The organism is Flammeovirga sp. MY04, from assembly GCF_001682195.2.
In the GTDB taxonomy this organism is placed as follows: Bacteria; Bacteroidota; Bacteroidia; order Cytophagales; family Flammeovirgaceae; genus Flammeovirga; species Flammeovirga yaeyamensis.
In genome coordinates, this window is record NZ_CP003560.2 from 3,882,501 (window position 1) to 4,102,500 (window position 220,000).

The 220,000-nt window shown below is 34.2% G+C and carries 163 protein-coding genes, 6 tRNA genes and 1 rRNA gene (1 of these 170 running past the window's edge); 88 read left to right on the top strand and 82 right to left on the bottom strand.

All coding sequences use genetic code 11. The features are described from left to right. Window positions 1-258: 258 nt before the first annotated feature. Complete coding sequence (locus MY04_RS15520; RefSeq protein WP_066211042.1) at window positions 259-2,688, bottom strand: M14 family zinc carboxypeptidase; 2,430 nt, start codon at window positions 2,686-2,688, stop codon at window positions 259-261. 328 nt (window positions 2,689-3,016) lie between these two features. On the opposite strand from MY04_RS15520, the gene MY04_RS15525 reads away from it, so the two are divergent. After that, window positions 3,017-3,373 (top strand): hypothetical protein, encoded by a 357-nt coding sequence (locus tag MY04_RS15525; RefSeq protein ID WP_066211044.1) that lies wholly within the window; start codon window positions 3,017-3,019, stop codon window positions 3,371-3,373. A 79-nt stretch (window positions 3,374-3,452) separates the two neighbouring features. On the opposite strand, the gene clpB is transcribed toward MY04_RS15525, so the two are convergent. After that, window positions 3,453-6,068, bottom strand: coding sequence for an ATP-dependent chaperone ClpB (gene clpB / locus MY04_RS15530; protein ID WP_066211046.1), 2,616 nt, complete (start codon window positions 6,066-6,068; stop codon window positions 3,453-3,455). An 807-nt stretch (window positions 6,069-6,875) separates the two neighbouring features. Beyond that, the gene (locus tag MY04_RS15535) at window positions 6,876-8,663 is read right to left on the bottom strand and encodes a glycoside hydrolase family 15 protein (RefSeq protein WP_066211048.1); all 1,788 of its coding nucleotides are present in this window, start codon (window positions 8,661-8,663) and stop codon (window positions 6,876-6,878) included. Window positions 8,664-8,998: 335 nt separating this feature from the next. Here MY04_RS15535 and MY04_RS15540 point away from each other — a divergent pair, with 335 nt between their 5' ends. Together MY04_RS15540 and MY04_RS15545 are read left to right on the top strand one after the other, a co-directional pair. Next, window positions 8,999-9,385, top strand: a complete 387-nt coding sequence (locus MY04_RS15540; RefSeq protein ID WP_066211050.1) for a DUF1573 domain-containing protein — start codon at window positions 8,999-9,001, stop codon at window positions 9,383-9,385. A 210-nt stretch (window positions 9,386-9,595) separates the two neighbouring features. Beyond that, complete coding sequence (locus MY04_RS15545) at window positions 9,596-10,876, top strand: YggT family protein (protein WP_158297727.1); 1,281 nt, start codon at window positions 9,596-9,598, stop codon at window positions 10,874-10,876. A gap of 86 nt (window positions 10,877-10,962) precedes the next feature. On the opposite strand, the gene MY04_RS15550 is transcribed toward MY04_RS15545, so the two are convergent. From MY04_RS15550 to MY04_RS15575, 6 genes are all read right to left on the bottom strand, one after another. Continuing rightward, window positions 10,963-11,694, bottom strand: a complete 732-nt coding sequence (locus MY04_RS15550; RefSeq protein ID WP_066211054.1) for an FkbM family methyltransferase — start codon at window positions 11,692-11,694, stop codon at window positions 10,963-10,965. A 113-nt stretch (window positions 11,695-11,807) separates the two neighbouring features. Beyond that, window positions 11,808-16,676 carry a DNA repair ATPase gene (locus tag MY04_RS15555; RefSeq protein ID WP_066211056.1) on the bottom strand — a complete coding sequence of 1,623 codons (4,869 nt, stop codon included), beginning with the start codon at window positions 16,674-16,676 and terminating at the stop codon, window positions 11,808-11,810. A gap of 18 nt (window positions 16,677-16,694) precedes the next feature. Then, entirely contained in the window at window positions 16,695-18,827 is a 2,133-nt protein-coding gene (locus tag MY04_RS15560; RefSeq protein ID WP_066211058.1) for a flotillin family protein, read from the bottom strand. A 162-nt stretch (window positions 18,828-18,989) separates the two neighbouring features. Beyond that, entirely contained in the window at window positions 18,990-19,631 is a 642-nt protein-coding gene (locus MY04_RS15565; RefSeq protein ID WP_066211060.1) for an OB-fold-containig protein, read from the bottom strand. Window positions 19,632-19,744: 113 nt separating this feature from the next. Further along, window positions 19,745-20,227 (bottom strand): tetratricopeptide repeat protein, encoded by a 483-nt coding sequence (locus tag MY04_RS15570; RefSeq protein WP_066211062.1) that lies wholly within the window; start codon window positions 20,225-20,227, stop codon window positions 19,745-19,747. Next, on the bottom strand, window positions 20,227-20,682 hold the full coding sequence (locus MY04_RS15575; RefSeq protein ID WP_066211064.1) for a nucleoside deaminase: 456 nt from the start codon (window positions 20,680-20,682) through the stop codon (window positions 20,227-20,229). Before MY04_RS15575 ends, MY04_RS15570 begins: the two co-directional genes overlap by 1 nt. Before the next feature lie 346 nt (window positions 20,683-21,028). On the opposite strand from MY04_RS15575, the gene MY04_RS15580 reads away from it, so the two are divergent. Next, complete coding sequence (locus MY04_RS15580) at window positions 21,029-21,649, top strand: RNA polymerase sigma factor (RefSeq protein ID WP_066213363.1); 621 nt, start codon at window positions 21,029-21,031, stop codon at window positions 21,647-21,649. Continuing rightward, on the top strand, window positions 21,609-21,869 hold the full coding sequence (locus MY04_RS15585) for a hypothetical protein (RefSeq protein WP_066211067.1): 261 nt from the start codon (window positions 21,609-21,611) through the stop codon (window positions 21,867-21,869). The genes MY04_RS15580 and MY04_RS15585 overlap by 41 nt, the downstream gene beginning before the upstream one ends. Window positions 21,870-21,969: 100 nt before the next feature. Here MY04_RS15585 and MY04_RS15590 read toward each other — a convergent pair whose 3' ends face one another. The 6 genes from MY04_RS15590 to MY04_RS15615 all read right to left on the bottom strand — a co-directional run bounded on the left by MY04_RS15590 (window position 21,970) and on the right by MY04_RS15615 (window position 34,148). Then, complete coding sequence (locus tag MY04_RS15590) at window positions 21,970-23,100, bottom strand: outer membrane beta-barrel protein (protein WP_066211069.1); 1,131 nt, start codon at window positions 23,098-23,100, stop codon at window positions 21,970-21,972. After that, a complete protein-coding gene (locus MY04_RS15595) occupies window positions 23,081-23,641 on the bottom strand; it encodes an RNA polymerase sigma factor (protein ID WP_066211071.1) in 561 nt (186 codons plus the stop codon). Before MY04_RS15595 ends, MY04_RS15590 begins: the two co-directional genes overlap by 20 nt. A 373-nt stretch (window positions 23,642-24,014) precedes the next feature. Beyond that, window positions 24,015-25,796 carry a BamA/TamA family outer membrane protein gene (locus MY04_RS15600; protein WP_158297728.1) on the bottom strand — a complete coding sequence of 594 codons (1,782 nt, stop codon included), beginning with the start codon at window positions 25,794-25,796 and terminating at the stop codon, window positions 24,015-24,017. Continuing rightward, window positions 25,768-31,149, bottom strand: coding sequence for an alpha-2-macroglobulin family protein (locus MY04_RS15605; RefSeq protein WP_066211075.1), 5,382 nt, complete (start codon window positions 31,147-31,149; stop codon window positions 25,768-25,770). Before MY04_RS15605 ends, MY04_RS15600 begins: the two co-directional genes overlap by 29 nt. Before the next feature lie 161 nt (window positions 31,150-31,310). Then, entirely contained in the window at window positions 31,311-32,177 is an 867-nt protein-coding gene (gene gldN / locus MY04_RS15610; RefSeq protein ID WP_066211077.1) for a type IX secretion system ring protein PorN/GldN, read from the bottom strand. Window positions 32,178-32,366: 189 nt separating this feature from the next. Further along, entirely contained in the window at window positions 32,367-34,148 is a 1,782-nt protein-coding gene (locus MY04_RS15615; RefSeq protein WP_066211079.1) for a DUF349 domain-containing protein, read from the bottom strand. A 490-nt stretch (window positions 34,149-34,638) separates the two neighbouring features. Here MY04_RS15615 and ettA point away from each other — a divergent pair, with 490 nt between their 5' ends. Beyond that, window positions 34,639-36,327 carry an energy-dependent translational throttle protein EttA gene (gene ettA / locus MY04_RS15620; RefSeq protein ID WP_066211080.1) on the top strand — a complete coding sequence of 563 codons (1,689 nt, stop codon included), beginning with the start codon at window positions 34,639-34,641 and terminating at the stop codon, window positions 36,325-36,327. Between the two features lie 164 nt (window positions 36,328-36,491). Beyond that, window positions 36,492-38,507: a DNA mismatch repair endonuclease MutL gene (gene mutL / locus MY04_RS15625; protein ID WP_066211082.1), complete on the top strand. Its 2,016-nt coding sequence runs from the start codon at window positions 36,492-36,494 to the stop codon at window positions 38,505-38,507. Here the strand turns inward: mutL and MY04_RS15630 are convergent. The 11 genes from MY04_RS15630 to MY04_RS15680 form a co-directional block, all read right to left on the bottom strand. Beyond that, a complete protein-coding gene (locus tag MY04_RS15630; RefSeq protein WP_066211084.1) occupies window positions 38,499-38,732 on the bottom strand; it encodes a 4a-hydroxytetrahydrobiopterin dehydratase in 234 nt (77 codons plus the stop codon). The two genes, mutL and MY04_RS15630, sit on opposite strands and share 9 nt — an antisense overlap. A 31-nt stretch (window positions 38,733-38,763) precedes the next feature. Beyond that, the gene (locus tag MY04_RS15635; RefSeq protein WP_066211086.1) at window positions 38,764-39,234 is read right to left on the bottom strand and encodes a GNAT family N-acetyltransferase; all 471 of its coding nucleotides are present in this window, start codon (window positions 39,232-39,234) and stop codon (window positions 38,764-38,766) included. Window positions 39,235-39,318: 84 nt separating this feature from the next. Next, the gene (purH, locus tag MY04_RS15640; RefSeq protein WP_066211088.1) at window positions 39,319-40,860 is read right to left on the bottom strand and encodes a bifunctional phosphoribosylaminoimidazolecarboxamide formyltransferase/IMP cyclohydrolase; all 1,542 of its coding nucleotides are present in this window, start codon (window positions 40,858-40,860) and stop codon (window positions 39,319-39,321) included. Between the two features lie 141 nt (window positions 40,861-41,001). Next, entirely contained in the window at window positions 41,002-41,610 is a 609-nt protein-coding gene (gene coaE, locus MY04_RS15645; protein WP_066211092.1) for a dephospho-CoA kinase, read from the bottom strand. An 8-nt stretch (window positions 41,611-41,618) separates the two neighbouring features. Beyond that, entirely contained in the window at window positions 41,619-42,662 is a 1,044-nt protein-coding gene (locus tag MY04_RS15650; RefSeq protein WP_066211094.1) for a hypothetical protein, read from the bottom strand. 92 nt (window positions 42,663-42,754) lie between these two features. Beyond that, on the bottom strand, window positions 42,755-43,087 hold the full coding sequence (gene yajC / locus MY04_RS15655) for a preprotein translocase subunit YajC (RefSeq protein ID WP_066211096.1): 333 nt from the start codon (window positions 43,085-43,087) through the stop codon (window positions 42,755-42,757). Between the two features lie 106 nt (window positions 43,088-43,193). After that, complete coding sequence (locus tag MY04_RS15660) at window positions 43,194-43,664, bottom strand: DUF1573 domain-containing protein (protein ID WP_066211098.1); 471 nt, start codon at window positions 43,662-43,664, stop codon at window positions 43,194-43,196. 197 nt (window positions 43,665-43,861) lie between these two features. Further along, window positions 43,862-44,188 carry a YtxH domain-containing protein gene (locus MY04_RS15665; RefSeq protein WP_066211103.1) on the bottom strand — a complete coding sequence of 109 codons (327 nt, stop codon included), beginning with the start codon at window positions 44,186-44,188 and terminating at the stop codon, window positions 43,862-43,864. A gap of 16 nt (window positions 44,189-44,204) precedes the next feature. Then, complete coding sequence (nusB, locus tag MY04_RS15670; RefSeq protein WP_066211105.1) at window positions 44,205-45,359, bottom strand: transcription antitermination factor NusB; 1,155 nt, start codon at window positions 45,357-45,359, stop codon at window positions 44,205-44,207. Between the two features lie 225 nt (window positions 45,360-45,584). Beyond that, window positions 45,585-45,660, bottom strand: a tRNA-Met gene (locus MY04_RS15675). Window positions 45,661-45,746: 86 nt separating this feature from the next. Further along, window positions 45,747-46,451 (bottom strand): ComF family protein, encoded by a 705-nt coding sequence (locus MY04_RS15680; protein WP_066211107.1) that lies wholly within the window; start codon window positions 46,449-46,451, stop codon window positions 45,747-45,749. 72 nt (window positions 46,452-46,523) lie between these two features. Here MY04_RS15680 and MY04_RS15685 point away from each other — a divergent pair, with 72 nt between their 5' ends. The 11 genes from MY04_RS15685 to yiaA all read left to right on the top strand — a co-directional run bounded on the left by MY04_RS15685 (window position 46,524) and on the right by yiaA (window position 62,954). Continuing rightward, window positions 46,524-46,883 carry a hypothetical protein gene (locus tag MY04_RS15685; protein ID WP_066213366.1) on the top strand — a complete coding sequence of 120 codons (360 nt, stop codon included), beginning with the start codon at window positions 46,524-46,526 and terminating at the stop codon, window positions 46,881-46,883. Window position 46,884: 1 nt separating this feature from the next. Further along, window positions 46,885-47,652 carry an exodeoxyribonuclease III gene (locus MY04_RS15690; protein ID WP_066211109.1) on the top strand — a complete coding sequence of 256 codons (768 nt, stop codon included), beginning with the start codon at window positions 46,885-46,887 and terminating at the stop codon, window positions 47,650-47,652. A 136-nt stretch (window positions 47,653-47,788) separates the two neighbouring features. Then, window positions 47,789-49,552 (top strand): ABC transporter substrate-binding protein, encoded by a 1,764-nt coding sequence (locus MY04_RS15695; protein WP_066211111.1) that lies wholly within the window; start codon window positions 47,789-47,791, stop codon window positions 49,550-49,552. 172 nt (window positions 49,553-49,724) lie between these two features. Further along, window positions 49,725-53,099, top strand: a complete 3,375-nt coding sequence (locus MY04_RS15700) for a DUF4175 family protein (RefSeq protein ID WP_066211113.1) — start codon at window positions 49,725-49,727, stop codon at window positions 53,097-53,099. A 1-nt stretch (window position 53,100) separates the two neighbouring features. Then, window positions 53,101-53,517, top strand: coding sequence for an ATP-binding protein (locus tag MY04_RS15705; protein ID WP_236941079.1), 417 nt, complete (start codon window positions 53,101-53,103; stop codon window positions 53,515-53,517). Further along, the gene (gene ybeY / locus MY04_RS15710) at window positions 53,517-53,957 is read left to right on the top strand and encodes an rRNA maturation RNase YbeY (protein WP_066211118.1); all 441 of its coding nucleotides are present in this window, start codon (window positions 53,517-53,519) and stop codon (window positions 53,955-53,957) included. Before MY04_RS15705 ends, ybeY begins: the two co-directional genes overlap by 1 nt. Window positions 53,958-54,249: 292 nt before the next feature. Beyond that, window positions 54,250-56,124, top strand: coding sequence for a tRNA uridine-5-carboxymethylaminomethyl(34) synthesis enzyme MnmG (gene mnmG, locus MY04_RS15715; protein ID WP_066211121.1), 1,875 nt, complete (start codon window positions 54,250-54,252; stop codon window positions 56,122-56,124). A gap of 145 nt (window positions 56,125-56,269) precedes the next feature. Next, the gene (locus tag MY04_RS15720; RefSeq protein WP_066211124.1) at window positions 56,270-58,030 is read left to right on the top strand and encodes an Ig-like domain-containing protein; all 1,761 of its coding nucleotides are present in this window, start codon (window positions 56,270-56,272) and stop codon (window positions 58,028-58,030) included. Window positions 58,031-58,359: 329 nt separating this feature from the next. Next, window positions 58,360-58,665, top strand: a complete 306-nt coding sequence (locus MY04_RS15725; protein WP_066211126.1) for a hypothetical protein — start codon at window positions 58,360-58,362, stop codon at window positions 58,663-58,665. Window positions 58,666-60,127: 1,462 nt separating this feature from the next. Further along, on the top strand, window positions 60,128-61,975 hold the full coding sequence (locus tag MY04_RS15730) for a tetratricopeptide repeat protein (protein WP_066211128.1): 1,848 nt from the start codon (window positions 60,128-60,130) through the stop codon (window positions 61,973-61,975). Window positions 61,976-62,555: 580 nt separating this feature from the next. Next, entirely contained in the window at window positions 62,556-62,954 is a 399-nt protein-coding gene (yiaA, locus tag MY04_RS15735) for an inner membrane protein YiaA (protein ID WP_066211130.1), read from the top strand. 112 nt (window positions 62,955-63,066) lie between these two features. On the opposite strand, the gene MY04_RS15740 is transcribed toward yiaA, so the two are convergent. Then, window positions 63,067-63,816 carry an SAM-dependent methyltransferase gene (locus MY04_RS15740; protein ID WP_066211132.1) on the bottom strand — a complete coding sequence of 250 codons (750 nt, stop codon included), beginning with the start codon at window positions 63,814-63,816 and terminating at the stop codon, window positions 63,067-63,069. 329 nt (window positions 63,817-64,145) lie between these two features. On the opposite strand from MY04_RS15740, the gene metG reads away from it, so the two are divergent. From metG to MY04_RS15755, 3 genes are all read left to right on the top strand, one after another. Continuing rightward, a complete protein-coding gene (metG, locus tag MY04_RS15745; RefSeq protein ID WP_066211134.1) occupies window positions 64,146-66,209 on the top strand; it encodes a methionine--tRNA ligase in 2,064 nt (687 codons plus the stop codon). A 151-nt stretch (window positions 66,210-66,360) separates the two neighbouring features. Next, window positions 66,361-66,585: a hypothetical protein gene (locus MY04_RS15750; protein ID WP_066211137.1), complete on the top strand. Its 225-nt coding sequence runs from the start codon at window positions 66,361-66,363 to the stop codon at window positions 66,583-66,585. Window position 66,586: 1 nt separating this feature from the next. Then, complete coding sequence (locus MY04_RS15755) at window positions 66,587-67,243, top strand: hypothetical protein (protein ID WP_066211142.1); 657 nt, start codon at window positions 66,587-66,589, stop codon at window positions 67,241-67,243. Window positions 67,244-67,478: 235 nt separating this feature from the next. Here the strand turns inward: MY04_RS15755 and MY04_RS15760 are convergent, their stop codons facing one another. Together MY04_RS15760 and MY04_RS15765 are read right to left on the bottom strand one after the other, a co-directional pair. Next, window positions 67,479-68,918 carry an aldehyde dehydrogenase family protein gene (locus MY04_RS15760; protein ID WP_066211144.1) on the bottom strand — a complete coding sequence of 480 codons (1,440 nt, stop codon included), beginning with the start codon at window positions 68,916-68,918 and terminating at the stop codon, window positions 67,479-67,481. A gap of 141 nt (window positions 68,919-69,059) precedes the next feature. Then, window positions 69,060-69,227, bottom strand: coding sequence for a hypothetical protein (locus tag MY04_RS15765; RefSeq protein WP_158297729.1), 168 nt, complete (start codon window positions 69,225-69,227; stop codon window positions 69,060-69,062). Window positions 69,228-69,495: 268 nt separating this feature from the next. Between MY04_RS15765 and fahA the strand changes: the two genes are divergently transcribed. From fahA to MY04_RS15795, 6 genes are all read left to right on the top strand, one after another. Next, entirely contained in the window at window positions 69,496-70,746 is a 1,251-nt protein-coding gene (gene fahA / locus MY04_RS15770; RefSeq protein ID WP_066211146.1) for a fumarylacetoacetase, read from the top strand. Window positions 70,747-70,896: 150 nt separating this feature from the next. After that, entirely contained in the window at window positions 70,897-71,073 is a 177-nt protein-coding gene (locus MY04_RS15775; RefSeq protein WP_158297730.1) for a hypothetical protein, read from the top strand. 101 nt (window positions 71,074-71,174) lie between these two features. Beyond that, complete coding sequence (locus tag MY04_RS28105) at window positions 71,175-71,606, top strand: hypothetical protein (protein WP_066211148.1); 432 nt, start codon at window positions 71,175-71,177, stop codon at window positions 71,604-71,606. Between the two features lie 247 nt (window positions 71,607-71,853). Beyond that, window positions 71,854-73,086 carry a hypothetical protein gene (locus MY04_RS15785; protein ID WP_066211150.1) on the top strand — a complete coding sequence of 411 codons (1,233 nt, stop codon included), beginning with the start codon at window positions 71,854-71,856 and terminating at the stop codon, window positions 73,084-73,086. Next, window positions 73,086-74,132 carry a hypothetical protein gene (locus MY04_RS15790; protein WP_066211152.1) on the top strand — a complete coding sequence of 349 codons (1,047 nt, stop codon included), beginning with the start codon at window positions 73,086-73,088 and terminating at the stop codon, window positions 74,130-74,132. The genes MY04_RS15785 and MY04_RS15790 overlap by 1 nt, the downstream gene beginning before the upstream one ends. 434 nt (window positions 74,133-74,566) lie before the next feature. Further along, window positions 74,567-75,385: an energy transducer TonB gene (locus MY04_RS15795; protein ID WP_066211154.1), complete on the top strand. Its 819-nt coding sequence runs from the start codon at window positions 74,567-74,569 to the stop codon at window positions 75,383-75,385. Window positions 75,386-75,515: 130 nt separating this feature from the next. On the opposite strand, the gene MY04_RS15800 is transcribed toward MY04_RS15795, so the two are convergent. Next, complete coding sequence (locus tag MY04_RS15800; RefSeq protein WP_066211155.1) at window positions 75,516-77,153, bottom strand: C45 family autoproteolytic acyltransferase/hydolase; 1,638 nt, start codon at window positions 77,151-77,153, stop codon at window positions 75,516-75,518. A gap of 322 nt (window positions 77,154-77,475) precedes the next feature. Between MY04_RS15800 and MY04_RS15805 the strand changes: the two genes are divergently transcribed. The 4 genes from MY04_RS15805 to MY04_RS15820 all read left to right on the top strand — a co-directional run bounded on the left by MY04_RS15805 (window position 77,476) and on the right by MY04_RS15820 (window position 85,313). Next, window positions 77,476-79,455 (top strand): LruC domain-containing protein, encoded by a 1,980-nt coding sequence (locus tag MY04_RS15805; RefSeq protein WP_158297731.1) that lies wholly within the window; start codon window positions 77,476-77,478, stop codon window positions 79,453-79,455. 390 nt (window positions 79,456-79,845) lie between these two features. Next, the gene (locus tag MY04_RS15810; protein WP_066211159.1) at window positions 79,846-81,828 is read left to right on the top strand and encodes an LruC domain-containing protein; all 1,983 of its coding nucleotides are present in this window, start codon (window positions 79,846-79,848) and stop codon (window positions 81,826-81,828) included. Between the two features lie 302 nt (window positions 81,829-82,130). Then, on the top strand, window positions 82,131-84,125 hold the full coding sequence (locus MY04_RS15815) for an LruC domain-containing protein (RefSeq protein ID WP_066211163.1): 1,995 nt from the start codon (window positions 82,131-82,133) through the stop codon (window positions 84,123-84,125). A 138-nt stretch (window positions 84,126-84,263) separates the two neighbouring features. After that, window positions 84,264-85,313 (top strand): aminopeptidase, encoded by a 1,050-nt coding sequence (locus tag MY04_RS15820; RefSeq protein WP_066211165.1) that lies wholly within the window; start codon window positions 84,264-84,266, stop codon window positions 85,311-85,313. A gap of 49 nt (window positions 85,314-85,362) precedes the next feature. On the opposite strand, the gene MY04_RS15825 is transcribed toward MY04_RS15820, so the two are convergent. The 6 genes from MY04_RS15825 to MY04_RS15850 all read right to left on the bottom strand — a co-directional run bounded on the left by MY04_RS15825 (window position 85,363) and on the right by MY04_RS15850 (window position 94,342). After that, on the bottom strand, window positions 85,363-87,747 hold the full coding sequence (locus MY04_RS15825) for a TonB-dependent receptor (RefSeq protein ID WP_066211167.1): 2,385 nt from the start codon (window positions 87,745-87,747) through the stop codon (window positions 85,363-85,365). A 144-nt stretch (window positions 87,748-87,891) separates the two neighbouring features. Then, complete coding sequence (locus MY04_RS15830) at window positions 87,892-88,542, bottom strand: T9SS type A sorting domain-containing protein (RefSeq protein WP_066211169.1); 651 nt, start codon at window positions 88,540-88,542, stop codon at window positions 87,892-87,894. Between the two features lie 42 nt (window positions 88,543-88,584). Next, window positions 88,585-90,078: a formylglycine-generating enzyme family protein gene (locus MY04_RS15835; RefSeq protein ID WP_066211171.1), complete on the bottom strand. Its 1,494-nt coding sequence runs from the start codon at window positions 90,076-90,078 to the stop codon at window positions 88,585-88,587. Between the two features lie 321 nt (window positions 90,079-90,399). Continuing rightward, window positions 90,400-91,044: a T9SS type A sorting domain-containing protein gene (locus MY04_RS15840; protein ID WP_084005918.1), complete on the bottom strand. Its 645-nt coding sequence runs from the start codon at window positions 91,042-91,044 to the stop codon at window positions 90,400-90,402. Between the two features lie 25 nt (window positions 91,045-91,069). After that, complete coding sequence (locus tag MY04_RS15845; RefSeq protein WP_066211175.1) at window positions 91,070-92,593, bottom strand: SUMF1/EgtB/PvdO family nonheme iron enzyme; 1,524 nt, start codon at window positions 92,591-92,593, stop codon at window positions 91,070-91,072. 366 nt (window positions 92,594-92,959) lie between these two features. Continuing rightward, the gene (locus MY04_RS15850) at window positions 92,960-94,342 is read right to left on the bottom strand and encodes a pyridoxal-phosphate dependent enzyme (RefSeq protein ID WP_066213373.1); all 1,383 of its coding nucleotides are present in this window, start codon (window positions 94,340-94,342) and stop codon (window positions 92,960-92,962) included. Window positions 94,343-94,836: 494 nt separating this feature from the next. On the opposite strand from MY04_RS15850, the gene recA reads away from it, so the two are divergent. After that, entirely contained in the window at window positions 94,837-95,880 is a 1,044-nt protein-coding gene (gene recA / locus MY04_RS15855) for a recombinase RecA (RefSeq protein ID WP_066213374.1), read from the top strand. 144 nt (window positions 95,881-96,024) lie between these two features. Here the strand turns inward: recA and MY04_RS15860 are convergent, their stop codons facing one another. Together MY04_RS15860 and MY04_RS15865 are read right to left on the bottom strand one after the other, a co-directional pair. Further along, the gene (locus MY04_RS15860; protein WP_066211176.1) at window positions 96,025-96,729 is read right to left on the bottom strand and encodes a chalcone isomerase family protein; all 705 of its coding nucleotides are present in this window, start codon (window positions 96,727-96,729) and stop codon (window positions 96,025-96,027) included. A 228-nt stretch (window positions 96,730-96,957) separates the two neighbouring features. Further along, the gene (locus MY04_RS15865; RefSeq protein WP_066211178.1) at window positions 96,958-99,507 is read right to left on the bottom strand and encodes a hypothetical protein; all 2,550 of its coding nucleotides are present in this window, start codon (window positions 99,505-99,507) and stop codon (window positions 96,958-96,960) included. A 315-nt stretch (window positions 99,508-99,822) separates the two neighbouring features. Between MY04_RS15865 and MY04_RS15870 the strand changes: the two genes are divergently transcribed. The 4 genes from MY04_RS15870 to MY04_RS15885 all read left to right on the top strand — a co-directional run bounded on the left by MY04_RS15870 (window position 99,823) and on the right by MY04_RS15885 (window position 105,233). Continuing rightward, complete coding sequence (locus tag MY04_RS15870; RefSeq protein ID WP_066211180.1) at window positions 99,823-101,706, top strand: SusC/RagA family TonB-linked outer membrane protein; 1,884 nt, start codon at window positions 99,823-99,825, stop codon at window positions 101,704-101,706. A 1-nt stretch (window position 101,707) separates the two neighbouring features. Further along, on the top strand, window positions 101,708-102,838 hold the full coding sequence (locus MY04_RS15875) for a TonB-dependent receptor domain-containing protein (protein ID WP_158297732.1): 1,131 nt from the start codon (window positions 101,708-101,710) through the stop codon (window positions 102,836-102,838). Between the two features lie 12 nt (window positions 102,839-102,850). Continuing rightward, window positions 102,851-104,485, top strand: a complete 1,635-nt coding sequence (locus MY04_RS15880) for a SusD/RagB family nutrient-binding outer membrane lipoprotein (protein ID WP_084005919.1) — start codon at window positions 102,851-102,853, stop codon at window positions 104,483-104,485. Window positions 104,486-104,744: 259 nt separating this feature from the next. Beyond that, complete coding sequence (locus tag MY04_RS15885) at window positions 104,745-105,233, top strand: GNAT family N-acetyltransferase (protein WP_066211187.1); 489 nt, start codon at window positions 104,745-104,747, stop codon at window positions 105,231-105,233. An 11-nt stretch (window positions 105,234-105,244) separates the two neighbouring features. Here MY04_RS15885 and MY04_RS15890 read toward each other — a convergent pair whose 3' ends face one another. Further along, entirely contained in the window at window positions 105,245-105,976 is a 732-nt protein-coding gene (locus MY04_RS15890) for a chalcone isomerase family protein (protein ID WP_066211189.1), read from the bottom strand. Between the two features lie 159 nt (window positions 105,977-106,135). Beyond that, complete coding sequence (locus MY04_RS15895; RefSeq protein WP_066211191.1) at window positions 106,136-107,560, bottom strand: BCCT family transporter; 1,425 nt, start codon at window positions 107,558-107,560, stop codon at window positions 106,136-106,138. Between the two features lie 155 nt (window positions 107,561-107,715). Between MY04_RS15895 and MY04_RS15900 the strand changes: the two genes are divergently transcribed. The 4 genes from MY04_RS15900 to MY04_RS15915 all read left to right on the top strand — a co-directional run bounded on the left by MY04_RS15900 (window position 107,716) and on the right by MY04_RS15915 (window position 112,047). Then, window positions 107,716-110,157, top strand: coding sequence for a DUF7619 domain-containing protein (locus tag MY04_RS15900; RefSeq protein WP_066211192.1), 2,442 nt, complete (start codon window positions 107,716-107,718; stop codon window positions 110,155-110,157). 125 nt (window positions 110,158-110,282) lie between these two features. Beyond that, a complete protein-coding gene (locus tag MY04_RS15905; protein ID WP_066211193.1) occupies window positions 110,283-111,065 on the top strand; it encodes a HipA family kinase in 783 nt (260 codons plus the stop codon). Further along, window positions 111,052-111,438 carry a DUF3037 domain-containing protein gene (locus MY04_RS15910; RefSeq protein WP_066211196.1) on the top strand — a complete coding sequence of 129 codons (387 nt, stop codon included), beginning with the start codon at window positions 111,052-111,054 and terminating at the stop codon, window positions 111,436-111,438. Before MY04_RS15905 ends, MY04_RS15910 begins: the two co-directional genes overlap by 14 nt. A 177-nt stretch (window positions 111,439-111,615) precedes the next feature. After that, window positions 111,616-112,047 (top strand): hypothetical protein, encoded by a 432-nt coding sequence (locus tag MY04_RS15915; RefSeq protein ID WP_066211198.1) that lies wholly within the window; start codon window positions 111,616-111,618, stop codon window positions 112,045-112,047. A gap of 67 nt (window positions 112,048-112,114) precedes the next feature. Here MY04_RS15915 and MY04_RS15920 read toward each other — a convergent pair whose 3' ends face one another. Genes MY04_RS15920 through MY04_RS15935 form a run of 4 tightly spaced genes read right to left on the bottom strand, consistent with a single transcriptional unit; the run spans window position 112,115 to window position 117,799 of the window. Further along, entirely contained in the window at window positions 112,115-114,472 is a 2,358-nt protein-coding gene (locus MY04_RS15920; RefSeq protein ID WP_066211200.1) for an ABC transporter permease, read from the bottom strand. Between the two features lie 14 nt (window positions 114,473-114,486). Then, on the bottom strand, window positions 114,487-115,176 hold the full coding sequence (locus tag MY04_RS15925; RefSeq protein ID WP_066211201.1) for an ABC transporter ATP-binding protein: 690 nt from the start codon (window positions 115,174-115,176) through the stop codon (window positions 114,487-114,489). Window positions 115,177-115,206: 30 nt separating this feature from the next. Then, on the bottom strand, window positions 115,207-116,460 hold the full coding sequence (locus tag MY04_RS15930; RefSeq protein WP_066211203.1) for an efflux RND transporter periplasmic adaptor subunit: 1,254 nt from the start codon (window positions 116,458-116,460) through the stop codon (window positions 115,207-115,209). A gap of 10 nt (window positions 116,461-116,470) precedes the next feature. Next, entirely contained in the window at window positions 116,471-117,799 is a 1,329-nt protein-coding gene (locus MY04_RS15935) for a TolC family protein (protein ID WP_066211204.1), read from the bottom strand. Between the two features lie 313 nt (window positions 117,800-118,112). On the opposite strand from MY04_RS15935, the gene MY04_RS15940 reads away from it, so the two are divergent. From MY04_RS15940 to MY04_RS15955, 4 genes are read left to right on the top strand one after another with little or no spacing between them, the layout of a single operon-like run. Beyond that, window positions 118,113-118,931, top strand: a complete 819-nt coding sequence (locus tag MY04_RS15940; protein WP_066211206.1) for an ABC transporter ATP-binding protein — start codon at window positions 118,113-118,115, stop codon at window positions 118,929-118,931. Window position 118,932: 1 nt separating this feature from the next. After that, a complete protein-coding gene (locus tag MY04_RS15945; protein WP_066211208.1) occupies window positions 118,933-119,733 on the top strand; it encodes a hypothetical protein in 801 nt (266 codons plus the stop codon). A gap of 1 nt (window position 119,734) precedes the next feature. After that, entirely contained in the window at window positions 119,735-120,103 is a 369-nt protein-coding gene (locus MY04_RS15950) for a GntR family transcriptional regulator (RefSeq protein ID WP_066211210.1), read from the top strand. Next, on the top strand, window positions 120,090-120,770 hold the full coding sequence (locus tag MY04_RS15955; RefSeq protein WP_066211212.1) for a hypothetical protein: 681 nt from the start codon (window positions 120,090-120,092) through the stop codon (window positions 120,768-120,770). Before MY04_RS15950 ends, MY04_RS15955 begins: the two co-directional genes overlap by 14 nt. A 64-nt stretch (window positions 120,771-120,834) precedes the next feature. On the opposite strand, the gene MY04_RS15960 is transcribed toward MY04_RS15955, so the two are convergent. Beyond that, window positions 120,835-122,013 carry a hypothetical protein gene (locus tag MY04_RS15960; protein ID WP_066211214.1) on the bottom strand — a complete coding sequence of 393 codons (1,179 nt, stop codon included), beginning with the start codon at window positions 122,011-122,013 and terminating at the stop codon, window positions 120,835-120,837. A 210-nt stretch (window positions 122,014-122,223) separates the two neighbouring features. On the opposite strand from MY04_RS15960, the gene MY04_RS15965 reads away from it, so the two are divergent. The 7 genes from MY04_RS15965 to MY04_RS15995 all read left to right on the top strand — a co-directional run bounded on the left by MY04_RS15965 (window position 122,224) and on the right by MY04_RS15995 (window position 130,836). Then, the gene (locus MY04_RS15965; RefSeq protein ID WP_066211217.1) at window positions 122,224-122,961 is read left to right on the top strand and encodes a class I SAM-dependent methyltransferase; all 738 of its coding nucleotides are present in this window, start codon (window positions 122,224-122,226) and stop codon (window positions 122,959-122,961) included. Beyond that, complete coding sequence (locus MY04_RS15970) at window positions 122,962-124,311, top strand: sigma-54-dependent transcriptional regulator (RefSeq protein WP_066211218.1); 1,350 nt, start codon at window positions 122,962-122,964, stop codon at window positions 124,309-124,311. Window positions 124,312-124,428: 117 nt separating this feature from the next. Further along, complete coding sequence (locus tag MY04_RS15975) at window positions 124,429-125,640, top strand: DNA cytosine methyltransferase (protein WP_066211220.1); 1,212 nt, start codon at window positions 124,429-124,431, stop codon at window positions 125,638-125,640. Continuing rightward, the gene (locus tag MY04_RS15980; RefSeq protein WP_066211221.1) at window positions 125,633-128,179 is read left to right on the top strand and encodes an ATP-binding protein; all 2,547 of its coding nucleotides are present in this window, start codon (window positions 125,633-125,635) and stop codon (window positions 128,177-128,179) included. The genes MY04_RS15975 and MY04_RS15980 overlap by 8 nt, the downstream gene beginning before the upstream one ends. After that, on the top strand, window positions 128,179-128,856 hold the full coding sequence (locus tag MY04_RS15985) for a hypothetical protein (RefSeq protein ID WP_066211222.1): 678 nt from the start codon (window positions 128,179-128,181) through the stop codon (window positions 128,854-128,856). Before MY04_RS15980 ends, MY04_RS15985 begins: the two co-directional genes overlap by 1 nt. Beyond that, the gene (locus MY04_RS15990) at window positions 128,843-129,514 is read left to right on the top strand and encodes a hypothetical protein (RefSeq protein ID WP_066211224.1); all 672 of its coding nucleotides are present in this window, start codon (window positions 128,843-128,845) and stop codon (window positions 129,512-129,514) included. The genes MY04_RS15985 and MY04_RS15990 overlap by 14 nt, the downstream gene beginning before the upstream one ends. Before the next feature lie 5 nt (window positions 129,515-129,519). Further along, complete coding sequence (locus MY04_RS15995; protein WP_066211226.1) at window positions 129,520-130,836, top strand: sensor histidine kinase; 1,317 nt, start codon at window positions 129,520-129,522, stop codon at window positions 130,834-130,836. Between the two features lies 1 nt (window position 130,837). Here the strand turns inward: MY04_RS15995 and MY04_RS16000 are convergent, their stop codons facing one another. Then, entirely contained in the window at window positions 130,838-131,776 is a 939-nt protein-coding gene (locus tag MY04_RS16000) for a glycosyltransferase family 9 protein (RefSeq protein WP_066211229.1), read from the bottom strand. A 262-nt stretch (window positions 131,777-132,038) separates the two neighbouring features. On the opposite strand from MY04_RS16000, the gene MY04_RS16005 reads away from it, so the two are divergent. Both MY04_RS16005 and gmk read left to right on the top strand, forming a co-directional pair. After that, window positions 132,039-132,632 carry a sigma-70 family RNA polymerase sigma factor gene (locus MY04_RS16005; protein WP_066211233.1) on the top strand — a complete coding sequence of 198 codons (594 nt, stop codon included), beginning with the start codon at window positions 132,039-132,041 and terminating at the stop codon, window positions 132,630-132,632. A gap of 66 nt (window positions 132,633-132,698) precedes the next feature. Beyond that, window positions 132,699-133,268, top strand: coding sequence for a guanylate kinase (gmk, locus tag MY04_RS16010; protein ID WP_066211235.1), 570 nt, complete (start codon window positions 132,699-132,701; stop codon window positions 133,266-133,268). Window positions 133,269-133,344: 76 nt separating this feature from the next. On the opposite strand, the gene MY04_RS16015 is transcribed toward gmk, so the two are convergent. From MY04_RS16015 to MY04_RS16035, 5 genes are all read right to left on the bottom strand, one after another. Continuing rightward, window positions 133,345-134,418 (bottom strand): MFS transporter, encoded by a 1,074-nt coding sequence (locus MY04_RS16015; protein ID WP_066211237.1) that lies wholly within the window; start codon window positions 134,416-134,418, stop codon window positions 133,345-133,347. Between the two features lie 62 nt (window positions 134,419-134,480). Further along, window positions 134,481-134,924: a heme-binding protein gene (locus MY04_RS16020; RefSeq protein ID WP_066211239.1), complete on the bottom strand. Its 444-nt coding sequence runs from the start codon at window positions 134,922-134,924 to the stop codon at window positions 134,481-134,483. Between the two features lie 6 nt (window positions 134,925-134,930). Beyond that, window positions 134,931-138,299, bottom strand: coding sequence for a cyclic nucleotide-binding domain-containing protein (locus tag MY04_RS16025; RefSeq protein WP_084005921.1), 3,369 nt, complete (start codon window positions 138,297-138,299; stop codon window positions 134,931-134,933). 199 nt (window positions 138,300-138,498) lie between these two features. Next, window positions 138,499-140,229: a transcription termination factor Rho gene (gene rho / locus MY04_RS16030; RefSeq protein ID WP_066211241.1), complete on the bottom strand. Its 1,731-nt coding sequence runs from the start codon at window positions 140,227-140,229 to the stop codon at window positions 138,499-138,501. A gap of 188 nt (window positions 140,230-140,417) precedes the next feature. After that, entirely contained in the window at window positions 140,418-141,764 is a 1,347-nt protein-coding gene (locus MY04_RS16035; protein ID WP_158297734.1) for a neutral/alkaline non-lysosomal ceramidase N-terminal domain-containing protein, read from the bottom strand. Between the two features lie 147 nt (window positions 141,765-141,911). Here MY04_RS16035 and MY04_RS16040 point away from each other — a divergent pair, with 147 nt between their 5' ends. The 6 genes from MY04_RS16040 to MY04_RS16065 all read left to right on the top strand — a co-directional run bounded on the left by MY04_RS16040 (window position 141,912) and on the right by MY04_RS16065 (window position 149,363). After that, the gene (locus MY04_RS16040) at window positions 141,912-142,586 is read left to right on the top strand and encodes a DUF4136 domain-containing protein (protein ID WP_066211245.1); all 675 of its coding nucleotides are present in this window, start codon (window positions 141,912-141,914) and stop codon (window positions 142,584-142,586) included. Window positions 142,587-142,613: 27 nt separating this feature from the next. After that, window positions 142,614-143,192: an outer membrane beta-barrel protein gene (locus tag MY04_RS16045; RefSeq protein ID WP_066211247.1), complete on the top strand. Its 579-nt coding sequence runs from the start codon at window positions 142,614-142,616 to the stop codon at window positions 143,190-143,192. Between the two features lie 67 nt (window positions 143,193-143,259). Further along, complete coding sequence (locus tag MY04_RS16050; RefSeq protein ID WP_066211249.1) at window positions 143,260-143,727, top strand: hypothetical protein; 468 nt, start codon at window positions 143,260-143,262, stop codon at window positions 143,725-143,727. A 164-nt stretch (window positions 143,728-143,891) separates the two neighbouring features. Further along, the gene (locus MY04_RS16055; protein WP_066211250.1) at window positions 143,892-144,479 is read left to right on the top strand and encodes a TlpA family protein disulfide reductase; all 588 of its coding nucleotides are present in this window, start codon (window positions 143,892-143,894) and stop codon (window positions 144,477-144,479) included. 234 nt (window positions 144,480-144,713) lie between these two features. Then, window positions 144,714-148,586, top strand: coding sequence for a DNA-directed RNA polymerase subunit beta (rpoB, locus tag MY04_RS16060; protein WP_066211252.1), 3,873 nt, complete (start codon window positions 144,714-144,716; stop codon window positions 148,584-148,586). Window positions 148,587-148,922: 336 nt separating this feature from the next. Next, complete coding sequence (locus MY04_RS16065; protein WP_066211254.1) at window positions 148,923-149,363, top strand: DUF5606 family protein; 441 nt, start codon at window positions 148,923-148,925, stop codon at window positions 149,361-149,363. Window positions 149,364-149,449: 86 nt separating this feature from the next. On the opposite strand, the gene MY04_RS16070 is transcribed toward MY04_RS16065, so the two are convergent. The 3 genes from MY04_RS16070 to MY04_RS16080 form a co-directional block, all read right to left on the bottom strand. After that, window positions 149,450-151,027 carry a sensor histidine kinase gene (locus MY04_RS16070; RefSeq protein WP_066211256.1) on the bottom strand — a complete coding sequence of 526 codons (1,578 nt, stop codon included), beginning with the start codon at window positions 151,025-151,027 and terminating at the stop codon, window positions 149,450-149,452. A gap of 111 nt (window positions 151,028-151,138) precedes the next feature. Beyond that, on the bottom strand, window positions 151,139-152,827 hold the full coding sequence (locus tag MY04_RS16075; RefSeq protein WP_066211257.1) for a PHP domain-containing protein: 1,689 nt from the start codon (window positions 152,825-152,827) through the stop codon (window positions 151,139-151,141). A gap of 71 nt (window positions 152,828-152,898) precedes the next feature. After that, entirely contained in the window at window positions 152,899-153,696 is a 798-nt protein-coding gene (locus MY04_RS16080; protein WP_066211258.1) for an SDR family oxidoreductase, read from the bottom strand. 148 nt (window positions 153,697-153,844) lie between these two features. Here MY04_RS16080 and panB point away from each other — a divergent pair, with 148 nt between their 5' ends. Beyond that, the gene (gene panB, locus MY04_RS16085; RefSeq protein WP_066211259.1) at window positions 153,845-154,663 is read left to right on the top strand and encodes a 3-methyl-2-oxobutanoate hydroxymethyltransferase; all 819 of its coding nucleotides are present in this window, start codon (window positions 153,845-153,847) and stop codon (window positions 154,661-154,663) included. A 138-nt stretch (window positions 154,664-154,801) separates the two neighbouring features. Next, window positions 154,802-155,494 (top strand): RluA family pseudouridine synthase, encoded by a 693-nt coding sequence (locus MY04_RS16090; RefSeq protein WP_066211261.1) that lies wholly within the window; start codon window positions 154,802-154,804, stop codon window positions 155,492-155,494. A gap of 308 nt (window positions 155,495-155,802) precedes the next feature. Here MY04_RS16090 and MY04_RS16095 read toward each other — a convergent pair whose 3' ends face one another. From MY04_RS16095 to MY04_RS16140, 10 genes are all read right to left on the bottom strand, one after another. Next, entirely contained in the window at window positions 155,803-157,527 is a 1,725-nt protein-coding gene (locus MY04_RS16095) for a lysophospholipid acyltransferase family protein (RefSeq protein ID WP_066211263.1), read from the bottom strand. 123 nt (window positions 157,528-157,650) lie between these two features. Next, window positions 157,651-158,145, bottom strand: coding sequence for a hypothetical protein (locus tag MY04_RS16100; protein WP_066211264.1), 495 nt, complete (start codon window positions 158,143-158,145; stop codon window positions 157,651-157,653). A gap of 180 nt (window positions 158,146-158,325) precedes the next feature. Continuing rightward, window positions 158,326-158,781 carry a hypothetical protein gene (locus tag MY04_RS16105; protein WP_066211266.1) on the bottom strand — a complete coding sequence of 152 codons (456 nt, stop codon included), beginning with the start codon at window positions 158,779-158,781 and terminating at the stop codon, window positions 158,326-158,328. Beyond that, window positions 158,778-159,818, bottom strand: a complete 1,041-nt coding sequence (locus tag MY04_RS16110) for a hypothetical protein (RefSeq protein ID WP_066211268.1) — start codon at window positions 159,816-159,818, stop codon at window positions 158,778-158,780. The genes MY04_RS16105 and MY04_RS16110 overlap by 4 nt, the downstream gene beginning before the upstream one ends. 50 nt (window positions 159,819-159,868) lie before the next feature. Then, the gene (locus tag MY04_RS16115) at window positions 159,869-160,456 is read right to left on the bottom strand and encodes a hypothetical protein (RefSeq protein WP_158297735.1); all 588 of its coding nucleotides are present in this window, start codon (window positions 160,454-160,456) and stop codon (window positions 159,869-159,871) included. Then, entirely contained in the window at window positions 160,446-161,186 is a 741-nt protein-coding gene (locus MY04_RS16120; RefSeq protein ID WP_084005922.1) for an RHS repeat-associated core domain-containing protein, read from the bottom strand. The genes MY04_RS16115 and MY04_RS16120 overlap by 11 nt, the downstream gene beginning before the upstream one ends. A 303-nt stretch (window positions 161,187-161,489) precedes the next feature. After that, the gene (locus tag MY04_RS16125; RefSeq protein WP_158297736.1) at window positions 161,490-161,864 is read right to left on the bottom strand and encodes an energy transducer TonB; all 375 of its coding nucleotides are present in this window, start codon (window positions 161,862-161,864) and stop codon (window positions 161,490-161,492) included. A 1-nt stretch (window position 161,865) separates the two neighbouring features. After that, the gene (locus MY04_RS16130; protein ID WP_066211275.1) at window positions 161,866-162,534 is read right to left on the bottom strand and encodes a hypothetical protein; all 669 of its coding nucleotides are present in this window, start codon (window positions 162,532-162,534) and stop codon (window positions 161,866-161,868) included. 18 nt (window positions 162,535-162,552) lie between these two features. Continuing rightward, a complete protein-coding gene (locus MY04_RS16135) occupies window positions 162,553-162,855 on the bottom strand; it encodes a hypothetical protein (RefSeq protein WP_066211277.1) in 303 nt (100 codons plus the stop codon). Further along, on the bottom strand, window positions 162,852-163,301 hold the full coding sequence (locus MY04_RS16140) for a hypothetical protein (protein WP_158297737.1): 450 nt from the start codon (window positions 163,299-163,301) through the stop codon (window positions 162,852-162,854). Before MY04_RS16140 ends, MY04_RS16135 begins: the two co-directional genes overlap by 4 nt. 298 nt (window positions 163,302-163,599) lie before the next feature. Here MY04_RS16140 and MY04_RS16145 point away from each other — a divergent pair, with 298 nt between their 5' ends. Continuing rightward, window positions 163,600-164,448, top strand: coding sequence for a flavin reductase family protein (locus MY04_RS16145; RefSeq protein ID WP_066211283.1), 849 nt, complete (start codon window positions 163,600-163,602; stop codon window positions 164,446-164,448). A 111-nt stretch (window positions 164,449-164,559) separates the two neighbouring features. Here the strand turns inward: MY04_RS16145 and MY04_RS16150 are convergent, their stop codons facing one another. The 8 genes from MY04_RS16150 to MY04_RS16185 form a co-directional block, all read right to left on the bottom strand. Then, window positions 164,560-165,330, bottom strand: a complete 771-nt coding sequence (locus MY04_RS16150; RefSeq protein WP_066211285.1) for a phosphosulfolactate synthase — start codon at window positions 165,328-165,330, stop codon at window positions 164,560-164,562. 183 nt (window positions 165,331-165,513) lie between these two features. Continuing rightward, entirely contained in the window at window positions 165,514-166,914 is a 1,401-nt protein-coding gene (locus tag MY04_RS16155; protein ID WP_066211287.1) for a tetratricopeptide repeat protein, read from the bottom strand. Window positions 166,915-167,062: 148 nt separating this feature from the next. Further along, window positions 167,063-168,043, bottom strand: a complete 981-nt coding sequence (locus tag MY04_RS16160) for an NAD-dependent epimerase/dehydratase family protein (RefSeq protein WP_066211289.1) — start codon at window positions 168,041-168,043, stop codon at window positions 167,063-167,065. Window positions 168,044-168,051: 8 nt separating this feature from the next. Continuing rightward, a complete protein-coding gene (locus tag MY04_RS16165) occupies window positions 168,052-168,837 on the bottom strand; it encodes a tyrosine-protein phosphatase (protein ID WP_066211291.1) in 786 nt (261 codons plus the stop codon). Window positions 168,838-169,007: 170 nt separating this feature from the next. Further along, a complete protein-coding gene (locus MY04_RS16170) occupies window positions 169,008-171,497 on the bottom strand; it encodes a tyrosine-protein kinase (protein WP_066211295.1) in 2,490 nt (829 codons plus the stop codon). A 16-nt stretch (window positions 171,498-171,513) separates the two neighbouring features. Further along, the gene (locus MY04_RS16175) at window positions 171,514-172,449 is read right to left on the bottom strand and encodes a polysaccharide biosynthesis/export family protein (protein WP_066211297.1); all 936 of its coding nucleotides are present in this window, start codon (window positions 172,447-172,449) and stop codon (window positions 171,514-171,516) included. 239 nt (window positions 172,450-172,688) lie between these two features. Then, window positions 172,689-174,659: a protein-disulfide reductase DsbD family protein gene (locus tag MY04_RS16180; RefSeq protein WP_066211299.1), complete on the bottom strand. Its 1,971-nt coding sequence runs from the start codon at window positions 174,657-174,659 to the stop codon at window positions 172,689-172,691. 16 nt (window positions 174,660-174,675) lie between these two features. Further along, window positions 174,676-174,987 carry a DUF4286 family protein gene (locus MY04_RS16185; protein WP_066211301.1) on the bottom strand — a complete coding sequence of 104 codons (312 nt, stop codon included), beginning with the start codon at window positions 174,985-174,987 and terminating at the stop codon, window positions 174,676-174,678. Window positions 174,988-175,599: 612 nt separating this feature from the next. Between MY04_RS16185 and MY04_RS16190 the strand changes: the two genes are divergently transcribed. From MY04_RS16190 to MY04_RS16205, 4 genes are all read left to right on the top strand, one after another. Further along, window positions 175,600-175,956 carry an Hpt domain-containing protein gene (locus MY04_RS16190; protein ID WP_066211302.1) on the top strand — a complete coding sequence of 119 codons (357 nt, stop codon included), beginning with the start codon at window positions 175,600-175,602 and terminating at the stop codon, window positions 175,954-175,956. Window positions 175,957-175,970: 14 nt separating this feature from the next. Continuing rightward, the gene (gene queG / locus MY04_RS16195; protein WP_066211304.1) at window positions 175,971-176,909 is read left to right on the top strand and encodes a tRNA epoxyqueuosine(34) reductase QueG; all 939 of its coding nucleotides are present in this window, start codon (window positions 175,971-175,973) and stop codon (window positions 176,907-176,909) included. A gap of 428 nt (window positions 176,910-177,337) precedes the next feature. Further along, window positions 177,338-178,813 carry a BatD family protein gene (locus MY04_RS16200; RefSeq protein ID WP_066213382.1) on the top strand — a complete coding sequence of 492 codons (1,476 nt, stop codon included), beginning with the start codon at window positions 177,338-177,340 and terminating at the stop codon, window positions 178,811-178,813. Between the two features lie 3 nt (window positions 178,814-178,816). After that, window positions 178,817-179,617: a hypothetical protein gene (locus MY04_RS16205; RefSeq protein ID WP_158297738.1), complete on the top strand. Its 801-nt coding sequence runs from the start codon at window positions 178,817-178,819 to the stop codon at window positions 179,615-179,617. Window positions 179,618-179,686: 69 nt separating this feature from the next. On the opposite strand, the gene era is transcribed toward MY04_RS16205, so the two are convergent. After that, entirely contained in the window at window positions 179,687-180,580 is an 894-nt protein-coding gene (gene era / locus MY04_RS16210; RefSeq protein ID WP_066211309.1) for a GTPase Era, read from the bottom strand. Window positions 180,581-180,690: 110 nt separating this feature from the next. After that, window positions 180,691-182,838, bottom strand: a complete 2,148-nt coding sequence (recQ, locus tag MY04_RS16215; RefSeq protein ID WP_066211311.1) for a DNA helicase RecQ — start codon at window positions 182,836-182,838, stop codon at window positions 180,691-180,693. A 674-nt stretch (window positions 182,839-183,512) separates the two neighbouring features. On the opposite strand from recQ, the gene MY04_RS16220 reads away from it, so the two are divergent. Next, entirely contained in the window at window positions 183,513-183,875 is a 363-nt protein-coding gene (locus tag MY04_RS16220; protein WP_066211313.1) for a response regulator, read from the top strand. A 152-nt stretch (window positions 183,876-184,027) separates the two neighbouring features. Next, a complete protein-coding gene (locus MY04_RS16225; protein ID WP_205960479.1) occupies window positions 184,028-185,806 on the top strand; it encodes a tetratricopeptide repeat protein in 1,779 nt (592 codons plus the stop codon). 14 nt (window positions 185,807-185,820) lie between these two features. On the opposite strand, the gene MY04_RS16230 is transcribed toward MY04_RS16225, so the two are convergent. Then, on the bottom strand, window positions 185,821-186,186 hold the full coding sequence (locus MY04_RS16230) for a hypothetical protein (protein ID WP_066211316.1): 366 nt from the start codon (window positions 186,184-186,186) through the stop codon (window positions 185,821-185,823). Window positions 186,187-187,055: 869 nt separating this feature from the next. On the opposite strand from MY04_RS16230, the gene MY04_RS16235 reads away from it, so the two are divergent. The 16 genes from MY04_RS16235 (at window position 187,056) to MY04_RS16310 (ending at window position 205,203) form a co-directional block, all read left to right on the top strand. Then, window positions 187,056-187,128, top strand: a tRNA-Gly gene (locus MY04_RS16235). A 40-nt stretch (window positions 187,129-187,168) separates the two neighbouring features. Further along, window positions 187,169-187,252: transfer RNA gene (locus tag MY04_RS16240), tRNA-Leu, on the top strand. A gap of 8 nt (window positions 187,253-187,260) precedes the next feature. Next, window positions 187,261-187,333 (top strand) — tRNA-Gly (locus MY04_RS16245). A 262-nt stretch (window positions 187,334-187,595) separates the two neighbouring features. Beyond that, a complete protein-coding gene (locus tag MY04_RS16250) occupies window positions 187,596-189,692 on the top strand; it encodes a peptidylprolyl isomerase (RefSeq protein ID WP_066211318.1) in 2,097 nt (698 codons plus the stop codon). A gap of 118 nt (window positions 189,693-189,810) precedes the next feature. Next, on the top strand, window positions 189,811-190,305 hold the full coding sequence (locus MY04_RS16255; protein WP_066211320.1) for a hypothetical protein: 495 nt from the start codon (window positions 189,811-189,813) through the stop codon (window positions 190,303-190,305). Between the two features lie 122 nt (window positions 190,306-190,427). Further along, window positions 190,428-191,099, top strand: a complete 672-nt coding sequence (mnmD, locus tag MY04_RS16260) for a tRNA (5-methylaminomethyl-2-thiouridine)(34)-methyltransferase MnmD (RefSeq protein ID WP_066213385.1) — start codon at window positions 190,428-190,430, stop codon at window positions 191,097-191,099. A 5-nt stretch (window positions 191,100-191,104) separates the two neighbouring features. Continuing rightward, window positions 191,105-191,683 carry a nicotinate (nicotinamide) nucleotide adenylyltransferase gene (nadD, locus tag MY04_RS16265; protein WP_066211322.1) on the top strand — a complete coding sequence of 193 codons (579 nt, stop codon included), beginning with the start codon at window positions 191,105-191,107 and terminating at the stop codon, window positions 191,681-191,683. A 180-nt stretch (window positions 191,684-191,863) separates the two neighbouring features. Continuing rightward, window positions 191,864-192,412: an RNA polymerase sigma factor gene (locus tag MY04_RS16270; protein ID WP_066211324.1), complete on the top strand. Its 549-nt coding sequence runs from the start codon at window positions 191,864-191,866 to the stop codon at window positions 192,410-192,412. A 107-nt stretch (window positions 192,413-192,519) separates the two neighbouring features. Then, a complete protein-coding gene (locus tag MY04_RS16275) occupies window positions 192,520-193,464 on the top strand; it encodes a FecR family protein (protein WP_066211326.1) in 945 nt (314 codons plus the stop codon). 19 nt (window positions 193,465-193,483) lie between these two features. Further along, window positions 193,484-196,855: a SusC/RagA family TonB-linked outer membrane protein gene (locus MY04_RS16280; RefSeq protein ID WP_084005926.1), complete on the top strand. Its 3,372-nt coding sequence runs from the start codon at window positions 193,484-193,486 to the stop codon at window positions 196,853-196,855. A gap of 7 nt (window positions 196,856-196,862) precedes the next feature. Continuing rightward, window positions 196,863-198,305 carry a SusD/RagB family nutrient-binding outer membrane lipoprotein gene (locus MY04_RS16285; protein ID WP_066211327.1) on the top strand — a complete coding sequence of 481 codons (1,443 nt, stop codon included), beginning with the start codon at window positions 196,863-196,865 and terminating at the stop codon, window positions 198,303-198,305. 62 nt (window positions 198,306-198,367) lie between these two features. After that, window positions 198,368-199,627, top strand: a complete 1,260-nt coding sequence (locus tag MY04_RS16290; RefSeq protein ID WP_066211329.1) for an alkaline phosphatase family protein — start codon at window positions 198,368-198,370, stop codon at window positions 199,625-199,627. A gap of 151 nt (window positions 199,628-199,778) precedes the next feature. Next, window positions 199,779-201,611, top strand: a complete 1,833-nt coding sequence (locus MY04_RS16295) for a helix-turn-helix domain-containing protein (protein WP_066211332.1) — start codon at window positions 199,779-199,781, stop codon at window positions 201,609-201,611. A gap of 329 nt (window positions 201,612-201,940) precedes the next feature. Beyond that, on the top strand, window positions 201,941-203,374 hold the full coding sequence (locus MY04_RS16300; RefSeq protein ID WP_205960480.1) for an alpha-amylase: 1,434 nt from the start codon (window positions 201,941-201,943) through the stop codon (window positions 203,372-203,374). Between the two features lie 72 nt (window positions 203,375-203,446). Beyond that, window positions 203,447-204,394, top strand: a complete 948-nt coding sequence (locus MY04_RS16305) for a hypothetical protein (RefSeq protein ID WP_066211337.1) — start codon at window positions 203,447-203,449, stop codon at window positions 204,392-204,394. Between the two features lie 68 nt (window positions 204,395-204,462). Then, window positions 204,463-205,203, top strand: coding sequence for a hypothetical protein (locus MY04_RS16310; RefSeq protein WP_066211339.1), 741 nt, complete (start codon window positions 204,463-204,465; stop codon window positions 205,201-205,203). Window positions 205,204-205,243: 40 nt separating this feature from the next. Here the strand turns inward: MY04_RS16310 and MY04_RS16315 are convergent. From MY04_RS16315 to MY04_RS16325, 3 genes are all read right to left on the bottom strand, one after another. Then, window positions 205,244-205,317: transfer RNA gene (locus MY04_RS16315), tRNA-Arg, on the bottom strand. A gap of 24 nt (window positions 205,318-205,341) precedes the next feature. Continuing rightward, window positions 205,342-205,415: transfer RNA gene (locus MY04_RS16320), tRNA-Arg, on the bottom strand. A gap of 208 nt (window positions 205,416-205,623) precedes the next feature. Then, complete coding sequence (locus tag MY04_RS16325; RefSeq protein WP_066211341.1) at window positions 205,624-208,449, bottom strand: serine hydrolase; 2,826 nt, start codon at window positions 208,447-208,449, stop codon at window positions 205,624-205,626. 264 nt (window positions 208,450-208,713) lie between these two features. Between MY04_RS16325 and ahcY the strand changes: the two genes are divergently transcribed. Beyond that, the gene (gene ahcY, locus MY04_RS16330; RefSeq protein ID WP_066211343.1) at window positions 208,714-210,024 is read left to right on the top strand and encodes an adenosylhomocysteinase; all 1,311 of its coding nucleotides are present in this window, start codon (window positions 208,714-208,716) and stop codon (window positions 210,022-210,024) included. Between the two features lie 524 nt (window positions 210,025-210,548). On the opposite strand, the gene MY04_RS16335 is transcribed toward ahcY, so the two are convergent. Beyond that, the gene (locus MY04_RS16335; protein WP_066211345.1) at window positions 210,549-210,761 is read right to left on the bottom strand and encodes a hypothetical protein; all 213 of its coding nucleotides are present in this window, start codon (window positions 210,759-210,761) and stop codon (window positions 210,549-210,551) included. A gap of 307 nt (window positions 210,762-211,068) precedes the next feature. Here MY04_RS16335 and MY04_RS16340 point away from each other — a divergent pair, with 307 nt between their 5' ends. Beyond that, window positions 211,069-212,178 (top strand): glycoside hydrolase family 73 protein, encoded by a 1,110-nt coding sequence (locus MY04_RS16340; protein WP_066211347.1) that lies wholly within the window; start codon window positions 211,069-211,071, stop codon window positions 212,176-212,178. 233 nt (window positions 212,179-212,411) lie between these two features. On the opposite strand, the gene MY04_RS16345 is transcribed toward MY04_RS16340, so the two are convergent. The 3 genes from MY04_RS16345 to MY04_RS16355 are packed head-to-tail and all read right to left on the bottom strand — an operon-like array spanning window position 212,412 to window position 216,636. Continuing rightward, window positions 212,412-212,969: a cob(I)yrinic acid a,c-diamide adenosyltransferase gene (locus MY04_RS16345; protein WP_066211348.1), complete on the bottom strand. Its 558-nt coding sequence runs from the start codon at window positions 212,967-212,969 to the stop codon at window positions 212,412-212,414. A 2-nt stretch (window positions 212,970-212,971) separates the two neighbouring features. Then, window positions 212,972-213,682 (bottom strand): ABC transporter ATP-binding protein, encoded by a 711-nt coding sequence (locus tag MY04_RS16350; protein ID WP_066211350.1) that lies wholly within the window; start codon window positions 213,680-213,682, stop codon window positions 212,972-212,974. Window positions 213,683-213,693: 11 nt separating this feature from the next. After that, window positions 213,694-216,636, bottom strand: coding sequence for a hypothetical protein (locus tag MY04_RS16355; RefSeq protein ID WP_066211352.1), 2,943 nt, complete (start codon window positions 216,634-216,636; stop codon window positions 213,694-213,696). 239 nt (window positions 216,637-216,875) lie between these two features. Between MY04_RS16355 and MY04_RS16360 the strand changes: the two genes are divergently transcribed. Both MY04_RS16360 and MY04_RS16365 read left to right on the top strand, forming a co-directional pair. Further along, the gene (locus MY04_RS16360; RefSeq protein ID WP_066211354.1) at window positions 216,876-218,435 is read left to right on the top strand and encodes a DUF4301 family protein; all 1,560 of its coding nucleotides are present in this window, start codon (window positions 216,876-216,878) and stop codon (window positions 218,433-218,435) included. Window positions 218,436-219,196: 761 nt separating this feature from the next. Continuing rightward, a 16S ribosomal RNA gene (locus MY04_RS16365) occupies window positions 219,197-220,000 on the top strand; it runs 725 nt beyond the window's last position.

Below are 220,000 nucleotides of genomic sequence, written 5' to 3' on the forward strand. Positions count from 1 at the left end.
GTTAAAACCGCTGTTTTTTGAGTCTTAAAGGATAAACACTTGGGTTTATCCATACATTAAATTTCTTTAATGCTGCTTCGTTTTTCACTCTTCCCTATTCACTTTTTAAAAGCCCTTCCGTTGAAAGGCGAGTGCAAAGGTAAGAAGAGAATTTTAATCTGCAATAGTCATTAATTTTTATTTAGAACCTATTTTTACACATACTTTATAAAGTAATCATTTATAGGGATTTACATTTTTGAAAAACAATGAATTATTCTATTCATTATAGGGAAAGAATATAGCATTGCTTAGAATATGCATTCCGTTCCACCAAAATCCACGGAATACAGGAGACTCTACAAAGTAGATCACTGTACCATTTTTTAGTTTCTCAGAAGTAATTATTGATGTATTTGGCATTCTTTCTTGTAATTCATGTCCCATAAATCCAGAAACCAATGCATCTTCATTTAAAACACCCAAATTATAATTTTCATTTAGTAACGGTAAAAAGGTTTTATTCTGTTTTAAATTGAAGTACGCTTCTAAACCATTTGAGATATTACTTTCTGAGTTTAAAGAGACTTTTAAAACACAACCCGCAGCATTCATATTCGTTGCTTTGCGTCCTTTCACTCTGGAAGATCTTGTTTCTTGAACTTCAGTCCTATTCAATGACTCATATAAGGCGGTAAGCGAATTCTCCGACATAATTTTAATTGCATCTTCAAAAAGTATCACCTTACCTCCCGATTTTACGAAGTTATCAACTACTTTTTTGGTATTCGGACTGTACCTACCATCACTTATAATTAATATATCAGATTTCAATACTTTAGAAGTAGTTAGATTTTCAGTATCAATAATACTCATTGGGTAGTTAAGGATTTCATCAAAGTAATACCACAAAGCACCAAAATCAAGAGCATTTGTTTCAGCACCTCCCAAAATACTTACCTTAGGTTTCTTAAATGCAATAAGGGAATTATTAAAATCATCCTCAGATAAACTCAACCATTTATAACTTGACTCTTTGATGAGGTCTTTCATCAAGTTCTTATTGGGCTGAAAAATAAAAGAGTCTCCTTTTTTAAATTCCATATCCTGAATTACTGTATCCCTATCTAAGTAGAACACTGATTCTACTCCCATCATAGAAGTCAACACTTTAATATTATCCACGCTTGACCAAGGAATAAATAAAGTATTCCCATTTTCCTCTATAGAGTTATTTTTAAAAGTTTGATTCGAATAAAACGAATGATTGATCTTATGTTTTACAGCCAAAGCCTCTACGCCATAAGCAAAAGGTAATGCCCATGCAGTTAAATCATAAGTTAAAGAATCGGTCCTTTCCGTAAAGGGCTCCATCAAAACTTGCAACGCTCTTCCTTTAGGTTGATGTACATTTAAAATGATATCTCCTTTATTTACCTTCGATTTTAATTCAGAATTTGAAAAGTAATCAAACGCAGTTACATTAAAATCATCAGTTGCATATGAATAAGCTATCTGATGACGATCCATTAATTCTAATAACCTATCGATATTTTTCCTTTTTCTAAAAGAGTCTTTGATAATAAAATGCTGGTAACCATTATTAGGGGAATGATCAAAAAAATGCTCGAACTGATCTAATAATTCTTTTTTATTCTCACTTGCCGTATAAATCGAAATCATTGAAGTTTCAAAATGCTTTTCGATCCTTCCTTTTAATGTGATAGGCTGAATAATATTCGTACTCTTAAATTCCAATCCGGCGACACCATGCCCTCCTTGTTCAAAAGTAAAACCTACCGCTCCATTAAATGAAGTCCAACTATCTCCATAAGATGGGTAAAGAAGATCAAAAATCTCTTCTGTGAAATAGTCCCATTGATTCTCTTTAAACAATGTCTCATAATTCTCAGAGGCAATTCGTTGATATTTTCTTTGCCAAGAAGTAATCGACTGATGAATAGGTTCAGCTGGAGGTCCGAAAAAATAAGAATACTGAGGCATCATTTCATGAAAATCAACATACACATGAGGCATGTATTCTTTATATACTTCATACCTTAACCTAGACTCTCGTTGTGTTTGCCAAGCCCAATCTCTATTTAAATCAAATAAATAATGATTATACCTACCCGTTGGCCAACGCTCTTTATGTGTCCAATGACCTACAGAAGAGTTATTGAATTTTCCTTTCTTCATTCGAAAATCATTCACATATCTTTCTCTTCCATCAGGATTCAAACAAGGATCTATAATAACAACAAGGTTGTCCAATGCATCATTTAACTTCACCTCATCTCCTTCTAAAAGGTGATGAATTACTTTTAAAGCCACTTCTGTACCTGACGCCTCATTTCCATGTACATTATATCCTAACCACACAAAAGGTACATCTGTAGATGTTTTTCCATCTGATAACCCTGCCCTAATAATATTGTCAGATTTCAGTTTATCCAGTCGTGTGATATTTTTCTCTGATGATATGACTAATAAGGTAAGCGGTCGACCTTCTGATGTGGTACCATAGTTATGAATCAAAGTCTTTTTGGGATAAGCAGTATGTGCTTCATTCAAATAATTAATTACTTGATGATGATAAGTGAAATTGCTACCCAACTCATATCCTAAATATCTACTTGGAGAGGATAATTGAGCAACAGTTAGGTGAGTGATAAAAAATAAAGAAAAAAGAAGACCGAGAATCCTCATATAAAAAGCTTAATCCTTGAATTATAATTAATTATAGTTCAAGTTATGAATTTTGTTTAGAATGAAGATAAATTTATTGTAAAAAAAGAAGATACCTTATGTACATAACACTGCAACTTACGCAACTAACTGATAAATAATAAGTTATTTCCTGCGAAAAAATAGTAAAATTTACACTTAGAAATTTTACATAATAAATTTAAATAGCTATAATTGTAGATAAGGTATCCCCCTTAGAACCAAATATTTCATTTACTACTATTATATTTTTTTCATGCGACTATTCAAATCTTTTTTTACCCTGTGTTTCGCATTACTATTGTTAAGCATGGGAGAAACAATCGCAAACGACAACAATGGACCAACTTCCAAGTCTGAAGTAAGTACTTCCGCTAAAGCAACCACTCGCTACATCTTTTTTAAAGCCGTAAGAAAAGATTGCTTGAAAGGAGATACTGAAATTTTATCTTCTATTGTGGAGATAGACATCACTAAATTCTCTAAGGAGAAGTTTAAGTTACTAGCTGAATTTCAAAAGGAAGTACAGCAAAAGTATCCTAAAAATGTGATTCATGTAAATTTGGGTTGTATTGAAGGTGTTTATACTAACCTTCGTGAAGCAACAAGTGCAAAGAAAAACATTATCGACAACGTTAGAGAAGTTCGATCGGTAGTGTTAAGATGAACTGATGATTTATCATTAAAAAAGAAAGCGATGTACTCTATAAATGAATACATCGCTTTTTTATTTGATAATTATCCGATTATCTATTCTTAAAGATTAGTTTACCCGAGTCAGGCTCAACATCAATCAAAACAACACTGTCTTTCTCAACATCTCCACCCAAAATAGATTTTGATAAATCATTAAGAATATATCTTTGAATGACTCTCTTTAAAGGTCTTGCCCCAAATTCTGGTTCATAACCTAAATTGGCTACTTGTTGTAACGCTTCTGGAGTAATTTCTATTTCTACGCCATTGCTTCTAATTCTTTGTTGTATATCCTTAAACTGAATTGCAGCAATTTTCTTCATGTTCTCTCTTGTCAAAGGTTGGAACATTAAGATCTCGTCGATCCTATTCAAGAACTCTGGTCGAACCGTTTGTTTTAGCAATTGAAGTGCTTTCTCCTTGCTATCATCAAGAATTTCTTCTTTTTCGATAGTTGTGGATGCTTTTTCCAAGTCGCTAATTCTATCCATCATGAAATGTGCTCCCATATTTGAAGTCATAATCACAATTGTGTTTTTAAAATCGGCTACTCGACCTTTGTTGTCAGTAAGTCGACCATCATCCAATACCTGAAGTAAAATATTGAAAACATCAGGATGTGCTTTCTCAATCTCATCTAACAAGATCACAGAATAAGGTCTTCTTCTTACTTCCTCGGTTAACTGACCACCTTCGTCATATCCAACGTAACCCGGAGGCGCTCCAATCAGACGGCTTACCGCATGTCTTTCTTGGTATTCCGACATATCGATTCTCACCATTGCCTTTTCATCATCAAATAGATATTCGGCTAATGCTTTGGCCAATTCGGTCTTACCAACACCGGTCGTACCTAAGAATAAGAAAGAACCAATAGGTCTTCTTGGATCTTGCAATCCTGCTCTACTTCTACGCACAGCATCAGAAATAGCTGTAATTGCCTCGTCTTGTCCAGCCACTCTTCGTCCTAATTCTGCTTCAAGGTGAAGTAATTTTTCTCTTTCCCCTCTCAACATTTTAGCAACAGGAATACCTGTCCAACGAGCCACTACCTCAGCGATATCATCAGAAGTTACTTCCTGACGGAGCATTACGTTACCTGTCGCTGAATCTTTCTCTGCTTCCAATTGAAGTTCTTCCAACTGTTTTTCCGCTTCTACTATTTTCCCGTATCTGATTTCAGCTACACGTCCATAATCACCGCTTCTTTCTGCTTGATCCGCTTCAATTTTATATTTATCGATATCCCTTTTAAGTTGTTTTACAGCATCAAGAGTTTGTTTTTCTCTTTTCCACTCATCTTCCAACTCATTCAGTTTACCTGTAAGCAATCTGATTTGATCCGTAAGGATATTTTCTTTTTCGACATCATTTTCTCTACGGATAGCCTCTCTCTCGATTTCCAACTGCATCACCTTACGTTTGATCTCGTCTACCTCCTCAGGCATAGAGTTCATTTGAATACGCATACGCGATGCCGCCTCATCCATTAAGTCAATGGCTTTATCTGGAAGAAAACGATCAGAAATATATCTATTGGATAATTCAACCGAAGCGATAATTGCATCGTCTTTGATCCTCACTCCGTGGTGAACTTCGTATTTTTCTTTGATACCTCTCAAAATAGAAATAGCATCGTCTACATTCGGCTCACCAACAGTGACCGGCTGGAATCGTCTTTCTAAAGCCTTATCTTTCTCAATATATTTTTGATATTCCTTTAGTGTTGTCGCACCAATCGATCTTAACTCTCCTCTCGCTAATGCAGGTTTCAACAAGTTCGCAGCATCCATTGCACTATCACCTCCAGCACCTGCACCAATTAAAGTATGGATCTCATCAATAAATAAGATGATTTTACCTTCAGCACTTTGTACTTCTTTGATGACCGCTTTTAGTCTTTCCTCGAACTCACCTTTGTATTTAGCTCCAGCGACCAATGCACCCATATCTAATGATGCAATAGAAATATCTTCCAAGTTTTCTGGAATATCCCCCGCCACAATACGCTGTGCTAATCCTTCGGCAATAGCCGTCTTACCTACACCCGGCTCACCAATAAGCATTGGGTTGTTTTTGGTTCTACGAGAAAGGATCTGTAAAACTCTACGGATTTCCTCATCTCTACCAATAACAGGATCTAACTTACCTTCTCTAGCCAATTGTGTTAAGTCAATAGCATATCGTTCTAAAGATTGATATTGACCTTCGGCATTCTGATCTGTTACTTTACTTCCTTTACGTAACTCCGTAATTGCCTTTTTCAAGTAATCAGTAGTAAAACCTGCTTGCTTTAATAATTGAGCAGTTTTATCATTTCCTTGTAAAAGACCTAATACTATATGTTCTACTGCTACAAACTCATCGCCCATTTCAGACATAAACCTTTCTGCATCTTGAAGAGCTTTTGCTGCTTCGTTTGACAAGTATGGATTATCTCCAGAAGATTTTGGATAAGCAGTAACAATACTGTCTAATTGTTGATTTAAGGTCGCTTTATCTGCTTTTATCTTATTCGTCAAGAAAGTAATCATATTATCTTCTTGCTCGATAACCGCTTTTAAAATGTGACCTTTTTCAATGATTTGTTGTTGATATCCCTTCGCAATAGTTTGTGCTTTTTGCAGTACCTCTTGAGAACGGATGGTATATTTTTCGAAATTCATATGCTTTGATTATTAATTTAAGTTATAGAGACTCAATTAAATTTTACAACTACCCATTGATCAATAACCGTTCAAAAGTACGTTATAAGACAATTTTTCCTCTTTGCACTAATTATTTGATACACGATCAGACAAAACGACATTAATTGACTAAAAAACAGATAGTTACAATGACAATACGGCAGAGTTTTAGGTGATAAGTAAGAGGGAATAACTAATAGGAAGCTAGTTTTTTTATGAAAAAGCTCTTGTGAATAACGAGGTGATAGTGTTCTTAGGTAGCAGGTAGCAGGTAGCAGGTAGCAGGTAGCAGGTAGCAGGTAGCAGGTAGCAGGTAGCAGGTAGCAGGTAGCAAAGTTAACGCTCGTTTTAACTAAGGAAGTAAGGAAGGGGTTACTTTTTTGGGAAAACTTAAGTCAACTCACCTCCCTAAACGAGGTGGTGAAACCCCTCGATACACAAACTGGGTGAAAAAGATGAAAAACTATCCTTACCTCTAATTTAATTATTAAGATAAACTCTAAACCAACTCACCTTCCAAAACGAGGCGGTGTACCCCCTTGATATAAGAACCGGATGAATAAGATGAAAAAAAGTCAATGATTTTCTGTCGAACACATCTGTCTGTTTGTCTATTATGTACAAACACTACTTATAACAAATAATTACCCTATCTCATGAAAGTATTAGAATATATCGGTTTAGCTGTTTTGGCTGTTGTCGTAATTTTTAAATCAATTATTATAGGAAAATAAAAAGGCAATTGTATTGCTACAACTGCCCTTAACTTTAAGTCCCCCTAGTTTATTACAAGAAATTAGGAAGGTCTAATTTCTTCGAAATTCTGTAAGCGGCGTTCATCAAACCTACGTGACTGTATGTTTGAGGGAAATTACCCCACTGACTGCCATCATTCGAATCTACATCTTCTGATAACAACCCAACGTGGTTGGCATAACTACTTACTTTTTCAAAGTATTCAATTGCTTCTTTCACTCTTCCCACACAAGCTAATGCTTCGATGTACCAATAAGCACAAATAAGGAAAGTAGTTTCCGGAGCTCCAAAATCATCTACGTGACGGTAACGATAGAATAATCCATCTTTTGCCATCAATTCTTTCTCCATTCCGGCCAAGTGTCTTCTTGCTCTTTCCGAATTTGGATCAAGATAGTTCATGGTGATCAATTGCAAACAAGAAGCATCCATATCTTTCGCTCCTGCAGCTTGCATATATACACCTGTTTCTTCATCATAACAACGTTCGATCATTTCAGCAGCACGCTCTTTGATTTTAAGTGCTTTGTCTGCCATCTTCACATCGTCGAAGTATTGTGCCATCTTATAGGCGGCAGACGCCCCTGCCCAGTGGAACAAGAAAGTATAACAGTAATGTCCAGGGCGATCTCTAAATTCCCAAAGGCCTGCATCTTTCTCCTCCATTGTATCAGCGATCTTCTGTAAAGTATGCTCTACCAATTTCTTCGTATGCATACGGTACTTATTAGTAAATCGCTTATCGGCATAAAGTGGCAATAAAGAGGTTAATACCTGTCCATATACATCATTTTGAATATGAGTATAAGCATCATTACCAATTCTTACAGGTTTATTTTCACCCAAATACCCTTTTAATGGCATTTCGATTTCTGTAATCTGCTTTTGTGCCGTAATCGTATATAATGGCTGATATCGGTCTTCTTCTTGTCGAGTAACATTCTCGATATATTTAAAGTAGGCTTCTACTTCTTCGAAGTGACCAATGTTGTTAAAGGCATTCAATGTATAGAACGAATCCCTCATCCAACAATATCTATAATCCCAGTTTCTTGTACTCTTATGGTATTCTGGTAATGAAGTAGTACCAGAGGCGATAATCGCTCCAGTATCTTCATACTGATGTATCTTAAGAATTAACGATGAACGGATTAATTTTTCTTGATGGAAGAAACTAATTGATGTCGATTTCACCCAGTTTCTCCAGTATCTTTTCGTTTTAGTAAAGAAAGCCTCCGAAGTAGCTTCGATTGCTGCTTCTAATGGAGCACCGTAAGTTAATACAGTATACACCGCACCACTCAATACAAATGGATTTTCTTCCATTACATAAGAAAGTGGAATATTGGTTGTTAATCGCATATGTTGGTCATAGCCCAGGTAGCGAATGTGATTCGACCCTTGAGATTTCTCTGGTGTAAATTCACCATATTCCCCAGTAGGATTACAAACAACCTTAATCGATGGAGTGCCTTGTAATGGTTCGATCTTACGAATCATCATTAAAGGCTTATAATAACGGTCATCTTGTTCAAAACGAGGTGCAAAGTCTGTCACTTTAAAATCACCTTCCTCAGTATATACCTCGGTAACAAGAATGTTGGTGTTGGTAACGTAATATTGTTTGGTTTCCTTGATTTTCGCAGTAGGTTTAACAGAGAACTCCCCACCCTTTTCATCATCAAGTAAATCACCGAAAATAAAGCTGCTATCAAATCTTGGCCAACACAACCAACGCACACTAGCTTTTGTATCAATATAGGCCATAAACGCACAGTTGCCTATGACACCCATATCGTACTTATGAGTTTTTTTCATGTTTAGTAATTATAGTTAATTGTCACTTTGGATGTTTGTCTGTCATCAATTTAAGAATAAAAACATCAAAAAATAAATTTCAACCGATAGCAATTTTGATTTAATACGTTTTAAAATCAGATATTTTGAATAATAATTTCAATTTGATAAACATTTCAGAAGATTTAATCATTTAAAAAATAAAAGATGACAAGGTTTTTGCTTATTAAATATTAAATCAATTATTGGCTTATCAGAAATAGATTCTCTTTTTTTGATTTATTCCTAAATTGTCAATCACAAAGCGGATTGCTTAATAGAGAGAAAAGATTTTTTGATTCAAAATTATACACATAATGAAAAAGGTTTTATTTACTTTTTTGATCGGATTATTTGCTTTAGCGGTACAAGCACAAGACGCTAAAGGTCCGATAATCACATTTGCTGAAAGCACTTACGAATTCGGTGATATCCACCAAGGTGATGTTGTAGAACACACTTTTAAGTTTACAAACACAGGAGATGCTCCTTTAGTAATCATCAATGTTTCTACTACTTGTGGATGTACTGCTCCAAAATGGCCAAAAGAGCCTATCGCTGCTGGTGAAGAAGGTGAAATCATTGTAAAGTTCAACTCTAGAGGAAAAAGAGGGGTACAGAACAAACCGATCACTATTCAATCAAATGCTAAATCGCCAACAAGAATTTCGATTACAACAAACGTTTTAGTCGACAATAACTAGTCGAAAAAAAGGTTTTTTATATATAAGGAAAGACTTCGAGAAATCGAGGTCTTTTTTTTATGTCATACACCAAGGTTTCAAACTATCAATACTTTAACACTTATTGTTAAACATCTCTAAATAAGTAAACAAAACACGATCTGAGGGACGATTAGACTCGTTATGATAATTATGAGTTTTAACATTTTCAAATATTAACCATCATATTTTATGTCTCTCTTACTGTACATTATCGTCTTTTTGTGTATTGTTTATAGTGTGTTGAGTATTATACCTCAACTTTCCAAAAACTATCCAGTACTTAAACCCAAAATGGGCGGTCTATCATTTGTCGCGGCATTAGTTATTATGATTTCATCTAATGCTATTATGTGGGCAGAACCAGGATATCAGTACTTCGTGACTTATCCCAATGGTCAGAAATCAGCATTTATGTCAGAAGGTTATCACTTTACTTGGTTTGGTAAAGTTCAGCCATGGAGTAAATACATCGATATCACTACAGAAGATGTAGAAGATGATGATAATTCATCGATGAAAGCTGTTCCAATTCGTTTTATCGACCAAGTAACGGCTTTAGGTTATCCTTCGGTTAGGGTACAGATGCCAACTACTCCAGAAGATTTTATTGATGTTGCTGTGAAATTCAGATCTCAAGAAAACTTAGTGTCTATGACATTGATTCCAACGATCCGTGAACAGCTTGTCAATACAGCTTATATGTACGCAGCACAAGATTATATTTCTGGTGATGCACAATCTTTCCGTCAGACTTTTGAGGAACAATTGAAATTTGGTTCTTATGAAGTAAGAAAAATCGAAATGGCGGATACTCTTTTTGATAGTTCAATTCAGAAAAGTAATCGTGAGATCAAAGAGATTAGAAAGAAATACATGGTAGAGAAAATCATGGATTCGAAAGGTCAATTCAAACGTATTCCAAACGAAATTTCTGATAACCATATCTTGATTTCTCAAGTAGTCTTACCATCCATCGACATGGAATCTTCATTTAAAAAGCGATTGGAAACGCAAAGAGATGAATCGGCGAAACGTCAATTGGAGATTCAAAGAATTGAAACGGCCAAAGCTGCACAGTCTCGTATCCTTGCAGAAGGTGAAAGAGATAAAGCGGAGGAAAGAGTGAAAAGAGAAAAAGAGCAAGTTTCAAGTTTGATTGCTATCGAAACACAATTGAAGCAAGAAGAGACCAACAAGAAGTTGGCAAAAATCAAATATGAAACAGCTCAATTAGAGGCAAAAACTGAAAAGGTAGTAGCAGAAACAAAAGCTTACGCCAACAAACAGTTAGTGAACTCTGGTCTTACTCCTGAACAAAAATCGTATTGGGAGTATAGAAAAGACTCCGTGAAATGGGCCAACATTAGTAAGATCAAATTGCCTGAGCAATATTTCTCAGGTCAAGGTAACAGTAAAGGAGGCGATCTTTTACAATCGATCTTAGCAGCTCAGATTGCTACTAAAAAATAGACCTTTTCCACCAACATTACTTACAGCGGTTAAATTATTGGTATTCTTTATCCAACTACCACTTCTCAACTTTTGGGAAGTGGTTTTTATTTTTCCCAAATCTGGAAGTAATCTTCATCTAACTTTTTAGAAAACCCTAAGTCTATCAGAATTTGTTCACATTCGTCTGCTTGTTCTTGAGTTAAGATATTATTGAAAGGGTGTATTTCGAAATAAACACGCTTTAAGCCTCCAATAAACTCCTTGAAATTAGAAAGCAATGGTAACTCTCCACCTTCAATATCCATTATCAAAGTATCAAAAGTGATGTTAAACTGTTCTTGTAATTGTTCGGGAGTCACTCCTTCAATCTCTACTTTCTGACTCGTCTGAACATTGGCACTACTTTCAACAATTGACTTATTGATGTTGAACGTTACTTTATCTTCTGAAGAAAGTATCTTATTGACAATTTGAAACTGACAGTTATTCTGATCTCTATTTTTTGTAAGGTGCTCAATTAAAAAAGGATTGGCTTCTACCGTAATATGATTTGCCGGATTGCCTAAAGTCTTATTGATAACACATGAAACCACACCAATACAACCACCTAGTTCAAGCACTTTTGCATCTTGTGGTAAATATTGAGGTATAAATAATCTTTCTTGTTTTTCGTACCAGCCTAAAGTAAAAGCACCTCTAAAAAATCGGGTCGTAAGATCTTTCGGAACACTGTACGTATTTCCGTTTGCTTTGTATTCCTTTTGAATAAAATCAAAAATAAAACCTGCGATAAACTGCTTTATCGGTAAATATATATTGAGAAGTAAAAAATTCATTTGTTCATGTTTTGGGTAAAGATATCATTATTGTAAAAAAAAGCGACACATTTCTGCATCGCTTTTTCTTTGATATTGATTTCTACGAATGATTTATCCGTTTACATCACCTATTATTTTACTATATAAATGATCTCTTTCTTTAAATCCTGAATTGCTTCAGTAATCTCTGATAAGTTCTCATTCAGTTTTTCTCCTTTCTGATCACCCAAGACATTCAAGGTATTTTTCTTTCTGAAAGTCTGCTTGATTTCGTTCCAACGTTCCAATTCCTCATCGGTTAGAATTTCAATCAGTTCTTTAAACTTCAGTAAGTTTTCCTCAGCTGCACTTGTGAGTGTCTGAGATTCGTTCTCGTAATGCGATACTACTAATTCCAATAACTCTTCTTCGTTCATGATTGGCGATAGCTTTTCAGCCAACTTATTCATGTTACGATAAGAGCCTTGTAATTTAAATGGTGGTTCTACACGGTAGGCATCATCTTGAGCAGCAGACGAAACGTACGTTTGATTCACCTTTAGAATCACACTCTGAACAAATAACAATTGTCGGAATACCTTAATACTTTCTTCTTTCTCATCGGTAGAAAGGTTCACCTCTAATTCAAGATCTTGAAGATTATCGTTCTTCACTGCACTCACTAATGCATATAAATCTTTCTTAGGGTAATTCGACCATTGAGAAATGAATTGATTGGACGTCATACAGTTTTCGATATAACTTAGTTCGAAAGCGGTTTGTGTACTACCAATCACCTCACCAAGATTGTACGTATCAGCACGGTTGGCCAACATGTCTGGAATCTGGAATTTATCACCTGATTCTGTATATGGGTTACCCGCCATAATTACGCAGAAGCGTTTACCTCTGAAATCATACGTCTTTGTATTTCCTTTATACACCCCTTCAATCTTTCTCTGTCCATCACAAAGTGAGATAAACTTCTGAAGGAATTCTGGATGACAGTGCTGAATGTCGTCCAAGTACAACATCACGTTGTTCCCCATTTCTAAAGCGATACCTAACTTTTCTAACTCTTCACGAGCCGTCGCATTAGGTGCCTCTTCTGGGTCTAATGAGAGCACTTGATGTCCAATCGATGGTCCGTTAATCTTCATAAAGATCAAACCTAGACGATTGGATATGTATTCCATTAATGTGGTTTTACCATAACCCGGAGGAGAAATTAGTAAAAGAAGTCCCATCAAGTCGGTTCTTTTTTTATCCCCTGCCGCACCAATTTGTTTGGCGAGGTTCTCTCCTATTAACGGTAAATACACATCGTTAATCAAACGGTTTCTTACGAAAGAAGACAATACCCTTGGCTTGAACGACCCTAACTTAATATCATCGACAAACTCTTTAAGTAGTTCTTTTTTCTGATCAACATACAACTGATATTTTGGTAAATCTACCGTAATATGTTCTTTCAGTCGTTGATTAAAACCATAGAAATCTAGGGAATACTGACCATTATTAATGTTGCGGTGATCTCCTAATAAACCTTCCAAAGAAGTGGTCGGTTTCACAGAATGTAATGTTCTATCTGATTTAAACTGTGGAGCGATCAATAAAATGGCTTCAAAAATATACTCTTGATAATTGCCTCCAGCATTATCAAATGCTTTGGATTGAATAAGGGTTTGGACACCTATCTCTAGGAAGGCAACCACTTTTTCCCACTCTTCTTTCCATTGATTCAATTGATTTTCAAATTGCTCTTTTTGATTCTTGGCAATCAACAATCGATCAAATTCTTTAGCAATATGATTGGCCTCTTCGCTTATTTCAAAATGAGGGAAATTGATAATATCAAATAGACAATCGGCAATATCTGTGGCATCAAAACTATCATTCAACTGTAGCTTAGAAAGTGTTTTCTCAGCATAAGGAACAATGTATTGAAGGATATTATCAGCAGATGCTTTTTCCGAGAAGATGGAAGTAAACATCGATAAACCTTCCGACCATTGTTTTACTTTAAGCTGTTCTGCTCTTGGCAACTCTTTCATCCATAACAATTGAGCAATTGCTCTCTTTTTCGAAGGATGACTTAACGTCCCAAGTTCATTTTTTAATGCTACGAAGGATTGAATGATCTTTACGGCATCCAAATCGTGAATACCCTTTAAGTAACCTTCACTTAAAGATGCACCCATTCTTTTTTGAACTTCAGCTAAAAGATCTTTCTCATTGATATGGGCAAGTGCTGTGGTATCGCCCTTATAATCCTCATGGATAATCTGATAAGCTAAATACTCTGCTCTATATACCGCATCTGACTCAGAAGAAACACTCATTTGCCAAACCTCTTGCGTATTTTGAAGTTCATCGCTATCAATCAACTCAAAAAAGTCAGTACCTATCAAATGATAATAAAGAGATCCATTTCTTTCGACAATAGATGCTTTTAGATCTTGGGTACTTACCGCAAAAGAATGTTTACCAAAACGAATAAAGCCAGGACCATCAACATTCAGTTCATTCTTATCTCTTAACTGACGGACGGCTTCTTTCTGTGCATTCTTTAAAGCACCAAGAATCTCTTCCGCTTTTGATGTTTCTCCTAACTCATCTAATTCTTTAGAGGTATCTCTTAGTTTTTCTATCAGTAAATCTGTGGAGAAGTAAGCCACCAACTGATCTTCTTTCTCCATCTGTTTCGACTTCGATAAGATCGATTGAAGGATACGCTCGGCGGAATTCCTCAAACGCATCACTTTTCTATTCCTTACCTCTTCTAATTGAATTTTCTTATTCTCGAAAGCTTCAGAAACTTCAATTCTTTTTGATTCTAACTGATCGGCAAACTCATCGAAATCAGAAAACTTACCTTCTAGTTCTTCTATCTGGGCAGAAAGCTTACTAAGGTAGTCTTCACAATCTTGTGGTGTAACACAAATATCTAGGAAAGAAGAAACCGACTGTTCCAATAGACGATACTGAGCAGTAAACTCTGCCTCTGCCTCCACTTTTCCTAATTGATTCTTCTTCTCTCGAACCTGTGCTTGCACATTATTTAAAGAAGAGAACAGATTAGAAATATTGTTGATGATATCTGCCGTCTGCGTCGCATCTTTGATTTTTAAATTAGAAACTGTCTCAATGAGAAGCTCTAATTCTTTTCCCAAATCAGTGAGTTCTTCAGATAAAGCATCGATATCTACCGTCTTTTCTACTTCAGGTAAAGCCGTCTTCGTTTCCTCTATTTTATTGATAAAAGCCGTTAACGAATCGTCCTGAAGTAAGAATCTTGTACAGCGTTCTCCTAACTTTTCAGTTTGTTCTTTGAGCTTCGTTTCCCATTCCTCTATTGGAGGTAATTCGATATATTTTACCTCTTTTAAAGAAACTGCTTGTCCACGAAGTGCTCGGAGGTTAGAAAGTGCCTTAACGTATTCACGTACGTTTTTGTAAGTTCCCCTTTCGGTTTCCCTTAGCATTTTCAGACATGCTGCATCAAACTCTGATTGTTGTTCGAGTGCATGGTTTTTCTGACGGCTTACTTTCTCGTATTCCTCAATAGCAGCAGAAGAAGTATCCGCAATTTGTTTTACGACTTCGCTTATTTGATCCGTTTCCTCTCTTTCAAGCCATGGAAAGAGGTCTAAAGTAGTATTACACTCTTGGAGAATATCAGTATATAAGCCCATATAATTATCAGGCTTATTAATTAATACATAGATATTTTTTAGAAGAGCAACCGCTTTAACAATCTCTTTATTTCCAATTTTGGCTAAGTAATTATCACTTTCAATATCCTCTTGGACAACATCTGTATCTATAAAAGGTGTTTGAAGGATTTGAAGGTTATGCACTTTTCTCGGTTCTTCATCCGATTTAAAGTACACTAACTCACCATTACTGAAAAGTGAATATCCATTACATTTTAATGGAGGTTGGATACTTTGCTCAATCACATTATAAGAGAGCAAAATATATTCGCCCGTCTCTTTCTGATAAAAAACAAAAAGATAATCTTCCCCATTCGGAGCGATAATCCTTTTCTTGAATAACCAGTCTTTTTCTTGAGACTCAAATATCTTGTGCTCTCCATTCTGAAGGTAATAACCATTAGAGAATACGATACCTTGTTCTTCTGGCAAAAGCACACAAGAATTAGAAATAGCATTGACTCTAATTGCCGTTTTCAGCTTATCATTATAGACAAAATACCTCCACTCCTTTTCTCTGTAAGGAAGTATTTTTAATAAGATAAGGTTACCTAAATCGGCATAATGGATTTCTCCATCCTCAAGACGCTGATCTTTTTCTTCTACTTCTTCAGCAAAAATACCTTCACCGTCTTCTGTATTATCTTCAATTTTAATGGTGAGGTCACCACCTACTGTTTCTACAAAAACTTTATCTAAAATAGAAACATGAGGGTGATTCCCTTCCCTGAAATCATTACGTCTTGTTTTTACCCATTTAAACTCGTGTTGAGGAGGAAAAACAACTTCATGATCACTTCGTGCATCAGCATACTGAAGTTTTCCATTCGTCAAAACCCACTTAAATGCTTTAAAGCTTTTAGAAGACTGACTAGTGAGGAATAACATATATATGTTGTTCCCAATTCTGAAAAACTGAGAGAATTTCGTTTCTCTATTGTACTGATACAGTTCTTTAAAGTCTTTTAAAAACGTTTTATCACCAATAAAATCAAGTGATTCGTTTTTAAAAGTATGTGCGTCCGGATCATAGGTATAAATACTGAACACATCGGAGAGGTTCATTTCATTCCTTAATCCTAACTGCACATTATATCCAAAAATAAACGTATGCCCAATTGGAATCATGTCCCTTGCTGCACAGTTATTTTCGGTCATCAATCTTTCTGTTGCGATGATTTCTATCTCAATCGAACCAAAAAGATCTTTTCTTAAACCGTTTAACTGATCGAACTTCTCTTTCAGCTCGGCTCCATTTTTATGGAGCCGTTGCTGTAAAAGTTCATAAGTTCCTGACTCTAACATATAAATAGGGTTTGGACATTATTTTAAAAACTTACCGGCTGCAAGTGCTGCAATACCTGTTTGTTCTGCTGTGACCAATGCACTGTCCAACCATGTTTTAGATGTTTCGTCTTTCGACATCATTTTCATATGAGAAAGCAAACCTGCTACGCTCAAGTTTTTGATATCTTCTGTTTTGATACCAAATTGATCGATCATTCCTTTCACTTTGGCAATCACATTTTTTCCGTCTGAAGAATCCAACAAGTTATCTTTCACCTCAGTGGCTACTTCACTTGATTCAAAGAAGTTATCTACAGCATCACCCATAGAGATCGATTTGATAATTCTATCGTACACTTGAGTTTCACCACCAACAATCTTAATATCACTATTCTTCATCGCTTCAGCCATTACAGCAGATTGTGTTTGAGCGTATTCTTTTTGTACCTCGAATTGAGCTAATTTCAAGTCTTTTTCTTGGTTCAATCTTAATTTGAATTGCTCCATTTCACGGCTCGCATTATCCATATGCGTCAATGCTTTTGCTTCTGCTTCAATTCTTTGAGCTTCAACTAATGCTTTTTGTTCTAAAACTTTCGCTTCAGCTAGACCTTCTAATTCGATAGCATGAGATTTTTTCTCCATACCTTCTGCTTCAGCAACCATTCTTGCTCTTAAAACTTCAGCCTCTGCTTCACCTAATTGTAGGTTCGCTTTAGCCTGTGCTTCCGAAGTACTTTCAATATAAGCTGCTTCAGCTACTGCTTCTTTCTCTCTAGCTAATGCTGCAGCCTCTTTCACCTGTACTTCTGCGAATCCAGCAGTTGCTTGCTCTTTCACTTTAGCTTCAGCCAATGTCTTAATTGCTGCTGCTTTTTGATTTGATGTTTCGAAATCTGCTGCCGCTTCAATTTTCTTTTGCTCAGCCAATAGTTTAGCCGCTTCTTTTTGTGCTTCTGCTGCCTTCAATTCAGCCATCAAGTTCTCCTCTGCTTTTTGTTCTGCTAAAGTGATCGCCACTTTCTTTTGTCTTTGTGCTTCAGAGAATGCCTGAGTGTCTTTGATTCTTTCTTCTTCTTCTACTACCGACTTCTGAACAGCCACTCTTTCCTTGATGACATCTTGGATATCACGTTTCTGCTCTTCTACTGTCTTCTCTTTATCGATTTGTGCTAACTCAACAATTTTATTTTTCTCTGTTTCAGCTAACAATCTTTCTCTATCGATTTTTTCGTTTTCTAGTGCTTCAGTCTTTTCAATGATTTTCTTTGCTACTAGAACTTCTCTTTCTTTATTCTTTTCTTGAATTTCGATTTCTTCCTCTGTCGTCAAACGTGCCTTTTCAGATTTCAATCTTTCTTCCTGAATGATTGTTTCTGTTGTTGCTTTCTCTTTTGCTTTAAGCGTTTCGATTTCTCTTATCTGACGTTCCTCAGCTTCCACTCTTTGCTTTTCTAAAACAAGAACAGCTTCTTCTTTCTCTACATCTTGCTTCTTGATCTTCTTCTCTTCTTCGTTTTTGATCAAGTTCGCTTGTATCTTTTGAGTTGCCGTTAAATCAATGATTTTTTTGATACCTTCTGCATCTAGAATATTATCTGGATCTAGGTGATCAATTTTCGTTTGCTCTAAATAGTCAATAGCACAGTCATCTAATACATAACCGTTCAAGTCAGTTCCGATAATATCGATAACTTCTTGTTTCATTTTCTCTCTTGAAGTGTACAATTCGATAAAATCGAAACGTTTACCGATCGTTTTTAATGCTTCAGAGAATTTTGCTTCAAATAATGATTCAAGTAATTCTCTATCAGATGCTCTTTCACAGCCAATAGTCTGTGCTACAGTAGCAATATCCTCAGTATTGTTATTTACTCGAATAAAGAAAACTACTTTGATGTCTGCTCTAAGGTTATCCTGACAAATCAAACCTTGTTTACCTTCTCTACTAATCTCGATACTTTTTAGAGAAACATCCATTCTTTCTGCTTTGTGGATGACTGGGATAACCAATCCACCTTGAGTAATTACTCTTAATCCGTTCATACCCGTTCTAACCAAAGCCTCACCTTGAGGTACTTTTTTGTAGAATGACACAATGAACCCGAAGATTCCAAAAATAACTAGGGCTATAATACCTAGAACCGTTAAAATGATTTGAGTATCCATTTTTAATATTACATTAAGTTGTTGTTGTTCTTATCGGTTTAGAATAGATCATTTGAGTTTGCTTGATTTCAAAAAAATATCCTAAAATTTTCAGTCTAAAAATTTCCAAAGAACAGTTTAATTATGATTAAGTGTTTAAAAATTTTCTTTTAAGTTTGCTTACTAAAGCGTTTGTACCAAATAACATTTTTGTTCAGTATCGTATTCTACGACTACTGCTTCTTCTCCCTTTTTAATCGGTAATCCATCAGACGATTTGATGTAGACTTTCTGTTCTCCACTTCCCACCCAGATAGAAATTTGTCCTTTATGACTTTCTGATGATCCTAAAAGTACTTTACCTGTTTTACCAATTATTTCTCTGTCTTCTTCCTCATTTAGTTTTCTAAAAAAGGAAGCAAAAGGAAAAGCAATGTACCTGGTTAAAAATATAGAAAGCACAATATTAGGAACAGCTGCACCTAATGCCATAAGGGGTGACAATTCAAAAATATAGTGGTTAAATAAGATTGAAAACAACCACATTAGAGTGAAAAGCACTGTAAAAATCAACATCACAGGGACTACACCTACATGAAGAAATTGTAATACACCCTGAAATATACCCACAGAAGAAACAGCCGCATCAGTATCTAGATCTGCATCAATATCAATATCAACATCATGATCTAAGTCTAATTGCACATCTAGAAAATCTGGTGTGATTGCACCAATGATCACATTAAGCCAATAGATAATACATAATATCAATAAAAAAGTATAAGGTAAATTTATCAGTTTGATAGATTCGTTCAGTAATTCCATGCTGTGGTGTTATAGTTGTTTGCTTACTACTATTTAATGGTCCTAATTTTTTCAGATCATTAAATTAAATAAGAAATAGTTAGCTATTCGTTAATATACGTAAAGCATTGAATTTAGTTGAACTTTTGACCAATAAAATTGAATGCATCCTGAGCTTCTTTCTCATTGAATTTACTTAGAGATTCCGCTAATTCTTTACACTTAGGCTCTCCTCCAAACATAGCAGGAGCATTTCCATAATAACGAAGTAATCCCCAATGTGCAGGAACGTGTTGTGGGTCAAGTTCTAAAGCTTTCTCAAATGCTTCTTTAGATTTTGGAGCAATACTCATCAGTTTTAAGATATTTGCTCCTTTGGCTTGTTGCCCTAAACTAGCACCATAATAATAATGGTAATCCGCTTCCGTCGGATAGTCTTTCCTTAAAGCTTCAAAAACAGCTTCCGCTTCTTCATTTTTCCATTGACCTAAATAACATAGCCCAAGAAGTTCCCTACCTTTTTGTTCACCTTGGTAAGCGTTCAATTGATCTTCTAGACCATCAAACTTTTCTTCTTTTAATTTATTCTCTATTTCCAGAATCAGATCCTTTTCCATTATTTTTTTCTTTTTAATCTCAGCTGTTTAAAAAAGTCCATTATTAATTGATGACACTCTTCTTCTAATACACCTGTGGTATATTTTGCTTTTGGATGAGCTAATTTAGAAGAATATGCATTAAATCCACGCTTTTCGTCGGATGCACCATAAACTATTCTTCCTATTTGAGCCCAAAAGATGGCTCCTGCACACATAGCACAAGGTTCAAGCGTTACATACAAAGTACAATTTTGTAAATGCCTACTTCCTAAAAAATTTGTTGCTGCTGTAATGGCTAACATTTCTGCATGAGCAGTAGGATCATTTAGTTTTTCTGTCTGATTATACCCTTTTCCAATCACTTTTCCATCTACAACTACCACTGCTCCAACAGGAATTTCACCTTCTTTAAAGGCTTCTTTTGCCAGCTCAAGTGCTAGTCTCATGTATTGATTATCATCTGATAAAATCATATAAAAATTGTACTATTCTAATTTTACAAAAATTCTACTACTCGATTTCATTGTGATTGATCAATGTAATTATTTAAATAAATAATTGCACTAATCTTTGTTTATGATTGATTTTCAGACACCTCAATCAGTTCACTTAGATGAATGTACACAATTTTTCGATGAACAGTGCTTTTCCTTAGATAAAGAAATTTGAATATTATTAATATTTTCAAACATTTACATTAAGCAATTTATAAAGCTTACTACTAATAATTGAAGACGTAAACTATTTGTATTTTTTCAAAAGTTATCTTAATGCGTTTACAATAAGCAATATATTATCAACGTTATAACAATGCGAGGCATGAACAATTATACTCTTTCAGATCAAGAATTAATATCGCAATATCTAAATGGAAGCGAAGCAGCATTTGAGCAACTATTAAATAAGTACAAGAACAAGCTATTTACTAGTATACTCCTTATTGTAAAAGATGAGTTTGTTGCAGAAGACCTATTGCAGGATACATTTATCAAAGCCATCAAAATGATCCGTGCAGGTAAGTATAATGAAGAGGGAAAATTTATGCCTTGGATTTCTCGTATTGCTCACAATATGGCGATTGATCATTTCCGTAAGCAGAAAAGATATCCTACAATTGTTATGGAAGACGGCAGCAGTGTTTTTGATACTTTAGATTTCTCTGAAAATTCTATCGAGGACCAAAAGATCTTAAAAGAAACACAAGCTAATGTAAAAGCATTGGTTGACCGCTTGCCAGATTCACAACGTGAGGTATTAGTCATGCGTCATTATATGCAAATGAGTTTCCAAGAAATCGCAGACTCTACAGGAGTAAGTATTAATACTGCTTTAGGTAGAATGCGTTATGCCCTCATTAATCTTCGCAAGATGATGGAGCAACAAAGTGAAAACGCTAATTATGCAATTAGACAAAAAACAACTCACCAAAGAGCGTCTTAACAAATCAGTATTATTAATTTATAATAGTGATCAAGACATTCATTTCTCAGCCGATGAACTTGAAAAAGTGATGTCTGATCCAAATTGCGAAAAATTTGTGAACGATAGTTTGCAAGTAAAACAAACGTTGAATAAACTCGAATTAAAGCCTCGTTCTAAAACGATAAAAAATATAATGGAGTTTGCCATGAAGGCAAACGATGAAGATAATTCTAATTGATAAACTAAATTGCTCGATAAAAAAGGCCACCGTAATGGTAGCCTTTTTGCGTTTGTCTGTTTCAATTCAATTTATTAATTCAAGTCTTATAACCTGAGTTCTATATGATATTGTATTTTACTCCCATATTAAACGTCAATACGCTATTATTAGAAGTAATTTCATTCGACTGACTGTTCTCCAATAACTGACTGCCATAAGTAGTTCCTAAAGAGATAGAAGCTTTTGGAGCAATCTTATAGTTTAAAGAAGCACCAACATTGGCCGAAATATTTGCTGTATTTCCAACCGCACTTCTCATCAAATCATTTTCGATAGCAGCACCTCCTTCTACTTTTTGATCAATAATAATGTCAGCGGCAACACCAGCAAAAACATCTAAATCCAATTTCTTATTCATATTGATGGTATACCCCACATTTACTGGAATAGAAAGTTGCTTCTGCTCAATGGATATGTTTTGATCGTTCATTCCTGCCTTGATAGAATATTGAGCGTATCTTGCTCCTAATTCTACAAAAACATTATTATCCATTTTGATACCCGTTATTACTGCAACTGTAGGGGCTGTAGATTTTCCAGCAATGTCCTTATGATTGTATCTCATATTAGGATCGATTTGCGTTCTACCTGCTTCAATTTTTAGATACTTCTTATTCTTCTTTTTCTTTTCGATGACAGAAGGGGACTGACGAGCCATTAATATTTCATCAGAATAATCTTTAGGATTACTATTTATCTGACCTAATTCTGAATAATAAACTTCTTTTTCGGCTGATTTAATAACACCTTTTGTTTCCTCTTTTTTTGCTGTATAAAAAGGATTCACTTTAGTGTTGATAATTTCTTTTGAAGGAGCAATGTATTTTTCTCTTAGTAATTCTAATGCTTCAGCACTTTCATCTATAGATGAGATAAAAAAGTCTGTCGGAAGCATAGATGCTTGATAGACATTTCTATCTGTAGTGCTGTAAGAAATAGATCCTATATCATAATTCGATTGGATCGGCATTTCATTTTTTACCAAGAAACTTGATAGTAAACCGAAAGTGATAATCGCAGCGGCTGCTCTAAAGATGTTAAACTGATTTTTCTTATCATTTATTTTATCCACTTCCTCCTCCAAATCATCCCATAGATCTGTAGGTGGAGTTATTGATAACTCTTCATCCTTGAAAGCATCTGCCCATACCTTATCAAATTCATCTCTTTTATCCTCTTTCTTTTGCATAGCTATATCTTTCAATTTGAGATTCTTCAATCATGGCTTTCATTAATTTTCGAGCCCTAGCAAATTGAGACTTTGAAGTACCTTCTGTGATACCCGTCATTTCTGCAATTTCCTTGTGCTTATACCCTTCAATTGCATAAAGGTTGAAAATCACTCTGCAGCCATCAGGTAGTTTTTGCAATAATTTCAGCAATTCCTGTAAACTATAATCGTGTAATGCCATCGCCTCCTCTTTCAGATCATACATATCGTTTACATCCATCATTGGATATAGATATAATTTTGATCTTTGGAAGTTGATCGCCGTATTGACAACAATTCTTCTCATCCAGTGTTTAAGGGATGATTCGTTCCTGAACGTACCAATGTTCTTAAATATCTTGACAAAGGCCTCTTGTAGAATGTCCCTCGCATCTTCCTCGGTTTTAGCATATCGATAAGCTACAGCCATCAATACACCACTGTATTGTTCATATAGCTTTCTTTGAATACGCTTGTCACCGTTTCGACATCCTTTGATTAATAATTCATCTTCTAACATGTGGAGTAGGTGTTTAAATTCCTGTAATGGACTAAAAAGTTTTATCAGTACACCTTAATTAAATTGACACTTTTATATCATATTCGAATACCGTTAGTAAATACATAGATAGAGAATATGTTATTTGATTATTGTACTGAATGAATTAAATGTTTTGCCTATACTTCTTGACACACGATTTGAACAATCCGTCTAAAAAATATATTCCACAATGTAAGTAAGTAATTTTAAACACTGATAATAAGATAGTTACATTTTCAATATTTTCACATCAATTAATATTTGAAAGCGTACACAGTGTTAATTCTGATTAAAATACGAGATAAATGTTAAATTGATTTTTTCCTTTTAATCTTTATTAAAAATTCATCTGTTAAAATACCCCTATGAAACCAAAGTGTATTTTCGCTAATTGGGTACTAAAAGGAATCTCATTATTTCTCCCAAAAGCATAGGCAATAGAAAATATACCTGTTTTCGTTTCTAGACTTGCTCCAGCTCCTATTCCTACAGGTACATCAATGACATCGTTTTGCCCTGTAATGCTAATATCAGAGAATAAAAAGAAGTAAGAATTTCCACCCATGTTGACTCTAGGTTCAAAAGTGAGTAAAGCATAACGATCAACAAATAATTCACCCTCAAGAAACCCTCTTACCGATTTAAATCCTCCAAGACGGTGCAACTCATTTAAATAAAGTTTATCGGCAATCATTTGTGCTGCATCTAATTTTACATAGCCATCTATCCACTTTATTAATCCGAAATAAGACTCGGCTGTAAATTGCCAATCAAACATCAAAGATTTTTCAGAAATCCCTTCATAAACGCTTTCATCAAATGATGGATTAAAAATAATAGTTCTTTGTCCTGCACTTCCTTTGAATCCAATCTTCCATCCTCTTCTTGGAAAAAGTAAATCATCTACATTCACCCAATCATATCCTAAAGAATACAAGGTACTTTTCGTATCATTTAGTGTGTCCACAGCTTGTTCATCTAACTCTCTTAATAAGCGACTACTCTCCCATCTTGCCCCTAATTTTACGGCTCCGTTTACGCCAACTCTTCTTTTCAACAATACCTCGTTGGAGACTCTAATAAATGTAGAATCCTGAATTTGTAAATTGATATTGTAGCCTACATCCATTTGGGTTTTAAAAAAACGAGGGTGTTCATAGCTTCCTTTAAACCATTGAGAATGTTGGTCAGGCTTTTTCCAATCAATAAAAAATCGTTTTCCTGTACCAAAAGGGTTATGTAGGTCTAATAATACTTGACCAGTCACCAATACTCCTCCATCATCCGATTCATTAGGTGCAAAGCCTATTAAACCATCTGCTCTACTTGCTCTTCGTTTCTCTAAAGGAATTTCTACCATTGCCCTGCCGTACTCAAAGACAACATCAATCGTATCTTTTAGTTTTAGATAAGAGGTCTGTTTGATGATAGATTCAGCCCTTTCTACATTTTTCTGACTAAAAGGTTCTCCCTTTTTTAAACCTAAATATCGTTCGAAAAACTTCTTCTGCACCCCGAGTGGTTTGTCTCTCTTTACAATCAAAGTATCAAATACTACTTGATCTCCGAGGTCCAGATTTAAATTTGCATAGAGATCATTTCCTTTAAAGTGAAGAGAATCGGTCCACACTTTAGTAAATGGATAGCCTTGATTTTCATAATATTCTACTACTTGAAACTTGGCGCTTTCCAACTCATTAGGCAATACTTTCTTAAACTTGGAATTTCCTTTCCAGTACCTACTTTTTAAAATCTGATCATTCACTTTTTGGGTATTGATATAAATATGATCGTATTGTGGACCTAAATAAATCGTATAAGTAAATGTATCTTCTGTTTGCTTGAGGGTATCAATAGTACAGAATAAATATCCTTTATTTTTGGTGGCTGTTAAAGTTGAATCAACAAATTGATATAACTGAGTGGTATCTCTAAAGAAAAGATTTGGTTTGTTGTTAATTGGAGATTTTTCGGAAGCATCACTCACCTCCCATTGTAATTTGATATTGTTTTGGGCTTTTACTGCAATACTGCTGAATAGCAATAAAAGTAGAGCAAATTGCTTTGCTCTACTTTTAAAGATCATTTGATATATACTTTGCGTACTATTCAACTTTAATTGTTTTTGCTCCATGATAAGAATGGTAAGCTCCATTGTACATGGCATCTGCACTTACAGGTCCCTGTTTAAATGTTCCTTTACTTACCGCTCTCACAACATAATAGAATTTCTTCTCTTTTACATCTGCTGTTACGAAGAAGTTGACTCTATCGTCTCTAAAATCGACATGTTCTGGATAAGCAGCTTTCTTTTGTGTCCAATTCAAACCTGGAATATCACCTAAACGCGGATTTTCGATTTCAAAACCTGCTGGTAACATATCTGTCACTACCACGTTCTCTACTTTAATTTTTGACGATTGTAAGGTTATCTCAATCACGATTAAATCGTTTTGCTTGAAATTAGGAGAAGTAATTTGTGTACCGTTTCTATTAAAATACTTTCTTCTCACTTTTAAACCTTTATCCTCTTCTACATATCTACCTGTAGTATTTAAACCTTCTATTTCCCAGAAATAATACAGTTCTCCACTACCTGTTGTTTTAATGCTTACTTCTTGACCTACAACATCAGAAGACGTTAAGATAAGATCTTCTCCATCTGTATTCCCTACCGTCTTACCATTATTCACCACTTGAGCTGAAATAGATTGTTGAGAAGCCTTTTTCAAGACTTTGCCTAATGCCATTAACCCAAATGCTCTTTCTTGAGTTGACATATAGGTCTCCGATTTCATGGCCTCAGATAATTCTTTCGTAAGAACACCTACTTGACCATTTTTCGGGTCTGTCTCTATCAATGAATTTAAGGCTAAACCTAAATCTCGAATTCTAGATGAGAAACTTCCACCAAACTCTTTTTCTTGATCTCTATTTTCAAATGCTTTTGGTAATAATAATCTATACGATTGCTGATCGCCTACTCTTAAGAAAGTAGTGGCTAAAAGATATAATGATGAGTTATCTAAACTAGCCTTATGCTTTTTAAAATAATTCATTGTAGAAACATCTGCATGTCCAGATTCTGCAATAACATAAAGAGCATATAAACTTGTCTTATTAAACACCTCAGTTCTTGTTCTAGAACCATTAGTATAGTAGTAATACCCATGCTTCTTTTTATTGGAAGCTAGTTTTCGAACATAGGCCAATAGCTTTCCTAAAACAGTACCATCAACATCGTACCCTTGTTTCTGAGCTTCTAATAAGAAATGAGCGGCATAAACAGAACCATACTCACTTACATAAGATCCGCCTTGCCAGTACGAAAGTCCACCAGAGTACATCTGCATACTTTGTAGCTTCTTAATGGCCTCATTGATATTATAATCTACTGTTCCTTTATTGTTTGTCTTATTGAAACGGTCTGCCAATTCTCCTAAATACAACTGAGGGAAAACTGCTGATGTCGTTTGTTCAACACAACCATAAGGGTAACGTATCAGATAGCTTAGGTCTTTTGAGAAACCAACAAGAGGTGATTTAGAAATTAATAATTTCCCTTTAAGTGATTTAGCGATATAGTCTTCCTTCAAATCAATAGTAGTAGATTGACCTCCTTTTATCACACCATCACCGTCCGATTTCAATAAACCAACAGATGCTCTAACATTAATGTTTGTCGATGATATAAAATCTTCATTATTCACTTTAGCAATTACGACTACTTTGCCTTCACCTATCGTCTGATCAGCCATTAATTTGAACTGAACCATCTTTTCAGAATTGGCCGGAATAGTTACACTACCAAGGTTATCTTTTTCAACTTTTACTGCTCCTTCTACCTTCAACTTCGTAGAAACCGTCATAGGCTTATCTGTTGTATTGGCCAACATAATAGTCGCATCGTTAACATCAGATGGACTTAAGAACCTTGGTAAAGCAGTACTTAATACTAATGGGTCTCTCACTTTCATCGGTTTATCTGCACTACCAAAAGCATTACCTTTTGATGCAACCGCCATCACTCTCAATTCTCCTGAGAATTCTGGGATATCTACTGTATAGTTTACTTTACCATTTCTATCCGTTTTTAGCGTACCCGACCAGAAAGAGACTAAATTCACTCTATTATTGACCATAGGGTTGGCTCTTGCACCCAAGTTGGCCATATCGGAACCAAAACTGCTTGCTTGTTTTCTGAACTGCATCACTTTAGGATACAAGTCGTACGTCTGAACATTTAAGGCTCTATTTTGATAGAAGTACCCAAAAGGATCTGGAGTCTTATAATTCTTAATCTGAAGAATACCTTCATCAACCACAGCTACTGTTACTTCTACATCTTCTTCTTTGTTTGAAGTTTGTATTTCTATGGTTTGAGAAGTTCTAGAGCGGCTCACCTCAGGTGCAGTGATCTTTAATTGAAGATCTCTATCTGCATCTTTTACTTTAATTGAAGTAAAACCATGTGCTACTGTTAACGGAAGTTCATTGTCCTTAGCTCCCTTAATTAAAGTAGCTGTGATAAAGATATTTGGTAGATGCTCATCTTTGATTGGAATCTCTAAAGAAGCCATCTTATTGTTCGTATCAATTACTTGATGCGATATCACATTATCTTTTTCGATAGTGACAAGTAATTTTCCTTGGAATGGCGTTTTAAATAATACTTTCGCTTTATCTCCAATTATATAAGTATCATATTCAGGTTCGATCAACACTCTTCCTTCTTTATCCACTTCGAACGCAGTACTTGATACATCACCCCATCCATAAGCATAATAATTCATACTTGTATACGTACTCGCTCCAGGAATTGATACTCTCACCTGATATTTTCCAGAGTGTTTAGGGAAGAAAGAATAAACTGAATTACTTCCCAATTTCATTTTCTTAGAATCTACCAAAATCTCTTTATATCTAGAGACATAACGGTAACGGTTATTATATGATCTCTCCATTGCAGAGTGCCACTCGTAACGGTACAACTCTACCTTAACTTCTGCATTATTAACCTTTTTCTGATTCTTATCAATAGCGATTAAAGATATCTCATTATTCGCTCTAGATTTGATATAATGATCACCATACTTAATACCTAAATAATAAGGTTGAGTGGAAATTTTTGCAGTATTCAATCGTCTTACCGGTCTTCCCGTTTCATCAAAAACAGTGGTATATACTTTAGCTGTAAGTAATCCGCTATTTTTTAAATACTTCGGAAGAAGGAAAGATTCTTCTAAATTACCCTGCTCATCTGTTGATCCATTTCTCAGGTGATTATCAAGATTTAAGGATACCTTACCATCAATATTGAATTTATATTCTGTATAGTCCTTTGCTACCATATTCAATCTTGATAATGAAAGGTCGACCTCATAGTTTCTATTTGCAGCAGGAGGACCAAACATATTCAATACTTGTGAGGAAGCTTTAATATTTTCAGAAACTTCATAAGTGTCTTTATCCAATTCTGCATTTACCTTGATTCTATCCGGCATAAACTCCTCAACACTTATTCTCTTAGAAGCTAAGATGATGTTGTTTCCTGTAGTCACCTCAATGCTATAATTACCCGTAACGGAAGCATCCATCAATTTTACATTTCCTTCAAAAGAACCGTCGTTATTCAGCTGTGCTCTTTCTGTCTTTAATAGATTTCCATCAGGTAGATATATATTGACTAAAATTGGTTGTTGTACTACTTCCCATTCTTCGGTTCTTACAATAGTTTTATAATAAATCGTTTCTCCAGGGCGGTACAGATTTCTATCACCATATATAAATGCCATTAAATTTGATGAATTAGAATGTCTACCACCCACTTCATAACGAGAAGTTGAAATTCTCGATTGTTGGAAGTTCATGTAGTTAAAATCATTGCCTTGCTTGGCAAAAATCATATTGATATCAAATCCCTTAGCATGTTGATCTAAATCTGTAAACTTCGCAACACCATCCTTATCGGTAGTAAGCGTATAAACTTCTTGGTTATTTTGTGATACTAGTGTGATCTCTGTATTTGGCATTGGAGAAGCATCTGCAATTGAATTTGCCAATACCAACATTGAATTTTTTCCTTCTTTCGCTATCAAACCAATATCTGATATTGAAATCATCTTACGTGCTAGAAGATATCTTTCTTTAGAACTTCTAACTTCTACAACATACACTCCGCTGAACTTGCTTTCATCTAAGAAATCTAGAGATAGTGTTTTTACATAACCATTCGATTTCATGCTACTTACCTCCACATCATGGTTTGAGAAAATTTTATCACCTAACCTTCTAAAATTAGGTCCATAATAAGAGTAAGAACTTTCAGTGTATAGACTGTTATCGTCGAAATAAGTAAAGAGGTTGTTTTTGTATACTTTATAGACGTCTACGTCTACTTTCGGTACGTTTACAATTTTAAGATCTACCGACTTATCACTTTTTGGAGAAAGATACACCGACTTTTTATCTACAAATGAGATTAAAGGATCGATGTTTCCGAAAATAACCGTTTCTCTTACTTTATCTTTTAACGGAGTATTAAAAATACCTTTGATACCAGTATATAATTCAACAGTATAATCATAACCCAATTTGAAATTACCTTTTAGTTTAATTCCATCATTTAGTTTTTCTACCTCATAGCTAACTTTTGGTGTAATCCTAATCTGAGATTTAATGTTTTTTATCTCAAGTTCTTGATTCGATTTGATGATAATACTTAAGTCATCGTCTTCTACATGAGCAGAAACAGAATTAATTTTCAATTCGTTTACCTGAGGAATAAATCCATTAGCTTGAATTGAATAATCGGTTTTATTATTCTTAGTGATATTCACCCCTTTCCCAATTTCAATGGAAAGAGCCTGGTTTTTAGAAGCAGGAGAAACATTCGTTAGTTTAAAAGTAAACTCATTCGTTTCACCTGAAGTGATTAATTCTGTGTTTATTCTCTTTTTGTCTTTATCCTTCACTGTTATTTTTTCAGCAAGGCTCTTCCCATCAAGAAAATAATTGAATTTTAATATTAATGTAGGAGTTGGTTTGCCATCTGAGATCTTTGACCATGCCCCTAAAGACTCAACCACTTTTAGGTCCTCTGTTGCAAAAGAATAAGATAATTCTGTATTCTTTAAATTAATTCCTTCTTTTGCTAATGCCTCTTCTGATAGCTTTAAACTGTATTTTGTACTTGGTTCAAACCCTAATTCAGGTGAAAAAACTAATGTGTTTTTGGCCGTCCACTTGTATTGTCCTTTTACTTCTGGAGTAATAGTAAAATAATTGAGGTCTTGAGTTAGCCATTCACCTGTTTTATCCTCAAGGATACTTTTGGTAAATGTAAAAGTGATATTTTGCTTTGTTGAAATGCTCTCGGTAAAGTTTTTATATGCTATGCCGTCACCATTGCTTGAGCTTGAATTTGTATTACAAGAAAAAATACCTATCAAAAGAGATAAGTAAATCAAAAAGTTAAGTTTTTTCATGTTAGTTGGTTTATGTACTTACCTATATCCTAATAAAAATATTAGAATTAGTTCAGGTAATTAAATTCAGAATACAAATTACAAAAAAAGGTCATACCTTTTGGCATGACCTATTCTTAAATTTCATTCAAAATATCATAACATTATAAAATGATATATTATTAATACTCCCACAATAAAGCTTCGTACTCCATTAACTTATATACTGCTTCTTGTGATTGATATAAAGACTTCATGTCGTTACCATACATCATGATAATCGAATTATCTTGAGGGTTTTCGAATTTGATTAAACGACCGTCCCATAACTCTAAAGCGAAAGCTTCACCTAAATTTCTATGTTGTGCTGGGTTTACTCCATTATACCATATAGCATCAGGGTCTTTTACTAAGCTCCCATCTTCTGCTTTTGTATGAAAAACATTATCATTTAATTCTCTAAACGAGAACGAACCCAATACAATATCAATTCCCTTTGGATTCTCTTGTGCAGGAATGATTAAGTTGACCGCAACCAAATCATTGTACATTTTTGATCGACGCTTATCAAAGATTCTGTCCACTTTTAATTCAACCACCCATAATCTTGTCGGATCATACTCATCACCCGGTTTTTGACCATTATCTTTATTGATAGTAATGCCATTTACATCTCCCCAAGCGGCATCATCATCCTCGTACTCATCATCACTGTTAACCGTTTGAGGAATAATTAAACGCTGAAGAAACTCTTCTTTCGATATTCTATTTTCTAAAGAATCGCTAGAATAAGGAACAATTCTATCGTTCTTAACCGCATCAATAATAACACGAGTTACTTCGTGATTTCTTGCGAAAAAGCCATTATTAATTTTTGTTCCCAAGTTCACTCTATACCAAAGTGATTTCTTCCACATCATCTCATAATTCTGAATGTCCATCATTGAGTGTGGATTACTAAGGGTGTCCGCCAACTGAGCTTGTGCTGATAATGCAGAAGATAAAATAAGGCTTATAAAAAGAATTCTGAATCTATTTATGTTTTTCATTTCGATAGTGGTATCGTGAAGTATAAAAAATAATAGTAAAATATCATGCCATAAATTCCACGATGTAATTTGATAAAGAAATTAGGTCTATTTATTTAAATAACTGATTGTAAAGATAATATAGTTCAATAAAATAAAAAAAAGGTACTTTGAATATTTCAAAGTACCTTTTTATATGCTTTATAAAGACTACATAGCTAACAATTTATCCTCTAATTTTTTAAGGATACGTTGTTTTGTCTTTAACTTGTTCACATAGTTGTTTCTCTCTTGGTACAGGGCATAATTCTCAGAATTTTGCTCAGCTGCAGCTGAAGAAAGAATTGAAGAATACTTCGCATTGAACTCAAATAGATCTTGCTCATCCTTACGGATTGATTCTCTTAGAATATCCAATTTGATTTTCAATTGTTCGAAGTCAGATAAGCTATACAAATCTGGCTCTTCATTTTTAGCTGTACGCTCTAAGAAGTGAGATTCGAAGATTTCGTTACAAACGATACGGAATCTTAAGTTCATCTCTTTATCTTCTTGAGAAGGCTCTTTACCTAAAGATTTCCATCCATTTTGTAATTGCTTAATGTTAGCAATATTGAATGGTGCTCCGTCTGATAAATACTTCTCAGCGGTATCTAGTAAGTCTTTTTTAGACTGACCTGGAGTCTTTTGTGGAGCCATGTCTCTTGTGCTATAAGCTGGACGGTCTTGTCCGTAGCTTTCGCGTTGTTGGTAATTACCACGTTGTTGGTATCCACCACGATCGCCGCGATCTTGATGTCCACCTCCGTAGCCACCGCGATCTTGCTGACCGTAACCACCACGTTGTTGACCACCTCCGTAGCCACCGCGATCTTGTTGACCGTAACCACCACGTTGTTGACCACCTCCGTAGCCACCGCGATCTTGTTGACCGTAACCACCACGTTGTTGACCACCTCCGTAGCCACCACGTTGTTGGTAACCGCCGCCACCGCCACGTTGTTGGTAACCGCCGCCACCGCCGCGTTGTTGGTAACCACCGCCACCACCACGTTGCTGACCGTATCCGCCACCACCGCGTTGTTGACCGTATCCACCACGTTGTTGGCCGTATCCGCCACCACCGCGTTGTTGACCGTATCCACCACGTTGCTGACCGTATCCGCCGCCACCGCGATGTTGTCCGTAACCTCCTTGGTCACCGTTTAATGTACCAAAGAACTTAGCAGTTTCACGTTTGAAGTCACTACCTAAGAAGCCCATTTTCTTTTTAGGCACCATTGGTACGTTTCTCCAATCTTCCTGTATTTTCTTAACGTCATCTACGAATTCTTGACCACCACCATTACGGTTGATTCGTCTTACTTTAATTAATAAAGCTTCGTATTGATCGATACTTTGTTCATGTAATTCATTTTGGTGAGCATAGAATTGTGTTCTATTTTGGTAGAACTCATCCATAGCAGCATTAAATCTCTCAGACAATTGCTCTTCCATTTCTTTGTGAGCTGAACCAGTTTTAATCCAGTTCATTTTAATGTCTTTGAAACGTAGAGAAGCATTTTTCCAATCTGTACTACCTTTCCATTCTTCAGCTTCTTTTAAAAGAGCATTCTTAATTTCTAGGTTTTTGTCTCTGTTGACTGCAATGTACTCATTGATTTCATCTTCTAGTACATTAATAATTTCATAAAGTTCTGTGAAATCGCCAAGACCATTGAATGAGGCTAGGTAGGTTCTCATGTGAATAAGTTTCATCAAGAAAGAACCTTTGTTCTCTGCTGTTTTCACAGCTTCTTGAACCGCTAAAACTTTTTCTGTCACCATCTTAAATCGGTCAACGAAGTATTGTAAACTTTCTTCGTCGCTTTCTCTTACTACACCGATTTCTCTGTCTTGGAAGTGGTAATATCCTCTTAAAAATACTTTACCATCTTGTACATAGCCGTACTCTGTAATGTCCTTGTGCTCGATAATTTGGGAATCTGACATCGCTATTTCGCTTGTTTGATTAAATGATAATAAAAGCTGTTGATTAAATTATTAAACTAAATTGGTGAAGGATTATCTTAAATAATAGGGCCATCAACGACTTGCCGTATTAAATAGTAAATGATCAACGTTTACACAAATGAATGATCAATAGTTCTGATAGTCTCTTACAAACCTAATATTATGTTAATGATTATTAATACTTATATAATTTGGTACAACAATAAAATCTATAGATTCTAATATTTTAATGATTAATACTTTGTCTTAGTAAACAACTAAATGAACGTTAACAATTTTCACTAATGATATAGTCTATTAGTCTTTATTCAATAAAGTTATGAATTCGAATGCAAAATGCTATGATACTTTCTGTTTTGCAAATTTTTATTGATTAAATACATGTAATTTATTAGTATTTAAACATTTCATTCATTTAGTTTTACGTAATTAGCATAATTAAAGTTCAAAATATCATTTTAAAATATATATGAGCAACAACAACGAAACCATTATCTTCTCGATGGCGGGTGTCTCAAAAGTGTACCCTCCAAATAAACAAGTACTTAAAAACATCTACTTATCCTTCTTTTATGGAGCTAAAATTGGTGTTTTAGGTTTAAACGGTTCTGGTAAATCTTCCCTTCTAAAGATTATTGCAGGGGTAGATAAAGAATATCGTGGTGAGGTTGTTTTTTCTGACGGTTATAGCATTGGTTATCTGGAACAAGAACCACAATTAGACCCTGAAAAAACAGTCAAAGAAATTGTTCAGGAAGGAGCACAAGAGACTGTTGATCTATTACAAGAATTTGAAGAAATCAATTTAAAATTTGCTGAACCTGAGATCTTAGAAGATCCGGATGCAATGAATAAATTAATCGAGCGTCAGGGAGAAGTTCAAGAAAGATTGGACCATCTTGATGCTTGGGAATTAGATAGTAAATTAGACAGAGCAATGGACGCACTTCGTTGTCCTCCTGAAGACCAAAAAGTAGGTGTTTTATCAGGTGGTGAGAAACGTAGAGTAGCATTGTGTAGATTATTATTACAAGCACCGGACGTTCTTCTTCTTGACGAACCGACCAACCACTTGGATGCTGAATCAGTATTCTGGTTAGAACAACATTTACAACAATATGCAGGTACTGTAATTGCCGTTACCCACGACCGTTATTTCTTGGACAATGTTGCAGGTTGGATTCTTGAGTTGGACCGTGGAGAAGGTATTCCTTGGAAAGGTAATTACTCATCTTGGTTAGACCAAAAACAAAAACGTTTAGCACAAGAGGATAAGAAAGAAACAAAACGTCAGAAAACATTAGAACGAGAATTGGATTGGATTAGAATGTCGCCAAAAGGTAGACATGCTAAACAAAAAGCTCGTTTGAATTCATACGAAAACTTATTAAACGAGGAAGCGAAGGAGAAAGAACAAGAGTTGGAAATCTATATTCCAGCAGGACCTCGTTTAGGTAATAAAGTAATTGAAGCAAAAGATGTTACAATGTCTTTTGGTGATAAAGTTTTATACGAAAACTTAAACTTCACTTTACCTCCTGCAGGTATAGTTGGTATTGTTGGACCTAACGGTGCTGGTAAAACGACACTTTTCAAGTTGATTACCGGACAGTTACAACCTCAAAACGGTACTTTCGATGTAGGTGATACTGTAGAAATTGGTTACATCGATCAGGAACACGCTCTGATGGATCCTAATAAAACTGTTTGGGAAACAATCTCTGAAGGAAATGAATTGATGGAAATTGGAGGAAAACAAGTCAATTCTAGATCATATGTTTCTAAATTCAATTTTGCAGGTAATGATCAGTCGAAAAAAGTAAGCGATCTTTCTGGAGGTATGAGAAACCGTGTTCAATTAGCCATGACATTAAAGGCGGGGTCTAACCTTCTACTTCTTGATGAGCCTACCAACGACTTGGACGTAAATACGATGAGAGCTTTAGAGGAAGCGTTAGAAAACTTCGCTGGTTGTGCCGTAATTATTTCTCACGACCGTTGGTTCCTTGACCGTTTAGCTACTCACTTGTTAGTATTCGAAGGGGATTCATCTGTAAGATACTTTGAAGGCAACTTCTCAGAATATGAAGCAAAAAGAAGAGAAGAAGTGGGTGATATCACACCAAAAAGATTGAAGTACAAGAAACTTATGAAATAGTTTTTTGGGGCACAATTCGATAGGATAAAAGATTTTTTACCTTTCTGAGGTGTTAAACTTATAAAAGATGCTTCGATTACACTTCATTAGTAATCGAAGCATTTTTTTTCCTCCGAAAAGACTTTATTTTTGTATCTAGAAATCGTTTTTCTTAAATAGATTATATGCAAGACGTCATCCGTTTATTACCTGAATCATTAGCCAATCAAATCGCTGCCGGCGAAGTGGTGCAACGACCTGCCTCTGTTGTAAAAGAGTTGGTCGAAAATGCCATTGACGCTGGAAGTAAATCCATTGTGCTTAAGGTGAAAGATGCTGGTAAAACATTGGTTCAAGTGATCGACAACGGATGCGGAATGTCTGAAACTGATGTTCGCATGAGTTTTGAACGTCATGCTACTTCTAAAATCAAACAATCTGATGATTTATTCAATATCAGTACCTTTGGATTTAGAGGAGAAGCACTTGCTTCTATAGCTGCCGTGGCTCAAGTAAGCGTAAAAACAAAAAGAGAAGAAGACGAATTAGGTACACTTGTAGAGATTGAAGGTTCAGAGATCAAAAATCAAGAACCTATCCAAACAAAAAATGGAACAACCTTCTCTGTTAAAAACCTTTTCTTTAACGTTCCTGCTAGAAGAAAATTCCTAAAATCAAATCCTGTAGAATTAAAGCACATCATCGATGAATTTCAAAGAGTGGCACTAGCCAATCCTGAAATATCGATGACCATGATTTCTGACGATAAGGAATTATACAATCTAAGAGCTGGAAACTTGGCGAAAAGAATTGTTCAAATGTTTGGACGTTCTTACCAAGAACAACTATATCCTTGTCAGGAAGACCTTGATGTGATTAAGGTGAAGGGATATATTGGAAAACCTGAAAGTGCTAAAAAGACAAGAGGTGAACAATTCTTTTTTGTCAATGGTCGATACATCAAGCATTCTGCATTAAATCATGCAATCATGACTGCTTATGATGGTATTCTTCCAGACAACACCTACCCTTTTTATCTTTTATATATCGAATGCGACCCTGCCGATGTAGATGTGAATGTTCACCCTACTAAAACAGAGGTTAAATTCACCGACGAAAGAACAACCTATGCAATTGTTAGTGCTGCTGTAAAACAAGCATTAGCAAGCTATGGTATTACTCCTTCGATTGATTTTGGAATAGATGTCAACTTTGCCAAAGACAGAGCGACGAACTCTATCCCATCATCAATGACACCTCCTTCTGAAGATCAGTTAACTTCAAATATTCCTGATATTCCGAATGTTTCCTCAAATGGTACATTTACGAATGCTTCATCTAACGAAAGTAGTTTAGATGATTTTTCAATTAATGTTCCTTTTGAAAACAATGAGAACAATTCAGATGATGTCGTTAAAGTATCTTCAAGAATAAACTCTTGGAATAATCCTGCTCAAGATGATGCCCCATCTGATTTCTCTTCTTGGGCACCTATGGACAATTCTCCATCATCAAACGATTTTTCTTCTATTGAAAATGATGAAAGTGAGTCGACCATTACTTTTAGTTCAAGAGCAAATGATCTAACAGAAACGGCTGCCAATACTCCAAAAGACGATTCCTTTCCTTCTGATAATATCATTCCTATTCAGATTCATCATAAATACATTATGTATCAAGTGAAATCTGGATTGATGTTGATGGATCAAGAAGCGGCTCATGAGAGAATTCTTTATGAGAAATTCTTGAATCAGATGGAAAACAGTACTGGAGTTTCTCAACAATTACTCTTCCCTAAAAAGGTAGTTTTAAACCTATCTGACTTTGCCATTTTTACTGAATATATTGCAGAAATCTCTGCTTTAGGTTTTGGTTTTGAGTTAGGCGATAATCAAACAGTGCTTATCAAGGGTGTACCTACTTTAATTCAGGATAACGACGAACAGGAAATCATCGAGGAACTTATTGAACAACTTAAATTCAATAAAGAAGAATTGAGAATTTCTGCCAATGAAAATATTGCACGTTCATTAGCAAAAAGAGCATCCATTAAAAGTGGACAGATTCTTGAAATTCCAGAAATGAAATCGATGATCGAACAATTGTTCTCTTGTTCATCACCAAATTATACTCCTGACGGCAAGAAGACTGTCGTATTAATGGATTATGCTCAAATTGAGGGCTTATTTAATTTACGATAGTAAAGCATCTATCGCTTCCGCCAATTTCTTATCTTTTTCTGTGACCACATTTCCAGCATCGTGAGTTGTTAGTTCTATTTCAACTGTATTCCATACATTGGACCAATTTGGGTGATGCTGATGCTGTTCTGCTAAAAATGCTACTCTAGTCATAAAAGCAAAAGCCTCCGAAAAGTCTTTGAAAGTGAAAGTTCTCTTTAAAGTATTGTTTTCTTCTTTCCACATAGTATTTCGTGTTTATTTTTGGTTGATTTAATTAAAGTGATGTTGTTTCTGTTATCATCAATTTCTCAAAACATTTACTTTCTTCTACTCCTTCATATTGGCCATAGTTAGGAATCAATTTGTATTCGTTTTTTTGATACAAACGAATTGCCTCATGCTGTCTGATACCTGTTTCAAGAATACATCTTTGATAACCCAATTCAGTCGTCCATTGTTCTAGTTCTTTTAATACTTTAGTAGCAATGCCTTTTCCTCTAGCCTCTGATAGTGTAAACATCCTCTTCACTTCCATGGTATTATCATTATAAGCTTTAATGGCACCACAACTAACAGCTTTTTGATCTTCATAACCTACTACGACATATTTGATCTTATCAATTTTATTGAATTGATCATAAAAAGCATGGTCTTCACCATCCGTAATTGCTAGAAACTTATCGAGGAGTTTTACCAAAGATATAAAATCTGGATTTTCAGAATTGGTTCTTTCTAAAGTAATCATTAGTTATGGAAAGTTTGAGTTAGTGATAATAAAAAAGCCGATACCCAAAGGTACCGGCTTCAAATATATAAAAATATCTATATTCTAGTGTTTGAAATGACGTACACCTGTCATTACCATAGCCACACCATTTGAGTTACAGAAATCTACTGACTCCTGATCTTTGATCGATCCACCTGGCTGGATAACAGCTTCGATTCCTTCTTTTTGAGCCAATTCCACACAGTCAGGGAATGGGAAGAAAGCATCTGATGCCATTACAGCTTCTGATAAATCAAAACCAAAACTCTTCGCTTTTGCAATTGCTTGGTTTAAAGCATCCACTCTTGAAGTTTGACCCACACCACTTGCAAACAATTGTCCGTCTTTCGCTAAAACGATAGCGTTAGATTTCGTGTGTTTACAAATTTTGTTCGCAAACAATAAAGCATTGATTTGAGAATCTGATGGAGCTTTTTCTGTAGCTACTTTCAAATCTTCTGCAGTTTCTGTTTTCAAGTCTTTATCTTGAACAAGAACACCATTTAATAAAGATTTGTATTGAACAGTTCCTGTTGATAACTCTTTTCTGTTCAACAAGATTCTGTTTTTCTTACCTTTTAATACTTCTAAAGCATCAGCATCAAACCCTGGAGCGATAACTACCTCACAGAATAACTTGTGGATTTCCTCAGCTGCACCTAAAGTAATAGGTTGGTTAGCGATCAAAACGCCACCAAAAGCAGAAACAGGATCACAAGCTAATGCTTTAACATAAGCATCTTTGATGTCTGAACCTAAAGCTACACCACAAGCATTTGTATGCTTAAGAATAGCGAAAGCTGCACCTTCTGCCGCAGGGAACTCGTCAATTAGATTCACAGCTGCATCTACATCTACAAGGTTGTTGTAAGAAACATCCTTACCGTGAAGTTGATCAAACATCTCTGAAAGATCACCGTAGAATTTACCATTTTGATGAGGGTTTTCTCCATAACGCATTGGTTTAGAAGAACGCTCAGATACTTTGAAAGCAGGAATTTCTTCTTCTTCCTCTGCAACTACACTATTGAAGTAGTCGAAGATTTTAGAATCATAATGAGAAGAAATATCAAATGCTTTTGCTGCAAAACGCATACGATCTTTAAGATCTGTAGATCCATTCTTTTCTTTTAAGATAGAAGCTACTTCGTCGTATTGCTCTCTTGAAGACACAATCAATGTATCTTTGTAATTTTTAGCGGCAGCACGGATTAAAGAGATACCTCCAATATCCACTTTCTCAACGATTGCTTGGTGTTCAGCACCAGATGCAACAGTTTCTTCGAAAGGATACAAGTCTACAATTACCAAGTCGATATTTGGTATACCGTACTCTGCAATTTGTGCCTGATCTTGCTCGTTGTCTCCTCTATTAAGGATGCCACCAAAAATTTTGGGATGAAGCGTCTTTACTCTGCCTCCAAGGATTGAAGGGTAAGACGTCAAGTCTTCAACAGCCGTTACTTCGGCTCCTAGTTCTTCTATAAAACTCTGCGTTCCACCTGTAGAATAGATAGTTACGCCATTCTCTTGAAGGAGTTTTACAATTGGCGCTAGATTGTCTTTGTAAAAAACCGAAATTAAAGCTGATTCAACCTTTTTCATATGAGTGATAATCTTTGTTTGTTTGATTATCCCGCAAAACTAATCAATTCGGTTAAAAAAAAGTCTAATTATTAAAAAAAAGGTAGAAGTTAACTGTGAATAGGTTTTATTTTTTACCTATTCACAGAAATTGATGTTTAATTAACTTTTAGATACTAGAGAATTCATTTCACAAAACTGTCTGTGAAGCTCAATGACCTGAGGAATAATTAATTTCGAATCGTCATTAGTAATCTCATAATCCCCCAATACGGAAAGTTCTTCTTCTTGTTTTTGCTTCTTAATAATTTCTTCAATCTGTTGCTTTGGCCTTTTATCTCTTTCCAAAACTCGCTTTATCCTATCCTCATAAGGTGCTTTAACTACAATAACTTTATCCAATTCTTTGTAATGATCGTTGGTAAACATTAAAGCAGCTTCTTTAATAATATAATTGTTTTTCTTCAATTGTATCTCCACCCAATCATTATAATGACTTTTAACTCTTGGATGTACAATTTCATTCATGAGGTTTAATTTACCTTGGTCTGAAAAAATTTCTGATGCCAGATATTTTCTATTTAACATACCGTTGGGGAAGTATGATTTTTCACCAAAATTAGATTTAATAAGATCAATAATTTCAGAATCTTCCACCATTAGCATTTTAGCGGAATTATCGGCATTATAAATAGGGACGCCTAAGACTTTAAAAAGTCTACAGATGTAACTTTTTCCAGCACCAATTCCTCCTGTGATGCCTACTTGCATAATTAATTTTAATTTTTGTTTTTGAGTACTTTCAACTTATTTGGTGATAGTATGATGTTTTCGTAATAATCGTTGTCGATGAACACCTTTGGTGTAACAGTAGAGTCAGTCCAATCTATATCCTTGTAATCAATAATTACAGGTATAGTATCCACACTGTTAATCAGATCCTCTCTGATAACGTAACTAATATACACATCTTCGGGTTCTAATAAAAATGTGTCATCGGAATTTTTTCCACCTGGAAAGTTAACTCTAAATAATTTTGTTTTCTCCGTAGACGAAATAAAATAATACACATCAAAGGATACTTTTACTTCATCATTAGGCGAAAATACTAAGGTGTTTTCATTTTCAACAGGAACACGAACAGGTATATATTCATTTAAGTTTTCTGCAATAGGTTCAGTATCCTCAGATCTTAATATCAAATGATCCGGAAAACGTTTTAGTTCTGTACTTGGTCCTCTAAAAATAACACTATCAGGATATACCTTAATTGGACCAACTCTTCTGTAGCCATTTTGGAATACAAAAGAACTAGTATCAATCTCAACAGCTACTTTTCTGTTGGTTAGTGTATCATAATTAAAAGCCAGAGTATCTTCTACTATGTAGTTAACTTTTAAACCCTTTAAAACTTGAGAAAGTTCTTTTAATAGAATTTTTCCTGCTAAATACTTCACTTCAACAGGTTCTTCCAGGTTAATATTCAACTTGGAGTTACCTACACCTAACGATTTACTTAATAAAGTCCAGCCATTCCCTGTGGCATTCACACTTACATGGTCTGGTGGTTCTTGTAAAGCCACCACATTATCATCCTGAATTTTTACGTTTACAGGAATTTCTATTGTAGAAGTATGGTCCTCGTTAAGCGAGTGAAATACCCAAAAAATAAACGCCGTTAAGAAACAAACGATCATAGCACTCCAATCCCATTTTTTCATATCCTTGGCAAAAGAACTGTCCTTCGCTTTTTTATCGAACTGTTCTCTCAACCATTTAATGAGTAATTTGAAATTTGGTATATGATAATTTCTATTCGGCATTTTCGTTTTTTAGAATTCTTTTTCAAAAATAAAAAAACCGTTGAGAATTATATCATAACTCAACGGTCTTCTATTGGTATTTAAGAGAAAGACTAGTCTTTTTTCTCTTTTTGACCATATACAATGTTTGTATTTTCTGCAGAAATTGAAGATTTCTCAAAAGTAACTTTCACTCCTCTATCAATTTCCAAGACAACTGCGTTAGCTTTCACTTCAACAATTTTTCCGTGCATTCCACTTACAGTCACTACATTTTTATTCTTTTTAAGGGCATCAGAAAATTTCTGTTGTTCCTTTTGCTTCTTTTGTTGTGGTCTTAACATAAAGAAGTAAAATACGGCAATCATACCTACTAGAAATACGATATTCATTACTCCTGCTCCATCACCACCTACTTGAAGTAAGATGTTATTTAAAATACTCATTTCTTTTTTAATTAATTGAGGTACAAAAATATAAAACCTCTGCTAGGTTATGGCCTAACAGAGGTTTTTTTTTGTGAATTAACACCTAAATATTTTAATCCTAAGATTACATTGCTTGAGGTTGATCTTTAGGAGCTACTTTCGTTTTAATCACTACAGCATCCATTCCATCCTCAACATTGGCAAGGATAGTAATCTTTTTGATTTGTTTTCCTCTTTTACCTCTTGAGTTAAACGTTACTTGTAGTTCAGACGACTCGCCTGGAGCTAATGGTGTTTTATCCCAGTTAGGAGCTGTACATCCACAAGATACTTGAACGTTTGTAATCTGTAATGGCACCTCACCTACGTTTTTGTATTTGAAAACGTGAGTAACTACATCTCCTTCATTAATATCACCAAAATCAAATTCTGTTTCTTCAAAATCGAACTTTGCTTTAGGTGCTGCATTTTCGTTAGAAGCTTGAGCAGTAGATCCTTTTTCTGCTGATTGAGAATTAGATTCTTTTTTCTCACCACAAGAGATAAACAATACTGCTGAGATGATAAATACCGATAAGGTTTTTAATATTTTCATAATAAAAAATATGTTGTAAAATGACGAAAAAAGTCACTTAAGTTTTAATAATGGATAAAGTTAGGTGACTTAAATGTTTATATTTTGATATGTAAATACATATATATGGTAAATCTATAAATATTATTCGATATCAAAAAAAGAAAAAGGCAAAGAAGTAATCTTCTTTGCCCTTGACGTATTATTAAAGAAAAGAATTAATCTTTATCCTCTTCTTCTAATTCTTCTGGAGTAGCGATTCTCTCTTTAAGAGCATCCACTTCACCCATCAATTCTTCTGCATGCTTGATAGCGTCGTCAATTACCTTTTGACCTTCAGATTTTGCTGCAGTAACGGCTACTTTTCTTTCTTCCATTAGATCTTCTACAAGGTCTTCTAATTCCTCGCGGTATTTATCTAATTTAAACGTTAAACGCTCTCTTGTATTTTTTCCTTTATCAGGAGCAAATAAAACGCCTAGTAAAGCACCAGCAGCAGCTCCAGCTACGAAGCCAAGCAATGTATTTCCACTATTTTTTGCCATGTATGTATGTGTTTTATTATTTGTTATCTAGTAAGCCTTTGCCGGATTTTTTGATTTTTCCTTCTGCTTCAAGCTCTTCAGATATTGAATCTAACATACCATTAATAAACTGCCAACTTTTTGGCGTACTATATTGCTTAGAAATTTCAATAAATTCATTAATAGTTACTTTTACAGGTATGTTTCTAAAATTTAGCATTTCTGCCAACGCCATGTTGATCAAAATACTATCTACTTTAGCGATTCTGTCGATAGCCCATTTTTTGGATTTCTTAGCAATGATCTCCTTAAATGATTCCTCTTGTTCTAAAGTATACTTGTAAAGGTCTTCGAAAAATTCTTTATCCTCGTCCCAGTTTTTAGAAATTGATAAAATTTCAGTACCTGAGTCAGTAGAGATGTTCTTCACAGTTTTCAAAACCATACTACGAAGAATTCGTTTATTCTCCGACCAGTTTAAGTCCTCTCCTTCAAACTGAGATTCGATGATCTCATTTTTAAATAAGAAGTCTCTTACTATTACACGTAAAATCTCCTTTTGCGTTTCAAAATCGTCCCCTTGTTTAGCAATTTCTTCAATAGCATCTTGAAGTTCACCATCTCTTTTAAGAATACGTAACCATTCTAAAACTCTTTCATCATCCTCACCTCTTCTTAGTTTATGTTCTGATAATAAATCGTTTAAAGTATTATCTTCTCTTAAAACTGTAAAAGCAGAGTTGTGGTAAAACCAATCTGTAAATTTTTGATCAAATTCTATCTGACGAGCATTGCTTTCTAATTTTCTTTGCAGCTCTTTATTTGATAATTCAGAAATATCAATCAGATAAGAAAGTAGCTTAAGGTATTTTGTAAACAATTCCTCTGTTTCCTCTACCATAGAGATTTGGAACTGTCTTTTGTCTGAAGCAATAAGATTGTTGTAATGATTCTTGGCATTAGAAGCGATCTTTAAAAGTTTTACATCCAATCCTTCTGTGGACATATCTTCTTGATCCTCATCCATCACAGTGTTAAGGTATTCGATGACCTTAGCCTGCTCCTCGTCGATTCTAGCTTTCTCTTCTTGACCTAATTCTAAGAACTCATCTCTAAATTCGTTTTTCACCAAATCAAGAGTTAACTCTTTGTTCGACAATTTATTTTGCTTAAAAGCATAGATACTTTGCATTGTTTTAATGCGTAACAATCTTCTATTGAGCATGGATTTCTAATTTACCTTGAATTTCTAAAGAACATTTTACATTTAGTTTGACGTTCACCTTACTCTTAAGGTTCCCATCAATTAACTTTGTTAAGATACTCCTAAAAATCTGATTTACAGAAATTTCTATCAAAATATATCTTAAGTAAGTCAAAGAAAAAGGCTAACCTAATATATCAGGTTAGCCTACTTTGGTAGCGGGGACCAGACTCGAACTGATGACCTTCGGGTTATGAGCCCGACGAGCTACCAACTGCTCCACCCCGCACTGTTTTTCTAAATGCTGTGCAAAAGTAGACGTTTTATTTTTGTAAACCAAATAAACTTCAAAAATAAGAAGTTAATAAGGATCAATCATACAACTACAGCCAAAGTTAAAACACTTATTGAAGCTGGCTGATACCTCTCTATTTCCTCTGCCACAGCGATTAATGTTGCTCCAGTGGTTAAAACATCATCCACAATAAGAATATTTTTATTTTTAATATTTTCAGATTGATGGACCTCAAATACCTCTTTCATATTTTCCATTCTTCCTTGTTGTGTGTTTTTAGTTTGACTCTTTGTATACACTACTCTCTGAATGATCTGTTCATCTACCTTTATCTGTTTCATATTTGATAACGCATCACACAGTGTACTTACTTGGTTATACCCTCTTTCTCTTTTTTTCTTTGGATGTAAGGGTACGGGAACGATACAATCTATTTCATCAAAAAATTCTTTTGATAACAGATAATGGAAATTATTCACCACCCATTCTCCTATTTTAGATTGATTCTTATACTTTAAAGAGTGAATTAATGACTTCGGTATTCCATCACTTTCATAATAAAAAAAGGAAACGGCATACTTTAGGGAATCAATAAATGAAGTAAGTTGATGCGTAATGATATTTTCCTCCGGATGATTCCATGATCCCAAATGTAATGGAATTTTACAGTAGCAGTTAAAACAAAGGTACTCCTCTCCATAACCAAGAACTTCGTTACAGTGTAAGCATTGTTTTGGGAAAACAGCATAAAAGAGATTGAAAATTTTTTCTTTAAGAATCGTCATTTGTTTGGGATAGTATGAATCGTGTATTTAATTTGATATCAAGTTAACATTAATCTATTATTATTGACAATGATGGACGAAGAATTTGAACAATTGGAAAATGATTGGAATCGTTTAAAAATTGTTCTAACACAAGTAATAGGTAAAGCACCATCTGACTTAAACAGTATTCTGTTTATGATTGGTGTCCAAGAGTTAGGTAAAGGTCCTAAACCCTATTCAAAAGAAGAAAAACAAGACCTTATACATATTGCCACATGCAAAGTTTTAAGCTTTAGTGGATTTTATAGTTTAGAGGGATTGGATAAAGAAGGTTGGCCACACTGGAAATTAGAAAAGAAAATTCCAAGTATGGATTTAGCAGCTCAAGAGAAAATGATGAAGCTACATATCCTTCAATATTTTAAAGAAGAAACTGATCTATTAGATTAAGATGAAGATAATATCATACAACGTTAACGGCATTAGAGCCGCAATAAAAAAGGACTTAGTAGGATGGGTGAATTCTTGCAATCCAGATATCATTTGTATTCAAGAAACTAAAGCACAACCCGATCAAGTCGATTTAAGTGAATTTAAAGATTTAGGCTTCAAATATCATTATTGGCATTCTGCTGAAAAGAAAGGTTATAGCGGTGTCGCTATTTTATCAAAAGTAGAGGCAATTTCGACTAAAATAGGTATGGAAATTGATACATATGATTGTGAAGGTCGAACAATACTGTGTGAGTTCGAAAATTTCACTTTAATCAATACATATTTTCCTTCGGGAACCTCTGGTGAGGAAAGGCAAAAGTTCAAATATCAATTTCTAGATGATTATTTTGAATACATCGCTAAACTGAAAGAAAACTACAAGAATTTAGTGGTTTGCGGAGATTTCAACATCTGTCACAAAGCTATTGATATTCATAATCCTGAAAGAAATAAAAACACTTCAGGTTTCCAACCTGCTGAAAGAGAATGGGTATCGAAATTTATTAATGAAGGAGGATTTATAGATGCCTTCAGAAAATTTGATGAATCCCCAGGAAAATATAGTTGGTGGACTTATAGAGCTGGAGCAAGAAAGAAAAACTTAGGTTGGCGTATTGATTATTTTATGGTACAAAAAGAGATGGAAAATACATTAATTTCTTCTCAACTTCATAATGAGGCAGTGCATTCAGATCATTGTCCAATAGAAATTGTACTACAATAAAATTTTTTGATTAAACTTTAGGTTAATCAATCATTTTTTCAGAACTTTTATTGCTCACGCAAACTTATTGGGTAACTTTTTTTGAAAATTAGCCAAACACGATTAGGCACAAAATAATAAAGAAAATTCATTGCAAATGAGAAAGCTTACCGCTGTTACACTCTCTTTTTTATTCCTCTACTTGTTCACAGGTTGTGGAAATAGCAACAATGAAAGAGATAATGCACAAATGGTACTTACTCCTGCGAAAGGAGGAAAATTCTACGGTGGTGTATTTAAAGTCAACGAGGCTGAATACATTAAAAACCTATTCCCTTTAAGCATTATTGATATCTATTCGTACAGAGTAGCTTCTCAAATCTATGAGGGTCTATTCAAATTCGATCAAAAATCATTACAAGTTGTTCCTAGCCTTGTAAAAAGCTATGCTAAGTCTGATGATCAGTTAGTGTACACTTTCAAGCTTAAGGACAATGTATATTTCCACGATGATAAATGTTTTGAGGGAGGTAAAGGAAGAAAGTTTACAGCACAAGATGTATTTTATAGCTTTAACCTGATTACCACCTACAATAAAAATAACCAATACGCACATTTATTTACTAAGATTGTAGAGGGAGCAGAGAAATATTATCAGTCAACTAAACTTGATCCTAATTTTTCCAATTCTCCTGAAGGCCTTGCAGGTGTATCGGGTTTTAAAGTGATTGACGAACTTACTTTCGAAATTACTTTAGTGAAACCAAACTCTATGTTCTTATATAACTTGGCTCGTCCAGGTTCATTCATTTTCCCTAAAGAAGCTTATGAGACTTATGGAGAGGATATGAGAACGAAATGTGTAGGTACAGGACCATATCAAATTGCTAGTGTTGATGAAGATATTTCAATTATCTTATCAAGAAACGACAATTATCACGGTAAGGATGAGCACGGTAATCAACTTCCTTTCTTAAAAGCAATTGATGTTTCTTTTGTAAAAGATAAAAAGATTGAGTTCTTAAAATTCAAAAAAGGAGAACTTGATATGATGTACAGAGTACCAACTGAAGATATTATTAATATTTTGGCAGAATCCGATGAGTCTAACCAAAACTTTAAATATCACTTGCAACGTACTCCAGAAATGTCGACACAATTCTTAGCCATGAACAACATGGGCAAAGTATTTAAAGACATCAATGTTCGTAAAGCATTTAGTTTCGCGGTTGACCGTCAGAGAATATTAGAATTGATCTTGAACGGAGAAGGATATATGGAAGGTTACTTTGGTATTACTCCTCCTGTTTTTGAAAATTATAATATCGAAGACATTAAAGGGTATAAGCACAACATCGATTCTGCAAAATACTATCTTGCTAAAGCAGGTTACCCAGAAGGTAAAGGTTTCCCACAAGTTACACTTGATTTAAATACAGAAGGGGAACAATACAGCAATGTAGCTTTGGAGGTGAAAAAACAATTGAAAGATAAATTAAATATAGAAGTAGAGTTAAAAATTTCACCATTTGCTCAAATCGCTGAAAAAAGTATCATGGGTCGTTATGACTTCCTTCGTTTAGCTTGGATTGCTGACTACCCATCTCCAGAGAACTACCTTTGGGCCTACTACAGTAAGAACCTTCCTAAAAATCCAGAAGATAAATCTTGGCCAAACTTAATACGTTATAAAAACCCAAGATTTGATGTGGAGTACGAAAAGGCATTGTTATCCAATGATGAGGCAACGACATTGAGTCATTTCAAAAAAGCTGAAAAGATATTAATGGAAGATGCTCCGTTTATTGTACTATGGTACGATGAGGGATATCGCTTAATTCAAAGACATATTAGAGATTTCCCTAATAATCCGATGCAATATCGTGATTTCAGTACGGTTTATTTTGAGAAAAGTAATTAATATTGATTATATTAATAGATAGAAAATAAGACTGATTCTTATCTTTAGGGTCAGTCTTATTTTCTAAAAGAAAGTTTGATACATTTATCGTAAATTAGAAGAATCCATTCTTATTGATTTCAAACTTTATCAATAGATTTTTCATCATACCCATTAATAAAAAACCTGTTACATGTTTGATCATAAAATCAGAGCCTATAAACAAAAACTATATAAGAACGCTGCTTTAAAAGGCATAATTCTTACTATGGCTGCAGTTTTAGGTCTTTTTTTATTAATAAACATATTAGAGTATATCAATAATTTTGGTACAACTGCGAGAGCTATTCTCTTCTTTACGTATATCTTAACCTTTGCTTATACTTTTTACATTTGGGTGATTCAACCTATCGCTCAATTAAAAGGTTTCAAAAAACAAATAACAGACGAAGAAGCAGCGAAAAATATCGGAACATTTTTTCCTGAAATATCAGATAAGCTGATCAACTCTATACAACTTCAAGCAAAAGAAAAGGACAATAGCTTAATCCAAGCTACTTTACAAAAAAGAAATCGTCAGTTTGATCCTATCAATTTTACACATGCAATTTCTTACAAAGAGAATTTAAAATATTCATATCGGTATCTATTACCTGCTGTGATCATTTTCTTTGGGATATTACTTATCAAACCTCAAATCATTACGGATACTACACCAAAGATTGTACAGTTTGATAAAGAGTTTTTACCTGTTGCTCCTTTTAGATTTGAATTATTAAATAGTGATCTAAAAACTTTTCAGGGTGATGATTTCGAATTAAACCTTAAATTAAGTGGTGATGTAATTCCAGCTGATGTTTATTTGGAAACAAACAAAGGCTCTATTATCAAATTACAATACAATCCACTTGATAAAACGTTTTCTCACACTTTCAAAAAAATTCAACATGATGTAAAGTTCAGATTCAAGGCTGCTGGATATTTTTCAACTGAACATCATATTACCACTTTAACACGACCTTCTTTATCTCAGTTTAGTGTTCAGGTCGATTACCCTAGATACACGGGTAAGAATAATGAGACGCTTTCCAATACTGGTAATTTATTACTTCCCGAAGGATCCAAGATCACTTGGCTGTTTGATACTAAAACAGCTGATTCTATTGCCATCTATTTTAAAGAATCAGATAAAACTGTAGAAGCAGATGGTATCAAGAAGAACGTATTTAAATACGTTCATGAAGCTACTATGTCAACCGCTTACAGTGTTAGCTTAAAAAATATTTATGGTAGTAACAGAGACAGTATTTCTTATTACTTAAATGTGATTCCTGATAAATTCCCAAGTATAAATATGAAACAGTATCAAGATACTGTGATGTTTGATTACTTAGTCTTTGGAGGAAACATCAGTGATGATTATGGTATTACACGTTTAAGAACGAGATATAGAATAAAACGAAACGGAGACAAGAAACCTCCAAGAACGTTCGAAAAAATGGATATCCCTTTTAATAATAAAGCGATTGATCAAAGCTTTTATTATAAGTTAGAAACGAATCAGTTTGATCTAAAAGAGGGGGATAAACTAGAATATTATGTAGAGGTATATGACAATGATGCAGTCAATGGTAATAAGCGAAGTAAAACGCCTATGTACACCTTTACCTTACCAACTAAAGCTGAGTTAGAAAAAGAAATTGATCAGTCGAAGAAGGAGACTGAAAATAAATTAGATGATACTTTGGACAAAGCCAATCAGCTGGAGAAAGATTTAAAGAAGTTAGAAGAGAAGCTGAAAGGTAAGCGTCAGTTAACTTGGCAGGATAAAAAAGATATCCAAAAACTCATCGAAAAGAGAAAAGAATTAGAAGAACAATTAAAGTCTCTTCAGGAACAAAGTCAGCAATTACAAAACAAGCAAGACAAGTTCTCCAATCAAGATAAAAGTACCTCTGATAAAGCGGAACAACTTCAGAAAATCATTAATGACATTAATGATGAGGAAACACAGAAGTTATATGAAGAACTACAAAAATTGATGGAACAAAACTACATCAATCAGAATCTTCAGGAGAATTTGCAAAACATTGAAAACAAACAGAAGAACTTAAAGAACGAATTAGAACGAACGATTAAGCTTTTCAAAAAATTACAGATTGAACAAAAAGCAAAAGAGGTTTCTTCTAAATTAGAGGACTTGGCAAAAGAACAACAGGACCTAGCCAATAAAACAAAAGAGTTAGAAGAGGAAGAGAAGAAAGAGGGATTATCTGAGGAGGAGAAAAAAGATAATAAGTCGGAGGAAGATGCACTTAAAAAAGATCAGGAAGAACTGAATAAAAAGTTTGAGGACATCAAGAAGGAGATGGAAGAACTGAGAAAAATGGACAAGAAAGAACAGACCAATCAGGACTTCGAACAGTTTACCCCTAATGAAAGACAGATCTCAAAAGAACAACAAAATGCCAGTGAACAGCTGAATCAAGATAAAAAGAAAGATGCTCATCAGTCTCAGAAAAAGGCGGCTAATAAAATGCAGCAGATGGCACAAAAAATGCAACAAAGTATGCAGTCATCACAGATGGAGCAAATCAGTGAAGATCACGAGGCTTTACGTCAAATAATGGAAAATCTTCTTAAACTTTCCTTCGATCAGGAAAATCTTATGGAATCATTTAAGGAAGTTAGAAGAATCGACCCTAAATTTGTGGAGTTGTCACAAACACAACTTAAATTGAAAGATGATGCTAAATACATTGAAGATAGTTTAATTGCATTATCAAAAAGAGTTTTCCAAATTGAGTCTTTTGTGACTCGAGAGGTGACTCAAATGAATAAGTATATGGACGAAAGTCTAGATGCTATCAAGCGTAGAGTCCCGGAAATTGCAGCAAGTAAGCAGCAGTTTACAATGACTTCTATAAATAATTTAGCATTGCTCTTAAACGACATATTAGAGAACATGCAACAGCAGATGAGTCAGAACATGGCTGGTCAGCAAATGAATCAGAAGCAACAACAATCTTCTTCACCTAGCATGAGTCAGATGCAACAACAGTTGAATCAACAAATGCAGAACTTGAAGAAGTCTGGTAAATCAGGAAAAGAATTATCCAAGGAATTGGCTAAACTCGCCGCTCAACAGGAAATGATCCGAAATGCTTTAAAACAAAGTATGGGTAAAGGTGAAGAGCAAATGCAAGGGAAAGAAGATGAAGAAGGTGAAAAAGGCGGTGGTAACGGTTATGGAAAAATCCTCAAAGAAATGGAAAAAACGGAAGAGGATTTGGTAAATAAGCGTTTAACTGATAAGTTGATTCAAAGACAACAAGAGATCCTAACTAGGATGTTGGAGTCTGAAAAAGCAAAAAAAGAAAAAGGTAAAGATGAAGAGAGGAAAGCCGAAACTGCCAAGCAGCAGAAGCAGGTTCCACCTCCAGATAGCTTCGATGAGTATTTAAAACAAAAAGAAACACAAATTGAGCTATTAAGGACGATCCCAACTTCATTAAATACGTATTATAAACAAGAAGTAAACAAGTACTTTGAAAATATAAAAGATTGAAATGTCAACAAGTACAATGAATAAACCATTCAAATTAAAAATACCTTCGTTAATTGAAAACGTAAGAATTGCGGAGAGTTTTATTGATCAAGCTCGTGATGAGTTTAATTTCAACGATGACATTTATGGTAACATCATGATTGCAGTGACAGAATCTGTAAACAATGCAATCATCCATGGTAACAGAAATGACAAAGAAAAGAATGTTCATTTAGAATTAGACGTTACAGAAAAAGAGATTTCTTTTACAATAGAAGATGAAGGTAAAGGTTTTGATTTCGATGCATTACCAGATCCTACAGCTCCAGAGAACATTGATAAGCCAGGAGGTAGAGGTATTTTCTTGATGAAACATCTTGCAGACGAAGTTGAGTTCTCTAAAGAAGGAAGAGCTATCACGCTAACATTCTATATTTAATGGAGGGAGAAATTACTTTTTTTAATGAAGATATCACCTATACTATTGATAACGAAGATTTAGTTAAGGAATGGATTAATACCGTTGTTACTGATCACGATTATCAGTTGATTGGGATCAATTATATTCTTTGCTCTGATGAATATCTTCATAAGGTGAATGTCGAATACCTAGATCATGATACCTATACTGATATCATTACTTTTGATAATGCAGAATACGAAAACGAAATAGAATCTGATATTTTCGTAAGTATTGATAGAATCAAAGATAATGCTCAGAGTTTAGGTACTAATGAAACAGACGAACTACATCGAGTTTTAATCCATGGTATTCTTCATCTTTTAGGATTTAAAGATAAATCTGAAGAAGATGCAGCGAATATGAGAAATATAGAAGATCGTCAATTAGCCAAAAGACCTATCGGTTTAAGTTCATAAACCAATTCAATATCGTATTTATTATACTCATGTTCCACGTGAAACATTATTATTACACAAAATGTTTCACGTGGAACTTTTATATATAAAAACATTAAGGTTTAATTTTCAATGTATTATGTATCTTTGCATTTGGAAATTAGAGAGTAGGAAGATTTTATATTTTTATTACTCGTATTGTGACTTGAAATTCAATTATCCGAATTCAGGTTTAGAGGATTTACTTCCTCAATTTTTCATTGAAGGATTATCATTGTTCCACGTGGAACTTAAAAAATAAAAGGAGAAAATAATGTATCCATCTTATGACATCATTGTAATTGGAGGAGGTCACGCAGGTTGTGAGGCCGCTTACTCCGCAGCAACTTTAGGCTCTAAAGTATTACTGATTACTATGAATATGCAAACCATCGCTCAGATGAGTTGTAACCCAGCAATGGGTGGGGTTGCTAAAGGTCAAATCGTAAGAGAAATTGATGCCCTTGGCGGTATGTCTGGTATCATCACAGATAAGACTATGATTCAGTTTAGAATGTTAAACAGATCAAAAGGTCCTGCGATGTGGAGTCCAAGAGCACAAAGTGATAGAATGATGTTTGCTCAAGAATGGAGAGACACACTTGAAGCAAATATGAATGTCGACATCTGGCAAGAAATGGCGACTGAACTTGTTATGGACGGTGATAAAATTACTGGAGTTAAAACAAGTTTAGGAGTAGTATTCAATACTAAAGCTATTGTCTTAACGAATGGTACATTTTTAAATGGTTTAATCCACATTGGTGAAAAACAATTTGGAGGTGGCCGTAGTGGTGAACACGCTGCTAAAGGTTTAACTGAACAATTGGTTTCTTTAGGTTTCGAATCTGGTAGAATGAAAACAGGTACTCCTCCAAGAGTAGATGGCCGTTCTTTAAACTGGGAGAAACTTCAAGAACAAGCAGGTGATGAAAACCCTGAGAAATTTTCTTACTCAGATCAAACAACATCATTAACGAAACAAAGAAGTTGCTTCATCACTTATACTAGTAATGAAGTTCATGATATTCTAAAAACAGGATTCGATAGATCGCCAATGTTTAACGGAAGAATTCAAGGATTAGGTCCAAGATACTGTCCGTCTATCGAAGATAAAATCAACCGTTTTGCCGAGCGTGATCGTCACCAAATCTTTGTAGAACCTGAAGGTTGGAATACCTGCGAAATGTATATCAACGGATTCTCTACTTCACTACCTGAAGACGTTCAATACAAAGCTTTGAGAAAGATTGAAGGATTTGAAAATGCGAAGATGTTCAGACCGGGTTATGCTATTGAGTATGACTTCTTCCCTCCTACTCAATTAAAACCAACGCTGGAAACAAAGCTAATTGAGAACCTTTATTTCGCTGGTCAGATTAACGGTACAACTGGTTATGAAGAAGCTGCGTCACAAGGTTTGATGGCAGGTATCAATGCACATAATAAGATCGTAGAAGCAGAGCCATTCGTTCTTAAGAGATCAGAAGCATACATTGGTGTATTGATCGACGATCTTATCAACAAAGGTACTGAGGAGCCTTACAGAATGTTTACATCACGTGCTGAATACAGAATCTTATTAAGACAAGATAATGCAGACCTTAGATTAACTCCACTTGGACATCAATTAGGATTAGCATCAGATGATCGATTCGAAGCTGTACAAAAGAAAAAGCAAGAGATTGAATCGACTATTGAAACACTAAAAGAAACTAGTGTGAAAGTAGCGAATGCAAATCCTCATTTAGAAGCAAGTGGTTTACAAACGATGAACCATGGTTTAAAAGCTGATAAGTTTATCAAACGTCCTAATGTAGGAATGGCTTTAACTATGGAATGTGCCCCTGCTTTGAAAGAAGCATTTGAAAACTTCAGTGAGAAAGCTTTGGAAGAAGCTGAGATTTTATTGAAGTATGAAACATATATAGAGAAAGAAGAAAAGATTGCTGAGAAGTTAACGACCCTAGAGAATTATAAAATTCCAGAAGGATTTAATTTCAGAGAGATCACTTCTTTATCTGCTGAATCAAGAGAAAAATTATCTAAGGTAGGTCCACTTACTTTAGGACAAGCATCAAGAATTAGTGGGGTAACTCCTGCCGATGTTACCATCTTGATGGTGTATCTTGATAAACAAAAGGCTTAAAAAAAAGCATTAAATTTTATGAATAAGGCATACCTCTTTTAAAGAGATATGCCTTATTTTGTATCTTGAAACTTTATTGATCATCACATGATTTTTAACCTAATCAAATGGTATTCTTGTGATCTACATTTAGTCATCTTTACTAATGAACCATATTTTTAAATTACTTCTTTTAACTGCATTGGCATTTACTGTTTATGGTTGTGCTGTTGTCTCCTCTCCTACTGGAGGTCCAAAAGATGAAATCCCTCCTAAGTTTGCTGCCTCAACTCCAGTCGATGGTCAGACAAATGTGGACACTACAAAACTTAAATTGACTTTATATTTTGATGAACCTATCCAAGAGGAGAAGTTAAAACAGAATCTAATTATCACTCCTTACAAGAGTACATTAAAATATAAGACCAAAGTATCTGGTAGAAAGTTGATCATGAATATCATGGATACTTTACAATCAAATACTACTTATTATTTTGATTTTGGTAAAGCTATTGTTGACGTTACGGAAAAAAATCCTGCACAAAATGTTCGCTTTTCTGTTAGTACTGGTAGCTACCTGGACTCTTTGGAAGTGACTGGATCTGTTAGAGATTTAATGACTAACGAACCTATCGAAGGTGGTATCATTGCTTTATATAATCCTTATGATTCTTTGGATGTAAATACAGATCCTCCATTATATTTTTCAAGAACAGTAAAAGATGGTTTATTTATTTTAGAAAGATTTAAACCTGGATATTATACAGTGTATGCCATTAAGGATGCGAACGAAGATTATAAATACACTTTGCGCGAAGAAAAAATTGGCTTCTTTTCTGACTCCATTTTATTAGATAAAAACCTTGATGGGGTAAAATTATATGTAAGGGATTATGATTTAGTTGATTTAAAATTTAACCGTGCGAAAAAAGATAAAGAAGATCTTCTTCTTCAATTCAATAAATATGTAGTGGATTATCGTTTAGATTTTCCTGAAAAAAATTCATTCACAGATAGTGTTTTCAGTATGAGAAATGATGCCGGTGAGGTGAAGTTAATCTACACAGGTATGAGAGATATTGAAGATTCCATTAGAGTAAAAGGATATGGTATTGACTCATTAGATGTAAAAGTAGAATTCGATACTACTGTGATGTTCCCTAGTAAATCTGAATTTTTAGCTGAACAAAAAAGAGCAGAAAGAAAGAAAAATGGAGGCTTAATTGGTGGAGCTTTAAAGCAAGTAGGAAATGCTTTAGGTGGTGAAGCTGAAGAAAAAGAAGTAGAAAGAATTAGCTTCAATAAATTATACCCTGAGGATAGTGATATCAAAGAAAAAGATTCTGTAGATCTAGTTTTAAAATTCCCTATCCCAATGAAAGAATGGAATCTAGATAGTATGATGTATGTATGGAGTACAGACACTGTTCAGCTTGATAGTTTATTGGATGCAAATAATATTGACTTATCGTTTAATCATGACAAAACAGAATTAACGATTCCTGGTTTTTATGCCGACTCTGCTTTCACCGTTATCTTTAAACAGAATTCTTTTGTTTCTGTAAAAGGTGATTCCACAAAAAATAAATCGGTCTCGTTTACTATCAAGGAACCGGACAAATATGGTATTGTTGAAGGTGAGGTAAAGGGTAGTCATGATCACTTTATCGTTCAACTTTTGGATGGAAAAAATGAACCCTACATGGAAATTAAAGATGAAAGAAAATTTAGTTTCGAATATGTAAAACCAGGTACCTATAAGATCAGAGTATTAATTGATGAAAACGGAGATGGAGTTTGGTTCCCTGGTGATTTTAAAAATAGAATTCCACCAGAACCTACCGCCTTCTTCCCTAACCAAATTAAGGTAGAAGCCAATTGGGAAATTCGAAGAGAAGATACTATAATCAATACCGATAAAAGGTAAATTTTCTTTTTGTAAAGACATGACTAATAGACTAACTTAAGTTTCAATACTTAGGTTAGTCTTTTTTTTAGCTAAAATTTTAATGGAATGAATATTAAGCAAACTTCTGATTTAAAATCTAGACCTCTCCTATTCATCCATTTAATCGTGGGTCCTTAGAAGTTGACATACAAGACATCAAACAATTTTATGTTACTGAGGAATTAAAAAAAGTAAAAAAAAATAATGAATGTCAAACGAAAGTTTATTCTCTGAATATTTTATATCACAACTCGAATATAGACGATCAAATTATTAATGGGAGTTGGTTCGAAAAAGAAAGCTATGAAATGAAAAATTTAGAAAAAGTTCTGGAGGAATATTTAGGAATAAAAAACGAAGTAGTCGCTGGAGAATATAAACCAAACTTGGACGTAAAAGCTACACCAACAAAAAGATATTATGATCCGACCAATGTAGGTATTGAAAGTATCGAAAAAGGTGGGTTGAAAAAAATAAGTTTAGAAGATTATACGATTACAAAAAAACAGCAATATGAGTGGGACGATAATTCTATAGTTTATGAGTTTGTAGGAAATCATTCAGAAGGTGTCTCTATATTTCATCATATAGAAATTGAACATCAAAAAGTATAACTGAATAGTAATCCTATTCGTTTCTTTAGTTTAAAATCAGAAAACTATATTCAAGAGGATATTACCCTATCTCCTATCATTTTAAAATATAATGATCAGAAATACGATAAAATAAAAACGCAGAAAGGAATCTTATTTTCTAATTCGAACAATACACAATCGATGATGACTTTATTTCAATCCTTAGAAAATGAAAATGAGTATCTCCTATTGTTTAAAAATGGTAGTGAAAACTACACTGCGTATTTAAGTGAAAAAATTAAAGATTCGTTTATCAATCTGATATTACCTAGAGGATAGCTCCCCCCTTACTTATCCACAATAAAGCCTTCTAATTATCAATATTTGGAAGGCTTTTCTATATATACTATTTCATGTTACATTATCAATTTGATAATGAACCCATTGTTAAAACGCTTTAGGACCTCAAAATGTGTGAATAAGTTTTTATAAAGTTGCAAAATCAATAAACTCAAATAATACCTTCTTAAAAAATATTAAAAAAAGTGCGTTTATGGCCTTATTTCAAAGGTTTTGGGCAATTAAGGCCTAGTTTAACTCGATACACACTTTAGGTACTCATTATAAGGGATTTAGAGGTTTTGCACATTAATGTCAACATAACATTCCTCAAACTGTTGATAACTTAGGTACTTATCAACATATTTATCAACAAAAGTTAAGTTTTGTTATTTACCAACGTAAATACAAACAGAAAATGGGTTAATTAACAAGGGTAAATTATTGTTATATATCTGTATATCAATCTATTACAACTGTTGTAATACTATATTTTACACATATCAACAATAACATAATTCACATGATGTTTAAAAGATGAGGTATAAAATGCATTAAGAAGTATTCAAAATTGAAGAGAAGAGGTCGTCTAACATTTAAGGAAATCGAAAATTGAGCATCTAAAAATTATTCACAGAGGTGGATTAATTTTTAATCAATAAAATGATTTAAAAAAGTCAGGATTGTGTATATTCATGTATAGAATGTATCAAAACTTGTCATCAATAAATGTAAAGTTTAGTAATTGTACATTCTTAAGAAGATACTGTACCTTATCAACATTATTCACATAGTAATTGTGAGAAGATGTGATTTGTGAGTGAAATGTTTAATAAGTGACCTTTTTATCCACAATAGTTCACAAATCGGACTTATTCACGGTATTCACATTGGTGTGTATAAGGTTATTCATCTCAAAAGGGCGCTTCTAAACACAGTATTTAACTGAATAACTTTACTACCTATTTTTGTGTTAGTATTGTTGAAAAGCGCCATAAAACACTGTTATTGTATATATTATGCGGTGTTGGACTATTGAATAGAAATGTGTGTAAGCTTAATATTCCTGTGAGTAAACCGATTTATCAACTTATACACAGCCCTAATAACAATAAAAAAGAATTTTAAATTTTTATTTTTCTATTATTTATCTTTTAAGAAAATGTTGAAAACCTCCATTACTCAAAAAATCAGAATACTCTTCCTTTGTCTCGGAGGTCTCTTCCTTTTAACTCAAACTGGGTTGGCTCAAAATAAAACAGAAGAGAAGTTAGAACTCGCCCAGGAATATTATAAAACAGAAGAATACGATAAAGCCTTGGAACTGTATCGTGATCTGGTAAAACAAAAAGAATTGATAAATCAGATCCACGAAAATTATCTAAGTATCCTTTTAAAAAAGGAGTTGTTGAAGGAGGCGGATAAATATTTAAAAAAACTGGTGAAGTCAAATTCAGGCAACTCTACCTATCAAGTGGATTACTGTCGAGTAAAGTTGATTGAAAAAGATACGGTGCATGCTGATAAATATTTTCATGCTTACATCAAACAAATTGTGAATAACACGACCAAGCTTCGTTATACTGCTTTGTATTGTGCCGACCTAGGTTTATACAATTATGCGGAGTACAGTTACAAAGAAGGTGAGAAAATATCCGGAGAAATGTTCTTTTACGAATTGGCTGATTTATACAATAAGTCAGGCAAAAAAGAATTGATGATCGATGAGTACTTAAAATTGCTCACAGTGAAGCCGGATCAGTTGGAGTATGTCCAAGTTGCTTTACAAGATAGATTGACGTCAGAAGAAGAATTTGACCTATTAGAACCGAAGTTACTGACAAAGGTGCAGAAGAACGCTGACATGACTGTATTCAACGAGATGATCGTTTGGTACTACTTACAGCAGAAGAAGTTCTACGGGGCGTTTATACAGGCTAGAGCGCTCGATAAACGTTTGAGGTTAGAAGGATATAAGATTTTAGAGATTGGTCGACTAGCGAAGAATAATCAGGATTATAAGAATGCACAGAAGATCTTCCAGTATTTGGTGGATCGTTATAAAGAATATGCGGTGTATCCTGTGGCTAGAAAGTTCTTGATAGAAACGAAAGAGGAAATTGTGAAGAGCACTTATCCTATCGATCGTAATCAAATAGAATCTTTGGTAAAGGATTACCAACAAATTATCAAAGAAGTGGGATTAACCGCACAAACAGGCGATGCGATGCGTAATATGGCGTTACTTCAAGCGTTTTATCTCAATCAGAAAGACTCTGCCATCACAGAGTTGAAGCAAATTATTGATAATCGAAATATTCCAAAGTCATTAGTTTCACAAGCCAAGTTGGATTTAGGTGATATCTACCTACTGAAAGACGAACCTTGGGAAGCATCATTACTTTATTCACAAGTAGCAAAGAGTAATCGTGAATTAAAGATTGGTCATGAAGCAAAATTGAAAAATGCGAAACTTTACTATTATACTGGAGATTTCAGATTGGCTCAATCACAATTGGATGTGTTAAAGTTGGCCACTTCTAGAACAATCAGTAACGATGCTATGGCATTGTCGCTACTTATTGCAGATAATCTGAATTTAGATACCACTTCTTTAGCTATGGAAGAATATGCCAAGGTAGATTTGTTGGTATTTCAAGGACAATACGACAAAGCGTTGAAAAGTTATGATCAAATGTTGGTGACTTTTAAAGGGCATCGTTTAACTGATGAAATTCTTTGGGAAAAATCACAATTGTTGATAAAACTCGGAAAATACGAAGAAGCTACAGAACCTCTAAAAGAAATTCTAGAGTTCCACAGTTACGATATCTGGGCAGATGATGCTAATTATCTCCTAGGTGTGATCTATCAGGACCACCTGAAGAACAAAGAAGAGGCTATGCACTACTTTAAAGAGCACCTGATTAAGTTTAAGGGCTCGAGCTATGAAGTAGACGCTAGAAAGCGATTTAGACAGCTTAGGGGGGATAATATTAATAAGTCTTAGAAGTCTGTATTAAATTTTTAGATTTTTGATGTCTGATATTTTTTTAGGTAGCAGGTAACAGGTAGCAGGTTTGGTTCGCTCCTCTGTTTTTGTAGTGAGGGGTTGCACCACCTCTTTTTTGAAGGTGAGAAAATGATGGCTTATTTGTGAATAATTATTTACTGTAAATACGATAGTTTTATTAAATTTTAAAGAGGGATTTCATCACCCCTTTTTTTGCTCTCAGAAGTTACTTAAATTGACTTCTATTTGTCTACCTTTAGAAAGTTCACTCTAAGTTTTTAATATTCAACCTCAAAAAATAAATTACCTGCTACCTGCTACCTGCTACCTGCTACCTGCTACCTGCTACCTGCTACCTATCTTATTATTAAATGTTAAATAATGAGTGAATATTCATTTTTATTAAACTTTTCACAACCTATTTTATTTTGATGCGTTGGAAAGACCATACAAAAAAATCAAGATGATATTAACATTACTCTTTCAAGCATCTTGATTTATCAGACTGATTATCAAAAAGTCTGATTTTAAACGGCAGCATACCAAAGCTGTTGATTTTTCACGAAACTAATGAATTATGAGTGCTAAACCATCTAATGCCTACATCGCTTCTTCTTGGATTGCTTTTGCTGTTGGACTAGGAGGATATTTAATTGGTCTTTTTAGAGCTGAAATGTTATTGAATGAGAAAGGTTATTATTTAACTGTTATCCTTTTCGCACTGTTTTCAGCGATTTCCGTACAAAAATCAGTAAGAGATAAAGAAGAATTTATACAGGTTTCTAACTTGTATTACGGATTAAGTTGGTTCTCTTTAATTGCTTCAATTACATTATTAACCATTGGATTATTTAATGCTGATATCTTGCCAAGTGAGAAAGGTTTTTATGCCTTTGGCTTCTTGTTGAGTATTTTCGGAGCGATTACTATTCAGAAAAATACTAGGGATACCATCAGTTATCAAAATAGTAACTGATAAGTATCAAAAAAATAAGGCGTCGCATTATGTGACGCCTTTTCTATTTTAAGTTTTAAGCAAGTATTTTCCCTCTTACCTCTTACCTCTTACCTCTTACTTTTTCACTTTCCTATATCTTTTCAACCACAAAAATCATTCGATCAGAATTTTCTCTATCAAACTTATTCAGTTGATAATCTCCGTAAGTGTGAACAATTTTTAGATTTACTGCTTCAAAAAGGTATCTGAAATCTTTATTTTTCAACGCTTCTACCCTTTCTGTGAATAAATAGTCTTTTCCTTCGTCAGTAAAAGCAATTTCTTTCATTACATGGCGATTTTCCAAATACTTATGCACATGGAACGTCATATTTTGTCGATTAATCTCCTGTTTTTCCGGAAGACTGTTGATGACTTTATAAGTATTGAAATAATCGAGTACAAATTTACCACCTTTCTTTAAACTGTGAGCAATCATTTGTATTGCTTGAAGATCTTCTTCTTCTGTTTCAAAATAACCAAATGATGTGAATAAGTTGAAGATATAATCATATTCTTCTTCCTTATACAACTCTCTCATATCGTGGGTATTGAACTTCAAAGTATCGTTTTCAAATTGCTTTGCGTAATGTATACTTTCTGTGGATAAGTCAATACCTTCTACATCATAACCTAGCTTATTTAAAAAGATAGAATGTCTTCCTTTTCCACAAGCTAAATCTAGAACTTTATCGTTTGCTTTTAATTCGAGATGAGTAGACAATACTCTCATAAATTCCTCTGCTTCCTTAAAATCTCTATTGGAATACAGAATATGATAATATGGTGTGTTGAACCATTGGTCAAACCATTCCTCGCCTTTATGTATCGCCTTTTTCATAAGTAATTAATATGTTTCTTAGGTAAACGCAAAAGTAAGGCAATTGATTTATTGTGCAAACAAATATTAGTAACTATGGAAGTAAGAAACTGAAGAACTAAGGAACTAAGGGAAGAAGAAATGAAGCCACTATGGAGAAATTGATGTTGATTTATGGTTTTATTAGGATGGTTTTAAGGCTTAGTTTCAATAAATCGTTTGATTTATCAAAACATCTGTTATTCAAAGGGCAAACAAGTGATAAACTTCTTCAAATTCTTTAACTTTGCCATCGACTTTGTCGATCGGTACAAAAAGTCGTTGGATCTGTAAAAACAAGAAGACACTACATGTCAAAACATTATAATAGATACACAGTAACTGCAGCATTACCTTATGCGAACGGCCCTCTTCATATTGGGCATATTGCTGGTGCATATTTGCCAGCCGATATTTATGTTAGATCATTGCGTCAGAAAGGAAAAGATGTCGCTTTTATTTGTGGAAGTGATGAGCACGGTGCGGCCATTACAATTAGAGCACAAAAAGAAGGCATTACTCCTCAAGACATAATTGATAAGTATAACAAGCAGATTGGTGATACTTTTGAGAAGTTCGGTATCTCTTTCGATTTGTTCCATAGAACATCCTCTCCTATTCATCATGAAACAGCACAAGACTTTTTCAAGAATTTAGAAGAGAAAGGACATTTCGAATTAAATGAGTCGGAACAATATTATGATGAAGAGGCAAAACAATTCTTAGCCGACCGTTATATCATGGGTACTTGTCCAAATTGTGGCAACGATAGTGCGTATGGTGATCAGTGTGAGAAATGTGGTACTTCTTTGAGTCCGACAGAATTAATCGATCCAAAATCGACGATTACTGGAGCAACTCCAACGTTAAAAACAACTCGTCACTGGTACTTGCCAATGAACAAGCACGAGGATTGGGTACGTGAGTGGATTGTCGAAGGTACTTTAGACGGTAGACCTCACCATGATCCTAAAGAGTGGAAAAATTCTGTAATGGGTCAGTGTAAGTCTTGGATCGACCAAGGTTTACAGCCAAGAGCGATGACCAGAGATTTGGATTGGGGTGTGAAAGTTCCAGTAGAAGGTGCAGACGGAAAAGTATTGTACGTTTGGTTGGATGCTCCTATTGGTTACATCTCTGCGACTAAAGATTGGGCCGCTAAAGAAGGTAAAAACTGGGAAGATTATTGGAAGAAAGCAGATACTAAATTGGTACACTTTATTGGTAAAGACAATATTGTATTCCACTGTATCATTTTCCCTATTATCTTGAAAGCACATGGCGACTTTATCCTTCCTGATAACGTACCTGCCAATGAGTTCTTAAACTTAGAGGGTGCTAAATTATCGACATCAAGAAACTGGGCTGTTTGGTTACACGAGTACTTGGAAGATCTAACTAATAGAGAAGACGAGTTACGTTATGTATTGACATCCATTGCTCCAGAAAATAAAGATTCAGAGTTTACCTGGAAAGATTACCAAGAGCGTGTAAACAACGAGTTGGTAGCTATCTTGGGTAACTTTGTCAACAGAGCCGTTGTATTAACGCACAAATACTTTAAAGGTGAAGTACCTGTTGCAGGTGAGTTTACTGAAATGGAAGAAGGCATCATTAAAGAGATGAAAGAGCTTCCATTGAGAGTGGAGAAATTAATCGAGCAGTACAAATTCAAAGAAGCTTTGATTGAAGCAATGAAATTGGCTCGTTTAGGTAATAAATACTTGGCGGATACTGAGCCTTGGAAATTGTTCAAGCAAGATCCAGAATTAGTAAAAACTATTCTGAACATGGCACTTCAAATTGCTGGTAACTTGGCGATCACTATCGATCCTTTCTTACCAAATACCGCGAAGAAGATCCAAAACATGTTAGGAATGGAGTCGTTGGATTGGAATCAAGTGGGTAACCCAGAATTGATTACAGCTTATGACCGCCTTGCTCCTGCAGAGTTGTTGTTCAGCAAAGTGGAGGACAAAACGATTGAAGCTCAAATTGAAAAATTAGAGAAAACTAAAATCGCTCAACAGCCCGTTGAACCTCAAAAAGAGGAAACATCATTCGATGATTTCCAAAAAATGGATATCCGTGTAGGTACCATCCTTGAAGCAGAGAAAGTGAAGAAAGCGAAGAAGCTATTAAAACTTACAGTAGACACTGGAATCGACAAAAGAACGATTGTAAGTGGTATTGCTGAATTCTTTGCCCCAGAAGATATCATCGGAAAACAAGTTTCTGTTTTAGTAAACTTGGCTCCAAGAAAAATCAGAGGTGTAGAATCTCAAGGAATGATTTTGATGGCAGAAGACAAAGACGGTAGCTTATCATTTATCTCTCCAACAGGACAATTGTCTGAGGGATCTATTATTAGATAAGGTATATATCTTTTAAAATATAAGGAGTAAGTGGGAAGGTTTTTGACTGATCACTTACTCTTTTTTTGTATGTTTATGATATACTAACTTGTATTTACTTGAGTTAGGCGATTTTGATCCAACTCAAGTTATCAACAATAAACTAAACAAAATGGGAAAAGGATTTGATTGGCTAGTGAATTTCATATTCGCAATGGCCGGAATTTCATTTTTTATGTTGGCTTACTACGATTGGAAAAGTGGAGTCGACTTTTCTGAAAATGCAAAATTAGGTGGTTTTTGCTTTATTCTTTTAGGAGTGAAAGTAGGTTTAAAAAAGCTTACTTCGAGAAACCGTAAGGATAGAGATCAACGATTTAAGGAAAGAAATAAATAAGGTGTATTCAGTAACAGAAATATATTCTTTAAGGGAAGAAGGGAAATATCAGGAAGCTTTTATAACAGCTAGACGTTTGTTGGAATTGGCTCCCGAAGATGAATCCTTACAGGCCGCTATGGCTTGGGTACTCTACGATATGTTGAAAGTCGCTTTGGAAGAAAACAATGCTGATTCTTTCGAAGAGCTTTTTTCTGTATTCGTGGATTATGTTCCCAGTGAAGCAGATAAACTTCAGGTGTCTGGTTCAAGACTTCTATATCAGATGGTGATGAAATTATTGGAGGAACAGAAGTTCGCCAAAGCCAACGATTTGATGATGCTGATTAAAGATCTAAAATTTCATCCCGATCTAGAAAAACCAAAAAGTTATTACTCTTTATTAGAAGCTGCAATGGCTTTTAACCAACAACTCCCAAATTTCTTAGGTTTTATGAGGATATGGAGGTTATCTAATCTTCTGCCAAAACATTACCAACAATATGGGGAAAACATGAGTATTGCAGAACGTGCTTATTGGTTGGTAGGACAACATCTCTTGATGCAAAAAAGTCAGGTACCCGAATTGGTAGCTGCTTATGTGAAACAATTGGATGAGCTATTGGAAAGAGCACCGAGGTTTCATCATGTGAGGAAGTTGGTGGAAAAACTTAGGTAGGTAATAATTTTTTAAGTAATAATTAATAGGTAATAACTAATAAGTTTGGTTCGTCCACACTGGCGCAAATGTTAAGTGAAACGTCATTTGTGCCTAAAAACTTTAGAGGTCTCTGACCTCGTGATCTAACATTCGTACATTTCTCTGTCTTTAAGCAAAAAATATAATTTATATAAAATAGAAAAGGCTATATCAAATAAGAATGACATAGCCTTTTCTATTTCTAAAGATTTTTTTAAAACTTTTTGATGATAAAATCCAACAACTTCGTTGCCAAATCACCATACGGAGGGTAAATAGGTTTGATCCCCGTCATCCCCACTCTATTTTTAAGAATTGCCCTTTGATTACTGAATCCCATAAATCCGTAGATACCATGCGATTTACCAATACCACTATTGTTTACGCCACCAAAAGGTAATTCAGGATTATTGATATGAAGTACAGTATCGTTTATTGATGTTCCACCCGCAGTGGAGTGATGAATAACATATTGGATATCTTTTTTCTTTTGACCAAATACATAAAGTGCCAGAGGTTTCTCCTTAGAAGCGATATATTCTAAAGCTTCATCCACATTTTCGTAGGTCTTGATCGGTAGGATAGGTCCGAAAATCTCTTCCTGCATAATCAGCATGTCGTCCGTAACGTTTGTGAGTAATGTAGGAGGAATATATCTAGTTTCCTCATGCATTTCCCCGTTCATCATTACTGTAGCCCCTTTTTCGGCAGCATCGTTAATCAGATGTTGCAAACGGATAAAATGTTTATTGGATATAATTCTTGCAAAATCCTTCGAAAGCTCAATCACTTCACCATCCGGAGAATAAAACTCGTTTATGGTATTTTGCATCTGATCGACAAATTCAGCTTCCAATTCTTTTGGAACTAAACAGTAATCGGGAGCAATACAAGTCTGTCCGGCATTGATAAACTTACCCCATGTGATTTTATCGGAAGCATCTTTTAAATCGGCATCATTTAGTACGACTGTAGGCGATTTACCTCCCAATTCTAGAGTAACAGAAGAAAGATTCTTTGATGCTGCATTCATGATCACTTTCCCCACTTGCGGACTTCCGGTAAAGAAGATATGATCAAATTTAAGCTCCAATAATTTTGTTGATGTTTCCACGCCACCTAACACCACTTTCACTTCATTATCAGGAAAAAGATCCTTTATCATTTTCTCGATAAATAAAGAAGTATTTGATGATATCTCGGAAGGTTTTATAGCCACTGTATTTCCTGCTGCAATAGCGTAAATTAATGGCCCCATTGCCAGATAGAAAGGATAGTTCCACGGGGAAATAATCAAACAGGCTCCTTTGGGTTCGTACATCACCTTTGAAGAAGTACCCAACATACTTAATGGAGTCCCTACTTTGTTTGGCTTCATCCACTTTTTCAAATTTTTTCTAGCGTGTCTTAAAAGACCAAGTGTAGAAAGAATTTCTGTCGCATCCGTTTCTATCGGATTCTTATTAAAATCTTTATGGATTGCATTTTGAATATCAGAACGATGATCAAGAATATATTTCTCCAGGAGTTTCAATTTCTTTATTCTCACTTTGGCAGTAGTATCCTTAATGGCTTGTCTATTCTTCTTTAAATGAATGAATATATCTTCAATGTTTTGAATGTTCTGATCTGAAGTAATAATTGCATTTTCCATAAAAATAGGTGTTTGTACTATTGGTAAATCAAATAGCTAATTCGATGGTATATATCTAATTAACTTAAAAAAATAGAATTCACAAAATGAATAATGGATAGTTAATTGAATAACCAAAAAATACGATCAAGAGTTTAATATTTACTTTTTGATATTCTGAATGAGGATCTTCACGAAACTACCAACGATAAAAAATAAACCAATAAACTTTAAAACAGTCACGATGGTATCGGCACCAAATTGTACCTTGATAAAGGTAGAAGCAATGATAAACAATGCTCCAATTAGTAAAAGTAGTTTAGTTGACATACTATTTCAATTGATAAAAAAATGATAAGTAATTCTCTTCAACAAATATAGGTAATGATTTATTGGATAAGGATATTTCATTAATCAACATCAAATAATTTGATGAACAATAAAAGAAGACAATAATCCCTTAAACTAAAGTATAGGAATGAAGTTATTTTAGCATCAAGATTTAAATATTTCAACTTCCTGCTTATTTTAGGGAAAATATTTACAACGACACAAACACAGGATCTTAAAAAGATCGACCAAACCTATAAACACATCTATGATAAACAAAACACATCAACCTGATGCAAAGTCTTGGGTAGACGTTCCTGAAGGATCGGACTTCCCGATTCAAAACCTACCGTATGGTATTTTTTCAACAAACGATCAGCCTCAAAAAAGAGTAGGCGTTGCTATTGGACATCAAATACTTGATTTGGAAAAAGCAGCAAAGCACTTATCTATTGCTGATAAAAGTGTTTTTTCATCAGAAGTATTGAATGATTTTATGGCGCTTGGAAAAGAGGTGCATCAATCCGTTAGAACCGAATTATTTGATTTACTATCCGAAGGAAACACAACAATTGATGCTTCTTATCTAGTCAATCAGAGTGATGCAACGCTTTATATTCCTATTCAGATAGGCGATTATACCGACTTTTATTCATCAGAAGAACATGCCACTAACGTAGGGATTATGTTTAGAGGAAAGGACAATGCATTAATGCCGAATTGGAAACATATTCCGGTAGGGTATCATGGTAGGGCTTCATCTATTGTGGTATCGGGAACAGATTTACACCGACCAAAAGGACAAAAGATGCCTCCTAATGCTGATGCACCCGTGTATGGACCATCGTCTCGAATGGATATAGAATTGGAAATGGCTTTTGTAGTAGGAAAATCCACTGCTTTGGGAGATACTGTAGAAGCAGAAGAGGCAGAAGATTACATTTTTGGTATGATGCTGTTTAATGATTGGTCGGCAAGAGATATTCAGAAATGGGAATATGTTCCATTGGGGCCATTCTTAGGTAAAAACTTCGGATCGACGGTTTCTCCTTGGGTCGTAACGATGGAAGCTTTAGCTCCATTTAGAGTAGCTGGACCAGAACAGTCGCCTACCCCACTTCCTTATTTACAAACATCAGGACCGAGAGCATTTGATATCCAATTGGAGGTAAGTTTACAGCCTGAAGGATTGGCTCCTCAAGTGATTTGTAACTCCAACTTTAAATATTTGTACTGGAGTATGAGTCAACAATTGGCACATCAAACAGTCAATGGCTGTAATTTAAACGTAGGTGATATGTGTGCTTCTGGCACCATATCGGGACCGACGAAAGACAGCTTTGGTTCCTTATTGGAGCTGACGTGGAATGGCACCGAACCGATTACTTTATCGGATGGATCTCAGAGAACATTCTTGGAGGATAACGATACGATTATTATGAAAGGATGGTGTGAGAAAGACGGACTTCGAATTGGTTTTGGCGAAGCTACAGGGAAAATATTACCCTCTAAAAAGTAATATTTTTTATAAGAATAGTACTTTTTTAGCTAATTCTATAGAATAACATACTGTAAAACGAAAAATGATTTATTGTGGCATCAGTATTGGAAAAGAAAAGTCGAGTTTAGATTTTCCCCAATATTTAAACTACAATAAATCATTTTTTATATGTACTGTACTAAACAACTACTTTTAATTACGGCACTTAGCGGTGTAGTCTTTTTTTCATGTGGAACTAAAAAAAATACGGATTCTTCAGATCTTGTATATGAAGAAATTCCAGTGAAGGAAAAAAAGAAAGAAGAAAAAAGAAAATCGTTAAAGAAACGAAAAGCAAACCGATAGATGTTCGCTACTTAATCGAAGAGGGAACAGAAATATCTGCGACACCCGCTCAACCAATAAGTACTGAAAAAGTAGAAACCGGCGATATTATCGATTTAAGATTGGATAAGCCAATCATTAAGAATAGAAAAGAAATTGTACCTAAAGGGACAAAAGTAAAAGCCAAAGTGGTATTGGCTCAAAATCAAAAAAAATTAATTGGTCGTTCGAAACTTCATTTAGAGCTTGAATCATTGGAAATAAAAGGTAATTCATATGCATTATCTTCTAATGTGGTAAAGTTCGAAGGAAAAAGTAATACAGGAAAAACATTAGCAAAAGCAGGAGCTGGAGCAGCAGCGGGTGCAGGTGTTGGAGCTGTTAGTGTAAAAGAGGATAAAGGAAAAGCGGCTGGAATCGGAGCTGCAGTTGGTGCTGCGGTAGGAACCGGTACTGCACTTCTTCAGAAAAAAGAAGCCATTGTTGTGGAAGAAAGTATTCCATTCACAACAAATTCAGAAACAAGGATAGTGGTGCAAGTCACACCGTATTAATTAAAATCATCTGACTTTTTAAAGAAGGAAAACTATCTAAGGGGAAAATCAAAAAAAACGTAGTCAACAGAATGGCTGCGTTTTTTTATACTTTCAGCTTTCTCACTGAGGTGAAAAGATCGTATTAAATTCTTATATTAGATAACACCATAGTTTGTTAAGCCTGTTTCAAATATTGAAATAAGGCATATGTTTTGATAAACTTGATATTGAATACTACCATCACTTTTCATTGTATTTATAATTGATGAAATACTATTGCTTACTACTTCTACTTCTGATAAGCGTAACTACTTTTGGTTTTGATATACAATCCAATCCTTCCGCTTTTTGTATTTATGAAGCCGATGATGTGAGAGAAATTATTCTCACAGTAAATCATGAGGTCGGGCAATCGTATCATTCTATTTCTGGTATTGATCAAATTGGTATTTTAGGAAATGTAGTCAGTGCCTCACCTACCGAAACAAGAATAGGTATTGATATTACGGATGCATTAACTGCTCGTGTGCATCAAATAACCGTTGAGATGATAGATAATGTGTCTCAGGTAACTTCAAATACTGTGGAAGTAGATGTGTTTGATGTAATAGAGAGAATCTTAATTTTCAATCCCGATGAGGATTTAATTTATACTTGTCATCAGCTCAGCATCAATTTTAAAACAACCGGAGATATTGTAACGAAAGAAGTGGTTAGGTTATATGTGAATGGTAATTTCTTTAGAGAGCAAGCATTAACAATAGAAAATAATATTGGTACACTTTCTAATCTGATAATCGATAGACCTTTGGAAGACTCTTTACATTTTGAAATGTTTTTAGAGTCATCTAGAAATTCATCTTGCTTAAATAATAGAACTATTGATGAAATAAGTGTGGTTCCACCTCAACCTAAAGCTTTTATTTCATCCAATTATTCTTCTTGGACGGAGGAATATGGGCGATTGATATTTTATGCAGATAGCTCTATCAATACTGATCAACATAATTGGCAAGTGTACGAGGACAATCAGCTTATTGATGAATTTACTTTAGAAAGTGATGAAGATTTTGAATATACCTTTTCAACATCAAATTATGATAAGGCGAATACAGCTTCATTTAAAGATTATTCGGTGGTACTTTCGGCTACAGATGCAAGTGGTGGGCAAGTATGTGATGATGGAAAAGATACGCTTCAACTCATTAAAGTAGATTATTTTCCTAGAATAAAAGTACCCACGGCTGTTTCCTTACATCCATCCGCTTTTGAGGATAGTCACTTTAAGATTAAAATAAGAGATCATATTACCTTTCAGGATTTTAAAGTAGAAGTGTATTCAGAAAATCAGAATCGAGTATTTTCTTCAGAAGATCCTCTTTTTATTTTTGGAGATAATGAAGAGCTCACGGATCAATTTTACACCGCTATTTTTTCTATTGTATATACCGACGGCTTTTCCGAAAGTTTTAAATCCACCTTTATAGTTACTCCCTAATGAAGTATTTATTCATCATCCTATTGCTCGGTGGTTTTAGAGGAGTATTCGCTCAAGATGTTCCTTCAGGAAACCCTTTTTGGTTAAATTCAGCACAAAACCCTGCCTTATTGTCTACATCAGCCAATAAATATAAGGCCGCTGTGAGGTATGCTGGATCGAATCAGAAGTATAGTTATTTCAATGCAGGAGCAGAAGTTGGTCTATTACCAAAACAAGGAGAGAATACTTGGGGTATTGGCATGAATTATCAGCAAATTAAATATCCACTCCTTTCGGAGACATCCAATGAAAGCATTATCAATTATCAGAATATAATCTTACCTATTTCTTATGTGATTCGAGATCGCAATTACGGGTTCTCCATGGGATTATCCTTAGGATATGAACAATATAGTTTAGGTGATGAAATTGGGGTGTATTATAGTCAGTTAAACCCAAATAACGCTCAAAATGCTTCATCGCCCTCCTATTCTTTAAATAGTCTCACAGAAGGAACAGTTGATATTGGTGTCGGATTAAGTTATTTCACCCATGAACATTTTATAGTAAGTTTCTCTGCGAAACATCTGCAACATCTCGTAAAGTCAGAGGATGAGATCAGTCTTTTTCAACAGCATTATCCTTTAATAGAGACTTTTGGACAATATATCTGGAGTAACCCTTTAAGTAATAATGCCTTTATTACAACGGCAGGGTATGTTTGGAATAAGAACAGTCAGAGAGGATACCTTTCTGCTGAACTGAAATTGGAAATCATCAAATTTGGAGCAGGTTGGACGCCTTTTTATCAAAATGAACGATTGGAACACTTTGGCTTTGTTTCTTCATCAATTGCTATCCCCTTCGGCGAGAAAGCCTCTTTAAATAGAAGAGGACGAATTGTGAAGTCATCAGATAATATCACATTGAATGTATTGTATTACCCTACCGTAGATCGGTCGACTTCTATTTATCCTATTTTAGAATTTACTCTTGGAGTGAATTTATCAAAAGACAGTTATATGGATAGGTTGGGGAAGTATGCGACTTTGCCGAGAAATTAAAGCTTAGGGAATAAGGAATAACTAATAGGTAATAACTAATAGGTAATAAGTAAGAGGGAAATTAAATATTCTTCAATTAAGATGAGTAATGTATTTAATTAATATTCCGTTAATTTTAAATTTATACGAATTTTATATTGAGTTGTATTTTGTTTTTGATATAAATTTTTGACTATATAACTGATTAACATTTTTTATTTTAAATTATTTAAGACGATTCTTAAAATCAGTGTTAATCAATGTAAATTATTACTGTTTTGGTGTTAAGTTCATAAAAACCGTTGTCATCCCTCCTACTTATCTTCTACATTGGAATATGCAATCTGAGATAGATGAAAATTATTTTTCTTCTGGCTTAGCTGCTAAGAGGCCTCTTTTCAATAAATCTGTTCACCAGGAGATATAGTTCTTATGTCTCTACAAATCACATGATTATGATTGAAATTTTAAAGACTATTGGATTAGAAGGAATTTTAATTGCCTTTGTTGTTACGCTTATTGGTATGATTCAGGTTTTCCGGATAGTGATCCGGAGGCGTGAAGAAAGACCTCCCCGGGTTGATCAAGATGAAATGATTAAAAAGTATGATTCAGTTAATCTAAGTAAGTTCACTAATTTCTTTAGGCTGATTGGTGTATCTATGGCAATGATTACGGTTTTTGCGGCTTTCGAGACGCCAACTTCTAATACTGTAATTATGACCTTAGGAGATTATGATAATATGGATCCATCTGAATACGATAGTATTGTAGATATTGATATTATCAAACCTCAGGTACAACCGAAGAAGATTTTCATTCCTGAAAAGATTGAGGTAGTCGATAATAATGAAGATTTACCAGATATTGACATCGATATTCCAGAGTTTGATCCTAATGGAGAAATTGAACTTGTAGAAGATGATTACAAAGATGAACCTGAGGAAGTTGTTGATAATGACGTACATATTATTGTTCAGAAAACAGCTGAATTCAAAGGAGGTTTAGGCAAGTTTTATAAGTTTCTTGGTAAAAACATGAAATACCCTAAACGAGCTTTAAAAATGGGAGTTGAAGGAAAAGTCTACGTACAATTTATTGTAGGTAAAGATGGTAGCCTTACCGATTTTAAAGTAGTAAGAGGTTTGGGAGCTGGTTTAGACGAAGAAGCGGTTCGAGTGCTAAAATTGTCTCCGAAATGGATTCCTGCGGAACAAAGAGGGAGAATCGTTCGTCAGAGAATGGTTATTCCAATTTCATTTAAAATAAATTAGAAATTGCCTATGCAGTAAAAATATATTTGGGAATTGACTATCATCAAAAATTCTCCAAACTGTAATCAAAAAAATTCTATGTTTAGTTGATAGATCTAAACATAGAATTTTTTGTTTGGGTCAACATCAATTAGTAATTGATACTGTAGAGTTTCTTTTCAATCTTATTTTTCAGATCTATCGAACTCACCTCCTTACTTAAAGCAATTCGATAATTAATTTCAGCCATATCCCAATCTTGTAATTTGGTGTAATAATCCCCGAGGTGTTCGTAAGTTTCGAAAGACTCTGGGTTCAAACGTTTAAAGTGCATCAACTCTTTATCTTTAAAAGGTTCGTCTTGAGGTCCCCATTTTGAGATTAATTCAACAAATGATTTATAGGAATGATAGTTTCTATATTCTTGAGAGTAGATAAATTCAGCTTCTGAAAGCGTGTGTTCTTCAGAAGCCAGAGAATGTGAAGGAGAATTGGTATTCGAAAAGACCGAATCTAAGTTGTAACAATAATATTTTCCTAACTGATGATGATGCGTTGATACCCACATTTGTCGGGTTTTGGGCTTAAATATTACCGAGTGATGTAAATTAAGGGCATTGATCGATTTATGATTACCAAAACCAATTGTGGTGTTTTCAAATCCTTTTGTATCTCTTAGAATACTGGCTACAGTGTTTACATCAAAAGAAGATTGGTTATAGATAAGTTCTTTCAATCTTATGGATTTATAATAGGTAGCGTGATTTAAGTCGTAGATCTCCCCTTCACTTAAGCGAGTATTCTGTAAATGATTTGTAGCGACCAAAGCATCGTCTGAAGTAAGATGAATAGAATCTACACCTGTCGGAGTCATTTCAATTAATACAGCCGAGGAATCAAAAGCCGAGGAAACTAAAAAACTTTCAATCACATAACTTTTTTTGGTTAATGCAATGTTATAGGCTTCATCGGCCGTCATGGCGTACTGAAGAATTTCTCTTCCAATGATAGAAACAGGGTAAGTAGCATTGGTCGGGAAATCAGATTTTATGGGGTGTGTTGAAACTGTTAATCCCATCTCGTTCATTCCTGTTACCGTACCGATAAATCCCCCCCAAGTAATAGAAGCAAACTTAAACCCTTCATCAGGCTTGACAAAATGAATAATTTTTTCTCTCTGAAAATCTTTATTTATATCATATTCAAAGTTTCTTCCGATAAGCACTCCATTACCATTGGTATGTTGTGGACTTATGGCAAAAGAAACGGAACTATTCAATTCAACATCATCAAAGCTTCTTTCTAAATCATACAAACCATGATAGTTCAATACCCTTTGATAGTTATTACCAAAAGGAGCATATTCTTTTTTAGCATGTTGCGCTAACCCGTAGATCTCTTCTTTATACTCAGGAAGTATATTATTGTCTACATGTCGATGAAATAAAGAATGATATAAACGTACTCCAAGGTCAGAATTAAAAGGAGAGTGTTCTATAATTTTAGATATAAACGCTTCTTCGTGATCATGAAATAGTTCTTTGGTTAGTACTCCTGTAGCATAACCAATATCAAATGGACTACCTTCTGTATACAACTCCCATAAACCATCTTTTTGTTTTGAAATGAAGTTTTTATGATATACGAAGTGTCCTCTTCCTAAAGAATCTAATTGATACTGAGCAATACTGTCATCATCAATAAATGGTTTAGGTATAAATAGCCAAGAATGGGTCCAAGTCAGTAATAAAGCGATCAATAATATTGAAGCGATAATCAGTTTTCGCATGGGAAAAAATAGGTTTTAAGTAACATCTACAAAAGAAAGGATTGATTATTAATATCAAATTGAGGTTTAATATAAATGTCATAGCTGTTAGAAATAATTATTTATATAATAATGAGTTCATTAATTATAAAATAAAATAGTTTTCATTACATGGGTAAAATTGGATAATACCTTTCTCATTATATTACTATTCTAATATTGATATTTAAAAGAGCTGTTTAAACTTGAAATATGGATATCACTTTACATAGGTTGTAAAAATATGTTGGAATTAATTTTCTACCTCTTTGGTTATGTATTTGAATGCAAAAATTACAAGCTTATGAATAAAAACATCTACTTAATTATATTCTCATCTATCATCATTTTTTCATCATGTGTAAAAGACCTAGATAAAGAAGAAGCCCCAAGTTCTCCTATCGTTTCAACTAATTTTTCTGAAATTGATATCCCATCTGGCTTTAATTTCAATACATCAAAAAGGGTGGCTTTAAAAATCAAGTCAACTAATTTTGTCAATGATATAGTATACAGTTATTACTTCCTAGATGACGGTAATAATAAAGTAAAATTAGGATCTGGATTTTTTAATGGTGAAGAAGAGTTCACAACCTTTATTAGTTTACCTACTTACGTTAAAGATATATATGTACAAAAAAATGCAGCAGAATTGCAATGGGTACAAAAAATCAATATTGTAGGTGAATATGCATACGTCGCATTTAATGAGTTATCAAAACTAGATAAAACTTTTTCGAGAGTTACTGCATCAAGTAATCAAAGAGGAGCTACTGTTTGTGAAGATTATTTAGTGGCTACAAATGGTAAAGGTAAATCTTTCACTATACATCAAGAAAACAATTACTCTATTACTGACTATGCAGATATCGAGGCAAAATCATGGGCAATGGCTTATGATCAAGAAAACAATATCATGTACTATGATGTGAAAGGAAAGCTTTACAAAAGAACTTTAGGGACTTCCACTTCTACTCTTATTACAACAATTAATACTTCCTACGCGGGTTTAAACGATGGATATCCACGTATGACTTACAAAGATGGAATGCTGTATATCGGAGGTAATGGAGATTATGCTATTCTTGATGCTCAAACAGGTAATACTCTTAAAAATATCTCTGTTACTAATTTCCCTAACAATAAAAATGGAGGTGGTGATTTAGTTTTCGATTCAGAAGGTGATCTTTACCAAGCATGTTCAGGTGGTTTATATAGATTAGAAATGAATGCAGATACTACCGTTTACAATGCTGTTCGTTTAAGCGCTGATGATTTCCCATATTATTTAACAGGTATTGCCATTGATCGTTTCGATTACATTTATGCATCAACTAATGAGTCTAATTCTAAAATTATCAAATTAGATAAACAAGATGGTTCATTTGCAATTGTAGATACATTGAATAGAACCTGTAACGATTTAGCTGCATTTATCTGTTCAGATGATGATTTTGCTGGACAAGATTCTGATGGAGATGGTGTAAATGATGGTTTTGATGAATATCCAAATGATCCAGATTTAGCATTCAACAATTATATTCCAGGTACAAATGGTTTCGGATCTTATGCATTCGAAGATTACTACCCAGTTGTTGGTGATTACGATTTCAATGATGTTATAGTGAATTACAGACATAACAGCATTACTAATGCAAGTAATTTAGTTGTAAAATTAGAGTCGAAATATATTGCCAAATCAGTGAATGCAAGCTTTAATTCTGGATTCGCTATTGAGTTTCCAATTAAGTTAGATTCTATTGCAAGTGTGACGGGTTCAACTTTAACTTCTGGTATAGTTACATTAAATGCTAAAGGAACGGAAACAGGAGTTTCTAATGACAAGCCGGTTGTTGTTGTTTTTGATAATCAAAACTCAATTGTTACGGGTGGTGAGATCAAAACAAGTGGTGAGATGGATATGGTAATGACCTTCACACAACCAATCACTACTGGATTAATTAATTTTGAAAATCTTAATCCGTTTATATTCGTCAATGAACGAAGTAGAGAAGTGCATTTAAGTGGTAAACTACCTACCCAAAAATTTGATGCAAATAACTTTACAAGTGGAGATGATATAGGATCATTTAAAACATCAACGAATCATCCATGGGCATTAAGTATTGCACATACTTTCCACCCTCCGAAGGAGAATATTGATATTACAAATGCATACAATAATTTCAGTGCATTCGCTACTTCCGGAGGTACATCAAATACAAATTGGTACACCGATGATACTGGAAATAGAAATGAAGAAAATATACACTTAGACAATTAATTGTTCTCGTTTATAGCCAACCTTTTTAGGTTGGTTTTTTTATAAACTTATGTGTGATAACTGGGTTTCTACATCTTTGAATACATCATTTTTGTATTAGTGTAAATTTGTTTAGATGTACTATTAATCGATAAATTGTAGGATAAATATGTATGAATTTGAGTAAAATAAAATAGTACTTTTTATAATTCATGAATAATATATTTTTATATACATGTGTTAAGTTGTGTTTTTTAGATTTGATGATATGATTATTCTAATATTACATAGTAAACTATTTTATAATTTTTCATTTTGATAGTAATCAGTTACATCAAGTAAAAAAAGGAATTGAATTAATTTTCTTTATTGATGGTTTTATTGTTGATCAATAACTATTAATTATATCTTATGTTCAATTATCGATTATCTTTACTACTATCATTTCTGATATGTGTTAGTTCATGTGTCAGAGAAACAGAAAATGATCCATCAAATGCAAGTAATGGTGGAGAAACATTTGCCCAACTTGAAATCCCAGCGGACTTTGATTTTTCAACTTCTAAAAGCGTACATCTTAAAGTTCTATCTACCAATTTCTCAAACAATAGTTTATACACTGTTTATTTTTTGGATGACAATAATAACAGAGTAAAAATCAATACAGGTTATTCTATTGATGGAGGTATTTACGAAACAAAACTTGATATTCCATCTTATGTCGATGAGCTTAGAGTTGTAAAAGTTGCAGCAGAATTGGAATGGGAAAAAAGTATTTCAATTAACAGTGAATATGCTTTTATAGAATTTGATATAGACACACCACCTACCAAAACATTTCATAGAGTATTACCTGAAGAAAGTACTTCAAGGACAAAAAATTCGAGTTGTGAAGATTACTTAGTAGCCACAAATGGTCAAGGAAAATCATTTACTATTCATCAAGAAGACCAATATTCTATTACAGAATATCCGAATATTGAATCCAACTCATGGGCAATGGCTTATGATCAAGATAACAATATTATGTATTATGACGTAGCCGGTAAATTATACAAAAGAACTCTTGGTGAGTCAACTTCTACATTAATCACTTCTATTGCCACATCAAGTACAGGTTTGAATAATGGTTATCCAAGAATGACACTCAAAGATGGAAAAATATACATTGGTGACGGAGGTAGCTATGCTATTTTAGATGCAACAACAGGCAGTGTTCTCAAAAATATTACAGTAACTAATTTTCCTTCGAATAAAAATAATGGAGGAGATTTAGTTTTTGATTCCAATGGCGATTTATATCAAGCATGTTCAGGTGGTCTTTACAGATTAGAGATGAATGCTGATACAACTGTTTTTAATGCGGTTCGTATTAGTGCGGATAACTTTCCTTATTATTTGACAGGTATTGCGATAGATCGTTTTGATAACATTTATGCTTCTTCAAATGATAGTAATTCTAGGATTATCAAATTAGATAAACAAGATGGTTCATATGTTATTGTCAATACACTCAATAGAAGATGTAACGATTTAGCAGCATTTATTTGTTCGGATGATGATTTTGCTGGCCAAGATTCAGATGGAGATGGAATAAGCGATGGTTTTGATGAATATCCGAATGATCCAGCATTAGCATTTAATAATTATTACCCCGGATCGAATGGTTTTGGAACCTATGCTTTTGAAGACTTGTACCCTGCAGTAGGTGATTATGATTTTAATGATGTGATTGTGAATTACAGACATAATTTTATTACCAATGCAAATAATATGGTAGTAAAAATGGAATCAAAATATATTGCAAAGTCAGTGAATGCATCACTTAACTCTGGTTTTGGAATTGAATTACCGATACTATTAGATTCGATTACCTCAGTAACAGGAAGTACCTTATCAACAGGAATGGTCAGCTTAAACGGAAAAGGAACAGAAACGGGAATACCGGATAGTAAGCCTGTTATTATAGTATTTGATAATCAGAATGCTATTGTTAGTGGCAGTGATATTAAAACGAGTGGGGAAATGGATATGACCACAACGTTTACACAACCTATTACGACATCCTATTTAAACTTCGAGAATTTTAATCCTTTCATTTTTGCACACGAAAGAAGTCGAGAAATACACTTAAGCGGAAAATCTGCAACAACCAAATTCGATTCAGAATTTATTAATAAAGGAGCAGATGTTGGTGGATTTAAATCATCGACGAATCATCCTTGGGGATTGAGTATCAGTCATACTTTCCATCCTCCTAAAGAGAATGTAGATATTACGAATGCCTACAATAATTTTAGTGGATTTGCTACCTCTGGAGGTACATCAAAACGTAATTGGTACACAGATGACTCAGGAAATAGAAATGTAGATAAAATACATTTAGATAATTAATATTTTGATCTTGCCAACCTCAAAAGGGTTGGCTTTTTCATTACTCTATAAACTTTTTTGAGTGAATAAAATACATCATAAAATAGTATTATTCATTTATTGATAAGAATAAAGTAATTAATTACATGCATGTATTAGTAATTTATCTTTTTAAGAATATAACTATTCTAATAATTCACCTAAAAAGCATTGATTATCAATCAAAATCAATATATCGCATTACATATGTTGAAAAATGTGAATGAATTAATTATCTGATATTAAGGTTTATGTATTGATTATCAACTAATAATTAATCTCTTATGATCAATCAGCCCTTTAAATATTTACTAGCTATTCTTGTCGTATTTTGTTCATGTGTAAAAGAAACGACACAAGAACCAAATCAAGATAGTGCTAGTGAAACTTTCGCCCAATTAGAAATCCCAGCGGACTTTGATTTCTCAACAACACAAAATATACACCTTAAAGTAACCTCATCTAATTATGCAAGAAATAGTATTATCAATGTAGCTTTTAAGAATGATCAAGGTGATCTTATTGATATTGCAGAAGGTACTTCTGATAGTAAAGGTTTATATGAAACAAGAATAACAGTTCCAACATACGTTAAGGAACTAATCATTACTAAAGATGCTGCAGAGTTACAATGGGAGAAAAAATTAGCCATTTATTCTGAATATGCTTTTGTAGACTTTGATACAGCAGCAGTATTGAAAAGTACTTTCATCAGACAAGAAGCAAATAATCAAAGAAGAGGAAATGTTTGTGAAGATTATCTTGTCGCCATTAACGGTCAAGGAAAATCATTTACCATTCACCAAGAAAATGAATATTCTTTTACTGAATACGCAAACATTCAAGAGAAATGTTATGCAATGACTTATGATCAAGAAAACGACATTATGTATTATGATGTAAAAGGTGCATTATATAGAAGAAGCTTAGGTGGATCTACTCCTACTTTGATAAAAAACCTTTCTACAAGTAGTGATAATATCAATAACGGATATCCAAGAATGACCATGAAGGATAATGTTATTATTGTTGGTGCAGGTAATGATATTGCTCTTCTTGATCCTACGACAGGTAATGCTATAAAAAATGTAACTCTTACAAACATTCCTGATGATAAAAACAAAGGTGGAGATTTCATTTTTGATTCAATCGGGGATTTATATCTAGCATGTAAAGGTGGTTTATACCGTCTGGATCCTAATTCTGATACAACAGTTTATGAAGCAGTAAGAATTAGTGCAGATAACTTTAGATACTATTTAACAGGTATTGCTATTGACCGTTTCGATAATATTTATGCATCATCTAACGGAAGTAATTCTAAAATCTTTAAGATAGACAAGCAGGACGGATCATGGGCAATAGTTCATAGAGCAGGAAGACCCGTAAACGATTTAGCAGCATTTTTATGTAGCGATGATGATTTTGCTGGACAAGATTCTGATGGTGATGGTGTAAACGATGGATTTGACGAATATCCTGATGATCCTGAGGTGACTTTTGATAACTATTATCCTGGTGAAAACGGATTTGGTACTTATGCTTTTGAAGATTTTTATCCAGAAGAAGGTGATTATGATTTTAATGATGTGATCATCGATTATAGACATAATTTTGTAACAAATGCTGATAACAAAGTGGTAAGAATTGAATCTAAGTATGTAGCAAAAACAGTAGAAGCACTTTATCAATCTGGTTTCGCTATTCAGTTACCATTCCCTGCAGATTCTATTGCAAGTGTAACCGGGCATAATATAACAGCAGGTAAGGTAACTTTAGATGCAAAAGGTTTAGAAACAGGAATTTCCGCTGCTAATCCAGTAGTTGTGGTTTTTGATAATCAAAATGCCATTGTTAGACAAATTGGTAATAAGGAAATTAAGAAGAGTGATGATATCGATATGGTGATAACATTTACTCAACCTATTAGTTCAGAAACACTTAATTTCTCAGGATTTAATCCGTTTATCTTTGTCAATACAAGAGATAAAGAGGTGCATTTAGCGGGATATTCACCAACATCTAAATTTAACCAAGCTTACAGAAATAACACAGATGATGTAGGGTCGTATAGAACAGCGACTAATCACCCGTGGGGATTAAGTATTGGTCATAAATTCCATCCACCAAAAGAAAATGTAGATATTACTCAAGCGTATAATAACTTTAGTTTATTCTCTACATCAGGAGGTACATCAAAGCAAAATTGGTATACTGATGATGATGGAAATAGAAATACTGAAAATATTCACCTTGATCAAGATGATATAGAAGAATAATTATAAACATAAAGGCTGTTTCGTAGTGAAGCAGCCTTTTATTTTTAGTAATTATCTTAAAGTTTAATTTCAATTTATTGGTGATGCCTTTTTTCTTAGATAAAATGTATCTTTATCCCCTCAATAATTTGATAAAGAATGATCAAGAAAATTTTTTTAGGGATATTATTTTTCCTCCTGCTTTTCTTAGGGTATTATCACGAAGAAGCATTATATGGTATTCGTCAAGGAAAAGGTCAATTACAAATAATTTTTGATGCAAAACCTTTATCATCTTATTTAGAAGACCCCGAAATAAGTGAGAAACAAAAAGCCAAGATTCATTTAATCCAAGAAATCCGTCAGTTTACTATAGATTCTTTAGGATTGGATTATACAGAAAGTTACACAAAAATGTATGATCAAAAAGGAGAACCTATTTTGTGGAATGTAACGGCTTGTAAGCCTTTTGAACTCACCCCAAAAAGATGGTCATTTCCTATCGCAGGCTCCTTTCCATATAAAGGCTATTTTATTAAAGATCTAGCAACAACTGAAAGAGATGAATTGAGAAAAGAAAGTTGGGATGCTGAGGTAAGAGAAGTATCTGCTTGGTCTACTTTAGGAGTACTCAATGATCCTATATTGAGTAGTATGCTAGAAAGAAGTACTGGAAGCCTTGCACAATTGGTCATTCATGAGCTAACACATGGAACACTATATGTAAAAGGAAGTATCACCTATAACGAAAATCTAGCTGATTTTGTAGGAGACGAAGGAGCCAAAAGATTCTTGATTTATAAGTATGGAAAGTATTCTGAAGAGTATATCAAGTTTATGGCTCGAAGTGGTGATCGTAAAACATTTTCTGAGTATATCTTAAAATCAACCAATTCGTTAGATAGCCTTTATCAAACGTTTACTGATCAAATGTCGGTCGAAGAAAAGCAGCAATTAAAAGATCAAAAGATCAAAGAGATTACGGAGGGATTACAGCATTTATCATTTTCAAATTATAATTATTGTACTTACTTCGATGACTTCACTCCTAATAATACTTTCTTTATGAGTTATAAACGCTACAGAAGTAAACAGAACGAATTTAAACAGGAGTTTGAGGAAGACTTTCATGGAGATTTCCATGCATATATGGATTACCTAAAAGAAGAATATAAACCAATGTTTAAGTATCTAAAAAAGATGTTTTGATGGTTATAAAAATGGGTGATGTCTTAAAAGGCACCACCCATTTTTTTCATTAGAAAGTTATTTTATAATAGAAGTTCGGAAGAATAAAGAATACTCTATCCTCTTCTACTTTTTGTTCTCTTAAATTGTATTTATATCCTGCCGTTTGTTCTGTAAGCAAAGCATTTTGCATATCCAATCCCCAAGTCCTCACACTTTTCTTTTTTGGAATTTTATAGGTGATCCCAAAGTTCATCCAAATTTCGTCTTGACCTTTGATAGAATACAACTCGTTTTCTTTATAGACTACTTTTTGTTGATCATGTGAAGCTTGTTCATCGTAAGGAGTTAAAGGCACACCACCCAAATAAGTAGCATTGATGTTAAATCCTAAAAGGCGATTTCCTTTGACAACAATCTCTTTTCCGGCAGTAATTGTAGCCATATAATTTCTATTGAATAATGTATTTCTAGTGACTCCTAGGTCGTCTGTATATTTTGAATCGTATAAAGATCCAGATAGCATATAATAAAAACCATTCACCATAGAACGTTCCAAAGTAACATCTATCCCTTTATTTACACCCGTTCCTGTATTCACTATTGGTGCATCGCTATTCCATAAAGTGGTATAATTGGCAAATGAATATGAAGTGCCTTGCATTACTGGGACATCAATTAATTCTTGGTAATAAACCTCTGTGGTTAATCGAATATTTTTAGTGAGGTTAATTTTTACACTACCTACATAATGATCCGATTTAGATAGCTTCATATCATTCACCTCTTGAGTAAGAGGATTAATAAATGAATATACTTTCAATTCTTCTCTTTTGCTATGTCTACCGTAAGCTACTCCAAGAATAATATCTTTAGTAGGAGTGTATTGCATTCCCATTCTTGGTTCTAAGGATACCTCATCAGTTAGTTCAAACTTCGTCATTGCCAATCCAGCATTTACACTAAATTTAGGGAACAACTGATATTTAAAATCAGTAAATGCATTCAAGTTATACGCACTGTTGTTTGTTCTGAATACCTCATTTAGATTTCCATATAATGAATCCGTTTTATAAGCATAAGCGTCTGTAGATAATAGATCAACTCTTACACCAGATTTATTAATCAATTTAGAAGTGATATTGGAAGTTAAAGTCGTTGCCAAAGACACTTTATAATCTATGTTTTTCTGGTTTTCGTAAGGATGAAGGGTACCCTCATTTAAAGTATCAGCTACCTCTTCGAAGAAACGGGTAGTGTTAGCATACTTATTGGCAGTCACCCCTAAAGTAGTTTTTAAAACACTCGAAGATCCTATCGATTTTGTATGATTTACCCCGAAAGCACCCATTCCAAAATCAATATCCTTATCTAAATAATCTTGCTCATATTCTCTGTATTTGATCTTTACTTCAGGGTTTTCGTCCTCTTTATCTTTATTTTTAATTTGATGTTGATATTTTTTATAAGGTGTTTCAATATCACTTAAACCACCCATACCCCAAACATTTATGTTACCGTATTTTTTAGAAGGGAAGGAAAGATTAAATGATAAATCCTGAAAGTTGGGAGCCGTACCACCAGATAATTTACCAATATATCCAATGAAGCCATGTCTGTAGTTTACTAAATAAGAAGACCCTTTTTCTCTATTGATTGGACCTTCCGAAGAAAGGTCAACACCCAAAACTCCCAGCTGCACAGAATGACTATGCTTTTCTGTATTCCCTTTTCTGAAATTAATATCAAATACTCCGGACGTACTGTTAGAGTATTCTGAAGGGAAGGCACCTGTGAAGAAATCAGTACTTCTTAATAAGTTGGTACTAAAGATGGAGATCAACCCTGCCCCTGCCAAGTTTCCTCCTCCGAAATGGGCAGCACCATACACATCTAAATCATTTACTCTCCATAAAACAGATGAAGGAGAGTTACCTCTAATCACTACACCATTATCTTGAGGAGAAGAAAACGTCACCCCCGCAAAGTTATAGGCTACACGAGAAGGATCACTCAATCCACCTGCAAAACGACTTGATTGTTCTACTGAAAAAGAACGACTACTCACAGTGGCCATCACATTATTGGCATCTTTATCGTTTGAAGAAGTAATCGTTACCCCTTCTAAAGTAGTCACCTCTTCGTTTAATTGAAACTCCAATTGTTGAGCATCAATTCCTGAAGCCAAAACTTCTGTCTTTCTCACTTTTTGATAACCAACAGAATGTATGATTAAAGTATAACGTCCTACTTTTAAACCTTTGATGATAAAATTACCATCAATATCAGTTGTTGCACCAATAATAGGATCTGAATTCTCGATTTGAATCGTTGCACCAATAATTGGTTGGTGAGTCACTTTATCAGTGATTTTACCTTTAATAAGTGATGTTTGAGCGTATATCAGATGAGTTGATATCAATAACAGGAATGTGAATAGAAGTTTATTTTTCATTATTTAGAGATCATTTGATTGTTGTTCGAATTAATGACCCTTCGCTAATCCTTTACCCCTATTCATTTTATAAAAAAAGTGAAAACCGTCGTAGACAGTCTTCACTTTACCATTGAAACGTTAAGTGTGAGGAGATATATATTTTTATTGAATCATAATTCTTTTAGTGAAGCCATTTACCTTGAGGAAATAGACACCACTCTCTAAGTGAGATAGATTCAATTGTAATTGGTTATCGCTAATAATGGTCTTTCTATCAATTTGTAGTTCCTGACCTGCAGAAGAGTAAAGTGATAACGTTTCTGATGAACCTAAAAAGTTGGTTGCAATGTTAATCACACCTGTACTTGGGTTAGGATACACATTGATTAGATTTTCCACATCAAAGCTTACTTTTGCAGGTTGGTAATATTTAAACTGACCATCAAAATCAACTTGTTTTAATCTATAATAAACAGTGTTGTGAGTAATATTTTGATCAGTGTATGAATAATTAATTGTAGTATTTGAGTTACCATTACCTTCAATAACAGCTAATTCAAACCAATTTGTTTTATCAGAAGATTTTTCGATCACAAAGTGAGAGTTGTTAATCTCTGTGGCAGTAGACCATTCAATAGCAACTTGATTATCGACCAAATTTGCTTTGAAGTAAGCCAAATCTATGGGTAAATCATCTCCCTCTACTAATTCGATAAAACCAAAATCGCTACTTTCTCCGCCAGAGAAAATATCTTGACAGAATACTTCAAAAGAGTTAAAAGTGATTATAAATAAGAAGTAAAATTTTTTCATAGGTTCGTAATTATTGGGTAATAAACTGATAGGTTTTGATGGTTATTCTGTCGGAGCTGTTCTTCCTCCTCTACCGCCCAACTGACGGTATTCTTGATAATAGTTTCTCGCTGCTAATTTTCTATTTGATGTTTCCAAAAGGTTTTTACTTCTATTGTAAGAACCACCTCTTACTCCGCTACCTAAAGCAGTATCATTGCAAGGCCAATTTTCAACATCTGCAAGACCAACATCAGGACATAAATGTCCATCTCCATGTTCTCCAGTAAAAACTCTACCTTTTTCATGACCCACAGTCACTACTTTTTCAGAAACATTTCCACTCATTTCCATAATTCCATAATAAGTAGCACCTGCTTGTACTCTTGTTAATGAAGCTCCTGTAGAATATCCTGAGAACTTCCCTGTACGATAGGGTTTGTAAGTACCATTAGAGTTTTTCTTGTAATTAGCATTACCTGTATTCATTGAAAAATTACTTGAAATAGATTCCGATTTAGTGTCTTCATTAACTGTAGTGTAATCGTTTTCATTTAGTAATGTATTACCCCAAACATACTCATTTGGAACAGGGGTTTGAGTTCCACGACAAGCTTTTTCAAATTCCAATTCTGTGATAGGTCTTAATGCAGCCCAATCTAAGTAGGCAGCCAATCCTTGCCATGATAAATATTGAATTGGAACATAAGGTTGATCGGAGTACACTACACTGTCAGTATTTACAATCAAATTTCTACCTTTTTCTTGTTTACGAATAAGGTTAGTTGCATCATCAAAATCTATGGTACTTAGAAATGCAGTGAACTGTGCTTGAGTGATTTCATATTTCATACAGTAGAATGCATTGTAACCTTTCGGAAAACTTTCTGATAATACTCCTGTTTGATCTCCTTGATGGTTTATACTGGCAGTATCGTAATATAAATTATTTGATTGATTACCGATAGTAATTGAGTTTTCACTGTCAACATAATATGTATCGGTATCAGTAGAACCATTGTATTTATAAAAATGACCTTTTTCGTTACCTCCAGACCCCAAATGATAAGCCCCTTGAGGAACGTATACCATTTCTATGGCAAATGCTCTGATTTTGATTTTATCATCATCGTTAACGGCGTTTGCACCATAATTCCACACAAACGATAAATCGTAATTTACACTTTGTTGCTGTATTGGTGTGTCACTATATACAAATGCACCATGTGCATTACCATTATTGTCATCATTACTTACATCAATGTTTGCGTTTAAGGCATAATGTCCTGCGTCTAATTGATCGTAATTTAACTTCACGTGAGACCATTGTCCGTTACCTACTTTGTATTTAAAAAATACCCAAGCGGCATCCCAATTACCTGGAGCCTCGGTTAATTTCCAAGAATTATCCCAAGTAATGTTTACTTTAATTTCTACAGTTTTGTTCTCTGTGTCTTTATTCTGGAAGGATAAAGAGTTTACTGAAATATTATTCGCATGTGTAATTACAGTAAGGATACAAATTAGTAGAGTAGTCAAATAGTAGTGTTTATTCATGATACTAAATAGATGTTAATAAGCTATACTACTATCCAAACATGGTTAAAAAAGAATTAGTTCTAACTTATGTAAGTATTATATGATTTTGGTGATTTTTTGAGGTCATTAAAGAATTAATGAAGAAAAATCTTAGATATATTATATAGATAACTAAGAATTAAATGGTTAAGTGATATAAACTATTTTTTTATTGTTTTTATAGATATTCTTTACATGCTTTTTTAAACCCTACAAAACTCTTTTTATACAAAAAGGAAAATCTCACAAAGATTTTCCTTTAGACGAACCATGAAGTTTGTTCTTTCTACTGTAACTAAATCAACGAATAACTATAGGTAGTGAACCAATATTTCTTAATTTCAAGTAGTACATTCCTTTTACATGTTCTTGAAAAACTACTTGTACTAATTTGTCTGATTTTTTATAAATGTTGTAATGTATTTCTTTTCCCATGCCATCGAATATTTTTAGGTATTGAATATCATCTTCATGTAGAGTCACATAGAAGGAACCGTTATTTGGGTTGGGGTAAATGACCACATCTGTCTGACCGAAATCACTTACTTTAAGTGGGCCGAAATATTCAAACTGTCCATCAAAATCTACTTGTTTAAGTCGGTAGTAAGCAGTTCCTAAATAGGGTTGTTCATCTATAAACTCATATTCGATTTCATGATTTGAATTTCCATAACCTTTCAACTTACCTATTTCTTCCCATTGTTTTCCATCAATAGACCTTTCTACAGAGAAGTAATCGTTATTTAATTCCGTGTATGTACTCCAATAAAGCGTAACATTAGCATTATTTTTTGTGACTTTAAAATCACCCATTGTAACGGGTAAATCGGGGTCTTCTATTATTTCTGCGTAGGTAAATAAGCTACTTTCTCCACCAGAGAAGATGTCTTGTGCATTAATTACCATAGAGGAAAGTATAAAGCAGAACGTGTATATATATTTCATATAACGAGAATTAAAATCTTGAATATTAATTGGTAGGTGCTGTTCTTACACCACGTCCTCCAATTTGTTTTTTTTCACCGGTGAATGTTTGAGAAGCAGAAATTCTATTCGAAACACGCATTCTACCAGCACCTTTGCTATAGGTACCTCCTTTCACACCTGTTCCTATTGCGGAAGTATTACTTGGCCAATTAGTTACATTTGCGTACCCATCTTCATCCAATTGCCCGTCACCGTGTTTTCCTGTAAATAATCTTCCTTCCGGTCGACCGATACTCACAATTCTTTCTTCCATGTTTCCACTCATTTCCATGATACCATAGAATGTACTTCCCGATTGTTCTCTAGTCATACTTCCACCAAGGTTATAAGAGGAAATCATACCTATTCTGTAGGGTTGGGTGTTGTCTGTATTTTTATAGATTGCATTTCCAGAAGTGGTAGAAAAGTTACTACTGATTTGTTCTATGTTTGTTCCTTCATTTGAGTAGGTATAAATAGATGATGCGACATCATCATTTCCCCAGGCAAACTCTTTAAAGGATGGTGAAGCAGTTCCCCTACAAGCTTTTTCAAATTCCAACTCAGTCATAGGTCTTAGTGCAGCCCAATCTAAAAATGCAGCAAAACCAACCCATGATAGGTATTGTACAGGTACATAAGGTTCGGATGCGATGTAGATACTATCATCCGCTGATGTAATATTATTACGATCGTTTTCTTTTTTATTTAATAATTGATCGACATGATCTTTATTGATGGTGCTTAAAAAACCGGCAAATAGACCTTGAGAGATTTCGTACTTCATACAATAAAAAGCATCATAGCCTTTTGGAAAATTATTAGGAATGGGTCCTAACTGATCTCCTTGTTTATAAGTTGCTGTTGAATCTAGTATATCATACCAAAGGTTTCCTGTTCCTTGTCCAATTGTAATTTCAGATTCACTACCAACAGTATATGTATCTGTATCAGTAGATCCATTATATTCATATAGGTGACCATTTTCGTTTCCTGTAGAGCCAAGTTCAAAAGCAGCTTGAGGTACATATACCATTTCTATTGCAAAAAAGCGTATACTTAAATCATCATCATTACTGAGACCATTTATTCCATAATTCCATTTTAGAGAAAGTTCGTAGGACACATTTTGTTGAGTTATTGGATCCTTACTGTGAATATATACCCCGTGTGCATTCCCAAAACCATCGTCATTACTAAGATCAATCGTAGCTAAATCATTTATTTCTGAATGACCATGATCCATACTAATATCATAATTGAATAATACATGTTGCCACACACCATTTGTATCTCTAAATTTTGCAAACAACCAAACAGCATCATGATTGGATGGACCAGTGGTTACTTTCCATGAATTATCCCACTCCAAGGTTAAGTTCACCTGAATACTTTGATTATTTATATCTTTCTCTCCATACGTTAATGTGGTGATTCGTACATTATTCCCAAACGATGTTGATGTTGGAGAACAAAGAATTACAGCAAGTACAAAAAGTTTTAAGTAGTCATTCAAAATTAAGTTCATATTATGTAGGTTGATAACGAGTTCTACTTTCTAAACATTAATTTTTTTCACATCGTTCTTACTTGTGTAATAATTGCTCTTGTTTTTAGGTTTTATGGTGTTTTAGAGGAGTGAATGATTACTCATAAATAGTATAGTTAATTTTTTTTATTGAATTATATCAAGAATTTGACCTCTTAAAGTCGTGAAAATGAGTTCAATTGTTAATGTAAAAATATGTAGTTAATGTATTTATATAACGCTAAATAAATGTAAATACACTGGTTTTTGATGAAGTATTATATCAAATAAACTTTTTATAAAGCAAAAAAAAAGAGCCATTATTATGACTCTTTCATTGGATACTTTGTGATGATGTTTGATCAATCAACCTTTACCTTTATCATTAGCAGTTTGCTGACGAAGGTGGTTTAGCACATCAATTTTAGTAATCAAACCAACAAATTGATCTTCATTCATTAGAATGGCTACCATACCATCTCTGAAGATCTCCATCAAACGGTCGATACTATCTGATGCTTGAATGACCACAAGATTACTTGTCATGCATTCTGCAGCAAATCGATCGAAAGCCGATTCGTCTTCATAAACCGTAAATAAAATATCTGATTCGTCGATGATACCGAGTATTTCATCACCATCCATAATAGGAAGTTGAGAAATATCGTACATCTTCATTTTCTTGTACGTATCTAATAAGGTATCCTCGATACTTGCTGTAACGACCTCACCTTTATCATAATGATTAGAGATCAAGTCGCGTAAATCTCCGTATACCTCTTTTTCGATAAACCCTTTTTCTTTCATCCAGTGATCGTTAAATAGTTTAGAAAAGTATTTATTACCGCTATCGCACACAAAGGTAACTACTCTTTTCGGTTCTGTTTGTTCTTGACAATATTTTAAGGCTGCCGCGATGAGTGTTCCTGATGATGATCCAGCCAATAAGCCTTCTTTCATCAATAGCTCTCGTGCAGTAGAAAAACTTTCTTTATCTGTAATGGTGTAAGCCGTTTTCGTTTGAGAGAAGTCGGCAATTTCTGGAATAAAGTCTTCACCAATACCCTCTACATACCAAGAACCTGCTTCACCAAATTCGCCCTTATCGATGTAGTCTTTTAGAATAGAACCTTCTGGATCAGCTAAAACTAAATCGGTTTGTGGACTTACCTTTTTAAAGTACGCAGCCATTCCTGAAATTGTTCCAGAAGAACCCACACCTGCTACGACTGCATCTACATTCTGATCCATTTGTGCATAGATCTCTGGACCCGTAGTTAATTCGTGTGCCAAAGAGTTGTGCGGATTCGAAAATTGATCTATATAATAGTATCCTTTTTCTTCTGCCAACGCTTTTGCCATATCTTGGTAATATTCCGGATGTCCCTTTCCTACATCAGAACGAGTTAATAACACCTGTACACCCATTGCCTTTAGGTGAGCAATTTTCTCTTTACTCATTTTATCGGGCATCACAAGAATGAGTTTATATCCTTTTAGAACAGAAATTAACGCTAGGCCAAGTCCTGTATTTCCAGCCGTTGCTTCTATTAAGGTATCACCCGATTTTATTTTGCCTTCTTTTTCGGCATTTTCGATCATGCTTAAGGCAATACGGTCTTTAATAGATCCCCCAGGATTTTGGTCCTCTAGTTTTAAATAGAGTTCACAATTCCCTGTATCCATGTTTTCTACTTTAACAAGTGGGGTGTTTCCAATAAGTGATATAAGATCTTGTGGTTTATTCATGTATGTATTAGTGTGAGTTATATCTACAAATGTAATTAAATAAAGTGATGTGCAAGAAGAATGTATAAGAAATGAACCGATCTTTTCTCTGATTCTTAGATTGATGTCTCTATTTTTTATCAAATAGTCTTTTGAAAAGCAGGCGTTGAACAATTTTGTCCACATAATGTTCAATTTATGCATTTAAAAGTACTATTAAAGCTTCTATTTTGATCAAATGATAAATTATTTATCAATTATATGTTATTTATTTTAACTAAGTTGGTTTTTTTCAAAAACATGTTTTACATTTGATAAAACATTAATCGTTAAATGTTTATATTTTGATTATTTGATAAATATGTTTAAAAAATAATCGAAAAAAATATCAAAAAAATTCTCTGAACGTATCTATATTACGTTCTACTCCCCTAAGTTTGTATTATCAACAATTCGGAAGTAGAAAAGTTGATGATCAAAAAGAAAGAACATACACACAAAAATATTTAGTTATCATGGCTGCAGATAAAGGGCAAAACACAGAAAAATTAAAAGCATTAGAAACAACTATTGCTAAGTTGGAAAAACAATTCGGTAAAGGAGCTGTTATGAAGATGACAGACGACAGCGTCGAAAATATTCCTGCAATTTCAACAGGTTCTTTAGGACTTGATTTAGCTTTAGGTGTTGGAGGTATTCCAAGAGGTCGTATCATTGAGATCTACGGTCCGGAATCTTCTGGTAAAACTACTTTAACGCTTCACATTATTGCAGAAGCACAAAAACAAGGTGGTATGGCTGCATTTATCGATGCAGAACACGCTTTTGATAAAGTGTATGCTGAAAAATTGGGTATCGACATGGAAAGATTGTTGGTTGCTCAGCCAGACCATGGTGAACAAGCTTTAGAAATCGCTGAACAATTGGTACGTTCAGGTGCTATCGACGTATTAGTAGTCGATTCAGTAGCAGCTTTAGTACCAAAAGCAGAATTGGAAGGCGATATGGGTGATAGTAAAATGGGTCTTCATGCTCGTTTAATGTCACAAGCACTTCGTAAAATTACTGGTGCTATTTCTAAGACAAACTGTTCAGCTATCTTCATTAACCAATTGCGTGAAAAGATTGGTGTAATGTTCGGTAACCCTGAAACAACGACAGGTGGTAACGCATTAAAATACTATGCTTCTGTACGTTTGGATATCCGTCGTATCGGTGCGATCAAAGAATCTGCTGATAATGTAACTGGTAACCGTACAAGAGTGAAAGTTCAAAAGAATAAAGTGGCACCTCCTTTCAAACAAACTGAATTCGATATCCTTTATGGTGAAGGTATTTCTCGTGCCGGTGAGGTATTGGATATGGCAGTTGAATTTGAGATTGTCAACAAAGCAGGTTCTTGGTTCTCTTATAGCGGATCTAAATTAGGTCAAGGTAGAGAAACAGTAAAAGAATTGATCAAGTCGAATCCAGAATTAATGGAGGAGTTGGAAGCGAAAATCAAAGAAAAAGTATTTGGTATCGCTCCAGAGGAGGAAGAAGTTGCTCCTGCTGAATAATTAAGAAACGAATAGTTAATGCTGAGTGGGGATACTCGCATTAAAATATTATAGTAGTAAAATGAAATCCCTCGCTTTTCTAAAGTGAGGGATTTTTTATTAAGCACTTTTTTGAAGTGATAATTCATTGATAAACATCAAAGACTATTTAGAAAGAAGATCGTCTTTTAAAGAAGAATTGGGTGCGTTTCCTCCAATAAAAACATTCAATAATGCGTTCTGAAATTCTTTGTGATGTATATCAAGTATTAAATTGTTGTCTCGGAAAATCTTAGTATCGTCTTCTCCATGAAATTCGAAACGGTAATGGTCTCCAATGGTATTTTTATCTTCAAAAATCTTTGCAAAATCGCTTATATAAGAATGATAATTATCGGTCGCATAATTATTTGATGTAGCAAAGGCATTCTCAAAAAAATGAGAAGTTTCTACAAATGTATTTGGCAGGGCAACATCAGCTTCTTTGATATTTTGAAGAATCGTTGAAAATTTTCCACTCTTTAATAATTCCTTATTTTTTTCGTGTAGATCTTTAATCTCATCAATAGTACGTTGAGATTGAAACTGATTGGAGGTGATCACTAAATCGATAATCCTTAATTCTTCAGAATAAATAATCTTAAGGGGATCACTACTGGGTTTTTCTAAATATAAACCACAAGAAAATAGTTTATGTATCGATTTGATATAGGTTCCTCCCCCATTTAGTTGTAGTGTTTTTCCATAGGATTCAATTTTTTTCTTAAAATCTACATTATATAATAATGTAACATCGTGTTGGTCTTGTGCATTTACTGAGTGTGAAAAAATTGTAGATACAAAAAACACAACGAAATAAATATACTTCATGTTTGTGGTGTAAATGTGGATAACTCATTTCAATAAAGAAGAAATAGAATTTTCATTGAGAGAGAAATCTAATTCTATTCAACTCTTTAAAAACACAAAGAATTTAAAATCGATAAGAAAAATTGATGATGGTCATCATGTTTTTTGTATTATGATTTATATAATTGAGAATAAATGTAAATATTACATTATATCGAATTAAATAAAGAATAATGACGGATGTTTATATTAATTCACAATTTCATCAAATGATTTGGTATAGGGCTCTCCAAAGAACTTAAGGTGATAATTCGAAAATTTAGTAAACTCTTGATGTGCCTGCACCTTTTTATCCATTAATAATAAGGTCTCAATTTTAAGGTTTAAAGCTTCCTCATCTAATTTGTCATACTCAAAAATGCAATCGATGATTTGATTCTTAAATGATAAGTCATTCACCCTTTTTGCAGAGTAATTGAGCGTTTCTAAAATTTCAGATTTAATTTTTGATAAGGTTTCATCGATATATTCAAATGCCATAGGTTGTAAACCACTACCCTTTTCCACGATTTGATAGAAGTTGATATAGTCTTTAATAGCTACATTTTGATAATGTAATTTCTCTTTCACTTCTAGAAAATGGTAAAACTCGTTGTAAAAATGATCATCAAATGAAAAGGCCCATGCGTTATTTTCAAATACCAATTGTATGCCTTCACATTGTTCTAAAATAACACGTAAACGACGTATGGTTACAGAACGATTGTTTTTTGATTTTGCTTTTGTAGAATCTGGCCATAAAAGTTCTGTAAGTTCTTTTGTTGTAATATGTCGATGATGTGTAAAAGGGTAGAATAATATAATAAGGAATACCTGTTTTAGTTTCTCCGTGACCTGATGGGAGATATTTCGGTGTTCATTATCGTAGAGTTCAAATTTTCCAAAGATATAGAGTGCATTCTTGTCTTGTTTTTTCTCCCTTTCCATAGGGTAAAAAGGAATGAAGTCTTCTTGCTTTTCTTCTACTTTTGGGGTATCGATAACCTTCTTATCTTTTGATGTTTTCCCCTTTTTAGGGCGATAAAAATAGCTTACACAGTAAATAAGAATGAGAATACCGATGATTAAGATAAAATAGCCAAAGTTAAAACTATCACTTCCAGCCTGACTTAAATGATCCAATTTTACTCTTTGAATAGAATTAATTGGTGGACCTTTAAGTTCATAAATCATCAAAGTAGATGTATTCTTCAAATAAGATCCATTCAAATAACATAAATAGAAGGAGTGATTATAAGGGTTCCTAAATAATTTAATTTCAGATTGGGTATCTCTATATTTTAAATTGATGGTATCAGAAACGGGATTCAATTCTCCATTTTCCATATTAATTGCCATCAGTTGAATGGTCGTATTATGGTTATTATTTAGAAAAACCGCACCGTAAAAATATTTTCCATCTTTATCTAGGTAGATATCTCCGGCATTACTCATATTTTTAATAGGAGGTTTCATCTCCCAAAGTTTCGTAATCGAATCTTTTTCTGTGTTGATTTTATAGAGATCATAAAAAAACTGTGAGCCATAAGTTTGGTCTCCATTTTCATTACCAATACCTCCATAAAGTAAGTATTCATTATTATTGAGTTTATACTGCGACATTCGATTTCTTGGAGCAATGCTATCGCCTTTTAAAAGACATAGTTCTCTCTTTCCATAGGTACGATTATATTTTCTGTAATCAGTTTTAAACTTAAACATTCCAAAACCATTAATCTCCTTGATCTCATTTGTAGAGTCATTATAAAAAATGTTCGGGTGAAGATATTCAACCATATCTTTATTATTAATGACTCTTTGTGCTACCGTATCCCCATAATATAGAGAGGAAATAGATTTACCACGAATATCAAAAACCAAGTATTTCTTTTCTTTGGGCAGATTGATCCCTTCAAAAATTCCGGTTTTAATAGCTTTAATTGGTGCTTCGGTCGTAACTACTCTCTGTGATCTTATATTGATCCTATTGAGAAATTTTTGGTCGATAGAAACGATTTCTTTTTTAAGACTATCATACACCAATGCTGGATGAAAAGCGGTTTCTACCTCTGCTATTTTTTTCCAATGATAGTGATCTTTTAGTAACCAATTTGGACGTTCTACGCTTCCGTCTTTATTGTGATGTACCTCATTGGCACTACTTCCTTTATATTCATTTAAAGGCCAGTGATAATCTTTCTTTCGAGAAGAAATTTGAACGTTATTTAGAGTAAAGGTAGGTATTTGAATAATTTCATTTTCATTATCCTCGGTTGATCCAAAAATTAGTTTCAAGTTTGATAAGTAAGGAAAATCAGTAAGAGATGATTCGAACTTTTGATCACCAATTGTAACTACAATAGTTTTCTTTGATTGATTGATGTTGATTTCAAAATCACTTAAATCAACATATTGACCATACTGACTTAACGGTATCTGTATAAGGTGTCTTTTTTGATCAAAAGTAATGATCAAACTATTCTCACTTCTATTTTTTCCAGGATAATAAATGAGATCAATTTTATGTTTTTCATCCCCAATAATCCTGAGAATATTACCGATGAAATAAGACTTTTTTAACGACAAATTAAACTTTAGTTTAATCTCTTTTCCTACTCTTATTTGCTCTTTTTTAGGCAGTAAAAGTGAGGTCGTCTGCTTGTCTAAAATTGCAGAGCTTTCAAAAGAAAGTCCACCTTGTCCAAAACACACATTGATTGAAATGAAAAATAAAGTTAGGCTTTTAATAATTTGAGACATACTGGCTTTAGCTTGTTAGTATTCGATTTAACTAGAATTAGGTCGATAGTGAGATATTGAAATAGTTATTAGAATTATAGATATGCGATTTCTAAAACTATTTTAATTAATGCAAAAGATAAAGGGCTATTTTTTATGTGTGTACATTGTTAGGGTGATTAATACCCTTGTTTTTGCATATTTTAATAAATTTATCCCATTTGTAACCTCCCTTGTACCGCTAAAAGTAAATCGTCCGCCTGTACTATTGTAACATCCTTTCGGGGACATGGTAACGATTTAATAACTTTCGATTTGTACTCTTAATTATTCATTATGATAAGACTTCAACTGTTTGCAATCCTACTTTTTATAGGTACGATTTCTACAGCATTGGCTCAGGATTCTTATGTCCGGGGTACAGTGTTAGATGCAAAAAGTAAAGCCACATTGCCTGGTGTAAATATCTCTATAAAAGGGACGACACAGGGAGTGATTTCAGATATGGACGGGAAGTTTGTATTGGAGGCTGAAATTGGACAAGAATTGCTTTTCACCTTTATAGGGTATCAGCAAAAGGAATATATAGTAACCTCTTCTAATGAAATAGAAGTTTTATTAGAGGAAGAGATAGAAGAACTTAAAGAAGTGGTAGTAACTGCATTAGGAATATCGAAAGAGAAACAAGCTTTAGGCTATGCTGTATCGGAGATTGGTAGTGACGATTTAACACAAGTCAATACCGGATCGCTGATGAATAGCTTAGGTGGACGAGTTACAGGGGTGCAAATCTCTGGAAATCGACCAGGTCAGGCTTCTTCTATAAGTATTCGTGGTAACGCTTCTTTAAAGGGTAGTAATTATCCGTTAGTTGTAATAGACGGTGTCCCTATGGACGAAAAAAACAAAGGTGGTGTAGGCCGTTGGGGTGGCACAGATAAAGGTGATGTTTTATCGATGATTAACCCCGACGACATTGAATCGACCAGTGTTTTAAAAGGTGCTGCAGCCACTGCTTTATACGGTAGTCGTGCATCGAATGGCGTCCTTTTGATTACAACTAAAAAGAGTAATAAAAAAGATGGAATTGGTATTGATATCAGTTCATCGATGGTGTGGAGTATACCTAATAATATGCTGACCGATAGACAGACAGTCTACGGGCAGGGTGCACAAGGTAGAGTACCGTCATCAAGTGCAGAAGTAATGGATACCGGACTTTCGAGTTGGGGAGCTAAAATGGGAAATCAGAAATATATTGGTTTCGATGGGAATGAGTATCCTTATACGAACCAATGGGATCCGATGTCCATATTTAGCACGGGCTATGTATATAATAATAGTGTAGCCGTATCCGCAGGAAACGATCTTTTACAAGGAAGAGTATCTTATTCGAATCAACAAATTCAAGATATTTTACCTTCTACAAATATTCAGAGAAATACGGTTTCAGCAAGGGTAAATAGTGATCCTTCAAAACGTCTTTCGATAGATACTAAACTGACTTACATTAATCAGAAAGCCAATCGATCTGCTGGAGGAGAAACCACTTTTAATCCGGCGAATGCTTATCATAGGATGCCTGCCACACAATCAGCAGAAATCTTTAAAAAGAATAGACATCAACCAATATTTATGAATGATGTATATACTTTAAACCCTTACTGGGTGATGGACAATTTGTACATCAAAGATTTTAAAGATAAAGTATTACTATCGGCAAATGTGAGTTTGGAGTTGCTTAAAGGTGTAAAATTAAACTACAGAAATGGTATTGATTTTACTTCAGGAAGAGACGAAACGATCACACCAATTGGTACTCCATTTTTAAGTGATGGTGAAAGTAAAGTCAGTAGTCTACAAAGAATGGAGATGAACCACGACCTTTATTTGAACATCAATAAAGATATCGGAAGGTTTAATATTTCTGGTCTATTGGGTGCGAATATGATGCGTACTGAACAGAATAATGTGGGTATTGAAATGCGTCAATTTTATTCTGATTGGTATCACGTAAGTAATGCTGCCATGGTAACAGGTACTCAGAATCATTCTGAAAAAGAAATGAATTCGGTGTACGGGTCAATGGACTTTGGTTACGATAAATGGATCTACCTAACAGTAACAGGTAGAAAGGATTGGACATCGACTTTATCAGAAGGAAACAATTCTTATTTCTATCCTTCTTTGAGTTCGAGTTTGATTGTATCAGAAAATTAATTTGCCAACATGGTTCTCCTTAGCGAAGATAAGGGGTTCATGGGCACAGGTAGGGTCTGATACAGATCCATACAAATTGTATCAAACCTATAGAACGGCAGGAAATGGTTTCATTAATAAGAATGGAAATAAAGTTCTTCCTGCTGGTTTTTCTGGAGCGATGAATAATGCCAACTTATCTCCAGAGATGACCACCTCTATAGAGTTTGGTGCAGACTTAGGTTTTTTTCATGATCGTGTGAATATGAATGTCACTTATTATGATCAAATCACCGAAGATCAAATTATCGCGATGGATGTTTCAGATGCTTCAGGTTTTACCAGTGTTTTGGTAAATGCAGGAAGTATGAGTAACACAGGTTTCGAAGTATCATTAAATCTAGTTCCTATAGTCAATAGAAACTTCACTTGGGAATTGGGCATCAACTATACTTATAATAGGAATAAGGTAAATAGTTTGATTGGAGACATGGAACGAATGACCATAAGTGATTATGGTAATGTTAGGGTCGATGCTATTGTTGGCGAAGAGTACGGAGTAATTATGGGTAGGGATTATCAAAGAAATGATATTGGTGATATTTCCTACGATGATAATGGTTTGCCACTGTACACTTCAGAAATGGTAGCAATAGGGAACATGAACCCTGAAGCTATAATCGGTTATTCGTCCAACTTTAGTTTTAAGGGAGTACATTTTAATGTGCTCATCGATCAACAAATTGGAGGAGAGTTCTATTCAGGTACAAATTCAGATATGTATGCTTCGGGAACGCACATCAACACCTTAGAAGGAAGAGATGTTTATTACACTCAAGGTGTGGGTGCGAACCCGGAGTTGTACTACAACAGAATTTCGGAAATAAATTCAGAGTTTATAAGAGATGCATCTTATATAAGAGTGAAAGAGGTGAGTTTAGGTTACGGTCTTCCCTCCTCTTTCTTAAAGAAGATTCATCTTTCATCAGCAAGAATATCTGCAGTAATGAGTAATCCATTTTTTATATGGAAAGCTGCAGAGAATGTAGATCCAACAAGCATTTTAAATGCTTCTAGTACAGGAGGTGCATTGGAGTTTGCATCAATGCCATCGGTAAAAAGTTATGGTTTCAATTTAAATGTTTCATTCTAATATCAATTGATTATGAGATTATTAAGACGAATAACATTATTACCCCTTTTAGTCGGCGTTTATTCTTGTGTGAATCCTGAAATAAATGTTGATCCAAATAAATCAACCAATATGACCCATGAGAATGTAATGGCTTATGCTATTCTTCATGGTGTGGGAGATGATTATGATATCTGGAGAGGTAATTTGATTTACGGTGAACAGTTTATTCAACATTTGTCATCAACATCAAAAAGTTGGGCAGGGAATTATTACACCTACAACGAGGAGTACATGTCTGCTTTTTGGGAAAGAATTTATAGAGAGTGTACAAACAATCTCGAAATTATTTCGTCAGAGTTAAAGGGGGATGGTGTAGATAAGAATGCGAATAAGCTAGCTGTCATCCAAGTTCTTCAAGTATGGAATTACCATCGGTTAGCTGATTTTTATGGACCTATCCCCTATTCTGAGGCAGGTAAAGCAGAGACAGCACAAAATTTCACACCTAGATACGATGATGTGAAAGACATCTATTTAGGGAATGAAGAGAAAGGAATTGTTGGGTTACTAACACAACTTGAACAAGCACAGAAAGTGTTGAGTAATCCTGGAACAGATGAGACATTTATAGAAGGCGACTTATTTTTTACTGGTGAATTAAGCAGATGGAACTTATTCTGTAACTCTCTAATGTTACGATTAGCATTAAGGGTTTCAGATAAAGCTCCTGATGTCGCCCGAAAGTATATTCAGAAAGCTTTTGATGGAGGTGTGATTATGGAAAATAGCGATAATGTGTTTCTGAATCATACCACTGATAATAGCAGATATATGAATCCAGTGGCTAGAGTCTTCTTTAATTACGGAGGTGTTAGCGGACATTTATTTAGGTATTCTGATACGTTTATCAACACCTTAAAAAATTATACAGATGAGGTAGATCCAAGGTTAGCTTTTCTTGCGGGAGTTTATAATCCGGATGAAAAATACTTTGAGGATACTCAAAACTATTACGGCTTACCAAATGGTCTTGAAACCAATGAAATGACTGACCTATCAGAAGAACTTGATTTTGATGATAAGTTCGAGGAAGGTATTGGGGTTTATGGTTTCGCTCAACCTCATAGAAAAAATTTGGTGCATTATACTGCCCCAACCATCGTTTTTCATGCAGCTGAATCTAAGTTTTTATTGGCTGAAGCTGTACTGAAAGGGTTATTATCAAATGGTAAGGATGCAAATACTTACTATAGAGAAGGAATTAAAAAAGGTATGGAGCTAATGGAAGATTATAATCCAGAAGCTGCTATACCCAACTCAATGATCGACAACTATTTATCTCATGTACCTGATTTAGGTACCAATTCATCGATGGGGTTAGAAGGATCCCTAGATGAAATTCAAACTCAGAAATGGATTTCTCTTCTATTGAATGGATATGAGTCTTATGCCGAGTGGAGAAGGACTCATTATCCATCGATAGTAACGAAAAACCAAGTGAAGCATCCCGACAATAGATCCAATGGGAAAATTCCTGGTCGTGTTATGTATCCTAGTAGAGAACAAGGAACTAATGCAAAAGGGTATCAGTCGGGAATTCAGTATCTGGAAAGTGGAGAAAACGATTTTGTTAGCGATCTATGGTGGGCAAAAGACCATCATTAATAGAAAGAAAAAATTTAGAAGTTAAGAATAGAAAACAGATTGACTTAAGTAGAGACTTAGCAAAAAACTAAAACCAATTATTTTTTTTATTTCATGGTTTTTAATCATGATTTAGCTAAAAACTAGATAGTAGTTCAAATTAAGTAAAGTTTAAAACAGTAAATTAAAATCAAGATGAATTTAGCGAAAGCTAAAACCAATTACTCCCCTCGATCAAATTTTGATCTTGGGGTTTCATCTTTTAATTAAATTAGAGAATATGTTAATCAGAGAAATTAAAATAGAAGAATATAATCAACTGGAGGACTTTCTTTACGAAGCCATTTTTCAGTTTGATCCGGAAAATCTTATTCCAAGAGAAGTAATTCAGTTACCTGAAGTTTATGTATTTATCAAGGATTTTGGGAGCAAGAAAGATGATTATTGTTTAGTAGCTGAGGCCGATAATAAAATTGTAGGTGCAGTTTGGGTTAGAATTATTGATGGTGAAATCAAAGGTTTTGGACATATAGACAAACACACACCGGAATTTGCCATATCAATTATTCAAGAATATAGAGGAAAAGGAATAGGGACAAAGTTGATGCATTGTATGCTCAATTACTTAAAACAAAAAGGATATAAACAAGCTTCTTTGAGTGTTCAGAAGGAAAACTATGCGCTTCGTTTATATCAGAAAGTAGGGTTTAAAATTATAAAAGAGAAAGACGAAGATTATTTGATGTTGGTCGATTTAACCGATCATTAATTGATCGGTTATTAAAGATTATTTTTATTCAAATCATCTAGAGGTTTAATCCCCATAAGGTCCTTTTTCAACTTTTTATCAAAGGCATCATTACCAATGAAAACATTTAAGATCGCTTTTTGAAAAGCCTTATCATTTGCCTTAAAAACTAATTCGCCTTTTTTATAAATCTGTGTGAGGTTACTCCCTTTAAATACAATTCTGTAATGATCTCCTTTACAGTTTTTATTTTCGAATAAAGCGATAAAATCGTCGATATAGTTATTGTAACTTTCTTCGTACCCTCTATTAGCAATATTAAATGCGTCTTCGAAGAAAGGTTTTGTTTCTGTAAAACGTTTTGGGAAAAATATTTCGTTGTCCTCTATGTTCTTAAATAGTTCATCAAATTCACCGGTTTTGAGAAGATCTTTATTTTTCTCATGCAATTCATTCAGTTCATTGATTGTATTCTTTGATTGGAACTGAGCTGAAGAAATCACAAAATCAATAATTCTGGTATCTGTAGAATAGATGATGTCTAAATTTTCTTTTGAAGGATTTTTGAGGTACAATCCACAACCAAAAATTTTGAAAATCTTTTTTTCATGTTTTCCACTTCCATTTAGTGTAAAAGTTTGACCTTCAAATTCTATCTGATGATTGAATTTTACATTATACAATGCATCAAGTTGATGATCGGCTTGACCATAAACAATAGAACTAAAATGAATAATTAATGTGAGGATTATTAATTTTTTCATGATTGATTAGGTAGTTGAAATTTATCAGTATTACAGGAATAATAAATAAGTTTTCAGGTTTATTTTATTCTTCAAAATTTTTTCGAAGTTCACTATTTTTTGAAAAACTGTATTTATTCTACCGTTAATATTTCTTACTACTGTTTATAGTATTACACTTTACTTATTTCTGATAATAGACTTCATTAAACTAATTCCTTGTAGGATTAGGATGAGTGTAAAGGGAAATGCTCCAAAAATGGCAATCACTTTATTTAGGTCTACATTGTTTTGATAGAGTAAGCCAATAGTAATGGAATAAAGTAACAACGCCCATGTCATTTTATTGATTCTAGAAGTGTTATTGGTCAACATGCTGGTGACATAAATTGCTGAATCGGCACTAGTGATCACAAAAGTGATTAATAATAATATGCATATGCCACCTAATAATGGGGCGATATCAAATAGTTCGAGATAAGTGAAAAGACCGAATGTATAATTTTCGTTTACAGCACTTTGTATGGCCTCTATTTGATGACTATGCATTGCATTTCCACCAAAAACAGCAAACCAAAGTACACTCACTAAAGTGGGATAGATCAAAATACTTAAGATAAATTCTCTAATCGAACGACCTTTTGATATTCGAGCGATAAATAATCCTGTAAAAGGAGCCCAAGCAATCCACCATAAAAAATAGATAATACTCCACGATTGTGACCATGGTCTATTCGGTTCATCAATAAAAAATGATAGTGAAGGAAGTTCTTGTAGATAAGATAGGATGGATGAAAGGAAAAGCTGAATTGTTTGAAGTTGATTGTTCATCAAAAAGATGATACCTAAAAGAAGTACGGCCAATATTACATTAAAATCACTCAATAGCTTCACTCCTTTTTTCAAACCAGTAATTGATGATACCGTAAAGATCAATGTAAGTAAAGAAAGCAATACAATTCTAAATGTAAGTCCAGTGGTTATACTTGATGAGAAATAATGTTCAATACCACTTTGAATTAAAGCAATACTGTTAGCAAGAGTGCCTGCCACTCCAAAAATTATACTGATCACTCCCAAGAAATTTAAGATCTTAAAAGCATCATTATTTTTCTTTGTTAAGCTACTGACTACATCCATTTCTCTCCCTTTTTTGTAGGCAAACCAAGCAAAGGTTAGACCTGAAAAAGCGTAAATTCCCCATGCATGTAAACCCCAATGGAAATTAGTAATCGATAAAGCGAGCATTGGATCGTGCGTAGTGTTGATCGGTGCATTTAAATGATAGACAGGCTCTGCAACACCCCAAAATATTAATCCACTGCCCATGCCGGCGGCAAACAACATCGCTACCCAAGAGAAAGTAGAAAATTCTGGAGGCTCTTCTCCTAGTTTAATTTTGCCCAAAGACGATATGGCAATTCCAACACATACCATAAGTATACAACTTACTAACCATAAGATTGGTCGATCTAGCGTATGCAATAAAAAGTTGATAACTACTTGTAAAGTATCAATAGTTTTGGAAGGGAAGATTAAAAAAATGAGTGCGATTAACCCTGTAAAAATGATGCTCCGATTGTTGAAATTGATCTTCATATGCATTATCAAACTTAATCATTTTACAACGGAGTTCATATGATTATGTATCGAATATCAGTATGGAAAAATATTTGCTTAGGAAGTCGTACAGTTATTTATAACAAAGTAACCAACAGTATTTAAACTTATTTTTTCTCAACTATTTTTTATTGCTACTAATGAATATTAAATCAATTCAATGGTTTATTGGGATCGTTCTGATCTTAATATTCCAAACTTCTCATGCACAAGATGTCTATTTTGAGGATAACAAACTGTTTTCAAAAATTAAAGGCAACGGAGTGGATACTAGTGGAGACGGTATCATTCAAGTAAGTGAAGCCGAAGCTGTAACCTCTTTAACAATTGAGAGAGCAGAAGGGATTTCTAGTTTAACAGGTCTAGAAGCGTTTATCAACTTAGAAACCTTGGTTTTCGAAACGTATTGGGGAAGATATTTTAATAGAGTCCTCGATGTTAGTGTTCTACCCAAACTTAAAGTCCTAGATACTTATGGTATTAAAAAGGTAAATATTGGTCAGTTAGACTCATTAAAAACCGCAAAGTTTGTCTATTCACCAATAGATTCTGCAGATTTTTCACAGGCGAAAAACTTAGAAACCATTTCTATTTCATCCAATCAAATGGAATACCTGAAAGTGGCAGGGTTGTCTAAACTTAAATCGATAAGAATTGGTGGTAACTTAAACTCTCCATCCAATACTTTTGATGCCTTGGATTTAACGGGGTTAGTGAGTCTAGAAGATCTGTACATCAACACGATTAAAATTGATTCTTTGGATTTATCTCCGGCCATTCAATTAAGAGAAATTGATTTCCCTAACTCGTCATTGTTAAAAACTTTGGATTTAAGGGCCAATAAAGAGTTACGTAGTATAATAATTACAGAGAGTCAACATTTGGAATCTATCAATGTTACAGGTCTTGATTCTTTAGGTTTCATGAACTTTAATAATGACACATTACTCACAACGGTTATCGGAAGTGAAACACTAAAAAATCTTGAAGGAGTAGGTATTACACACACACCAATTGATTATACCACATTGGGAATAGATTTCTCTAAGTTGGATTTTATGTCATTGAATGAATGTATTCCAATGCTGGACGAAAATAAGGTGTATGACTACATTATTATTCAAGATGAAAATTCATGTTTTAACGTCATCCCTGAAGCAGAATGGGGTATCGTTTTATGGGAAAGTCGAGTAGTTCCTTTCACTCCTAATGTTTGTAACCGATTAAATAATGTTCTAGGATGTAAAAACTATCCTGTTATCGAAGGAAACATATTTTCTGATATCAATAAAAACGGAACAAAAGAGGAAGATGAGTTTGGGTATAAAGGGGTAGAGTTAGTTTTTGAACCTGGCGATTATTCGACATTTACAGATGATGAAGGGAATTATTATAAATCATTACCCGATACCGGCACTTATACCGTTTCTGTTATTACACCAAACTTATTTGATGCTACCCCTCAGACTTTTACAGTTCACTTGGGGAACACATTTGATATCGTAAATCAAGATGTTGCCTTACAGCCCAACGAAATCATGAAGGATGTGAGTGTTAACATATCATCATTTAGCAGATCACGACCTGGTTTTGATATGGAATACATTATTGATTACGGTAATGTGGGTACAGAGGTAGTGGAGTCTTCCATTATTACATTCCAAATTCCTAATTCATTTGAGATTGATCCCACTATAGAAAATGTATTTGTCAACGGAAACTTCTTAAATATTAATGTAGGTCGATTACAATCCGGTCAGCAAGGAAGATTTAGAATTTATGGAAAAACTGCTCTGAATACTTTAGGAACAGAAGAATTGGTGATCGTTAATATGAATACATTTACTACCGAAAGTGACTACACCAACAATGCCGATACAATTTCTTATACCGTTACCGGAAGTTTTGATCCAAACGATAAACTGGGAGTAGATTCAGTTTTCATTTCGGAAATAGAACAAGGAAAGATCTTAGATTATAGAATCCGTTTTCAGAATACAGGAACAGATACTGCTTTTACTGTGATCTTAAAAGATACATTATCCGAATTACTTGATTTATCTACGTTAATGATGAAATCTACATCTCATACCATGACTTCAGAACTAGAGGATAATACTTTGATCATGACTTTTAATGATATTCTACTAGTTGATAGTGTGACCAACGAGCCGGATAGTCATGGTTTTATTTATTATGAAATTCAGCCTTATACAGATCTACTAGTAGGTGATTCTATCTTGAATAGTGCAAGTATTTATTTTGATTTCAACGATCCAATAGTTACCAACACTACGGTAACAAGAATTGTGGATAACCCAGAAGAAGAAATAATAGCTTCTAGGAATGAAATAAATACGAGTACACATAAGATTTATCCAAATCCTTCAAATCATATTCTAACATTAGATATAGGAACAAGGGAAGTAGAAATGTTTGATTCTAACGGTGTAAAACAGCCTATTCGATGGCTATTTTCAAAAAATCAAATTTCGGTAGCTCATTTAAGCCCTGGTATTTATCATTTGAGATGGGTAGGAACAGATGGGTTTATCTATTCTGAATCAATTGTCAAAAAATAAAATCGAAGAAGGTTATTCCTATTGTTGATATGTTCATTCATCTTATCAGTAGAAATAACCTTCTTCTTCTTTTACCCTTTCCTCAAAAATCTTATTTTTATCACTTCACAGAAAACAACCCATGCATGTATAACAAAGAAATTCGATTGGTAAACATGACGAGATACGTCACACCACTAAGAGAAGGAGGTTCCCTTCCAGCCATTGTGGAATGTGATGACGGTTTTGATTATGTCATAAAATTCAGAGGTGCCGGACAAGGAGTAAAAGCATTAATAGCCGAGTTTATTGGCGGAGAAATGGCAAGACAGCTCGAATTGAATATGCCAGAATTGGTATTTATTCATCTCGTAGATACATTCAGTAAATCGGAAGGAGATGAAGAAATTCAAGATCTATTAAAGTTTTCTGAGGGATTAAACTTAGGGATGAGTTACCTAAGTGGAGCAATTACCTACGACCCTTTAGTAAGTATTGCCGATCCTATGGCTGCATCAAAAGTAGTGTTATTAGATAGTATCATTACCAACATTGACCGCACACACAGAAATACCAATTTATTGAATTGGAATAAAGCATTATGGGTGATAGATCATGGGGCAAGCTTGTATTTTCATCATTCTTGGGATGGATGGGAAGAACATGCAAAACGTAAATTCCCGATGATTAAAGATCATGTGTTGTTAGCTAAAGCGACAAAGTTGGAAGAAGCGAAAGCATTCCTAAAAGAAAAATTAACACCAGAAATCATTGAAGGTATTGTAAATTTGCTGCCTGATGATTGGTTAATTGATCCAACCGGAGAAACTACACCCGATCAAAGAAGAGAAGTGTATAAAGAATTTCTGAATGTCAGGATTAAAAATATTGAGGAGTTAACTAAAGAAGCGATAGATGCAAGAGGATAAATATGTATACGAGTATGCCGTCATTCGCTTTGTTCCTAAAGTAGAAAGAGAAGAGTTTATGAATGTGGGTGTGATCTTGTTTTGTAAGAACAGGAAGTACATCCAAATGAAATATCATATTGATGAAACACTCTTTAATGCATTCTCACCAGAAATATCTGTGAACGAGGTGTACGATTACCTCAAAGCATGGGAATTGGTTTGTGAAGGGAAAAAAGGTGGAGTGATTGGAGAACAAGATATTCCAAGTCGTTTTCGATGGTTAACTGCAACACGCTCTACATTATTACAATGTGGTAAGGTGCATCCTGGAATGTGTGAACATCCAGAAAATATTTTGGAGGGTTTGTTTGAAAAGTATGTTGGAAGATAAAAAACACCCAAGAATCCCTGAGTGCTTTTCGTCTATTTGTCTAACTATTATAATTAAATTCTTTCTGTTACATAAAGGCTTGAAATTTGATTATACATGAGAATATGTATAAGTTTATTTTTTATAAACATTCTTCAAAAAAGTTCAGTCACCTAATCTGACATAAATTCATTCTTTATGAAAAAGTTTTTAACCTACTTCTTTGCACTTTTATTTATCGGTTTTATCACATCATGTTCTAATGATGATGAAACTGAAGCAGGCCCTAAACCTGAAATTACGGTTACAGGAATCGATAATGGAGTGATTACAGGAGCGGTGAATATTAAAGCGAAAGCTGATAATAAAATTGAAAGTTTCATCATTAATCTAACGGCTTTAAACTTCGGGGATATCGATTTAGCCAAGGAACCAAGCGAAGCAACAGCTCCAGTATTTGATTTCTTAGGAGTAAATTATCAAGAAGTCTATGGAGCGACAGAATATACTTTAACGATCAGTGAAACGGCTTTACTATTATTGCCAGCAGGACAAGGAACTATTCCAGTTACTGTTACTGATCAGAGAGGACTTACTACTTCAACTACAATTGAGTATACAAAAGAGTAAGTAAAGCCTTCTTTATTTAGAAAGTGTTGTCAGATTTTATGTTGACAACACTTTTTTTTATCCAAAATTATAGATCTCTCAACACCTTCGCTGGATTAATATTTACTACTTTCCAACAGATTAAAGTGATGGTTGCAATAGCTATTATAGAAATACTAATGCCTAATATTCCCCATGTGATAAAGTCAATATCAATTCTCTCGGGGAAGGTCGATATCCAATCCGAACTAAAGTGATACGCCACCGGAATAGACAATACAAAAGATAATGTAATCCATTGCAGATAAGTTCTATTGAACAACATCAGTACATCCATTCGTGATGCCCCATTCACTCTTCGGATACTCATTTCCTTTGTACGTTTGAGGACTGAAAAGCGAGTAATTCCCCATAATCCTGAAACAGCAATAAGTAACGCAATACCTCCAAAGAATAAGCTAGCTTGTTGTTGCCCTTTGATATATTGATAATTCACCGCAATAGCATCATTATAGAAATACACATATGATCGGGCATCTGGAAAGTCATTTTGGAACTCTTCATTCAATTCATTGGCTAATTGATAAGGATGAGGTGATGATGTTCTCACATTGATAAAGTCCAATTCCCAGCCATCAATTTTTGCAGCGGTAGTAATTACTAAAGGACCACTTTGATACATAAGAGAATTAAACTTTATGGAAGGAATAATACCAACTACTTCATAATCTCTTCCATTTCTATGGACAATTGTACCGAGTCCTTCCCATCCTTCCAGTTTAGTAAACGCCTCATTGACCAATAGTTGGTAATCACTTATTTTCTTATTTTCATGAAGTTCTTCTCCCTCTAAAAGAGGAATATCAAAAGTCTCCAAAAAGTCGTTACTCACATATAAAGAATGTACTATTTCAAGTTTATCATTATCGCTAATTCTGAATCCATTTCTAGTAAGTCCAAGCCCTATCATTTGAGAGGAGAAACTGACGACTTCTACTCCAGGTTTCTTTAATATTTTCTGTTTGAAATTTTCTAATTTATCTAATGAAACAAGAGTGGATAAATCTAGTGTAAACACATTTTCGTGTTGAAAACCCAAGTCTTTTGTGAGTAAATGACGATGTTGTTGATACACCGTTATACCAATACATGACAATATAAATACGGTGGTAAACTGAAGTACCAAAACCATCTTTTCACTCCATCCTTTTGAGTAGAAAATACTAGTTTGTCCGTTTAAGCTTCTCGATAAAGAGGTCTTTTTGATACCCCTTAAAGATAAACTACTCAAGACCATTGTCAGTGCAATTCCGATGAGGGCATAAAACGCAAGAATATAGAAGATGTAATTACTTAAATAGACTCTAGTCAATAATTGTTGATTTAGAAACGGCAGGGCGATATTTAAAGCAAGTAAGGATATTAGAATGGCTGAACTCACCATCAGGAATACCTCAAAACAGGTAGATATCCATAAATCTTTATGATGTGCACCATAGATTTTCATTAAAGTGAGAGAATGGATTTCTTCATCTTTCTGTGCTGTGTATAACACTATAAAGTTTAATAGTGATAAGGCTAAGATGATCATTCCACCAGAAATAATTATCAACATGCTTTCCGTACTTCTTGGATTTCCAATATCGTACTCCAATCCTTTATAAAGGTGTATGTTTTCGATAGGTTGAAGTGACGTCTCCATACTTAGATAATCTTGAACAAATACTTCGTCCAATATTTTATCCATAGCAGCAATCGTTTCCGCTTTCTGATCCTCATGTAACAGCTTAATGTAGACATTAAATGTCCAACCTCCATTCCAACCTAAATAGGCATTATTTGTATCAGTTAACCACTTTTCTGGCAATAAGACATCAAATTGTATGTGGGAATTGGCAGGTCGATCTGGAATAATTCCTTGTACTGTCAGTTTATCTCCATACAATTCTAATTCCTGTCCAATAGGATCATCATTTCCAAAAACCTTCTTAGAAAACGACTCTGAAATAACAGCACTCTTCTTGGTTTGAAGCACTTTTTCAGCATTTCCTCTAATCAATTCTATATTAAAGAACTTTAGATAATTAGCAGATCCCACAGCTGTATTCACTTCTTCATGTCTTTCATTCAAAAGATAAATCGGCATCTGACTCGGATTGCTCATCATGAACATCTCGTTGATGTTTTCGATTTTATCTAAAAATGTTCCTCCTTCAGGATAATAGGCTTGTGCTGAATAGGCGGTGTTATCATAAAACACCCTTTTGTGCGTAATTCTATAAATATTGTCCTTATAGAAGTTATCAAAATTGGTTTCTAAGTGGAAGAAAAGGAAGATGAATAATGCACTACCCAACCCCAAACTCAATCCCAATAAATTGATAATTGTATTTTGATAATTTTTGATCAGATTTCTGATCGCTAGCGAAAGATATAGTTTGTACATGATCGGAAGAGCGGTTAGAATAAATCAATTTCGTTTTCTACTTCAGTTACTATTTCTCCATCCAAAAGAGAAATTACACGATGTGCATAATTGGCATCTCTCTGTGAGTGGGTCACCATCACAATTGTTGCACCCTGACGGTTCAGTTCGGTCAACAATTCCATTACTTCCTGACCATTTTTTGAGTCCAAGTTACCTGTAGGTTCATCGGCCAATATCAGTTTAGGTTGGGCAACTACCGCTCTGCAAATACCCACTCTTTGTTGCTGACCACCTGATAATTGTTGTGGATAATGATTTCTTCTATGACTAATTTTTAAACGATCCAAGACATCTTCCACCTTCTTTTTTCTATCAGATTTACTTAAATCAAGATAAGCCAAAGGCAGCATCACATTTTCTGAAACGGTTAATTGATTGATCAAATGGAAGTTTTGAAAAACGAACCCGATATTCCCCTTTCTAAGGTTGGTACGCTGAGATTCTTTGTAATCTGCCACTTCCTTACCATCCAATTGATAACTACCCGAAGAAGGACTTTCCAAAAGACCAATCACGTTAAGTAAAGTAGATTTACCACAGCCCGAAGGTCCCATTATGGCAATAAACTCCCCTTCTTTTACATGTAAATTGACGTTCTTTAATGCTTGTGTTTGTACTTCTTCTGTCTGGAAGTACTTGTTGATTTCTTCTAACTTGATCATAATAGCTAATTATATTATAATTTAATTTTTTTATTCAAAGACTACCTTGTCGTAGCCTCCTAATTGTTCATATTTCGAAATAATTACCTTCTCTCCTGCTTTTAAACCTTTTGTAATCTGATATTTAGAAGCATTTTGAGCACCAATTCGGATTTCTCTTTTTTCGGCATAAGTACCATCTTCTGATACCACATATACCCATCGGCCAGCGGTCTCACTATAGAAATTTCCTTTTTTAATGGTGAGGGCATCAATCGGATCGTCCAAATTGATTTTTACATAAGTGGTTTGTCCTGTTCTTAGCGCTTTTGGTTTTTCGTTTTCGAATTGCAGTTCCACTTTAAACACAGCATCCTTTACCTCCGGATAAACTCGGTCAATTATCAAAGAATAATTTTGATTTTGGTACTGAAAAACTGCTTTTAACCCTTTTTTCACTTTACTAATGTAACGTTCATCGATATCAGCAATAATTTTAGCATCAGAAAGATCATATAGAATACCTAAATGTTGACCTTGTTGTATCGACTGACCAATCTCTGCATTTAAAGTACCTAAATGCGCATTGGTAGTTGCTTTTACTTTTAAATGATCTAGTCGAGATCTTACTAATTTTAGCGTTTCTCTCATCTTAATCAGATCCTCTTCCAGGGTCTGCATCGTAGTGACTTGTAACAAAGAGTCGTTCTTTAATTTCAGCCAATTGATCTCCAACATACTTTCCTGATATTCATAATCTTCTTTGGCCTTAATAAAGTCCTCCTCAGGCACCAAACCTTTGATTAATAAACGGTGTTGTTGCTCATAATTTCTCTTCGCCCTTTTTAATTGATAATCGCTATCCAGCATATTTTTCTTGGACTGAATCATATCATTTCTAAAAGAGATACGTGTGTTTCTCAAGTAATTTTCTTTCTCTGCCAGGGCTACTTCACTGTTTAAAATTTGTTGATACAGCTCGTTATTTTCAAGTTCAATTATCACCTCACCTTTCATCACTTTGCTGCCTTCTTCTGCAACAATTTTTTTCACTCTACCACCTTCAACCGCATCTAAATAGATGGTTTGTTTGGGCTGAACTTTTCCTTTAGAGTTGATGTAATCATGAAACTTCTCCTGCTTCACTTCCGAAATCTGAAGCTTATTTTTATCAATAATAATTTTGGAAGAACCACCCACAGATAACATCAAATAACTGATTCCGGCAATAACAATAGCGACTACACCGAGGAGTTGAATGTGTTTTCCTTTTATCTTTTTCTTTTCTTGAATTACAGTATCCATAGTTTTTTTATTAAAGCCAGAATTTGTCTCCTTGATAAAACATCAGTAATCTCTCTTTGGTCTGACACTTCAAACGAGCGAGTAAAAGATCCAATTCAGCTTGTCCTAGCTTTTGTTTTACCGTTAATAAATTGATGATATCGATGAGTCCCTCCTCATATTTTTGTAGTGCCACATCGTAGGCCACAATAGTAGAATTTTTCACTTTTTCTCCTTGTGTGATTTCCGCTTTTAAAGCTTTCCATTCTCTTAAATCGTTTCCGACAATCCGTTTCGTTTCCGTTCTAATTTTTTGCAATTGATTGTCGGCCTGTAGACGATTCAGCTTTGCACGCTGTACATTAAGTCGTACCGTATTTTGTTGAAAAATGGGAATGAACATACTAAACCCTATTGTCTGATTTAGATTATTACTCAACTGATCGCTATAAGGAATGATGTTATTCTCAGGATCTCGGTTAGTTTGTGAATAACCTGTGTTTAATGATGCACTCATCGTAATTTGAGGGACATAATTTGCTTTAGTTGCCAACAATTGCTTCTCACTACTCTTCAAAATCAAATATTGGGATTGGATTTGTGAAGAAGTCAGCTGAAAACTTGAAAATAAATCCTCCGCACTTCCAAAATCACGAACTTTGTGAGCAGTGTTAGTAAACGTCAGATGTAAAGCTTCCATACTCTCCTCAAAATTCATTTTGTTGATAAGATTTGCTTTTGCATCCATCATGTTGTTGAAAGCTTGAATGGACAACAACCTTTCTTTCTCTAACTGAGCATTCATTTCGGCAACATCAGCTTCAGCTTTTAGCCCAACTTCTTTCTGAGTAGTCGCTCTATCCACAATCTTTTCTGATAATTCGATTTGATCTTGAGCAATCTTCCATAATTCAAAAAAGTACTCTACATCGTAATAAGCCTGCATAATCTCGAAGACCAATTGCTCTTGCGCATTCTGCAAATTGTATTGAGCAGCCTGTTGTTGATACTTCTGAAACTGCATTTCGTTTTTCAATTTGAAACCCTGAAATACGGTGAAGTTCATGTTCAAGTTTCCAAAATTATTGTAGAACTGGTTGTTGATATATCCGTTGGTATTCGGGTCAATAGAACGTCCTGCATTAAAGTTTCCATTGATGTTCCCACTAAAGCTAGGTGCATATTTCCACTTTGCCTCTTTCACATTGATGTCGCTATTCTTTACCTCCAAAGTACTCTGAATAATATTAAGGTTATGATCTAAAGCATAGTTGATACAGTCATTGAGTTGCCAATTGTCTTGTGCTAAAACAGTCGATGATATCGAAATAAATAATACTATGTAAGTCCACTTCTTCATTTTAATTCTTGATGTGATGCCTATAGACATCGAAAAAATGGTCTATTCTAATTAACTGATTGATATGTAGTTGATTATGTTTTGGTGTGAATTGTAATGTGTAAAAAAATTATACACTAACATGTCTAAATATTTTACGCTTATCACCCACCCTTATTATTTGATGATGATCCAAAAAATTAAATCGTATTTGACTACTCTCCTTAAAGTGAGTCAGATAAAAAATTGAGAATGTATTTGGAATATTAATTTATTTACACCACTTTTACAGTGCACTATATAGCTAGTGCGCTTAAAAACAACTATACATATTATGGTGTCAATTAATAATCTTCAATTTAGTTACTCTAAGAAAGCGACTATCATCGACCAACTAAACCTAGAGCTTGAAACAGGTAAAATTGTTGGTCTTCTTGGAAAGAATGGTGCTGGTAAAAGTACCTTATTTAAACTTCTAAGTGGTTTATTAAAACCCAATGATGGAAGTATTAATGTCTTGGAAGAAACTCCTTTTAAAAGACGACCTTCTTTCCTTTCCAAACTCTTTTTGGTTCCAGAAGAATTCGAACTTCCACCCATCTCTATCAAAAGTTATGTGGAAAGTACCTCTGTATTTTACCCTAGATTCGATAAAGGATTAATGGGTGAATTATTGGGTAAGTTCGAATTGAATGCAGAGCTCAATCTGAATAATTTGTCTTATGGACAAAAAAAGAAAGTTATTATCGCTTTTTCTTTGGCGACAAAAGCAGAGTTGATTCTAATGGATGAACCAACCAATGGATTGGATATTCCATCGAAAGCAATTTTCAGAAAAATCATGGCCGGTCATTTCGAAGAAGACCAATTGATCATGATTTCAACGCATCAGGTAAAAGATATCGATACCATTATCGATCATCTGATAGTATTAGATAAAGGAGGGGTGATTTACAACGAGTCTATTTTTGATTTGACTCAAAAATACGATTTCCTAAAAGTGCCTCAGATTAAAGTGGCAGATACGTTATATGCCGAACAGGTGTTGGGAGGTTATAAAACGATCGCTCCAAAACAAGATCAGGAAGATACTCAGGTAGATCTAGAACTTTTCTTTAATGCTTTAATCAACGACTATAAAAAATTTATCTAATATGAATAATCTATTTAACCCCCAGCGTTTCGGAAAATATATTTCTTTAGAATTCACTTATAATAAACAGCTATTGTATTACGGTATCACCGCCATTATCTCAGTAATGATTATTGGGTTATACATAATACGTGCTGCCAACGACCAACCCATTACGGCAGGTGATATTACAGCTCTTTTTGTGTTTGCTTATGTTTTATTAGGAATCGTTGTTGTGAATAGAGCTTTCAAAGCCTTTCGATCACAAAAGAAACTGATCACATTTCTTACTTTTCCAGTTTCTCAATTTGAGAAATTCTTTTTCGAATACTTATCAACAGTAATTGTGGGAATTGTCATTTTACCTGTATTGATCTTGTTTGCCTATATGGTGGAAGGTGAAATACATAAATTGATTAACCCTGAAATTGGATACATAGGATTGGATTGGATATCAAGTTTATACAATGAAATTTTTCAGGGTGTAGAAAAAGAAATTCACCTCAAAAAATTATTAACAGTAATGATTGTCTTAATGCCTTTAAGTACAATGAATTTGATATTCACAGGAAATTCAGTTTTTACAAAATGGCCTTTGATTAAAACAGTATTATTTGTGGCTGCATTTATGAGTTTTAATGGGTTTTTGGTGTATCTCATTTTTGAAAAAATGGGAGTTGGTGAATTTGTAACAAACGATCACCCGATGTTCTTCTTTTCATCTCCAGAAGCGGCAATCAAGTTTATGATATTCTATCTAATTGTTGCCAATGTGGGATTGATTTACAGTAGCTATTTGAAGTTGACGGAAAAAGAGTTGTAGGATGGAATTTAAAAATACAAAAAGCATTTTCACCCAAATCGGTGATGATGTAAAAGATAAAATAATGGAAGGAGAATACGCGGAGGAAGGTAAAATTCCATCCACACGTGAGTTAGCAGGTATTGTTGGGGTAAATCCCAATACAACAATAAAGGCGTATGCGGTTTTACAACAAGAAGGAATTATTTATACCCAAAGGGGAAAAGGATACTTTGTAAGCCAAGGTGCCAAAGCAACCATTGTAAAAAATAAGCAAGCCGAATTTCTCAATGAAGTTCTTCCCGAAACAGTAGATCAAGCCCTCAAGTTGGGCATCACTTTCGATGAACTTCAAAATTATCTAAAAGACTTATATCATGAAGAAAAGTAATATATTTTTAATCTCCCTATTTAGTAGTTTTACACTATTTATTATTTCAGGTGCTATAGTTTCAGTGGCTAGAGGGAAACCAGAACCCAACAATAATAATTTTACGATCAGTGGTCCATCTTATGGTTATGTTTTAATGAGCAAAACAAATTATAAACTGAATGTAAAAGCAGGTGAAAAGTTTGAGTTTGTCGTTGGTATGGAAAAAGGGGAAGAGAAAATTAATCTGCCTTTTACCACTCAAGGAGATACCTTGATTTTATCTCCATTACCTAAAGAGATAGCATCAAAAGTTCGATATGTAGAAATGAAATTTCCTTCCAAGACTATGGATTTTGATCTTAAAGAAGCCCATTTAGATATTCATAATTCATCAATTGCATCATTAAATATCAAATTGGATCAGTCGAGTATGAATATTTTCTCAACGGAAGATTATTCTTTAGAAAACTTGAATATATCAGTAAAAAACAATTCAAAATTTTACACAAATACGCCATTGGATCATCTTAAATTAGATATCAATAATTCTAGCTTTAAGAGTTACGGTAGTGTAAAAGAAGTGATAGGAACAGCAAGTGATACTGCTAAAGTCTACATTGGCCAACCTGGAGTAACAGATTTTAAAAAGGATGCTTCTTCTAGAGTGAGATTTAATTATAACTAAGAATAATATACAAAAGTGTCAAATTAAGTATACCCCATCATTAACGATGGGGTATTTTTGTACCCTATTTTAACCACTGATTAATATTCATTTGTAGACTATCTGAATAAAACATATCTAATCGGTTTGTTGGAGTGTTTATTTCCCATATTTCTTTATCTGTGCGTGGTTTATTTACTATTAAATCTCTCCTTTTTACTTCTTTGAAGAATACATCGTCCACCAAATGAGGAACTCCAAAAATAATTTTCTGTTCAGAAGTAGGATGATAATAAACCATTCCATCAAAAACATCGGCATAATTAAAGTCGTGTGGAGTGAATTTCCAATAATCGAAATGATCTTTACCAAAAGGAGTATTTTCAAAGCTAAAACCAATATTATCTTTTCCTAACGCTTTAAATGCTGCATCCCATTTACCGTCATGGATATTACTTAAATTCAAAGCCGTATCTGAACTACTATCTTCTATACAAAAAGAATTAATAAAAACATTGGCCATTTTATTGCCATAATGATCCATCAAAAAGCGTCCAACATTATTAGGCTTTTCATTATTTGGATACATAAATTGATGTGAAAAAGCATGTCTATAATTCATGATCACCAATGTCTTTTTTCTTTTTGACGTCCCTTCTTTAATCGCATCAAATTTCTCGATGATATAGTTGGCCATGATTTCATCACGGTTCGGAAACTTCGATTTTACCTCACTTGCATAACTCTCTTTATCCAATTCTGCCCACTTCACAGATAAATCTGATGGATAAATTTGAATCTTCTGATCATCAGGTAAAGATTGATTGATGCTTCTGACTTCCTTTAAAAAGTAATAGAAACAGTAATAATCCCAAACGGGGTGCAAACTGTTGTTTCGGCAAATGTTCATCAACAAGTCCTCTGCCTCTTGGTCAGATAACTCTTCATTCAAATACTTTTTGATGTTCCCCTCCTGATCTCTTCCACTTGTTTCAATAAAGACCTGTCCAATTTTATCAGAAAATTTTTTGTCTTTCAATACTTCCAAAATCATATCGTATTGAGTCAATTCAGGATGAAGTCGTTCACACAAAAGCACCATATCTTTATTATCGAAAAGTTGAAGGATGTAGTCTTTCGCAGATGTATTTTGTGTTTCTAAGAACTGAACATAAGCATCAATCTCTTTGGAATGTGTTGAAGTGGTCTGTGCTTGTAGTTTTACTATTACACCTAATAGTAAGATTAGAAATATCTTTTTCATTATCATTTAATTTATTCAAGTATTTGATGATGAAAGACTACAAAATCAATCTAATTTGATTATTTTATTAATTATCAGATAGTTATGTGATTTTATTGATGGTGTTATGTAAAAGTTTTTCACAGTAAGGTGTAAAAATTTTTTACACTGATGCTTTAGATTTTACATCAACTCCTTTAATTTGAATTATCCACCAACCTAAATGAATCCATGAAAAACGTAAATCAAGAAAATAAAGAGATCTGGAACACCAATGCAGGCGAATGGAATAAAGCCATGGGTGAGTTTGGGAACGATTGGCACTTACAACTCATCGCTCCGGAAACAGAACGACTTTTGAACTTAAAGGAAGGTCAGTTTCTATTGGATGCAGGTTGTGGAAATGGCATTTTCTCTAGAAGAATGGCCAATAAAGGAGTGAAAGTAACAGCATTCGACTTCTCAGAAACGAATATTGAGTTATCTAAAAAGTATTCAAGCGATAATATCGATTACCATGTATTAGACATGACTTTTGAAGCTGATTTGATTCAGCTGACAGATAAAAAATACCATGGAATTGTGTCGAACATGGTCTTTATGGATGTTCCAGAAGTGGAGACCTTCTTTTCCAAAATCAATTATTTGATGAAAGACGATGGGCATTTTGTTTTTTCTATTCAGCACCCTTGTTTCAATTCTGAGTTTATGGAGGTGACAAATGAAGAAAATATCTTGATGAAAGGATATATTGATGCGAGTACATCAAAAGGTAAGGCGGTCTCAGAACAAAAAGAAGATCAGTTTTACTTTCATCGCCCGATAAGTTATTACATCAACTTAGGAGCAAAAAATGGATTGGTAGTGGATGCCTGCATCGAACCTACTTTTGAAAAAGAAGCAGGTGGTCCATTTACTAAATTTCCACCGATTCTGATCATCAGCATGAGAAAACTAATCAACAACTAAATGAGCAATATTTTAATCATAGACGACAACTTAGCGGTTCATTCGACTTTAGAAATAATTCTGGAACCACATTTTGATAACATCACTTGCCTGGCTGATCCTTTAAAAATAATGGGAACGTTGGCCACGGAAACTTATCATATAGTGCTTTTGGATATGAACTTTTCTCCTGGACTAAACACCGGAAGAGAAGGTATCCGTTGGCTGAAAAAAATCAAAGAAACGTATCCGCAAATATCCGTAGTGATGATGACGGCTTATGGTCATGTGGAATTAGCGGTGGATGCTTTAAAACTTGGGGCGACTGACTTTATTCTAAAACCATGGGACAATAGAAAGTTGTTGGCCACTTTAAAATCGGCACTTCAGCTGAGTATTTCTAAAAATGAAGTGAAGCAGCTGAAAGAAAAAGCAGAAGCATTGAAGTCGGCAGAAGTATTTCCAGATATCATTGGGGAATCTCAAAGTATCAAGAACATGATGTCGCTGATTGAAAAAGTCGCTAAAACAGATACCAATATTCTGATTACGGGAGAAAACGGAACCGGAAAGGAATTGGTGGCTAAAGCGGTGCATCACTTATCCAAGAGACAAAAAGAAAACTTAGTAGAAGTGGATATGGGGGCTGTTTCTGAAACGCTTTTTGAAAGTGAATTATTTGGTCATGTGAAAGGTGCATTTACCGATGCACATCAGGATAGAATAGGAAAATTTGAGTTAGCGAATAAAGGGAGCTTGTTTTTGGATGAGATTGGAAACTTATCTTTCTCTTTACAAGCGAAATTATTGGCTGCTTTACAAAACCGTCAGATCACAAAGGTAGGTGGAAATAAAGTGATCCCTGTGGATATCCGTTTGATATCGGCGACCAATAAGAATCTTTTTAAAATGGTCGAAGACGAAGAATTTCGTCAGGATTTGTTGTATAGAATCAACACCATTCAGATTGAAGTTCCTCCATTGAGAGAAAGAGACGATGATGTAATTGTGTTGGCCAATCATTTCAAAAATATTTTGGCGAAGAAATACGAAAAAGGAAAACTTTCATTTTCTCAAAAAGCAGTGGATAAACTAAAAGCTTATCATTGGCCCGGAAACGTGAGGGAACTTCAGCACACCATCGAAAGAGCCGTAATTCTTTCCGATTCCGATACAATTTCCGATGATCTTCTTATGACTACCGCTTCAGAAAATACTTCTGTACAAACTCTCAATATGATTAAAATGGAAGAGGTATTGATTAAGAAAGCCATGCAAAAACATCCAAAGAATGTGAGTGCAGCGGCAGAGGAATTGGGAATTACTAGACAAACACTTTATAATAAAATGAAGAAATTGGGGTTGGATTAATATTTATACAAATAATTCATTATTTACTGATAATAGAATAACTTTAATATGGTTATTTGATATTTCACTAATATTTTTGTAAAGCGATAAGTAACAATTGCTTATCATTTTAAAAATATGAATAAACAAAATACATATATAGATTTATTTGCTGGTTGTGGTGGCCTGTCTTTAGGATTACATAATGCTGGTTGGAAAGGTTTGTTTGCGGTAGAAAAGAGTATTGATGCATTTAGTACACTTCATCATAACTTAATTTCAAAAATAAAGCATTTTAATTGGCCAAAATGGCTACCAATACAAAATCATGATATTAATGATATTATTTCGACTTATACAAATAATCTTATTGATTTAAGAGGAAAAGTTGATTTAGTAGCAGGTGGTCCACCATGTCAAGGTTTTTCAATGGCAGGTAGAAGGGTTGAAAAAGATGCAAGAAATAATCTCGTCAATTCATATATTGATTTTATCGATTTAGTACGTCCAAAAATAATTTTTTTTGAGAATGTAAGAGGTTTTACGAAAGGTTTCAAGAAGAATGATAAAAGAGGTGTTGCTTACTCAAAACTTGTAGTAGATAAGCTACAAAATTTAGGATATACTGTTGATGGGAAACTTATTGATTTCTCTGAGTATGGAGTTCCTCAAAAAAGAACAAGGTATATATTAGTAGGAATTTTAAATGATTATATTCAAGAAAATGATCATTTATCAAGTCAGACATTTTTTGAGAGAATTAAGAAAAATAGAAATAAGTTTCTTATCAATAAAGGGTTAGAACTAAATCCAACCTTGGAAAGTGCGATATCAGATTTATTGAAGTCTAACGGTACAGTAGATGCTGATACTCCAAATTTTAAAGCAGGTGTATATAATCAAAAAGAAACCTCTTATCAGAAATATCTTAGAAAGGGAATAAGTGTTAGTGATAGTGTAAATAGTCACAGATTTGCTAACCATACTAAGACTGTAGAGAATAGGTTTAAGGTTGCTTTGGCTGAACAATTGACATCTGCTCAATATAGAGAACGCTTCAACTTGAAAAAAAGTAGCACTAAAATTTTAAAAGCAGATCAACCAACACCAACTATTACTACGCTTCCTGATGACTATATTCATTATTGTGAACCAAGGATCATGACGGTAAGAGAATATGCAAGAATTCAATCTTTTCCCGATTCTTATCAATTTAAAGGGAAGTATACAACAGGAGGAAAATTAAGAACAAAAGAAGTGCCTCGATATTCACAAATAGGAAATGCAATTCCCCCTCTTTTTGGTGAACAAGCGGGAATTATTATAAATCAAATACTAACAGATGGCTGAAGAATTAGAATTCAAAATTAGTTCAAGTCTAAAAGATATTTTAGGTAAAGATCTAATCACAGATGATTTTATTGCAATTTTTGAGTTAGTTAAAAACTCCTATGATGCTTATGCTAAAAACGTTGATATCACTTTCAATGAAAATGAAATCATAATAGCTGATAATGGCAAAGGGATGTCATTTGAAGAGTTAAAGGATAAATGGTTGTTTTTAGCCTATTCAGAGAAGAAAAAAAAGAAGGACGATAATGATGATGAAGTTAAGAATTCATCATACAGAGATATAATACAAAAAAGAAGACATTACGCAGGAGCAAAAGGAGTTGGCCGATTTTCGAGTGACCGTTTAGGTAAAAATCTATCTATTATTACCAAAGGTGAAAAATCTAATCATCTTGAAAAAATAGATATTGATTGGACAAAATTTGAGAAAGATCAAGAAGCTGAATTTGAAAGTATTAAAGTAGACTATTATCAAGATCCAGAAACTGAATATCAATTCCCTGCTAACAGCTCAAGCGGAACTATTTTAGTAATATCTTATTTAAGGTCTCAATGGGATAAAGATGTAATTACTAAATTAAAGAAGTCACTTGAGAAATTAATAAATCCATTTTCTGAAACGGAGGATTTTGAAATTAATATTATCTCTGAAAGATATAAACATGAGGATTTTGAAAAGGACCTTCTTGGAGAATATGTTAAACTTGAGAGAGAAAGGGTCAACGGATCCGTTAAAAATTCAATTCTTGAGATTCTGAATTTAAGAACAACTCAAATTGAAGTAGTCTTTACTGAGAGTTTGATCGAAACTAAAATAACAGATAGAGGAACTTTAATTTATCATTTACGAGAGGAAAATAAATTCTCTCTTTTAGATAATGCTCGGATAGATTTATTCTTTCTTAATCAGAGTGCGAAAACTAGTTTTACTAAAGCTATGGGGGTAGAACTAGTTAATTTTGGTTCTGTATTTTTATTTAAAAACGGTTTTAGGGTACAACCTTATGGTGATCTTGGTGATGATAGCTGGGGTTTAGATCAAAGAAAACAGCAAGGATACAATCGTTTTTTAGGAACTAGAGATGTATTTGGTCGAGTTGATATTATCTCCGAGAATTATGATGAATTTAAAGAAGTATCTAGTAGAGATGGAGGTTTGGTAGAGACACTTGGATATTACCAAATGAAAGAGGCTTTTGAAAAAATAGCTTTAAAAAGGTTAGAAAGGTATGTTGCAGGAGTACTATGGGGAGAAGGCTTTAAGAAAAATAATTATTTTGGAAATAATGAGGAAGCAAAAGAAGTTGCTCAAAAATATCGAGATGATTTGATTGATCAAGATAAATTTTCTGATCAGCTTGAAAATGCCACTTCAAATATTGGTAGTCAAATAGATTTTATTAAAATCATTAAGAGCTTAGCTACTAATAAAAAAGTAACTATAGTAGATTATAATAAGGATTTTATTAAAGATGTAAAAGACAAGCTAGATGATTATCAATCACGTTTTATTCCAGATTTATTAAAAATTGCAGAATCGACAGGTGATACAGACTTACAACAAAAAATACTAAGTACTGAAGAACAGTTTCAAGAACTAAAAAAAGAGAAAGAGAAAGCTGAAAAGGGAGAAGAAAAAGAAAGGAAGAAAAGAATTAAAGTAGAAAAGGAAAAAGAACAAGCAGAACAAAAAGCAGAAAAAGAACAAAACAGAAGATTAGAAGAAGAAAATAAAAGATTAAAAGCAGAACTTGAAAAGGAAAAAGCCTTAGAAAAAGTAAAAGTAGAAGAAAAAAAGAGTGAAGAAGCGATAATTGCTAAAGAAAAGACAGAGCAAATTTTAGCACTTGAAAAAGATAAGAATACTTATTTAAGTGCAACTCGTAAAACTTTGAGTAGTGATGCAGAAGAATTAATTCATACTATTAAGTTATCAATTATAGGGATAGACGAGAATCTTGAATCAATTCTATCTTCTTTTAAAAAGAAAAATGAACAAGAGCTTTATGGAGATATTAGTAATATAAAATTAATTACAAATAGAGTAATGAAGCTAACGAAGCTAATAACTAAATCTAACTTTAAAGCAGATGAAGAAGTACAAAAGGCAGATGTTGTACAATACATAAAGGAATACATTGATAACTATAGCTATGTTTATAAAGATAAAATCGAGATTAAATATGTTGGAGATGTTTCGTTTGTGACAAGGTTAAGTCTTTTAGATTTATCAATAATACTAGATAATCTTATTTCAAACTCTCATAAAGCAAATGCTAAAGAAATTCTTATTGAATTTAAAGAAGAAAGCTCAAACTTGATTGTGTTATTTCATGATAGTGGCGATGGTTTGGATATTAATAGATTCGTAAATCCAAAATCAATATTTGAATTAGGAGTTAAATCAGATGTAGAAGGATCAGGGATAGGTTTGTATTCAGTAAAGAAAAAAATTGAAGAGATGTATGGTAAAGTATCGTTTGTAGGTAATGGTATTTTATTAAAAGGAGCAACATTTAAATTAGAATTTAGCTAATGGAAAAAGTACTATTACTAATCGATGATGGAAAGGATCAAGAAAAGGTTCTTGATAACATAAAGAGTAAGCTAGAAAAAGATTCAATTAATCTTACAAATATTTACATAAATCCAATTGATAGAGAATTTTGGAATAAATCGAGAGACCCTGATTTATCTATTTTAATTGATAAGATCCAACATAAAACCAGATCTCTAAAACCAAACTTAGTAGTTGTAGATCAATATTATGGCGATACTTCTTTTTCAGGGCTAAATGTAATTTCTGAGCTTAGAAAAATTAAAAAGTTTAAGAAAAGTACCTTTTTCTTAATCTCAGGTCGAAGAGATAAAATTGTAAGAGATATTTTTGAGGTAGGTTCAGATTCCTCAAAAGTAACAGAACTAGTGAAGTTACTTGGTTTGAAAATAGAACAGTTTTTAGATAAGGAATTTAAGGGTGAAGCAATAAATATTTTAAAGAAAGATAATATTGATGAAATTCTACCTCAAAAACTGAGAAGTCATGAGAAAGGAAATATCACTATACATCAGTTTTCTCCAAAGTATAGATCATTAACTTTTGAAGAGTTAGCAGATAAAATTGATGAAGGAGATCAAGAAGTTTCTTCAATTTTAGATGAATTATTTGATATGACTTTATCACATTATGCAAACATAGATGAAGAGTTATAATAGTATATATGTTGTTTATCCACAAGATCCTTCTGTTGACTTTTTAACACCTGTCTTTGATAAACTTATTTCATCATTAACTAATCTTACTATTTTCAAACCAAAAGAAAATGAATTATTAAGGTCAATTCCAGATGATACTGATTTAGTTTTCTTTCTAGGACATGGAAATACTAATGAATTATTAAATATTAATGGTAGAGGTGAAAAAGTAAAATTAATAGATGTTCAGAATGGAGCACTTCAATTTGATGAATGTTCAGTAATATTATTCTCATGTAATTCTGTTGACTATTTAAAAAAAGTTAGATCTCAAGAAGGTGTAGAATTAAATAATTTTTTTGTTTTTGGAGATATGCCTACAGATAAGGAACATATAGAACATAATCAAAAATTTAGAGAAGGGTTTTGGAGTGATTATAGTTTGGATCATTTAGAATTTTACAAATCAACTCTTGTTGAATCTTTATCTTATGGTATTTCAAATGCAATATCTACAGATTCTTTTCATGGTATGTTTAAAGGAATTTGTTTGATTGTTAATAAAAAAATAAATGAAGTTCTTTTTAGGGATGAGTGGTCAAAAAATGAAAAATTACAATTGATTGAAAGATTAGTAGAATTTAAGAATGAGATCAGGTATTTGGATAAATATTGATTTTAATGAAAACATCTGGATATATCCTTCTTGGCATAAGCGGAATTCTCTTAATTATCTTGGGAGGACTGATGATGCATTATCAAAGTTCCATCAACTTGTTGATAACTTTCGGAATTTTGGCAGGGCTTTTACTGACTTATCAACTAACCACAATCAAAAAGATCATTGATAAAGGACTGTTGATGGTAGAAGCTATTGGCAATGAGGATTTAGGTTTTCTACATTCGAAGAACTTTAAACTATTCAATGCACATTATCAACATCGTTTAGAAAAGCTGTATACCTCTTTTGCACGTATCAAGAAGGAAAGTTTGAAGCAGGAGAATTACTTGTTTTGGTTGATTGAACAGTTGGAAGTGGGCATTTGTACTTTCGACGAGAAGGGACATATCCTTCATATCAACTCGGCTTTTAAAGAAAAAGTGAAGTTATCAACACTCACACATGTGAATCAGTTATTATCAAAGACGGCGATTGATCAAAAAGTCTTAGAAAAGGCGGAATTGGAAAATTCTTATCAACTTCCCCAATCGAATAAAGTACTTAAGGTGAAAAAGCTTCAGAAGGAAGATCAACAAATTACATTGCTTACTTTACAAGACTTATCCACAGAGTTGGACGATAAAGAATATGCCTCTTACAACAAGTTGATTCGTGTGCTAACCCATGAAATTATGAATGGAATGACGCCAATTATCTCACTTTCTGATGGTTTATTGATGTCATTTGAAGATGAAAATGGCCATTCTGTGCAATTGGAGCAGGTAACACAAAAAATGCTCGATACCAATGCGAAGAGTTTAAAGGTGATTCATCAACAAGCAGAACAGTTGATGCACTTTACCAACACGTATCGATCGATTACCAAGTTGCCACAGCCTAAAAAAGAAGAAGTGGATGTGGAAATGTTCATCAATCAGCAGGTTGAAAAGGTAGCTGAGCGACTAAAACAAAAAGATATTCACATTGAAGTGAAGAATGTGAATAACTCAGTAGTATCACACAATTTTGACCCCATATTAATTGGACAATGTGTGCATAATATCCTTAAAAATGGCGTAGAAGCACTTCAAAATGTGGATAATCCTAAGATGAAGATCAAAATTCAAAAAGAAGACCACTTGTCTATTCGAATTGCCAACAATGGCCCTGAAATAGGTGAAGAAGAATTAAAACACATCTTTGTTCCCTTCTTTACGACCAAAGAAAAGGGAGATGGAATTGGTCTGAGTTTAAGTAAACATATCGTTCGTGTACATCACGGAAGTTTACATGTGAACTCAGACAAACAAAAGACAGAGTTTATTATTAAACTATAATTTAGTTGATCACTTCTAGGACATCATTTGCTTTCAATTTTTTCATACACTCACAAGCTTTATCACCCACACATTTAATGCAAGAAGCATCGTTGGTAACTATTTTCTGAAGATCATTGTGTAAATAAAAAACATCTGCTGCAGCGGAAATAACCAAGACCTTCACTCCCATCGCATAAGCAAAATGAGCCATGTCGTTATTATAGGTAATCAACTGATCAGCTTTTGAGATTAAAGCTAGTCCTTCTTCCAAGTCTTCAATTTCGGTGTAATCTTTTACAGATGGAGCTCTAAATAATTCAGGAGAGGTAAGTTTTAAAGCTTTGCCTTCCATTTCTGTACCTGCAACAATGTAGTTATTTTCGTATTTGGGCAAAGCTTCGATGATTTCGAAATAACGGATCCCCGGCCAAGCTCGGTGTTCTTCCTCTCTATATGGATAGAATAAAAAGTTCTTTTCTTCTTTTTTAAACACTCCTCTGAAGAATTGTTCAGGAGCCTCGATAATATTAGTAGAGGTATAACATTTCTCTAAAGGAATATCAAATGCTGTGAGTAACTGGAAATAGGCGTTTAATAGAGTGGTTGATTTTGATAAATCAATGGCTTTGGTGAGTCTTCGATTGTACCTCCAAGAATACTTTCCTCCGATTCGATTTTCAATTTTTAAATCACGTGCTTGTTTACTTAACTCGTTATTTTCTGATAAAAGAAGAAGGGCGTCCGATTGTTCTAATAATTCAGAATCTGATTCAGTAATAAATATATTAATTAAGGAAATGTGCTCAGCTATACTTTTTTGAGCTTCTGTTCCCAACCAAATAATTTCCAAATTTTCATTGTACTTCTTAAGAATGGGTAATATTTGGATACCAATGCCAAAATCCTTTAAAAAAGAGTTCCCACTTATAACAATTTTCTTTATTCTTTGTACAATCATAATAATATCATTATCAATACATTACGAAATTACGTTTTAACGTTGCGCAATTCGTATATTGAAAAACCTAATTTATTTAAGCTTGATGAAAAGGTGAGGATCTTTTCAAATTAGCAAAAAGTGATTACTTAAATATTCCTGTAAATCTATAATGCATAGCCTAAATATATAGATGTGACACTTAATCTATGCATTAATTTAACCCTTTTTCAACTCAAAAGAGGAGCTACAAAGTTAGTTCTTTTAATTAACTCTCAATGCTATGAGTGAGACTACAAAAAAGACATTATCTACTGAGGAACGCATGGAAGTTTTTGACCGTGAGTTTGCTCCACATACAGATTCAATGTACAGTTTTGCCTATCGTTTAACAGGCGATGATGAAGATGCTAAAGATTTAGTACAAGATACTTATATGAAATCGTATCGTTTTATCGACTCTTTCGAGGAAGGAACGAATGCGAAAGCTTGGCTATTCAGAATTTTAAAGAATAGTTTTATTAATGAATACCGAAGAAAAAGTAAGGAACCGTCTAAAATTGACTATCAAGAAGTAGAAACAATATATAATGGCGAAAAAAATGATCCCGCTGTTGTTTCTGGAATGCGTCAGGATAATTCTAAATATAGAATTGGCGATGAAGTAACGACTGCTTTAAATGCTTTAGCGGTTGACTTTAGAATTGTTATCATTCTATGTGATCTTGAGGGATTTACCTACGAAGAAATGTCTAAAATATTGGATATTCCTATTGGAACCGTAAGAAGTAGATTACACAGAGCTAGAAATTTACTTAAGGAAAAACTAGAGAGTTATGCAAAAAAGATGGGATATTCTCAAAAGAAAGCAAACTAAGTGAGTATTCACAATTATAAGTCCTTATCTTTGTGCACTTAAATCTAAAAATTTGCACGTTTAAGCATGAAATCAGGCAAAGTATTTATCTTTTCCGCACCATCTGGATCAGGTAAAACCACCGTCGTTAGACATCTACTAAGTGTTTTCCCAGAATTGACTTTTTCAATTTCCGCGACTACACGTAACCCGAGAGGGGAAGAAAAGCACGCTGAAGATTACTACTTCATATCGGCTGATGATTTTAAAAGTCGTATTCAAAACGATGAGTTTGTAGAATATGAGGAAGTATACGAGGGACTATTCTATGGTACCTTGAAAAGTGAAATCGAAAGAATTTGGAGTCTTGGCAAACACGTTGTTCTAGATGTGGATGTTATTGGAGGCATTAATCTTAAAAAATACTTTCAAGAAAAAGCACTATCAGTGTTTGTTTGTCCACCAAATGTGGAATGCTTGGAGGAGCGTTTAAGAGGTCGTGCAACAGATTCTGAAGAAGCCATCAAAGAGCGTGTGGCTAAAGCAGCTGAAGAAATGCCTTACGGCGATGAGTTTGATGTGCGCCTTATCAACGAAGTTTTAGAAGTAGCTTTAAAAGATGCTGAAAAACTGATAACAGATAAGATTGCAGAGTAAAAGCAAGCTATAAAAGAAATAAAAAGAGCGATGTTTATTGAGTTAAACATCGCTTTTTTTATTTCACGTAGATTTTTTAAAAGAATAATTCAGCTATTTTCATTACCAATAAATTAGTCAAAGCAAGAAGACTAAAAAGTATACCTAAAAATTTAGGATGTCCATACCTAGCTATTAAAACGTTTACAGTTGGTATTATTAATACTTCAACCAAAGCGAATAGAAAAGAAAATAGTATAAAAATATTCGTAGATATATCTTGAAGGTTATTCAAGTTTAAAACAATGAAAATAAAAGGTATACTAAGAAATAGTATACTACCTAAACCTAATTTATAATTTGGTTTGATATAGATAAAACAAGCAATAATAAATACTACGAAATAAAGAGTATTTGAAAATGTACTACCTATTTGAACAATTCCTTGAGAACTAAATACGGGATAAGTTGTGTTACTGAAATATTGGAATACTAACCAATAAATAGAACTAAAACCAAGCATCCCAATCAAAACAAGAATTCTTTTTGTTAATTGATCTTTTTGAATATGATCTGTTGAAATAGTTGCTTCTTGAATTTTTATTATTGGAAGGATAGAAAGTAGAAGAAATATACCAGAAATCACAAGACCAATGGAATAACTAAAACCTTCTGAGATACTACTAATAAAAAATGCCCCTACAAAAGCTGAAATATTTGATACTACTAAAAGTCCAAGAATGGCGACGTCCATTTTTTTGTTGTTGCCTAAATAATATTTACAGTAATTACTATAAAAATTAGGTCTAAAAAATCCATTACCAATACAGAAAATACCTAGACCAATATATAACCCTAAAGTACTGTTTAAACAAAGGGTTAAAATACCCAAAGCTTGTAGTACAGACCCTATAACAATAGCTCTTTTACTACCTATAACTAAATCTCCTAAGAGACCTCCAATAAATTGAGTTGAATAAAGACCAATAGTAAAAATACCATAAATAATAAAAGCTTCTGTATTACTTAAGTTCATTACCTCGCTTGTCATGTATAAGACAAAGAAAGATCGAAATCCCCAATAGCCTATACCATTTAATAGCATCGATAATGCATGAAAAATCCCAGCTTTATTGCTTGTTTGCTCTGAAGTAATTGTTGTTGTGTTCAATTGATTTTAAATTTTAATCAAAAAAATAGTTTGTATAAAAAGTGAAGTTGATAAAAGAACTTCTACAAAAGTTGTAAGTCTTGAAATGCTTCAATAATAATTGAATGATCCTTTTCATCATTCAATCCAGAAACAGTAACGATAGCAATCATTCCAACATTTTCAACAAAGATGGGGATTGCTCCGCCTTTTGCAAGATATTGATTTTCATCTAAAGCAAATGTTTTCTCTAAGGACATTTTTCCGTTGAAGAGGTCGTGTTTCACACTCAAAGAACTTTCTTCAAAATGCTTAGCGACATTGGCTTTTCTATCTATCCAATTATGTTTATCAGCGGGTAAGTCGTTATCCACATACATAAAAATAACGTGGTTTAATCGCTCCACACGAACAGCAATTTGTTGTTTTTTTAGTATAGCGATCTCATGAACCTTTAAACCTATTGTTAAGCCTAGTCGATTATCAAATTGGTTTAAAGTGATTTTACGAAGAGTGTTTGTTTTCATGATTAATTATATCTTCTCCTTAGTAAACGAAGAAGACTTTTCGTTTTTACGAATTCGTTGCCCCAATACTTTCATGATACCGACCATCAAACTTCTTCTATACCCCATTAAAGCAAGGAAATCGTCTTGTTCAATTCTTAGAAGAACCGAATCTTTGGTAGTAGTGGCAGAAAGTGTTCTTGGTGATGAATCTAAAATACTTAAATCGCCAAAGAAATCTCTATTGATAAGGTTGGCATAAGTAGATACACCATCATGAAGACGAACTTCCCCTTCATAAATAATGTACATCTCTCTACTCTCCTCTCCTTTTCTGAAAATACTTTTATCTCGTGGGACTCGAATTTCGTGAGTGATACTGGCAATATCCACCAAAACATGTTCAGGTACTTCTCTGAATAGGTTGGTCGATTTTAGTAAGATTACTTTTTCTAGTTCCAATAAAGGCTTCGTTCCTTCACTTAAAATACCCATAATCAATTCTTTTTTCTCTTCTGATACCATCTCATCCAATGTTTTTTCCAATGGAAGATCTTGGTAGTCTAATATTCTTTTTAAACCTATCGCCGCAGGTTCAATTAATCGTAATTCGTCTTTATTTAAAATCTGACCTATAAACTTTAATAAACTTGGCGACATAGTATCTCTCACACTAATTAAAGCCGTGATTTTAGTCCAAGTATTGAATAGAGGGCGATTGTAGGAGAACGGTCGGATGATCCCTAAAGTGATACTCAATGGATCGACCAAATTGGCCGTATAATAATCTCCTAACTTCTGCATTTTTACTTCCAAGCTGTAATAACCGAGCACGATCATCAGTTTCTGATAAATAGACGGAGGTAATGATTTCCACAGATTCTTTTCGGTTTCTGCGTTCCTCATTAAAGTTTCTAAAGAGTTGTTTCTATCAAATTCTGTTACAGAAGTATCGGTATACAGTTGAGATTCTATACCGGCAATCAGAAATTCCTGAATGATTCTAATTTTCTCCTCAATAAGCTTCAGTTCATCTTCCAAAGCTTTGATCATTAATTGTCGAACAGGCTTTTCGTGGTTTAACACGTAAATGGCATTACATACCCAATAGTAGTTCGAGAAGAAACGTTCTAAAAGCTTAAATAAAAGGTCAAAATCACTTTTACTTTCAGGAGAATACTTTAACCTTTTCAATGCATTGTATGCCGCCATTCTCATCAAAGGCCAAGGATATTCTACCAATTGCCAAAGAATCTCAAAAGATTTAGGAGATTTAATTTTACCCATCACTTTACATAAAGTAATCAAATAAATCTCTTCCCTTCTTTTGTTGACGAAAAGCTCATTTTCGATCACATTCAGACACTCTTCACCATAATTTATTAGAGAACGGAGAATAGTATCATTAAACTTATTGTCTTTTAAAAGTGAAATAAGAATAGGAATGTGCATTGGACTTTTTACAATACTAGTAATCTTTATGGCTCCTTTTACCCTTACCTTATCATCACTTAGTAAGGCATTTAAGATATAAGGTTCGCTATCTTTAGGTGATGTTTTTGCCAATACTTCCAAGGCTAACATCGCTTGGAAAACATCGTCAGAGTCAATGGTATTTTTGATAAAATTGAGGGCAATATCCCTCATGTCGTTATCTTTTGATGATAATAAACCATACAAAGCACCCTTTCTTACCTCTGCATCTTTATGATCTATCAAATCAATAATATCCTTGATAAAATCAGGTTTATATTTACAAGTAACGACAATTGCTTTCTTTCGCACTAGAGGATCTATTTCTTCCTTAGCAAGGTGTTCAATAGCAGATTGTATTTTATCTGTCATATTGTTTTCACCAAATTCTATAGAAAAATATCGAATAGCGGCATCTGGGTGACGAAGCATATGTAAAACAATCGTCTCATTTTTCTTAGGGTTGATGATCGTATTAGCTTCCAAGGCATAGATAATATCCTCAGGCATTTTTGACATCAACTTAGAATTTAATAGACGGTTGACTTCTTTATCATGTGTAGCAATTTCGTAGCTTTCCATATCTCTAAGAAGGAAAGCACGACGAATAATCACTCGATAATCTCTGGAAACCAATTTGGCCATAATCCACCACGAAAGAAGTAAACCAATTAATAGCCATACAATAGACATGCTTTCTTCAGAGGAATTATTGATATCCAATATCCACAATAAAACACCTGAAAGGAAAAGTCCGGAAGCACCAAAGAAGCCTCGAATAATTCCATAAGAAAAACCTCTATGTTTTCTCTTTATTGGTCGTAAAATCGATGATTGAACAGTGGTGAAAATAATATTTCTAGTAAAAATAAAAGCAATGGCGATTAAGGAAAGAAGAATTGGTATTTCTGTAGGGTGAAGTCTTAATAACAAGTAAGTGATAATGGTAACTACTAAAAGTACTATAGGTGGAGTATGTAATAATTTTTTGATACCAATATCTTGTAATTTTCTCGTGGTAAAATAAGGTTGAACGATAGAAACAATAGCATAAGCTATAATCAGAATTAAACCTAAAACCATTATCCCTTTTGCAGGAGAGTAAACAGTCATCCTTAAGTCGATCATGAAAAAGTATTCAATAATCGCCCAAACACAAGAAATACTAAGAGTAAGAATGCCAATTTTAAAAATATAAGGATTGGTGATTCCAAAGATCCAAAAGCTTTCGGGAGTGTATTTTCTTGATGGTCTTGTAATTTCCCTATGATACCCTTTTAAATGTTCCTCACAATTTTTTGAGGTAAAAATCTGCCATACACTCCAGCCACTAAATACGGACAACAGTACGCCAATAAAAGCAATAGATGATGGACTTAATACCTTACTAATCACAATGGCAAATATAAATCCGGCTAATTTTGAGAATAGCTTGATGGATTTTGCTTTCTCAAAATAAGTGCGATTTTCTGATGTAGTGAAGGTATTTTCAGAAACTGACCAATAGGTACTATCTTCTAAGAAGATGATGATCTTGACCGACATAATAAGTAAAATTATACTTAAGAACTCGGGTCGATCAAAACTTAAATACCAAATGAGGAGTTGAAATAAAATTTTTAAAACACCATAAAAAGCATTAAGATGTTCTTGCCTCATTCTTCTTTCTAAATAAGCAGTTACTCTGGCCAGTGCCATAATACTTAATCCAGAAAAAATGAAAATGTAAGGTAAAGTATCTACCGCTCTTTCACTAAATAAAAAGGAATAGGCGGTAGAAAAGGCAATGGCAACAGAAGCTCCTTCAAAGGCAAAAAAGAAGATCAACCAAGTAGGATTATTCTTGCTGAGTACCTGAAAAATCTTAGTGAATATGCTTTTCTCTGGTAAGTAATAATATATTTTGGATGTAATAATGTTCATTTACATCAACTGCTAATTAAAAAATTGGTTGCTTAAAAATTTCTTCAACTTAGGTGTATATCAAGTCGATTGAATAGAGTTTAAATTGGGGTTAAAAGAAAAATATTTTTAACTAAATCAAACTCAAGATTTAAGGTAAGAAAAAAGCCGAAGTAATAAAACATCACTTCGGCTTTTCATAACGTATATTCTAGAAATACTATTTATTCATGGAGATCAAGAAATCTTCATTCGAACGAGTACCTCTCATATTACTTTGTAGGAATTCCATGGCTTCTGTCGATTTCATATCAGACATCATTCTACGCATAATCCATACACGTTGTAATGTATCTTTATCCATCAACATATCTTCTCTACGCGTACCCGACATTGGAATATCAATAGCAGGGTAAACACGCTTGTTCGCCAGCTTTCTATCCAATTGAAGTTCCATGTTACCTGTGCCTTTGAATTCTTCAAAGATAACTTCGTCCATTTTAGAACCTGTATCAATTAGGGCAGTAGAAATAATAGTTAAAGAACCACCGTTTTCTACGTTACGAGCTGCACCAAAGAATCTTTTTGGTTTGTGTAAAGCGTTTGCATCCACACCACCAGAAAGGATTTTACCCGATGAAGGAGCTACTGTATTGTATGCTCTTGCCAAACGAGTAATCGAGTCCAAAAGAATGACTACATCATGAGAACATTCTACCATTCTCTTCGCTTTTTCAAGTACTAACGAAGAAACCTTAACGTGTTTGTCAGCAGTTTCGTCGAAAGTTGAAGCAATAACTTCAGCATTTACACTACGTTGCATGTCTGTTACCTCTTCCGGACGTTCGTCGATAAGAAGGATAATCAAATAACATTCAGGGTGATTTTGTGCAATTGCATTCGCCACTTCTTTAAGAAGTACCGTTTTACCAGTTTTAGGCTGTGCTACGATCATACCACGTTGACCTTTACCAATAGGAGCAAAAAGATCAAGGATACGTGTAGAATATATTTGAGGTTTTGTAGATAAGTGTAATTGGTCTTGAGGGAACAATGGAGTTAAGTATTCGAATGGAATACGGTCTCTAATTTCCTCAGTAGTTTTACCGTTTACGGTATCTACTTTTAATAAGGCAAAATATTTTTCACCATCTTTTGGAGGACGGATACTACCTTTTACAGTATCACCTGTCTTTAGTCCAAATAATTTAATTTGAGATGGAGAAACATAAATATCGTCAGGACCTGCCAAATAATTATAATCTGATGATCTAAGGAAACCGAACCCATCAGACATAATTTCCAAGACACCTTCGCTATCAATAACACCATCAAAATCTTTTACAGATACCTTTGGTTGTTCTTTTTTTGGCTCAAGTGCCCTTTGTTCATTAGCAGTTTGCTTTTCCTGCTCTAAAGTTGGTAGCCCTTCATCGTTGTCATCATCCAAGAACATATCAAAATCAGGTAAATCGTCGAATGCGTCAATACCTAAATCGATTTCTTCCATCGACATAATATCGTCGTGGGTTACTTGAACGTGTTGTTGCTGTTGTGGTTGATTCCCCCCTTTCTTCTTTTTCTTATTACCGGCTTTTTGAGGTGGAGGTGTTTTCTTAACATTCTCTCTTTTCACTCTTTGGGCTGGCTGACTTTGTTGTTTGCGTCTTGTTAACCTTTTTTCAGGTGCTTTATCTGAAGGGGTAGATGGAGCAGTTTTTTGAGTAGTCTCTTTATCGTTAGAGGCAGGGGCTGCTGGCTGTTTTGTTTCAGGGGCAGGTGCAGCAGATCCTTCCGGAGATTTTTTCTCGGAAGTAGCATTGACATGCTTTTCTATTCTTTCAATTAACTCTTTCTTACGAAGGTTACTGAAATTTTTCATGCCAAGACTTTCTGCAATATCCTTTAGTTCGGATAGCAATCTAGCCTCTAGTAGCTTTCTTGTATACATAAAAATTAATGATGACAGTTTTGTGGCTGTCGCGTATGAAATACTTTTTCAGAAGAATTTATAAAAATAAGGTGTGAGATATGAAGCTATCTTCTTTTATAGTCGTCACCAGAAGGAATCGGTGTCGGACTGTTCTTTATTTTATGAAGCTAATTTAAGCCAATAATGTTATTGGTACAAATGAAAAATTAATTTTCTATCAATTCTTTAATAATATCACCAAAATATGCCCCATATTCCGGTCCTACCCAGTTCATTTCACGTATTTCAAAGCTTTCTAGTGTATCGTAATATGCATCGCAAGTGATGTAACCAACATAGTTACCGTTAAAACTTGTCATCATAAAGTGTTCATTTTTTTGTTTCACCAGCTTATCATATTCATAATCAATAGCAATTTCACCCGATATATCTGAAGGAGAAGCAAACCAATTGATGTTTCCTAATTTCAGTAAAGTGATATCACCTTCTAAACCGCCAGAAGCGGAACGAAATACCCAATCTCTTACTTTTAAATGCTTTTCTATACGTACTTGTGAGGGACGAAAATCAATAGGCGTTTTTTGGATGATAGTGTTAACTACAGCTTGAGTTGGAGTTTTATCCCATATATTCAAGATAGAATCTGATAAAACTTTACCCATATTTTCTAATCTAGAGAAACAATCATGATTATGATTTGGATTTGCAGGGCCATGACTTGCTACCATTCCTGCACAGAAAGCCGCAAAATCAATTTTATCTGAGGCTTCTAAATAACTAACCCATGCACCAGGGTAATCTCTAGAAAGAATCCAATAGTTCATTTCAATATTGGTAGGGTGAGCATTGTAAGTAACAATAGCTGCACTTTTACCATCTTCTCTTGTGATTTTTATTCCACGAATAGAATTCTCCTTGCGACCATTGTGAACAATTCTATTATTCACCCATTCTGCCGATTCAGATTTTAAGAACCCAACCCTCCCTTTGCTTTTGTGTTTTCTTGCTTCTACAATAGCTTTAAAAGACGCTTCTGTAATTTTATTCGTACCCACCTCCGAGAATAATCCCATAGCAGCATTTCCTATAGCACTTGGATCAAATCCTCCTATGCCATTATGAGTATGAGTAGCAGAAAACATCACATCTTCTGTCGTTAAGCCAATCGTATTTAGTTTTTTCTCTAAACGTTTTCTTACCTCAATGGGAAAAATCATTAAATCTAAAGTCAGTACAATAGACTCTCTGATGCCGTCATCAAAAGAAAAAGCCCTTGCGTACAAGGAATCTCTTACCATTCTGTAAGGACCTCTAAATCCATAGCCAGCCAGTGGTAAAGGTTCACCTTTAGGGATAATACATTCTGAAGACCAGCCTATAAGTAGTGTGTCTTGAGAAGGTATTACTTTATTTATTTTTTTTACTGTTTCATGAACGTTATCCATGGTTACCTTATACTCTTGGGTAGAATGTATGGGGGTACGGTCTATTCTACCTATTAGCACTAGGGCTATAATGATAAGAACAGCAAGGGAAACTAATAATTTTTTCAATGTAATTACAGACTGTTTTGTATCACAAAAATAGTAATAGGAGGCTATTTATTCAATTTTTTAAAATAATCATCTTAAAATATTTCTATTTGATATAATCCATTTATATTTGCTAATATTAACATTTATATAACTCATTTTTTAATCATGAAAAATCTTATTTCTAAGATAGCTGCATTCTTCACTATGCTTGCTCTGCTTCAAAGCTGTTACCCAGGTGGAGCGGAATATACAAGTGATTTGGATATTGCAGTCTCTCAGTTTTCTTCCCAAGAAGATTTGCAAAGTTACAAGACCTATTATTTGTTTACTGATTCTATGGCTATTGTTGGTAACTCATCTGATGTGTTAACACAACCAGAACAAGCTATTATTATTAATAATACAGATGATTTATTGCAGAATAAATTAGGCTTGTCAAAAATCACTACTCCAACGGCAGATAATAGTGCTGATTTGTACATCTACTTAACACAAATTGCTGTTCAGCAATCAGGAGCAATTTGGAATCCTCCAATTTATCCAGGTTACCCGGGATGGGGTTATCCAGGTTACCCAGGTTGGGGCTATCCAGGCTACGGTGGTGGTTACACCTATTATTCTTACAGCAACGGGACTATCTTAGTTGATTTCGTTGATGTTAAAAAGACTATCGCAGAAAACGAAGGTAAGCCTGATGAACAAGACTTTACTTTAATTTTAGGTTGGCAGGGTGCTTTAAACTCTGTTTTATCTCGTTCTAACAATGTTCCTTTAGTTAATGAAGGAATTAGCGTTTTATTCGATCAATATAACACAGCAAAATCAGGATCTGATAATTAATACTCATCATCAAAAAGAAATTTAATCATGAAAAAATTTATCGTATCCTTAATTTTTGCATTGGTAGGATATACAGCTTCAGCGCAAACAGAATTTATGATCACTTATCAAATGGGATTACCTGTTGGAGAAACTAGTGATTATGTAGGTGCATTTAGTGGTAGAGGTATGGGTCTAGAGTGGAGATATCATTTAACTACAACTCCTGTGTCTTTTGGCTTTTCAGTAAACTGGAATGTTTTATATGACAAATCAGAAGACCGATATGTGGGTGATGGTGTAATTGCAGATGGTAAACAATACCGTACAATGAACATTGTTCCTATTCTAGGACATGCACATTATTACTTCAATAAAGACGGTATCTTAAACCCTTATGCAGGTGTAGGTGTGGGTACCTATTATATAAACCAAAGAACAGAATTTGGTCAATGGGCCATTGTTGAAAAGAATTGGCATTTTGGTGTAGCTCCTGAAGTAGGTGTTATTGCTGATGTGAGTTCTTCATTAAATATGTTGTTTAGTGTAAGATATAACCATGCATTTAAAGCAGGTAACTCTATAGATCACTCTTACGTTGGATTCAATATTGGTTTAGTTTACTAATAAAAAAAGATTTTTAATATCATCCTGATATTACTTTTAATGTCAGGATGAATTTTTATTTGATATTATGAAAAAGTTATTCATTTCTTTCTTACTATTTTTTGGATTTGTTTTCGCTTCACAAGCACAAAACATTGATGCTGAGACAATCAAGACAGTGATCAAAACCGAAAAGAGAATCTTCTTTACAGAAAACATGAATCTTTCTTTAGAAGAAGCAGGTACTTTTTGGGCATTGTATGATGAATACGAATTGGCTTCACAAGAATTAGTAAGAGAAAGAACACAATTGTTTAAGTCTCTAATAAATGATACGGATGGTATCACTGATGAGGAAGCAACAACGATTGTAGATAACACTTTAGAGATTCAAGCTAAAAATTTGAAACTGAAAAAGAAATACATCAAGATGATGAAAAAGCAATTATCACCTAAAACAGTGGCTCGTTTTGTTCAATTAAACGAATTGGTGAATAATTTCTTGAAAACTCAGATTCTTGCTGAAATGCCTGTGATTACTCAGGATCCTCAATAGTAGTGATTGTTAAGTAACAGTCATCACATAGAATGATATTTGAAACCTCTACTTTTGTAGGGGTTTTTCTTTTTACAGTAATATGTCATGATTAATAAATACTAAAGACTAATTATAAAGTCAATCAAAAATATTTTTACCAGAAATAGATAACAATCTAATTTATGAAAAAACAAAAAATTATTAAGGAACTTAAATCCTGGGGTATAATCGTAAGTGTATTTGGTGTGTTGTATTTTACAGGCTTACATGTTGAAGTATTTGGATTTATACAACGGTTAACATTAGCTACCGGATTAAGAAACGCAGATGCCGATACAGAAGAGAAAGGTAGATATGGAAGTACAGACTATAAATGGATGCTGCAAGATTATACTACTGGAGAAAAAGTAAACCTTGAAGAGTTTAAAGGGAAAACGGTATTTCTAAACGTTTGGGCCACATGGTGTCCTCCTTGTGTAGCAGAAATGCCAAGTATTGAGGGATTATATCAAAAACTAAAAGACAATGAGGATATAGTTTTTGTGATGTTGAGTGTGGATGAAAAGCCTGAAAAGGTGGGTGAGTTTATGAAGAGAAAGAAATTTACCTTTCCCGTTTATCAAGAAATAACTTCAACTCCTTCCGTTTTTCAAACAAGAAGTATCCCTACTACCTTTGTATTTGATAAGAATGGAGAGATCATCTTTAAACATACAGGTATTGCCAATTACGATACCGAGGATTTTGTAAAAATGCTCACATCTCATTGACTTTATTTTACTTATTTAAAATTATTCGTAAAACTAATAGGGTAAAAGGTATGACTTTAGTAACTTTTATCTATATTTGCAAGTTGCATGTAAAATATATTCTTTTAATTGCATAAAAAGACACTTTTACAAGCAAGTAAAATACATTTTGCGCCCCTGTTACATAGGTTATATACGGCTTTTATAATCAATTTATTGTAACAGATAGTTTTGAAACTTAAAAAGAAAACCACCTTGGCAACATTCAAGAACGGTAGAAAGAATTTTGCGAAAGCAAAGAGAGTTCTAGATTATCCAGATTTTCTAGACGTACAGTTTAAGTCATTCCATAACTTCTTCCAAATCGATACTCCTCCGGAGTTGAGAGAAGACGAAGGTTTGTACAAAGTATTCATGGAGAACTTCCCTATTACGGATTCTCGTGAAAACTTCTTATTGGAATTCATCGATTATACAATTGATCCACCGAAATATACGGTTGACGAGTGTGTAGAAAGAGGTTTGACTTTTAGTGTACCTTTAAAAGCAAAATTAAAGCTTTCGTGTAGCGATGAAGATAATGAGGATTTTGAAACCATTGAACAAGATGTGTTCTTGGGTAACATTCCTTATATGACAAGAAGAGGATCATTTGTAGTAAATGGTGCGGAACGTGTAATCGTTTCTCAACTTCACAGATCTCCTGGTGTTTTCTTTGCACAATCAAAACACACAAACGGTACGAAACTTTACTCTGCAAGAGTAATTCCTTTCAAAGGATCATGGATCGAATTTGCAACTGACGTGAATAACGTGATGTATGCTTATATCGACCGTAAGAAAAAATTCCCTGTAACAATGCTTCTTCGTTCGATCGGTTATGGATCGGATAAAGATATCTTGGATTTATTCGAGTTATCAGAGGAGATCTCAGTATCTAAAGAAAACTTAGCTTCTTTAGAGAACAGAACATTGGCTGCTCGTGTATTGAAAACATGGACAGAAGACTTCGTAGATGAAGATACAGGTGAAGTAGTATCAATTGATCGTAACGATGTAATCTTAGAGCGTGACCACATCATCTCAGAAGAAGATCTTGAAATGATCGAAGATTCTGGCGTTGGTTCAGTAATCGTTCACAGAAAAGATATCAACATCAACGATTTCCGTATCATCTTCGATACGTTATCTAAAGATAATTCAAACTCAGAGAAGGAAGCGGTTCACCAAATCTACCGTCAACTTCGTAACACTGAGGCTCCTGATGATCAGACTGCACGTGATATTATCCAAAACTTATTCTTCTCTGACAAACGTTATGACTTAGGTGAAGTTGGTCGTTACAAACTTAACCGTAAGTTGAAGACAGAGACGAGCATGGACATCCGTGTGCTGACAAAAGAAGATATTGTCAAAATCATCAAGCACTTGATCCACTTGATCAACTCAAAAGCTGTTGTCGATGATATTGACCACTTGTCAAACCGTCGTATCCGTACTGTAGGTGAGCAATTGTACTCACAATTCGGTGTTGGTTTAGCGCGTATGGCACGTACAATCAAAGAACGTATGAACGTTCGTGATAACGAAGACTTTAAACCAGTTGATTTGGTGAATGCTCGTACGTTATCATCAGTAATTAACTCGTTCTTCGGTACCAACCAGCTATCTCAGTTCATGGACCAAACTAACCCTCTTGCAGAGGTTACGCACAAGCGTCGTATCTCAGCATTAGGACCAGGTGGTCTTTCTAGAGAGCGTGCAGGTTTCGAGGTTCGTGACGTTCACTATACTCACTATGGTCGTCTTTGTACTATTGAGACACCAGAAGGTCCAAACATTGGTTTGATTTCGTCATTAACTGTATATGCGAAAGTAAACAATATGGGCTTCATCGAAACTCCTTACCGTAAAGTAACGAACGGTATTGTTGATATTGACGACAATAATGTTACTTATATCTCGGCTGAGGAGGAAGATGAGAAGTTTATCGCACAAGCGAAAACTGATCTTGATGAGAATAACCGTTTCGAAGAAGAATTTGTAAAAGTTCGTTACGAAGGTGACTTCCCATTAAAGACTCCAGAGGAAATTGACTACATGGACGTTGCTCCTAACCAAATTGTATCGATTGCCGCATCAATGATTCCTTTCTTGGAGCATGATGACGCCAACCGTGCCTTGATGGGATCAAACATGCAGCGTCAAGCAGTACCATTATTGAAGCCTGAAGCTCCAATCGTAGGTACTGGTTTGGAAAGAAACGTAGCCATTGACTCTCGTACAGTTGTTCTTGCTGAAAAAGATGGTGTAATCGATTCTGTTGATGCTAATTCTATCAACGTTCGTTATGATCACTCTGATGATGAGTGGTTAGCTTCTTTCGAATCAGAAGTGAAGAGCCATAACTTGATCAAGTTCCGTAGAACGAACCAAGATACTTGTATGAACATGCGTCCAATCGTGAAGAAAGGACAACGTGTTTCTAAAGGCGATGTTCTTTCAGAAGGTTACTCTACAGAAAATGGCGAATTGGCAATTGGTAAAAACTTACTAGTAGCCTTCATGCCTTGGCAAGGTTATAACTTTGAGGATGCGATCGTAATCTCTGAGCGTGTTGTACGTAACGATGTTTATACATCATTACACATTGTAGAACACGAATTGGAAGTACGTGACACTAAACGTGGTGAAGAAGAATTAACTTCTGAGATCCCTAACGTTGGTGAAGAAGCAGTGAAGAACTTGGACGAAAACGGTATTATCCGTGTTGGTTCACGTGTTCGTCCTGGCGACATCCTTATCGGTAAGATTACTCCAAAAGGAGAATCTGATCCAACTCCAGAAGAAAAATTATTACGTGCGATCTTCGGTGATAAAGCAGGTGATGTTAAAGATGCATCATTAAAAGCTTCTCCATCATTGATCGGTACTGTAATCGATACACGTTTATTCGCTCGTCCTAAGAAAGACAAAGAATTACGTGCTAAAGCGAAGAAAGAAGTAGAGCTATTGAAAAAACAATACTCACGCGACTTGAAAGGCTTAGAAAATAGAATGATGGCTAAATTGGTGGAACTTCTTGACGGTATGACTTGTCAAGGTGTGAAACACAAGTTTGGTCAAGAGGTAATGAGCGCAGGAGTTACTTTCTCTGAAGCAAATATCTCTGAAAACATCTTCCCTGGTGAAAACCCATTCCGTGATGACTCATCATATGCAGTTGCTGAAGAGGCGAACCTTTTAGGTGACCTTATCTTAGATAACTGGACGGATGATGCTCGTGTAAACGAATTGGTAAGATCTACAGTGAAGAACTATGTAAATGCTCGTAACGAAGTAACAGGTTACTTCAAGCGTGATAGATTTACATTAGAAGTGGGTGACGAATTACCAACTGGTATCGTTAAACTTGCTAAAGTTTACATCGCTAAGCGTCGTAAATTGAAAGTAGGTGATAAGATGGCCGGTCGTCACGGTAACAAGGGTGTTGTTGCGAAGATCGTACCTGAAGAGGATATGCCATTCTTGGAAGACGGTACTCCAATGGACATCTGTTTGAACCCACTAGGTGTACCTTCTCGTATGAACATCGGTCAGATTTACGAAACAGTTCTAGGATGGGCTGGTTTGAAAATGGGTAGAAAATATGCCACTCCAATCTTCGATGGTGCTTCTGAAGACGAAGTAGTAGCGGAATTGAAAGAGGCTGGTCTTCCTGATTATGGTCGTGCTCAATTATACGATGGTTTAACAGGTGAGCCATTCCACCAAAGAGTATCTGTTGGTGTAATGTACATGCTGAAACTAGGTCACTTAGTAGATGACAAAATGCACGCCCGTTCTATTGGACCTTACTCGTTGATTACTCAACAACCTCTAGGTGGTAAGGCACAATTCGGTGGTCAGCGTTTCGGTGAGATGGAAGTTTGGGCATTAGAGGCATTCGGTGCAGCTAATGTACTTCGTGAAATCTTAACTGTGAAGTCTGATGACGTTCAAGGACGTGCGAAAGCATACGAGGCAATTGTTAAAGGTGACAATATGCCTAACCCGAATGTTCCAGAATCATTCAACGTATTGGTTCACGAACTTCGTGGTCTAGCTCTTGAAATTACGCTTCAGTAATCAAAGAGCCTATGACAAGACTACAAAGCCAAAATGTATATACCTGTGGAGAGCAATCTCCACAGGTTTTTTGTTTTAAATACTTTGGTAGAACTATAATTTAAAGTGTTAATTATAGAATAAATTCATCCTTTAAGTATTAAAAACGATATATTTTTGATATTAAATCACTTCATTTATTAAATTGCGAAGCGTTTTTTTCACGCATAAAAAAGTCTATTATCAATAAGTTATTTCAAACAATTTTTGAGATAATTTGATTATAAATCAAAAGATCATGTTTGATTGTTCAATACCATTGACTTCAAACATGTTCTAAATAATAAAAATTATAACATGAACTTAAAAGACATTGCTGCAATTGCAGGTAAGCCAGGTTTATACAAAGTATTAAAACCATCACGTACTGGTGTAATCGTTGAAACTTTGGAAGCAAAACCTAAGAAAACAATTGTAAGTGCAAGCCAAAGAATCTCTATCTTAAAAGAGATCTCTATGTATGTTACTGGTCAAGCTGAAGAATCAGTGCCGTTGGAAGAAGTATTCGCTTCAGTAAAAGAAAAATTTGGTACTGAGAAACTAGATGTTGATACTAAATCTGAAGAGTCTTTAGAAGACTTCATTTTCGCAGTTCTTCCTAACTGGGATTCAGATAGAATCTACACTTCAGATATCAAAAAATTAGTGACTTGGTACAACAAACTAGTGGAGTTCTACCCAGAGTCATTAAAAGATAAAAAAGAAGACAAAGAAGCATCTGAGGAAGCTGCTGAGTAATTCTATAGTTATATAATGAAGAAGAGGTGACTTTATCAATAATAAGGTCACCTCTTCTTTTATATTAATACTTTATGTCAATAGCTCTACTCTATCTCGGGAATTTTCTCTAAAATCGTAAAGTAGAAAGTAGACCCAAATTCACTATCGGATTCTACCCAAATACTACCATGATGCAAATCGACAATTTTCTGACAATGAGCTAAACCAATTCCAGATCCCTCATATTCACTTTTGGAATGAAGTCTATTGAAAATGATAAATATATTTTCGAGATGTTCTTTCTTAATACCAATTCCATTGTCCTGAAAAGCAAACATCCATTCTCCGGCCATGTGAATAGAAGAGATGGTGACGACAGGATCAACATCAGGCCTTTTGAATTTAATTGCATTGGTAATCAAATTTTGAAATAGTAATCTCAATTCTATTTCGTACCCTCTGATAACAGGTAAATTATTGAATCTAATTTTAGCATTTGATTCACTTAAAGAGATACGAAGGTCTTGTAAAACATCGGTCATCATTTGATCACAGTCGATGTTGGATAAAGTCCTGTTTCTCCCAATTTTTGAATACTCGAGTAGTGCTTTAATTAAATTAATCATCCGATCAGCTGAAGAATGAATATAATCCAGCATCTGATTACCATTATGATCAAATTGGTCTTTATAAGTATTTTTAAGTAACTCTGTTAAACTTGTAATACTCCTTAAAGGTTCTTGCAAATCATGTGAGGTGGTATATGCAAATTGTTCTAATTCATGATTTTTACTTTTTAGGTCTTGTTGAATCAGAATTAATTCAGTGGTTTTTCGTTTCTCTGTTTTGAACATTTCAATATAGTCCATGAGTAAGCCAACAAAGGGAAGTACAAAAGAAACGGTTAAAAGAAATTGAGAGATATTAAAATGAGCATCAAATAGTTCGGTACTACCATAGAAAATATGTAATTGAGCTACTGAAAGAGGTAAAATACTCCAAAATAGCATCTGTAAAAGGTAGCTTTTAGTATGTTCTAAAAACTTAATCATGAATGCTCCAAATAAAACCAAGTTAAGAATAATAGGCATAAATGTGAGCAAGTAAATTGATGCTCTTTCATTGACCCAATCAATTAAACTAAATATATAATCGGTCGTTCCTACAATTAAAATACTGATAAAAATAAAACTCCCACCTACGTAATATTGAAGGTATTTTGTTTTTTTCCCCTCCTTATCATTTTGAATGATCATTATAGAAATTAGTGAAGCTAATAGTATGTTTCCCTCATATATTGTAGAAATAAGTACCTGATTCTTGATCAGTTCTACACTGAAAACATCAAAATTATTGATAAGTAATAGTTGTGAGAATTTTAGTAAGCCTATGGCAAAAAAACTAAATCCAACAATTGCAGAACTAGCGGAATGAGAATAATGACAATGTATATAGGCCAAACAGCATGTTATAAATAGTAAGGTGATAGAGGACCACCTCAATAACATGAAGGATAAAAAACCAAAATGTGTCGCTGGAATAATTTGACTTTCTAGAATATTTAACTCTTTACCTAAATCAATTTCTGAGTAATGTAACAAGAAAGGCAAAACTGTGATAAAGACAGTTAGAGATATTAATGGTTTTGGTATTTGATAAAAAAGGCTTTCGGTGGTTTTCATCTTTGGGTTCGCTTTAACTAACCCTGCAACAAAAAAAATAAGTACCGAGTTTATTCGATACTTATTTTCTTGAATTGTTACTATTCTTTTTGAATTGAATGAAAATCAACTCTATTTTTTTCTTGATTTGAAATAGGCTTCAATCTCTTCCAAACTCATCGCATTGAGGGTCATTTCTTTGGTTAGACCGGCTTTTCTACCAACTAATAATCCATAGTGCATATCAGCATACCCTTCTACGGCGTGTGCATCTGGATTAAGCGATAATTTTACGCCTTGATCTAAAGCATACTTCGCCCATCTCCAATCTAAATCCAATCGCCATGGACTAGAATTGATCTCGATAATCACTCCATGCTTTGCACAAGCATCAATCACTGCTTTATGATCAATAGGGTAACCTTCTCTACGTAAAAGAAGCCGACCTGTTGGATGACCAAGTATAGTGGTTGCTGGATGTTCTATGGCCTTAATCAAACGAGCTGTTGCCGTGGCTTTGTCCATCGTTAATGGAGAGTGAATCGAAGAAACCACAAAATCGAATGAAGCCAAAACGTCATCATCATAATCCAATCGCCCATCGTTTAAGATATCAGACTCAATCCCTTTAAAGATTTTGAAAGGAGCTAATTCTTCATTTAAGGCGTCAATTTCTTTGTGTTGTTGTTCGATGCGTTCTACCGAAAGACCATTAGCGTAAAAAGCAGTCTTCGAGTGATCTGAAATACCTAAATACTCATATCCTTGTGCTTTCAAGTATTCGGCCATCTCTCTTAATGTATTCTGTCCATCAGAATAATCCGAGTGATTGTGCAAGCTTCCTTTTAGATCTTCATCTTCCACCAAAGTAGGGATTCCATTCTTAATGAAATCGCCGACATATTCCTCTCCTTCTCTCAATTCAACAGGGAAGACTGGAAGTCCTGCGTTCTTATAAATATCTTCAACAGACGAATATTCCGTCTTGTTCAGTACGTCTCTTAATGTTGGATGATCAGCACTTCCTCTTAACGAAAGGTGTTCTGGAGCAGCAGATTTTTGGAAGGCAATTTTGATGAATTCCTCTGCTCTACAGACAAAGAATTCTACCGAAGTACCTGTTTCTACTAATTCACCTCGAACAGTAAGTGGGGAAGATTTTACCTCGTCCAATATCAATTGATTGAACTCCGTAAGTGATGTTTTCAATTGAGAAGAACTTTCCGCAACCACAGTAAATGATAATGTGTCGACTACTTCTCTTTTTAATGATAACTCACCTGCAAGGCTATTTTTGATCCCTTTTTCTTCTAAGAAAGCGACAATTACTTCAGCAAACTTTTCAGCTTTAGCATAATGCAAACGCTTTTTATTTTCCTTCAAAAAGTCGACTTGTTGAAGAATCTTTGCTTCAGTTTTGGCAGCGAAACCCTTTAAAGTTTGAACTTTATTTTCCTCGCAAGCCACTTTCAGCTTATCTAATGAATCGATGGCTAATTCTTTCCAAAGAGCAGCAATTTTTTTAGGTCCAACTCCACTCAATCCCATCATATCGATCACACCCTCTGGAGTTTTTTCCTTTAGTTCTTCAAGATCGTCTAAAGTTCCACTAGAGAACCAATTGACTAACTTTTCTGCCATTGTTTTGGAAAAGCCTAACCCAATCAGCTCGTCATTATTTAAGCCGATTAATGGAGTACCGGCATTTTCCATACTCTGAATCGCCGTAGAATATGCTCTTGTCTTAAAAGGATTGGCTCCGTGTAGTTCCATCAATTGTGTCAATAAACGGAAGCCTTTAATAATATCTTTGTTGGTCATTTTGTATCAAATAAAAAGTTTTAAGGTGATGTATCACCCTAAGATGAATGGCAAAAAATGCTCTGATAAAGTTATGATTTTTTTCTCACTAATTTCTCTAAAAGCTTCGGAAAGAAACGTTTGATATAAACCGCTGCTTGTTCTCTCGGACGGCCTATAACCGCTTCGCTTTTACCAATAGAAGCATAGTGTAAAATATCAAGGGCTGCTTTCTCCACAGTTATTCCTCCCTTACCCTCATCAAGTTGTCCTTGTTGAGAACCATCCGCTTGTAAAGCATTTTTTGCGAGATCAGTTTTCACATATCCCGGTAGAATATTGGTAATCTGAATGCCGAAAGGATGAAGTTCCGCCCTCAAAGAATCCATAAAGCCTAGCAAAGCATGTTTTGATGCCGCATAAGCGGTACGATCTGGAATTCCCATTTTGCCTTGCACACTATTGATACAAACAATCATGGGATCATCAGATTTTTTTAGGTAAGGTAACACCGCCTTTGTAATGTGCAATGCTCCCCAAAAGTTTACCTGCATGATCTTTTCGAAAGTGGATAAAGCCATTTCTTCAAATGAAGCACGTTGACTAATTCCTCCCACCAAAAAAATACCATCCAATTGTTGGTGAATTTGATAAGCCTGATGGGAAATATCAGTTAATGCTTCCTGACTTGCAGATAAATCCATTGGTAAGACCGTTATCGAATCTTCTTTTTGATATTCATTTTGAAGATCAATTAAAGCCGATTCATTTCTAGCCGAGATGATCAATTTACAGGGAAACTGACTCAAAGAAATGGCCAATTGCTTACCAATTCCCGAAGAGGCACCAATCACCCAATAGACTTTCTGATTAAACCTTGATTCTTTCATTATGCCTCGAAATTACGAACTATTGACAAAACTTTGATAAATATCATACAATTAAAGGGTTACATTCGTAACATCAGTTACTAACAACCGCTTTGAAATTGGTATATTTGCACCAAGTTATCAGAGGGTTAAATAAATTCAATACAAAATGTCAATCCATAAACCAGATATTAAGAAAGTTACTACGCATCAATTAGCGGCAATGAAAGCAAGAGGAGAGAAAATTTCTATGCTTACTGCTTATGATTTTTCGATGGCTAAAATCTTAGATTCATCAGGTATTGATGTGTTATTGGTAGGCGATTCAGCTTCCAATGTAATGGCTGGTAATGAAACTACTTTGCCAATTACTTTAGATCAAATGATTTACCACGCGACTTCTGTTGTTAGGGCCGTGGATAGAGCATTAGTTGTAGTGGATATTCCTTTTGGTAGTTATCAAGGTAGTTCGACTGAAGCTTTACGTTCTGCAATCAGAATTATGAAAGAGACAGGCGGACATGCTGTAAAAGTTGAAGGTGGTGCAGAAATTCAAGAATCTGTGAAGAAGATCTTGTCTGCAGGTGTTCCAGTAATGGGTCACTTAGGATTAACTCCACAATCAATTTATAAATTCGGAACATATACGGTAAGAGCGAAAGAAGAAGCCGAAGCACAAAAACTTATCGAAGATGCGAAGCTTTTAGAAGAACTAGGATGTTTTGCATTGGTATTGGAAAAAATTCCTTCAGCATTAGCTGAGAGAGTTGCAAAGGAATTAACCATTCCAGTAATTGGTATTGGTGCAGGAGCTGGTGTTGATGGTCAAGTGTTGGTTGTTCACGATATGTTGGGCATTACACAAGACTTTAAACCTCGTTTCTTAAGAAGATATGCAGATGTTGGTGGAATGATGAAAGAAGCTGTTCAAAGCTATATTTCTGATGTGAAATCGCATGACTTCCCGAACGAAAAAGAATGCTATTAGTAGCACTTCTATTTGTAGAAATTAATTGATATTTGAATGGAATTTTCGAGTATCCATTAAATTAATTAGTAATAAGAATTAAGTAACGCAACTTAATTCCTTTCACTTACGTGAGTAAGCGAGTAAGATTTAATAAAAATGAATTTAGATCAGTCACAAATAATCTATGAAGACAACCACTTAGTGGTTGTGAACAAGGCACCTGGTATTTTAGTACAAGGTGATGACACCGGCGATGAAACACTTACCGATATCGTAAAAGAGTATATCAAGGATAAGTACAATAAACCGGGCGCTGTATTTTTAGCACCTGTTCATAGATTGGACCGTCCAGTGAGTGGTGTGGTAGTTTTTGCACGTACTTCTAAAGCAGCAGAACGTATGGCAAAGATTTTCCAAGAGCACAAAATCACAAAAACCTATTTGGCCTTAGTCAGCAAGCGTCCTCAAAAAGATGAAGACACAATGATTAACTGGCTGAAGAAAGACGAAAAGAAAAATAGAACACACGTTTATTTATCAGATCGTCGCGGTGGTAAATATTGTGAGACCTATTACAAGTTATTGGGTCGTGTTGGCGATAACTATTGCTTGCATGTAGAACCAAAAACAGGTCGTTCTCATCAAATTAGAGCACAATTAGGTAATATCGGTTCTCCTATCCGTGGAGATATGAAGTACGGAGCAAAAGGTAGAATCATGAAAGGAAAATTAATCTTCCTTCATGCTAAAGAATTATCATTCGAGCACCCAGTAAAAAAGGAGCCAATGAGATTCACCGCCAGAGTTCCAGAACACGATATATGGAAGAACTTCGCTAAGATGATGTAAGCAATTATATCGTCTATCATTCAAATTATATAAAATCCCCGATCGGTAACGGTTGGGGATTTTTTTGTGGATAACCTTTCGTACACACAAGTAGTAATAAGTCTTGTGAATTATCTGTAAAAACAAATAGTTATCCACATTGATGTGAATAACTATTTGTTTTCAACTCTAACATTTCCAAAATCATCATATATTTTGTGCATAAATGTTATCCACAAAAGAATAACTCTGTGGATAAGTAAAAAAGAAACTGTTCTAATAAAAGAACAGCTTCTCACAATCTATTTAAATAAGGAACTATGTTGTTATTACTGTAGTTGATTTGTTATTTTTTCCGGTATGTTATCAACATTCACTATAATTAAACCATCCAAGCAATGGTTAAATTTTGGATCGATGTTGAAACCAATCATTCTACCGTTTAATCGGATATATTGTCTGATTAAAACAGGCACCTTAAATCTTTTAGGTTCTATATCCATCACCAATTTATCTAACTCATCTATAGCGATATCTTCTTTCTGGATAAGGTTATCAATGTACTTTTTGATTTGATCACCCATTTTATAGCGTTTTCTTGGTTTCACAAATTGGGCGATATCATGATCGTACAAATGTTTATAACTATAATAGATGATAGCTTCTTTAGCCGCATTTGAATAATCATTACTGATACTCACAGGGCCAAACATGTATTTAAAATGTGGGTTTCTTTTTAGATAGGTATTGATACCTTTCCAAAGTAAAAACAATGGATAGGCGTCTCTTTGTTTTTCTTGGATCACAAAAGATCTTCCTAATTCAATACCATTATTCAGCACGTGAATGAAGTCGTTTTTGAACTTGAATAATGTATTGGTATAAAACCCTTTCTTCCCTATATTTTGAACGATCTCTTCTCCCACTCCAATTCTGTAAGCACCAATTATTTGAGCGGTAGCCCTATTCCAAATAAATAAGTGATGGTAATATTCATCGAATTTATCAAGATCTACTTCTCTATTGGTTCCTTCTCCCACAGCTCTGAAAGTGATTTCTCTTAATCGACCAATTTCTAAAAGGGTGTATGGAATAGCATCAGAATGTGCTACTCGTACTTCATTCTGACCATGTGCACATAATAAAGAAGATTCAGGTAAATTATTTATTTCATCTTTAATAATTTCTTTTGGGATTTCAGCGATCAGATCCTCAGCTATTGTTTTTGCTTTTTTATTCGGACGTAAGAACTTTTGCTTTTTCATCCCCTCACCTAATAGATAGGTTTTATCTCGAAGCATTTGACCAAATGAAGAAAGATCTTCATATTCATTTTGCTTTTTTACGGGTATCGGCTGACCAATGCGAACTTTAACGGTATGATTCTTTTTATTCAGAAATTCTTTAGGAATTTGAAAAGTTCTTAACAATGGATGTATTCTACCTAATAAATGAAACACCCAACTGTTGACCCCATGGAAATAAATAGGTATCACCGGTACCTCTGCTCTTTTGATCAATTTAAGAGCAGAAGTGCTCCAAGGTTTATCGGCAATACCTTTATGAGAGTTATAATAAGTAGAAACTTCTCCTGCAGGAAAAAGACCAATAGAATCACCGTTTGCTAAAGCCCTTTGTACTTTTTCAGAAGCTTTGAAATTGGTTTTCTTAAATGGATCAACAGGGATAAATAACTCTTGAAAAGGCTTCATTTTACCCAATAAAAAATTAGCGGTCACCTTATAATCTGGTCGAATTTTTCTTAGAATTTGAAGCAATACAACCCCATCCAATAAACCATATGGGTGATTAGAAATAGTGATAAAAGCACCCCATTTGGGTATTTTCTTAAGATCTTCATCGCTTATTTCCACTTTTATGTTCATCATTTTCAAAGCTTCTTCGATAAGCTCCACACCTTCGTATTCCGATAACTGAGAATACATTTCATTAAATGATGATAGTCCCGTTGTTTTCATCATTAAGTCAGCACTCAACTTATTTAAGTTAAGCTCTTCCATTAATTCTGAAGTAGGTATAATTTGAGGTTGCATAGGATCGTTGTTTATTTCTTGTATTTCAAAACTACAATCCAAACATTATCTGAACTTTATATCAGCTCTAAGTAATTATTGTAAAATGGTGAACGTAGGGTTAAGGAGTTCATATACATTTATTTATTTAATAACATCCCAATCTATAGGTAAGAATTCTTCGGAGATGCTCAATTGGTTCATTGAACTGAGTGCTTTCATTAAGCTTACGGTATATCTCATTTTAATGGTTTCATTTTTAATATCAGATTGTTTAAAAAAGTGAACCAATGTTGTGAGAACGTCTTCAATATTTGTTAGTTCTGTAATCTGGTAATGATTATTATTTATAAAGACAAATACATAAATCGGATGTGATGACTTGTACCCAAATAGAAAAACGCCACTTTTATTGATAGAAGTATATTCTTTATAATCTAAAAAGTCCATGACATATGGAGACCATGAATGTTTTTCGTGTTCAGTTAAATAGTTCTTACTTCTAAAATATTCAATAATTTCATCATTTATTGTTGAAAATTTTTCGTCGATGTCTTTGTGCTGTTGGTTGTGATTTTGAGTTAAAGTATTTACACTAATGGAAGAGAGTATAAAAAGAAAGTGGAGTATTTGTTTCATCTTTATTCTGAATCTTTTAGGAATACTATTATCAATCGTTCAATACTTTTAATTATAAAAATAGTCTCCTATTGAATTGATTATATGAGTGTTATCTGATTTTATTAGATATTAAAATCCTTTAACTAGTTTTTTCTAAATTATAGAAATTGACTAAAATATTAATAAGTATATTGATATTTAAAGCACGTTAATTATAGCTACAAAATTTATTTGATTATTGTCTTTGTACTTAAAGTTTTTAAGATTAGGTACAAATGTAAAAGAGTAAATATATGACTCAATTTCATTTTTGTTTTTATAAATTAAATAAGGTAAGGTAAACCAATTTATCTTATCATTTTTATCTGAAGAAAAGCTTATTATAGTTCTCTTTCTTTGTTCTGAAATAAAAGCAATTTCTTCAATATAATACTCTTGTAATAGTAGTTCACGATTTAATTGAGCATTTATATTAAGGTATATTTTTATTATTTCAGATTTATCACTTTTAATATTTAAAATACCATTTTCAGGAAGTTTAGTTGAGATTTCCTCAATATGTTCTGGAGGTAGATATATGTTTATACTGTCATTTATCTGTCCATAAATATTTATTTGAAAAAGAAGTATTAAAGTGGTGATTAAGTATTTCATTTTTTTAATAAAGGGTATAGCATTCTAATAACTGTGTCATCATATTTTTTTATTGGCGTATTTTTATATTGCTTTCCCTTTTTATATTGAGTCTTAAAATTTTCAACTTTATTATTGAAATTCTTTTGATCGAAATTATTAGTAAGGTCTATCATATCCATTGAATAGTTGAAATTTCCGGCATGATATTCTAAAAGTCCTGCTTCAATAGTCATATTATTTTCACCATTATCATTTAAATAGTTTGCATACATTGCACCTGCAAAAATATATGCTTCAACCTCCAATCCCACGTGATGACCATTTTCAAATTTGTTATTTAAATCTTGATAACCATGGAAAGATTCATGTGCAACAGATCTAGTTATTCCTCCTTGGTTTGACATATTCATTAATGCTCCTGCTCTAATAGTACCTCCTCCTCCTGATGAATTTGGTACATACTGTAGTGCTTCTACAGTCTCGCCTTCTTTATTTTTAGCTAATTCGTTTTTATAATCAAACTTATCTTTAGTGTTAACCAAGGCAGATATAACACTATTACCTGCTTTGGATGTATTGATTGAATTTAAAGAAGATATTATATTATCTGCAAATGTATTTCCAATCCCTTTCATATTTGCGGAGTATTGTACCTTTTGCATTTTATCGTTATCATCTTTGTAATATATCCAAATTTCCCTACCATCAGGATCAATGAATTTTATAGGATTATTGTATGTATAGTGATAAGGAGACCAACTCGTATACTTCTCGGCCAAAGGATCAGGACTCAACCACCTGCTCACAATATCAGGCTCAAGAGTAGCTTCTGAGTACAGAGTGTCTTTCTTTACAAAAGCGACAATTTCTTGTGTTTTGGTATTTAAAATTACAGATCCAATCTGAACCAAAGTGTCTTGGTCGTGAAATTCATTGTATTCCCCTTGGCTTAATGTTGCTACTTTTGGTTTGTAGTTGTATTGTTCAAAAGGATTTTGTGCGTAGGTATTTATACTTATGAGAAAGAGTATAAATAGGAAGTGGAGTTGTTTCATTTGATTTTAAAAAGTGTATACAACATAATTAGTATAAGAAAAATCTATGTCTAGTTCTTATTTTTTATTATTTCCTTTATGTATTTCTTTGATGGTTTTGTATAATTTGTAATATTAATTGGAATATAAATATCAACTATTTCTTCAATATTATTTGGAGGGTATTCATTTGAAATTGAAGGTAATTGCATATTTTCTTTTTTGCAATGTAAAAACTGCCCTGTTAACTCCGTAATCCTAAGAAAGACATTTTCACCACTTTGTAAAATCAACTTAGTTTCACGTCCATTTCCAATTGTTAGGTTCATGAACTTTTGTCCTTGACCTAAATATTTACACAAGGTACTATCATTATTGATCCTAATAATTTCTTTGAGCACTTGATCGTAAATTAATAAGCTTGGTACAAAATAACCTTGCTCATAAAAGCTTGATACAAAATTTTCTCCATCACTTAAATCTAATTTAGAATAATCAAGCTTTTTTATTATTCCACCCATTAAAATTGGATTATTCGCTTCACTACGTATATTAAACTCAAAATAAAATAGAGTGTCCTTATGTGGATCATTTTCAGAAGCAAACAACCAAAATGATACGCATAACATAATTATTAATAAAGTTATTTTATTTTTCATCCTCTAGTATAACTGCAGGTAAGAAAGAATCATTACCTAATTGATTAGCATCATTTTGATTAGGTTTCTCTGGTGGATATTTCATAATTCCACCAGAACCACCAGCACCTTTTGGGTGACTAAAACCAAGAGTATGAAAAATTTCATGAATTCTATTCATCTTAGTATCTTTTGAGGAATTCATCATAACATCCTTATTTCCAATAGTAATACCTCCAACTGTTGTAGTACTTACAGTACCATCGCCATTATCAATTTCTTTAGAAGCAAATCCAGAATAAACATTACTATTTCCCTTGGTAAAACTATTACCAATAGAATATCCATCTTGCATTTCGTTTTGTGCACTGTTTTCACTCTGTTCAACAGTACCTCCATCTCTAAACTCTAAAGCAAAGTTTATTGAATAACCTTTATACTCACCATCAGAAACACTCATGCTTAAATTGTTAAGGTACTTATTGGTACCCTTCTGCATTTTGCTTATTTGTTTTTCAGAGTAACCACCGAATTGTTTTGTTTTTCCTTTTGTAGTATAATAATTCCTATCAGCTGATTGAACAAAATACACAGCTTTAATTGTAATCGTCTTATTTTTTTTATCAATTACCCTAATTCCATCTTGACCATCGGGATCAATCATATTCAAGGGATTATTGTGAACGTAATGATATGGTGTCCATTCTGGATACTTCTCCGCCAAAGGATCAGGGCTCAACCACCTACTCACTATATCAGGCTCAAGAGTAGCTTCAGAATAAAGTGTATCCTTTTTTACAAAAGCGACAATTTCTTGTGTTTTGGTATTTAGAATTACAGATCCAATCTGAACTAAAGTGTCTTGGTCGTGAAATTCATTGTATTCTCCTTTGCTTAATGTTGCTACTTTTGGTTTGTAGTTGTATTGCTCAAAAGGATTTTGAGCAAAGGTATTTAATACTTATGAGAGAGAGTATAAATAGAAAGTGGAGTAGTTGTTTCATAAGATTCAATAATCTAAGACTAAAAAAGTTAACTTGATTAAGTTGTTTACCTACAATTCAAATTTTATCATAATAATTTTTTTTGAAGGTATATTTATTCCGTTTTTTTTTGCAGGGTTCCAGTTAGGCATTTCCTCAACCAATCTTATGGCTTCATTATCACAAGTTTCACAAAGCCCTCTTATAATTTTAACATCTGATACACTTCCTTCTATGTCAATTTTAAAAGACACAAAAACTTTACCCACAGTTGTTAATTGACTTTGACGCCATAACATATTATCTTTTAGATATTCCTCCAATTTAAGTTTACCACCAGGAAATGTTGCAGGTATAATCTCTTGATCTGTTTGGGAACCATCACAAGAGGAAATGTTTGTTATTATACCCCAAAAAAATATGTAAATAAGAATATTTTTTAACATTTTAATTGGATTTATCATAATTTGTAGCAGCCTCATTAACAGCACGTCTAATCTGATCTTCTAATTCTTTATTATCTTCACTTTTATTCTGACCATGATTCGGGTCTTTTCCTAAAATGAAAAATAGAGCATGTCCATAACCTTCGTGAGCTGTGGTTCTAGCTTTATTTCGATCTGTCTGTCCTGAGTTGATAATTATGATTATGTTACCATTGACCGAACCTCGCCCGTCCCCTTCTGTATTTTTTTCTTCTCCAGGTAATAGAGTAATTCCTAATTTACCATTATCATTTTGCTCATCGCTAAATCCTTGTGCCTTTAGGTCTTCTTTTGTTATAGCTCCATCATATGCTTCAAATAAAATATCTATTTCACTTCTATTATCAATAGATCCAAGTGAACCTGTTTGTTTTTTACCATTTGGGTCTAAGTATTCAAAATTTTCTGAAATAACAATTTCTGTAATGTTTTCATCTTCTACCAGTTGTCTTAATGCATCAAAATTAGCACCTTCACCTGTCCCTGTGATTTGAACAAACCCATCATTACCTAGAATAACTTTTTCTCTACTCTCTGGGTTTATTGTATTAAGTAGTACATTAAAAGCTGCTTTACTTGCAGGTTTTACTTTTCTCCCATCAGGATCAATAAAAATAATTGGATTATTCATTACATAATTATACGGTGATCAACTCGTGTATTTCTCCGCCAAAGGATCAGGACTCAACCATTTACTCACAATATCAGGCTCAAGAGTAGCTTCTGAGTACAATGTATCCTTTTTTACAAAAGCGACAATTTCTTGTGTTTTGGTATTTAGAATTACAGATCCAATTTGAACTAAGGTGTCCTGATCGTGAAATTCATTGTATTCCCCTTGGCTTAATGTTGCTACTTTTGGTTTGTAGTTGTATTGCTCAAAAGGATTTTGTGCGAAGGAATTTACACTGATGAGAGAGAGTATAAATAGGAAGTGGAGTAGTTGTTTCATCTTTCATTAAAATAATCGGTGATTTTGTGATAAATTTCAAATGCACTATCAGTTAGGTTTTCATTTGACACCAAACTATCATACCCCGCAGGTATTAGCTTAAACTTTGAAATCAAATGCCCATCATTTTCTATAATAAATTCAATAAATTCAAACTCACCTTTTGGTAAACCATCATTAAAGTATATAGTATCTTTTTTAATAGAAAAAAGTTCAGAGTAAATAGTATTAATATTTATTGTATCTGGTTTTGATATGGAGTCCTCTGATATTTTTTCAGTTCTAATGTATTGGTTCTTTGAGATAGTATTTTCTGTAATTATATATTCCTTTGGAAAATATCCATTGGCAAATGAAGCATCTATGATTCTTATTTTTTGTTGTCCAAAAGTATTAATAGACATCAAAAAGAGAATTAGTAATATTAAATTATTCTTTGTTTTCATTTTTATATATACACCAGATCATTTCTAAAAAAATTATCTTCCATCAGCTTTCATACTACAAAATCATCAAAAATAGCTCCAATCAATTTATAGACAATACATTCAATATTACCCTAAACGCTATCAAAAAGTAAATTGTAATTTCTATTTAGGCTTCACTCTTTTTCCTAAAATAATTGAAATAAAACCCAACACATCCTTTTTCAGTTCTCTATGAGAATTAATAATCTTATTCTATATTTGATAAGACCATCCATCTGAATAAAATCAGATCATAAACAACTACCATATAAACACCATGAAAAAAATTATCCCATCAGAGATAAGCACCTCAGAAATGCATTCTTATCTTTTGAATGCTATTGCTCCTCGTCCTATTGCTTTTGTAAGTACGGTCGATGCTTCTGGAAAAGTGAATCTTAGTCCTTACAGTTGCTTTAATTTCTTTGGAGCAAATCCTGCCATTTTTGTGTTCTCACCTACTCGAAGTGTGAGAGGAAATGCCTTAAAACACACTTTAGAGAATATACAAGAGACCAAAGAGTGTACAGTGAATATTGTGACGTATGATTTCGTGCATCAAATGTCGTTGTCAAGTACGGCTTATGATAAAGGTGTGAATGAATTCGTGAAGGCTGGATTAACGGAAACTCCTTCGGATATCGTGGCTCCGCCAAGAGTAGCAGAGTCACCTGTTCAATTCGAATGTAAATTAAGAGAAGTGATGCCTATGGGCGATGAAGGAGGAGCAGGAAATTTAGTCATTTGTGAAGTGGTTTGTATTCATGTCAATGAAAACTACCTTAATGAAGAAGGTGTTTTGGATTCTGCAAAATTGGATTTGATGGGAAGAATGGGTGGCAACCTCTACGTGAGAGCATCAGGTGATGCCTTATTGGGAATTCAGAAACCCATACAGAAAAAGGGAATTGGTATTGATCAATTGCCTTTGCACATTATTGAGAGCAATATATTAACGGGAAATCATTTGGCACAATTGGCCAATGTAGATCATATTCCTACAGAAGCAGAGTTGAGTACTATAGAGACTCCACAAACTTCTTCTTCAGAGGAAAATCATACGCTAGCAGCTCATCTGATCAATAAAGGAATGATTAATGAGGCTTGGAAAGTGTTATTGTTTTAAATAAAAATGAGGTGATCTCAAAAAAAACAAAAGCCCCGGATTTAAATCTGGGGCTTTTGATACGAGGTCTTCACAAAGGATGAGATTACCTCTATTTATATATTTTATGGATTACTTCCAGCCTTCGTTTAAGAAGTCGTGGAAAGTATCTCCTCTTAAACCTAAACGGATAGTTTCTAAAGGAATTACTTCTTTAGGAGCAATGTTACCCAAGTTCACGTTAGTACCAATCAATTTGATAAACCAAACTTGTTGTGCTTTTTGAGGTGCTTCCCAGATAATTTTTTCGTAAGGAATTTGAGTAAGAATTTCTTCTACCAAACCAGATCTTACTTCACCAGAAGAACGGAATAAACCAACGTTACCACCTTCTCTAGCTTCACCGATTACTTTCCAAGCACCAGCATCTAATTCAGCACGCATTAATTCGATCCATTTGTAAGGAGGAATAATTTTTTCTTCATCCTTAGATCCTACCTCAGATACAACAGTTGCACGCTGAGATAATTTGTGAATATACTCACATTTTACATCGTGAGCCATGTCCATAGATCCGTCTGATACTTCAGCGAAATCCAAGTTGAATTTATCAAGAACTCTTAAGTAATCTTCGAACTGATCGCGAATAACGAATGCTTCGAACAATGTTCCACCTAAGTATACTTTAATTCCAGCTTCTTGATACAGGTTAATTTTTTCTTGTAGTTTAGGATATACGTAAGAAGTAGCCCATCCTAATTTTACTATATCTATGTAATCACCCGAAGTTTCTAAAATATCTTCTACTTCACGTAGGGACATTCCTTTGTCCATTGCCATCGTTAAACCTTTGTCTCTAGGCTTTGCACTTCTTTCAGGGAGATTATTTAATACGTAATTCATCTTCAGACGATTTGTAATAAAAAAAATCGACTACAAATTGATACAGAAGTCGATACATTTTTACACCGCAGAATGATCTAAAAAGCTTAGAATTTTGCGATGCGTCGCAATTTCGTAAAAGCCTTTATTATTAGAGGTATAATTATGTTAAAAAATCAAAATACTTGAACAATTTTTCAATTATTATCTTTTGAACTTATCAATTGCGGATTTTAGAATTTGTTTCATCGATTCCTCAGGCATATAATCAATTAATTCTTGATGTGCATCGTAGTCGAGTTCCAATGCTTTTTGAATAGAAGTAAAAGCCTCATTCATCTTACCATCAAGTAATTGATAAGCGGCTTTACGATAATATAAAGAAGCATGTTCTGGAATATTATTGATGGCTTTTTTCATAACCTCAATCGCCTCGTCCATCTCTTCGTTTTTGCTGTACACCTCAGACCAATCCAACCAAATACCTATTTTATTCGGATTTAGACTAGTAGCACTTTTGAACGCTTCAATTCCAGCAACGAAATTCCCTAAAGAACTTTCTGCTTTTGCCAAGGCATACCAATACTCATCATAATGAGGATTAAGCTTTACCGCCTTGTTTAAATAATGAGTGGCTTCAAGGAAGTTGCCTAGTTTTCTGTGGTTCTCTCCTACTCCAAACCAAGCATCATCGTAATCGACATCAATTTCTAATGCCTTTTTAAAATAACGGATACCGACATTGTAATCCTCCATCATTTCTGATGCAGCACCTAAATGACAGTACAACTCTGGTGTTGGTTTTTTAGTGACTTGTAAAGCTTCTAAGTACTTTCTGAACGCATTGGCAAATTCTTTTTTGTTCAAATAACAATGCCCCATATGCATGTAGGCATTTTCGAACTTTTCATTGACCAATGTAGCATATTCAAAAGAAGCCAAAGCCTTATCAAATTGTTTGGCCTGACTAAAGAAAATACCTTTGTTGTACCAACTTTCTGCTTTATAAGGGTTGAGATCAATAAGTGCTTCCAATAATGTTTCAACATCACCTAACTTATTGAGCTTAAGTGCTAAATCGTAAAGTTCGTATACCGCTTCTTCTAAAGATTGATCTTCAGCAAGGGCAGATTTAAATACTTCATAGGCATCATCAAATTGATCTGCAGATAAATAAGTGATGGCCATGTTATATAAAAGTTCGCCTTTTTCTGAGGCATGACTTTCATCCAACGCTTTATAAAAATACCCGATGGCTTTTTCAGTTTCTCCTAAAATTGAATGGATAGTGCCTTTTTGGAAAAGCACGATGTAATCGTTTGGAGCTATTTTTTCCGCCTCATTAGATAATTGTAAGGCTTCTTTATAATTGCCCATATATGCACTAATCTTAGAACGATAGACTTTGATTAATGCAGAATTTGGGTAAAAGCTTTCGGCATGCTCACAAACGCTTAAAGCTTTATTGATTTTAAATTCCTCAAAGTAATATTCTAAAATTTCCTCAAAAGTGTCTAGGTCGTAGAAATCGCTACGTCCTTCTTTAAGGTTTTTCTCATATTCTTTGATGACCTTATTTATATCGTCGTTAAATTGATTCGACATCGTAAAGCTCCTTGTTTATTAATTATTTAGTACCCAATAATTAAGCTTGGGTTTTATAACACAACGCAAACAACAATATCGTAATAAATATCGAATGTTAGAAATGTAAACTGTGTATATAATTAAACTGTATGAAGGTGAATTAGGTTTAGTTTTGATGTGTTTTTACCCAATTCATGGTCTCTTCTAAAGGTTTAAACTGAAGTTGAAGCGTTGACATGGCTTTATCACTTTTATATACATTCTGAGTGTACATTGTGCGTACCACATCTTTCGTCAATTTCTTCTGCTTTCCAGTAAATAAACTGATAAAACCTTCAAAAGAAGAAGCCAATTGAGTCAGTTTTTTAGAAATCTTTTTCTTTGGAGGAGCTACATTCAAACCATCGGCCATTAGTTCTAAGGCTTTTTTGTAAGGAATAGAATGTGCATTGAGAATAAATCGTTCACCAGAAATTTGTTCGTCGAATACTTTAACCACAGCATCGACGACATCGCGTATATCTACAGAACTAAAAAATCCGGTGGGATAATATTTCAGCCCTTTTTTTACCGTTTGGAAAATCGCCAATGAGCTTCTAGAGAAATCACCTACACCTAAAATCACAGACGGATTTAAAACCACTACTTTTAAACCTTCTCTGTATCCTCTCCACACCTCTTGCTCAGCGTTGTATTTAGATATACCATAAGCAGAAACACCTTTTTCTCCAGTCCATTTAGAGTTTTCGTCAATTTCATTGCCAAATTCAGGGACACCAAGAGCAGCAATAGAACTGATGTGAATAAACTTTTCAACATTTGCTTCTAAAGCCATATTTACTAGGTTTGCTGTACCATCAACGTTCACAGATCGCAATTCTTCTAGTCCTTTTTCAAAAGAAACAATAGAAGCGGTATGTACAATGTAATCCACACCTTGAAGTGCTTCTTTAAGAGTATTAGGGTCAAGAATATCCGCTTCTTCCCATTGAATATCATCTTTGATGTCTTCAATGAAAGAAGTATCATTTTTTCTCCCTTTTAATGCGATTATTTTAGCTTTTTGCTGATGTAATGTTCTAGTGATGTATCCACCGACAAAGCCTGTTGCTCCGGTAATGAATACTTTTTTTCCTTCAAGTTGCAAGGTGTAAATTATTTTTGTGGCACTTCTTTTATGCTATGGTTTAGCAAAGATAAGCCAAGAGCCTTATTATAGTACGATAGTTTCCTTACTTTTTCTAACCAATGTAGATGTTTTGCTTTGTGAGTGTCGGTTCCGATAAAATCTACGTGTCCTTCATCAATCAATCTTTCTGCATAACGTTTAGCATTCGAAGAGTAATAGCCTGCTAATGAAAGGGCATTGATCTGAAGTAAAGCACCTAATTTTTTCCAACGAACGATTTCGTCAAAGTTATTTTCGTAGGTATATCCATATCTTTCGGGATGGGCAATGACGGGCTTATATCCTTTTGAAATGGCTAAGAATATAGCTTCATCAATAAAAATACATGGATTAATAAATGAAGTTTCCATCAACAAGTAATTATCTCCGAAGGTCAAAAACTTCTCGCCTTGTCTGAGTTTTTTGATAAAAACATCATCTAGATAATATTCTGCTGCTGCATCAATATCTACAGCGATACCTTCTTCTTTTACTGCTGTTCTTACTTCCTCTAGTGCTTTATGGATAATTTCTGGAGTATTTTTAAAAAAGTCGCTCATCACATGGGGGGTAGCTACTAATTTAGTATAACCCATGGAGTGCAATGATTTGATAATAGCTAAAGATTCTCCAATATTCTGAGCACCATCATCAATTCCAGGAAGGAAATGGGCGTGCATATCAGTAGTAATTGGAGGTCCCATGGGTTCCTTAATTACTTCTTTATTTTTAGATTGATCCTTTTTCCCAAATAACTTGAATAACCACTTCATAAATTATGATGATCTTTTTCCTGAGCACTAAAAATATACCCATCACTTTAAGTGATGGTATTATTAGGTTTTTTGTTTATCTACAGAAATTACACAAACTTAAATAATAAGTAATACTACAAAATGTGGATGAAATTAAAAAATTACAATTCTGGGATCAGAGGTTAGACCTATTTTTTAAACCATTTTTTCCAGAATGGTTTCTTTTTATCATCAAAATAAGCGACATCTTCCTCAGTAAGATCAGAATCATAACCGTATGTATATCCATAACCATAACCTTGAGAGCTATACGTCATGGTTCCATAGCCGTAACCATATCCACCGTAACTTCTACGATCTGGAACTGAGTTAAGTACAATAGAAATATTTTTAAACTTACCTGATTTGTAAAGGTTGTTTGCGTTATCAATAAACGATTGTTTAGAGTAATCTGCTCTGACAACATAGATTGGATTGTCGGCATGTCTCATTACAATCATACCATCAGTCACCAAACCTACAGGAGGAGAATCTAGCATAATGACATCAAACTTCTCTTTTAGTTGTTTGATAAACCTTTTGAAATTATTGGATAAGATCAATTCAGAAGGATTTGGAGGTATAGGCCCTGCACTAATATATTTTAAGTTTGGTATATCAGTTTCTTGCATACAATCTTCTATTGTATTTTGTCCTACTAATATAGATGATGCACCTATAGTGTTACTTCCTCCCATGGCTAAGTGGACTTTTGGTTTTCTTAAATCAAGATCGACCATAATCACTTTTTTATCCGACATAGCAATAATACCCGCTAAGTTAGAAGCAACGAATGTTTTACCTTCACCACTAATTGTAGAGGTAACAGAGATCACTTTAGATGTTTTTTGTTCTTTTTCCTCTTCGGGATTATCATCTAAGAAATCTGATACCATAAAGTCTAAATTGGTACGAATAGAACGAAAAGCCTCTGACATAGTCGATTTTGGATCAGTTGATACAACTAATTTCGATACTGACATTTCTTCTTTTTCATATTTAGGAATCAAACCAAGAATTGGCATGTTCGTTCTTCTTTCTAAATGCTTTAACCCATTGATTTTGTCCATCAACAAGTAATTGATCACAATAAGTAATACTGATAAGAAAATACCTACAGCAATAGCAATAGCTATGGCAATCATTTTCCTTGGGCTAATTGGTGCTGTTCCTGCCCGAGGGGCATCGATTACTGTAGAACTTTCAATGGTACTAGCTTGAGCCATACTGACCTCAATAAGTTTATTGGTCAAAAGATCTGATATGTCAGTGTAAATGGAAACCCTTTTTTCGATTTTCTTTAAATCAGGATCTCCTCCAATATTTTGGAAAAATACCGCCCTAAGTTTACTTATTTCTCTTTGTAGATCATTGATGTTCTCATCCAAAAACTGTTCAGCAAAGCGAATAGATTCTGCGACTTCGTATCTTAATTTTTTATACAGTTCCAATGTAGAATTACTTGCAACTGTATTAGAAGTGTAAGATTCTCTGATACGTAGTGCTTCAGTTTCTAATTTGGCTAGCTCGTCTAAACTAGATGAAATACTTCCATCAGTAAGAATTGTTGCATAAGCCTGAATGTAGACGATACTACTATCTGCCTGAAGCAACGTTCTTAATTTTTGATATTTCTTCTTCTCTGACTTGAGAGAGTTTAATGATTTTTCTAACTCTTGAATATTTCCTACAATTGGCCCAGCTTCCATATAAGAACTAAGGTCCTTATTGAAGCTCATCTCACGCATTTTAGTTTCCAGATTATTTAGAGAGTCTTTCGTAATATCAATTTGTGAATACAGAAACTCCAATGCTCTTTCATACACCAAAGCTTTACCTTCTCTTGAAAGCTGACTGTAAGCTTTATTGATAGCTTCTAGCACTCGTTCTGCTTTTTTTCTATTTCTAGCAGTAAAGGAAATTTGAATAGTTTTCGCCTTTGGATCATAAATCATTACAGATAAGTTCCTTTTAAGAAAACCGATAATGCTCGCTTTAGAATTGAATGTGAAACTATATTTATTCGTTTCTAGTATTTTATTTTTTGGAGTAATAATCAATGACTGACCTCCTAAAATAATGCTTTCACCAGAACTTCCTTTTATTTCTTTTTCAGTTTGCCCAACCTTATAGGTAATCACATACTCCTTACCTTCATTTGAAAACTGCAGATAGAAAGGTGTATTTTTTAATGCAGGTTGTTTTCCAGATGGATAAGTGAGGGTAAATGGAACTCCGTCTTCGAATAATTCAGAATCACGAACATCACCTACAGAATAATATTCTACAGATAGATCTATGAGAGAATCTACGATACGTTCGTACATTACACCTGAAGTAATCAAGGCCATCTCACTTTCTAGCTTCCCTTCTTCAAGAGAACTGTTGGTGATACCAAACTTCTCGGCAAATTCCTGAGAGGATGAGGTTAATTTTACTTGGTTTAATGTATTTGCTTGATATATTTCGGGAGTCCATCGAATATAAAGATAGGCGGCTACACCACTCAAAATTAAGAGGAGAATCACCCAAATAATGTTCTTCTTTACGACAAACTCGAGTTTATCAAAATCTATATCATTGGCAGAACTTTCTTCGTTGTTCTCTAAGTCCTCCCATTCTTTTTCAAAATCACTCATAGAATATCTTTAGACTTTAGTTTCCAGTAGAAATTTGTTGGATCAATAGATAAAGTGATACAACACTTGATACTACACTAACTAAAAGGGTCAAATCTTGTAAATTTCTTGTATCCGATTTTCTTCTTGGCTCAATGTAAATTACATCGTTGGGCATTACATGAAGGTTGGCTTTGCTTAAACCTTGGATTGTACTTAAATCTACGATTTGAACAGAAGGCTTATTAAATCCGAGTACAGGATCAGGACGTACCATTCGAATATTGGTCGCCATAATATCGTTTTGAATTGGAACACCATTATTCCTAGCTGTATTTGCTCCTTGCTGAGAAGCTAATGCAATGATTTCCAAAAGTGTCATGTGTTCGTTTCGAAGCGGAACAATCTCTGCTCCTGTTGCTCCCATAACAATTACTCTTTTGTTGGTATATTGAGTAATTACGTATGGCTTTTGATAAAACTTACTGTATAATTCAGCTAGTTTTTTATTGGCTTGATCTAGGGTTAAACCTTTTAATTCTACATTTCCAATTAATGGCAGTTCTGTTGTCCCATCACTTTTAATCAAATATTTTTTCGGATCGTCACCGTTTTCCCTAATAGGTGCATTCAAGGCACTGTTCGGACTTTCGATCATTCCGTTGTTGTTAAGGTTGGCATTACCACCATTTCCTCTTTGAGAAGCAATTTGCTTAGTTGTTAGAAAATCACCGTTTGGATCGACTACTTTTTCACCTTCGTTGGTAAATACAGACATAGCGATATAGTCATCTACATCTATTGTGTAATTGTTTAAAGCGGAGTTTTCAGCATTTAAGAAAGCTTCATCGTTGATATTTTGTTCTGTTTTAAAAAGAATACTCTTTCGAATGGAACAAGATGATAAGCCAAATGCTAAACTGATGGTAAAAAATAGAAGTAAGTATCTTCTGAAAAAATATTTGCTATTCATGTTTATGTCTAGATCATATACTTATTTGATATAAATAAGTATGTAAAAGCAGTTGCAAAAAATGAGCAGAATTAATCATAGGGCCTTTATTTGATGAAAATTAATTCATCTATTATAGGTTAAAAGTAAAAATAATAAAAAAGTCCACTTCATAACCTCTATGAAGTGGACTTTTTTATGAACTGTATGAGATGGAATCAATATTATTTTATTCCAACATCAAATAGTAAGGTGAATTCTTATTTTTTGAATGCAGCTACTCCTGAATCTAAATAATCAACGAAGTTCTGCACATTTAAATCATATGCTTTAGGCTTCACTAAAAGATCTCCTTCACCATTTAATAAACAGTAGAAAGGTTGTGCATTACTTTCAAATTTCGTGATTTGGAAATCGAAGTTTTTAGCTCCTATTGTCTTTTTCACATTTTTATCAAAAGTTGAAGTAATCCATTCGTCTTCTGGTAATTTTGTTGGATCGTCTACATATAATGCAAGAATGATATAATCCTTTTTCAAGCGACTTAAGACTCTTGGATCCGACCAAACATTGTCTTCCATTTTACGACAGTTAGCACAGCCGTGACCAGTAAAGTCCAAGAAGATAGGTTTACCGAATTTCTTTGATGCCGCTAATGCTTGATCATAATCGAAATATCCTTTTAATCCGTGAGGTAATTCGAACAGCTCTTCGTATTTGATTGGATGAATAAGTGTTTCTTTTTTATTTCCTCCAGATAATTCTGCAAATTCTATTTCTTCTCTGATAATGCCTCTTAGATCAAATGTATGATGTGTTTGAGGAGGCAAAATTCCAGATAAAAGTTTTAATGGTGCACCAAATAAACCTGGGATTAAATAAATGACAAAAGTGAAAACAATTGTTGCTAAAATCATTCTAGGAGGGCTGATTGTATCTGTTGGAGAATCGTGAGGTAATCTAATTTTACCCAATAAATACAATCCCAACATTGCACTAATTGCAATCCAAATGGCCACCATGATATCTTTATCTAACAATCTCCAGTTATATACTAAATCTATTGTTGATAAGAATTTAAAGGCTAAAGCTAATTCGACAAAACCTAAAACAACTTTTACAGAGTTTAACCATCCACCAGACTTTGGAAGACCTTTCATTAATCCAGGGAATAAAGCGAATAATGTAAAAGGTAAAGCAAATGCTGAAGCAAAGGCGATCATACCAAAGATTGGTTTTAAGAAGGCTCCACCTACAGATTCAATCAAGATAGTACCTACAATAGGACCTGTACAAGAGAAAGAAACCAATACTAATGTGAATGCCATAAAGAATACAGCTCCTAATCCACCTTTATCCGATTGCTTGTCCATTTTATTTACCAATGAACTTGGTAAAGTGATTTCGAACATGCCAAAGAAAGACAATGCAAAGACAATAAAGATGATAAAGAATAATGTATTTGGCAGCCAGTGTGTACTAATTGCATTGGCTACACTAGGGTCTCCTGTTAACGGAGCTAATACAGCACCAAAGAAACCGTAAATAGCGATAATCGAAAATCCATATAAAAATGCTTTTGATTTACCTCCACTTTGATTGGTAAAGAATGATACCGTTAGAGGAATCATTGGGAATACACATGGAGTAAATATGGCTGTTAAACCAAATAAGAAAGCTGAAATCATAAATCCTAATAGACTTTCATCGGAGTCTTGCCCTGATGAAGAAACCGCTTTTAGTTCTGCTTTATCCACTTTTGGTTCAAGAGTAAAATCTTTCTGTAGAGGAATACAAGATCCAGTTTCATCAGAACAGCTTTGTCCATTCATAGTTACTTCAATCTTGTAGTTAGGATCAAGAATTTTTACAGTCTGTTTAAACGTACCTTCCTTTTTAAAATATCTAATATTTCCTTCCCATATCTCATCGTATTTTTCTGATGAGTTAATTGGTAATAATGTGTCGGCTACTTGGAATGTAGCATTAGGTTTAAATTCTGTTGAGGTAACGATGGGACCTAATTCATGATCAAAATCGTTGGAATATAAATACCAACCATCGTTAATTTTTGCCTTAAATGTGATCACTACTTCCTCTCCAGCTTTGGGAGATTCGTTAGAAAGAGTAGCTGACCAAGATACAGGGTTAATAATTTGAGCTTGGGTAGTGATGAATGTCCCAAGCAGCAAAATAGTAATGAAGCTAAATGACTTAAAAAATTGTTTCATTGTAAGGTTTGTACGATTAAATGTTTTCTTCTCTTAGTACAGAACGGAATTGAGAAACCTTCTCACCAAACTCTGCTTTTAACTTAGTGTGTAAATCACCTTCAAACTGACGCATAAACTGATCAACTTTTAATAAATTTTCGACATCAAGCATTAAAGCGAAGTTCGTACCGGTTTGTTCGGCCTTTTCAGATAGAAGTTTCATGAGCTTATACCCTGTAAAACATTGGGTGTTCATTACTTCGTTAATAAAGAAAGATTTCATCCACTCTTTCCAAGGTTGAAGCACTTCGTCATCAACATGAAAGGAAATGTTATATATGATCATGGTATAGATTTTTTCGCAAAATAAAGAGTATCAATGAAGGCATCACTATGATTCTGCAAACTTTTATCAAATAAGTATAAAAGATACAATTAATATCAATTACTAAATTGATAAAACGTTGTATCAATACAAATAAAGTCATATTCAATAATACTTAAACAGTTTAAACTTCCTTACAGTTTGTAAATTATTCCCTTTGAGAGGAAGATTGTAAATAATTACGTTCTACATTGTTGTTATTCTGTTTCCTGATGAGTAGAAAACAAACTTTTATAAGTAATTAAATAGGTAGAAATAAATATTTAATTGTAGAGATATAATATTGAAAGATTTATGATAGAAGAGCGTAATTAATTACGTGATATTAATTGATGATTTTATTTCAAATGATACAAATGTAAGTTCTCCTCTATATTGATAGTGAAAAGCCTGATTTTAAGTAGAAAAATTAAATAGAATAATTGATTAAGGGGTCAGAATATAAATTATTAAATAGTTCGCTTTGTAAAGATTTTACTTGATTTTAAAGAATCAATAAAGATTTCTTTGATTCTTTAATTGGGTAAACATCCATGAAAAAACGGAAAAATCTTTATTTCTGTTTTATTAGTAATGGAAACTATTTATATTAAAATATATCGAACGATACCACTTCTTAAAGAAAATGTTTGGGTTAGAATTAAAAACTATGCTAAAGAGGAACAGTTCAATAATTTACTCCAATCATTCGAAAAAGATTTTTATAAATTAATATCTCAGGCCAAAGTTTCTATGAGGAATAAAAGGAACGAAGAACTTAGAACTTGCCTTCATACATTAAAAGGAATCGCAGGAACAGTAGGTGCTAACCGATTACATCAAATGGCAAAAGGGGCCGAGAGATTAGATATTGATACTTTAAATAAAAATCATTTTATTGAAGAAATTGAGAAGTGTGCAGAAGATTCCCTTAGGGAGATGAAGAATTAATATTCAATATAGAAGTGAATAAAAAATCACAAAAAGAAAAAAATGCCGCACTCATTAAAGCAGAAGCAAAACGCTTGGGTTTTAGTGAGTGCGGCATTGCTAAAGCTAGATTTTTAGAGGAGGAAGCCGATTTTTTAGAAGAATGGCTTAAAAATGGGATGCATGGCGAAATGTCGTATATGGCCAATCATTTTGATAAACGATTAGATCCAACCAAACTTGTGGAGGGAGCTAAATCTGTAGTAATGCTTTCTTATAATTATTTTCCAGAAAAAGATGTAGCTTCTGAAGATACTTATAAGGTAGCTAAATACGCTTACGGAGAGGATTATCATTATGTGATTAAAAGGAAACTAAAAGATCTTGTAAAATATATAGAATCTGAAATTGGAGAGGTGAACGGAAGAGTATTCGTAGATTCTGCTCCGGTTATGGAACGTGCTTGGGCAAAACAGGCAGGGTTAGGTTGGGTAGGTAAACACTCTCTCCTTTTAAACAGATCTATGGGAAGCTTCTTTTTTCTTGCTGAATTAATTATTGATTTAGAATTAGAAGAGGATCCACCTATTAAAGATTATTGTGGTACTTGTACTCGCTGTATTGATGCATGTCCTACAGATGCAATTCCTCAAAAAGGCGTGGTAGATGGTAGTAAATGTATATCTTATTTAACTATTGAGTTGAAAGATTCCATTCCTCAAGAATTTGAAGGGAAAATGCAAGATTGGATCTTTGGGTGCGATATCTGTCAGGATGTATGCCCATGGAATAGATTCTCAAAACCACATCAAGAAGAATGTTTTAACGCTCATGAAAAGTTAGGCGATATAAATAAAAAAGATTGGGAAGAACTCACAGAAGATGTTTTTAAGGAGGTTTTCAGAAAATCAGCCGTAAAAAGAACTAAATATGAGGGATTAATGAGGAATATTAATTTCGCAAAAAAAAGGTGATTGCTTAAAAACAATCACCTTCTTATTTAATTTTTTTCTATGTTTAATTATCCTACTAATGCGTAAGAACTTATTTGTTTATTGCACTCATTTTGAATCATGAAAGCGTAGTTTGGAAAAGCTAACTTTCCCCATGATCTTAGCGATAGTACTTCGTTAATCGATAAGATCCCCAATGATTTGCGTAATTCTTTCAAAAAAAGATGACGATCAAAAGCAACCTTTTTTAAAATGATTTTAGAATATTCGAGCATGATCGGGTTTATTACTTGGTGTTAATATAAAAATATGTTGGACAGTAGACATTTAATTTTTTGTCTAAACTAATTTACGAAAAAATAGTGTAATAGTTACATTTTATTTGAGAGAAGTCAATTTTTTAGAATTTTTTTACATTTTTTCTAGTTATGAATTCTGATCTTTACGGAATGAAAAAATATACATATATCATAGACAATACTTTTGGCTTATTAAAAGCTTCTTTATTCGCCTTGTTGTTTTTTGTTGGGGGAAATGTATTTGCTCAAACAATAGAACTGAATATTGGTAAAACAGATATAGGTATTAACGAAAGCTTTGAAATTACTTTAACAGTAAAAAATGGAAGGATGAATAATTATTCTGAATTTCCAGATATTCCAGGCTTTAGAAAAGGAAGACCCTCTTCTTCGTCTCAAACAACCATTATTAATGGTCAGGTTTCTACTCAGCAAAGTGTTACTCAGTTGTATCAACCAACAAAGCAAGGAACATTTACATTAGCTGCTTTTACAATGAAAGTGGGTGATAAGTCTAAAAATCATCCTGGAGCATCTATTAAAGTAGGAAAACCTGTACAAAGACAAACGTACGATCCCTTTGCCGATTTCTGGGGAAGAGGAAACTCATTTGATAGAAATCAAGATAACCAACAATTTATTGATGTGAAGGCGGATGCGTTTTATGCCGTAAGCACAGATAAATCATCAGTATACAGAGGAGAAGGTTTTAAGATGGATATTTCGTTTTATATCGCTATTTCGAATCAAGCGGAATTAGAGTTTTATAAAATGGACGAACAAATTACCAACATATTAAAGGCAGTGAAACCTAAGAACTGTTGGGAAGAGAACTTTAATATAGAATCTATTCGACCTCAAATCATCACTATCAATGGTAAATCATATAGACAGTATAAAATATATGAAGCCATGTTCTATCCTTTAAATACAGAAGATATTGTGATTCCTACAACTGAGTTGGAAATGGTTAAATATCAAGTTTCTAAAAGACAATCGTTTTTTGGAAGAGAAAGAAAAGAAGATAGAGAGGTTTTCAAATCAAAAGGGAAAACAATCAGAATAAAAGATCTGCCTGATAACCCTCAAAAAGAATTATCGAGTGTAGGTAACTACCGTTTGAGAGAAAAATTAAGCGATAAACAATTAAAAACAGGGGAAAGTGTAACACTAGAATTTAGAGTGGAAGGAGAAGGAAACATCAATGCTATCCGTCAGCCGAATCTTAGCGAAACTGACTCTTTATTGTTCTATCCTCCTTCAGTTTCTCAGAGCATTAATAGAGCAAACGGAAAGGTAGTGGGAGCAAAAACTTTCCAATATTATATAGAGCCTCAAGAGCCTGGAGAATATCTATTAAAAGATTTTATTTCTTTATCGATATTTAATCCGAGGACAAAGAAGTATCAAACACTATATCCAGAAGGTAAGATTGTTGTAGAAGGAGAGAGCTTGCGAAATGCTCAGATTTCTAAATCTGATTTAGGATCTTTCTATGATGCGATGAAAAATGCCAATAATTCTTTGTTATTCATGGACGATACGAATTGGGTTAAAATAATTTTGAACATCTTTGTGGTCATTACTATTGGTTTAACTGTCTTCATTAATGTGAAGAAATTTTAGTTTATGAAAGTAACCCTTAAATATAGTTTCAGTTTACTGTTTTCGATCTTGCTCTTTTCGTGTGAGAAGTTTATAGATACTGAACCACCTATGATCCGATCGTTTACCGTAAACGGGGATGAAGCAGGTGATACTCCTGTTGTAGATACATTATCTACAGATCTGACAATTATTGCCTATATGACAGATAATGAGGGATTGTTCTCTTATAAACTTGGATTTGATTATGTAGGACCTGATAATTCGCCAGGTTTAAGATTTCCTCCTTATTTAGTAAGAGAGGATACCTTCCCTATTGCAGGAGCACAAACAGAGATTACTAAGAACTTTAGAGTTGCATCTGCACAAACTACCACATCTTTATATGCAGGTACTGGTGAATATGAAATCTATATGTCAGCGAAGGATCGTTCATTTAACGAAAGTCCTTTGACTCGTTTTGCCATTGATTTTAAAAATTTCGCTCCTTATTTTAAATTTCCTGAATATGAAAAGGATTCATTGGAGGTGAAAATAACCGAGACACTTACTGTAAATGCCTATATGGATGATTTAGATGATAACATGAACAACTGTTTGATGTTGATGTATCTAAAAATTCCTACAGATACAACAACCTCTGGTTTTTATGATTCATTGGTCAATGATTTTATGCTTATTCCTCCTGTTCCAGGAACTGGTCAATTTGATATATCAGAAATGTATGTTTTCCCAGACACAGGACAGTATGAGTTACGATTTAATGGATCAGATCAAAGGAGAAATAATACTTTAGCGAGTATTTATTATCATGTTAATCCGTAAAAAGAGATAGATATAAAAAATCCCTTACTAATTAAATGGTAAGGGATTTTTCGTTTTATATCAATTTGCTTAGTCATTTTTATAACCAAACATCTTTAAACTTTTATCGTTCTTTCTCCAGTCAGCATCCACTTTCACATGAGTTTCCAAGAATACTTTCTTTTGGATGAATTTCTCTAATTCTTTTCTAGAATCAGCACCCACATGTTTCAGTTTGATACCACCTTTACCGATGATAATACCTTTCTGACTATCTCTCTCCACCATAATCGTCGCTCTGATTTTCACTAAATCAGGTGTTTCTTTATAGCTGTCGACCATTACTTCACAAGAGTATGGAACCTCATCTTTATAGTGTAAGAAGATCTTTTCTCTAATAATCTCAGAAACGAAGAAACGCATTGGCTTATCAGTCAATTCCTCTTTATCATAGAAAGCAGCGTGTTCTGGAAGCAAGTCTAATATCTCGTCTAATATCGCCTGAACATTAAATCCGTGAAGTGCCGAAACTGGCATAATTACTTTTGGATTTAATTTTTCTTTCCAATATTCCACCTTTTTCAATACTTCATCCTGCTTGGCCATATCAATCTTATTAATAATAACAATGATAGGTGCCTTTGCTTTCTCAAGTTTGATGAGTGCATCCTTTTCCTTAAACTGCTCGAAGATATCCGTCACAAAAAGAATCACATCTGAATCAGAAAGAGAGTTGTCTACAAAATCCATCATAGACTCGTGTAATTCGTATTTTGGAGTAATAATACCGGGAGTATCAGAATAAACAATCTGATAATCTTCCGTACTCATGATCCCCATAATACGATGTCTCGTTGTCTGTGCTTTTGATGTAATAATTGAAAGCCTCTCCCCTACAAGCTGATTCATAAGCGTAGATTTACCAACGTTGGGTTTACCTACGATACTTACAAAACCGGCTTTATGTGTTTTCTCTTCGCTCATTTTTAAAGAAATGTACTAATATATAAAAGGTCAAATAAGATATATGTAAAGACAAATATCTGTAAAATATGATCAAAATGTACTGAAAATGAAGATAAAATAACAAAGGTTTACCTAACTACCGTTTCTAATCGGTTCTGATGGGCAATTCCAAAATAGATACTTGTGTAAGGAATTTCACCATTGAAATAATCAAAAATTGCTTTTACACCTTTGTTGCTTCCCATTTTTCGAATACAATCATCAATAGCATCCAATTCTTCTTCAGAGGTAAATTGATAAATATCGATGTTGTAACCCATTTCATAAAGGTTAGCAAGATGACTTACTATACTTTGATCTTGAAGCTGTCTTTGTTGGGCGATTTCATGAACACTCAAACCTTGTTGATACAATTCATACGTCAATAAAGAAGTGCTTCCGGTAATCTTAAATCCTTCCTTCGATTTTTTGATAATGAATCGAACAATCAAGCCGATAAATTCATTGCCATACTTTTTCAGCTTCAATTCACCTACACCAGAAATAGACATCATCTGATGGACAGAAATAGGTTTCTTATCTGACATGTCTTTTAGCGTAGCATCATTAAATACTACATATGGAGGTATATTTTCCTTATCCGCAATGGTTTTACGCAATACTCTAAGTTCCTCAAATAACTCTCTACCCAATTGCTCTTTAGCAGAGACTTTCTTCGTAGGTACTTTAGAAGAAGGAGTACTTTTAAACTGAGATAATTTAGCAAAGTTCACAGGAAATTTCCCTAACAATACTTGGTTTCCAGTTTCAGTGACACGGAAAGTATTGTGATTGTCGTAAGCAATTTCAATTAATCCTAAGTTCAACATTTGTTGTAAGAACAATTGCCAATGATCGTAACTGATATCGTGACCAGCACCATATGTTCTGATAGTGTGGAAATTCTGATTGATCAAGTCAATACGTCTCGATCCTCTAAGAATATCGATCAACATACCTGTCGATAAGTTCTTATTCATTTCCCTTTGTACCCGAACAATAGCTGACATCGCTTTTTGGGCAATCACAGTTCCATCAAAAAGTTCAGGAGGATTACGACAAACATCACAGTTTCCGCAATCTTTTTCCAAAGTTTCTCCAAAATAACTTAGTAAAATACGTCTTCTACACGTTCTCGTCTCTGCATATTGCTGCATTCTTTCCAATTTGGAAAGCTGAAGCTGATGTTGTCCTGCATCACTGACCATGTCACGTAGTTGCATTACATCTGCAAAGGTGTAGAAAAGCATGGTATCTGATGGAAGACCATCTCGGCCTGCACGACCAATTTCCTGATAATACCCTTCCATATTTTTCGGAAGGTTATAATGTACCACCCATCTTACGTTGGGCTTATCGATGCCCATACCAAATGCAATAGTAGCACAGATAATCGGTATATCGTCTTTAATAAAAGATTCTTGAACCCTGGAACGCTCATCGGCACTCATGCCTGCATGGTAATACATGGCATTGTACCCCGCGTTTCTAAGTTTAGTGGCAATAGATTCGGTACTTTTTCTAGACAAGCAATACACAATTCCCGATTGATTGGGTCTTGCTTCTAAAAACTTAATGATTTTCTCAATACGTTTTTGTCCCGCTTCTACTCTTAGGCTTAGATTAGGTCGATCAAATGAATCCAAAAATATTTGTGGATTATTCATCCCTAATTGATTAGCAATATCATTTCTAGTCACCTTATCTGCTGTTGCAGTTAAAGCGATAAAAGAAATATGTGGTAAACGTTGTCTTAAAGCAGCCAACTGAGTGTATTCCGGTCTAAAATCATGACCCCATTGAGAAATACAGTGGGCTTCATCAATAGCAATAAAACTAATATTGAGATTGCATAGATAATCTAAAAAGTTACCCGTAAGTAATTTTTCTGGTGAGATATATAACAATTTAAGACGTTGATATCTCAAGTCTTCCTCAATTTCTCTTTGTTCTGTATAAGATTGTGTACTGTTTAGAAAAGCAGCAGATACACCATTGGCTTTTAAACTTTCAACCTGATCCTTCATGAGAGCAATCAAAGGTGAAATAACAATAGCTGTACCTTGAGAAATAATAGCAGGAATTTGGTAACAGATAGACTTACCACCTCCAGTAGGCATAAGTACTACTGCATCTTGTTTGGAGAGCACGCAATTGATAACGTCCTCTTGCATTGGTCTGAATCGATCATACCCGAAGTAATGCTTCAGGGCTTGTTGAGCAGTGGAAATATTCATCAATTTAATTTAAACAGAGAATGAGTCGATTTCATTAAAGAAATTCTTTTAAAATGAAGCACATAACTGATGGAATAACTAAAAATGAAGTTCGTCTATCCATTTTTGTGCATAAACTACAAGTTAGTATAATTCTAACTGAATTGAAAAGATGTTTGTAAGCATTGGGCAAAGACCTTTAAAAATTACAATACTCTACTAATTCTATGGTTTAATTATTTTTAATTTATAGTCATTTGATTATAAATAAGATACATTTAGCCCCTTTTTAATGAGAATTATCGAATTTTTTTGTGTAATACTTGCGAAAAAGGTAATATTAATATATGTTTACAATCAAGAAATCAAACAAAAGGCATTTTCATTATGAAAAATGCAATTAGTGTGACCAAAAGAAATTAAAAGATGCATTGCATCATTTATGAAAGATTTCGATGGAAGTTTAAATAATTGAATTGGTTAGGAAAGAGGTGAGTTTTGCTCACCTTTTTTTATTTTAAAACTTTTTACATTTTTTTCCTTGAATTCTAGATCATTTAAATAATCCAAATTTGCCGTAAACCGTAAAGAATTGTTTATTTTTGCATAGCGATTAAATAAATATTGAGTCTTTTATATGACTCCATTGTAAAGTGTATCAACACTTTCATTTTTTTTAGCATAGAAATAAGAGAATGAGCAGTTATAAAAATGTATTTGTTGTAGACGATGATCCTACGAATAATATGATCTGTCGTAAAATGATTGAAAAAACAAATTTTGGTGAAAAAGTCTACACATTTACTGAAGCCAGTGATGCAGTACAGTCTTGGGATGAAGTAAATCCTGAACTTGTATTTTTAGATATTAATATGCCACCAAGCACAGGTTGGGATTTTTTAGATCAATTGTCTGAAAAAGGAACGAAAGCACCAAAAGTGTATATGCTTTCTGCAGAGGTGACAGTAGATGACAGAAAAAGAGCGGAACAATATAATGAGGTAGAAGGGATTATTATTAAACCTTTGACTCCAGCAAAACTCAGTGAGTTAAAATAACATCTGATATATATTATCAATCTATTTATGTTAGGTACTTCCTCAAAAAAGAAGATTATATTTTTGTGAGTAAAGTACATCAAACGGTAAAATAGTCGCTCTATTTGAAGTTTTTTGAATAAATACCACAAGAATAATTTATTACCATCAATTTGAGTAAGTACTTGGGAAGGTCACATTTATATAAACGTATATGTGAGGGGATTGGAATGTTGATATTAATAGTACTTCCCCACTATAATTTCGCACAGAATGTCGAGCAAGATTCCTTGTCAATAGAACAAGACGAAATCTCTGAGATTCAGTACGAGCTAGATTCTTTATTATCTTTTAATTACCATATCGAAGCCCAGCACTTATCTGATAGTATAATCGTATTAGCAAAAGAGAAATACCTGAATACAGATGAGCGTATTATTTTACTGCATAAGAAAATAGCAGAAAAATTTGCCGATAAAGGATATTCCAATATTGCATCTCAATATTTACAAAAAGGCTTAGCCTTACTTAGGGCTCAACCCAATCCTAATTATGGGTTTATTGGAGATATGTATATGTATTTAGCACATATCTTCAGACATCACCAACTTTCTACCATAGCCATTAATTACTACGAACAAGCTGCAGAAGCTTACGAAGAGGCAGAAGGCATGAATCATTTTTATAATCTGATCAATGCCTACATGACTTTAGGTAATTATAATTTTGAAATCCAAAATTTTGGAACATCCACAAGTTATTATACCAAAGCATCTGATATCATTGCGGAAATGGATACAGAATATCGAGAAGATATGTTTGTTATCCTAAATCGAATAGCTACAGCACATACCGCTACGGGTTCTTATCGTTTAGCTTTAAATAATCTTGATCGCTCTAAAACCATTGCCAAGAAAATATTTGGTAAAAATGCCTTAGAACTTCAAAGAGTAAATGAGCAAATCGCCAATGTCTATTTTAAGAAGGCAGATTATGATTCGGCCAACATCTATGCCTTAGAGTCTCTTGATATTTTATTCAGTAATGTAGGTACTAAAGATCAGCGTCAGTCGTATATGCGACAAAATTCTGATGTATTCTTTAATAAGAGAAGGTACAATTATGCACATACATGGTATAAAAAGCTTTTTGACGATCTACTTCTGACCAATAAAGAATTAAATGATGTAAATGATATCATTTCCTGGTATACTCGAATAGGAGAGAAATTCGAAAGAATGTCTCAAGACAGTATTGCTTATGTGATGTATGAAGAATGTTTAGAGGTCAATCAAAAATCGTTTGGGGAGGAGAATTTAAAAGCTGCTCAGTTAATGCATAAAATCTCTAGAGTCTTGGCTAAGATGAATGAGTTTGATAAAGCAGAGGACTTCACCAATAAAGCTTACGATATGGAATGGGATATGGGTTCTTCTAAAGACAGTGCTCAGATTGTTATTCAGCAAATTGATTTGGCAGGGTTGCTATTACAGAAAGGAGATACTTTACAATCTATTCAATTATATCATAGAGTGCTTGATTCTGAAAAAGAATCAGAAAGTCGATGGAAAGCAATGGCCTATAATAACCTGTCGATGATTCATTATGCACATCATCAATACGATTCATCTTTTCATTATGCCTCTCAATTATTAGAGTACTATAATACAAATTATGGTAGAGACTACGTAAAAACGCTAGGCTGCTATTTGCTGTTGGGAAACATAGTTTATGGTATGGGTAAAGAAAAGCAAGCAGTCGAAGGCTATTATAGTAAACCGATTCGCTTGGCTCCTAATTTGTTTTTAAAGAAGAATGAGGTGGCTTTACATGCCAATATCAATCTTTCTAAGTATTATTTACAAGAAAATAAAGAAGACCTGTCTCGCCGCTATGATAGTCAAGCACGGGAGATACAGGTCTATATATCTTCTGGGAATCAATTCCCATAAAAGGTTAGTCGAGACTAACTGTTTTTAATTTCTGTCAATTTAAGGTTTAATGTATCTAAGATACTCTTTAAATGACGCTCTAATTCAGCCCAAGCCATTACTGGATCTACTGAGTTTACATCCTCTTTGTAATTTGCTCCAACATCTGCCATAAATCTTTCTAATGTATCTAAGTTAAATGTATGAAGTCTTGTGCTAAACTTATGTTTAACGGCACTGAATAGATCAGAATCTTTATCTTCCAAAGCTAGTTTTAGTTTAGGAAAATCAGTTTCGAATTCATCTATAGAAATGCTTAGGAAGTCGATATAACCTTCTTTATCTCCCTCAAAAAGTGTATCTGTGAAACTAAAATCCATAGGATAAGTTGATATTGCCATGATTATTATTCCTTTAAAAGTAATGAAATCTTTCTATATATCAGTAAAATCGTGTCTTATTGTCTTATAAAAAAACAGGATATGTAAAAAGAACCCTTAATTCGATACGCAAAGATAGACTACTTTAAATCTGTAATTGTGAATAGATCCTTAATAATAGTAAATCAATAACGATCATTAAAACTTGTATTAAATTTTAATGGTAAGTCACTCCTTTTAACTGATAGTTTTTAGATTATAAAAATTGTTTCAAACGTTGTTATAAGCTTTTGCTCATCATATTTCTTAGAAAATTAAAGCGGACAATTGATATATGGTCTCAAAATTTGCATGAAAATATTTAAAATTGGTTTTATCAATCGTATTTTATTAGATCTAAAATTAAAAAAAACAGAAGTTCTTTTTGATGATTGAAGTCTATGATTGAAAAATTTGAAGAAAATTACCCCTGATTCTTTCCTCTAAACTCAATTTTTTTAATCTCAAAAACCTAAAACAAGAATTATTACTTCTCATTTTTCCAGATTTATTGATGTTTGACACTTAGAAAAATCAAAAAAGGAGAAATTTTGTTTGATTTAAAATGCAAACAAATGTAAAAACAGAGGTTGAATCGTAAATAAAATGAAATAAAGAAGAAGACTACCTTCAAAACTGTGGGAGTTTTGAGACCTCCGATTTCAACGAAAAACACCGATTTTAAAACCCACCAAAAAAACTTCAAAAAAAGTTTGTAAAAATTGACCTTGATAATCAGATAGTTTACATTCGTTTATTACATTTTTCAAAAAAACTTTTGGAAATAAAAAAAGTCGCCTTACCTTTGCATCGCTTTCAACGGAAAGACACACAGATGAAAAGGACATCAAGCGAAAATAGCTCAGCTGGTAGAGCGCAACCTTGCCAAGGTTGAGGTCGCGGGTTCGAACCCCGTTTTTCGCTCAAAAATGAAATCCTTTCATCTCCAATCAGAGATGGTTGGGCCGGGATGGCGGAACTGGTAGACGCGCAAGACTTAAAATCTTGTGAGGGCAACCTCGTGTGGGTTCGATCCCCACTCCTGGTACTAAATCAGCGAAAATAGCTCAGCTGGTAGAGCGCAACCTTGCCAAGGTTGAGGTCGCGGGTTCGAACCCCGTTTTTCGCTCTTGGTTAGTACCAAGAATTAAACCTAACAGATATTTTTCTGTTAGGTTTTTTTTTATGCTAAATTTTTGGTGTTATCTGTACATTTTTTTGTATTTAATTGTGTTGCTACCCAATATCTTGTTACATTTGCATGTTTTTAATTTTACTTGGAAAGATTCCCTGTAAAGTTTTTTGAGTGGTGGTTTTTCAATCTGAATGGGAAGAAAAAACATCCATGGATATACCAAAAGGATTCATATATAAAGCATTTATAATTAATCATGGCAATCATTACGAGTATAAGGGAGAGATCTGGCGTAGCAATTGGTGTAATTGCAGTCGGTCTTATTCTATTTATGGTAGGAGGTGACCTGCTGTCACCAAACTCTACATTATTGGGAAATAACAAGCAAGTTGTAGGGCAAATTAGTGGGGATGATATTGAATTGAGAGAATTCTCTACAATCGTTGAAAATATTAAAGCGAATTATCCAACTCCTCCAAACGAACAACAAATGCAAGGTGTTCGTCAAGCAGCATGGAATGAAATGATCTACCGTATCGCATACCAACGTCAAATGGACGAACTAGGTATTACAGTTACGGATGAAGAAATGACTGATATTATCTCAGGAAACAACATCGACCCTCAATTTGGACGTTACTTCGTAGACTCAACTGGTCAAGTAAGCAAAGAGCGTATCAACGAGTACTTAAGCATGTTGAAAACTCAAGGAGCTAATTCACAGCAATACCAACAACAAGTGGCAATGGAGCAACAGTTGAAGACTTCAAGAGGTCGTGTAAAATTCGAAAACTTGATTTCTAGAACAACTTATGCTTCTAACTTAGAAGGTAAGAAAGAATATGAGAAGCAAAACGACAAAGTTGAAATTGCTTACTTAAACGTTCCTTTCTATGCTGTAGCAGATTCTTTAGTGGATGTTTCTGAGTCTGATATCAAATCTTACTACAACAACAATCAACACGAATTTGAGCGTAAAGCGAACAGAGGTATTGAGTTTGTTTCTTTCCAAGTTCAACCATCTGATGCTGACAAAGAAGTATTGGAAGGCGAAATGAAAGACTTACAACGTTCTTTCGCGAAAACAACAAACGATACTGCATTTGTTGATTCTCACTCAGAAGGTGCTACTAACTTGATGACAGTGAACATGACAGGTGTTCCTACTTACATGATCAACGAAGATATGGCTGTAGATCATGTATACGGTCCTTACTTCGCTGCTGGTGCTTACAGAATCTACAAAGTAACTGGTACTTCAGAAGATTCAATCTACTCTGCTCGTGCATCTCATATCTTATTCAAAAACGATAAAGACGATGCTGCTGCTAAGAAAGAAGCTTTAGCTACTTTAAGAAAGATCCAAAACGGTGAAAACTTCGAAGAGCTTGCTAAGAAAGTAGGTGATGCTGCGCCAACAACTAAAGCAAATGGTGGTGATTTGAACTGGTTTGCTAAAGGTAGAATGGTAAAAGAATTCGATCAAGCAGTATTTGGTGCTAGAAGAACTGGTTTGGTAAACAAATTAGTGAAAACTCAATTCGGTTACCATATCATCAAAGTAACAGAGACAAAAACTAAGAAAATGTACGATTTAGCGATCGTGGAGAAAAAATTAACTCCTTCAGACGCTACAATCAACGCAGCATACAGAAAAGCTTCTGTATTCGCTTCATCAGTTAAATCTGGTAGAGCAGCATTCGAAGCAAAAGCTGATGAAGAAAAATTATTCGTAGAGCAAGCTTTAAACATTGCTCCTGAAGCGACATACATCAACAGCTTAAGAGGTAACTCAGTAAGACAAGTGGTACGTTGGGCTTACACTGAGGCAGGTATCGATGAGGTTTCTGAAGTATTTGACTTAGACGACAGATTCGTAGTTGCTACTTTAATGTCTTCTCGTGAAGAAGGTGTAGCTGATTTTGCTGAAGTGAAAAACGAAGCGAAAGTTCAAGCAACTAAAGCGAAGAAAGCTGAATTCATCGTGAACAAGTTAAACAGCTTAAAAGGCGACTTAACTGACATGGCGAAAGCTTATGGTAATGGTGCGAAAACAGATATCGTAAACGAATTATCGTTCAGCGATATTTCTATCCAAGGTATCGGTATTGCTCCTAAGACAATTGGTACTGCATTTGGTTTGAAAGAAGGTGCTACTTCTGCTCCTATCGTTGATGAGAACAGTGTAGTTATCGTTAAAGTAAGAAAAGCAGACAAAGCATTAGAGTCAGCGGATTACACTATCTACCAACGTCAGGTTGAAAACCAAGCGTCTAGATACGCATTCCAAAATGTATTGAATGCGGTAACTGAGCTTTCAGACGTAACAGACGAGCGTTATAAATTCTTCTAAACGAAGAACTTAATAATATATTGAGAAAAGTCACTTTAGGGTTTATTCCTTGAAGTGACTTTTTTTAATATCTTCATATCAATAAACATCAATTTTTTCATCTTACTAAAGCCAAACAATGAAAACTTACCTCTATTTAGGACTTCTGTCACTTCTAACTTTTTCGTGTAATTCAAACGAAAAAAACTACACGATCGATCAAGAACCAAATGCACAATTTAGATTTTATGAGTTAACCACATCAGAAAATGAGGTCGACACTCATACGCTAACGAATTGGTCTTTTTATCCTGACCAAACATGTGTTGAGAACAGACATATTGTGGTAGGTAATGAAGATATCAATTACTATCATAAAGTAAATTCGATGAGAGGTGCTTATGTACAAGAAGGTGATGAGTATATTATCACATTGGATAAAATGGTGTATAATCATCAATTAGGTTGTGGAGATGAAAATGATTCAGTAGCTGTATTTAATACTAATGAGACCTACACAATTAATTTCACTGAGCTTCTAGAAGAATCGGATGCTTATCAACCTCACTTCACCAACCCCGGAATGATCACAAGTTTAGTGAAATGCGGAAGTGCAGCAATAAAAGAACAGTAAAAGGATAAAATCACTTGATATATCATTTGATTGTCTTTTAAAACAAAGGCTTTTAACTATGGTTAGAGAAATAACATGGTTAAAAGCCTTTTCTTTATTTTATGAGTGTGTATTTTTGCAGTATGGGTAACATCAAAATAATAGAAACAGGAGACGGATCGAGCTCTTTATACAATGAGGCCTTAAATGAGACCTATCATTCCTCTCACGGTGCTTTAACAGAATCGAGGTATGTATTTATCAAATCGGGATTCGAAGCCGTTATGGAAGGGAAAACAGAGGTGAATATTCTCGAAGTGGGTATGGGAACAGGTTTGAACGCTATCTTGATGGTAGAGCAAGCATTGAAATACCCAGAAGTAAAGATCAATTATGTTACCCTAGAGCCCTTTCCTTTATCAGAGGAGCTAATTGATGGACTGAACTATAATCAACTATTAGATGAGCATTTGACGCCTTATTTTAAGGCTTTACATCAAGCAGCTTGGGATGAAGTGGTAGAAATCCTGCCTAACTTCAAACTTCACAAACAAAAAACAACTTTAGAGCACTTCACTCCGACCTTATCATTTGATGTGATCTTCTTTGATGCCTTTGCACCGAACAAGCAACCGGAAGTATGGATTGTGGTTAACTTAAAGAAAACTTTTGAGTTGACGGCCTCAAACGGTTTATTTGTGACTTATTGTGCAAAAGGTCAATTGAGAAGAGACTTGGTCAGCGTAGGCTACGAAGTAGAACGCTACCCAGGCCCTCCTGGTAAAAGAGAAATGTTGAGAGGTTGGAAAAAATAAGATAAATGAGAAAGACAGGTTTATTTTTCGGATCATTTAATCCTATACATATTGGGCATTTAATTCTAGCAAATGCCATGGTTCAAAGTGGAGAAGTAGATGAAGTTTGGTTTGTTGTTTCTCCTCACAATCCTTTTAAAAAGAAAAGTACCCTACTCCACGAGTTCGATCGTTTGGATATGGTACAAGCGGCCATAGATAAGAACTACAACTTTAAAGCAACGGATATTGAGTTTAGAATGCCTAAACCGAGTTATACTGTGGATACTTTGGTCTATCTTTCAGAGAAACACCCTCAACACGATTTTAAAGTTATCGTCGGAGAAGATAATCTAGCGGGTTTTAGAAAGTGGAAAAATCACCATATCATTTTGGAAGATTACGGCCTATTAGTCTACCCTCGTCCTCACGCTAAGCCTTCGGATCTAAAGGAGCATGAAAATGTAAAATTGATTGAGGCACCTATGGTTGATATTTCTGCGACCTACATCAGAAAGTCGATACAGGCAAAGAAAGATATTCGTTATATGGTTCCTGATGGGGTGAGAGAGCTGATTGAGAGTAAAGGATTTTATAAAGGATAATCCATCCATCAAAAAATAAATTGAAGTACATGGCGATAAATTAGTATGGCCATGTACTTTTTTTTATGTTCTAATTTGCCTGTCAATTAACATTGAAGAAAATACTTAATAGAATGTTCATCGGTTAGAATAGAAAGAAGAATTTAGGATGCTTTTATTTGTGGCATAAACTACAAAACCATGAAAGACCTAAATCTTTTTCAAGGAATAAATAAAGGAAACTATACTTCATTCGACCAACTGTTTAAACTTCATTTCGAACCTCTTTGTAAATATGCCTATGGAATTTATGCTGATAGGGATATGGTGCAAGAAGTTGTGGTGGACGTTTTTACGAATATCTGGGAGAAACGAGGTAATCTAACAATTCCTGACCATCCAAAAGCCTATTTATATCAATCAGTTAGAAATAACATCATCAGAAAGAAGGGTGAACAGCAGCAGTTTAATGAAGAACTGTCGGATGTTTTTATCTCAACTGATTTTACCATTCAAGAACAAATGGTATTTGATGAAATGGAGCATCAATTTAAATCGGAACTGCATCAGTTACCGACTAGAACCAAGGAAGTTTTTCTTTTAAAAAGAGAGGAGGAGATGTCATATAAAGAAATTGCGCAGTTGATGAACATTTCTGTAAGTGCAGTTGAAAAACACATGATCAATGCCTTGAAACATTTTAGAACAAAACTTCAAATTCAGGGAAGAAAGTCTAAAATCAATGATTAAAGCTATTCAGTAACTATTTCCAGTTCATTTATAATTCATCATTTGTTCATTTAAAAAAAGTGAGGTAGCGATTCAGTTTTGACTCTTAGTAGTGAAAGCAAAAACAGATGAACAAAAATATAGATCAGATATTAGTTAAGGCACTGGAGAAAGAGTTAAGTGCAGAAGAGAAAATCATTTTTGATGAATGGATGAAAGATGAGAAAAACCAACAAGAGTTTCTTTTATTAAAGAAGCAATGGGAAAAACCTTCTTCTATTCCTTCTTTTTCTGTGGATGAGGGATTGCAATTACTTCATCAAAAAGTAGAAGTACCGACAAAAACTAAAACTAGATCTTTATATAATTTCTGGAAACTTTCAGTAACAGCAATGTTATTGATTATTCCTTTCTCTTCTTATCTGTTTTCTCAGAAAGATGTGCAAGAGATTATCAATACGACCAATAGTAATATGATCGTGACTTTGGAAGATGGTACAAACGTACATCTCTATCCAAAAGCATCACTTACTTATGAGTCGCCGCTGTCGGATCAAAACAAAAGGTCAGTTCAATTAATAGGAAGTGCCTTTTTTAAAGTGAAATCTGATGCAGATTACCCCTTTTATGTTTATTCAAATCAGTTAGAAACAAAAGTGACAGGAACTACTTTTGAAGTCATTGAAGATGAAGCAGTATCAAAAGTAAGTTTGATAGAAGGGAAAGTGAAGGTGAAGAAAAAATCAGATGATAACTATATCAATATCCAACCAAATGAGTCCTTTGTGATGCAAGGGACCAACACACAAATAATGAGATTCTCCTCAGAGCAATTACTTTTTGAGAAGGATCACAACAGCCTTTGGTTCCAGGAAGCGAGTATAGACGAAGTGGCCAAACGACTCTACGAAGCTTACAGGATTAAACTAGTATATGAACATTCGTTAAACGAGGTAAAATTAAACGCGAAAATCAAGAATGCTTCTCTACTGAAAGTGATGAGAATAATTGAATTCTCATTGGATGTATCTGTGAGGCAGGATGGAAACTTGTATTATCTCAAAGAAAACTAATTAAAAAACTACAACAGTTATGTATCGACTTTTACTACCTAACTTTTTTATCAAAAAGTGGGGCTGGCTGCCTATTGCCTTTACTTTCATGGCAATATTCACCACAAACGCCTTCGCTTTAAACGGATACTCTCTTTTTGAGATCATCCAAAAGATCGAAGAAAAGCATCATGTAGAATTTGCTTATTCTAATGAAGTAAGAGATATGGAAAACATCGATATCTCTTTAGATGGATCATTAGATAACGTAATTCAGCAGCTTTCGAAAAAAACAGGCCTTTCTTTTAAAAGAGTGGATGATATGTTTATTGTTCAGCCACCTAAAGAACAGCCTAAACAAGATCAGCAGGAAAGAATTATCAAGGGACAAGTAAAGGATGCTTTGAGCGGGGAACCGATTATCGGAGCAACTGTTATTATCAAAGGATCTACAGCAGGTACAATTACCGATATGGATGGTAATTATGAGCTGAAAGCATCTATGGGTAATATTTTAGTTTTTGCTTTTCTTGGCTTCGAACCTCAGGAAGTGGTTTTCACATCTCAGTCAATTATTAATGTAGAACTGAATGAAAATGCTCAGGAATTAACAGAAGTAGTAGTCACTGCCTTGGGTCTAGAAAAAGAAGCTAAAGCGGTAGGTTATTCCACTCAAGAAGTAAAATCTGATGCCATCGAAACAGTTCGTCAACCTAACGTAATGACCAACCTAACGGGTAAAGTAGCAGGTTTGGATGTGAAGAACTCTACAGAAATGTTTGATGGTCTTTCGATTGAAATTAGAGGAAGAGAACCACTCATTGTAGTAGATGGTATTCCTGTAGAAACCAATCTATATGATATTAACCCAGATGATATTGAAAGCGTGAATGTGCTAAAAGGTGCTTCTGCCTCTGCCCTTTATGGATCAAGAGGTAAAGACGGTGCAGTGATGATCAGCATGAAGAAAGGAAAAGGAAAAAGTGATAAATTGGACATCAATGTGAATATGGGAACACAAATGCAAACAGGGTTTGTCGTGCTTCCGGAAACACAATCACAATACGGTATGGGCTCAAATGGTCAGTATTGGTATGTAGATGGTAAAGGTGGAGGTATCGCTGATGGTGATGGATGGGTTTGGGGCCCAAAATTGAATCAGAGAGATCCTAACACAGCCTCAGGGTATAGAGAAATAGCACAATGGAATAGCCCAATTGATCCTGTAACAGGAGAAAGAATAGCTACTCCTTGGGTATCAAAAGGTGAAAACAATCTTCAGAACTTTTTATCTCAGGCATCGATATCTAACCTTAACTTATCGGTGGCAAAGCATACAGAAAATGGTTATGTGAGGGTGTCAGCAGGACATATGTACCAAAGTGGTATGGTACCGAATACGGATTTGAACATCAGTAATGTATCGGTAACTACTCAGCAGAAATTGGGAAAGAAATTTACATTAGATGCTTTCTTCTCTTACAACAAACAATATTCTGATAATTACCCAAGAACAGGTTATGGTCCACACAACTATATGTACAACTTGTTATTCTGGATGGGTCCTGATGTAGATGTGAGAGATTTGAGAAATTATTGGGCAGACGGTCAAGAAGGATATCAACAAAGAAACTATAACGACGCTTGGTACAACAACCCTTACTTTGTGGCTTATGAGAACCGTCAGATGTATGATAAAAATACCAACTTGGCATATGCTACCTTAACGTACGATATCAATGACAACTTGAAGATTTTGAACAGAGCATCGATTAATAATAGTTCGGAGTTCAAAGATTTGAAAACACCAAAATCGTTCTTGGATTACAGTAATGATATTCGTGGTAACTACGAAATATGGAACGCAGATCGTTTCTGGTTCAATAATGATCTTATCATCACTTACAACAAAAAGTTTAATGATAATTGGGCGTTATCAATGAATCTAGGAGGTAATTATAATTCTTACCAAGCAAGAGATATGTATTCGGGAACAGACGGTTTGCAAGTACCGAACAATTATAACTTAGCCAACTCTATTGGGCCGGTAACAGCCACGAATATGTTCTACAATAAAGCGATGTATTCAGTATACGGTACTGCAGAATTGGCTTGGAAGAATGCTATTTTCTTAAACTTAGCCGCTCGTAATGATTGGTCTTCTACTCTACCTGCATCCAACAACTCTTATTTCTACCCATCGGTGAGTACAAGTGTTGTGGTATCTGATTTAATCGAAATGCCTGAAGCAGTTTCCATCTTTAAATTGAGAGGATCTATGGCACAGGTATCAGGGGATTTGGACATCTACCAAACACAATCAGTATACAGAAGTGCGAATAGAATGTGGAATGGAAATGCTCAAGTGTATTATCCATCAACTTTACTGAATCCAAATATTCGTCCTGAAACATCAACAACTTTTGAATTAGGTACTGACGTGAGGTTCCTAAGAGATAGAATTGGGTTTGACCTTACCTATTACGAAATCGTTGATACAGATCAAATCATAAAGTTACCAACATCAGAAGCTTCTGGATTTGATGAACGTTATGTGAACGGTAATGAGTACAAGCAGCAAGGTATCGAATTGATGGTGCATGCAACTCCTATTCGCAAAAATAACTTTGAGTGGAATACTTCAATGAACTGGTCAAAATTCGTTAGAAAGCTAACTAGCATTTATGGAGGACAAGACAACTACAATGGTTTGCAAGCGGGTGATAGAACAGATACTTATTTAGGATACGATTGGGAAAGATCACCTGAAGGAGAAATTGTATATGATGCCAACTCAGGTTTACCAATTGTGAATCCAACTAGAACTGCCATGGGGCACACTGCACCAGATTGGTTATTTGGTTTCCAAAACTCTTTCAGATATAAAAACTGGAGCCTAGGGTTTGCTATTGATGGTCGTATTGGTGGAATCATGTATTCTACAACCAACCAAAAGATGATGTGGGGTGGCGTTCATATGAATACACTTTCGGAACATCGTGATAGAGATATCGCAGGAGAAAGTTCTTTTGTGGGACAAGGTGTGATCGTTACTGGAGGTGAGATTGTTAGAGATGCTCAAGGTAATGTGATATCAGATACAAGAACATTTGCTCCGAACTCAACAGGAGTAGGTTATTCTTCTTGGGTAATTGATCATCACGGTGGTAGATCAGATGCTCCGGGTCTTTTTGATGCCTCTTATGTAAAACTTCGTGAGGTATCTATCACTTACAATGTACCAAAAACATTTGCATCAAAACTTCATATGAAAGGAGCTTCAGTAAGTCTTACTTGCAACAATGTTTGGATGTGGTCGAATATCCCGAATGTTGATCCAGACATCGGATACGATAATTCTCAATCACCATCACCTAGATATACTGGTATCAACTTAAAAGCTAATTTCTAATCGAGTCATGAAAAAATCATTTTTATATATAGTTGTATTGCTTGCAGGTTTTAGTGCCTGCAAGCCCCTTTCGGAGGTGAATGAGAATCCGAACGATCCAACTTCTGCACATCCCTCTCAGTTGTTGACCTACGTGAGTCAGCATGTGTTTAATGGTAACAGAACGAGTTACGATCCTTCCTTATCATCAAGACAATTGGTATATACTCAGAGTAATACCGCTTCTCAGTCATTTACATGGCAAAGAGGAGGTTTTGGAGATTATCACTACATCATGCAGTTGCAGAAAATGATAGAGGAATCACAAGAATTGCAAGATGGCGATAATTATATCGCAGTCGCTAAAATCTTGAGATCGTACTATTTCTTCGAACTGACAAGAACATTTACAGATGTTCCTTATTCAGAAGCAGTAAGAGGAGAAAGTGATGGTATTTTCACTCCTGCTTATGATTCTCAAAAAGATGTGATTGAAGGTATACTTTCAGAACTTCAAGAAGCAGCTTCTTTTTTGGATGAAAATAATACGATTGGTGGTGATATTGTTTTTGATGGGAACGCAGGAAAATGGAAACAATTTGCCAACTCACTTGCCTTGAAAGTGTTGATCAACCTAAGTAAAAGAGAAGGTGATGTATCTTTTAATATTTCGGAAGAATTTAAGAAGATCTATGAGTCTGGAGAATACTTTAATGAATTGGATGCTGCTGCTAATTTGAGATATGTTGATGCCTTAAATTCTAGATACTTCCTTTATCAAAATAATGGTATTGCAACAGATACGTGGATGGAGAAGACTATGGTCGATTTCTTTAAAGAAAGAGAAGATGAGCGTCTTTTCAGTATCGCAGCAATGACGACCAATGCAGAGTTGGAAGGAAAAGAAGCAAACGATTGGGATGCTTATGAGGGTGTTGACGGTTCGATGGCGTTTGGCGATATCCGTAACGAAGTGAACACTGGAGATGTTTCTTCTATTGACCCACGTTATTTTTCAGATCCAGTAAATGAGCCTTATATGATCTTAGGTTACTCAGAAATGATGTTCATTTTGGCAGAAGCCGCACAAAGAGGTTGGATCGATAATAATCTAACAGAATCTTTCTACAATAAAGGAACAGTGGGTTCACTTCAATTCTATGGTATTTCTGATGAAAAAATTGAAGCCTACATGCAACATCCAAAAGTGATTTTCCAACCTGAAAATGGATTGGAGATGATTATGGATCAGAAAAAAGCCGCTTTAATTATTCAAGGTGGATATGAATTGTTCTACAACTACCTAAGAACAGGTTACCCAGAAATTACTATCGGAGAAGGAACAGGTAACAATGGTAAAATTCCTTACCGTTGGATGTATCCTCAGTCGGAAGTATTAAACAATGCATCTGCAATTGATGCTTTGGATTACAATGATGATGTAAACCATACTCCTTGGATCTGGAAATAAATATATCGCTGTCGGAGGTGTATGCTTCTGACAGCCCCTTTACAATCAAACAAAAATCAATTATGAAAAACTATACACTAGTGTGGATATCACTTATTCTTACAATATTAGTAAGCTGTCAACCAACAGAAAATAAATCAGCTCATACCTCAGAAAAAGAAAGAAAAGTAGTCTACATCATTGTCGATGGCATTCCAAATGATGTTGTAGAGAAAGTACATACGCCTAACTTAGATAGTATTGCTTCAAAAGGAGGTTATACGCACGCGTATGTTGGCGGAAAAAAAGACGGTTATTCGCAAACACCAACAATTTCTGCAGTAGGATACAATTCGTTGTTAACGGGTACTTGGGTAAATAAACACAATGTTTTCGGAAACGGGATCAAAGCACCTAATTACAATTATACATCGCTTTTTAAGTTGGCCAAAGAACAAGAAAGACCGTATTCTACAGCAATCTATTCAACTTGGTTGGACAATAGAACCAAGTTGATTGGTGAGGGGCTAGCGGCTACAGGAAACGTAAAAGTAGATTACGCTTTTGATGGTTTTGAATTGGATACTGTCAATTTCCCAAAGAAAGAAAATAACTTGCAGTACTTCGAAATCGATGAAAAAGTGAGTAAAGAGGCAGGACGTTATATCAAAGAGAACGCACCTGATTTTTCATGGGTATATCTTCAGTACACAGACGATGCGTCTCACCGTTTTGGCGATGGTGATTATTTTTATGAGTACGTTACAAAAGCAGATGCTCAAGTGGGTAGAGTTTGGGATGCAGTGAAAGAAAGAGAAGCAAAGTATAACGAGGAATGGATGATTGTAGTAACAACAGATCATGGCCGTACAGCAGAAACAGGACATCATCATGGCGGTCAATCTGAGCGTGAAAGAGCGACTTGGATTGTGACGAACCAAAAGCCGAATAAGTATTTTGATTATGGCACTCCAGGTGTGACTTCTATCTATCCATCTATCATCAATTTTATGGGGTGGAAAATGAAAGACGAACAAAGAGAAGAGTTGGATGATGTCGCTTTTTATGGTGAAACTGATTTCTTTGGATTGGATGCATCATCAGAAAATAACAAAACAACGATTACATGGACACCATTACAAAATGGAGAAGCGGAAGTGTTGGTGACTACCACAAATAATTTCAAAACAGGTGGTGCAGATCAGTACACATCTTTGGGGAAGGTAAACCTAAAAGACAAATCGTTCACTTTTGATAATCAAGGAGATTTTCAAAAGATAGTTCTGAAATCGAAAAATACGGTAACGAATACTTGGACTGTGAAAGAAGAAAAGCAATCCTAAAACTTTCATATTTCAAGAAATGAAGTAATAGAGACCTATCTTTTTGGTAGGTCTCTTTTTGTTGTTTTTGTTAGATAATATGGTGTAAGTTGTTATCAAATAGCCTAAGGATAGTATATTGTTGTCAACTATCAGTAAACACGCTATGACAATGAATTATTATCGACTAATTACTTATTTCACTTCCATCCTATTCTTCTGTCAAACGCTTCAGGTGGATGCTGTCAATTTTGTGATCAAAAACTTGCCTTTGCATCATCCACATAATGAAACACTCTTTTTGGTGGGGTCTTTTAATGCATGGAATCCATCTGATCAGAAATACCAGTTTATAAAAAATGAAAAGGCGCAATGGGTTGTTTCTGTTCCCGATCAGCTCAATGCTTTTGAGTATAAAATAACTCGAGGCGATTGGTCGAAGGTTGAGTCCACACAAGATGGAAAACCGAAAGCCAACCGAGTTTTTATATCAGAAAATGAGTCGGATACCGTGTTTATTGATATACTTGGATGGGAAGATTTAGCGGGTCAAACGACTATTATTTTACATGAAATCCCTTCCTCCACTCCTTACGAATCCAAGTTCTTTCTAGCAGGCGATTTTAATGATTGGGATCCGGCAAATACCAATTATCAATTTAATAAAGATGAAAACGGCTTGTACACTTTTACCTTGCCTTCATCAATAGCTGATTTCGAATTTAAAGTCTCGAGAGGAAGTTGGTCGACGATTGAGTGTTTGTCGAATGGCCGTTATCGTCCTAATAGAGTGTATCATCATACCTCAAAAGGACCAGAACAAATTATTGTTTCGGTCGACGATTGGGAAGATGTCTTTAAAGGTCATTTTTGGGAATTACCTCAACTTACTCAGTTTCTCTTATTCCATCTTTTTTTACTGACGATTTATATTCTTTGGATGAATCACGGGCATCATCAATTAAAATTAACGTTGATGATATTATTATCGGGATTATCAACAGTGACACTTTATTGGACATCTTACTACTTGCCCACAAAAAATGCTTTAGGCAGTATTCATCTCTTCCACTATTTGATGATTCCACTTGTTAATTTAGTCATAGCCAATGTACAAGATGATGTTTTTAGATCTTTCCAACCAAAGAGATACTTGTCGGTAATTGTCCTTTTAAGTGTGGGGCTATTGGCATCTTTAGGTTGTTACTTGACGCAAGAAGAACCTCTTCTATTAATTTTCCATGAAAGAAAATATCCAACGATAAATCTATTGGTTAAAGTATTCTTTGTTTCAACTTCTTTGATTGGGTGGTATTTTTCTAAAAAGCATTTGAAAGAATATAATACTGAGTCTTTACAAGGCAGCACTGTAAAATTGGTCAGAAAAGCTTTTGAGTATTATCAAAAAGTAGGTTTGGTAATTATTATGGCCTTCTTTGGGGCTTTAGTGATTCAGGGCTATTTGGTGTTTTCATTCCAAAATAACTTTGAACTTCAAGATTTATCAGACGAAATCATATGGTATGCTACTTTTACTTATCTGATTTTTATATCGGCTTGGGTCTTTAAATATCATGCATTCATTAAACCTATAGATCAGAAAAGTACCTATCGAAAAGAAGAAATGACATCCACCAATAAAGAGATCGAAGAATTTATTGAGAAGATGACTCAACTTTTTGAAAGGGATAAATTATACACCAAACATGATCTTACTTTAAATGATGTAGCCAATTTATTGGATATGCCTTCACATAAACTGACTAAACTGATACATCAGGCGTATAAGAGGAATTTTTCGGAGTTAGTCAATGATTATAGAGTACAGGCATTCACTAAAAGAGTACTTATTGGCGATGCAGAAAAGTCGACCTTGTTGAGTATCGCTTATGAAGTCGGGTTCCAATCGAAAAGTACGTTCAATAGAGCGTTTAAAAAGTCGACAGGTGTGACACCGAAAGAATACATGCAGAAATCGGCTGTCAAGAAAATTTTAGAGGATTGATTTTCGGGTTAAACATCAAATTGTCTTTTTGGAAAGTGATTTTTATAGTGTCGGATAAAAAATAATACGTCCCAATTATATAAAACGTACTTTTTACATGAAAAATATCAATCAGTTATAAATCAGTAATTTAATAGTGTCAATTAATTAAATTGATACTTTATTTTTGATGCTATTCATTTCAATTTTTGAATCTTAGACGATTCCAATAGGTGCATTAGGTTATACTTGTAACATCAAACTAGCGATCGCATTTAAATAAAATTTGACTTATTGTTTAACCTTAATCTGAGAGGAAATTCTCAGAACTTTAGTTTAGTGAAATGAAAATGAAAACTACTAGATTAGGCCTATTGTCCGCTCTCTTAATAGGCAGTTTCTCTTGTACGCAAGTATTTGAGGAAGACGAAAACTCAATACCAGCTCATGAACCAAAAGCCAATATGGAGATGCAGGTGACCACTCACGATGGTGCTCCATTTACTACCGATGAGTCTTCCAACAAAAGATATTATGATAGTCCAGGTGGCCCGGTAATGATGCAGGCATTTTATTGGGATGTTCCAGCAGGAGGAACTTGGTGGAATACTGTAAAAGGAAAACTGAATAACTGGAGTAACCAAGGAATTGGATCGATTTGGTTGCCACCAGCTTCAAAAGCACAGAATGGCCCATTCTCTATGGGGTACGACCCAATGGATTATTTTGATTTTGGAGATTATAATCAAAATGGTTCAACAGAAACTCGTTTTGGATCGGGTGCTGAGCTTCGATCATTAATTGGTGAGGCACACAATCAAAACATGCAAGTGTATGCTGATATTGTGATCAACCATAACAGTGGAGGTCAGTTAGAGGCGAATCCTTATACAGGAACAGATACATGGACGAAATTCCAACCTGCATCCGGTAAATTCAACAGAACGTATAACGACTTCCATCCAAACTTAGATGCCAACAATGATGAAGGTATTTTTGGTGGATACCCTGATCTTAGTCACGTTAAAGGATACGTACAGGATTGGTTGTGGAAAAGCAACGAAAGTGTGGGTAAATACTACAAGAACAATGTGGGTTTTGATGGTTGGAGATTTGACTATGTGAAAGGCTTTGGTGGCTGGGTCGTGAAAGACTGGGTAAATCATGTTGGTGGTTTTGCTGTAGGTGAAATGTGGGATGGTAACGCAAACACTTTAAAGTGGTGGGTAGATAACACCGACAGAAAAGCATCGGCATTCGATTTTGCGGCATATTATGCAATGGACAGAGCATTTGATGGTAACAACTTAAATGAGTTGAACAGCGATATGCTTTGGAAAAAAGACAGCTATAGAGCAGTAACTTTTGTGGCGAACCACGATACGGACGAAATCTGGAGAAAGAATCTAGCATACGCATACATCTTAACACACGAAGGCTACCCTTGTGTCTTCTACAAAGATTACGAAGATTGGTTGGATCGTGGTATGATGAACAACTTATTATGGATTCACAAAAGCTACGCAACTGGTAATACATCTATTCTTCATGTGGATAATGACGAGTACATCATGAGAAGAAATGGATACAATGGAAACCCTGGCTTAGTGCTATATATCAATAACTCTGACAACTGGCAAGAACGTTGGATTCCAACGAATTGGAGTAGTCGACAAATTAAGGATTACACTGGACATTCAAATTGGGAACCGTGGACACAAGGTGGAACTTGGGTGAAAATCCAATGCCCTCCGAGAAGTTATTCAATTTGGTCTACTAAGTAAACCGAACGTAATAATCATTTCAAGCATCGAGTACCCAGATCATTTCTGGGTGCTCCTTTTATCTTCATTTTTATGAGAGTCCTCTATATTTTTTTATTGATTTGTTGTGGTTGTCAGATCAAACATAAGACCACTTCCAAAGTAATTTCTGATAATATCTGGGAGTATCAAGCAGAGAAAAATACACTAGACATGCACGGGAATACATGTGATATACAATTAATCGCATTGCCGAATCAGCATGAGTTGTCGTATATCGTTTCTTATAAAGGAAAAGGCTTCTTAGAACCAATTCGACTTTCGACAACTGACAATCGATTATCTGCAGTATTGTTAGAAGATAGAATATGGATTGAACAGGATACGATTATTCATCAAACGATTCATCCATCAAATAATTCTCCTAATTATATAAAGACAGACGAAAAGGGACCACTTCGCTTGCTGTATGTTATCAATTACTATGAGGAAGGACAGGCGCAACATTTACGTTATCAATTACCAAACGACGCTTATAAAAAGTATTTAAGAGAAAACCCTTATGTGTCATTCAAGAAAAGTTATCAACTATCCATTAAAAATAAAGAACAAGAAACATCAATCAATCAATACTTAAATAACATCTTAGACAAAAAGAGAGGAAAAGGTTTATCTGGAGTAAGGTTCTCAGAAAATGAGATGAATGCAGCAGGCTTGATAGCAAAGTTGAATTGCATCTACGACGGAGAAAACCTTCTCCTCGAAATCAAGTGGATGAATCATACTGAATTGGATTTATGGCATGTACCACCTGCTCAGTTTATTATGATTGATGAAAATGAAGTCGTTGTGGAATGGCAAGATCAAAAAGAGAAAACACCTTTTAGAAAAAGTAAGAGAGTCATTTCCAAAACGAAAATAAAATTTGATAGTGCCCCCAGCAAAATCAATATCCCTATCAACAACATCTTGTTTTTCGATGGACAGGCCTACTTTCCTGAAGGAACGGAGTTGGAGTTAGGGGGAGATTTGATTATTTAAACCATTTAGAAATAGGGTTTCGTGATCTAAATTGTCCTTTTCATGATATACGAATACTTATAATTATCATGAAAAAAATTTACATTATCATTCAACTCCTATTTTTAGGTGGTCTTACCTTTGCACAAAATACTGAAGAAGTAATTGATGCATCGAAACCGACGAATTTCTACTCACAAATGGATATTCAATTTGAGCATGCAGGTGCTAGTGATCAATACGGTTTAAGGAATTCATTTATTATCGCTCCCTCAGAAAAACATTTAATTTTAGGTGAGCTTCCTATTCTTCATAATACAAGAACAGGAGCAACCGGAATAGGTGATGTGCGATTACGCTACTTCTATTTACCTTATAAAAACTATGATAAACTTTTAGGTGCCTTCGGTCCTTCTATTGATGTCTATGCACCAACAGGAAATGTAGACAAAGGATTAGGGAATGGCCGTTGGGTAGTGGCACCTGGTTTAACTTTAGGTGTAATGGCCTTTGAAAAGGTACAGTTCTTTCCAATCATTTCTTACCAATACATGTCTGAAAAGGCAGGGATGTTAAATGAAAACGGAGAAAATGTCGCTTTACATGGTATGACTTTCCAAGTGATCACACCCATTGTATTTAGTCCAAAAATGTATGTGCAAGTCACTCCTATCGTGCAGTTACCAGATTTTCGAAGAGCAGAAACGAATGTAGCCTGTGAAGTTCTTTTAGCGTATTCGATAAGAGAAAAGATTCAGTTATCTGGATTTTATAAAGCTGATAAAACTTATGGTCAGACTTTTAGAGTGGGGACTACGTTGTTTTTCTAATAAAAAAAGGTCAAAATCTAATGATTTTGACCTTTTTTAGTGACCCCGCCAGGATTCAAACCTGGAACCTTCACAGCCGTAATGTGATGCTCTATTCAGTTGAGCTACGGAGCCATTTTGCTCGCTAGGAAAAAGTTGTGACCCCGCCAGGATTCAAACCTGGAACCTTCACAGCCGTAATGTGATGCTCTATTCAGTTGAGCTACGGAGCCATTTATAGGTGCTTTTTCCTTTAAAGCGATGCAAAAGTATGAGGAATATTGTTACCAACCAAATTTAAGTCACGATAAATTAACAACAAATGTCAATATATTATTTCAAGGACATCATTTGATATAGTTAATTAGTTGACCTATCGTAGATTAGCTTTTTTAAGTTGAAAGAGAAAAACTGTAAGACGAAATCTACAGCTACTTTTACCTAGATGGAATTGTTGTCAATCATCGATTCGTAAATCGCCCCTTGGATATTCTCTCTAATGTTTTCCTTCGCTAATTTATTGTTTCTAGCTGTAGGATATACCCTGTTGGACAAGAAGATATAAACTATATTATTATCAGGATCTACCCATGCACAAGTTCCAGTAAAGCCAGTATGACCAAAAGTAGATTTTGGTGCTAAAGCCGATGTATTTCCTTCATCTCCTCTTAATGGCGGTTTGTCCCAACCAAGTCCTCTCCTATTTTTGAATCGTTTATATGGCTGACGGTTATATTTTTTCAATGTAGCTTCATCAAAGTATTGGTGTCCACTATAATAACCTTTCTGAAGGTTCATTTGCATCAAAATGGCTAAATCATGTGCATTGGAGAATACTCCTGCATGTCCAGCAACCCCACCCATCAAAGCAGCAGATGGGTCATGAACCAAACCTTTCATCAAAGACTGTCGGTAATTGATATCCATTTCAGTTGGTGGTATACGCTTAATATCTATACCATGATTTTGAGGTAAGTACCCTAAACTTCGTGTTCCTAGTGGTTTATAAATGTTGCTTTCTACAAATTGATCCAAACGTTTATTTGTGATCTTCTCAATAGTTCTTTGAAGAAAATAATACCCTAAATCGCTATACCAATAACGATATACTTCTTTGGTGTACCTTCTTCTTGTGGATAATGGAGCATCGAGTAACCAATGCCACATACAATCTTTAATACTATCCGTAGCATATAAATTGGGAGTGATTTCTACTCCAAAGTTCTTCTTTTTATATGAACTGATATAAGTCGGATCGTATTTTTTAGTTTCTTTATCATATACATGACCCCAGAAATAATAGCCTCCTCTTAGCGGAGCAGTGTGTGTCATGAATTGAATCAATCTGATATTTCCTTTATTGGTTGTATCTGTTTCAGGTAAGTAATATTTTAAATGCTGATTGACATTGACAGAGTCTTGATAATCCAACATCATCATTGCCTGTGTGGTTGATGCTACTTTAGTAATGGAAGCAATGTCATACACCGTTTCATTGGTCACAGGAATTTCTTTTTGGTAAGTAAAATACCCGTAGGCTTTTTCGAAAATGATCTTACCGTCTTTAGCAATCACTACCTGACATCCTGGAGTGGCTTCCATTTCTATCGCACCTATAGCAATACTATCGACAAGCGTAGTTAATTTTTCCGCATCAATTCCTACAAATGCCGGAGAACCATAACCTAAACGACCCAAACTTTTTAATTTTTCGCCTTGATACAATTTATAATTTGAAACTGCTATAGGAAGTTTTCCATTGGCATCTATTGCTCCCGCAATTAATTGTACTGACGCTTCTTGAGCTTCTTTAGCAGTTGAATAATTTATAATCGTATTTCTGCTATCAGATAGATATTTCAGTCCAGCAGGGTCACCATGTAGGGCGACAATCACATTCTTTTTTTCTTGTAGGTGTTCTATCAGCTGTTCTGTTGCATAACTTACTCCAAATCGATGCTTAGAAGATTTCTGGTGACAAACTATATTGATAATCACTAAATCTTGATCTTTACAAGTTTCCAAAAGTAAGTTGACTTGAGCTGTTGAAAAACTTGAACTTTCAATACTGTGATAATTAAAATCGACAAACTTCTTCAGCATATTGGAGAAGTAGTCAGGAGTACCGTTCAGTCCAATACTTATCAAGTGATATTTTTGATCGTTTAATGAAGAAAGAGGAATAATGCTATCGGTATTGTTTAAAAGTGTCACCGATTTCTCAAAAGATTCTTCAGCGATCGCATGATAATTAATATTGGTTTCCTCTGATATTTTAATCAAACTCTCTTTTTTGAAACGTAATACCTTCTCTACCTTTTTGTCGATCAGATCTTCTGATAAAATACCCTTGTTTACAGCATTAGTGATACCTTTTATCACTTCTTGGAACATTCCAGAAAGAGCAATCATATCATGACCATTCTTCAAAGCGTAAATAGCATTATCAACAGTTACTTTAGCGTTATTCCCTTTTGACAAGTTTCCACTTACAATCATTCCATTATAACCTAAAGAATCGGTAAGGAAAGTAGTAACCGATGAAGGAAATATAGGGGCTTCAAAAGCAACTTTAGACGGGTAGATAAATTGAATGGAATCTCTCACCAATCCTTTAAGAGTGTTGATCTCTCTAAATTTATAATCACCTAAGTCCTTTAGATAGTGAAATGAAGTACCAGGCTTTATCCCTAGCTGATTCAATCCTTTTAAAGCTGCATGGTTTTTTGAGATGATATTGATTTCCTCTTCACCAAAACCATATGAATGATCCTTTTCTGGATTGATAGATAAACTTTCTGCTATGTAAAAATCCAATTGATGTTGACGGCAAGCATCTGCTATTCCCTTATAAGTATTGTAGGTAAAAGCATTACTTTTTATTGCTCCAAGATTAAAGTTATCCGGTAAAAATTGATAATGCTCGTCGAAGCACTGAATACCTTCTTGGTTATATGCACCTAGTAAGACGGGTAATTTATTTGGCAGTTTGTTTAAATTTTTGAAATAGGTTTGAAGAGAAGGTTTGCAATATTTATCAAATAGTAAGGCACCTAGCTGATTGTCCTTTCCTAAATCTTTTAACTGACTCTCATTATTTAAAGAAATCCCATAGATAAGCTGCCCAATTTTCTGATCAAGCGATAAGTCTTTTGCTAAGCTATCAATATTACTAGCTTTTAAATCGTTGCCAAAAATTAAGGTCAGTACACTTGTTATGATTGCAAGCAGTTGTGGAATTCGTTTATTTCTGTTTGATAGTGACATTCATTAACCAATCATTGTGGTTTTTTGCTTTGAATACTAAAGAATCTACAGTTTACGAAAATAATACTATTATATGAATAACTTAGATAGATCTTTAAAACTTTAAGACAATATTAAGATGTTTCAAATATTTTGCCGTATTTCAAAACAATTTTATGTCGCAATATTGTTATAGATGTGCAAGTTTGTGAATAACATACACAATTTGAAGATTTTATTCGTAAATTTGCAGACTCAAAATTATATTTTTAAAGAATTTTTATCGTGGAAAGTACAACAGCGAATTACAAAGTTAAAGATATCTCTTTAGCTGATTGGGGTAGAAAAGAAATCGAACTTGCTGAAGCAGAAATGCCAGGTTTGATGTCTTTGAGAAAAGAATTTGGTCCTTCGCAACCATTAAAAGGTGCTAGAATCGCAGGATGTCTTCACATGACTATCCAAACTGCCGTTCTTATCGAAACATTAGTGGAATTAGGTGCTGAAGTTACATGGTCATCTTGTAACATCTTCTCTACTCAAGATCAAGCTGCTGCTGCGATTGCTGCTGCAGGTATTCCGGTTTATGCTTGGAAAGGTCTTACTGAAGAGGAATTCGATTGGTGTATCGAACAAACGTTACACGGTTTCGAAGGTGGTAAGCCATTAAACATGATCCTTGACGATGGTGGTGACCTTACGAACATGGTTTTGGATAGATACCCTGAATTAGTAAAAGACATCAAAGGTATTTCTGAAGAAACTACTACAGGTGTTCTTAGACTTCACGATAGAGAGAAGAACGGTACTTTAACATTACCTGCAATCAACATTAACGACTCAGTTACTAAGTCAAAATTCGATAACAAATACGGTTGTAAAGAATCTTTAGTAGACGGTATCCGTCGTGCTACAGACGTTATGATCGCTGGTAAAGTAGCAGTAGTTGCTGGTTACGGTGATGTAGGTAAAGGTTCTGCTGCTTCATTAAGAGGTGCAGGTGCAAGAGTTATCGTTACTGAAATCGATCCAATTTGTGCCTTACAAGCTGCAATGGACGGTTTTGAAGTGAAGAAAATGGACGACGCTATCCTAGAAGGCGATATCGTAGTTACTACAACTGGTAACAAAGACATCGTTGTTGGTCGTCACTTCGAAAAAGTAAAAGACAAAGCAATCGTTTGTAACATCGGTCACTTCGACAACGAAATCGATATGGCTTGGTTAAACGAAAAATATGGTCACACTAAAGTGAATATCAAACCTCAAGTTGACAAGTATACTGTTGCATCTGGAAACGATGTAATTATCTTGGCAGAAGGTCGTTTGGTCAACTTAGGTTGTGCTACAGGTCACCCTTCATTCGTAATGTCTAACTCATTCACTAACCAAACATTGGCACAGTTAGAGTTATGGCAAAACAACGGTCAGTATGAAAACAAAGTTTACATGCTTCCTAAACACCTTGATGAGAAAGTAGCTCGTCTTCACCTTGCTAAAATCGGTGTAGAGTTAGAAGAGTTAACTGAAGATCAAGCTTCATACATCGGTGTACCGGTAGAAGGTCCATATAAAGTAGATCACTACAGATACTAAGAATAGGGTTTTTAATCGACCTTATTATTTCATATATCCCCTGTTGCTTTATGTGGCAGGGGATTTTTTTTGAGTGAAAAATGAAAAGTGAAAAGTGAAAAACGTAGTTACTGATTCTAACGCTCGTTTAACAATCTTCTAGTTATCAAAAATTACTTCAAAGCCATTAGTTATTCCTTATTAGTTATTACCTAAAAAAAGGTTGTTAAAGAAGCAGAACCTTAATTATCTATCAAAGACCAAGTACACCAAAAATCTCTCCTTTCCCTTTTACTTTTTACCTCTTACCTAAATACTTATCCCAAGAATAAAATTCCAAGATCTTCAAAACAATATATTAAAGCATATTCCCCTCCCTTAGTTATTCCTTATTAGTTATTACCTAAAAAATGACGTTATATAAGCATAATTCTAATTATATCTCAAAGGTCAACTACATCTAAAATCTCTCCCTTCCCTCTTACTTTTTACTTCTTACTTTATTAATCCGAGCGTCAATTCAGCAAACTCCTATCTTCTACCTTCTAACTATTCTCCTCAATCTCTTCAATATAAAAATCCTTCCCTTTCCCATATTCATACAGCTCACTCATCTTACATTTTTCAAGAGTATCTAATAATTTGATCAAAAAATCATCATCTGAGATCATTTCTAATGTTTCAAAAATAAACACGTCGTTGTAATTTGTGAGTTTGTATTTGCGTCCTACACGCATTGTATTGATGCTAATTGACATTATTTTGCTATTTATTATAATTAATTGCTAAAAATATTGGCAATGTTTAAAAATTAAACTAATTTTGAAATGTGATCAAATGAATCACACTTAGGAACTTTTTAGAAGCGTTTTAGTTTTGAAAATTTTCATTGAAGTAAACGAGGATATAGTACTTCAATTACCAACATTACTCTGACCAAAACTAGCTTCGAAATTTATCGAGTTATCTCAAAAAAATATTGAGATGACGATTGTTGAATTCGTAATACTTGATTTCGTTGAAATGTATTTTTCGAACTCAGGTCAAAAGTAAAATTTAAATGTCATGTTTTTATTGAAAACGACCTCTGAATTATCAGTACAGTCAAAAAATGGTTTAGCTTTTGGATTAAAATACCCAAACAATTTCTATTTCCGCATTAACGGAAACATTTACACTGTAATTGTCAACCCAAAATTTGTACTATCACTCATTGTTTTATTTGCTGGAATTTTTCTAGTACAACTATTAAGACAACCTGTAGACAAAGTAATTTATGTGCAAGCGCCTGTAGCGGTGAATTATGGTGCCCAGCAACAACCTACCATTGATCAATTTATAGAAGATTTTGATTTAGAGACTTTACCCTCTACTCCATCAGATGTTCAAGAAACGAGTGTTGTACCTGTGCAATTTGTGAATAACAATTACGCCGATTATAAAACGGCGAAACTAGATAAGGCCAATACGACTATTGATAAATTTATCATCGAAAGGCAATTAATTGTCACCGACTTTTTGATAGAACATAAAGTATCAAGAGTTGATCAATTGAGTAATCAAAAACTACTAGTGTTAAATAAAGAGATCAACGACAAGTTTAGAAAGTTAGTTTTAGATCAAATGTCAGTACCTCCGCATGTGTATGCATTTTTTACATCAACTGTTCCATTGCAAAAAGTGGAAACTGCACTTATGGAACAAGCAAAATATCATGTACCTGCATCCATTACTTTAGCACAAGCAGCGTTGGAGACGGGATACGGAAAAAGAGTGGTAGGAAATAATTATTTTGGAGTAAAGGACAAGTCCAAAAAAACAAAGCCTATTACTACCACAGAATATTACACATTGGAGGAGTACAAAATGAATAAAAACATTGTGGTCTCTTCATCAAAAATTAAGAAAGGAGGAAGAGTATTATATAAATGTACCGTAAAAGATTCCTTTGCCCAGTATCAAACACCATGGGAGTCGTTTAGAGCACATTCTGTTTTCCTTAACAAACAGAAAAGATACGCTCCATTATTTACTCAAGGTCGCGATTATAAAGCTTGGGCAAATATGATTGGTTCCACAAAATATGGAGGAGTAGGTTATGCGACATCACCTTTATATGGAGAACTTCTGAAAAAAATCATCCAAAGATATCACCTTTACCTATTAGACTATTAATGATGAGTTAGTGATAACTTATCACCTTATCGACATCAGTTGATACTGTAGCTGTTTGATTCAAAAAAAGCATGACCAAGGCTTCTGCCCCAATCATGCTTTTTGATTTATATTATAAGGTATCAATTAAACTTTGGTTTAATTAGAATTTTAGTTATTCCTTATTAGTTATTACCTAAAAAACGAGCGTTAGCTTTGCTACCTGCTACCTGCTACCTGCTACCTGCTACCTATTAATCCTTATTCCTAGGTACCCAATAGTTCTCTTCCACCCCAAGTTCCTTCGCCATAGCTCTAGAAAGAACAAAAAGGTAATCAGATAATCTGTTTAGGTATCGAATGACAATAGAGTCGATGCTTCCTTCTTCGTTTACAAGGCTTATCGCTAAACGTTCAGCTCTTCGGCATACTGTTCTAGCTAAATGAGCGTATGATACAGCAGTATGACCACCAGGAAGGATAAAATATTTTAAAGGAGCTAATTTCGAATCCATTTGATCAATAGCTTGTTCAAGTAATTCGATATCCTGTTCATGAAGGTCAGGTTTCTTTAAAGAAGGTTTATCAGGGTCTGCAGCCATTTCGGCACCAATGGTAAATAAACGATCTTGAATTTCTTTTAAGATATTCAATCGTTTATTATTTACTGACTGATCTCTAACAAGCCCCACATAAGAGTTTAATTCATCAATAGTACCATAAGCTTCTATTCTGATGTGATCTTTCTGAACTCTTTTACCTCCGAATAAAGAGGTCTCTCCTTTATCGCCAGTTTTAGTATATACTTTCATTTTTAAATTTCCACTTTAGTGATATGTTGGTTTTGCTCGTCTCTTTCGATCAAACCATCTCTAAGCCTAACTATACGATGTGCATAATTAGCAATGTCTTCTTCGTGAGTTACCATAATTATAGTATTCCCCTTTTGGTGTAGATCGTCAAAAATTCCCATAATCTCGTAAGAGGTTTTTGTGTCTAAGGCACCTGTTGGCTCATCGGCCAAAATGATACTTGGGTTATTTACCAATGCTCTTGCAATCGCTACACGTTGTCTTTGACCACCAGAAAGTTCATTTGGTTTATGGCTTATTCGGTCACCTAAACCTACCGCATCCAATGATTTTTGTGCTCTTTCTAAACGTTCTTCTTTACTCACTCCAGCATAAACCAAAGGTAAAGCAACATTATCAAGTATGGTAGATCGAGGTAAAAGGTTGAATGATTGGAATACAAAACCAATTTCTTTGTTTCTAACCATGGCCAATTCATTTTCTGTCATGTCACTTACGTCTTGTCCATTTAGCCAATATTCACCGTTACTTGGTGTATCTAGGCAACCGACAATGTTCATTAGTGTTGATTTTCCCGAACCTGAAGGGCCCATAAATGCAACATATTCTCCCCTATCAATAGTAATATCGATGGTTTGTAAAGCTTTAATTATTTCGGTACCCATTTTATAGATTCGAGAGATACCTTTTGTTTGTATGACACGGTTAGACATAAAATGTTAGTTTAATTCCAAGTATTTATACTTTTATGGTAATCATTTACTAGGGTTGAATATAACTCATTTATTCTTTCCGTCGCAGCATCATCTAAATAATATTCAGAATCTACCATGATATCATGAGCATAATCTTTTAATCCTTGCGGAATGGCTACATAAAAATAATTTTGAACGTTTAATTCTGAATAAGGGTTTACAGAAATAGCATCTGTCACCCATTCAAAAGATTTATCATCTTCTCCCTTTTGAATATAGCTGTTGACAATATATTTCTGATAGGCAGGGTTTAAAAATAAAGCTTCTGTTTCGAATAAAGTTGTATCATTTTTTACCAAATGATTTGCAAAATCTACAGCTACTGATGGGTTATTTTCTATAGTTTTAAATTCATCTATTGGTAAATCCATTTGATATTTGGCAAAAATCATTTCAACATTTAAATCATCTGATGCATCAAATTGTTTTTTGAATTGTTGAATTAAAGAAGTGATGTCCGCTTGTTTTGTTTTCACTTTATAATTTAAAATCATCGTCAAAAGATCTTCTTGATTACTTTTCAATGATAACCCTTTAAGTGATTTTAGTACCTCATCATTGGACATTTTCTGATAATTGAATAAAAGCTGATAGAAATAATCTTTTTCACTATCCGATTTCAATTGTTTACTTGATGTATAATGATGAATTAATGTTTTGTCCTCAGTATCGATAATTTTAAATCTCTCGCATAAATCAAATAACTGAACTGCTTTTTGATGATTTCCTAAAATACTATTTGTAAGTGCTAAAGGATAAATCGCCGACTTTTGTCCTAACTTCCATGCTGCGGCTAATTTATGTTCTGCTAAAACATACTGATCATTATTAAGAGCCTCAAGACCGGTGATAAAGTTGTAATAGGCGTTATTTATTCCGTAAAATTTATCCAAATCTTTAAATGCTTTTAAGAATTCTTTCTGATTATTATTGGCTTTTTGAGTCCATCCGTAGGCAAACAAAAGCTGTTGTTTGTAATCGCTGTTTTGAATACTCATGTATTTAGCAATGTAATCACCTAATACCTCGGGTTGTTCTTTTAGTGAATTGTTTAATGCATAGTTATAAATGTAACTAACTTCATCACCATTCAAGGTACTATCATTTACTAATGATTTAGCAAAATTTTGAGCAGAAGCAATACCATCGGTATTTAATAATGCCAGTTGATTTACACTCTCAATTAATGAAGTAGAATTATCAATCTCTGATAAATATTTAGAATGCTCATTCACTTCCTTTTTCGCTAGTGCTGATATAGCGATATAATTCCCCTTTAAAACTTTATTGTCATCTTTGTTTAAAGAAATCCCTGCTTCCAAATAGAATAATGCACTATCAAGCTCATTGATATTCAAGAAAGCTAAAGCAAGGTTATTATGTAAAATTTCCGATTTGGGATATTCTTTCAATCCTTCTTTGAGGATGAATAATGACTCTAAATAGTTTTTCTTATCTATCTCTAGTGAAGCTGATTTAGAAAATGCTTGCTCTATACCCCCTCCTTTATATGCATATTTATAGGCAACTCCAGCAACGGTTTTGTTTTTATTTTTCTCAGCAATTTGCCCTAACATATAATTCGAATGGTAGTTGTTATAATGGTACACACTTGCTGTATTGTATCTGTTCTCTGCTAAGAAATATTGTCCATCTATATACTCTGCATCTCCTAAATTATTAAAGTAAGAAGCTTTTGCTAGATTAAATGGAGCAAAATGCTGTATATATAATAGACCAATAACAATCAGAAGGCCAACACCCCAAGTGGAAAGGAAATCTATATTCTTAGGTTTAAAAGCAACTTTATATACTTGAAGGTTTTTCTTTAGTACATCATAGAAATTATACAGAATGTAGATTAAAAAGATACAACCAAAACCAAGCATAGTTGCTACAGTAGTTTGCTCCGCAGCTTTTACAAATGATGAATCAAAAATAGCTTTGTGGAAAGATAAAGAAGATAGAGCGATTAAAGCACCACTTACATAAACCCAATACAATATATTTTTATCTCTCAAAATGGATGAGAATAATTCCTCCTGTTGCTTTATCACCCACAAGCCAACAAAAGAAGCAATTATTAAAAGTAAGAATGGAGGGATATAATAAATATCTAAATCTTGCTGATAAAAAAGGACGAAATAACAATACACTAAATTCAATAAGTAAACGATATAGAAAAATAAAAAGTGTTTGATACTGTCCCCGCTTCCACCAACATTTTTAAATGTAGATAAGTAAAGTATGCCAAATGGAATGGCCATACTGGCAAACAATATAAAAGCTAAAGTCAATAATGATAAACTAGGAAAGCAATAGGCTATGCTTTCTATATACCAATTTACGTTAGGTGTTACTAATTGGATCAAAAGTATAATTCCTGATATTAATATCAAAAAGCTAGCACATCGAACGAGAAACTTAATATGTTGATTTCTATGGAAATAATAACTTAATCCAGTGAATGCAATTAATACTAATGCTGTAAATGCTTTATCATGTATTTGATGTAAAATCTCAAGGTTTTCAAGATGAAATGTACCAATCAATAATGCGAACACTCCAAAAAATAAAGCATGCCACAACTTCGTTAAACCAGATATACTTGATAAATAAATTGAGAAACTGATCATCAATACAATTCCATAGAAAGCAAAATGTTCAGTAGAAAAAGAAATGGGTAGAGCATTGAATTGCTCGATTAATAAAAATGAGTCTCCTTGAATATTAAAGTATGTGCCGAACTTTTCGAAATCGAATAATGGTGTTTTAATATTTTCGATAACATTATTGTTCGTCCATCCAAGACGATCAGAAGTAGGTATAAAATAAAGTAAAATAAGAAGTATCGTATTGGCTATAAGAATCCCTAAGCTAATGTTTTGTAGTACTTTGTTCTTTTCTTTCATATGGTTCGATCGGTAATTTGCAATTTAGTCTTACAATAATACAATTATTTTAATATGTTCTCTTAAACTCCTGAAAAATACGTTAATCCTCGCAATCGGTTTCGCTTAATTGTACTTTTTTTATTTACTTTGTGTATATGGTATTATGCTAGTATTTCCAAAACTAATCTACATATTATTCGCTGGTTCAATAAATTATTACTAACATTAAAATAATTATAACCTTGGAGACACAAGAGATGACATCAACAACAAAATTTCTGCCGAAAGACCATGAGTTAATGGAGCAGAAAGGAATTTCTCTGGAAACAGTTGAAAAACAATTAAACTACTTTAAAAAAGGGTTTGAATATGCAAACATTATCAGACCTGCTACACTTGGTGACGGCGTTATAAAGTTAACAAATGAGGAAATAAATGTATTTGTAGATAAATACGAGGAGTCGATTAAAGGACAAACCTTATTAAAGTTTGTTCCTGCGTCCGGAGCGGCAACTCGTATGTTTAAAGCATTACTAGAATTTAAAAATGATTTAGAAGCAAAGGATACATTTGCCGAGCCTGACTTAGAAAAAAGTAAAGGCATGGTGGCTGACTTCTTTAACAACATCATTCACTTTCCATTATACACCGAAATCTATTCTGAAGTTGCACAGAAATTAGGCAACTTAGATGTACTTGTAGCAAACAAAGAGTATAAGAAAATTCTTGAAGCCACTTTTTCAAGTGATCGTTTGCATCTTGCAAACCGTCCAAAAGGATTGATTGGTTTCCATAAGTACAATGGAGAGGTAAGAACTCCTGTACAAGAACACATGATTGAAGGTGTTCATTACGCTAAAGACGATAAAGGAATTGTAAACCTACATTTTACGGTATCACCAGAACATTACAAACAATTCGTAGAGCTGACGAATGTATATAAAGAAGTATACAGTAAACGTTATGATTCTACTTTCGAGATATCGTTTTCTACTCAAAAGTCGTCAACAGATACAATTGCAGCCACAGGTGACAACGAACCGTTCAGAAAAGAAGAAGACGGAGAGTTATTATTTAGACCAGGTGGACACGGTGCCTTACTAGAAAACCTAAATGATATTGATGCGGATATTATCTTTATTAAGAATATTGATAATGTTACAACAGATAGATTAAAGGAAGATACTTATAGATATAAGAAAGCTCTGGCTAGTATTCTTGTAGAAACTCAATCAAAAATCTTCTCTTTTCTAAGAAGACATGAGTCAGGTGAAAGAAGTGAAGAATTTACTTCAGAAGTCATTGAGTTCTGTATGAAGCGTTTGGGTTGGAGCCTTGGGGAAGAATTGAGTGGTTTAAATACAGAAGAAATCGAAAAGTATTTCTTTGAGAAGTTAAACAGACCAATTAGAGTTTGTGGCATGGTGAAAAACGAAGGAGAGCCTGGTGGTGGTCCATTCTGGTTAAAAGATGGCAACCATAGATCTCTTCAGATTGTAGAATCTGCTCAAATTAACTTCTCTAACCCAGTTCGTCGTGAAATCGCTAACGCTTCTACTCACTTTAATCCTGTAGATTTAGTGTGTGGTGTAAAAGATTTTAGAGGTGATAAGTTTGATTTATTACAATTCCGTAATGAAAATGCAGGCTTTATTACTCACAAGTCAAGAGATGGTCAAGAGATTCAAGCTATAGAATTGCCAGGTTTATGGAATGGTTCTATGGCTTATTGGACTACTTTATTTGTAGAAGTACCTGTTTCAACATTTACTCCTGTGAAGACTGTAAATGACTTGTTGAGACCAGAACATAGATAATTACAAATCTATTTATAGATTTTTGAAAATAATTTGGGTTGATAACTAATTGGTTATCAACCCTTATTTTATGTGTTGATTTTCATTTAATATAATTATTGCAAGAAAATATTGCATTTAAAAAATCTCCTATTACCTTTGCACTCCCTTCAAACGGAAGGCCAACAAAAACAAAGCATTTGTATAGGTGCTTTGGGATTGACAGATTGTAAAGAAGAACAGCGATATTCTTACTGAGTTAGCGAAAAGCTTAACGAATTGTAATGAGTGTTGCGAATTAAAAATCTCTTCTTACCTTTGCACTCGCCTTTAACGAAAGGCCTTTTGAAAAGTGATTAGGGAAGAGTGAAAAGCGAAGCAACATTAAAGAAATTTAATGTACGGATAAACCCAAGTGTTTATCCTTTAAGAATCGAAAAACAACGGTTTTAACCTTAAGTACTTGATCTTGAAAGCTTCAAAAAAAAACCTCAAATTTTTTCTCAAAAACATTTGGAAGTTAAAATAAAAAGTTCTTACCTTTGCACTCGCTTCTGAAAAATGAAGCAGCATTAAACAACGGTTTAGTGTACGGATAAACCCAAGTGTTTATCCATTAAAAACTTGAAAAACAGTTCACTGAGAGTAAATCTCAAACGTTCTTTTGATGTATTGAAAAGTAATTACAAGATCAGCGAAAGCGGATCCCAAAAGAAAATTTCTTTTATTCGTAGAGACAGGTATTTAACAACATTGATCTGATTGTAGATCTAAAGATTTTTACAACGGAGAGTTTGATCCTGGCTCAGGATGAACGCTAGCGGCAGGCCTAATACATGCAAAGTCGAGGGGTAACATGATCCTGCTTGCAGATTGATGACGACCGGCGCACGGGTGCGTAACGCGTATATAACTTTGCCTCATACTGGAGAATAGCCCGGAGAAATTCGGATTAATGCTCCATAGTATTATAAAGTAGCATTGCTTAATAATTAAAGATTTATCGGTATGAGATAGATATGCGTCCCATTAGCTAGTTGGTGCAGGTAACGGCTCACCAAGGCGACGATGGGTAGGGGTTCTGAGAGGAAGGTCCCCCACACTGGCACTGAGATACGGGCCAGACTCCTACGGGAGGCAGCAGTAGGGAATATTGGTCAATGGAGGCAACTCTGAACCAGCCATGCCGCGTGAACGATGAAGGCCTTCGGGTCGTAAAGTTCTTTTGTATGGGAAGAAACCCACCCCTGCGGGGGTGTTTGACGGTACCATAAGAATAAGCACCGGCTAACTCCGTGCCAGCAGCCGCGGTAATACGGAGGGTGCAAGCGTTGTCCGGAATTATTGGGTTTAAAGGGTGCGCAGGTGGTCCTGCCAGTCAGAGGTTAAAGACCGGGGCTTAACTCCGCGTTTGCCTTTGATACTACAGGACTTGAAATACGTATGGGTAGGCGGAATTCCTCATGTAGCGGTGAAATGCACAGATATGAGGAGGAAGACCGAAGGCGAAGGCAGCTTACTGGGCGTTATTTGACACTGAGGCACGAAAGCGTGGGGAGCGAACAGGATTAGATACCCTGGTAGTC

What these genes read in the sequence shown, in the direction of transcription:
- MY04_RS15520 (WP_066211042.1), bottom strand. Translation starts at nt 2,688, where the DNA reads ATGAGGATTCTCGGTCTTCTTTTTTCTTTATTTTTTATCACTCACCTA.
- MY04_RS15525 (WP_066211044.1), top strand. Translation starts at nt 3,017, where the DNA reads ATGGGAGAAACAATCGCAAACGACAACAATGGACCAACTTCCAAGTCT.
- clpB (WP_066211046.1), bottom strand. Translation starts at nt 6,068, where the DNA reads ATGAATTTCGAAAAATATACCATCCGTTCTCAAGAGGTACTGCAAAAA.
- MY04_RS15535 (WP_066211048.1), bottom strand. Translation starts at nt 8,663, where the DNA reads ATGAAAAAAACTCATAAGTACGATATGGGTGTCATAGGCAACTGTGCG.
- MY04_RS15540 (WP_066211050.1), top strand. Translation starts at nt 8,999, where the DNA reads ATGAAAAAGGTTTTATTTACTTTTTTGATCGGATTATTTGCTTTAGCG.
- MY04_RS15545 (WP_158297727.1), top strand. Translation starts at nt 9,596, where the DNA reads ATGTCTCTCTTACTGTACATTATCGTCTTTTTGTGTATTGTTTATAGT.
- MY04_RS15550 (WP_066211054.1), bottom strand. Translation starts at nt 11,694, where the DNA reads ATGAATTTTTTACTTCTCAATATATATTTACCGATAAAGCAGTTTATC.
- MY04_RS15555 (WP_066211056.1), bottom strand. Translation starts at nt 16,676, where the DNA reads ATGTTAGAGTCAGGAACTTATGAACTTTTACAGCAACGGCTCCATAAA.
- MY04_RS15560 (WP_066211058.1), bottom strand. Translation starts at nt 18,827, where the DNA reads ATGGATACTCAAATCATTTTAACGGTTCTAGGTATTATAGCCCTAGTT.
- MY04_RS15565 (WP_066211060.1), bottom strand. Translation starts at nt 19,631, where the DNA reads ATGGAATTACTGAACGAATCTATCAAACTGATAAATTTACCTTATACT.
- MY04_RS15570 (WP_066211062.1), bottom strand. Translation starts at nt 20,227, where the DNA reads ATGGAAAAGGATCTGATTCTGGAAATAGAGAATAAATTAAAAGAAGAA.
- MY04_RS15575 (WP_066211064.1), bottom strand. Translation starts at nt 20,682, where the DNA reads ATGATTTTATCAGATGATAATCAATACATGAGACTAGCACTTGAGCTG.
- MY04_RS15580 (WP_066213363.1), top strand. Translation starts at nt 21,029, where the DNA reads ATGAACAATTATACTCTTTCAGATCAAGAATTAATATCGCAATATCTA.
- MY04_RS15585 (WP_066211067.1), top strand. Translation starts at nt 21,609, where the DNA reads ATGCAATTAGACAAAAAACAACTCACCAAAGAGCGTCTTAACAAATCA.
- MY04_RS15590 (WP_066211069.1), bottom strand. Translation starts at nt 23,100, where the DNA reads ATGCAAAAGAAAGAGGATAAAAGAGATGAATTTGATAAGGTATGGGCA.
- MY04_RS15595 (WP_066211071.1), bottom strand. Translation starts at nt 23,641, where the DNA reads ATGTTAGAAGATGAATTATTAATCAAAGGATGTCGAAACGGTGACAAG.
- MY04_RS15600 (WP_158297728.1), bottom strand. Translation starts at nt 25,796, where the DNA reads ATGGAGCAAAAACAATTAAAGTTGAATAGTACGCAAAGTATATATCAA.
- MY04_RS15605 (WP_066211075.1), bottom strand. Translation starts at nt 31,149, where the DNA reads ATGAAAAAACTTAACTTTTTGATTTACTTATCTCTTTTGATAGGTATT.
- gldN (WP_066211077.1), bottom strand. Translation starts at nt 32,177, where the DNA reads ATGAAAAACATAAATAGATTCAGAATTCTTTTTATAAGCCTTATTTTA.
- MY04_RS15615 (WP_066211079.1), bottom strand. Translation starts at nt 34,148, where the DNA reads ATGTCAGATTCCCAAATTATCGAGCACAAGGACATTACAGAGTACGGC.
- ettA (WP_066211080.1), top strand. Translation starts at nt 34,639, where the DNA reads ATGAGCAACAACAACGAAACCATTATCTTCTCGATGGCGGGTGTCTCA.
- mutL (WP_066211082.1), top strand. Translation starts at nt 36,492, where the DNA reads ATGCAAGACGTCATCCGTTTATTACCTGAATCATTAGCCAATCAAATC.
- MY04_RS15630 (WP_066211084.1), bottom strand. Translation starts at nt 38,732, where the DNA reads ATGTGGAAAGAAGAAAACAATACTTTAAAGAGAACTTTCACTTTCAAA.
- MY04_RS15635 (WP_066211086.1), bottom strand. Translation starts at nt 39,234, where the DNA reads ATGATTACTTTAGAAAGAACCAATTCTGAAAATCCAGATTTTATATCT.
- purH (WP_066211088.1), bottom strand. Translation starts at nt 40,860, where the DNA reads ATGAAAAAGGTTGAATCAGCTTTAATTTCGGTTTTTTACAAAGACAAT.
- coaE (WP_066211092.1), bottom strand. Translation starts at nt 41,610, where the DNA reads ATGCAAGTAGGCATCACAGGAGGAATTGGTGCTGGAAAAAGTTACATC.
- MY04_RS15650 (WP_066211094.1), bottom strand. Translation starts at nt 42,662, where the DNA reads ATGCCGAATAGAAATTATCATATACCAAATTTCAAATTACTCATTAAA.
- yajC (WP_066211096.1), bottom strand. Translation starts at nt 43,087, where the DNA reads ATGAGTATTTTAAATAACATCTTACTTCAAGTAGGTGGTGATGGAGCA.
- MY04_RS15660 (WP_066211098.1), bottom strand. Translation starts at nt 43,664, where the DNA reads ATGAAAATATTAAAAACCTTATCGGTATTTATCATCTCAGCAGTATTG.
- MY04_RS15665 (WP_066211103.1), bottom strand. Translation starts at nt 44,188, where the DNA reads ATGGCAAAAAATAGTGGAAATACATTGCTTGGCTTCGTAGCTGGAGCT.
- nusB (WP_066211105.1), bottom strand. Translation starts at nt 45,359, where the DNA reads ATGCAAAGTATCTATGCTTTTAAGCAAAATAAATTGTCGAACAAAGAG.
- MY04_RS15680 (WP_066211107.1), bottom strand. Translation starts at nt 46,451, where the DNA reads ATGACGATTCTTAAAGAAAAAATTTTCAATCTCTTTTATGCTGTTTTC.
- MY04_RS15685 (WP_066213366.1), top strand. Translation starts at nt 46,524, where the DNA reads ATGGACGAAGAATTTGAACAATTGGAAAATGATTGGAATCGTTTAAAA.
- MY04_RS15690 (WP_066211109.1), top strand. Translation starts at nt 46,885, where the DNA reads ATGAAGATAATATCATACAACGTTAACGGCATTAGAGCCGCAATAAAA.
- MY04_RS15695 (WP_066211111.1), top strand. Translation starts at nt 47,789, where the DNA reads ATGAGAAAGCTTACCGCTGTTACACTCTCTTTTTTATTCCTCTACTTG.
- MY04_RS15700 (WP_066211113.1), top strand. Translation starts at nt 49,725, where the DNA reads ATGTTTGATCATAAAATCAGAGCCTATAAACAAAAACTATATAAGAAC.
- MY04_RS15705 (WP_236941079.1), top strand. Translation starts at nt 53,101, where the DNA reads ATGTCAACAAGTACAATGAATAAACCATTCAAATTAAAAATACCTTCG.
- ybeY (WP_066211118.1), top strand. Translation starts at nt 53,517, where the DNA reads ATGGAGGGAGAAATTACTTTTTTTAATGAAGATATCACCTATACTATT.
- mnmG (WP_066211121.1), top strand. Translation starts at nt 54,250, where the DNA reads ATGTATCCATCTTATGACATCATTGTAATTGGAGGAGGTCACGCAGGT.
- MY04_RS15720 (WP_066211124.1), top strand. Translation starts at nt 56,270, where the DNA reads ATGAACCATATTTTTAAATTACTTCTTTTAACTGCATTGGCATTTACT.
- MY04_RS15725 (WP_066211126.1), top strand. Translation starts at nt 58,360, where the DNA reads ATGAAAAATTTAGAAAAAGTTCTGGAGGAATATTTAGGAATAAAAAAC.
- MY04_RS15730 (WP_066211128.1), top strand. Translation starts at nt 60,128, where the DNA reads ATGTTGAAAACCTCCATTACTCAAAAAATCAGAATACTCTTCCTTTGT.
- yiaA (WP_066211130.1), top strand. Translation starts at nt 62,556, where the DNA reads ATGAGTGCTAAACCATCTAATGCCTACATCGCTTCTTCTTGGATTGCT.
- MY04_RS15740 (WP_066211132.1), bottom strand. Translation starts at nt 63,816, where the DNA reads ATGAAAAAGGCGATACATAAAGGCGAGGAATGGTTTGACCAATGGTTC.
- metG (WP_066211134.1), top strand. Translation starts at nt 64,146, where the DNA reads ATGTCAAAACATTATAATAGATACACAGTAACTGCAGCATTACCTTAT.
- MY04_RS15750 (WP_066211137.1), top strand. Translation starts at nt 66,361, where the DNA reads ATGGGAAAAGGATTTGATTGGCTAGTGAATTTCATATTCGCAATGGCC.
- MY04_RS15760 (WP_066211144.1), bottom strand. Translation starts at nt 68,918, where the DNA reads ATGGAAAATGCAATTATTACTTCAGATCAGAACATTCAAAACATTGAA.
- MY04_RS15765 (WP_158297729.1), bottom strand. Translation starts at nt 69,227, where the DNA reads ATGTCAACTAAACTACTTTTACTAATTGGAGCATTGTTTATCATTGCT.
- fahA (WP_066211146.1), top strand. Translation starts at nt 69,496, where the DNA reads ATGATAAACAAAACACATCAACCTGATGCAAAGTCTTGGGTAGACGTT.
- MY04_RS15775 (WP_158297730.1), top strand. Translation starts at nt 70,897, where the DNA reads ATGTACTGTACTAAACAACTACTTTTAATTACGGCACTTAGCGGTGTA.
- MY04_RS15785 (WP_066211150.1), top strand. Translation starts at nt 71,854, where the DNA reads ATGAAATACTATTGCTTACTACTTCTACTTCTGATAAGCGTAACTACT.
- MY04_RS15790 (WP_066211152.1), top strand. Translation starts at nt 73,086, where the DNA reads ATGAAGTATTTATTCATCATCCTATTGCTCGGTGGTTTTAGAGGAGTA.
- MY04_RS15795 (WP_066211154.1), top strand. Translation starts at nt 74,567, where the DNA reads ATGATTGAAATTTTAAAGACTATTGGATTAGAAGGAATTTTAATTGCC.
- MY04_RS15800 (WP_066211155.1), bottom strand. Translation starts at nt 77,153, where the DNA reads ATGCGAAAACTGATTATCGCTTCAATATTATTGATCGCTTTATTACTG.
- MY04_RS15805 (WP_158297731.1), top strand. Translation starts at nt 77,476, where the DNA reads ATGAATAAAAACATCTACTTAATTATATTCTCATCTATCATCATTTTT.
- MY04_RS15810 (WP_066211159.1), top strand. Translation starts at nt 79,846, where the DNA reads ATGTTCAATTATCGATTATCTTTACTACTATCATTTCTGATATGTGTT.
- MY04_RS15815 (WP_066211163.1), top strand. Translation starts at nt 82,131, where the DNA reads ATGATCAATCAGCCCTTTAAATATTTACTAGCTATTCTTGTCGTATTT.
- MY04_RS15820 (WP_066211165.1), top strand. Translation starts at nt 84,264, where the DNA reads ATGATCAAGAAAATTTTTTTAGGGATATTATTTTTCCTCCTGCTTTTC.
- MY04_RS15825 (WP_066211167.1), bottom strand. Translation starts at nt 87,747, where the DNA reads ATGAAAAATAAACTTCTATTCACATTCCTGTTATTGATATCAACTCAT.
- MY04_RS15830 (WP_066211169.1), bottom strand. Translation starts at nt 88,542, where the DNA reads ATGAAAAAATTTTACTTCTTATTTATAATCACTTTTAACTCTTTTGAA.
- MY04_RS15835 (WP_066211171.1), bottom strand. Translation starts at nt 90,078, where the DNA reads ATGAATAAACACTACTATTTGACTACTCTACTAATTTGTATCCTTACT.
- MY04_RS15840 (WP_084005918.1), bottom strand. Translation starts at nt 91,044, where the DNA reads ATGAAATATATATACACGTTCTGCTTTATACTTTCCTCTATGGTAATT.
- MY04_RS15845 (WP_066211175.1), bottom strand. Translation starts at nt 92,593, where the DNA reads ATGAACTTAATTTTGAATGACTACTTAAAACTTTTTGTACTTGCTGTA.
- MY04_RS15850 (WP_066213373.1), bottom strand. Translation starts at nt 94,342, where the DNA reads ATGAATAAACCACAAGATCTTATATCACTTATTGGAAACACCCCACTT.
- recA (WP_066213374.1), top strand. Translation starts at nt 94,837, where the DNA reads ATGGCTGCAGATAAAGGGCAAAACACAGAAAAATTAAAAGCATTAGAA.
- MY04_RS15860 (WP_066211176.1), bottom strand. Translation starts at nt 96,729, where the DNA reads ATGAAGTATATTTATTTCGTTGTGTTTTTTGTATCTACAATTTTTTCA.
- MY04_RS15865 (WP_066211178.1), bottom strand. Translation starts at nt 99,507, where the DNA reads ATGTCTCAAATTATTAAAAGCCTAACTTTATTTTTCATTTCAATCAAT.
- MY04_RS15870 (WP_066211180.1), top strand. Translation starts at nt 99,823, where the DNA reads ATGATAAGACTTCAACTGTTTGCAATCCTACTTTTTATAGGTACGATT.
- MY04_RS15880 (WP_084005919.1), top strand. Translation starts at nt 102,851, where the DNA reads ATGAGATTATTAAGACGAATAACATTATTACCCCTTTTAGTCGGCGTT.
- MY04_RS15885 (WP_066211187.1), top strand. Translation starts at nt 104,745, where the DNA reads ATGTTAATCAGAGAAATTAAAATAGAAGAATATAATCAACTGGAGGAC.
- MY04_RS15890 (WP_066211189.1), bottom strand. Translation starts at nt 105,976, where the DNA reads ATGAAAAAATTAATAATCCTCACATTAATTATTCATTTTAGTTCTATT.
- MY04_RS15895 (WP_066211191.1), bottom strand. Translation starts at nt 107,560, where the DNA reads ATGCATATGAAGATCAATTTCAACAATCGGAGCATCATTTTTACAGGG.
- MY04_RS15900 (WP_066211192.1), top strand. Translation starts at nt 107,716, where the DNA reads ATGAATATTAAATCAATTCAATGGTTTATTGGGATCGTTCTGATCTTA.
- MY04_RS15905 (WP_066211193.1), top strand. Translation starts at nt 110,283, where the DNA reads ATGTATAACAAAGAAATTCGATTGGTAAACATGACGAGATACGTCACA.
- MY04_RS15910 (WP_066211196.1), top strand. Translation starts at nt 111,052, where the DNA reads ATGCAAGAGGATAAATATGTATACGAGTATGCCGTCATTCGCTTTGTT.
- MY04_RS15915 (WP_066211198.1), top strand. Translation starts at nt 111,616, where the DNA reads ATGAAAAAGTTTTTAACCTACTTCTTTGCACTTTTATTTATCGGTTTT.
- MY04_RS15920 (WP_066211200.1), bottom strand. Translation starts at nt 114,472, where the DNA reads ATGTACAAACTATATCTTTCGCTAGCGATCAGAAATCTGATCAAAAAT.
- MY04_RS15925 (WP_066211201.1), bottom strand. Translation starts at nt 115,176, where the DNA reads ATGATCAAGTTAGAAGAAATCAACAAGTACTTCCAGACAGAAGAAGTA.
- MY04_RS15930 (WP_066211203.1), bottom strand. Translation starts at nt 116,460, where the DNA reads ATGGATACTGTAATTCAAGAAAAGAAAAAGATAAAAGGAAAACACATT.
- MY04_RS15935 (WP_066211204.1), bottom strand. Translation starts at nt 117,799, where the DNA reads ATGAAGAAGTGGACTTACATAGTATTATTTATTTCGATATCATCGACT.
- MY04_RS15940 (WP_066211206.1), top strand. Translation starts at nt 118,113, where the DNA reads ATGGTGTCAATTAATAATCTTCAATTTAGTTACTCTAAGAAAGCGACT.
- MY04_RS15945 (WP_066211208.1), top strand. Translation starts at nt 118,933, where the DNA reads ATGAATAATCTATTTAACCCCCAGCGTTTCGGAAAATATATTTCTTTA.
- MY04_RS15950 (WP_066211210.1), top strand. Translation starts at nt 119,735, where the DNA reads ATGGAATTTAAAAATACAAAAAGCATTTTCACCCAAATCGGTGATGAT.
- MY04_RS15955 (WP_066211212.1), top strand. Translation starts at nt 120,090, where the DNA reads ATGAAGAAAAGTAATATATTTTTAATCTCCCTATTTAGTAGTTTTACA.
- MY04_RS15960 (WP_066211214.1), bottom strand. Translation starts at nt 122,013, where the DNA reads ATGAAAAAGATATTTCTAATCTTACTATTAGGTGTAATAGTAAAACTA.
- MY04_RS15965 (WP_066211217.1), top strand. Translation starts at nt 122,224, where the DNA reads ATGAAAAACGTAAATCAAGAAAATAAAGAGATCTGGAACACCAATGCA.
- MY04_RS15970 (WP_066211218.1), top strand. Translation starts at nt 122,962, where the DNA reads ATGAGCAATATTTTAATCATAGACGACAACTTAGCGGTTCATTCGACT.
- MY04_RS15975 (WP_066211220.1), top strand. Translation starts at nt 124,429, where the DNA reads ATGAATAAACAAAATACATATATAGATTTATTTGCTGGTTGTGGTGGC.
- MY04_RS15980 (WP_066211221.1), top strand. Translation starts at nt 125,633, where the DNA reads ATGGCTGAAGAATTAGAATTCAAAATTAGTTCAAGTCTAAAAGATATT.
- MY04_RS15985 (WP_066211222.1), top strand. Translation starts at nt 128,179, where the DNA reads ATGGAAAAAGTACTATTACTAATCGATGATGGAAAGGATCAAGAAAAG.
- MY04_RS15990 (WP_066211224.1), top strand. Translation starts at nt 128,843, where the DNA reads ATGAAGAGTTATAATAGTATATATGTTGTTTATCCACAAGATCCTTCT.
- MY04_RS15995 (WP_066211226.1), top strand. Translation starts at nt 129,520, where the DNA reads ATGAAAACATCTGGATATATCCTTCTTGGCATAAGCGGAATTCTCTTA.
- MY04_RS16000 (WP_066211229.1), bottom strand. Translation starts at nt 131,776, where the DNA reads ATGATTGTACAAAGAATAAAGAAAATTGTTATAAGTGGGAACTCTTTT.
- MY04_RS16005 (WP_066211233.1), top strand. Translation starts at nt 132,039, where the DNA reads ATGAGTGAGACTACAAAAAAGACATTATCTACTGAGGAACGCATGGAA.
- gmk (WP_066211235.1), top strand. Translation starts at nt 132,699, where the DNA reads ATGAAATCAGGCAAAGTATTTATCTTTTCCGCACCATCTGGATCAGGT.
- MY04_RS16020 (WP_066211239.1), bottom strand. Translation starts at nt 134,924, where the DNA reads ATGAAAACAAACACTCTTCGTAAAATCACTTTAAACCAATTTGATAAT.
- MY04_RS16025 (WP_084005921.1), bottom strand. Translation starts at nt 138,299, where the DNA reads ATGAACATTATTACATCCAAAATATATTATTACTTACCAGAGAAAAGC.
- rho (WP_066211241.1), bottom strand. Translation starts at nt 140,229, where the DNA reads ATGTATACAAGAAAGCTACTAGAGGCTAGATTGCTATCCGAACTAAAG.
- MY04_RS16040 (WP_066211245.1), top strand. Translation starts at nt 141,912, where the DNA reads ATGAAAAATCTTATTTCTAAGATAGCTGCATTCTTCACTATGCTTGCT.
- MY04_RS16045 (WP_066211247.1), top strand. Translation starts at nt 142,614, where the DNA reads ATGAAAAAATTTATCGTATCCTTAATTTTTGCATTGGTAGGATATACA.
- MY04_RS16050 (WP_066211249.1), top strand. Translation starts at nt 143,260, where the DNA reads ATGAAAAAGTTATTCATTTCTTTCTTACTATTTTTTGGATTTGTTTTC.
- MY04_RS16055 (WP_066211250.1), top strand. Translation starts at nt 143,892, where the DNA reads ATGAAAAAACAAAAAATTATTAAGGAACTTAAATCCTGGGGTATAATC.
- MY04_RS16065 (WP_066211254.1), top strand. Translation starts at nt 148,923, where the DNA reads ATGAACTTAAAAGACATTGCTGCAATTGCAGGTAAGCCAGGTTTATAC.
- MY04_RS16070 (WP_066211256.1), bottom strand. Translation starts at nt 151,027, where the DNA reads ATGAAAACCACCGAAAGCCTTTTTTATCAAATACCAAAACCATTAATA.
- MY04_RS16075 (WP_066211257.1), bottom strand. Translation starts at nt 152,827, where the DNA reads ATGACCAACAAAGATATTATTAAAGGCTTCCGTTTATTGACACAATTG.
- MY04_RS16080 (WP_066211258.1), bottom strand. Translation starts at nt 153,696, where the DNA reads ATGAAAGAATCAAGGTTTAATCAGAAAGTCTATTGGGTGATTGGTGCC.
- panB (WP_066211259.1), top strand. Translation starts at nt 153,845, where the DNA reads ATGTCAATCCATAAACCAGATATTAAGAAAGTTACTACGCATCAATTA.
- MY04_RS16090 (WP_066211261.1), top strand. Translation starts at nt 154,802, where the DNA reads ATGAATTTAGATCAGTCACAAATAATCTATGAAGACAACCACTTAGTG.
- MY04_RS16095 (WP_066211263.1), bottom strand. Translation starts at nt 157,527, where the DNA reads ATGCAACCTCAAATTATACCTACTTCAGAATTAATGGAAGAGCTTAAC.
- MY04_RS16100 (WP_066211264.1), bottom strand. Translation starts at nt 158,145, where the DNA reads ATGAAACAAATACTCCACTTTCTTTTTATACTCTCTTCCATTAGTGTA.
- MY04_RS16105 (WP_066211266.1), bottom strand. Translation starts at nt 158,781, where the DNA reads ATGAAATACTTAATCACCACTTTAATACTTCTTTTTCAAATAAATATT.
- MY04_RS16110 (WP_066211268.1), bottom strand. Translation starts at nt 159,818, where the DNA reads ATGAAACAACTCCACTTCCTATTTATACTCTTTCTCATAAGTATAAAT.
- MY04_RS16115 (WP_158297735.1), bottom strand. Translation starts at nt 160,456, where the DNA reads ATGAAAAATAAAATAACTTTATTAATAATTATGTTATGCGTATCATTT.
- MY04_RS16125 (WP_158297736.1), bottom strand. Translation starts at nt 161,864, where the DNA reads ATGTTAAAAAATATTCTTATTTACATATTTTTTTGGGGTATAATAACA.
- MY04_RS16130 (WP_066211275.1), bottom strand. Translation starts at nt 162,534, where the DNA reads ATGAATAATCCAATTATTTTTATTGATCCTGATGGGAGAAAAGTAAAA.
- MY04_RS16135 (WP_066211277.1), bottom strand. Translation starts at nt 162,855, where the DNA reads ATGAAACAACTACTCCACTTCCTATTTATACTCTCTCTCATCAGTGTA.
- MY04_RS16140 (WP_158297737.1), bottom strand. Translation starts at nt 163,301, where the DNA reads ATGAAAACAAAGAATAATTTAATATTACTAATTCTCTTTTTGATGTCT.
- MY04_RS16145 (WP_066211283.1), top strand. Translation starts at nt 163,600, where the DNA reads ATGAAAAAAATTATCCCATCAGAGATAAGCACCTCAGAAATGCATTCT.
- MY04_RS16150 (WP_066211285.1), bottom strand. Translation starts at nt 165,330, where the DNA reads ATGAATTACGTATTAAATAATCTCCCTGAAAGAAGTGCAAAGCCTAGA.
- MY04_RS16155 (WP_066211287.1), bottom strand. Translation starts at nt 166,914, where the DNA reads ATGTCGAATCAATTTAACGACGATATAAATAAGGTCATCAAAGAATAT.
- MY04_RS16165 (WP_066211291.1), bottom strand. Translation starts at nt 168,837, where the DNA reads ATGAAGTGGTTATTCAAGTTATTTGGGAAAAAGGATCAATCTAAAAAT.
- MY04_RS16170 (WP_066211295.1), bottom strand. Translation starts at nt 171,497, where the DNA reads ATGAGTGATTTTGAAAAAGAATGGGAGGACTTAGAGAACAACGAAGAA.
- MY04_RS16175 (WP_066211297.1), bottom strand. Translation starts at nt 172,449, where the DNA reads ATGAATAGCAAATATTTTTTCAGAAGATACTTACTTCTATTTTTTACC.
- MY04_RS16180 (WP_066211299.1), bottom strand. Translation starts at nt 174,659, where the DNA reads ATGAAACAATTTTTTAAGTCATTTAGCTTCATTACTATTTTGCTGCTT.
- MY04_RS16185 (WP_066211301.1), bottom strand. Translation starts at nt 174,987, where the DNA reads ATGATCATATATAACATTTCCTTTCATGTTGATGACGAAGTGCTTCAA.
- MY04_RS16190 (WP_066211302.1), top strand. Translation starts at nt 175,600, where the DNA reads ATGGAAACTATTTATATTAAAATATATCGAACGATACCACTTCTTAAA.
- MY04_RS16200 (WP_066213382.1), top strand. Translation starts at nt 177,338, where the DNA reads ATGAAAAAATATACATATATCATAGACAATACTTTTGGCTTATTAAAA.
- MY04_RS16205 (WP_158297738.1), top strand. Translation starts at nt 178,817, where the DNA reads ATGAAAGTAACCCTTAAATATAGTTTCAGTTTACTGTTTTCGATCTTG.
- era (WP_066211309.1), bottom strand. Translation starts at nt 180,580, where the DNA reads ATGAGCGAAGAGAAAACACATAAAGCCGGTTTTGTAAGTATCGTAGGT.
- recQ (WP_066211311.1), bottom strand. Translation starts at nt 182,838, where the DNA reads ATGAATATTTCCACTGCTCAACAAGCCCTGAAGCATTACTTCGGGTAT.
- MY04_RS16220 (WP_066211313.1), top strand. Translation starts at nt 183,513, where the DNA reads ATGAGCAGTTATAAAAATGTATTTGTTGTAGACGATGATCCTACGAAT.
- MY04_RS16230 (WP_066211316.1), bottom strand. Translation starts at nt 186,186, where the DNA reads ATGGCAATATCAACTTATCCTATGGATTTTAGTTTCACAGATACACTT.
- MY04_RS16250 (WP_066211318.1), top strand. Translation starts at nt 187,596, where the DNA reads ATGGCAATCATTACGAGTATAAGGGAGAGATCTGGCGTAGCAATTGGT.
- MY04_RS16255 (WP_066211320.1), top strand. Translation starts at nt 189,811, where the DNA reads ATGAAAACTTACCTCTATTTAGGACTTCTGTCACTTCTAACTTTTTCG.
- mnmD (WP_066213385.1), top strand. Translation starts at nt 190,428, where the DNA reads ATGGGTAACATCAAAATAATAGAAACAGGAGACGGATCGAGCTCTTTA.
- nadD (WP_066211322.1), top strand. Translation starts at nt 191,105, where the DNA reads ATGAGAAAGACAGGTTTATTTTTCGGATCATTTAATCCTATACATATT.
- MY04_RS16270 (WP_066211324.1), top strand. Translation starts at nt 191,864, where the DNA reads ATGAAAGACCTAAATCTTTTTCAAGGAATAAATAAAGGAAACTATACT.
- MY04_RS16275 (WP_066211326.1), top strand. Translation starts at nt 192,520, where the DNA reads ATGAACAAAAATATAGATCAGATATTAGTTAAGGCACTGGAGAAAGAG.
- MY04_RS16280 (WP_084005926.1), top strand. Translation starts at nt 193,484, where the DNA reads ATGTATCGACTTTTACTACCTAACTTTTTTATCAAAAAGTGGGGCTGG.
- MY04_RS16285 (WP_066211327.1), top strand. Translation starts at nt 196,863, where the DNA reads ATGAAAAAATCATTTTTATATATAGTTGTATTGCTTGCAGGTTTTAGT.
- MY04_RS16290 (WP_066211329.1), top strand. Translation starts at nt 198,368, where the DNA reads ATGAAAAACTATACACTAGTGTGGATATCACTTATTCTTACAATATTA.
- MY04_RS16295 (WP_066211332.1), top strand. Translation starts at nt 199,779, where the DNA reads ATGAATTATTATCGACTAATTACTTATTTCACTTCCATCCTATTCTTC.
- MY04_RS16300 (WP_205960480.1), top strand. Translation starts at nt 201,941, where the DNA reads ATGAAAACTACTAGATTAGGCCTATTGTCCGCTCTCTTAATAGGCAGT.
- MY04_RS16305 (WP_066211337.1), top strand. Translation starts at nt 203,447, where the DNA reads ATGAGAGTCCTCTATATTTTTTTATTGATTTGTTGTGGTTGTCAGATC.
- MY04_RS16310 (WP_066211339.1), top strand. Translation starts at nt 204,463, where the DNA reads ATGAAAAAAATTTACATTATCATTCAACTCCTATTTTTAGGTGGTCTT.
- MY04_RS16325 (WP_066211341.1), bottom strand. Translation starts at nt 208,449, where the DNA reads ATGTCACTATCAAACAGAAATAAACGAATTCCACAACTGCTTGCAATC.
- MY04_RS16335 (WP_066211345.1), bottom strand. Translation starts at nt 210,761, where the DNA reads ATGTCAATTAGCATCAATACAATGCGTGTAGGACGCAAATACAAACTC.
- MY04_RS16340 (WP_066211347.1), top strand. Translation starts at nt 211,069, where the DNA reads ATGTTTTTATTGAAAACGACCTCTGAATTATCAGTACAGTCAAAAAAT.
- MY04_RS16345 (WP_066211348.1), bottom strand. Translation starts at nt 212,969, where the DNA reads ATGAAAGTATATACTAAAACTGGCGATAAAGGAGAGACCTCTTTATTC.
- MY04_RS16350 (WP_066211350.1), bottom strand. Translation starts at nt 213,682, where the DNA reads ATGTCTAACCGTGTCATACAAACAAAAGGTATCTCTCGAATCTATAAA.
- MY04_RS16355 (WP_066211352.1), bottom strand. Translation starts at nt 216,636, where the DNA reads ATGAAAGAAAAGAACAAAGTACTACAAAACATTAGCTTAGGGATTCTT.
- MY04_RS16360 (WP_066211354.1), top strand. Translation starts at nt 216,876, where the DNA reads ATGACATCAACAACAAAATTTCTGCCGAAAGACCATGAGTTAATGGAG.